The sequence below is a fragment of the Actinosynnema sp. CS-041913 genome (assembly GCF_050942485.1).
Classification (GTDB): domain Bacteria; phylum Actinomycetota; class Actinomycetes; order Mycobacteriales; family Pseudonocardiaceae; genus Actinosynnema.
Genome location: NZ_CP192037.1, coordinates 8,249,020 through 8,475,440 on the forward strand (window position 1 = coordinate 8,249,020; position 226,421 = coordinate 8,475,440).

Genomic DNA, 226,421 nt, shown 5'->3' on the forward strand with positions numbered 1-226,421 from the left:
CCTGGGCTGGGCGCTGGGCACCGGGTTCATCGGCAAGAACATCATGGACGCGGTCGGCAGCTCGGACGCCGAGGAGCTGACCCGGATCCTCGGCATCGACCCGTCGCAGTGGCAGGTCGCCCTGTTCGGGATGGCGCGCAGCATCAACATCGCGACCATCTTCCCGATGATCTTCGGCGGGCTGGCGATCTCGAACGAGATCAACCGCAAGACCATCACCACGACGTTCCTGACCTCGCCGAACCGGGTCTCCGCGCTGAGCGCGAAGCTGGTCGTCTACGTGCTGTGGGGCGCGCTCTACGGCCTGGCGATCGTGGCGGCGGTGAGCATCGGCATCGCGATCACCTCGGACGCGAGCGCGCTGCCGGACGCGGGCGGCTGGCTGGCGCTGGCGGCGGTCGGCGTGCTGTCGTCGATCCTGATGACGATGTTCGGCGTGGGCGTCGGCGCGCTGATGGTCAGCCCGGTCGGCACCACCGTGGTGCTGGTCCTCTACATGCTGATCCTGGAGAACGGCATCCAGCTCGTGATCGGCACGCAGGGCATCCCGGAGCTGATCGGCTTCCTGCCCAACGGCTCGGTGAACGGCCTGACCGGCTCGGTGGCGTCGTCGCTGTTCCTGTCCACGGCGGGGGTCGTGCCGGAGGACCTGGAGGCGGTGCTGCGGGCGATCGCGGGCGCGCTGGGCGCGTTCGACTGGTGGCTGAGCGGGTTGATCTTCCTGGCGTGGACGGCGGTGTTCTTCCTCGGCGGCTGGGCCGTCACGCAGCGCAAGGACATCACCTGAGCAAGTGAATCTCCGCTGAGAGGGCCGTCTCCCCTGAGAATGGGAGGCGGTCCTCTCAGTCTGTGGCCCCGTCCCTGTCGGCCCCCCGACCTAATGTGGATCGCGTGACGCACACCGAGGGATGGATCCGCAGACTCGCCACAGCGTGCTGGCAGCACCGGTCGCTGGTGGTGTGGTCGGTGCTGGCCGCCGTCGTCGGCGTGGGTCTCCAGGCGGTGTCGCCGCTGCTGATCAAGGTGGCCGTGGACGACGCGATGGCCGGCCGCACGGACCGGTTGGCGCTGCTCGCGGCGATCCTGGTGGGGTTGGAGCTGCTGACCTTCGGCACGGCGTTCGTCCGGCGCTTCCTGGGCGGGCGGCTGGCCGTGGACGTGCAGCACGACCTGCGCCAGGCCGTGTTCGGCGCGGTGCAACGGCTGGACGGGCCCAAGCAGGACGCGCTGCGCACCGGCCAGGTGGTGTCCCGCTCGATCACGGACCTCCAGCTTGTCAACAGCCTGCTGTCGATGACGCCGCTGGCGTTCGGCACGGTGGTGTTCGCGGTGGCGGCGCTGGTGGCGATGTGCTGGCTGTCGCCGCTGCTGACGGTGATCGCGCTGGTGGTGGTGCCCGCCGTGGCGATCGTGGCGGCGCGCAGCCGGCTGACGCTGTTCCCGGCCACCTGGTCGGCGCAGCAGCGCGCGGCGGACGTGGCGCAGCACGTCGAGGAGACGGTCACCGGCGTGCGGGTGGTGAAGGGCTTCGGGCAGGAGGCCCGCGAGGTCGCGCGCCTGGAGTCGCGGGCCAGGGCGCTGTTCGCGGAGCGGATGCGGGCGGCGCGGCTGGCGGCGCGGCCGACCGCGACGCTGACCGCGCTGCCGTTCCTGGGCCAGGTGGCGGTGCTCGCGCTGGGCGGGTGGCTGGCGCTGCGGGGCGACGTGTCGCTGGGCACGTTCCTGGCGTTCGCGACCTACGTGGCGAACCTGGTCGGCCCCACCCGGCTGCTGTCCAGCCTGATGGTGACCGCGCAGCTCGCCCGCGCGGGCGTGGAGCGGGTGTACGAGCTGATCGACTCGCAGCCGGACGTGGTGTCCGGCGCGGCGGACGTGCCGGCCGGGGCGGTGTCGGTGGAGCTGGACGGGGTGACGTTCGGCTACACGCGCAGCGAGCCGGTGCTGACGGACGTGTCGCTGAAGGTCGCGCCCGGCGAGACGGTGGCGGTCGTGGGCACCGCCGGTTCGGGCAAGTCGACGGTGTCGCTGCTGCTGCCCCGGTTCTACGACGTGCACGCGGGCGCGATCCGGGTCGGCGGGGTGGACGTCCGGGAGCTGCGGCTGGAGTCGCTGCGGCAGGCCGTGGGCGTGGTGTTCGAGGAGGCGTTCCTGTTCTCGGACACGATCCGGGCGAACATCGCCTACGGCCTGCCGGACGCGTCGGACGAGCAGGTCGAGGCCGCCGCGCGGGCCGCCGAGGCGCACGCGTTCATCGCGGCCCTGCCCGACGGGTACGACACGGTGGTCGGCGAGCGCGGCCTGACCCTGTCCGGTGGGCAGCGCCAGCGGGTGGCGTTGGCGCGGGCGCTGCTGTCCGACCCGCGGGTGCTCGTGCTGGACGACGCGACCTCGGCCGTGGACCCGGCGACGGAGGCGGCGATCCACCACACGCTGGCCGAGGTGACGGCGGCGCGGACGACGATCCTGATCGCCCACCGGCGCTCGTCGCTGACCTTGGCCGACCGGATCGCGGTGCTGGACGCGGGCGTGGTGGTCGACGTGGGCACGCACGCCGAGCTGGCCGAGCGCTGCGCGCTGTACCGGGAGCTGCTGGCCGGCCCCGGTGACGCGATCGAGCAGGTCGACCCGCGGGCGGACGCGCCGCTGGAGCCGGGCCCGGACGGCGTGACGCCGGAGCTGTGGCCGGTGTCCGAGGAGGACGAGGTGGCGGTCCGCGCGGCGAACCGGGCGGTGAGCCCGGCGCGGGTCGCCAGGGGCGCCGGGCGGGGCGGCGGCACGTCGGCGCTGCTCGGCGGCACCCCGCCCACACCGGAGCTGATGGAACGCGTGCACGCCCTGCCGCCCGCGCTGGAGGAGCCCGCGCTGCACGGCGAGGACCCGCGCGCGCCCGATCCGGGGTTCCGGCTGCGCACGCTGCTGCGCCCGGTGCGGTGGGTGATGCTCGGCGTGGGCGGGCTGCTGCTGATCGACTCGGCGCTCGCGGTCGTGCTGCCGAACCTGGTGCGGCTGGGCGTCGACCAGGGCGTGGTCGGCGGCGACGCGAGCAGGCTGTGGCTCGCGTCCGCGATCGGGCTGGTCCTGGTCGGGCTGGGCTGGGTGTCGGCGGCGGCGGGCGCGGTCGTGACGTCGCGGGTGGGCGAGCGCCTGCTGTACCTGCTGCGCGTGCGCAGCTACGCGCACCTGCAACGGCTCGGCCTGGACTACTACGAGCGCGAGATGGCCGGCCGGATCATGACCCGGATGACGACGGACGTGGACGCGTTGTCGAGCTTCCTCCAGACCGGGCTGACGACGTTCGTGATCAGCGTGCTGACCGTGGTCGGCATCGCGGCGGCGCTGGTCGCGACCGACCCGTCGCTGGCCCTGGTGGCGCTGGCGGTGCTGCCCGTCCTGCTGGTGGCGACGGTGGTCTTCCAGCGGCTGTCGTCGAAGGCGTACGCCGAGGCGCGGGAACGGGTCAGCGCGGTCAACGCCGACCTCCAGGAGAACGTGTCGGGCCTGCGCGTCTCCCAGGCGTACACGCGGGAGGCGCGGTCGGCGCAGGCGTTCGCCGAGCGCAGCGACGCCTACCGCCGGTCCCGGATCAGGGCGCAGCGGTACATCGCGACGTACTTCCCGTTCCTGGCGCTGCTGTCCGGGGTGGCGCAGGCGGCGATCCTGGTGGTCGGCGCGTACCGGGTGGCCGAGGGCACGCTGTCGCCCGGCGTGCTGCTGGCGTTCGTGCTCTACCTGGGGCTGTTCTTCGCGCCGCTGTACCAGCTTTCCGGCGTGTTCGACGGCTACCAGCAGGCGCGGGTGGGCCTGTCCCGCATCGGCGACCTGCTGCGCACGCCGACCAGCGTGCCGGCCGCCGCCGACCCGGTCCCGGTGGCGCGGCTGCGCGGCGAGGTGGAGCTGCGGCACGTGACGTTCCGCTACCCCGGCGCGTCCCGGCCGGCGCTGGAGGACGTGTCGCTGCACGTGGCGCCCGGCGAGACGGTGGCCCTGGTCGGTGCGACCGGCGCGGGCAAGTCGACCCTGGTGAAGCTGGTGGCGAGGTTCTACGACGCCACCGAGGGCGCGGTGCTGGTGGACGGTGTGGACGTGAAGTCCTACGACCTGTCGGCGTTCCGCCGGCGGCTGGGGGTGGTGCCGCAGGAGGCGCACCTGTTCGGCGGCGACATCGCGGAGAACGTGGCCTACGGCAAGGACTCCGCCACCGACGGCGAGATCGAGCAGGCCGTGCGCGCGGTCGGCGCGCTGCCCGTGGTCGCCGCGCTGCCCGCCGCGTTCCACCAGCAGGTGGGCGAACGCGGCCAGGCGCTGTCCGCCGGCCAACGCCAGTTGGTGGCGCTGGCCAGGGCCGAACTGGTGCAACCGGACCTGCTCCTGCTGGACGAGGCGACCGCGGCCCTCGACCCGGCCACCGAGTCGGCGGTGCTCGCGGCGAGCGACCACCTGGCGGTGGCGAGAACGACCTTCGTGGTAGCCCACCGCCTGGCAACCGCGGCGCGGGCAGACCGGATCGTCGTGCTGGACGACGGCCGCATCGTGGAACAGGGCACCCACACCGCCCTACTACAGGCAGACGGCCCCTACGCCCGCTTGTGGTCCCACAGCATCGGCGACCCCCAGCCCGCCGGCCGACCGAGCCACTGAGGAGGCGCCCACGGACCACGTCCCTCCACCACCGCCGGCCGCTCACACCACACCGGTAGTCCCAACCCCAACGCCGCTTGGTCAAGGCGGAGGCATGTCCGGCGGCGTGCGGGCAGCAGGTGGCCGAGCATTGCCTTGGAAGGAGATAGTCGCCTGCTCGACTGCTGGGTTCTCGGTGTGGACAGCCACCCGGTAGTAGTCGTCCGACGTGGGGTGGTCGGCGCCGACGGGGAGGTTCCAGTACTCGGTGCACGCCGGATCGAGCGTCGTCGCCGACGTGGTCCCGGCCGGTGGCGCGACCGAGACCGGTTCCCCCTGCTGCGGAGCAGTCGTGATCAGGGCAGATGGGGTCGTGGCTGTCGTGGTCGTGGCTGTCGTGGTCGTCGTGCCGTGGTGACCGCTGAACCACGCCTGGAGGCGGACCAGTTCGGATGCCGAAGAACGCCAGGATCGACACGACCCCCGCGAGCACGGCGACCAACTTCTCACCGGAACCGCCCGAAAAGCCTCGGCGGCACGACGACGAGCCCGACACGCCGGTGACGGCGGTCGGGCAGGCCGGTCTTCGGCTTGGTCGCCGGTTACTTCTCGGCCAGCAGCTCGTCCAACTGCTCGTAGCCCTCGACGATGCCGACCTCCATGCCGCTGGACAGGGCCATGTCACGCCCCTCCTTGGTCTCGAAGACGCTCAGGCCGCGCAGCCGGGTCCGGCCGCCACCGAGGTCCTCGAAGGTCATCGTCTCCAGGCAGACACCGTCCGGGATGCCCACGAACGTGAACGTCTGCACGATCCGCTCGTCCGGCCGGATCTCGTGGAACGAGCCGTAGAACCCGTACTCGCCGTTGTCGTCCCGGTGGACGTACCGGTAGCCGCCGCCGGTTTGGGCGTCCCACCGCGTGATGTCCATGGTGAGCCCGCGCGGGCCCAGCCACCGCTTCACCAGCTCGGGCTCGACGTGCGCCCGGAACACGGCGGCCGGCGGCGCGTCGAACTCGCGGACGATCTCGATCGTCGGCAGCTCCGGGTCGGCCGAGATGGTGACCTCGGGGTGGGTCGTGGTGCTGGTCATGATGCTTCTCCTTCGCGTACGTCCCGGGCGCCCCGGTCCTCGGTCTCCGTCATCTCGGCGAGCACTGCGTCCAGCCGCTGGTAGCGCTGCTCCGCTTCCCGCCGGTACCGCTCGATCCACTTGGTCATCAGGTCGAACACCTCCGCTTCCAGGTGCACCGGCCTCCGCTGGGCCTGCCGACTCCGACTGACCAACCCGGCGTCCTCCAGCACCCTGAGGTGCTTGGACACCGCCTGCACGGTCACGGCATAGGGCTCGGCCAGCTCGTTGACCGTCGCATCGGCCACCGCCAACCGCGCCACCATGTCCCGCCGCGTGGGGTCCGCCAACGCCGCGAACACCCGCGAAAGCCGGTCCTCCACTGCGATCTCCTTACTCAACCTCTCGGTTGAACAAACACTAGAACCCAACCGCGCGGTTTGTCAACCAAATCGTTGAACACGCAGCTCAGAAGGCCTGTAGCCGCGCGGACGGCTCCATCACCCGACAACGACCCGGCACCCGCCGGAAAGCGGTAACGTGGGGTCGGGCCGGCTGCCGGAGCGCCGTGCCGCCCGAGACGCCGTGCTCGGCGGCGCGCGACCGCCTGTCACCACGACCGGGGTCACACCTCAAGGACAGGTCAAGCACCGTTAACACGATCGATGTCCGGATCGATCCTGTGAGGGAGCACTCCGTGGCCGCCCCCTCCTGTGTATGAACTGCACCAGACGGGGGACTAGCCTGACCATGAGTGAGTCATTACCAAGAGCGAGATGGATAGAGGCGAGCGCCAGCCGTGTCCAGCAGCAGTCCTGCTTCTTCACAGTTCGGCCCCAATGAGTGGCTGGTCGAGGAGATGTACGAGCAGTTCCTCGCCGACCCGTCGTCCGTAGACCCGGCCTGGCACGACTTCTTCGCCGACTACAAGTCGACGCAGCGGTCCGGGAACGGCACGAGCGTGGCCGCAGCGGAGAACAGCGGCACCACGTCGACCGCCGCGCCGACCGCCCCCACCGCCACCGCGACCAAGCAGCCGCCGGCAGCCAAGCAGCCGCCGGCCCCCAAGCCCGCGGCGACGCTTCCGGCGACCACGAGCAAGCCGGCGCCCGCGCAGGCCGCCAAGGCCGCCCCGGTGCAGCCGGCCGCCGGTGAGGAGCAGAAGCAGCTCCGCGGCGCCGCCGCCGCCATCGCGAAGAACATGGAGCTGTCGCTCACCGTTCCGACCGCGACGAGCGTGCGCGCCGTGCCGGCGAAGCTGCTGGCCGACAACCGCATCGTGATCAACAACCACCTCAAGCGCACCCGCGGTGGCAAGGTCTCGTTCACCCACCTCATCGGCTACGCCGTGGTCCGGGCGCTGCACGCGTACCCGAACATGAACCGGCACTTCGCCGAGGTCAACGGCAAGCCGCACGTGGTCACGCCGGAGCACGTCAACTTCGGCCTGGCGATCGACCTGCCCGGCAAGGACGGCTCCCGCACGCTGGTGGTGGCCTCCATCAAGGGCTGCGAGAACATGACGTTCACGCAGTTCTGGCAGGCCTACGAGGACCTGATCCGCAAGGCCCGCGCCGGCTCGCTGACCGCCGACGACTTCTCCGGCACCACGATCTCGCTGACCAACCCGGGCACGATCGGCACCAACCACTCGGTGCCGCGGCTCCAGGCCGGCCAGGGCGCGATCATCGGCGTCGGCGCGATGGAGTACCCCGCGCACTTCCAGGGCACCAGCGAGCAGGCGCTGGTCGAGATGGGCGTCAGCAAGATCATCACGCTGACCTCCACCTACGACCACCGCATCATCCAGGGCGCGGAGTCCGGCGAGTTCCTCAAGCGCATCCACCACCTGCTGCTCGGCGAGGACGGCTTCTACGACGACGTCTTCACGTCGCTGCGGCTGCCGTACGAGCCGATCCGCTGGGTCGCGGACATCCCCGAGGGCGCGGTCGACAAGACCGCCCGGGTGATCGAGCTGATCGACGCCTTCCGCACCCGCGGCCACCTGATGGCGGACACCGACCCGCTGAACTACCGCCAGCGCAGCCACCGGGACCTGGACGTCCTGTCGCACGGCCTGACGCTGTGGGACCTGGACCGGGAGTTCCCGGTCGGCGGGTTCGCGGGCCAGGAGCGGATGAAGCTGCGGGACATCCTCGGGGTGCTGCGCAACTCGTACTGCCGGACGGTCGGCGTCGAGTACATGCACATCCTGGACCCGGAGGAGCGCCTCTGGATCCAGGAGCGGGTCGAGGTGCCGCACGAGAAGCCGCCGGCCATGGTGCAGAAGTACATCCTGTCCAAGCTGAACGCGGCCGAGGCGTTCGAGACGTTCCTCCAGACCAAGTACGTCGGCCAGAAGCGGTTCTCGCTGGAAGGCGGCGAGACGGTCATCCCGCTGCTGGACGCGGTGCTGGACAAGGCCGCCGAGCACGAGCTGGACGAGGTCGTCATCGGCATGCCGCACCGCGGCCGGCTGAACGTGCTGGCGAACATCGTCGGCAAGCCGATCTCGCAGATCTTCCGCGAGTTCGAGGGCAACCTCGACCCCGGCCAGGCGCACGGCTCGGGTGACGTGAAGTACCACCTGGGCGCCGAGGGCAAGTACTTCCGGATGTTCGGCGACGGCGAGACCAAGGTGTCGCTGACCGCGAACCCGTCGCACCTGGAGGCCGTGGACCCGGTGCTGGAGGGCATCGTCCGGGCCAAGCAGGACACGCTGGACAAGGGCGGCGAGGGCTTCACGGTCCTCCCGGTCGCCCTGCACGGCGACGCGGCGTTCGCGGGGCAGGGCGTGGTGGCCGAGACGCTGAACCTGGCCCTGGTGCGCGGCTACCGCACCGGCGGCACGGTGCACGTCGTGGTGAACAACCAGGTCGGCTTCACCACCGCGCCGGAGAACTCGCGGTCGTCCAAGTACTCGACCGACGTCGCGAAGATGATCGGCGCGCCGGTCTTCCACGTGAACGGCGACGACCCGGAGGCCTGCTACTGGGTCGCGAAGCTGGCGGTGGACTACCGGCAGGCGTTCAACAAGGACGTCGTGATCGACATGGTCTGCTACCGCCGCCGCGGCCACAACGAGGGCGACGACCCGTCGATGACGCAGCCCGCGATGTACGACGTGATCGACACCAAGCGCTCGGTGCGCAAGACCTACACCGAGTCGCTGATCGGCCGCGGCGACATCTCGGTGGAGGAGGCCGAGAAGGCCCTCCAGGACTTCTCGTCGCAGCTCGAACACGTCTTCAACGAGGTGCGCGAGCTGGAGAAGCACCCGATCAAGATGTCGCCGTCGATCGAGCAGGAGCAGCAGGTCCCGGCCAAGCTGCCCACCGGCATCGACCGCTCGGTGATCGAGCGGATCGCCGACGCGCACGTCAACCTGCCCGAGGGCTTCACCCCGCACCCGCGCGTGAAGCCGGTGCTGGAGCGGCGCGCGAAGATGGCCCGCGAGGGCGGCATCGACTGGGCGTTCGCCGAGCTGCTGGCGTTCGGGTCGCTGGTGCTGGAGGGCCGCACGGTCCGCCTGGCGGGCCAGGACTCGCGGCGCGGCACGTTCGTGCAGCGGCACGCGACGCTGGTGGACCGCAAGAAGTCCGCCGAGTACACGCCGCTGCAGAACCTGTCCGAGGACCAGGGCAAGTTCATGGTCTACGACTCGGTGCTGTCCGAGTTCGCGGCGCTGGGCTTCGAGTACGGCTACTCGGTGGCCAACCCGGACGCGCTGGTGCTGTGGGAGGCGCAGTTCGGCGACTTCGTCAACGGCGCGCAGCCGATCATCGACGAGTTCATCTCGTCCGGTGAGGCGAAGTGGGGCCAGGTGTCCGACGTCGTGCTGCTGCTGCCGCACGGCCACGAGGGACAGGGCCCGGACCACACGTCGGGCCGCATCGAGCGCTTCCTCCAGTTGTGCGCGGAGGGCTCGATGACCATCGCGGTCCCGTCGACCCCGGCGAACTACTTCCACCTGCTGCGCCGCCACGCGCTGGACGGCGTGAACCGCCCGCTGGTGGTGTTCACCCCGAAGTCGATGCTGCGCCTGAAGACGGCGACGTCGCCGGTCGAGCCGTTCGTCGAGGAGCGCTTCCACTCGGTGATCGACGACCCGACCCACCCCGACCCGCAGACCGTCACGCGGGTGCTCCTGTGCAGCGGCAAGGTGTACTACGAACTCGCCGCCGAGCAGGAGAAGCGGGGCGTCGCGGACACGGCCGTCGTGCGGGTCGAGCAGCTCTACCCCGTCCCGGCCCGGAAGCTGACGGAGGCGCTGGAGCGCTACCCGAACGCGACCGAGGTCCGCTGGGTGCAGGAGGAGCCGGCGAACCAGGGCGCGTGGCCGTTCCTGGGCCTGGCCCTGCCGGAGCTGCTGCCGTCCCGGTTCGCGATCAAGCGCGTCTCGCGCCGCCCGATGGCCGCGCCGTCGGCCGGCTCGTCCAAGGTGCACGAGCTGGAGCAGCGCGAGCTGATCGCGAAGGCGTTCGAGTAGCCGATGTACTTCACCGACCGCGGTATCGAGGAGTTGGAGGCCCGCCGGGGCGAGGAGGACGTGAGCCTCGCCTGGCTGGCCGGCAAGCTCCGGGCGTTCGTCGACGCGAACCCGGAGTTCGAGACGGCCGTCGAGCGCCTGGCCACCTACCTGGCGCGGGACGACCAGGACGACTTCGAGGACTGACCGCTTCGCGAGCCGACTGCACTTGAACACCGGAGAGGGGCACCCGCGGGTGCCCCTCTTTTCTTGTGCGGAGTCAGGCGAGGTGGAAAGCGCCGCCCTCGATCGCCCGCAACGCGGCGGACGCCGTCGCGTCGGGGTCCTGCCCGGTGGAGTCCAGCGCGTGGCGCTCGAACGGCCCCAGGTCGGCGAACTGGCGGTGCAGTGAGCGCACCGGGTGCGGGTCGGTGAGCGCTTCGCCGCCGCGTTCCACCGCCCGCCGCACGGTCGTGGCCTCGTCCGGCCGCAGCACGAGGTAGTGCAGGTCGAGACCGGTGCGCGTGGCCGCCGCGCGGAACGGCTCCAGGAACCACGGGCCGACGATGCCGTCGCAGACCACCTGGTAGCCGCCCGCCGCGTAGCCGAACGCGGCCTGGGCCACGACGTCCACGACGACCTCGTTCTGCCGGTGCGCCTCGGGGCGGTAGGGCGCGAGCCAGCCTTGCCGGATGTACCGCCAGAAGTCGTCCGAGTGCAGGTGCACGCTCGGCGAGAGCGCGTCGGCGAGCAGCTTCGCGACGGTGCTCTTCCCCGCGCCGGGCGGCCCGGTGAGCACGATGACCTTGCCTGGGTTCACGGACACCGATCCTAGGAAAGGAAGAACCCGAGCCGGCGAACCCTCCTCAGCACGGCCCGCCACCGTTAAGATCCGCACGAGCCCTGCCACGGCGGGGTCCAGGTCTGGGGAGGCCGGCAATGGGGGGCGCTTTACCGGCGGACGCCGCGCGCGTCGGCGCACGTGACGCATGCGCACGCGACTCACGTGACGCAGGTGACTCACGTAACGCCGAAACGCTGCCGCACCACGTCCTGCTGCTGCTCGCCGCCCTCTCCGCCGCGATCGTCGCCCAAGGCGGCTACTACCTGCCCGGCCGCGTGCTGTCCGCCGTCCTGGCCGGGATCGCCCTCGTCGTCGCGCTCCGCACCCGAGGCCCCCTCCTGCTCCCGGCGGCGGCCGGCGCGCTGGCGCTGTGGGCCGTCGCACGGGCCGCGCTGGACGGCAAGCCGCTCACGGCCCTGCCCACGGTGGTCGCGCTCGGTGTGTTCGCCGCCGCCGTGCTGGTGGCGCAGCGCACCGACGTGCGGCAGCGGGAACTCGCCGCGTCCGCCGCGGTCGGCGTCGGCGTGCTGGTGGCGCTGACCGGCTGGGCCGCCGTGGCGTGGCGGATTCCCGGCTGGTCGGTGGTGGCGGACGGCCTGGCGCGGGCCGCGTCGACCCTGACCTACCCGAACGCGGCCGCCGCGCTGTTCGCCTCGCTCGCCGTGCTGGCGGTCTCCCGGCAGTCGGCGCCGCACGTGGCGGCGGCGTGCGTGCTGCTGGTCGGCCTCGGCGCGACGCTGAGCCGGGCGGGGCTGATCGCGGTGGCCGCCGGGCTGGTGGCGGCCGGCTTCCTGTCCGGGTGGCGGCGGACCGCGCGGCACGCGGGTCCGGCGGTGCTCGGCGCGGTGGTCGCGGTGGCGGCGCTGGCGCCGTCGTTCCCGGTGGCGGGCCCGGCGCGGCCGGTCCTGGCGGTCGCCGGCCTGCTGGCCGGCGTGGCCGTCGCGGTGGGGCTGGCGCGGGCGGGCGACCGGGTCCGGGTGGTCGGGCTGTCCGCCGGGTTCGGGCTGGTCGTGGTCGCGGCGGTGGTCTACGGGAAGCTGGACGGCCTGCTCGGAGGACGGCTGTCGCTGAGTTCACCGGACCGGCGGGGCGCGTTGGGCGCGGCGCTGGACCTGGTGGCCGCGAACCCGCTGGCCGGCGTGGGACCGGGGCAGGGCTGGTTCACCTGGCACCGCGACGGCACGCGCGTCATGCGGTACGTGCACAACGAGTACCTGCAAGTGCTCGTGGAACTGGGCGCGATCGGGCTCGCGCTGCTGGCGGCGCTGCTCGCCGCCGTGGTCCACACCGTTCGGCGGCGCACCGCCGGTCCGTGGGCGGGCGCGGTGGCGGCGCTCGTCGTGCTCGCCGTGCACAGCGGCTTCGACTTCCTCTGGCACCTGCCCGCCACCCTGCTGGCCGCCGGGCTCTACACCGGTTTCGCCTCATCCCGACCGACAGCTCCACCGACAGCCCAATCTCAACCGACACTGAAGGAGAGCACGTGAAGATGCCGACGTTCCGGGCCATGCGCTCGGCGAAGGTGATGGCGGTCGTCGCCGTGGCCGCCGGGGCCATCGTCGCGTCCGCCATTCCGGGCAGCGCCGATGTGAGCACCCAGTCGCCCTCGCTGGGCGGGGTGAGAGTCGAGTCGCCCGCCGTGCTCCAGGCCGGCGGCGCGGCGATCCTCGTCCCCGTCACCGCGGTCTGCGCACCCGGCACCTATGCCTACATCCACGTCCGGGTCACCCAGCGGGTCGGGAACGCCCTCGCCACCGGCGTCGGGGACAGCCGCATCCCGGACTGCACGGGCGGCTTCCAGACCTTCAAGGTTCCGGTGCACGCGTCGGGCAAGCCGTTCCGCAAGGGCGCGGCGTTCGCCTCGGCCAACCTGAACGGCCCGTTCCCCGGACCGGTCGAGGACCACCGCGAGATCCAGATCGCCAACTAGCTCGTCGGGCCTGCCCGTGCCGATGGCGCTTCGCCGTCGGCACGGGCGGGTCGCTCCTGTGCTAGCGGACCTTGGTTCCCTTGCGCCACACCGCGTGGGTCAGTGGCACGCCCGGCCGGTAGGCGAGGTGGGTAGTGCTCGGGGCGTCCAGCACGTGCAGGTCTGCCCGTGCGCCCACGGCCAAGTGGCCGATGTCGTTGCGGTGCAACGCGATCGCGCCTGCCCTGGTCGCCGCGTAGACGGCTTCCTCGACGGTCATGCGCATCTGGAGCACGGCCGTGGTCACGCAGTAGGCCATGGATGTCGTGTACGAGCTGCCCGGATTGCAGTTGCTGGCCAGTGCGACGGTCGCGCCGGCGTCGAGGAGTGCCCGCGCGGGCGGCAGGGACTGGCGGGTCGACAGGTCGCAGGCCGGCAGCAGGGTGGCGACGGTGTCCGAGCCAGCCAGGGCGTCGATGTCCGCCGCCGACAGGTACGTGCAGTGGTCGACGCTGGCCGCTCCCAGTTCCACCGCGAGCCGCACGCCGGGGCCCTCGCCGAGCTGGTTGCCGTGCACGCGGAGGCCCAGGCCCTTGGCGGCAGCGGCTTTCAGCACGGCCCTGGACTGGTCGACGTCGAACGCGCCCTCCTCGCAGAAGACGTCCGCCCACCGCACGTGTGGCGCCACGGCGTCCAGCATCTCGCCGCACACCAACGAGACGTAGGCGTCCGCGTCGACACCCGACGGCACCAGGTGGGCGCCCAGGAACGTGGTCTCGTCGGCGTGCCGGGCCGCGATCCGCGCGGAACGGAGTTCGTCCGCCGTCGTCAGCCCGTAGCCCGTCTTGGTCTCGACGTACGTGGTGCCCTGGGCGACGGCCTCGGCGATGTGCCGCTGGATGGTCACCGCCAGCTCGGCGTCGGAAGCGTCCCGGGTCGCGTTGACGGTGATCGCGATTCCACCTGCGGTGTAAGGCTTTCCCGACATGCGGGCCTCGAACTCGGCGGTGCGGTCGCCCGCGAACACCAGGTGGGTGTGGCTGTCCACCCAGCCCGGCAGCACGGCGCGCCCCGCCGCGTCGAACCGCTCGTCGGCCGCGGGGGCGGCCGACGCGGCGCCCACCCACACCACTCGGTCGCCCTCGACCACCAGCGCGGCGTCGGTGAGCCGGCCCAGTTCGGGGTCGTTGGTGGTCAGCTCGCCGATGTCCGCGATCAGCGTGCTCATGCCGTCACCGCCTTCAGCAGCTTGCCGACGTCGCCCAGAGTCTCGTGGATGCCGTTGCGGGACACCACTCGGCCGCCGACGACCACCGCGGTCACGTCCGACGCGGTCGCCGCCAGCACGAGCTGCTCGGCCTCGCAGCCGGCGGTGCGCGCGGAGTCCAGCCCGACTGCCACCAGGTCGGCCGGTGCGCCGACCTCGATGCGGCCGGCCTCCGGTCGGCCGATGGAGGCGTGGTTGGTCAGCGCGTCCACCAGCTCCGCCGGCGTGAACCGACCGCGTTGGCCGGAGCGCAGGCGTTCGCCGTGCTCCAGTCCGCGGGCCTCCACCAAGGGGTCGATCACGGCGTGCTGGTCGCTGCCCAGGGACAGCGGGCTGCCCGCGTCCTTCAACTCACGTGCCGGACCGATGCCGTCCGCGAGGTCCGCTTCCGTGGTGGGGCAGAAGCAGGCCCCGACCGAGGCGGCGCCCAGCAGCGAGATGTCCTTTGTGGACAGATGGGTGGCGTGCACGGCCGTGGTGCGGGCGGTCAGGGCGCCCGCCTCGTGCAGGAGTTCGGTCGGCGTCAGGCCGTACGCCTCCCGGCACGCCTCGTTCTCGGCCGGTTGCTCCGACAGGTGGACGTGCAGCGGCCGATCGGGGAACGCGCCCGCTACCAGCGACAACGTTTCACGTGGCACAGCGCGGACCGAGTGGATCGCCGCGCCGACCTTCGTGTTCGCGTCCTCGGGCAGCTCAGCGACCCGTTCGGCCCACCGCTCGAAAGTGCCGTCGGAGAAGCGTTGCTGCACACCCGTCACGGGTTGCCCGATGCCGCCCGCCAGATAGCAAGCGTCCAACAGGGTGAGCCTGATCCCGGCGTCGACGGCGGCCTGCCGCAGCGCCTCGCCCATCTCGTTGCCGCCGTTGTGGAGGTAGTGGAACTCCCCCACCGCCGTCACGCCGGAGACCGCCATCTCGGCGTAGACGGCCGTGGCGAGCCGCAGGTAGCTGTCCGGCGTCAGGCTTTCCGCCAGCGCGTACATCCGGTCGCGCCACGTCCAGAACGTGCCGCCGCCGGAGTGCGTGCGACCACGCAGCGCCCGGTGGAAGGCGTGGGAGTGGGCATTCGCGAACCCCGGGAACACCATGCCGTACAGGCGTTCGCAGCCCAGCGGAATGGTGTCCACTGTGGACACCGAGGCGATGGTCCCGCGGTCTACCCGCACCAGGACGCGGGGCGCGATTCCGCCCGGCAGCCATGCCTGTTCACACCAGAAGCTCTTCATCGGGCCAAGTGCTCCAACGTCGTCGCGAGCGCCACCACACCCGCCGCGCAGTCGTCGGCTTCGGCGAACTCATCGGGGGCGTGGCTGATCCCGGTCGGGTTGCGCACGAACAGCATCGCGGTCGGGACGTGCGCCGCCAAGATGCCCGCGTCGTGCCCGGCCCCCGTCGGCAGCGAGGGGACCTGGCCGAAGGCGGTGTTCGCCGCGAGGGCGGCCGAGATGTCCGAGGCCAGTTCGCGGTCGAAGAACACCGTGCTCCCGTACGACTCCTCGGTGACGCGCACCTCGCAGCCCTCCTCGGCCGCCGCCGTCCGAGCCGCCTCGGTGATCGCCGCGACCACTTCACGGGTGCGGCGGTCGTCCTCCGCCCGAGCGTCCAACCACACGTCCACCGACGACGCGATCACGTTGGTGCCGCCCGGGTTCGGGACGATCCGGCCCACCGTCGCACGCGCGCCGTCCGTCGCGGCGCGGCGCGCGGCCGGCACCACCTGGGAGGCGGGCAGCATCGGGTCGCGCCGGTCCTCGATCAGGGTCGCGCCGGCGTGGTTGCCCTCACCGGTGAACGTGTAGCGCCACCGGCCGTGCGCCAGGATCGAGTCGGCCAGGCCGATCGGCACGGTGAGGCCCTTGCCCTGCTCCACGTGGAGTTCCACGAACTGCCCGATGGACGCCAGCGCGGCGTCGTCCCGGCCCATCCGCAACGGGTCGAAACCCGCCCGGTGCGCCGCCTCGCCGAACGTGACGCCGTCCGGGTCGGTCAGCGCGCACGCCTGCTCGGGGGTGATCGCGCCGGTCAGCAGCCGCGAGCCCAGGCAGGCTACGCCGAACCGGCCGCCCTCCTCCTCCACGAAGACCACGATCGCCAGCGGCCGGGACGGCTGGAAGCCCTTGGCGCGCAACAGGTCCACCGCCTGCAACGCCGAGACGACGCCGAGCGGCCCGTCGAACGCGCCGCCACCGGGCACCGAGTCCAGGTGGCTGCCGGTGACCACGGCGTCCGGGCCGGGCGCGCCCCACCATGCCCACAGGTTGCCGTTGCGGTCGGGCCGCACGTCGAGCCCGCGCCGGGTCGCCTCCTCGGTGAACCACGCCCGCAGTTCCAGCTCGACCCGGTCGAACCCGTGCCGGGAGTAGCCGCCGCGCCGGGCGTCCCGCCCGACGTCGGCGATGTCCGCGAGATCAGTCATGGTGCGCCATCGGGATGCGGACGCCCTGGTCGGCGGCCACCCGCTGGGCCTGCTCGTACCCGGCGTCGACGTGCCGGATCACGCCCATGCCGGGGTCGTTGGTCAGCACCCGCTCGATCTTCCGCGCGGCCAGCTCGGTGCCGTCCGCCACGGTGACCTGGCCGGCGTGGATGGACCGGCCGATGCCGACGCCGCCGCCGTGGTGGAGGGACACCCAGGTCGCGCCGGACGCCGTGTTCACCAGGGCGTTGAGCAGCGGCCAGTCGGCGATCGCGTCGGAGCCGTCCGCCATCGACTCGGTCTCCCGGTACGGGGAGGCGACCGAGCCGCAGTCGAGGTGGTCGCGGCCGATGACGATCGGCGCGGACAGCTCGCCGCTCGCGACCATCTCGTTGAACTTCAGGCCGGCGAGGTGCCGCTCGCCGTAGCCCAGCCAGCAGATGCGGGCCGGCAGCCCCTGGAACTCGACGCGTTCGCCGGCCATCCTGATCCAGCGGGCGAGCTGCTCGTTCTCCGGGAACAGCTCCAGGATCGCCCGGTCGGTCCTGGCGATGTCGGCCGGGTCGCCGGACAGCGCCGCCCACCGGAACGGGCCCTTGCCCTCGCAGAACAGCGGGCGGATGTAGGCGGGGACGAAGCCGGGGAAGTCGAACGCCCGGTCGCAGCCGCCGAGCTTGGCCTCACCGCGGAGCGAGTTGCCGTAGTCGAACACCTCCGCGCCCCGGTCCAGGAAGCCGACCATCGCGTCCACGTGGTCCGCCATCGACTCGCGGGAGCGGTCGGTGAACTCGTCCGGCTTCTTCGCCGCGTAGTCCGGCCAATCCTCCAGGTCGATGCCCTTGGGCAGGTAGGCCAGCGGGTCGTGGGCGGAGGTCTGGTCGGTGACGATGTCCGCCGGCAGCTCGCGGCGCAGCAGCTCCGGCAGCACCTCGGCGGCGTTGCCGATCAGGCCCACGGACAGCGCGCGGCCCTCCTCCTTGGCGCGGAGCACGCGGGCGATCGCGTCGTCGATGTCGTCCGCGATCTCGTCCAGGTAGCGGGTCTCGACCCGACGGCGGGCCCGTGCCGGGTCGACCTCGATGCAGAGCGCCACGCCCTCGTTCATGGTGACGGCCAGCGGCTGCGCGCCGCCCATGCCGCCGAGGCCGGCGGTCACCGTCAGGGTTCCGCGCAGGGTGCCGTTGAAGCGCTTGTTCGCCACCGCGGCGAACGTCTCGTAGGTGCCCTGGAGGATGCCCTGGGTGCCGATGTAGATCCACGAGCCGGCCGTCATCTGGCCGTACATGGTCAGGCCCTCGGCCTCCAGGCGGCGGAACTCCGGCCAGTTCGCCCAGTCCGGGACGAGGTTGGAGTTCGCGATCAGCACGCGCGGGGCCCACTCGTGGGTGCGCAGCACGCCCACCGGGCGGCCGGACTGCACCAGCAGGGTCTCGTCGTCCTTCAGGTCGGCCAGCTCGCGGCTGATGGCGTGGAAGCTCGGCCAGTCCCGGGCGGCCTTGCCGGTGCCGCCGTAGACGACCAGGTCATCGGGGCGTTCGGCGACGTCCGGGTCCAGGTTGTTGTGGAACATCCGCAGGGCGGCCTCGGTCTGCCAGCTACGGGCGGTCAGTTCGGTGCCTCGGGCTGCTCGCACCATCACAGGGCTCCTGTTCGGATGAGGTCTTCGGCGGCGGCGATCTCGGGGGCGAGGTGGCGGTCCGGGCCGGGGCCCTGGACGGTCTCGCGGAGCTTCGCCACGGCCGCGGCGGTCGCCGGGGCGGGTCGGAGGGGGGCGCGCAGGTCCAGCGCGCGGGCGGCGGTGAGGAACTCGACGGCCAGCACGGTCCGCAGGCCGTCCACGGCCTTGCGCAGCTTGCGGGCGGCGGACCAGCCCATCGAGACGTGGTCCTCCTGCATGGCGCTGCTCGGGATCGAGTCGACGGAGGCGGGGACGGCCAGCCGCTTCAGCTCGCTGACGATCGCCGCCTGCGTGTACTGGGCGATCATGTGGCCGGAGTCGACACCGGGGTCGTCGGCCAGGAACGGCGGCAGGCCGTGCGAGCGGTTCACGTCCAGCATCCGGTCGGTGCGGCGCTCGGCGATGCTCGCCACGTCGGCGACCGGGATGGCGAGGAAGTCCAGCACGTAGGCGATCGGCGCGCCGTGGAAGTTGCCGTTGGACTCGACGCGGCCGTCCGCCAGCACCACCGGGTTGTCGATGGCCGCGGCGAGTTCCCGGTCGGCGACGGTCTCGGCGTAGCTGACGGTGTCGCGGGCCGCGCCGTGCACCTGGGGCGAGCAGCGCAGCGAGTACGCGTCCTGCACGCGCGTGCAGTCGGGGCCGCGGTGGCTCTCCATGATCTCGGAGCCCGCGAGCAGCTCGGACATCCGCCGGGCGCTGTGGCCCTGCCCGGGGTGCGGGCGCAGGGCGTGCAGGTCGGCGGCGAAGACGCGGTCGGTGCCCAGCAGGGCCTCCACGCTCATCGCGGCGGTCAGGTCGGCCACGTCCAGCAGGTAGCGCAGGTCGTGCAGCGCCAGCACCAGCATGCCGAGCATGCCGTCGGTGCCGTTGATCAGCGCGAGGCCTTCCTTCTCGGCCAGCCGGACGGGCTTGAGACCGGCCTTCGCGAGCGCCTCGCGGGCAGGCACGAGAGCGCCGTCGACGTCCCGGACGTCCCCCTCGCCGGTCAACGCCAGCGCGGCGGCCGACAGCGGCGCGAGGTCGCCCGAGCACCCGAGCGAGCCGAACTCGTGCACGACCGGCGTGATGCCCGCGTTGAGCATCGCGGCCATCGCCTCGGCGGTCTCCAGCCGAACCCCGGTGTGGCCACTGGCCAGCGTCTTCAGCCGGAGCAGGACGAGCGCCCGGACGACCTCGCGCTCCACCTCCGGCCCCGCGCCGGCGGCGTGCGAGCGGACCAGGGACTGCTGGAGGGCCGCCCGCCGATCCGGCGGGATGTGCCGGACGGCCAACGCGCCGAACCCCGTCGACACGCCGTACGTGGGCTGCTCGGCGGTAGCCAACCGCTCGATGTGCGCACGCGCGGAGACCACCGCCTCACGCGCCGCCTCCGTGATCTCCACCGACACGCCGAAACGGGCGACAGCGTGGACGTCGTCACGAGTCAGGGGTTCCGACCCAAGCTGCACGGGTTGCTGCATGCGCCCATCACAACCCGCCCACCGCCTACGCACGACCCGAGACCTACCAACACCGTCTGGTATCCCAGACACCGGGCGCTCTGGGGGCGACTGCGTTCACCGCCCGATCCAGCCCAAATCGGGGTATTGCTCGAACTTCACCAGCCCGGCCGCCTCGACCAACTCCTCCACCGAAGCCACCTGCGACAACTTGCCCCCGCCCACGGACAAGTACCGACCAGCCGCCAACATGATGGTCAGCACACCGCCGCGCTCCTCCCAATACGCGGCCTCACGCCCCAACGCCGTCACCGCCCGAGGCGCGCCCCCGGCGCGGTCGACGCTGTGCAGCCTGATCAAGTACTGGGCATCGCCAGACGGCACTTCCACCATCGCGGTCCAGTCATCCGGCGAAACCGCGTCGATCGAGAAATCGGTCGACCCCTTGAACGACACCGGCACCACGACCAGAGTCAGATCCGGCCGCACGGACTCGGCCACCCGGCGGAGCGTCTCACGGCTATCGGCACCGTCGCCCAGCCACACGGACAGCATCCGGTCCGGCTTCACCTGCCAGTGCAAGCCGTTGTGCGAGTAGTAACCAGGGGCCCCGTTCACGGTGGTGCGGGTGGTCGACGCGTCCAGAGCGTCGAGATCACTCTTGGTGACGGAGAAGCGCAACGAAGCGGCACCATCCGAGCCGCGCTGCCAATTACGCGTCCAACTCCCGCCGATGTAGCTGCGCCACCGCTCGGTGAACCCGTCCGGCAGCCAGGTGGGCTGGTACTCCAGGCCCACCCACGTCCGGGCGTTGGCACCGGGTGGCGTGATCCGGTCGACACGGCCGACGGAAACGTCGGCGGAAGGCCGGGGCAGCGCCGTGGCGGCGATCGCGACCACAGCGGCCGTGACGGCGGTCGCCACCACCAGGAACAACGGCTTGCGTCGCGGCCGGTGCAGCGCGGCCAGCACCGGACCAGGCGGCGGAGCCAGGTCGGCCTGCCGGCGCAGCGCGTCACGGATCAGGTCCTCGGTGTTCACAGTGCCTCCTTCACCCGGCGGTCCGCGCGCAGCGTGGCCAGCGCGCGGGAGATGTGCGTGCGGACAGTGCCCTGGGAGCACCCCAGGGTCGTGGCGATCGAGGCGTAGTCGTAGTCCTCGTAGTAGCGCAGGACGACGGCCGCCTTCTGCTTGCGCGGCAGCCGGGCAATGCGGCGGAGCATCGCGTCGCGCTCGTCGTAGCGGCCCGTCGGGTCGTCGGCGGGCAGGTCCAACCCCTCGATGGGCCTGCTCGGCCGGAACCTCCGCCGCCACGACAGGTACTCGTTGGTGACCATGCGCTTCAGGTACGCGCCGGGCGCGTCGAGACCCCCGATCCGGCCCCACCGCTGCTGGGCGCGCAGCAGGCACTCCTGGACCACGTCCTGCGCCAGGTGCGGGTCTCCGGTCAGCACCGTGGCGTAGCGCAGCAACGGGGTGACCTGGTCGGCCGCGAAGTCCTCGAAGCTGGTCGTCATACCCCTCCAATGCGCGGAGCGCCGGGTTTGTTGACAATGACTTCGTGGGCACCAGCAGCGACGTGCCGGCGTTGCGCCGGGGGCTGGCCGTGCTGCGCCTGCTGGCCAGCCGTCCCGGCCCCCTGTCGGCGGCGTCCGTGGCCCGCGAACTCGACCTGCCCCGGTCGACCACCTACCACCTGCTGGCGGAACTGGCGGAGGCCGGCTTCGCGACCCACTTCCCCGAGGAGCGGCGTTACGGGCTCGGGGTGGCCGCGTTCGAACTGGGCTCGGCCTACCTGCGCCACGACCCGTTGGAACGCCTGGCGAGGCCCCTGCTACGACGCCTGGTGGACTCCGTCGGACGGGCCGCGCACCTGGGCGTGCTGCACGGCGCCGAGGCGCTCTACCTGGTGCGGGAGCAGCCCCGGCAGCCGTCGACCATCGTGTCCGACGTGGGTGTGCGGCTGCCCGCGCACCTGACCGCCTCCGGCCGCGCGATGCTCGCCCGCCTGCCGGACGCGCAGGTCAGGGCGCTGTTCCCGAGCGTGGCGGGCTTCGTCGACCGCACCGGGCGCGGACCGCGGAACCTGCCCGCCCTGCGCCGGCTGCTGGCGGTCGAACGGCGTCGCGGCTGGGCCGTGGAGGACGGCTACGTGACCGCCGGCTTCGCCTCGGTGGCCGCGCCGGTCTACGACCACGGCGAGCGGCCCATCGCCGCCATCACGGTCACGTTCCGGCACGTGTGCGACGAGGAGTGCGGCGAGACGTGGCCGGAACTGGCCGCGGAGACGCGGAAGGCCGCCGACGCGCTGACCGAGCGCATCGGCGGCCACCGGCACTAGCTCAGAGCTGGACGGCCTTCAGGAAGTCCGCCGCCACGTTCGCGATGGTCTCCTTGTCGACGTCCACCCGCTTCACCAGCTCGGCCAGGTTCTCCGTGGTCAACGCCTTGGAGACCTTGTTCAGCGCGTCCTTGCCCTTGGCGTCGACCGCGTCCGACCGCAGCAGCGGCACGATGTTCTGCGCCGGGTACATGCTCTTCGGGTCGTCCAGCTCCACGAAGTCGTTCACCTTGATGTCGGCCGAGGTCGTGTACAGGTTCGCGACCTGCGCGGTGCCGTTCTTCAGCGCGTCCACGGTCACCGGCCCGCCGGCGTCGGTGGTCTTGATCTCCTTGAACGTGACCCCGTACAGCTCCTTGACCTTGGCCTCCCAGCGCTGCTGCCACTCGCCCGCCGCGCCGAGCACGTACTTCCCGTCACCGAGGTCCGCGATCGACTTCACGCCCGAGGCGGCGGTCTCCTTGGTGACCACCAGCACGTCCTTGTCCTCGGCCGCCGCCTTCTCCAGCACCTCCAGCCCGGCGGGCGTCTTGGCCTTCAACGCCGTGTAGACGTCCTCCACCGAGGTCTTGGTGTTGGTCTTGTCGAAGTAGTTGAGCAGGTTGCCGGTGTACTCCGGCACCACGCCGAGCGACTTGTCCTGCAACGCCTTGACGACCAGCTCGCGCGCGCCGATGCCCGACTTGACGGACACCTTCGCCCCGGTCGCCTTCAGCGCGCCCGCGTAGATCTCGGCGAGGATCTTGTTCTCGGTGAAGTCGGCCGAACCGACCACGACCTCACCCGAGGCGGCCTGCTGACCGCTCCCGCCCAGGTCCTCCTTGGACCCGCAGGCGGAAACGACCAGGGCAGCCGCCGCCACGATGACGGCCAACGTGCGCTTCATGCCGTACTTCCTCCCACTTCGACCACTCCGGCCTTCTCACCGGCCCCGCCCGCCTCGGCACGCCTCACCCGCCGGGGCTTCGCGGACAGCCGCAAACCCTTGGGTACCACCAGTCTCCCCGCGATCGCGAGGAGCAGGTCCAGCAGCACCGCCAGCAGCGCGATGACCACCGCGCCGCCGACGAACTGCCCGTAGTCCAGCACCCGCAGCCCGTCCAGCAGCGGACGCCCCAGTGTCTCGATACCCACGTACGCCGCGACCGATGCCGTCGCCACCACCTGCAGGGTCGCGTTCCGCAGGCCGCCCATCAGCAACGGCAGCGCGTTCGGCAGCTCCACCTGCCACAACCGCTGCGCGCCGGTCATCCCCATGCCGCGGGCGGCGTCGACCACGCCGCGGTCGACGTCCTGGATGCCCGCGTACGTCCCGGCCAGGATCGGCGGCACCGCCAGCACGACCAGCGCGATCAGCACGCTGGTCACCTGGGCGCCGCTCATCACCAGGTACAGGAACGTCACCAGCCCCAGCGTGGGCAGGGCGCGCAGCGCGTTGCTCCCGCCCACCAGGAAGACCGCGCCGCGCCCGGTGTGCCCGACGTACAGGCCCAGCGGGACGGCGATGGCGCTCGCCCCGAGCACCGCGCCCAGGCAGTACATCAGGTGGATGCCCACCCGGACCGGGATCGACTTGCCGCCGCTCCAGTTCACCGGGTCGACCAGCCAGGCCCACGCGTCCGCGAAGATCATGACCGACCCGCCTTGGCCCACGGCGTGAGCGCGTCGCGCACCGCCACCAGCACGAGGTCCACCACCAGCGCGAGCACCAGCGTCAGCGCGATGCCGATGATGATCGGCGCGAGGTACCGCTGCCGGAACCCGTCCGTGAACAGCACGCCGAGACCGCCGGTGCCGATCAGCGCGCCCACGCTGACCAGGCTGATGTTGCTGACCGACCCGACCCGCACCCCGGCCGCGAGCACCGGCACGGCGAGCGGCAGCTCGACGGTCAGGAACTTCCGCCACGGCCGGAAGCCCATCGCGGTGGCGGCGGCCCGCACGTGGTCGGGCACCGCGGCCAGCGCGTCGGCGACCGGCCGCACCAGCAGCGTCGTCGTGTAGAGGGTGAGCGCGATGATCACGTTGACCGAGTCGAGCACCTGCGTGCCGATGACCGCCGGGATGATCGCGAACAGCGCCAGCGACGGGATCGTGTAGAGCACGTTCGACGCGTTCACCAGCACGCGGTTCACCCACCGGACGCGGTGGCACGCCAGGCCCAGCACGATCGCCAGCGCCACCGACACCACCAGCGGCACCAGCGACAGGTAGATGTGGTCGAGCAGCATCGACAGCACCGCCGAGCGGGTGCCGGCGTCGCTCAGGTACTTGACTACGTCACCCACGGCGGCTCTCGATCACGTCGAGCACCTGGTGCGCCTTGACCACCCCGGCGAACCGGCCTTCGGCGTCCACCACGACACCCAGCCCGGAAGGCGAGGACAGCGCGGCGTCCAACGCGCCCCGGATCGCGCCGCCCACCTCGTAGAGCGACCCGCCCGGCACCACGGAACCGTCCGGCGCGGCCCAACCCTGGGGGCGCTGGTCGGCATCCACCATCAACTGCCACTCACCGGAGGCGGAAGCCGCTTCGACGGTCTCCACCGCGCCGATCTCCACCCCGGTGGAGTCCACAAAGGACAGGCTGCGGTAGCCGCGGTCCTTGCCCACGAACCCGGCCACGAAGTCGTCGGCCGGCCGCGCCAGCAGCTCGGCGGGCGGCGCGTACTGGGCGAGGATGCCGCCCTCGCGGAACACCGCCACCTTCTCGCCGATGCGGACCGCCTCGTCGATGTCGTGCGTGACGAAGACGATCGTCTTGTCCAGCTCGGCCTGCAACCGCAGCAGCTCGTCCTGGAGCCCTTCGCGGACCACCGGGTCCACCGCGCTGAACGGCTCGTCCATCAGCAGCACCGGCGGGTCGGCGGCCAACGCGCGCGCCACGCCGACGCGCTGCTGCTGGCCACCGGAAAGCTGCACCGGGTAACGCCTGCCCAGCTCGGCGGGCAGCCCGACCAGCTCCAGCAGCTCGGCCGCGCGCGACCGGGCCTTCGCCCTGGACCAGCCGGACAGCAGCGGCACGGTGGCCACGTTGTCCAGCACGGTGCGGTGCGGGAACAGGCCCGCCTGCTGGATGACGTACCCGATGCCGAGCCGCAGCTTCGGCGGGTCGACGGACAGCACGTCCCGGCCGTCCACCAGGACCGTGCCCTCGGTCGGGTCGATCATCCGGTTCACCATGCGCAGGGACGTCGTCTTGCCGCACCCGGACGGGCCGACGAAGACCGTGATCGTGCCCGCCTCGACCACGAGGTCCAGGCCGTTCACCGCGATCGTCCCGTCGTCGAACCGCTTGGTCACGCCGCGGAACTCGATCACCCGTGGTCCCTCCCCGTCGGTGGCAGCAGGCGTCGAACGACACTAGCCCGTTCGCCCGACCGTGGCACGGCGTTCCAGGATTCGGTCGGTAGGCTGCTTCGGTTGTGGCCACCGAACCAGTCCGAGCGCTGTTGGCATCCCACGGCGTGCACGCGCGCAAGCTCCGGCGCGTGCTGACCCTGCTGAGTGACGACTGGCACACGCTGCCCGAACTGGTCCGGCTGCCCGCCGTGCCCCGGCGCACCGTGCAGGAGCTGCTGAAGGCGCTGGACGAGGACGTGGAGACCAACGGCGACCGGTACCGGATCGCGCCGGCGCGGGTGGCGGAGTACGCGGGGTGCACGGCCGGCGACCTGATGGACCCGGTGGACCCGGTGGACGCCCTGGTGTCGCGGAACACAGCGCACCTCCGGTCGGTGCTCGCCGACATCGCTTCGGTGCCGCCGCCGCTGGCCGCGCTGGACCACGTGCAGGCGACCGCCGAGACGGCGTTGAAGCGGGCGCTGTGGATGGACTCGCAGTACGACCTGGACGGGCGCGTCCTGCTGTGCCTGGGCGACCACGACCTGACGTCGCTCGCCGTGTGCGCGGTGAACCCGTCCGTGTCGGTGGTCGTGGTCGATGTGGACGATCGACTCCTGGCCTATGTCGAGGAACGCTCGGGTGGCCGGGTGAAGACGTTCCACGCGGACTTCCGCTTCGGCCTGCCGCCCACCCTGCTGGAGTCGGCGGACCTCGTGTTCACCGACCCGCCCTACTCGCCGGAGGGCATGGGGCTGTTCGCGGGCCGCGCGGTGGAGTGCCTCGCCGACCTCGGGCAGGGGCGGGTGCTGCTGGCGTACGGGTTCAGCGACCGCACGCCCGCGCTGGGCCTGAAGGTGCAGCAGGAGTTGCAGCGGCTGGGCCTGGTGTTCGAGGCGATCCTGCCCGCGTTCCACCGGTTCGACGGCGCGCAGGCCATCGGCAGCGCCGCCGACCTGTACGTGTGCCGCCCCACCACGCGGCGGTCCGTCACGCCCGGCCGGACCGCGATCTACACGCACGGGCCGCAGTCCGTGGAGGCGACCGGTCCGGGCTCGAAGGCGTTGGAGGCGCTGGTGGACCTCGCCCCGCGCCCGGAGTCCTCGCCGCCGCCGAAACCCCGTGCGCCGGGCTGGGCGGACCCGATCGGGAAGGGCGCGGCGTCGCTCGCCGTGGACCTGTCCGGCGACCCGGGCCCGTGGCTGCTGCGCACCCTGCTGGCGTGCTCGCCGGGCCGGATGGCGGCCCTGGTGTCCAACAACCACCCGAACGTGTCGTCCGCCGCCGGGCAGGCCGAGTTGACGTCCCTCGTGGACACCCGGTTCGCGCTGCGGTTCCTGCGGTCCACTCCGGACGGCAAGCACTGCGTGGTGGTGGCGGACCAGGTCCTGGCGGGCACGCTCGACCCCGGCGGCCTGGCCGTGCGGGAAGTGCTGATGCGGGCGCACGGGAAGCTCGGCAACGTGTGGCGGGAAGCGCTCACCACCGTGCTGCGGATCACCAAGCGCGAGGCGCGCGACCGCATCGGCGAGCACGACGACCTGGAGCACCGGCTGATCGACCTGCCCCGGCACCGGATCGCCGCACTCCTGCCGCTGATCAGGGCATCGGCCAGTTGACCGAAACGCGCTCGCCGGGGGGCGGGCGGAGGTAGCTTTCGATCGACTCGGAGGGGGCAGCATGAACAACCCGAATCCCGGCTGGCAGCAACAACCTCAACCCGGTCCGCCGTTCGCGGGCCACCAACCGCCGCCGGGCCAGGCGTACGGCCAACCGCCGGGGCAGCCATACGCGCAGCCGGGCCAGCCGTACGCGGGACAGCCGGGCCAATCCCAGCCGGGTCAGCCGTACCCCGGTCAGCCCTACCCCGGTCAGCCGTACGGCGTTCCGCGCCGGCAGGGCCCCGGGCTCGCCATCCTCGCCGGCCTCGCGTTCCTGCCCGCCGTGCTCTACACCTACATCTCGGCGATCATGTCGTGGGACGGCTCGCCCGACTCCCTGCACGTCATGGCCTCGGTGCTCGGCCTGGCGTTCTCCGAGGACATCACCGGCAACGTCGACTTCGCGATCACCGTGTCGATGATCGTGGCGTCCCTGGTGCTGCTGCTGGCGATCGCGCAGGCCGTCCGGGCGCCGGTGGTGCGCTGGGTGCTGGCCACGCTCGGCGGGCTCGTCGTCGCGTACTACGTCTACGCCGTCATCTGGATGCTGTCCCGCGGGGGGAGCAGCTTCGTGGCGCTGCTCCTCGTCGCCCTGTTCCTGTGGCTCATCCCGACTTTCATCGCGGTCCTGCCGCCGGTGGGCCGCGCCACCCGCCGGGCACCGGCGACGCCTCTACCGCAGGCGCCTCAACCGCCGATGCCCGGCCAGTGGGGCTGATCCGCCACCGCGACCGCGCGGCGGGCCGTCTCACTCGTCCAAGTACCCGGTCTGGCGCTTGAACGCCTTCTGCTGCTCCTCGGGCACCCCGCTGTGCTCCAACTCGTCCTGCTTGGACGCTTCGCGGGCGATGTCGGCGCCGAACTTGGTCTGGAAGCCGCCGTCGGCGACGCTCGGCACCGAGTGCGGAGACACCGTGCCGTCCGCGCGCGTGATCGGCTTGAACGGCGTGTAGGCGTCCGAGACGCCCTGGCCGCGGTGCGCGGGCTTGACGGTCACGTTCTCCGTCGCCTTCGCCCACGTGTTGCCGGCGTCCTTGTAGGCGGAGCCGAACTGCTGCGCGCCCTCCTTGGCCTTCGCGCCGGCGTCCGCCAGGGAGGGCCGGGAGTTGCCCCAGTCCTCCAGGCGTTTCCCGGCGTTGTCCAAGCCCTGGAACTTCGGCGCGCCGCCCGGCGCGTCGGCCGCCCGGGTCACCCCGCCGCCACCGGCGCCGCCCTTGCCGAACCGCGCCAGGCCCTTGAGCATGTCGCCGACCTTCGCGAACAGCCCCTTGAGCTTGCCCATGATCTTCATGACCAGCCGCATGAGCTTGGCGATCTGCTTGGTGATCTTGCCGAGCACCACCGCGCCGCGCCCGACCGCCCACGCCGCGAATGCCGCCAGCGAGCTGCCGAAGCTCACCACGGACGACGCCAGCGCGATCGCCGCGTTGCGGATCACCTCCCACACGAACATGGCGATCAGGTCGCGGATCATGCCGCGCACGGCCGCCGTGATCGTGCCCGCCGTGGAGATCTGCTCGGCCACCGCGACGCACGTGCGGCTCATCGCCAGCGTCTCGCCGACCAGTTGGCCCTGGCTGCTCCGGAACCCGTCGGCCGCGCGCTGCTCCCAGCCGCCGACCTGGTTCTCCACCGCGTCGTGGTGCTCCTGCGCGATGCGGTCCAGGTCCATCGCGGCCTGGTTCCACTTCCCGACCGCGTCCTTGATCTTGTCGCCGTTGCCCGCCAGCCAGTCGAGCGGCTCGCGCAGGAAGCTGACGTGCTCGATCAGCCAGCCGATGCCGGCCGTCGCCAGCGAGCCCAGCGGGTCGATCGCCATGCCCAGCGCGTCCAGGCCGAGCGCCGCCACGTTCATGCCGAACTCGCCGAAGTCGCCGTCCTTGAGCCGGCTCGCCGAGTCGATGACCTGCGCGGCCGACTCGGCGATGCCGCCACCCGCGAAGTTGTCCGGGTTGCCGATCTTCCCGTCGGACGAGAAACCGGTCATCACACCGTCGGACATCAGGCGCCCCCGCTGAAGCTCTGCCGGTTCCGGTCTTCCACGTGCTCGTAGTCGGCGGCCGTGAGGATCGTGTCGCCCGCCGCCTCGCCGTGGGCCTTGGCCAGCGCCTGGATGCCCTCCACGGTCTGCGCGGCGAACTCCTGCGCGCCGTCGGCGAAGAACTGGAGCAGCACGCCGAACGTGTCACCGCCCAGGTCCACGCCGGCCACGTTGCCCGCCACCGCCTCGATCTCGCCCTGGCGCCCCTCCTGGTTGCCCGCGAACGTGCGGAGCTGGGACGCCTCGACCTTGAACCCGGTCACCGCAGCACCGTCCCGAAGCCGTCCTCGTCATCCGCCTCCGCGACCGGGCGCGGCGCCCGCGGCGGCGCGGGCCGGGGCGGCGGCGCGCCCCACGAATCCTGTTGCAGCACACTGCCTTCCTCGACGGGCGGCCGTGCCGGGACCTCCTCCTCCAGCTTCGGGATGAAGCTGGTCATGAACTCCATCGCCGACGTGCCGCCGAACTGCGGCTCGACGATGGCCGCGACCTGCTGGGCCGCCTGCGCCTGCGCCCGCTGCACCGTCGCCATCACGACCTGTCCCAACTGGACGTGCGAGAAGTCCACCGCCCGCGGCGAGAAGTCGATGTGCTGCAACGACCCGTTGGGCGCGACGGTCACCGTCACGGCGCCGTCGGGCGACCGCAGGGTCGCCGCCGTCTGCTGGATCTGCTGCTGCATCTCCTCCGACCGGCGCGCGAGGTCCTCCGCCCTCGCCTCCAGGTCGGCGATCATCCGTTCCGGTTCCACCCGATTCCCTCCCGATACGAGTTGCCGGTCGGGAGTATCGCGGATCAGCCGGCCCGGGGGATGTGCAATGGACCAAGTGCCAGCACGGCGCGGAATTCCTTCGGCGGCACCGGGCGGGAGAACAGCCAGCCCTGGTAGGCGTCGACGCCCACCCCGCGCAGCACGTGGAACTGCGTCGCGGTCTCGACGCCCTCGGCCACGCACTTGCGGCCCATGGCCCGCGCCATGTCCACGACGGCCCGCGCCACCGCGAAGTCCGACGAGTCGTTGCCCACCCCGGACACGAACCGGCGGTCCACCTTGATGATCTGCGCGGGCAGGTCCTTCAGCCGCGCCAGCGACGAGTAGCCGGTGCCGAAGTCGTCCACCGCGAACCGGATGCCGCGCGCCACCAGCTCGTCCATCGACTGCCGCACCCGCGAGGGCAGGTCGACCAGCGCCGTCTCGACCAGCTCCAGCACCACGCGGTCCCACGGGATGCCGGCCTCGGCGATGGCGTTCGCCACGATGTCCACGAACTCCGGGTCGCCCGGCACCAGGCCGGCCAGGTTCACCGCCACCGACACCGGCTGGTCGTTCGGCGCGGGCCAGGTCGAGGCCTCCTTCAACGCCGTGCGCAGCACCCAGCGGTCCAGCTCGCGCAGCAGGTCGCCCTGCTCGGCGACGGGCAGGAAGATGTCCGGCGGGAGCAGGCCGCGGTCCGGGTGCGGCCAGCGGACCAGCGCCTCGGCGGTCTGCACGGCGCCGTCCACCCCGACCACGGGCTGGAAGTGCAGCGCGAGGCCGTCGTGCGCCAACGCGTCCCGCAGTTGCCCTTCGAGGTGCACCTGCCGGTCGGCCGAGGCGATCAACGCCGCGCTGGCCAGCGACACCCGGCCCGCGCCGGACCGCTTGGCCTCGAACATCGCCGCGTCGGCGAACCGCAGCAGGTCGTTGCCGGTCGCCCGCGACCCGTTCGGCACGGCCGCGCCGATCGACGCCGACACCCGCACCAACTGGCCGTGCACCGGGACCGCCGTGCGCAGCAGCCCGGCGACCTTGGTGGCCAGCGCTTCCACGCCGCCGACCTGGTCGATGTCGTCGCAGATGATCACGTACTCGTCACCGGACAGGCGGGCGGCCGTGCAGCCGTCCGGCAGGCCGCCCTCCAGCCGCCGGGCCAGTGCCACCAGCAGCTCGTCGCCCGCGTCGTGCCCGAGCGAGTCGTTGACCCGCTTGAAGTTGTCGATGTCGCAGAACAGCACGGCGACCCGCGACCGGTCCTCGGACTCCAGCAGGCCGGCCAGCATCTCCTTGACCAGCGCCCGGTTCGGCAGCCCGGTCAGCTCGTCGTGGGTGGCCTGGTGGCGCAGCGCCTCCGACGCGCGGCGGCGCTCGGTGATGTCCTGGAACACGGTCAGCCAGAAGCGGCGGCCGTCGTCCTGCACCGACAGCGCGATGTGCAGCTCGCAGTAGACCCGCTCGCCGTCCGGGCGCACCAGGATCCGCTGCGGGATCTTGTGCACGCGGTCCGCGCCCGTCTGGGTCATCCGGCTCACCGAGTTGAGCCGGTCCTCCTTGTCGTCGGGGTGGGTGAGCTGGTCGGCGGTCATGCCGCGGAGCTGCTCCAGGTCGATGCCGAGCAGGTCGCACAGCGCGTCGTTGGCGTCCACCAGGCGCTCGGCCTCGTCGAACAGGCCGATGCCGACCGGCGTCAGCGACACCAGGTCGGCGAACCGCTGGCTGGACCACTTCATCCGGGTCTCGGCGGCGCGCTGCTCGGTGATGTCCTGCGCGGTGCCCATCGCGAGCGGCCGGCCGTCCGAGCCCTTCACCACCACGCCGTGGCTGCGGAACACGCGGAGCTTGCCGTCCCGGCGCAGGATGCGGTGCTCGCACTGGACCGGGACCTCGTCGGCGGCGAGCCGCTGCCACAGCTCGTCCACCCACGCCCGGTCGTCGGGGTGCACCAGGTCCAGGTAGGTCTGGTAGCGGGTGTGCTCGTCGCGCGGCACGCCGAACAGGTCGGCCAGCATGTCCGACCACACCACGTCGCCGGTCTGGAAGTCCCACTCCCACACGCCGAGCTGCGCCGCCCGCTGCGCGTCCGCGAGCCGCCGCCGGTCGTCACGGAGCTGCCGTTCCAGCGCCCGCGCCTCGGTGACGTCCTGGATGGTGCCCTGGAAGCGGTGCAGCCGGCCGCCCTCGAACTCGGGGCGCACCCGGCAGACGTAGACGCGCCCGCCGAACTCGCTGCGCACCTCCGCCTCGAACGTCTCCTCTTCCTTGGCGTGCACCAGCCGCCGGCGCAGCGCCTCCAGCGCGGCGCGGTCCTCCGGGTGCACGCCGCACAGCAGGTCGCCGTCCGGCGCGATGTCGAGGTCGGCGTACATCTCCAGCAGCACCTCGCTGCGGTGCACGGCCTTGGTCGGCACCTCGTAGCTCCAGCTACCGATGCGCGCGATGCGCTGCGCCTCCAGCAGTCGGGCGCGCTCGGTTTCCAGGGCGCGGTCGGCGCGCCACTGGGCGGTGATGTCGCGGATGTAGCCGGTGATGAACTGGGTCCGGCCGTCGGCTCTCAGCTTCGCCTCGGCCACGCCCCTGATCCAGCGCAGCTCGCCGGTGGGCAGGATGACCCGGTAGACGATGTCGATCGGGTTGCCGTCGAGTTCCCGGTTGGCCCAGTAGCTGGCCACCATCTCGTAGTCGTCGGGGTGGACCAGGTCGAGCACGGCCTGCGCGCCGGGCACCACCTCGCCCGGCCGCACGCCCATCATCTCGTAGTGCGACTCCGACCAGACCGTGACGCCGGTCGTCGGGTCGTACTCCCACGAGCCGATCTGGGCGACCCGCTGCACGGTGCGCAGCCTGCGCTGTTCGTCGCGCAGGTCGTCCGCCGCCTTGGCGAGGTCGGACACGTCCACCAGGAGCACCGCGTGCAGCCCGGTGCCGGGCACCTGGTTGCGGACCACTCGGACGGGCAGCAGGCCGCCGTCCGCCTGCCGGAGCCGGAAGTCGGCGGCGTCGGCGTGGCCGCCCACGAGCAGGTCGCCTAAAGCACGGCCGACCAGGTCATCGGAGGAATGCGCTTTCGCGAGCGCCGTGACGGCGGCGTTGGCGCGCATGACGACGCCCTTGGGATCGCACAGCAGCGTGGGCGCCTCGGGCAGCGGGATGCCGTCGAGCGCGAGTGGTGTCCCCGCAGGGAGCGCAGGGTCGAGCACCACCGGCGCACGTCCAACCCGCTTGGGCACGGTCCCACCTTCCCGTGTCTACGGCAGGGATGAACCGGCCCGACCGCACCCGAATACGGCGTCCCTCTCCACGGGCAATATTCACCCGAGGAGAGGGACCGTAGCGCTTCGGAGCGTCAGCGCCCACCCCTCTTCGGGCTAACGAAACACGACGTTGGTGGTTTCGTTGTACCGATGAGCCGAATGGGCGCATGCGGCCGGAGGTCTCCCAACTCCGACTGGGGGTCAGGCTACTCCGTCCCGCCGAGCTGCCAAGGCCACGGCCGCGGCGACTTCGGGTCCGACCCGGGGGTCGAGGGCGCTGGGCACGATCCGGTCCGCCGCGAGGTCGTCCGAGGCGACGGCGGCGATCGCGTCGGCGGCGGCCAGCTTCATGTTCTCGGTGATCCGCTTCGCGCCCGCGTCCAGCGCGCCGCGGAAGATGCCGGGGAACGCGAGCACGTTGTTGATCTGGTTCGGGAAGTCGCTGCGCCCGGTCGCGACGATCGCCGCGTGCCGGCCGGCCACCTCCGGGTGCACCTCGGGGTCCGGGTTGGACAGCGCGAACACGATCGAGTCGCCCGCCATGCTCGCGACCAGCTCCTCCGCCACCGTCGAGGAGGACACGCCGACGAACACGTCCGCGCCCTTGAGGGCGTCCGCGATGCCGCCCCGCAGGCCGCTCGCGTTCGTCACCTCGGCGAGTTCCGCCTTGACCGGGTTCAGCCCGTCCCGTCCGGCGTGGACGATGCCGCGCGAGTCGACCACGGTGACCTCGCCGACACCGGCCGCGATCAGGATCTTCGCGCACGCCACCCCGGCCGCGCCCGCGCCGGAGATGACCACCCGCTGGTTCGCGATGTCCTTGCCCAGCACGGTGTTCGCGCCGCGCAGCGCGGCCAGCAGCACGACGGCGGTGCCGTGCTGGTCGTCGTGCATGACGGGCACGTCCAGCGCCTCGATGAGCCGCTGCTCCAACTCGAAGCAGCGCGGCGCGGCGACGTCCTCCAGGTTGACCGCGCCGAACGACGGGCGCAGCCGGACCAGCGTCTCCACGATCTCGTCGACGTCCGTGGTGTCCAGCACCAGCGGGATCGAGTCCAGCCCGCCGAAGGTCTTGAACAGCGCGGCCTTGCCCTCCATGACCGGCAGCGACGCGCTCGCGCCGATGTCGCCCAGGCCGAGCACGGCGGTCCCGTCGCTGACGACGGCCACCAGCCGGTGCGCCCAGGTGTACTTGGCGGCCAGCGAGGGGTCGTCGGCGATGGCCCGGCTGACCCGCGCCACACCCGGCGTGTAGGCGATGGACAGCGCCCGCGGGTCGGCCAGCGAGGCGGTGGCGCCCACCGCCAGCTTGCCGCCCTCGTGGGCGCGGAAGATCTCGTCGTCGGTCAACTGGGTCGTCAAGGGCTGGTCGTTCAATGCGGTCACGGAAGTCCCTCCTGCGGTGCGCGATTCCTGCGGCGCACCGGGACCGGCGTTGTCACGCGGATCTACGGGGCCTGTCAGCGGGCCCTGCCGCACGGTCTGCGCGGCGGCCCTCGGGGCGGTGTGCGGGCAAGCATGACAGTGTCGGCGGTGGCTGTCTGCGGCGGGGATCACACACTTTTCCGCAGGTCAGGGCCTATATTCGCAGAACGTACGTCCGGTTTTCTGCACCGACCGGTCGGTTTCCGCAGGCAGGATCGGTCAAGAGGGAACGGGTTCTAGGGTGTGCGCCATGCAGGCACGCGAGCTGAAAATCCCCGGCACTTTCGAGTTCAGCCCTTCGGTGTTCCCGGACGACCGGGGGCTGTTCGTCTCGCCGTTCCAGGAACACGCGTTCGTCGCGGCGGTGGGGCACGGCCTACGGGTCGCCCAGACCAACCACAGCGAGTCGAGACGCGGCGTGATCCGCGGCGTGCACTACGCGGACGTGCCGCCGGGCCAGTCGAAGTACGTGCACTGCCCGCGCGGCAAGCTGCTGGACGTGCTGGTGGACATCCGGGTGGGTTCGCCGACGTTCGGCGTGTGGGACGTGGTGGAGCTGTCGTCGTCCGCGTTCAACTCGATCTACGCCCCCGAGGGCGTCGGACACGCGGTGATGGCGTTGGAGGACGGGTCGGTCACGTCGTACCTGTGCTCCGAGGGCTACAACCCCAAGGCGGAACGCGCGCTGAACCCGCTGTCCATGGACCTGCCGTGGCCGACCGACGTGGCACCGCTGCTGTCCCCGAAGGACGCCGCCGCGCCGAGCCTGGAGGAAGCGGTGGCGGCCGGCCTCCTGCCGGACTACGACGAGTGCCAGGCCTGGTACACCAAACTGCGTTCCTGAACGCTCCTCACGATTCACTCCTCCGACCGCACCACTCGACGAAGTCGCCAGGGGCGCGGCCAGAGCCGGAACCGGATCACCCCGACCACCTCGGCCGCGCCCAACGTGCGCGAGTCGGTGGAAGCGAACGGGTTGTCCCCCTCGACGTGCCAGCCGCCGCCGGACAGGCGGACCGCCCGCTTGACCGAGAGCAGGCCGGGCCGCGCACTCCACCGGACCAGCACAAGATCCCCCGGCCGAGCCTCCCGGGACCTCTCGACGGTCACGAGGTCACCCGTCCGGAGGGTCGGGTACATGGACGGCCCGACCACCCGAACCAGCGGCAACGGCGCCCGCTCGGAGCGTGCCAACGATCACCTCCACCTGCCCGCGCCAAGCCCCCGGAGTAGGGTTCGGCACGTCGGAGCATCCACTGTCAGGGAGGAACGATGCGACTTCTGTCGCGCATTCTCCGCCGCCCGCTTCTGGAGGCCACCGCGCACTGCGACCTCCCGTGCGGTGTCTACGATCCGGCCCAGGCCCGGATCGAGGCGGAGTCGATCAAAGCGGTCCAGGAGAAGTACCAGGCCAACGAGGACCCCGAGTTCCGCCAGCGTGCCGTCCTGATCAAGGAGCAGCGCAGCGAACTCGTCAAGCACCACCTGTGGGTGCTGTGGACCGACTACTTCAAGCCCCCGCACTTCGAGAAGTACCCGGAGCTGCACGACCTGTTCAACCGCGCCACGAAGGCCGCGGGCGCGGCCGGCACGAAGGGTTCCATGGACCCGGCGAAGGGCCAGGAGCTGCTCGACCTGATCGCCCAGATCGACAAGATCTTCTGGGAGACGAAGGCCGCGGCCTGACCAGCCGCGTCGACACGGCGCTGACCAGCGGAGACCCTTCCGGCCGGTCAGCGCCGTTCTTCGTCCGCGACCGCTGTTGAGCGCCCGCTCACGGCCCCGCGGCGGCCCAGGTCAGTCCACAGTGGACATCGACGGCCCGGTGCCGGCAGGGGCCGGGGTGGCGGGGCGCCGACGGCGTCGGGCAGCGTGCCGGATCGGCGGCGCGAGTGCTGGCGCGTCGGCGGCCGAATGAGCACACTGTTCCTATGCGCGTCCGACGTCCGCACCCGGCCACGGTGGTGGCGTTGTTCGCGGTTGCCGGCGCATCCCAGATCGTCGCCGGGTTCGACGGCCGTCCGACTCCGCTGCAACTCGCCATGACCATCCTGCACACGCTGGTCGCCGGGGGCGCCGCCGGCTGGATGGCGCTGCCGCCGCCCGCAAAAAAAATGGGCCGACCCGCCATTGTTGGCCGATCGATGGCCTGTCCGTGAGCTTGACCTGGGAGGTCGGGCCGGTGGCCGGATGACGGAGTCGGTGAGCGGGTGACCTCATCGGGTGGGACCGGCAAGGACGCGGCGGAGGAGTTCGGCGCGCTGCTCCGACGGGCGCGGAAGCGGAAGGCCCTGACGCAGGAGCAGGTGGCCGAGCGCTGCGACCTGGGTGTGCGCACCATCCGGCGACTGGAGGCCGGCGACTTCTCCAAGACCCGGCCGGCGACGGCGCAGGCGCTGGCCGACGCGCTCGGGTTGGCGCCGGACGAGCGCGACACATTCCTGTCCACGGTCGCCGTAGGGGACGTGCGCGCCAGGGTGGCGGACGATTTCGGTGTGCTCCTCCGCGAGACACGGGACCGAAAAGCACTGACGCAGGAGGCGTTGGCCGAACGCGCCGCGGTCGGCGTGCGCACCGTCCAACGGTTGGAGGCCGGCACTGCCTCGGGCCTCACGGTGGCGACGTTGCGGGATCTGGCCGACGCGCTCGGGCTGGTGTTGGGATCGAACGAACGCGACAGCTTCCTGCGCGCGGCCGTCGACGGCAACAGGACGCTCCACCGCGGGTCCGCCCCTGGTCCTCGGTGAATCCGCCGGGCGCCTGGTCGACTCACCGAGGAAGAGCAAGCGCGAGCAACTCGTCTATCGCCTCCTCCGGCCCACCCCACGTGAGGTGCCCGATCACGGCCATCGGCGCGTTCACCCGGCTCCATTCGAACAGCCGATCGGGGTCCAGGCCGGCGGCCGACGCCACCTCGGCGCACCGCACGGCGATCCCCTCCTTGCCCGCCGCGTCCACCACGTAGTCGAAGGCGTCGAAGCAGGGATCGCCGACGCACGTCTTGGGGTCGATCGCGACCAGACCACGCTCCCCGCCATCGAGCACATTGCCGGGATGCAGATCGCCGTGCAGCAGAACGGTGGTCGTCTGCGTGTCCAGCAGCCGCGAGCAGCGCGCGATCGTGCGGTCCCAGGTGGCGCGGGAGAGGCGGGCCGCGATCTTGGGCTCGTCCAGACGCCGTCCGATCCGCGCGAAGGCCTCCTCCATCCGGCCGCGCAGGGTGCGTTCCAGGGACGCGGGCGGCTTGACGCTGTGCAGTGCCGTCATCAGCCCGGCCCACTGCTCCGGCGACGCCGTGGCCTCCGTGCCCGGCACCACCGCCTCCAGCACGACGGCGTCCGCGTCGTGCGCCAGGACTTCCGGCACGCGGCCGGATGGGGCGAGGCTGCGCAGCATGTCCACCTGCGAGGCGAGGAACGGCACGTCCGGTGTGAGCTTGAGCACGGCGGGCCTGCCGTCCGCCGTGGTGCAGCGGATCGCGAGCGACGAAGCTCCGCCGTCGTACGGTTCGCCCAGGGTGAGGTCCCATCGGTCGGCGAGCCGTGCGGCGAGTGCCGGGAGGTCGGCGCACCACGCCGCCACGTCGGGACCGAACCTCATCGCGAGGCGGTCGGTGAGCTGGGCGATCGGCCATGAGTGCACGAGGTCCAGGCTCCCACTCCGCCGATCAGTGGTGCAATTCCATTTCAACTGGAATACCCATCGAAACCGGACTGTGAAGTCGACCGTTCTTCAATCTGAACTACAAAATGTTATTCTGACCCGTCAAGTCTTCGATAATCGCATTTTTGCGGAGAGGCCGGCGATGCGCGAAGCGCGTGAACTCCTTGACGTCCCCACGCAAGGGCGCGAGTCGACCCGCAAGCGGCTGGTCATCGAGGTCATGGTGAAATCCGACCGGCAGTCGCAGCTATCCCGCCGCACCGGGCTGTCCCAGGCGCTCGTCTCGACCACCGTCCAGGACCTCGCCAAGGACGGCATCGTCGAGATCGACGCGCCGGGCGGTGGGCGCAGCAGGGGGAAAGTCCGGTTGAGCCGGATGCGCGGCGTGGCGGTGGGTGTCGACCTCGGCTTCAACCACATCTCGGTGGCCGCCCGGCCCGTCGACCAGCCGCACGACCGCATCGCCGTGCGCCGGCAGAGTCCGGGCGCGAACATCGGGTTCCGCCGCCTGCTGCCGGACGTGCTGCGGCTGATCGGGGAAGCCGTCGAGGAGACCGGGCAGGGCATGGCGGACGTCGTGTCGGCGGGCCTGTCCGTGCCGCGCATGGTCGACCCCCGCACCGGGAAGTTCACCACTCCCGTGCTGCCGCCGTGGGAGCCCGAGGACCAGCCCGCCGCCGAACTCGCCGCCGAACTCGGTGTTCCGGTGGTCATGGACAACGACGCCAACCTCGGCGCGCTGGCCGAGCAGACGTACACGTCGGAGGAGGCCGTCGAGCACGTCGTGTACGTGAAGGCCTCCACCGGCGTGGGGATCGGCATCGTCGTGGGGTCGAACCTGGTGCGCGGGCGGCGCGGCATGGCGGGCGAGATCGGGCACCTGACCGTCGACCCGAACGGCGAGATGTGCCTGTGCGGCGGGCGGGGCTGCCTGGACACGCTGGTCGGCGCGGAATCGCTGCTGGCCAAGGTCAAGCAGTCGCAGCGGGGCGGTGCCAGGGACGTGCCGACCACGCTGTCGGCCCTGGTGCTCAAGGCGCGCGACGGGGACGCGGTCTGCACGCGGGTGCTGAACGACGCCGGCCGCGTGCTGGGCTTCGCGCTCGCCCAGCTCTGCAACCTGATCAACCCGCACCGCATCGTCATCGGCGGCGAACTCGCCGAAGCCAGGTCCATGGTGCTGGACACCTGCCGGCAGGAGCTGGCGCGGTTCGCCCTGTCCGGCGCGATCGCCCCGGCGGCCGATTTCGAACTGCGCGCCAGCACCCTCAGCCCGTACGCGGAGGCCCAGGGGGCGCTGATCCTCGGCCTGCGGTGCCGGTCGTCAAGGTGAACTGCCGGGCGGCCCTGCCCGCCGCGCTTCGTTCAATCCGATGAACCGCGTCCATCGAATAGCGAAAGAATCGCCTATCACCCCATCGAACGAGACCGCCTCCTCGACCGGATGACAGACCTCACGTATTCACCGTGACTGCCTCCGGTCGCTGGGAAGCGGGCATTTCGATGGGATACGCTTTCGTTCCCATCTTCGGATCGAAGGCACCACCATGGACTTCCTGCGACGGGCTCGCGCGCGGTCGGGCGACCGAAATGAGCCGACGAACCCCACGCCACCGGCCGACCAGCCGGCGGCGCACTACGAACCGCCGGTCGTGATCGACTTCGGTGATGTCCGCCGGGTGACGCTGGGCAGTTCGTCCAGCGGCAATGCGGACGCGAATTCGCAGTACTACTGGTAGTCGGGCGGCCCGGATGTCGACACCGCGGCCGACCGTGCCGGGAAATCCCGGTGTGCTCGGCGTCCACCCGCCGAACCGGGCGGCCTTTCCGCTCGCCACCACTTCCCCCACCTCGACAGCCCTCTCCACGGCGACCGAGGTGTGGCCCGACCGGTCGTCCCCGGTCTCGTGGGGCACGTGGCGACCGGGTGAGTTCCGGACGGCGGAATGCCCGGAGGGCAGGCTGCTCGTGGTGGGCAACTGCCTGGCCGACGACGCCCGGATGCGGGCCGACCTGTCCGCCGCCCTGCGCGGGAACCGGCCGGAGCTGGTGACCGGCTGGCCCGGCAGCTACCTGGCCGTCGTCCTGACCGGGCATGAGCTGGTCGCGTTCGTGGACCTGGCCGGGCAGCACCCGCTGTACTTCCACCCCGGCGGGCCGACCGTGTACGGCACGAGCCCCGGGCGCACGGCCGCCGCCGCCGGCCTCGGGTCGCACCTCGACCCGCACGTCGCCCTGGCGGACATCTTCTGCGCGGCCGTGCCCGGTCTCACCCGGAACCGCGCGCCGATCGCGGGGCTGCGCAAGGTCGAGGCGGGCGAGGCGCTGCACGTGTCGGCGGCGGGCTCGGTCACGATCCGGGCCTACGAGCCCGACCGCCGTGACGAGCGGATGTCGTTCGCCGACTGCGCCCTCCGGCTCCGGGACGCCCTCGACGTCGCCGTCACCACGCGGATGGCGGAGAGCGGCCCGGTCAGCGCGGACTTCAGCGGCGGCCTGGACTCGACCTCGATCGCCTTCCTCGCCGCGGGCCACCGGGAGGAGCCCCTGCCGGTCTTCGCCTACCACCACCCCGACGCGCCCGCCGACGACCTCGACCACGCCCTGCGCAACGCCGGTTCCGGCCGGAACCTCCGGCTGGAGGTGGTGCGCGGCACCGCGGACACCCTGGCGTACCAGCACCTCTCGACCGCCGTGCCGGACGGGCTGCCCGACTTCGCGGTGACCGTGCGCGAACGCAACCGCTTGCGGCTGCGGCGGATCGCGGCGGCGGGCGGCCGGGTGCACCTCGGCGGCGAAGGCGCGGACGCCCTCCTCGTCGCGCCGCCCGCATACCTCGGCGACCTCGCCGGCACGGGCGCGATCGGCCGGCTGCTCGCCGACTCCCGCGCGTGGGCCCGGCTTCGCCACGACTCGCCGACCAGGGTGGTGCACCGCGCGCTGCGGCTGTCCCGGACGCCCATGCGGCACGCGTTGCGCGAGTTCGCCCGGCAGCTCCGGCGCGGCGACGCCCGGCAGCCGGGCTGGGTGGACGCGATCTCCTGGTGGCCGGCGCCGGGCCTCGAATCCCGCTGGCTCACCGCCGCGGCACGGCGTTCGCTGGCCGATTTCCTGGACGAGCACGCCGCGTCCGCCGAGGGAACGGCCCGGACCGGGGCGGCCGACCGCACCGCCCGGCACGACCTGCACCGCTCGGGCACGGTGCAGCGGCAACTGGGCGAGTTGGCCCGCCCGTACGGCGTCTGGCCGCAAGCGCCGTTCCTGGACAACGACGTCATCCGGGCGTGCACCGCCCTGCCCGCCTACCGCCGCGCCGCCGGGACGGCGTTCAAGCCGTTGCTGCGCGCCGCGGTGCACGGGCGGGTGCCGTCGGCCGCGATCGCCCGCCAGACCAAGGGCAACTACCTCAGCGAGGAGTACCGCGGCGTGCGGCTGGCGGCGGCGGGCCTCCGCGCGCTGCTGCGCGACTCCAGGCTTGCCGACCTGCGGTTGATCGAGCCGCGGGCGGTCGTCGACTCGGTGGACCGGGCCATCGCGGGCGCGGGCACGCCGTTCCCGGCGCTGAACCGGCTCATCGCGTACGACCTGTGGCTCGGGTCGCTCGCATGATCGGCGCGGTGCACGTGCCCGGACACCTCCACGCGGCGAGCACGGCGAGTGGCGCGACCTTCCTGCTGAACGCCAGATCGGGCCGGTGGCACGTGCTGAACCCGGTGGCGACGGCGCTGTGGCGGGAGCTCGGACGGGTCGGCGACGTGGAGCGCGTCCTCGACGCGGCGGCGAACCGGTACCCGCGCCCCACGTCCGAGTTCTTCCGACTGGACGCCCGGCGGGCCGTCGAGGACATGGCGGCCCGCGGTCTGGTGGCGGCCGGCCGGGGCGCGGCCCAGGACCGTTCTCCCGGGCGGGAACACCCGTCCGGCTTGCTGACCACTGAACACGTGCGTGCCACGCCGGGCATCCGGGCACACGCCGGCCTGCTGATCGCGCTGGTGCTCCTGCGCCTGCCGTTCCACTTGACGCTGCGGGCGGTGGCCGCGCTGACCAGCCGGTGGTGCTCCCGGACGGCGACGGTGGACGAGGTCGTGTCGGCCGTCGCGGAGGTCGACGCGGTCGCCGACCGACACCTCGGACGTGCCGCCTGCCTGGAACGGTCGTTGGCCACCGTGATCGCCGCGGCCCTCGCGCGGCGGCGACTCCGGTGGGTCTTCGGAGCCGCCGAAGACCCGTGCCGTTTCCACGCGTGGATCGAATGCGACGGAATCATGGTCGGCCGAACCCCGGAATGGGCCGCGACCGGATTCGTCAAAGTGCTCGCACTGTGAAGAACGGGAGGCGCCCGAGGGCACCTCCCGCCGACTACCGCACCCACATCCCAACCGGCAACTGACCTCCCGCGACCAGCACCACCAGCACGATGACCACCACCGTCACCACACCGCGCACGGCCCGGACGAACTCGGGCCAGGTAGCGCAGGCGGTGAACTCCACTCGCAACTCCATGGGTTTCTCCTTAACCTCTGAGCACCACTGTGCAGGGATCGGAAAGGAGATGCAAACGCCTTGTCGATCACTCCGGAGCCTCGTCGGGTCGGTTTTCCGGAATTGCGACGCCGATATCCCATCACATTCCGCTTGCCGCTTTTTCAGGTTGAACGGAACGCGCGCCGGGGACCGGGTCGGGACACCAGACCGAACGCTTCGGCGGCCCCGGGAGCCGCACCGGGGGTTCAGCGGCCGGTGGTCGCCTCCGACAGCCGGGGCGCACACCGCCGGGCGGCTTCAGATCGCACGACCGCCGGCAGCGGGGCCGGGAAACGCCGTGACGGGCGTCGAAGGTCACCGATCTGAAGGCGTCCGCTGTGCGAACGCCTCGGATCTCATCAGTTCGGGTGACCACGCCGGCGGGAATCCGCCTAGGCCACACCGCGTTCCTCCGACAAAAGTTCACTCGAACGGCCCAAGAGCCCGCCGGCCTCCCTCATGCGTTGGTGTCCGGGGCCGCCAGGTATCGGTACGTCACTGCGGTCAGTCGTTCTCGGGTGATCCGCCAGGGGTGCACGACGCGCAGGATGCCACCCGACGCGGTCGGCGGATCGGTGTCGCGATCCAGGGCGATCCCGCTGACCACGACCAGCATGGTGTTGGGGTACTCGCGCTCGTGCAGTTCGACCTCGTTCCCGGTCAGGATGATCTCGCTGCGGTCGGTCCACGTGCTGGTGGTGCCCTTGACCTCCACGAACAAGTGCTCGTCGCCGCGCTTCGCGTCCAGGTCGTAGGGCTTCGTAGCGCCGACGTCCTCCACCCGGTAGCCCAGGCCACGCAGGTGCTCGGTCGCGAGCAGAACGGCCCGGTGCTCCACCGCCAGGCGCTCCGGAACGCTCAACCGCAGCCCCTGCCCGCCGCCACGCCGGCCGGCCACGCGCTCACCCGCCACGATCGCGTCCGCGACCTCGGGCGACAACTCGCCGGGCAGGTCGAGCGCGGTGTCGACGCGCTGGTAGAGAGTGCTCAGCACGGACAGCATGTACGCGAGGTCGCGCTCCAGGACCGACTCGTCGGGGATGGCGCCCACCGGGTATTTGAACGCCGCGACCGTGCCGGCCTCGTAGGCCGGGCCGAGCTTCGCCTTGCGTGCTCCCAGCGCGATGTGGTCGACCCGGTCCAGGCGGACCACCAACTCGTCGGCCAGGGCTCGGCGGGCCCAGTCGACCCGGAGCCGGAGGTCGGCTTTGGGTCGAGGGCGATACTCGCTGTTCACCCATTGGGTCGCGCCCTGCATCAACGACAGGTAGACGTTCGTACCGGGGGCGTCGAAGAGGTAGACGAGGTACCAGCCGGTCGTCGCCGATGGAGAGCGGCCGGCCGAGTAGACGCGAACCCAGGGCACTTCGCTCTTGCGCCCGGTGTGGTCGCGGGCCTTGACCTGGATGTCGTCGATGGGGATGGGCAGCCTTGGGTTGATCCGGTCCGCGCGATCGCGAACCCAGTCGGCGATGCCGCCCTCCACCAACTCGCCGCGCCGGACCATCGCCGGGGTGTGGGTCGAGTCGAACTCGGCTTGCAGTCGTAAGACGCTCTCCAGCAAGTCACGCACCCGCCGAAGGTAGCCGGGTGTGATTCTTCGCAACAGCGGCTCGGCTCGGGCGACACTAGGATCGGAGCGTGACCTCCCACGTTTACCTGCTCCGCCACGGCCAGACCGAGTGGTCCGAGAGTGGGCGGCATACGGGGCGTTCCGACATTCCCCTGACGGCCGAAGGGGTTCAGCAGGCTCGTCGGGCCGGGGCTGTGCTGGCTCGGCTCCGGGGCACGGACCGGCCCGCCGCGCTGGTGTTGAGCAGTCCTCGGGAACGGGCCTGGCGGACGGCCGAGTTGGCCGGGTTGGAGGCCGAGCGGACCGAGGACCTGGCCGAGTGGGGCTACGGCGACTACGAGGGCCTCACCACGCCGCAGATCCGGGAGACCGTGCCCGGCTGGACGGTCTGGACGCACCCCAGCCCCAACGGCGAGACGCAGGACGAGGTGCGCGAGCGGGCCGAGGCCGTGGTGCGGCGGGCCCGGCGGGCGCTGACCGGCGGGGACGTCGTGCTGGTCGGGCACGGGCACTTCAGCCGCGTGCTGATCGCCACCTGGCTGAACCTGCCGCCCAAGGAAGGCGTCCACTTCGGACTCGATCCCGCCGGGCTCTCGGTGCTCGGTGAGGAGCGGGGCGATCCGCAGGTGCGCCGGCTGAACATCCCCGCCTGGGAGGTCGACGTTGACTGACCCGCGCATCCGCCGGGTCCGCGCGGACGACGTGCCGGCCATCGTCGGGCTGGTGGAGGAGCTGGCCGAGTACGAGCGCGCTCGGGACGAGTGCCGGCTGACCGTCGAGCAGTTGCACGACGCGTTGTTCCGGCCCGCGCCCGCGCTGTTCGGGCACGTGGCCGAAGTGGACGGCCGGGTGGTCGGGATGGCCTTGTGGTTCCTCAACTTCTCCACCTGGCGCGGCACCCACGGCATCTACCTCGAAGACCTCTACGTCCAACCGGGCCGACGCGGCAGCGGGCTCGGCAGGGCTCTCCTCCAAGCCCTCGCACAGGAGTGCGTCGAGCGCGGCTACGCGCGGCTGGAGTGGTCGGTGTTGGACTGGAACGTGCCCGCCATCGGCTTCTACCGGTCGTTGGGCGCGATCCCGATGGACGAGTGGACCGTCTTCCGGCTCACCGACGACGCGCTGGGCTTGCTCGCCAAAGTGGACGGTTGATCTCGAAAGGCTCACGAATCGGCCAAGGTCCCACGGACATGAGCGGGCTGTTGACAGTGTCACGCGCCGTGACCGGCTTCGCGGCCCCGATGCGGGCGACGAGCGCCCCGCCCCCGAGGTCGGTCGGAAGGAAAGTCTCGTGAACTCGACCGACGCGTCGATCGGTGTCGTCCCGATCATCATCAGCCTGGCGATCGCGGTGCTGATGATCGCCGCCATGTGGAAGGTCTTCGCCAAGGCGGGCCAGCCGGGCTGGGCGGCGATCATCCCGTTCTACAACATCTACGTGCTGCTGAAGGTGGCCGGCCGGCCCGGCTGGTGGCTGATCCTGTTCATCATCCCGATCGTCAACATCATCATGTCGATCATCGTCTCGCTGGACGTGGCGAAGTCGTTCGGCAAGAGCGGCGCGTTCGGCTTCTTCGGCCTGTGGCTGTTCGGGATCATCGGCTACCCGGTCCTGGGCTTCGGCGACGCCCGCTACCAGGGCCCGGCGGCGGCCTGACCCTCGCGCCGGACCTCCCGTTTCCCCGAGCGGGAGGTCTGGCGCACCAGGCCGACCCACCACACGAACGTCAGCGCGATCACCGTCGGGTTCTTCACGAACAGCAGCACCGCCAGGTAGGTCGGCCGGGCTTCCGCCGGGAACAGCCCGCCCACCACGGTCTCCAGCGCCACGTCGAACAGCAGGAACGCCACCGACAGCAGCACTCCCTGCCACACCAGGCTCCGCCAGTGCGCTGACGCGAACGCGGTGAACCGCTCCCACGACAGCCGCTCGCCGCGCAGCGCGAGCCACGCGATCACCGCCACCAGGGCCACCCGCGCCGCCGTCACCACCACTTCGGACGCGAGCGCGAGCCCATCGGGCATCCCCCAGTTCACCGCGACGAGCCGTTGCGCGGACGGGATCAGCGACAACCCGACGATCACCGGCAGGTGGCGCAGGTAGAACCGCCACGCCCACTTCGGCACTGCCAACGCCAGCCGCAACTCGGACACCGGACTCTCCCCTCGTGAACCTTTTAGTTCAGTGTACTGAAATATCTGCCGCGTTAAAGTGCCGGGTATGAGCGACCTGGGACGTGAGCTGAGCACCGCCGTGGTCGCGTTCCACGAGGCGGTGGGCGCGCACCTGGGCGTGACGGCCGTCGACCAGCGCGCACTGGCCCTCATCGGCCGCCACGGACCGCTCAGCGCCGGGGACCTCGCCAAGCGCATCGGCCTGACCCCCGGCGCGGTGACCGGTGTCGTGGACCGGCTGGAACGCGCGGGCCTCGCGCGCCGCGACCCCGACCCCGACGACCGCCGGCGCGTGGTGATCACGGCGGTCGGCGACGGGTTCGGGCAGGTGTTCGCCGGGCTGGGCGCGGCGATGGGCGAGGTGAGCGCGCGCTACACGGCCGAGGAGCAGGAGGTCATCGCGGACTGGGTGACCCGCACCGTCGAGGTGCTCAGGGAGCAGACGCGTCGGCTGACCTCAGGTCCGCGATGACGACCCGGCCGATCGCACCAGGACTCGCGGACGGTGTGTTCAGGGCTTCACGCCCACCGCGCCGTAGCTGACCGTCTCCGCGCCGCTCGACACCTCGCCCTCGCCGCGCCACCGCGCCGCCAGCACCAGACCGGGTTCCAGCAGGTCGAAGCCCGCCAGCAGGGGCTCGATCTCGGCCCGCGACCGGGCCACGATCGGCGTCATCGTCGCGGCGGCCACGCCCACCAGCTTCTCCGCCATCTCCGGCTGCACGTCGCCGGTCAGGTGGCTGACCACCAGGTGGCTGCCGGGCGCCAGGGCGTCGCGGTACCGCCCGACCAGTTCGGCGGGCCGGTCCTCGTCGGGCAGGTAGGACAGGATCGCCACCATCAGCAGCCCCACCGGCTCGGACAGGTCGAGCAGCGCCCGCGCCTCGGGCGAGCACAGCACGGCGGCCGGGTCGCGGATGTCCGCCTCCGCCATGGCGACCCTGGGGTTGTCGCGCAGCATCGTGCGGCCGTGGGCGGCGGTCGCGGGCTCGTTGTCCACGTACACCACGCGGCACGCCGGGTCGGCCTGGTGGGCGACCTCGTGCACGTTGCCCGCGGTGGGGATGCCGGAGCCGAGGTCGAGGAACTGGCGGATGCCGTTCGCGACGCACGCGCGGACCGCCCGGCGCAGGAACGCGCGGGTGTGCTGGACGATCTCGGCGGTGGGGATGACCCTCATCGACTGCTCGGCGAACTCGCGGTCGACCGCGAAGTTGTGCGCACCGCCGAGGTAGTAGTCGAACAACCGGGCCACGTTCGGGCGGTCGGCGTCACCGCTCGCCGGTACCCACTTCGGGGGGATCTGCACCGCACACCTCACCCTGACCGCTGTCGGAGCGGCGCGAAACGCCAGCCGAACCGTATCCGGCTACTCCGTTCGTGTCCATCCGCCAAACGTGAACACGCAGGGTGATTATGACTGGTGGAGCCCTGGAAATCCACACCGACTGGTGCCCCGGCCGAGGGGGCGATGCAGGGAGAGGTCGAACCCCCTCGGCCGGGAGGACAGCGCGGTCAGGCGCCCGCGCAGGAGCGGATCCGGTCGCGGTAGCGCGTGACGGCGGTGCAGCTCGACCGGCTGGACCGGTCGCTGGTCGACGCGACGCCGACCTGGTGGGGCTTGCCGTCCGCCGGGCTGGTGGCGAACACCGGGCCGCCCGAGTCGCCGCCGGCACCCACAGCGTCACTCGTCGGAGTGACCCGCAACACCCTCCGTAAGTAGGCGCACGGCCCGCCGATAGTCGGCGTCCGAATGGCCTTACTCGTCGGTTTCGTCCACTCCGAGCGCCCACCGGCGCACCGGGTTCGTGAACAGCAACGCGATCACGACCACCACGTACAGGCCGAGCAGCGCGCCGTACAACTGCTGCCCGGAGGGCCCGTACGCGTACCAGGCGACGCCCAGCAGGAGGAGTTGCACGACGATCGAGGGCGTCCGCGCCCAGTGCTTGCCGAGCACCAGGCCGACGCCGGCGGCGAGCACTCCCGCGCTCAGCACCAGGAAGTACGAGGCCTCGCCGAGCACGGCGCGGACCGCGTCGGAGGCGAACGCGCGGACCACCAGCACCACCGCGAAAACCAGCCCGGCGAGGCCCTGGAGGGCGGTCAGCGCGCCGGCCGCCCGGACCGCGCGCGGGACCTGCTTTTCCTGTGTCACGCTGGGCCTTTCCTCACGGTGCGTACTCGTCACGCATCGTAGGCCACCCGGTTGGCGTGTCCCGTTCCACCGTCCCACGAGCGAAGATCAAGGGAGTTCCTTGGCAAGCCGGCGGTCGGGCCGGGGTGCACTTGTCGCGGGAACCACCGCAGCGGTACGCGGGAAAGGAGATTTGGACCACTTTAGTGCGCTCTGAACCCTCCTACCGGGTGACGTGCAACCTGTGGCAGGTCACGCGCTGTCCTACCCTTCAGTAGTGCGCGCACTTCTGGTGGTCAACCCGCAGGCGACGGCGACCACGCCTGCCGGCCGGGACGTGCTCGCGCACGCGCTGGCCAGCGATGTGAAGCTCGACATCGTCGAGACGACCTACCGCGGGCACGCGGCGGACGCCGCCGCGCAGGCCGTGCTGGACGCGTACGACCTGGTCGTGGCGCACGGCGGCGACGGCACCGTGAACGAGGTCGTCAACGGGGTGCTGCGGGGCGGCGCGGGTCCGGGCGTGCCAATGCTGGGTGTCGTGCCCGGCGGGTCGGCGAACGTCTTCGCGGGCGCGCTGGGCCTGCCGCGCGATCCGGTGGAAGCCACCTACCGCCTGTTGCAGGCCATCGAGAACGGCACCAGCCGCAAGGTCGGGCTCGGGCGGGTCGCGTCCGCCGGCGCCGGTTCGTCGCACGACCGGTGGTTCACCTTCAACGCGGGCGTCGGCTGGGACGCCGACGTGGTCGCGGGCGTGGAGCAGCAGCGCGCCAAGGGCCGGGAGGCCTCCCCCGCGCTGTACGTGCGGACCGCGTTCGCCAGCTACGTGACCCAGCGGCGGCACCCGTCGCGGCTGACCGTGCGGATCCCCGACGAGGAGCCGATCGAGGACGTGCGGCTGGCGTTCGTGTCGAACACCGATCCGTGGACCTACTTGAAGGACAAGGCGATCCGGCTCAACCCGAGCACGTCGTTCGACGGCGGTCTGGGCGTGTTCGCGCTGCGCGCGCTGGGACTGCCGACCGTGACCCGCTATGTGACGCATCTTCTGGCCACGGATGGGAACCCCAGGGGCGGGAACCTGCTGAGGCGCGACGACGTCGAGTTCATCCGGGTGACGAGCCCGGAGCCGGTCAACCTCCAGGTGGACGGCGACCTGCTCGGCCCGTGCACCGAAGTGGAGTTCACCTCGGTGCCGCATGCGCTCACGGTCGCGGTGTGACCAGGGTGTGACCGGCGCGCTACCCAACCGCGATGTCGTGGCTTACCAGGACACCGCAGAGTGAATGCCCGGCGTAACTCAGTCGATCTTTCGGGTGAGTTCACTCACCGGGTCAGTGCTAACCCCTTGACATCCCGGCCGTTCGTGAAAGCATTCACAAGCACCCCAAAAACCGACCGCTGACGAGTGGCGTGCCTTGTGCGCGCCTAGCTGAGGAGTAGTTCCAATGGACTGGCGCCACCGCGCGATCTGCCGCGACGAGGACCCCGAGCTGTTCTTCCCGGTGGGGAACAGCGGTCCCGCGCTCCTCCAGATCGCCGAGGCGAAGACCGTCTGCCGCCGCTGTCCCGTCGTCTCCGACTGCCTCGCGTGGGCGTTGGAGAGCGGCCAGGACGCCGGTGTGTGGGGCGGGATGAGCGAAGACGAGCGTCGCGCTCTCAAGCGTCGCAACGCCCGGACCAGGGCTCGCAGCAACGCCTGAAGCGCAGCCGCGCACCACGCACACGAAAGGCCCGACACCGTGCCAGGTGTCGGGCCTTTCGGTTGTGTTGCACACCCTCCCGCATGACCACGTGACTCCGCTGAGGTAGGTCGTCACGTGTGCACGGGGGTTAGTTTAACGCCGCGCTCTGAGCGGTACGCGCAGGACCGCCTCTGTACCGCCTTGGGGCCTCCGCCGCAAGCTCAGACTGCCCCTGAGTTCGGACTCCACCAGCGTGCGGACGATCTGGAGACCCAGCCGGTCGGTGCGCTCCAGCGAGAAGCCGGGCGGCAGTCCGCGCCCGTCGTCCGAGATCACCACGTCCAGCCACTTCGCCGAGCGCTCCGCGTGCACGACCACCTCGCCGTGCTGGCCGGCCGCGTAGGCGTGCTCGAACGCGTTCTGCACCAGTTCGGTGAGGACCATGACCAGCGGGGTCGCGAGTTCGGCCTGGACGATGCCGAACGGGCCTTCCCGCCGCACGACCACCTGCGACTCGGTCGCGGCCACGTCGGACATCATCGGGATGACCTTGTCCACCACGTCGTCCAGGTCGACGCGCTCGTCCACCGACATCGACAGCGTCTCGTGGACCAGGGCGATGGACGTGACCCGGCGGACGGATTCGGCCAGGGCTTCGCGGGCCTCCTCGGAACTGGTCCGCCGGCTCTGCAGGCGCAGCAGCGCGGCCACCGTCTGGAGGTTGTTCTTCACCCGGTGGTGGATCTCCCGGATGGTCGCGTCCTTGGACATGAGCGCGCGGTCCCGCCGCCGCACCTCGGTCACGTCGCGGCAGAGGACCAGGGCGCCGGCCGCGCTGCCCCGCGGGCGCAGCGGGAGGGCGCGGAAGAGCACGGCCGCGCCCCGCCGCGACTCGGCCTCGATGCGCATGCTCGGCCGGCCGTCCAGGGCGGACCGGATGCGCTGCGCCACCTCGGTGGCGTCGAACGGGTCGCCGATGAGGGACCTGGTGAGCGGCGCGAGGTGCACGCCGACCAGGTCGGACGCGTGGCCCATGCGGTGGTAGGCGCTCAGCGCGTTGGGGCTCGCGAAGACCACCGCGCCCGAGGAGTCCAGGCGGATCAGGCCGTCGCCCACGCGGGGGCTGGTGTGCACGTCCGGGGACGGCTCGGTGGTGGGGAACGTGCCGTCGGAGATCATCTGGCACAGGTCGGCCGCGCTGCCCAGGTAGGAGATCTCCAGCGGGCTCGGCACGCGCGGCACGGCCAGGTTGGTGTTGCGGCTGAGCACCGCGATGACCTCGTCGTGGCGCTTGACCGGGATGGCCTCCCGGCGCACCGGCACGCCCAGGTGCCAGCGGGGGTCTTCCTCACGGCAGATGCGGGCCTCGGCCATGGCGCGGCGAAGCTGCGGGTGCTCCTCGACGTCGACCGTGCTGCCGACCACGTCCTCGGGGTGCGCGGTCGGTGCGGTCGTGGGCCGGGCCTGGGCGACGCACAGGAAGGTCGCGTCGTCCAGCGGCACCCACATCAGGAAGTCGGCGAAGCTGAGGTCGGACAGCAACTGCCACTCGGCTACCACGAGCTGCAGGTGGTCGACGGCCGCGCCGGAGAGCTTGGTGTGCTCCGCCAGCAGGTCGGTGAGCGTGGACAGCTACTCCACCACCGCGATCAGGTCGCCCTCTTGCACCACGTCGCCCTCTCGGACGGTGATGCGGCTGATCTTGCCGGAGCCCTCCGGGAGGACGGGGATCTCCATCTTCATGCTCTCCAAGACCACGACGGTGGTCTCGTGGGTGACCTCGTCGCCCTCTTTCACGGCGATCTGCGCCACGTTGGCGACGATCTCCGCCCGGATCTCCTCGGCCATCTTTCTCCTTCGCTCGCCGCCATCCAACCACGATTCAGACCCCGCGCCACGTGCAGGTGTCGGCGTGACACACTGGTGTGAAGCAATCTGAGCACTAGGAGAACCCCATGTCGAAGCGTGCCCGCAAGCGCCGCGACCGCAAGAAGGGCGGCGCGAACCACGGGAAGCGCCCCAACGCCTGATCCACGCAGGTGCGACGAGGGCCGCCCCGGGGACTCCGGGGCGGCCCTCGTCGTCGTCGGGGGTGGCGGCGGTCAGTCGGCCGTGCGGACCTCGACCTCGGCCTCCACTTCGACCACGACCTCGGCCTCGTCGGTCACCTCGTGGATGCGGGCGCGCAGCCGCCGCTTGAGATCCTCGGGCGCGTGCTCACCGCCGCACTTCTTGGCCAGCAGCGCCTTCAGGTGTTCCTCCAGGCCGTACTGCTCCAGGCACGGGTGGCACTCGTCCAGGTGCGTCTGGAGCAGTTCCTTGCGGCGCTCGTCGCACTCGTGGTCGAGGTAGAGCCAGACCTCGGACAGGACTTCCGAGCAGTCGGTCTCGTGGGGTTCGCCGCAGCTCATCGGCCCGCCACCTCCGATTTGCCGTTCCGGAGGAAGCCGCGCTCGCGGGCCACGTCGGCGAGCTGGTCGCGGAGTTGCCTGCGGCCCCGGTGCAACCGGGACATCACGGTGCCGATGGGGGTGCCCATGATGTCTGCGATCTCCTTGTACGCGAAACCTTCGACGTCGGCCAGGTACACCGCGATCCGGAACTCCTCCGGGAGGCGCTGGAGGGCTTCTTTGACGTCCGAGTCGGGCAGCCGGTCCATCGCGTCCATCTCGGCCGAGCGCAGGCCGGTCGACGTGTGGCTCTCCGCCTGGGCGAGCTGCCAGTCGGTGATCTCGTCGGTCGGCTGCTGCAACGGCTGGCGCTGCTTCTTGCGGTACCCGTTGATGTAGGTGTTCGTCAGGATGCGGTACAGCCAGGCTTTGAGGTTCGTGCCCGCCGAGAAGGACGCGAAGGCCGCGTACGCCTTGAGGTAGGTCTCCTGGACCAGGTCCTCGGCGTCGGCCGGGTTGCGGGTCATCCGCAGGGCAGCCGAGTAGAGCTGGTCGAGCATCGGCATCGCGTCGCGTTCGAAGCGCGCGGCGCGTTCGGCCGTTGTCTCGTCCGTCGGCATGTCCTGCGTTCGCGTGGCTGGCACCGCGCTCCCTTCCCACCGGCCGGCAAGCACGGTGGACGAAGCTGTCTGGGACGCGTTCGAGGATACGCGCCGGTCGCCTGGACGGCAGTTGGCCGAACCCCGCGGAGGCCGGGTCACGCTCGGCCTGCTGACCTGCTGTTCCACTACCTCGGTTGCCACGACCACCAGTAACGCAAACACCTCCACCGGCATTCCCGCCCGCCGCGGGCGCTACTGTGCGCGCTCATGGCTGGACGTGGGACGCCTGCCACGGCGTTGCTGGACAAGCAGAAAGTGGCGCACGAACTGCACTCCTACGAGCACGACCCGCGGCACGAGTCGTACGGGCTGGAGGCCGCGGAGGCGCTGGGCATTTCACCCGGTCGGGTGTTCAAGACGCTGGTGGCCGAAGTGGACGGCAAGCTGGCGGTCGGTGTGGTCCCGGTCACCGGGCAGCTCGACCTGAAGGCGCTGGCGGCGGCCGTCGGCGGCAAGAAGGCCAGGATGGCGGACATCACGGCCGCCGAGCGGGCCACCGGGTACGTGGCCGGCGGGATCTCGCCGCTGGGCCAGAAGAAACGACTGCCGCTGGTGCTGGACGTCTCGGCCGAGGCCTTCGACACGATTTTCTGCTCGGCCGGTCGGCGCGGGCTCGAAGTCGAGATCGCGCCGGCGGAATTGGTGAAGCTCACCGGGGCTGTCGTGGCCGCGATTTCCGCTTAGCCCGTTCCTCCGCGGCGGCTAGGGTCTCGTTCATGGCATGTCGTATCAGTGAGCTGGTGCTCGGATGCCGCGACCCTGAGGCGCTGGCGCGGTTCTGGTGCGAGGTATTGGACTTCGTCGTGCTCGATCGCGAGGACGACGGCTCGGTGGAGATCGGGCCGCGCGAGGGGTTCGGCGGTCCGCAGCCGACCATCATCCTCAGCCGCCGGGACGAGCCGGAGAAGGGGAAATCCCGGCTGCACATCGACGTCAACGCCACCGACCGCGATCAGGACGCCGAACTCGAACGCCTGCTGGCGCTCGGCGCCCGCCCGGCCGACATCGGCCAGACGGGGCAGGAGCAGTGGCACGTCCTGGCCGACCCGGAAGGCAACGAGTTCTGCCTGCTCAAGGCCCGCCTCGCCCCGCTCTGACGCTCATCGGCCACACCTGGCGGGGTCTGCTCCCGACCTCGCGGTGAGACCCGGCCCTAGTCGAGCGGGCGGAGGATGCGGTCCAGCCATTCGCCCACCGCGCGCTGGAGGGCCTCCAGGTCGGCTTTCAGGTTGTGGTCGCCCTTGAGCAGGACGACCTCGCGGCGGTGGGCCGGTTCCGGGCGGCCGAAGGGGTCGTTCTCCCCCTGCACGACGAGGGTGGAGACGTCCACGGCGTCCAGTTCCGGGAGGCGGGTGTTCTCCGGCTTGCCGGGCGGGTGCACCGGGAAGGCCAGGCACAGCACGGCCACCGCCTGACCTTCGGCGGAGGTCCGGCAGGCCACCCGGGCGCCGGACGACCGGCCGCCGAACAGCAGGGGCATCTCGTCGAACCAGCGGGCGCCCAGGTCGTCGGCCACCGCCAGCCAGGCCGCGTCGAGCTGGTTCGCGGGGGCCGGGGCGCGTCTCCCGGCCACCCGGTAGGGCTGTTCCACCAAGGCCACGTGCACGCCCGCGTCGACCGCCGCCCGGGTCGCCGCCACCAGGTCGGGCGCGGAGATGCCGCCACCCGCCCCGTGGCCGAGCAGCAGGGCCGCCCGGCCTTCCGGTGCGCAGTGCAGTTCCGCCCGTGCCGGGCCGTGCGGGGTGTCGACGGTCGTGGTCGTCATGACAGTTCGAACAGGGTGGGTTCGGGCTTCTGGTCCGCGTCCAGCGCCACCGCGTCCATCAGGGACGGGTCGTTGTTCTTGATGCTGTTGACCTTCATCGACACCGGCCGCAGTTCGAACGAGTTCACCAGGTCGAGGTCCGGCGTCAGGAGTTCGCGCGGGTCGGCGCTGTCCGGGTCGAGCCAGGACGCCCAGCGGTCGGGCGGGAGCACCAGCGGCATGCGGTGGTGGACCTGGGTCATCTCGCCGATGGCGTCGGTGGTGAGCACGGCGCAGGTGATGACCGGCTTGCGCTCGTCGCCCTCCTGCTGCCACCACACCGACCAGATGCCGGCCATGGCCAGGCTGGAGCCGTCGCCGGGGTTGATGAAGTACGGCTGCTTGCGGCCCTCGCCCGGCTGCCACTCGTACCAGCCGTCGGCCGGGATCAGGCAGCGGCGCTTGGCGGCCGAGTCCCGGTACGCGGGCTTCTCCAGCACGCTCTCCGAGCGGGCGTTGATCATCTTCGCCGCGCCGGACAGGTCCTTCGCCCAGTGCGGGACCAGCCCCCAGCGCATCACGCGCACGCTGCGTTCCGTCACGTTCGGGTCCGGGTTGCCCTCCCCGTCCCGGGGATGGCGCTCCACGACCGCGAGCACCGACTTGGTCGGCGCCACGTTGTAGTCCGGGCCGGGCGCGTCGCCTTCGGTGCCGTCCACCGCGTCGAACTCGGCCGCGAGCAACGCCGGGTTCTTGGTGGAGGCATACCTGCCGCACACAACCGATCACCTCCGATTGGTCATCGTCGCACGTCGGAACGACCGGTGCGAGCCACCGACCACCCGATGCGGAATCATCGGGGACATGACTTCGCAGTGGTCCGCTCCCACCGCCCACGGCCCCGTGCACGCGACGGTACCCGTGCCGGGCTCCAAGTCGATCACCAACCGGGCCCTGGTGCTGGCCGCGCTGGCGGACGGGCCGTCCACCCTGCACGCCCCGTTGCGCAGCCGGGACACCGAGCTGATGGCCGCTGCGCTGGTGGCGCTGGGTGTGGAGATCGCCGCCGGGCCGGACGGGTCCTGGCTGGTCACCCCGCACGCCCTGCGCGGGCCGGCGGCGGTGGACTGCGGGCTGGCGGGCACCGTGATGCGGTTCCTGCCGCCGGCGGCGGCGCTGGCCGTGGGCGAGGTGGTGTTCGACGGCGACGAGCACGCCCGGGTGCGGCCGATGGGCACGATCCTCACCGCGTTGCGGGCGCTGGGCGCGGACGTCGACGGCGACGCCTTGCCGTTCACGCTGAACGGCAAGGGCGGGCTGCCGGGCGGGGACGTCACCATCGACGCGTCGGCGTCGTCCCAGTTCGTCTCCGGGCTGCTGCTGTCCGGCGCGCGGTACGAGGGCGGCGTGACCGTGATCCACGACGGGCAGCCGGTGCCGTCGCTGCCGCACATCGAGATGACCGTGTCGATGTTGCGGGACGCCGGTGTCGTCGTGGACGACTCGTTGCCGAACGTGTGGCGGGTCGAGCCCGGCGCGGTCGACGGCCGGGAGTGGCGGATCGAGCCGGACCTGTCCAACGCCACGCCGTTCCTCGCGGCGGCGGCGGTGACCGGCGGCGAGGTGACGATTCCGGGGTGGCCCACGACCACCACCCAGCCGGGCGGCGCGGTGCGGGAGATCTTCGAGCAGCTCGGCTGCGCGGTGGCGCTGGACGGGCGCGGGCTCACCGTGCGCGGGCCGGAGCGGTTGTCCGGGCTGGACATCGACCTGCGGGACGAGAGCGAGCTGACCCCGACCATCGCCGCGCTGGCCACGCTGGCGGACGGGCCGACCCGGATCCGCGGCGTCGCGCACATCCGCGGGCACGAGACGGACCGGATCGCCGCGCTGGCCGTCGAGATCAACCGGCTGGGCGGTGACGCGGCGGAGACCGAGGACGGGCTTGCCATCACGCCCCGGCCGTTGCGCGCCGGCGAGTGGCGGGCCTACGCGGACCACCGGATGGCGACCGCCGGCGCGATCATCGGGCTGGCCGTGCCGGGCGTCTCGGTGGACGACATCAAGTCCACGACCAAGACGATCCCGGACTTCCCCGGCATGTGGGCGACGATGCTCGGAGCGCGCTGACCGTGGGGCGCGACTGGCGGCGGCTGGACGAGTCCGACGTGCGCGTGCGGCCGGGCAAGGGCACCCGCCCGCGCAGCAAGCGCCGCCCCGAGCACGCCGACGCGGTGGCCGCGATGGTCGTCGCCGTGGACCGGGGGCGGTGGACGTGCGCGGTGGAGAACGACCCGAACCGGCTGGTCACCGCCATGCGGGCGCGGGAGCTGGGCCGCACGCCGGTGGTCGTGGGCGACCAGATCGGGTTGGTCGGCGACACGTCCGGGCAGCCGGACACGCTGGCGCGCATCGTGAAGGTGGGCGACCGGCGCTCGGTGCTGCGGCGCACCGCCGACGACACCGACCCGTTCGAGCGGGTGGTGGTGGCCAACGCCGCGCAGTTGGTGATCGTGTCGGCGCTGGCCGACCCCCAGCCGCGCCGGGGTTTCATCGACCGGTGCCTGGTGGCGGCGTACGCGGGCGGCCTGGAACCGTTGCTGTGCTTGACGAAGTCCGACCTGGCCCCGCCCGACGACCTGCTCGCCGCGTACGCCGAGCTGGACCTGCCGGTGGTGGTGACCCGGTCCGACGTGGACCCGGGCGAGCTGCGGGACCGGCTGGTGAACCGGCTTTCCGCGCTGATCGGGCATTCCGGGGTGGGGAAGTCGACCCTGGTCAACAAGTTGGTGCCGGATGCCAACCGGGCCGTGGGTGTGGTCAGCGGGGTCGGCAAGGGCCGGCACACGTCCACCCAGGTGGTGGCGCTGCCGCTGCCCGAAGGCGGGTGGGCGGTCGACACGCCGGGTATCCGGTCGTTCGGTTTGGCGCACATCACCCCGGACGACATCGTCGCCGCGTTCCCGGACATGAAGGCGATGGCCGAGGAGTGCCCTTCCGGTTGTGGGCACCTGGGTGCTCCGGAGGACCCGGACTGCATGTTGGACGAGCTGGTGACGACCGGTGTGGCTTCGCCCGGACGGCTGGCCTCGTTGCGCCGGCTGCTCGAATCCCGTGGGAAGTACGACGAGTACGACTAGGTTCCGGCTGCACGCGGCCGGCCCTGGCTGCTCAGGGCCGGCCGCGTACGGCGGATCGCTACGCCGACCGTTGCTTTCCGGCGTGGGCGGGTGTCCCGGCCTCCGCCAGTCCGGCGAGGGCCTTCGGCAACGGGTCGTGGTGCAGGACGCCCAGGCGTTGGGTGGCCCGGGTGAGCGCGACGTACAGCTCAGCCGCGCCGCGTGGGCCGTCGGCGAGGATCCGGCCTGGTTCCACGACCAGGACGGCGTCGAATTCCAGGCCCTTCGTCTCCGACGCCGGCACCGTGCCCGGCACACCCGGTGGTCCGATCACGATGCTGGTGCCTTCCCGGCCGGCTTCCTCGCGGACGAAGTCCTCGATGGCGGCGGGCAGCTCGTCCTCGGTGACCTGCCTCGACCACGGTCGGACGCCGCACGCGCGGACCGACTCCGGAGGCCGGACGCCGGGTGCGAACTCGGCGAGCACCGCGGCGGCGACATCCATGATCTCGGCCGGGGTGCGGTAGTTCACCGTCAGCGCCCGGTAGACCCAGCGGCCGGGCACGTACGGCTCCAGCATGGTGCCCCACGAGGTCGCGCCGGCCGCCGACCGGCGTTGGGCGAGGTCGCCGACCACCGTGAAGGACCGGCCAGGACAGCGCCGCATCAGCACCCGCCAGTCCATCTCGGACAGTTCCTGGGCCTCGTCCACCACGACGTGCCGGTAGGTCCAGTCCCGGTCCGCGGCGGCGCGTTCGACCAGTTCGCGGGTGTCGCGCTCGGCGAAGCGGTCCGCCAGGTCCTCGGCGTAGAGCAGGTCCTGGGCGAACAGGTGGTCCTCGTCGTCCATCGAATCCTGACGGCCGACCAGGGTGTTCAGCACGCCGGCCGCGTACTCGGCCTCGGCCTTCCGTTCCCGTTCGGCGGCCTGGTCGACCGACTTGTCGCGGCCCAGCAGGTCGACCAGCTCGTCGAGCAGCGGCATGTCCGACACGGTCCAGGCGTCGCCGTCGGCGCGGAACAACGCCTGGTCGGCGCCGGCCGCCCGCAGGCGTTCGGGGGACGCGTACAGCGATGCCAGCAGGGTTTCCGGCGTCAGCACCGGCCAGAGTTCATCGAGCGCGGCGGTGAACTTGTCGTCGCCCGCCAACTCCTTGAGCAGGTCCGCCCGCATCTGCTCCCACGCGTCGCGGTCCGACCTGGTCAGCCAGCCCTTGCCGATCCGGGCGATGGCCCGTTCGGTGAGCACGTACGTGATGATCTCGGTGAACACCGCACGGGCCTCGTTGTGCGGCAGCCCGCTCGTGCGAGCCTCCTCCCTGGCCCACTCGGCGGTCTCGGCGTCGATCCGGACCATGACGCCGTTCAACTCGATCGGCAACGGGTCCTCCGGCAGCCGCTGCCGACCGGCCACCGCCGCCGCGAGCACGTCGAGGATCTTCAGCGACCCCTTGAGCCGCGCGGCCTCCGGGGCGTCCTCGGCGGTGACGTGCAGGCCGGGCACGAAGTCGCCGGTGGTCATGAACACGATGTCGGACTCACCCAACGACGGCAGCACACGGCCGATGTGGTGCAGGAACGCCGGGTTGGGCCCGACCACGAGCACCCCGTGCCGCTCCATCCGCTCCCGCTGGGTGTAGAGCAGGTACGCGACGCGGTGCAACGCCACCACGGTCTTCCCGGTGCCCGGCCCACCCTCGATCACCAGCACACCGGGGTGGTCGAGCCGGATGATCTCGTCCTGCTCGGCCTGGATCGTCGCGACGATGTCCCGCATCCCCTCACCGCGCGGCGCGTTGACCGCAGCGAGCAGAGCCGCATCCCCCCGTTCGGCATCACCGGGACGACCAAGCACCTCGTCGGTGAAATCGACCACTTGACGCCCACGCGTGTGGAACTGCCGACGCCGGCGCATGTTCTCCGGACTCGCGGCGGTCGCGACGTAGAACGCACGCGCCGCCGGCGCCCGCCAGTCGAGCAGCACCGGCTCGTACTCGTTCGACGAGTCGAAGAGCCCGATCCGACCGATGTACGAAGACTCGCCGGAAAGGCTGTCCAGCCGACCGAAACACAACCCGTTGTCCGCCACGTCCAGCCGCTTCACCTCCTTGGCCTGCGCACGCACCTCGACATCCCGCTCCATGTGCGTCCCACCAGTGCCGCGCAACGCCGCGCGGTACTCCCCCCGCACGCGCGCACGCTCCGCATCGAGCCGCGTGTAGAGCCCGGCCACGTAGCCACGCTCGGACCGCAATTCGTCTTCGTACTCCGAAGTTGACACAAGCCCCTCACAACGACTAACCTGACATTAGGTTCGGCGGACTCTCCACTGACTTTCGGAGCGCACGCCGACTTTCTATTGTCTACGCAATGTCAAGCCCCGGCCTCCATGAGCAAAATCCAGGGCGACCTCCAGCGCGTTCTGCGTTTCTACGGCCGTCACAAAGCGCGCACTCGGACCTGCACCACAGCCGTCACCCCATGTGCGGGTAGGTGTGGTCAGTAGCCGGGACGAAGGTCTCCTTGAGAGAACGCGGACTGATCCACCGCTGCAAGTTGAAGATCGAACCGGCCTTGTCGTTGGTACCCGACCCCCGACTCCCCCCGAACGGCTGCTGACCCACCACAGCACCCGTGGGCTTGTCGTTGACGTAGAAGTTCCCTGCGGCATAACGAAGCGCACGACCGGCCTGCGAGATCGCCGCCCGATCAGAGGCGAACACCGCGCCGGTCAAGGCATACGGGGTGGAGGTGTCGACCACATCCAGGATGTCGGCGAAGTCCGAGTCCTCATAGACGTGCACGGACAGGATCGGACCGAAGTACTCGGTGGTGAAGACCTCGTGTTGCGGGTCGGTGCCGACCAGGACCGTGGGCTGCACGAAGTAACCGACCGAGTCGTCGCACGTGCCACCGGCGAGCACCGTGATGGTGTCCTCCCGGTGCGCCGCGTCAAGCGCGGCCTTGTGCTTGGCGAACGCACGGGCGTCGATGACAGCGCCGCCGAAGTGGCTGAAATCCGTGACATCGCCGTACGACAGGGATTTCGTCACGTCCGCGAGGTCGTCGCGCATCTTCGCCCACACCGACCGGGCGATGTAGGCGCGCGACGCGGCCGAGCACTTCTGGCCCTGGTACTCGAAAGCGCCTCGGACCAGCGCGGTGACGAGGGCCTGCGGGTCGGCGGACGGGTGGGCGACGACGAAGTCCTTGCCGCCGGTCTCGCCGACGATCCGCGGATACGAGCGGTAGCTGTCCAGGTGGTCGGACATGGTGCGCCACAACGCCTTGAACGTCTTCGTGGAGCCGGTGAAGTGCAGCCCGGCGAAGTGCGGGTCGGCCAGCGCCACCTCGCTGACCGCCCGTCCGTCGCCGGTGACGAGGTTCAGCACGCCGGGCGGCAGGCCCGCCTCCTCCAGCAGCCGCAGGGTGTGGTGCGCGGCGAGCTGCTGGGTCGGTGACGGCTTCCACACCACCGTGTTGCCCATCAGGGCGGGTGCGAGCGGCAGGTTGCCCGCGATGGCCGTGAAGTTGAACGGCGTGATGGCGACGACGAAACCGTCCAGCGCGCGGTGGTCGAAGCGGTTCCACACGCCCGCGCCGGACGCCGGCTGCTCGGCCAGCAGGCGGCGCGCGAAGTGGACGTTGAAGCGCAGGAAGTCGATCAGCTCGCAGGCCGAGTCGATCTCGGCCTGCTGGACCGATTTGGACTGGCCCAGGATGGTGGCCGCGTTCAGGGTGTCCCGCCACGGGCCGGCCAGCAGGTCGGCGGCCTTGAGCAGGACGGCGGCGCGCTCGTCGAACGGCAGCTCCTGCCAGCCGGGCGCGGCGCGCCGGGCGGCCTGTACGGCGTCGGCCACGTCCTCGGCCGTGGCCTGGGCCGTGACGCCGAGGACGTGCCGGTGGTCGTGCGGCTGGACGACGTCGATCCGGTCGCCGCCCGCCATCCGCGGCCGGCCGTCGATCGTCATGGTCAGCTCGTGCTCGACGCCTTCGAGTTCGGCGATCCGGCGTCGCAGGGAGTCCCGTTCGGGACTGCCCGGCGCGTACCCGCGGACGGTTTCGTTGACCGGTTCGGGTACCGAGGTGACGGCGTCCATGCCGCCATGGTGGCACGCGGTAGTACGGTGCGCAGCCGTGGCGAAAGTGACCGGCATCGGCGGGGTGTTCCTGCGCGCCCGCAACCCCGTGCGGCTGGCCGGGTGGTACCGCGAGCACCTCGGCGTGCCGATGAGCGAGCACGGCGCGGTGACGTTCCACTGGGAGGCGGCGGAGACGACGACGTTCGCGCTGTTCGCGCAGGACACCGACTACTTCGGCGAGCCGGGCCAGCGGGCGATGCTGAACCTGCGCGTGGACGACCTGCCCACGCTGCTGCGGGAGCTGCGGGAGCGGGGCGTCGAGGTGCTGCCGCAGACCGAGGACTCGGAGTTCGGCCGGTTCGGCTGGGTGGTCGACCCGGAGGGCAACCGAGTGGAGTTGTGGGAGCCGGCCCCAGGCATGTAACTACATCAACTCCAAAAGGAACGGCAGCTCCTGGGCCGCGTACCAGGCCAGTTCATGATCCTCGGCCTCGCCCAACGCGAACTCGGCATCGGGATCGCCCAGATCGGCAGCGTCGATCACTTCGAACGCCTCCCGAACGGCGTCCTCCGCCTCGGACGTGTCCAGGTGGATGGCCGCGACCAGCTCCATCGGCACCGAACCGGCGATCTTGACCACCGAGAAGTCCAGGTCCGGACGGAGTTTCACGTCCTCCACGTCCACCGAGACGACGGCCCGGCGCGGCACGCCCTTCTCCTCGGCCGCCAGCAGCCGCAGGGACGCGCGGGCCGCGTCGAGCATCGCCGAGTACTCCAGCTCCTCCGTGTCGCCGGTCGCGTAGGACTCGCGCAGCGCGGGCGTCAGCGCGAACCCGGTGCCGCCCACCGGCGTGAACTCGCCCTGCTCCACGAGGTCGCGCAGCATCGCGACGGTCGCCGGGAGGTACACCCTCATTGAGACACCGTTCCCATCAGTTCCTCCACCGACTCCTCGACCATCGCCGCGAGGACGTCCACATCGGACATCGCGTCCCGGTCGGCGTTCAGGCCGAAGTACACACCACCGTCGTACGAGGTGACGCCGATCGACAAAGCCTGGTTCTTCGCCAGGGGCACGACCGGGAACATCTCGATCATCTTCGCCCCCGCCGCGTACAGCGGCACCTGGGGGCCGGGCACGTTCGTCACCACCACGTTGAACAGCCGCCGGGAGAACGAACTGGCCGCCCGCGCGCCCAGGGCGTGCAGGGTCGGCGGCGCGAAGCCGGAGAACTTGACCAGGGTCCGCGCCCCCACCTGCTGGCCGGACTCCTGGTGGGCGCGCATCGCGTGGCTGACGTGGTGCAGCCGCACGACCGGGTTCGGCTCGCCGACCGGCAGGTCCACCAGGTACGCCGACACCTGGCTGCCGTTCGCGTCGTCGTCCCGGACGGACATCGGGGCCATCGCGCGCATGGTCGTCTGCGCGGTGACGATCTCGCCGCGCGACAGCAGCCAGTTGCGCATCGCGCCCGACACGACCGCCAGCACGCCGTCGTTGACGGTGCCGCCGTGCGCGCGGCGGATGGCGCGGAACTCGTCCAGGCGGGTCCGCGCCACCGCGAACCGGCGCTGCGGCGAGATGCGGACGTTCAGCGGGCTGCCCGGCGCGGGCGTGGCGGCGGTGCGGACCGCCGACGCGAGCCCGCCGAGCGCGCCCGCGACCTTGCGCACCGTGGCGACCGTGTCCATGGCGGCGGACCGCACGTTCTCCACCAGCTCACCGGGCCGCTGGACGGCCTCGGCCACCGCGTCCGCGACCAGTTGCAGGCCGCTGGGCTCGGGCTGGGGCATCCACAGCGACTCCACCGGCTGCCGGGACACCGCCGACACGTCCAGCATGACCTGGCCGATCTCCGGCGCGCCGATGCCGTCCACCACTGCCTGGTGGGTCTTGGTGATCACCGCCGACCGGTTCCGCGCGAGGCCTTCGACCAGGTAGGTCTCCCACAGCGGCCGGGTGTGGTCGAGCGGGCGGGACATCAGCCGGGCCACCAGGTCGTGCAGTTGCTGGTCGGTGCCCGGCTTGGGCAGCGCGGACCGGCGCACGTGGTAGGTCACGTCGAAGTCGGGGTCGTCCACCCACACCGGGCGGGCCAGCCGGCCGGGCACGTGGACGACCTTCTGCCGGTAGCGCGGCACCAGCGACAGCCGCTGCTCGATCAGGCCGACCAGCCCGTCGTAGTCGAAGCCCGCCTTCGGCCGGCGGAACACCGCCACCCCGCCGACGTGCATCGGCGTCGTGGCGTCCTCCAGGTACAGGAACGAGGCGTCCAGCGCGGACAGGCGGTCGGGCATGCGGTCCAGGCTAGTCGCTGCAGCTCTCCACGAGCCTGCGCACAGCGCTGACCTCGATCGGATCGCGGGTGTGCCGGGCCAGCCGGATCTCGGCGGCGGCGGGCATCGCCCCGCGCACCTCCCGGTCCACGCCGGCCAGGAACCCGCGCACCAGCCGCGACCGGGCGAGCCGCATGAACGGCCGCAGCGGGGCCACCGCGATCACCAGCCAGCTCAGCGCGACGTCGACCTTGCGGTCGCCCTTCCGCGCGCTGGCCCAGTCGACCACCACCGGTCCTTCCGGACCGAGGACGACGTTGCCGGGGTGCAGGTCCAGGTGCAGCAGGCGACCCTCGCCGGGCAGGAAGTCGGGCGCCTGGACCTCGTCCAGCCTGCGGTGCAGGTCGGCGAGTTCACGTCCGAGAGCACCCGCACGCCACGGCTTGGCGTCGAGTTCCTGCGACATGCGCGGGCCGGGGACGTACTCCATGACGAGATCGGTCGCACCGACGTCGTGCACCCTGGGCACCGGTATGCCGCGCGCGCTGAGATAGCGCATCAGGCGGGCCTCGGGCTCCAGGTCGCGCCCGGTGCGGCTGCGCTTGATCAGCAGGCCGTCCGGGCGCAGGTAGACGTCCGCCTCCCGGCCACTGGCCAACAGACGGTGCGCCTCGTCGCGCGTGGTCATGTGACGATCATCATGATTGACAGCCCGAGCACAAGACCCAAATGGATGGAGCAGACTGTTCCGCGTGGAGATCTCGCCCAAGGACCGCTTTGTCACCGTCTATGGCCGCAAGCCTGTGTTGGAAGCGCTTGACGACCCTCGGCTGGAAGTCGACAAGGTGCTGCTCGCCGAGGGTGCGCGGGGGCCGGCCGCGAAAGAGATCCTTGACGCGGCTGGTCGTCGGGGCGTGCAGGTGCAGCGGGCGACGGCACAGCGGGTGAAGGTGTTGGCCGGCAACGGGCGGCATGACCAGGGCGTGCTCGCCGATGTGGTGGCCCCTCGGATGTTGCCGTTGGCGCACGCGCTGGAGCAACGGCCGCGCGGCGTCCTCGTGCTGGACGGCATCACGACGCCCGCGAACGTCGGCATGATCCTGCGCACCGCGACCGCCGCCGGGATGGACGGGATCGTCGTGCCGCGCCGGGGTGTCGCCTCGATCGACCCGCTGGTGGTGAAGGCGTCGGCCGGGGTGGCGTTCCGGGCTCCGGTGCTGAAGTGCGCCACCGCCGGTGAGGCGGCGGCCGAGCTGAGCGCCGCCGGGTACCCGATCTTCGCCCTGGACGCGGGCGCGCGGGACTCGATCTACACCGCCGACCTGCCCGAGCGGGCCGCGTACGTGCTGGGCAGCGAGACCGCCGGCATCTCCGACGACGTCCGGCCGCACGTCACCGGGTGGCTGTCGATCCCGATGGCGGCCGGTGTCGAGTCGCTGAACGTGGCCAGCGCGGCGGCCGTGCTGTGCTTCGAGGTGGTCCGGCGGCGCGCGTGACCGCTCACCCCCGGAGCGGGACCTCCAGCAGGACTTCGAGCTCCTCCAGGGTCGACCGCACGGACCGGTGGTGCACGCCCACCATGCCGGCCGCCGCGGCGCCCCGGACGTTGACCGCGAGGTCGTCCACGAACACGCAGGTCTCCGGCGCGAGCCCGAGCCGTTCGGCGGCCAGCAGGTAGATCCGCCGGTCGGGCTTGGCGAACCCGACCTCGCCGGAGGTCACCACCACGTCGAAGAGGTCCTGCCACTCGGGGGGCGGGTACCACAGGCCGTCGGCGTTGGACAGGATCGCCGTGCGGAGCCCGCGGCGGCGGACCTCCCCCGCGACGGCGGCCAGCGGCGGCAGGACGGCGGCGAGGTCGTCGCCGAAATCGGTCAGCACGCCGCCGAAGTCCAACACCAGCCCGCGCACACCTACCTCCAGCAGGTGATCCGGGTACGCCACCGGGCGGCGTCCGCTCCGTTCAGCATGTCATCCCCGACCCGGACCCTGCGCGCCCGCAAGCCGGCGGCGGACCGCCGGACCACCACCCTGCACCACCTGCTGACCGCCGTGGTGGAAGCGGTGGACGGCCGACGGCCGCTGCACCAGCTAACCGGCATCCTCACGCCGCCCGCGGCGGCCGAGGTGGGGAAGGCGAGGTCACCGGGCCAGGGCGGGCGGCTGGACGGCGTCCGGCTGTGCCGGGTCTCGCCCGAGGTCACCGAACTGGCCGGCGTCGTGGTCACCCACCAGGGCAGGGTCCGCGCCCTGGCCGCCCGCCTCGAATGGACCGGCGACCGCTGGCGCTGCACCGAGTTCCACCTGCTGCCGTAGCGGGTTCCGGGGCCCGAAGACGGCCGGCAGCCGTAATGGCTCCCGCAGGCCCGAAGACGGCTCCCGCACCTGCTCCCACAGGCCCGAAGGCGGCGGAGCTGCCGGGCCCCGAAACGGCGGATGCCGCCGGTCCACGCGAGGACCGGCGGCATCCATTCGTCGCGAAACCTACTGGCGAGGACCCTTGCGGTTCGCCTTCTCCTGGGCGCGGGCCGCCGCGCGGCGTTCCTTGCGGCTCGCGGCCTGACCGCCGGAGCCGCCACCGCGCTGGGGCGTGTTGTCGCTGGTCTCCGCGTCGCCGCTCTCCGACGGGCCGCTGTAGGTCAGGCCCTGCTGGCCGCCGCGCTGGTCCAGGCCCTTGCCGCGCAGCGCGGGCGGGATGGCGTTGCCGCTGGACAACTGGGCCAGCGCCGGACCGGCCGGCGCCTCGGGCGCCGCGGCCTCCTGCTGGGCGGCGGCTGCCGCGGCGGCACGGGCACGCGCGCGGCTGCCGGTCAGCGGACCCGCGCCGGCCGCGAGCGACACCTGCACCGGGGGCTCCTGCGCGGGCTCCGGCTCGGCGGCCTCGACCTGGAGGTTGAACAGGAAGCCGACCGTCTCCTCGCGGAGGGCGTCGAGCATGGCGTTGAACATGTCGAAGCCTTCCCGCTGGTACTCGATCAGCGGGTCGCGCTGCGCCATGGCGCGCAGGCCGATGCCTTCCTTCAGGTAGTCCATCTCGTACAGGTGCTCGCGCCACTTGCGGTCCAGCACGGACAGCAGGACGCGGCGCTCCAGCTCGCGCATCGCGCCCGGACCGACGCGGCTGTCGATGTCGGCCTCGCGCGCCTCGTACGCGGCCAGCGCGTCGGCCTGGAGCTTGGCCTTCAACGACTCCTTGGTGATGTCCTCGTCGTCGGACTCCATCAGCGCCTTGTGGTCCAGCGTGACCGGGTAAAGCGTCTTCAGCGCCGTCCACAACTGGTCCAGGTCCCAGTCCTCGGCGTAGCCGTCGGCGGTGGCGCCGTCCACGTAGTCGCCGACCACGCCGGTGATCATGTGCTCGACCTGGTCGCGCAGGTCCTCGCCGTCGAGCACGCGGTGGCGCTCGGCGTAGATCACCTTGCGCTGCTCGTTCATGACCTCGTCGTACTTGAGGACGTTCTTGCGGATCTCGAAGTTCTGCTGCTCGACCTGGGTCTGCGCGGACCGGATCGCGCGGGTGACCATCTTGTGCTCGATCGGCACCTCGTCCGGCACCTTCAGGCGGGTCATCACGGTCTCGACCATGGCCGCGTTGAAGCGGCGCATCAGCTCGTCCTTCAGCGACAGGTAGAACCGCGACTCGCCGGGGTCGCCCTGGCGGCCGGACCGGCCGCGGAGCTGGTTGTCGATGCGCCGCGACTCGTGCCGCTCGGTGCCCAGCACGTACAGGCCGCCCGCCTCGCGGACCTCCTCCGCCTCGGCCTTGACCTCGTTGCCGATGTCCTCGATCAGCTTCGACCAGGCGGCCTCGTACTCCTCCGGCGTCTCCACCGGGTCGAGTCCCCGCTCGCGCAGCTCGTGGTCGGCGATGATGTCCGGGTTGCCGCCCAGCACGATGTCCGTGCCCCGGCCGGCCATGTTCGTCGCGACCGTGACGGCGCCCTTGCGGCCCGCCTTCGCGATGATCAGCGCCTCCCGGTCGTGGTGCTTGGCGTTCAGCACCTCGTGCGGGATGCCCTTCTGCACCAGGAGCTTCGACAGGTACTCGGACCGCTCGACGCTGGTCGTGCCGACCAGCACCGGCTGGCCCTTCTCGTGCCGCTCGGCGATGTCGTCGGCGACCGCGTCGAACTTCGCCTCCTCGGTCTTGTAGACGAGGTCGGCCTGGTCGTCGCGCTGCATCGGCCGGTTCGTCGGGATCGGCACGACGCCCAGCTTGTAGGTCTGGTGGAACTCGGCCGCCTCGGTCTCGGCGGTGCCGGTCATGCCGCCGAGCTTCTGGTACAGCCGGAAGTAGTTCTGGAGGGTGATCGTGGCGAGCGTCTGGTTCTCCGCCTTGATCTCCACGCCCTCCTTGGCCTCGATGGCCTGGTGCATGCCCTCGTTGTAGCGGCGGCCCGCCAGCACGCGGCCGGTGAACTCGTCCACGATCAGGACCTCGCCGTTGCGGACGATGTAGTCCTTGTCCTTGGTGAACAGCTCCTTGGCCTTGATCGAGTTCTGGAGGTACCCGACCAGCGGCGTGTTGGTCGAGTCGTACAGGTTCTCGATGCCGAGCTGGTCCTCGATGTACTGCACGCCCGCCTCGGACACGCCGATCGTGCGCTTGCGCTCGTCCACCTCGTAGTGGACGTCCTTCTTCATCCGGGTGGACAGCCGCGCGAACTCCACGTACCAGCGGGACGACTGGTCGGCCGGGCCGGAGATGATCAGCGGCGTCCGGGCCTCGTCGATGAGGATCGAGTCGACCTCGTCGACGATCGCGAAGAAGTGGCCGCGCTGGACCGTCTCGTCCAGGCTCCACGCCATGTTGTCGCGCAGGTAGTCGAAGCCGAACTCGTTGTTCGTGCCGTAGGTGATGTCGGCGTGGTAGGCGACGCGCCGCTGCTCGGGCGTCATCTCGGAGAGGATCACGCCGACCGTGAGGCCGAGGAAGCGGTGGATGCGGCCCATCCACTCCGCGTCGCGCTTGGCCAGGTAGTCGTTGGTGGTGACGACGTGCACGCCCTCACCCGCGAGCGCGTTGAGGTAGGCGGGCAGCACCGACGTCAGGGTCTTGCCCTCACCGGTCCGCATCTCGGCGATCTGCCCGAGGTGCAGCGCCGCGCCGCCCATGAGCTGCACGTCGAAGTGCCGCTGGCCGAGCGTGCGCTTGGCGCCCTCGCGGACCACGGCGAACGCCTCGGGCAGCAGGTCGTCCAGGGTCTCGCCCTCGGCGTAGCGCTTGCGGAACTCCTCGGATTTCGCCCGCAGCTCGGCGTCGGAGAGGTCGACGACGTCGTCTTCGAGGTTGTTGATGTGCGCTGCGATGTTGCGCAGGCGCTTGAGCATCTTGCCTTCGCCGGCGCGGAGCAGTCGGGACAGCACCATCTCGGGTCGACCTCATTACCTCATCGCGACGCGCCTCTGGCGAGGCGCCTTCCACCGGCTCGCCACGGCCATGACGAGCCCACACCAACCGCCATCGTAGGCAAGTCGTGAAGGTGTGTGCACAGACACAGGTAGGAAGGGGTGCGAAACGTCGCGTGACGGTTGACCGAGGGCGTGGCGCGGGCCCTGTTCCACGCCTGCGGCGCAGGGCTCCAGGTTGGAGGGGTGGGCCGGCGCTCGCGCCGCCGGCGGTGCTCGACGCCCAGGTCACGCCCAGGTGCGGTCGGTGGGTCGCCCGAGGACGCGGTCGCCCTGTTCGCGGCCACCTCGGCGGCCAAGCTTCCGCTCGAAGGTGTGACATCCGGGCCGACACGACCGGCCTTGCGGCTCATGGCTCGGCTCATGGATGGCCCTGCGGGGCGTGGGTCGCTCCGCAGGGCGTGAGTGGCTCTGGCGGGCCGGACAGGCCGGACGGGCCGGGCGTGGCAGGCATCCCAGGGCGTGACAGGGGTGCCGGGGCGCTGCGGTCGGTCGGGCTGCCGGGCGGAGGCTGAGGGCGGCTGTGTGGGTTGGTGGGGTGCGGAGGGGGTGTTGGCGGGTGTCACGGCCCCCCGGCGCGCAGAGGGACGCCGGAGGGCCGTGCAGAGGTAGTTGGGGCCGGCTTCCCTCAGGCCAGCCTGATCACGCCGTAGTCGAATCCCTTTCGGCGGTAGACGACGCTGGGACGTCCGCAGTCCGCGTCGGAGAACAGGTAGAAGTCGTGGCCGACCAGCTCCATCTCGTAGAGGGCCTGGTCCACGGTCATCGGCTTGGCCGTGTGCTCTTTCTCGCGCACGATCTGGCCGGGCAGGTTGTCCTCGATGCCCTCGTCCCAGCGTTGCTGCGCGGGCACTTCCGCCATGCCCTCGTAGGCCGGTGCGGGCTCGGCGGCGGCTTCGAGCACGGCGGTGTGCCCGAGCCACATGCCCTGCACCTGTCCGCCGTGGGCTGGTCCGTCGTGGTCGGTGGCGACAGCGGGCAGTGGGGCGCCCAGGCCGCTGGTCGCCTCGGCGACCGAGGTCGGGCCACGTCGCCCGTGGTGCACGCGCCTGCGGTCATGCGAGCGGCGCAGCCGGTTTTCCAGTTTGTTCACCGCTGAATCCAGGGCGGCGTAGAAGTCGCCCGCACACGCTTCGGAGCGGATTACCGGGCCTCGTCCTTTGCCCGTGATCTCGACCCGCTGGCAGTTCTTCGACTGCCTGCGGTTCGGCTCGTGGAAGAGCTCCACGTCGAAGCGGATGACCTTGCGGTCGTATCGCTCAAGCCTGGCCAACTTCTCGGCGACGTGCACCCGGTAGTGGTCGGGCACCTCGACGTTGCGGCCCTTGATGACGATGTCCATACACGACCTCCCTCGCGTTTGCTGCGAGCTTTGGCATTGGATCGCTGCGGCACCGGTCCCGCGATCGCCTTCGCGAGTTGTCGCTGAGGGTTGTCCTCAGCGCTCCACCGGCGCCAGGGTCATGGGCTGTTCGCCTCCTCCCCGCGTGCCGGGAACGCTGATAGCGGTGCACGTTAGCCCGGTATTCGCCGCTGCGACAGCCCCCGAGGCGGGGGAACTCCATGATTTTCCGATCGTGACGCACAGCGACGAAAACCCGACACCGGCCGTGCTCCAGGCGGGCGCACTGATCCGACGCATCGGCGACTGCTCACCCGTTCGGCTCAGCCACGCACCGACCTTCGTCGGCGCGGTGACTGCGGCGAACGGCCTCCGCACGCGGGTCATATCCGGCCAACGGCCGAACGCCCCGCTGGGTTCCCGGTCGGAATCACCCGTGTGGGTGGGATCGGCGGGCCGTCGTCAGCGTCAGGACGGCGGTTACCCGGTATCCGCCCGCCTTCAACACCGAAGCGCACACCGAAGCCGTCGCACCCGTCGTGACCACGTCATCCAGCACGACCACGGCCGCTCCCGGCGGCGGCAGACCACCCCGCACGAGCCGCACGCGGCCCGCCAGGTTGGCCCGGCGGGCGACCGCGTCCAGGCCCACGGAATCAGCCACCCCGGACGAGAACGCCAGCACGGGCGCCACCGAAAGGCCCGACGCCCGCGCGAGTCTCAACAAGTGGGAGCCGCCGCGTTGTCGAACCGCCGCGCGGCGGGAGGGCGCGGGCACCAGCCACCATTTCCCGGGCCCACCCGGATACCGGCCGGGAAGTGCCGGCACGGCCGCCGCCACGAGGCGGCCGAACACCGGCGCGAGATCACGCCGCCCGCGCTCTTTGAACGCGAGGACGAGCTCACGGCCCGCGCCGGCGTAATCGGCGAGCGCGAACACCAGCGGCCCTTTGCCGGGCAGCGGGACAAGCCTCGGCGGGCCGAACGCCGCGAGGCAGCGCGCGCAGCACCGCGCGCCCTCGGTTCGACAGCCCGCGCAACTGGGTGGAAACAGCAGGTTGATCAGCATGTGATCGAGCTTGCCGGCGGGGTCGGACAATTTTCGGGCGGGCGGAACCCGAACTGAGAGGGCTCCTCGGCAGACTCTCAGGTTTCAGCCCGGGTAGAAAGCCTGCGCGCCCGAATCCACCTTCACGGTGCTCGCCCGCCACACGTCGCCGACGTCCGCCGCGCTCCACAGCCCGCTCTGGTCCACGGCCACCACGTTGCGCCCCGGCGCGGCGGTCACCGCCCGCACCGGCACGGTCAGGTTGGACGTGTTGTACCGCTCGATCTTGAGCCCGTCGATGTTCACCTTGGCGATCGGCCACGCCGCCAGCGACGTGCTCGCCACCAGCACGTCCTGCGCCAGCCAGTCCACCGCCAGCGTCGCCGTGCCGAGCACGGACGGCTGGAGGTTGCGCGGAGGCCGCAGCGACACCGACGAGTCCGTCCCGCGCGCCACGGCGGCCACCATCAGCCGCCCGCCGGCCACCGCCGCGACCCGCGTGCCGTCCCGCGACAGCCGCAGCTCCGTGATCGCGCCGAACACCGACAGCTCGGAGGCGTTCACGGCGTTCGCCGTCCACCCGGCGTCGGTCTTGATCACGCGCACCACGTTGGCCCCGTCGACCACGGTCCACACCTCGGCGCTCGGCTCCCCCGGCCGCCCGCTGAGCAGCCACGTCGGCCTGGTCAGCGTCGACGCGGGCAGGTCGACGGCGGCAAGCTGCTCCTCCAGCTCGCCCACCCGCAGCCGCACCGTCTTGGCGTCCACCCGGCTGACCACGGCCAGCTCCGTGCCGTCCAGCGACTGCGCGGCGCTCTGCACCTGGTACTCGCCACTGCCCGCCGGTCCCTTCAAGGCCTCGCCGCCGACCAGCCGCCGCACCTGGCCGCCGCTGACCACCAGGCCGCTCTGGTCGGCGTCCGGCGTGACCAGGGCTTCGCCGGACTGCACGTCGGCGGGCCGCCACTCGATCTGGTCGGTCGAGATGGGCGCGCCCTCCACCAGGATCCGGATGCGGCTGCTGGTGACGGCCGCCAGCGACTTCACCACCTGCGCGACGATCAGCTTGCGCACCTGCGCGGTGAGGTCGCCGACCTTGGCGAGGTCCACTTCGAGCGCGCCGTCGTCGGCCTCGTGGGTGTCCTTGCGCTGCGCGGCGCCGTTCGGGATGGCGGTCGCCAGCGCGCCCCGCAGACCCACGGCGGGGCCCTTGAGCAGCAGCTCCGTGACGCGCCGCGGGATCGACGTGGACGGCGGGACCAGCACGTAGCGCGGGTCCGGGACCAGGACGCCGAAGTCCGGGTCGTAGAAGTACAGGGTGACGCGGCGGTAGTTCGTCTGGAACCCGACCAGCGGCACGTAGATGCCGCCCGGCGGGTCCGAGATGCGCCACTCGCCGTCCCCGTTGGTCTCGACGCCCACCGGCGCGGTGAGGTCGCCCACGCGTGGCACGAACGAGTTGTCGACTTCCAGCGAGCCGACGTTCTTGCCCTGGAGCAGGACGGTGCGCTGCTTCGCGTCGGCGGGCAGGTCGCCGGTCGGGACGGTGTTGAAGGTCGTGTCGATGACGGTCGGAGCGACCTTGGTGTCCCAGTTCTTCTTCGCGTTCTCGGTCAGGTAGGCCTTGGCGGCGGCGTAGTCGCCCTCGGGGTTGGCGGAGGCGTTGACGAACTCGCGCACCAGGCTCAGCGGGTCGATGCCCTTCACCGGTTCGGGCGCGACGGCCTCGGAGGCGCTGCCGGCCGAGGGGTTGACCGGGATCGGCGAGGTGTGGGTGGGTATCGCGGCGCAGCCCGTCAGGGCCAGCACGCTCGCCAATGCCGCTACCAGCCGCTTCACCGGACCTCCTCGCGTTCGCCGGTCACCGGTTCGGCGGGCTGCCAGGTGATCTCCTCCTGGGTCAGCTCCACCTCGTCGGAGGCGGGCTCGTCCTCCTCCGCCTGCTCGGGCACCACGGCAGGCAGGTCGGGCGGCTCCAGCGGCAGCGGGCTGGAGGTCGGCTCGTGGCCGTGCCGGCAGGGCAGGGTCAGGCGGAACACCGCCCCGTAGCCGCGTTCGCCCCACGCCTCCAGCCAGCCGCCGTGCAGCCGGGCGTCCTCCAGGCTGATCGACAGGCCCAGGCCGGTGCCGCCGGTGCGGCGGTTGCGGGACGGGTCGGCCCGCCAGAAGCGGTTGAACACCAGGTCCGCCTCGCCGGGGCGCAGCCCGACGCCCCGGTCCCGCACGGTCACCGCCACCGCGTCCTCGTCGCCGCGCAGGGTCAGCTCCACCGGCAGGCCCTCGCCGTGGTCGATGGCGTTGGCCAGCAGGTTCCGCAGGATCCGCTCCACCCGCCGGGAGTCCAGCTCGGCGGTCACCTCGTGGTCCGGCAGGTCCATCACGATCGTCGTGCCGCTGCTGTTCGCGATGGCCCGCACCGAGTCGTGCGCCCGCCGCGCCAGCACCCGGATGTCCACCAGCTCGGCGGCCAGCTCCTCGACGCCCGCGTCCAGCCGGCTGATCTCCAGCAGGTCGCCCAGCAGCGACTCGAACCGGTCCAGCTCGTCCACCAGCAGCTCGGTCGACCGGGCGAGGCCGCTCGGGAACTGCTCGCGGGACGCGTGCAGCACGTCGGCCGCCATCCGCACGGTCGTCAGCGGGGTGCGCAGCTCGTGCGACACGTCCGAGGTGAACCGCCGCTGGAGCTGGCCGAACTCCTCCAACTGGTGGATCTGCCGCTGGATGCTCGCGGCCATCTCGTTGTACGACTCGGCGAGCCGCGCCACGTCGTCCTCGCCGACCACGGGCATCCGCTCGTCGAGGCTGCCGTCCGCGAACCGCTCGGCGATCTCGGCGGCCTGCCGCACCGGCCGCACGACCTGCCTGGTCACCAGGTTCGCGATCACCGCCAGCAGCAGGAGCAGCACCAGGCCGCCGACGACCAGCGTCGACTGCACGACCTCGGCGGTGGCCTGCTCGCCGGTCAGCGGGAACAGCAGGTACAGGTGCATGGCGCGGGCCGAGCTGTTCACCGGCTTGCCGACCACCAGCAGGGTGGTGCGGCCGGTGCTCCGCTCGACGGTGGTGATCTGGTAGCCCGCGCTGCCCCGTTCGAGCATCTTGAACAGGCCGTCCGGCACGTCCTGCCAGGGGCCGACGGCGATGGGCAGCCCGTCCGAGCCGACGCCGACCGGGTCGCGCAGCACCGGCTCGAACGCGCCCGCGCCGGACGACGTCGCGTCCAGCCCGGACCCCGCCGCGTTGATCTTGTTGAGCGCGGCGGTGAACCGCGACTTCACGCTGTCCGGGCCGGGGTTCAGGCCGGACAGGTCCGGCTGCACGGCCGCCACGCTCGCCTCGGCCTGCCGGATGGCGGCGTCGGTCTTGGTCTCCAGGAGCTGACCGGTGATCTGCACCTGGAGCACCATGCCCAGCACGAACACCACGGCCGAGGACAGCGCGAGCGTGCTGACCACGACCCGCAACTGGAGCGAACGACGCCACAGCTCACCGAACGCGACACCGTGGCGCCGAGCGCTCTCGATCCCGCGACGCAGCTCGCGGACCGCGGAATCAAGGAGGCTCATCGCGCACCGATCACGGAGGGCCCGCCTTGTACCCGACGCCGCGGACGGTCAGCACCACCTCCGGGTGCTCCGGGTCGCGCTCCACCTTGGACCTCAGCCGCTGCACGTGGACGTTCACCAGCCGGGTGTCCGCCGCGTGCCGGTAGCCCCACACCTGCTCCAGCAGGACCTCGCGGGTGAACACCTGGCGCGGCTTGCGGGCCAGCGCCACCAGCAGGTCGAACTCCAGCGGGGTGAGCTGGATCGGCTTGCCCTCGCGCAGCACCTCGTGGCCGGGCACGTCGATGGTCAGGTCGCCGATCTGGAGCACCTCGGCGGGCTCCGCCTCCGTGCGGCGCAGGCGGGCGCGGATGCGCGCGACCAGCTCCTTCGGCTTGAACGGCTTGACCACGTAGTCGTCCGCGCCGGACTCCAGGCCCAGCACCACGTCCACGGTGTCGCTCTTCGCGGTGAGCATGACGATCGGGACGCCCGACTCGGAGCGGATCGCCTTGCACACGTCGATGCCGTTCATGCCGGGCAGCATGAGGTCGAGCAGCACCAGATCCGGTTTCAACTCGCGCAGGGCGGGCAGCGCGCGGGCGCCATCGGCCACCACCGCGGTATCGAAACCCTCGCCCCGCAGCACGATGGTCAGCATCTCCGCCAGAGCGGGGTCGTCGTCCACCACGAGCACGCGTGCCTTCATACCCAACATCGTCCCACTAATGCTCGGGCCCCCACGCACCGCCCAGTGCTCATCGCCGCTGGTCGCCGCACGGGTCCGCTCGGTCATCGGTCTCGGTCGCCGTTCCACGTGCCCCACCTCGCCTCGCCGCACGGGGTTCATCAGCGACTCATCGGCCTGGCGGTCACGTTTCGTTACTTCGTGAGACTAACGGGTGAAATATCGATCGAGTAGACCATCCATCCGCAGGTCGGCCGTGCCGTCGAGGACTTCCCACGGCGACAGCCAGTGCGCGGCGGCCAGTTCGTCGTACACGGTCGCGCACCGGCTCTGGAGGTCGTCGTCGGACTCGTAGACGTCCCGTTCACGCTGCTCGGAGGACTCCCGGTGGGCGGCACGGCCGGCCGCGACGGCACTCGGCACGCGCAGCAGCAACTGGAGCTGCGGGATCGGCAAGCCGAAGCGGTCGACCTCCAGGGCACGCACCCACTCGACGAACTCGCCGTCCGCGTGCTGCCGGAGCCGGGCCGCGCCGTAGGCCGCGTTGGAGGCGATGTACCGGTCGAGCAGGACGACGTCGTAGTCGTGCAGGTCCCGCCGGATCTGCTCCGCCGCGCCCCGGCGGTCGAGCGCGTAGAGGACGGACATGCCGTGCACGGAGTCCGTCAGGTCGCCGAGCCGGCCGTGCAGGGCGTCCCGGACGAGATCGGCGTGCACGTCCTCGTCGTACCGGGGGAACGCGCCGGCGGCGACCTTGCGGCCACCGGCCGTGAGCGCGTCCGTCAGGGCCTTGGCGAGGGTGCGCTTCCCGGCGCCGTCCAGACCCTCGATCACGACGAGTTTTCCCACGCCACCACCCTAAGGGGCGGGCTTTCACCTCGATCGGCGGCATCATGTCGCCCAGTCGGGTGACCAGAGATCTTTCTCTCACCAGATCGAGTGACTACGGTGAAGCCAATTCAGGTCCGTGCGAAAGGGTGGTGCCGCGGTGACCGCGGAATCCGGACCGGTTGACCAGCCGGTGGGCCACCCACCAGGGTTGCCCACCGCCCTGGTCGAGACCCTGCGTTACGGGCCGTTCCACCGTGCGCTGCACGACGCCATCGCGCACCGGGGCCTGTCGCTGGCCCGGCTGCGGGCGCACCTGGAGCAGCAGGGCGTGCAGGTCGGGCAGTCGACGCTGAGCTACTGGCAGCGGGGCCTGCGCCACCCCGAGGTGCCGCGCGCCATCGCGACCGTGCGGGCGTTGGAGACGGTGCTGCGGCTGCCGGCGGACTCGTTGGTGACCTTGGTGGGCAACCGGCCACAGCCGCGCCTGCCCCGGCCCGCGTTCGCCGAGCTGGCCAACGCGTGGGTCCAGACCGCGCCGCTGCTGGCCGAGTTCGAGGCCGTGCCGGAGAGCGCGCGGGCCAACGCGGACCTGGAGGTGCTGGCCGTGCACGACACGGTGTTGGTCGGCGCGCAGCGGGAACAGCGTTCGATCACCACGCGGCTGGTGGTGCGCGCGCTGCGGGCCGGACCGGACCGATACCTGGCCGTGCACCAGGGCGACCAGGGTTCCGTGATCGACAACGCCCTCGTAAGACCCGCGGAGGGGTGCCGGCAGGGACGGTTGCGCCGGCAGAGCGCTTCCCGCGGGCTGGCGTTCGAACTGCTGTTCGACCGGCGGCTCGCGGAGGGCGAGGAACACGTCTTCAGCTTCACGGTGCTCGACGACACCGGCGGGCCGACCCCGGGCCACCACCGGACGTTCCGCGAACCGTGCCGGGGCTACCTGCTGCAACTGGCCTTCAACCGCCGCGCCCTGCCCGCCCGGTGCACCAAGCAGTTCCGCGCCGACGCCACCGCCATGCCGGTGGACGTGGAGGAGCTGGTCTGCGGGTTGGGCGGGGTGGTGAGCGCGTACTTCACCGACGTCGGACCGGGCATAGCCGGCATCGGCGTCGAGTGGAATTGAGCTACTTCAGACCACGTCCAGGCGGGGCGCTGCGGACGCCGACTGCGCGGCGTGGGCGACGGCTTGGGCATCTTCCAGGCGAGCGACCCGGACGGCCATCGCCGGCACCGCCTTCTTGGTCCGCTTCGTCGTGTAGACGGTGAAGAGCTTGGACGTGCGGTCGTAGAAGACGCCCTTCGCCTGGTTCCAGTCGACCTGCATGAACTGCTTGCGGACCACTCCCACGAAGAGGAAGAGCAGGCGCCGGTCGGTGCAGGCGAGGACGCCGAAGCCTTCGCCTTGGGCGGCGGTCAGCGCCAGGACCCGTTCCTCCGGGGTCAGGTGGCCTGCCAGCAGGTTTACTTCTTTCATCGAGCCCATGAGCGCACCGCGCGCCCGGTCCAGCGCCGCAGCCACGTCGGGGCGCAGGGCGGGGGGCGGTGGCGCTGCCGGCTGCGGCCGGGGCTGGGCCGGTACCGGTGCGGCGACCTGGCGCACGGCCGTGTGGAACGTCCAGCGGTGGCCGTCCCAATAGCGGACCAGGGCGTCGTCGAGCGGGTCGGGCAGCCAGGCGGCGGGCCTCGTGGGTGACGTCATGGGCTCACTCGCTCCCGTCGTCCGACAGGTCGCCGTCGTCACCGGCGTCGGTGTGCGTGGCGACCGCCTCCGGCGCGTGCGCTCCCCGCCGTGCCGGATCCGAAGCCCGCCACTCGACCGCCTCGGCGGTCTCGGTGAACTGGAGCACGTGGTCGTTGCCGATCCCGACCAGCAGTTCTCGCACCTCGGCGGGGGTGGCGTAGAAGAACTCCCGGCGCGCGTTGACCAGGTTCACCCGCTTGTGCGCCAGCCGTTGGTGCAACGCGGTTTCCAGTGCCACGGCGTCCTCGGAGAAGAACAAGGCGTGCGTGTCGAACCGGAACGGCACGGAGGCGTCGCCGAGTTCCCGGACGCGGTCCATCGGTTCGAGCCTGCGGGTCATCCCGATCTTGACCATGCCGGGGCCGAACGCGCCGACGTTGGAGATCACGTAGACGTACCCCGCGCGCACGTTGGCGGCCCGCTCTTCGACGCCCGCGATCGCGCCGTCCACGTTGGCGAGCTGTTCTCGGGCACGCCCGAGCGCTTCGAGGTCGCCGTTCGCCTCCAGTTTCGCGACGACCGCGGCGTAGTGGGCCCGCTCTTTCGCCAGCCGGGCGCGTTCGCGCTCGATCTCCTTCATGACTTTGGCCTCTTCACGCAGCCGCGCGCGTTCCGCCTGGGCCTGCTCCCGTTCCGCCTCGGCTTTCACCAGGTGGTCGGCGGTCAGCTCGATCTCGTGCAGGCGCAGCCGGTGGTAGTCGGGCGAGATGGCGATACCCATCGACGCGCCGAGCTTGCCGATCGTCTCCCGCGTTTTCGTGAGCTTGTTCTGCACCGAATCACGCGTGTGCGGCTTCACCGCGCGCACCGCGTTGTCCGCTTCGGCGTTGTACGCGCGCAGCATCAGATTGGCCATGTCCTTGCCGAGCTTCTGGCCTTCTTTGACCGAGCCGTTCACGGCCCAGTTGACCTGGCTGGTCACCGCATCGCTCTTGGCGGCCGTCTTGATGCGCTGCTTCAGCGTGGCCAACGCGTCTTTGTACGCGAGCACGTCGTCCAGCGGGTGCGCGTACTCGTAGATGCCGACCTCTTGCAGCAAGGCCAGCTCACGCGTCTCGACCAGCTTCGACTGCAACCCCGCGAGTTCGGCCTTGAGCTGGTGGCGCGACGCGCCGAGCGACTCGTTCACGGCTTTGGCCCGGTCCACGGCGGTCCGCAGCTCGCGCAGCTCCGCCTCCAACGCGGGAGTGCCCGCGCCGCGCAACTGCCCCACCCAGCCGCGCAGTTCGGCGATCGTCGCCTGCGCCGCACCCAATTGCTGCTGGAGCGCGGCGGCTTCCGCATTCTCCCTGTTCCCGAACAACGCCACGCCCTGCCCCCTCATTGGCACGCCCTGCGCCCGCATACGTGCATCGCGTCGAACGGATTCGGCGTTACCGTTCGGGGTGGTTGATTGCGAGGGTCCGGAAACGCGAACAGGCCAGGGCATCAGCGCCCCGGCCTGTTCGGCTGACTACTTTTTCAGTACCGGTAGTGTTCGGGCTTGTACGGCCCTTCGACGTCCACGTCGATGTACTCGGCCTGGTCCTTCGACAGCTTGGTGAGCTTGCCGCCCAACGCCTCCAGGTGGATGCGCGCGACCTTCTCGTCCAGCTTCTTCGGCAGGCGGTACACCTCCTTGTCGTACTCCTGGTACTTGGTGAACAGCTCGACCTGCGCGATCACCTGGTTGGAGAACGAGTTCGACATCACGAAGCTCGGGTGGCCGGTCGCGTTGCCCAGGTTCAGCAGCCGCCCCTCGGACAGCACCAGGATCGACTTGCCGTCCGGGAACACCCACTCGTCGACCTGCGGCTTGATGTTGATCCGCCGGATGCCCGGGTACCGCTGCAGCCCGGCCATGTCGATCTCGTTGTCGAAGTGGCCGATGTTGCCCAGGATCGCCTGGTGCTTCATGGCCGCCATGTGCTCGATGCGCACGACGTCCTTGTTGCCGGTCGTCGTGATCACGATGTCGGCCCGGTCGATCACTTCCTCCAGCACCTGGACCTCGTAGCCGTCCATGGCCGCCTGCAACGCGCAGATCGGGTCGATCTCCGTCACGATGATCCGCGCGCCCTGGCCGCGCAGCGACTCCGCCGCGCCCTTGCCGACGTCGCCGTAGCCGCAGATCACCGCGACCTTGCCGCCCATCAGCACGTCCGTGCCGCGGTTGATGCCGTCGATCAGCGAGTGGCGGATGCCGTAGCGGTTGTCGAACTTCGACTTCGTCACCGCGTCGTTGACGTTGATCGCCGGGAACAGCAGCTCGCCCGCCGCCGCCAACTGGTACAGGCGCATGACGCCGGTCGTGGTCTCCTCGGTCACGCCGCGGATGCCCTCGGCGATCTTGGTCCACTTGCCCGCGTCCTTGGCCAGCGACGCGCGCAGGGTCTGCAGGACGATCTGCCACTCCTCCGGGTCGTTCTCGTCCGCGGACGGGACGACACCGGCCTTCTCGTACTCAGCGCCCTTGTGCACCAGCAGCGTCGCGTCGCCGCCGTCGTCCAGGATCATGTTCGGGCCGCCGCCGTCCGGCCACGTCAGCATCGACTCGGCGGTCCACCAGTACTCCTCCAGCGTCTCGCCCTTCCAGGCGAACACCGGGACGCCCTTCGGCTCCTCTTCGGTGCCGTGCGGGCCCACGACGACCGCCGCGGCGGCGTGGTCCTGGGTGGAGAAGATGTTGCACGAGGCCCAGCGGACCTCCGCGCCGAGGGACACCAGCGTCTCGATGAGCACGGCGGTCTGCACGGTCATGTGCAGCGAGCCGGAGATCCGCGCCCCTTTCAGCGGGTACACCTCGGCGTACTCGCGCCGCAGCGCCATCAGGCCGGGCATCTCGTGCTCGGCCAGGCGGATCTCCTTGCGGCCGAACTCAGCCAGGGAGAGGTCTGCGACGGCGAAATCAACGCCGTTGCGGGTCTGGAGCCTCTCGGCGGTCATCGCGGGTTCCTCCAAATTCGGGGTCGGGCCGACCCTACCGTCCGCCACGCCGGGAGCCCTGGTCGGCTGCGGCTGGGGCACACATGCACCACTATGGCCTGGCTGACGTCAGGCCCGCTGGAGGATTCGTGCTGATTCCCGGCCCGGACACCCGGGTGGTCGAGCTGCGGGTGCACGGTGTCCAGGGCACCACACCGCAGTCCCTGGTCGACGCCGTGGCGGCGGTGGACGTGGCCGGGGACGGGCTGGGCCGGCTCGTGCGGCCCGCGGACCGGCTGCGGAGGCCCGCGCCGGGGCCGGTGCTGCAGGCGGCGGGGCGTCCGGTGTCGCGCGTGGTCGAGGGCTACGTGTGGGGCCGCATGACCTCGGGCGGCTGGGCGAAGGCGACGTGGGCGCTGCTGTTCCCGTTCTCGCTGGCGAACGTGGCGCACTGGATGCTGCCGCCGGTGCCGTCCGGCTCGCTGCCCGCGCACCTGCTGGGTATCGGGCTGCGCTCGCTGCTGCGGCTGGCGGCGCTGCTGCTGACCGTGCTGCTGGTGGCGCAGCTCGCGGTGATCAGCCTGGACCTGGTGGCGGCGCAGTGCCTCGCGCCGGGGTCGACGTGCCTGTGGGGCCCGACGTGGGTGTCGGAGGCCCCGTGGGCCCGGTCGGTGGTCGGGATGGCGCCGATCGCCTTGCTGCTGCTGGTGTTGCACCGGGTGTCGGCGGTCGACTGGCGGATCGAGCGGAAGGACGTGCCGGCGGCATCGGGCGGGGCGTCGGGGCTGCCGGGCGCGCATGTGGCGACGGATCCGGACACGCCCGCGTTGCGGGTGCTGCATTTGGTCGCGGGGCTGGGCACGGCGGTGGTGATGGCGCTGGGCGGTCCGACGGGGCCGTTGCGCGCGCCCGGCGGGCACGGCGTGGCGCTGCACGTGGCCTGGGCGCTCGGCTTCGCGCTGGTGGGGCTCGCCGCGCTGGCGACGATGCTGCTCGACGACCCGACCGGCGGCGCGCCGCACCGGGGCGGGCGGTGGCTGCGGGCGGCCCTGGCGCGTCGGCCGAGGCACGTGCTGCTGACGGTCGCTTGGCTGTTGTTCTTCGTTTCGGCGGCGTTGCTGACCCGGCTGCCGGTGCGGTTGCCGGGCGCGGACCTGGCCGTGCAGCTCGTGGCGGCGCTGCTGGCGTTGGTGTGCGCGCTCATCGGGCTGCTGCTCGCGCCGGCCGCGTTGCTGGCGCGGCGGACGTGGCGGGAGCTGCCGCGCGACCTGCGGCCGTGGGCGGGCGGCTGGATGGCCGCTCCCGTGGTGGCGGTCGCGGCGCTGCTGGGCGGCGGGTTCGGGGCCGGGGTGGCGTTGACGTTGCGCCGCGTGCTGGGCCACGGCGAGCTGCCGCGCGGGTACGACTACATCGCGTTGCTGTGGGGCGTGGCCGGGGTGCTGGCGTTGGCGGCCGGTGTCCTGATGGCGGCGACCACGGGCGCGGTGCGGTGGAGTTCCCTGCGGCGGGACAAGGAGTGGGCGCGCGAGGCGGCGCTGCTGCACGCCGGGCGGGCGCGGGACCTGAAGCGGGCGGCACGGGCCTGGTGGTGGGCGCGCTGGGAGCAGCGGCACAGCCACCACGTGGTGCTGGTGGTGGCCTGCGTGCTGGTGGTCGGCGCGGTGCCGGCGGCGGGGCTGCGGCTGCGCGAGGTCGAGCTGCCGGGGTGGGCGCGGCCGTTCGCGGGTGTCGGCGTGGTGGTGCTGGCGGTGTTGGCGCTGTCGCTGCTGCGGGCGGTCTACCTGGCGGCCCGACGGCCGGACACCGCCCGGCAGCTTGGCATCCTGGCGGACCTGGCGGCGTTCTGGCCGCGCGAGGCGCACCCGGTGGTGCCGCCCTGCTACGCGTTGAAGGTCGTGCCCGAGCTGGTGTCGCGGGTGCGGGAGCACCTGGCCGATCCCGGCACGCGGGTGGTGATCGCCGGGCACTCCCAGGGCAGCCTGCTGGCGGCCGTGGCGGCGGCGCGGCTGTTGGAGGAACTGCCCGCGGCGGAGGCCTCGCGGCTGGGTCTGGTGACGGCGGGCTCGCAGTTGCAGTGGGCCTACCCGCGCGCGTTCCCGGCGGTGGTGCCGCACAGCTCGCTCGCGGTGCTGGCCGGTGGTCTGGAGGGCCGGTGGCGGGCGCTGTGCCGGGGCACGGACCCGTTGGGCGGCGCGGTGACGACGTGGCACCGGCAGGTGTTCGACGGGATGCTGCTGGGCACCGGCTTCCTGCCCGACGGGACGAGCGGCGCGCTGCCGCCCGCGTTGCGCGGGCCTACCGGAGCGCTGGTGCTGGGCGGCGACCACTGGCTGCCGGACCCGCAGCGCGGTCCGTTCCCGGGCCGGCGCTGGGCGGCGGGCGTGAACCGGCACGCGGACTACACCTCGGACCCGGAGTGGGACCGGGCGGTGGCGATCGCGGCGGGGCTGGAGGAGGTGGCGTGGTCACCGGGCGGCGGCCCGGTGCTGCCGATGGCGCGCCATGTCCCGGTGACGCTGCCGGAACCGTCCGTCCCGATCACGCCGAAGGACACCACGCCCGACGTCAGCCCGGGTGCGTGAGGGGCGCGGGGCGACCCGCGGCGGGCGGACCTCGACATCAGCCCAGGTGCGTGAGGAGCCGGTCGGCGGCCTCGACGCGGCCGGCCCCGGCGAGCAGGCCGGCCGGGGCCAGCACGTAGTCGCGGTCGACCAGGATGGCGGACCGCTTCAGCACCGGGCGGAGGACGGGGTCGGTGCGCAGCGCGCGTTCCACGGCGGCGATGTCCGGCGCGTGGCGGAACACGCCGCCGGACAGCACGAGTCGGCCGGCGCCCTGTGGTCCCAACTGGCCGTCGACCAGGCGCAGGTGCCTGCGCACCGCCAGGATCGCCGCCAGGCCGGCGAGCCGGAGGTCCACCGAAGGGTCGTCGGCGAGCCACGTCACGTCGCCGGCCCGCCGAGCGGCTTCCGATCGCAACGACTCGGCTTCCGCCTTGTCCACCAGCTTCTCGGTGACCGCCTCCGCCACGACACCGGGCGCGGACCACCGCATCCCGAGGTCGCCTTCGACGGTCCGCCGATCCGGCGGCAGCGCCACCGTGCGCTCGACACCCGAGTCTACAGTGGACACGGCTGAGTAGACATCCGTTGTGGCGCCGCCGACATCGACGACCAGCACCGCGCCCTCACCGTCCTTTGTGGCCAGCAGCGACACACCGCTCAGGACGGCGTCCGGCGTCACCGCCTTGACCAATCGACGGAAACCGGGTCCGCGCGACAGACCCTTGCCGCCGATCACGTGCTCCAGGAACACCTCGCGGATCGCCGTGCGGGCCGGGCCGGGTGCGAGTTCGCCGACGTCCGGCAGCACGTTGCCGGTGGGCACGACGGTGCGGCCGGCGAGCAGGCCCAGGGCCTCGGCGCGGGCCGCCGCGTTGCCCGCCAGCACGATGGGGCACGCGATCCGGTTGCGCCCCAACCGGTTCGCGTTGTGCAGCAGCACCGAAGCGTCGCCGCCGTCCGTGCCGCCGACCAGCAGCACCAGATCCGGCCGCGCGGCCCGCAACGCCCGGACGCCCGCCCCGTCCAGCGGGCCGGCCGACACGTGCACGACCTTCGCGCCCGCCGACAGCGCCACCCGGTGCCCGGCCTCGGCGCTCACCAGCCGCTCCTGCCCCACCACCGCGAGCCGCAGACCGCCGCCCGCCGACGAGCACGCCAGCACCTCGTCCGCCGCGCCGAGGGCGTGGGACACGGCGGCGATGCCGTCCATCACCTCCGGGGTCGACGTGGGCTGTTGCGCGGTGCCCAGCAGCTCGCCGTCGACGGACACCAGGGCGCCCTTCGTCCACGTCGAGCCGACGTCCAGGCAGAGCACCGTCATGCCCGGCAAACTACCCGAACGGGTGCGCCGAACCCGCCTCACGATCAAGCCCGCCGGTGCTGCAATGGTGCGCCGGACGCGCTGTTCGCACCGGTTGCCGGAAAACGGCCGGCTCAGCGGTCGCGGACCCGGCCTCTAGGCTGAACAGCCGTACCACCCGCGACGAGGAGGAGAAGCACCGTGCCGGGGAACGGGCTTTGGCGCACGAAATCGATCGAGCAGTCGATCGCCGACACCGACGAGCCGGACACCAGGCTCCGCAAGGACCTGACCGCGTGGGACCTCACGGTCTTCGGCGTCGCGGTGGTGGTCGGCGCGGGCATCTTCACGCTCACCGCGTCCACCGCCGGCAACCTCGCCGGACCGTCGGTCTCGCTGGCGTTCGTGCTGGCCGCGATCGCGTGCGCGCTGGCGGCCTTGTGCTACGCCGAGTTCGCGTCCACGGTGCCGGTCGCCGGCAGCGCGTACACGTTCTCGTACGCCACGTTCGGCGAGTTCATGGCGTGGATCATCGGCTGGGACCTGGTCCTGGAGTTCGCGGTCGGCGCGGCGGCCGTGGCGAAGGGCTGGTCGCTGTACCTGCAGACCGTGCTCGGGCAGCTCGGGCTGTCGTTGAAGACCACGGTGCCGGTGGGCGGCGTGGACGTCGACTGGGGCTCGCTGCTGCTGGTGTTCGCCCTCACCGTGCTGCTGGTGCTGGGCACCAAGCTGTCGTCACGGGTGAGCCTGGTCATCACGGCGGTGAAGGTCGCCGTGGTGCTGCTGGTGGTCGTGCTCGGCATCGGCTACATCAAGGCGGCGAACTACACCCCGTACATCCCGCCCGCGCAGACCGGCGGCTCGACCGCCACGGGGCTTGAGCAGTCGCTGTTCTCGCTGGTCACCGGCTTCTCCGGGAGCACGTACGGCGTGCTGGGCCTGCTGGCGGCGGCGTCGCTGGTGTTCTTCGCGTTCATCGGCTTCGACGTGGTCGCGACCACCGCCGAGGAGACCCGCAACCCGCAGAAGGCCGTGCCGCGCGGCATCCTGGGCTCGCTGGCGATCGTCACGGTGCTGTACGTCTCGGTGTCGCTGGTGATCACCGGCATGCTGCCGTACGACCGCCTCAAGACCCAGCCAGACGGCAGCCGCGCGACGCTGGCGACGGCGTTCTCGGAGAACGGCGTGGACTGGGCGGCGACGGTGATCTCGGTCGGCGCGCTGGCCGGCCTGACCACGGTCGTGATGGTGCTGATGCTCGGCCAGTCGCGGGTGCTGTTCGCGATGTCCCGGGACGGCCTGCTGCCGCGCGGCCTGGCGCGGACCGGCAAGCACGGGACGCCGTTCCGGATCACCATCGCCATCGGCGTCCTGGTCGCCATCGCGGCGGGCTTCTTCCCGGCGGGCAAGCTGGAGGAGATGGTCAACGTCGGCACGCTGTTCGCCTTCGTGCTGGTGTCGGCGGGCGTGCTGGTGCTCCGCAAGACCCGTCCGGACCTGCCCCGCGGCTTCCGCGTGCCACTGGTGCCGCTGGTGCCGGTCCTGGCGATCATCGCGTGCGTCTGGCTGATGCTGAACCTGACGGCGCTGACCTGGGTCCGCTTCCTGGCGTGGATGGCCCTGGGCGTCGTCGTGTACTTCGTCTACAGCCGCCGGAACTCGGTGCTGGGCAAGGAACACGGGGCCACCGCCGTCCCCGTGGTGAAGCGCGACGAAGTGCCGTGAGGCCGGGCCGGCAAGGGGTGACGCGCACCGCGCGCAACACCCCTTGCCGGCACCGCCGGACTACGACTCGGCCGGCGACCGCGGACTACGACGTGACCAGTGACCGCGCGTACTACGACTTGGCCAGCGACCGGTCCAGGTCGGGCTCCAGGTAGATCAGCCGCGCGGACGGGACCTTGTTCCGCACCCGCTGCTCCGCGTCGTCGATCGCCTGCGCCACGTCGGCCACCGAGAGACCGGGGTTCAGCGCGATCTTCGCCGCCACCAGCAGCTCGTCCGGCCCGATGTACTGCGTCCGGATGTGGATGACCCGCTGCACCTTGCCCGCCGCCAGCTCGCCCATGATCACGTCGAGTTCGGCGGGCGCCGCGCCCTCGCCGATGAGCAGCGACTTCATCTCCACGATCAGGATGATCGCGATCGCGCCGAGCAGCACGCCGATGCAGATGGTGCCGACGGCGTCCCACACCGGGTCGCCGGTCACGGTCGACAGCCCGACCCCGAGCAGCGCCAGCACCAGGCCGAACAGCGCGCCGGCGTCCTCCAGCAGCACGACCGGCAGCTCGGGCACCTTCGACTGGCGGATGAACTGCCACCACGTCGCGTTGCCCTTGATGAGCCGGGACTCGGTGATCGCCGTCTTGAAGCTGTACGTCTCCAGGCCGATCGCGACCACCAGGATGATCACCGCGACGATCGGCTGCGACAGCTCCTCGTGCGACTCCAGCTTGTGGATGCCCTCGTACAGCGCGAACACCGAGCCGAGGCTGAACAGCAGCAGCGCCACCACGAACGAGTAGAAGTACCGGTCGCGGCCGAAGCCGAACGGGTGGTTCGCCGTGGCCTTGCGCTTCGCGGTCTTCTGGCCCAGCAGCAGCAGCCCCTGGTTGGACGTGTCCGCCACCGAGTGCACCGCCTCGGCCAGCATCGACGACGAGCCGGTGACCAGGAAGCCGACGAACTTCGCCACCGCGATCCCGGCATTGGCCACCAGCGCGGCGATGATCGCCTTGGTACCGCCTCCTGCTGACACGTCTGCTCCCTCACCCAAGTCCGATTTGTCGGAGTGACCCTAGCCCGCGGGTGACCCTAGTGGGCGACCTTAATCGCCGCCCGCGGTTGCCCGGAAAAGGCGCGTCGGCTCGTCCGCCGTGACGAGCACCGCAGGGTCGGACGCCGGCAGCCACACGGACCGGCCGCGCTCCACCACCAGCGACGCGCCCGACGGGTCGGCCAGCCGCGCGCGGCCTTCCGTGACCAGCAGGATCTGCGGCCCGTCGTGGTCGACGAGGGTCTCTCCGCCGGCCGACAGCTCCAGCCTGGACAGCTCGAACTCGGGGCTCGGCGTGCGGTAGGTCCACAGGCCGGGCGCGGTCTCGGAGCCGCTCTGCACCGGCATGTCGCCGCACGTGAAGTCCAGCACCCGCATCAGCTCGGGCACGTCGACGTGCTTGGGGGTGAGCCCGCAGCGCAGCACGTTGTCCGAGTTGGCCAGGATCTCCACGCCGGTACCGTGCAGGTAGGCGTGCAGGTTGCCGGCGGGCAGGTGGATCGCCTCGCCGGGCTTGAGCACCAGCCGGTTGAGCAGCAGCGCGGCCAGCACGCCCGCGTCACCGGGGTACGCCTCGCCCAGCTCCAGGATGGTGCGGCACTCCAGGTCGAACTCGCCGCGCTCCTTCACGTGCAGCACGCACGCGTCGAGCACCTGCGGCAGCAGGGCGTCCAACGCCGTCTGCGGCAGCGTGATCAGCGTCGTGAACAGGGCGCGCAGCCCGTTCGCGTCCGGCTGCTCGGCCAGCAGCTCGGTGTACGGGGTGAAGTCGGGCGCCTCCAGCGACCGCAGCAGCGCCACGGTCCGCTCCGGCGCGCGGAACCCGGCCAGCGCGTGGAACTCGGTCAGCGCGCAGATCAGCTCCGGCTTCGCCGACGGGTCCTTGTAGTTGCGCACCGACGAGTCCATCGGCACGCCGGCCGCCTCCTCGGCGGCGAAGCCCAGCGCCGCCTGCGACGCCGACGGGTGCGCCTGGAGGCTCAGCGGCTCGTCCGCCGCCAGCACCTTGAGCAGGAACGGCAGTCTGCTGCCCCAGCGCTCGGCGCACCGCGCGCCGAGCTGGCCGGCCGGGTCCTCCGCCAGCAGCTCCAGCAGCGAGCGCGGGCCGTCGGGCCGGATCACGCGGGACGGGTCGCCGGGGTGGGCGCCCATCCACAGCTCGGCCTCCGGGTGCGGCGCGGGCACCTCCCTCCCGAGCAGTTCGGCGATGGCCGTACGCGATCCCCACGCGTACGCCCGCACCGCGTTGTGCAGCAGTTCCACAGCGATTTCCCCTCACACAGCCGGCGCGTACAGACCCGGGCCGCCCAGCGTTCCCGCCGCCAGGCCCAGGTACAGCGCGGCCAACTCGAACCGCAGCGCGAGCAGCGCGGCGCACACCGCGTCGCCGCCGGTCACTTCCTCGGCCGGTTCGAGCACGTCGGCTCCCGGCAAGGTCTCCATGGCGGCCCGCCGCGCGAACTCGGCCTGCCGCCCCTGTCGCACGGCCAGCAGCAGCACGCGCACCAGGCCGTCCTGCTCGTCCTCCGGGTCGGCGAAGATGTCCGCGCCGGACGTGCTCCGCACGGCCCGCCGGTGCAGCACGGACCTGGACAGGGCCTGCGGGTAGCACGCGACGTCGCTGACCACGCCCGCGTAGCAGGCCAGCACGCCCGCGCCGTGCGCGGCGACGGCCGTGGCCGGGTCGTCCAGGCCCCACAGCAGCGGGGAGCGGTCGGCCACCCGCAGCGCGAGCGACTTCGCCGGGTTGACGAACGACTCGTGCATCGGGTGGTCGCGCTCCGCCTCCCGGTCCAGCTCGTCGGCGACCTGCTGGACGTCCACGTCCAGCAGGCGCAACGCGTTCAGCGCCACCACCCACGCGGCGAACCCGCGGGCGAACCCGAAGCCCTGCGGCACCGGCACGCGCGGCGGGACGAGCAGCGCGTGCTGCGCGGCGGACGCGGCCACCGGCCCGTCCGGCTCGGCGGTCAGCAGCACCCGGGCGCCCCGCCGGGCGGCCCGGTCCACGGCCTCCGCCAGCACCACGTCACCGGCGTCCTCGGTGTGCGCGAGCACCACGTCCAGCGCGCCCACCCAGGACGGCACGTCGTCGGTCACCACCACCGGCACCGGGCACTGCGGCCCGAGCAGGGCGGTCACCAGCTTCGCCACGGCCGGCGCGACACCGGGCCGGGTCACCAGGACCAGGGCCCGCGGCCGGTCCTGGAAGACCCGCTTGACGTCCAGGTCGGCCGCCGCCTCGGCGGTGGCCCTGACCTGCGCGCCGGCCCGTGCCGCCGCCCGCAGCAGACCGCGGGTGTCGGCGTCGTCGAGGCGGGACCGGTCGTCCAGCAGGCTGTCGTCGAGCACGGGCGCTCACCCCGCCGTCGGTGCGACAGCCTCGTCCAGCAGGAGCACCGGGATGCCCTCCCGGACCGGGAACGAGCGACCGCACGCCGTGCAGGTCAAGAAGTCGGCCTGCGGGTCCTCGGCCGTGCCGGGCCGCAGCGGCGCGTGCTCCGGGCACGGGCAGGCCAGGATCTCCAGTAGCTGTGCGTCGAGTTGGACGACCACGGTGTTCATCCCCTCACGATCGCCAGGACCTCGTCGCGCAACGCCGCGACCGAGGCCGCGTCGGCGGCTTCGACGTTCAGCCGCAGCAGCGGCTCGGTGTTGGAGGCGCGCAGGTTGAACCACGAGCCGTCGGGCAGGCCGACGGTGAGGCCGTCCAGCTCGTCCAGCTCGACGCCGTCCCGCGCGCCGTACTCGGCCTTGATCGCGGCCAGGCGGTCGGCCTGGTCGGCCACCGTCGAGTTGATCTCGCCGGACGCGGCGTAGCGCGCGTAGTCGGCGGTCAGCGCGGACAGCGGGCCGTCCTGCTCGCCCAGCGCGGCCAGCACGTGCAGCGCGGCCAGCATGCCGGTGTCGGCCCGCCAGAAGTCGCGGAAGTAGTAGTGCGCGGAGTGCTCGCCGCCGAAGATGGCGCCGGTCCGGGCCATCTCCTCCTTGATGAACGAGTGCCCGACCCGCGTCCGGACCGGCTTGCCGCCGTGCTCGCGGACGATCTCCGGCACGGAGTGCGAGGTGATCAGGTTGTGGATGATCGTGCCGCCGGGGTCCTTGGCCAGCTCGCGCACGGCGACCAGGGCCGTGATCGCGCTGGGCGACACCGGCTCGCCGCGCTCGTCCACCACGAAGCACCGGTCCGCGTCGCCGTCGAAGGCGACCCCGGCGTCCGCGCCCTCCTCCCGCACCCGCTGCTGGAGGTCGACGATGTTCTTCGGGTCCAGCGGGTTCGCCTCGTGGTTCGGGAAGCTGCCGTCCAGCTCGAAGTACATCGGCACGACGTCGATCGGCAGCCCGGCGAACACCTCGGGGACCGTGTGGCCGCCCATGCCGTTGCCGGCGTCCACCACGACCTTCAGCGGCCGGGAAGCCGACAGGTCGACCAGTTCCCGCAGGTAGGCGGCGTACTCGGCGAGCATGTCGTGCTCGGAGACCGAGCCCCGCGGCACGTCGGAGGCGTCCGCGACACCGGCCTCCACGTCCGCGCGGATCCGGTCCAGACCGGTGTCCTGCCCGACCGGCGCGGCGCCCGCGCGGCACAGCTTGATGCCGTTGTACTTGGCCGGGTTGTGGCTGGCGGTGAACATCGCGCCCGGCAGGTCGAGCTTGCCGGAGGCGAAGTAGAGCATGTCGGTGCTGGCCAAGCCGATGGTGACGACGTCGACTCCCTGCCGGGTGACGCCGTCGGCGAACGCGGCGGCCAGGCCGGGCGAGGACTCGCGCATGTCGTGGCCGATGACGACGGCGGGTCCGCCGACCAGCCGCGCGAACGCCGCGCCGAACTCGCGGACGACCTCCGCGTCAAGCTGTTCCCCGACGACACCGCGGATGTCGTAAGCCTTGACGATGCCGGACAGATCGCGCACAGCCACACTCCCGGTTTGGCTCTTGACGTGGGCGTCGAAAGCCTACCGGCGCGCGTGTGCGGGTCGTGTTCGGTAGGTTCAGTCGTCGTTGGGATCGGGCAGCACCCGCAGGTGACCACGTCGGATGGTGCCCGCGGGCACCTCGGGAGGGTCCACCGGCCGGTCGGCCCGCCCCGCTTCCCGCACCGCCTCGGCGAGCGCGGTCAGGTCGTCCACGGTCGGCTCGGGCGCCCGGAACTCGCCCTGGTGGCGGACGACCTCCCACCCGCGGGGGGCCGTGAGCCGCAGGGCGTGCTCCTCGCAGAGGTCGTAGCTGTGCGGCTCGGAGTAGGTGGCCAGCGGCCCGACGACCGCCGTGGAGTCCGCATAGGCGTACGTGAGCGTGGCGACTGCCGGGTTAGCGCACCCGGTTCGCGAGCACCGTCTCACGCTCCGCACGGCGGGGACGATATCGCGTCCCGGCTGAGGTGTGTTGGATTACCTCCGGCGCGGCGGTCGGACTTCGGCAAGTTCGCAGGTCGCCGACAGCCTGACGGCCCTCGCCAACTACCCTCTACCCCGTGGTGATGGCCAGAGGTTCGCGACGTCAAGGTGCTCCGCGGCGGCGCAGTCGCGACCGCCACGGCCGAGGCCTCCGCGGCCCGCTGTACCCGGCGACGCTGCCGGCGGCCAGGAGCCGGGCCGAGCGCTTCGACGCGCTGGTCCTGGAGGCCCTGGAGCCCATCGAGGCCAGGTGGCGGACCGAACTGACGCAGCTCGACGTGGCCGTGGACGACGTGCCGGACGTGCAGACGACCTCCGACGACGGGGACGTGGTCGAGGACGGCAACGTCCCGCTGGCCCGCCTGCTGCCGGCCGGGCAGGACCGCAGGGCCCGGATCGTGCTCTACCGGCGTCCGCTGGAGGCACGGGCGAAGGACGGCGCAGACCTGGCCGACCTGGTGCACGACGTGCTGGTGGAGCAGGTGGCCAACTACCTCGGCCTGGACCCGGACGTGATCGACGGCGAGTGATCCCCGCGGCGCCAACGGGTGGCGGCCGAACCGGTGACCGGCTCGGAGCCGGCGACCGCGGCACGAGCACGCGCTCCGCCCGGCTGACCGGCTGACCGGCGTCACCGCCGCCGCGACGGAATGGCCGTCAGCACGGTGAACAACGCCGCCGCGGCCTGCACCAGCAGCAACAGCTCACGCAACGTGCCGGACGCCTCCACCCGCACCTCGGAGGCCGTCGCCGGCACCGGCACGCCCACCAGGTGCCCCCACGCCCGCACGACGGCCACCGGCCGGCCGTCGACCGAAGCGCTCCACCCCGGCTCCTCCTCGGCCGCGATCACCAGCAGCCGCCCCTCGGGGCCTTCCGACACCCGGACCCCCACCTCGGGCGGCGCGGACTCGACCGGCGCGATCCCCGGCGCGCCCAGCGCATCGGGCGGCGTCCCCCCGGTCCGGGCCCGCCGCGCCAGCTCCGGCGACAACAGCACCGCGTTCCCGGCCGCCAACTGCACCCGGAGCACCGGCCGACCGTCCGACATCGGCGGGGCCACCGCGACCAGGTCGCCCACCAGGTCCTGCAACCGCTGCCCGGCGGCCCGGTCCGGCAGCACCACGAACGCCACCCCGGACGCGGCGACCTGCGCCAGCGCCGTCCGGACCACCTCCCCCGAGCCGGACGTCAGCTCCCGGTGCCACCGCTCCAACCGCGCGGCACTGGCCGGCCCCGGCACAAGATCGTCGTCGCCGAACGCGGGCAGCCGCCCGGACACCTGCCGGGTGGGCGTGCCGAGCACCAGCACCGACCGCCCGGTCCGGGGCAGCTCCTGCTCGACGGTCGTCGGCAATTGCGCGGAAGACGCCGTCAACGGCCCGGACCGCAACCCCACGAACCCGAGACAGGCCATCCCGGCCACACCGACCACGCCCACCAGCCCGACCACCCGGGCCCAGGGCACCGGCACGGCGTCCCGCCGGCACGCGGCCAGCACCACCCACAGCAGCCCCCACGAGGCGACCACCAACGGCGCGCCGGTCCACCCCGACGAAGCCGGTCCCCCGGTCAACGGCCGCACCGACACCGTCCGCAGCACGATCACCGCGAACCCGGCCAGCACCACCAACGCCACCCCGGGCAGCATCGCCCGCGCCGGCCTGAGCACCAGGACACCCACCGCGAACACCACGACCAGCACACCCACGAACGCGACGGACCCCGGTCCACCGGGCCGCAACGTGAGCAAATCCGCCCACCCGACCGGCGCGCTGTCCAGGTGCGCGCCGATCCCGTGCAGCACGACGGACGGGTGCTGCAACACCACCGCGGGCCAGGGCAGCAGCAACGCCATGGGCAGCAGCACGACGGTGAACAACCCGGCCACCCGCCGCCGCCCGTCGCCGGCCCGCCCGGGAACGACCACGAACCCGACCAACGCCCCCAGCACCACCAACGCGTGCGTCAGCGGCGAGAACGCCCCCATCGCCGCGACGGCCAACGCCGTCCCGGACGCCACCGGCAGCCACGCCGCCCCGGCCCCGCCCCGCAGCACCGAGAACACGCCGGCGAACACCAACGGCGCCAGGATGTGCACGACCACCACGTCCAGCCGCCCCTGGGAGACCGCCGAGGTGGCGGCCGGCAGCAACCCGTAGGCAGCCGCGACCACCGCGCGGACCGGCCGCCGCACCGGCACCCGGCGGGTGGCGACGTAGGCGGACAGCCCGGCCAGCGCCGAATCCCCGATGAACAGCACGGCGACCACCGCGGGCGGCCCGCCGAGCAGCACCCCCAACGTCCCCAGCACCGCCAACGCCGCCGGCGCGGGAGCGGTGGTCCCGCCGGCGACCGGGTGCCAGGCGGCCAGGTAGGCGGACCACGTCGACGCCAGGTCGGACACGGGCAGCAGCCGCCCGCCGGACAGGTCCAGCCCGATCCGCCCGGCGTTCGCCAGGACCCCGAACATCGCCAGCCCGACCACCAGGACCAGCGGCGGCCCCAGCACCAGCGACCACAGCATCCGGGCCCGGTCGACCTCCACGAACACGACCGAGGGCGCGCCCCGCGGCACCGGTGACGGCCGGGGCCGGGGCGACGGCCGCAACGACCCGGGCAGCGCCGCGTCCACCGGCACCGTCGTCGCGGGCAGCCGCAGCCCGCCGGTCACCCGGACCGGCCGCCGCCGGGACAGCATCCCCGCGGGCAGCGCCGAGGGGCCGACCGCCCGACGCTCCACTTCGGACGGCGGCGACCACACGGCCGGCCGGACGTCGTCCTCGGGCAACCGCCCCAACGCGGCATCGGCCTCGACCCGCCGCCGGATCAGGTACGCCGAGGCGCCCCGGATCGCGTTGCGCAACCGCGTGACCCGGCTCGTGAACAGCCCGCGCACCACGCCCTTCACCGGCCGCGCGGCACGGGCGGCCCGCAGCCGGGCGCGTCCGCCCACCAGGTACCCGACGGCGCCCAACTCGCCGTGTGCGTCGGAGAACCGCCGCAGGAGCAGGAATCCCAACGCCCGCAGGAGCCCCAGCACCACGAGCCGGGGCAGCCCGAGCGCGAACGACACCGTGCCGCAGTTCACCAGGAACGTCCGCAGCCCGTGCGCCCGGTCGACGCCGTGCAACGCCGGACCCGGCCGGGCCGCGACGGCGTCCAGCCGCCGCATCCCGCGCCCGGCGGCCCGCACGTGCCTCATCCGGGCGACCGGCACCGACAGCACCAGGTGCCCGGCGAGATTCACCCGCCACCCGAAGTCGATGTCGTCCCGCAGCAGCGGCAGTCGCCGGTCGTAGCCGCCCAGCGACTCCCACACCGCGCGCCGGATCAGCGACCCGGCCGACGACACCGCCAGCGCCTCGGTGCTCTGCTCGAACGACCCGGCCAGCGCCACCCCGCCGATCCCGGTCTGCCGGTGCCCAGAGGCGTCCGTCGACACCCCGGCCTCGACCACCAGCCGCGGGTCGGCCCAGTCCAGACTCAGCGGACCCAGCACGGCGGCCGACGGCGACACGTCCGCCGCCGTCAGCAGCACCGACAGGCAGTCCGGCTCGGGCGCGCAGTCGTCGTGCAGCAGCCACAGCCAGGCGCCGGGATCGCCCCAGCGCTCGACCGCGTGCGACACCGCCGCGTGCACCGCTTCGCCGAACCCCGTGCCGCGCGGCAGCGTCAGCACGCCGTCGATCACCCGATCGGGACCTTCGGCCGCTTCCGCCAAGAGTCGGGCGGTGCCGTCCAGCGACCCCGTGTCGACCGCGACCACGTGCCGCGGCCGGGGCCGCTGCCTGCGCAGCGCGGACAGCGCCGTGCCCAGCCACTGCTCACCGTCGTGGCACACCAGCACTGCCAGCACGGGCGCGGTGCGCAGCCGTGGAGTGGCGCCGCTCGTCAACTGCCGCTCCTCGTTCGTCCGACCGGTCCGTGGAACGCCCACGGTAAGCCGGCGCGATCACGGAGCGGATCACACGGCGCGCTTCTTGAGCTTCCTCCGCTCGCGTTCGGACAGCCCGCCCCAGATGCCGAAGCGCTCGTCGTGCTGCAACGCGTACTCCAGGCACTCGGAGCGCACCTCGCAGCCGAGGCAGATCCGCTTGGCCTCCCTGGTGGAGCCGCCCTTCTCGGGGAAGAACGCCTCCGGGTCGGTCTGCGCGCACAGGGCGCGCTCCTGCCAGTCCTGCTCGTCGGTCGCGTCGAAAAGATCGGTCAACACGACCGGCTCCTGCGCCGGCGCGTCACCGTCCACGTCACGACCCCCGTCGAATTCCCGCATACCGTCCGCCTCCTCGCCTTCCGCTCTCCCCGGTTGGCGGACACCACTCGCCGTCCCCACAACGACGAATGACACCGATGTGATTACACCTGTGTCACAACACGCGGTCAAGCCGAGTCCACAGGACGGGGGATATTCGCGCGGATGGCCGCAAAACCCTTGACTAGCAGCACAGACGGTGATTCAGGCGGCACGCCGAGCGACCACGGCCGCGCGGATGGCCGATGGCCACCCCTATCTGCCACCGGATCGGGGAGGCCACACTGGAAGGGTGAAGCGATCAGCGGTGCGACCGAGTCCACTGTTCCTCAGCCTGCTCGCGGTGACGGTGGCAGGCGCCGTGCTGACCCTGTTCGACGACTCCGACGCGGCGTTGATCGGGGGAACCGTCCTGTTCGTGCTCGGCGGCTGGGCGGTTTCGCTGTGCCTGCACGAGTTCGGGCACGCGATCGTCGCCTACCGGGGCGGCGACTACGCGGTGAAGGCGAAGGGCTACCTGACGCTGGACATCCGCCACTACACCGACCCGATCATGTCCATCGTGCTGCCGCTGGTGCTGCTGGCGTTCGGCGGCATCCCGCTGCCCGGCGGCGCGGTGTGGATCAACCACCACGCCCTGCGCAACAAGCGGGTCGAGTCGATGGTGTCGCTGGCCGGCCCGGTGAGCAACCTGCTGCTGGGCGCGCTGCTCAGCCTGTCCGTGCTGCTCTTCCAGCCGCCCGCCGGCCTCGCCGCCGCCCTGTCCTACCTGGCCCTGCTGCAGATCTTCGCGTTCGTGCTGAACATCCTGCCGATCCCCGGCCTGGACGGCTGGGGCGTGATCGAGCCGTACATGTCGTACCAGGCGCAGCAGTTCGGCGCGAAGGCCCGGCCGTGGGCCCCGCTGGTGCTGTTCGCGGTGCTGATCGGGTTCCCGAGCATCGCGCGGGTGTTCTTCGACCTCGCGGACGCGGCGTTCGTGGTGGTCGGCGGCGAGCCGCTGTGGGCGCAGGTGGGGCAGGCCACGTTCATGTTCTGGCGCTGAAAAAACACCGTGGCGGCACCGTGGAAGGATGGCGTCCGTGAAGGTCGTCGTACTGGTGGGCGGGGTCGGCGGGGCGCGTTTCCTCGTCGGCCTCAAGTCGTTGTTGGGTGCGCCCGAGCACGAGATCACGGCGGTGGTGAACACCGGTGACGACGTGTGGATGCACGGGTTGCGGATCTGCCCCGACCTGGACACCTGCATGTACACCCTGGGTGGTGGCATCGACGTCGAGCGCGGCTGGGGGCGGTCGGGCGAGACGTGGGCGGTCAAGGAGGAGCTGGCGGCCTACGAGGCCGACCCGACCTGGTTCGGGCTCGGCGACCGGGACATCGCGACGCACCTGGTGCGCACGCGCATGCTCCGCGCGGGCTACCCCCTGTCGGCCGTGACCGAGGCGCTGTGCCACCGCTGGCAGCCCGGCGTGCGGCTGCTGCCGATGTCGGACGACCGGGTGGAGACGCACGTCGTGGTCCCCGACGGGGATGGGACGAAGGCGATCCACTTCCAGGAGTGGTGGGTCAAGCACCGGGCGGCGCTGCCCGCGCGGTCGTTCGCGTCGGTGGGCGTGGACACCGCGACGCCCGCGCCCGGCGTGGTCGACGCGCTGATGGGCGCGGACGCCGTGCTGATCGCGCCGTCGAACCCGGTGGTGAGCGTGAACACCATCCTGGGCGTGCCGGGGGTCCGGGACGCGCTGCGCAAGACCGAGGCCGGGGTGGTCGGCCTGGCGCCGATCGTCGGCGGGAAGCCGCTGCGCGGCATGGCGGACGCGTGCCTCGACGCGATCGGCGTGGAGACGTCCGCCGAGGCCGTGGGCCGGTACTACGGCTCGCGCAAGACCACCGAGAAGGGCGTGCTGGACGGCTGGCTGGTGCACACCGGCGACCGTTCCGACGTGCCCGGCGTGGCGGTGCGCGCGGTGCCGCTGCTGATGTCCGATGTGGACGCTACGGTGGCGATGGCCCGTGCCGCCCTCGAACTCGCCGGAGTCCCGGTTGCCTGACGATCAGACCCACCGCCCGGCCGACCACGCGGCGGCCGGCTCGCTCACCGTGCTGCCCGTGACGGGGCTGCCGGAGTTCCGGCCCGGTGACGACCTGGCGGCGGCGCTGGCGTCCGCCGCGCCGTGGCTCGCGGACGGTGACGTGGTCGTGGTGACCAGCAAGGTGCTGTCCAAAGTGGAGGGCAGGCTGGTCGCCGTGCCCGCCGACCCGGAGGCGCGGGACGCCGTCCGCCGCTCTTACGTGGAGTCCGAGGCGGTCCGCGTGATCGCGCGGCGCGGCCGGACGTTGATCACCGAGAACAAGCTGGGCATCGTGCAGGCCGCGTCCGGGGTGGACGCGTCGAACGTGGCCGGCGACGAGATCGCCCTCCTGCCGGTCGACCCGGACGGTTCGGCGGCTGCTTTGCGGGCTGCTCTGCAGGCTGCTTTGGGAGTCTCGGTGGCCGTTGTGGTGACCGACACCATGGGGCGGGCCTGGCGGGTGGGGCAGACCGATGCCGCCATCGGCGCTTCGGGGTTGGCGGTGTTGCACCGATATGCGGGTTCGGTGGATCTTCAGGGCAACGAACTGGTGGTGACCGAGGTTGCGGTCGCGGACGAGGTCGCCGCTGCCGCCGATCTGGTGAAGGGCAAGCTCGGGGCCGTTCCGGTGGCTGTGGTGCGTGGGTTGGCCGTGGTTGACGACGGGTCTTCCGCTCGTGACCTCGTTCGGCCGGTTTCCGACGACCTGTTCCGGTTGGGGGTGGAGGAGGCGGTGGCCCAGGGGCGTGCCGAGGCGGTGTTGGTGCGTCGGTCGGTGCGGTCGTTCACCTCTGCTCCGGTTTCTGTGGATGCCTTGCGGCGGGCTGTTGGCGCGGCGTTGACCGCTCCTGCGCCGCATCACACTCGGCCGGTGCGGTTTGTGCACCTGCGTTCTTTGCGGGCCGAGTTGTTGGATGCCATGCGGGAGCGGTGGGCTGCTGATCTGCGTGGGGACGGGTTGTCCTCGGCGGCGATCTCGCGGCGGTTGGCCCGTGGGGATTTCCTGCGGTTTGCGCCGGAGATTGTGTTGCCGTTTTTGGTGGTGGATGGGGCGCATTCTTATCCCGATGCTGTGCGGTCGGCTGCCGAGCGCACTATGTTCACCATTGCCGGTGGGGCTGCGGTGCAGGGGTTGCTGGTGGCGTTGGCCGGTGAAGGGCTTGGGTCTTGTTGGGTTTCTTCCACGTTGTTCTGTGCTGACGTGGTTCGTTCGGTGTTGGGGTTGGATTCTTCTTGGGAGCCGTTGGGGGCGGTGGCGGTGGGGCATCCTGCTGAGCCGTTGGTGGTTCGTCCTGCTCGGTTGGACGAGGGGTTTGTTTCGTTGTGAGTTTGCATGGCGATGCTGTTTCAGTGTTGTCGCAGTGGCGGCCTGGTGGGCGTGATCAGGAGGCGTTGCGGCAGGCGTTTTTGGGGTTTTTGGCTGGTCGGGCGGATGCTTGTGCGCGGTCTTGTGCTGCTGGGCATGTCACGGCTTCTGCCCTGGTCTTGGACGCTACTGGGGAGCGGGCGTTGTTGACCTTGCATCCTCGGGTGGGGCGGTGGCTTCAGCTCGGGGGGCATTGCGAAGCCTCCGATACTTCCTTGGTTGGAGCGGCTTTGCGCGAGGCTACCGAGGAGTCCGGGATTCGAGGGCTTCGGATTGAGCCGTTGCCTCTTCATCTGGATGTGCATCCGATTACTTGTTCGTTGGGGGTGCCTACTCGGCACTTTGATGTTCGGTTTTTGGTGCGGGCTCCGGTTGGTGCTCGGGCTGTTCGTAGTGCCGAGTCGGTGGATTTGCAGTGGTGGCCGTTGGATGCCATGCCGGCTAATGTGGATGATTTGCGGCCGATGATCGAGGCTGCGCTTGCTCGGTTGCGGTGACTTCAAGCGTCGCGGATACGCCAGGTCGAAAAGCACGCTCGCCGCTGGGCTGGCCGCCAAGGATGATCACAAGAGCAGGACTCGGGCGTCGTGTCATCCCCGTATGGCCCAATGCCACTAACTTTAGCCACGTTTTCACAGCTCAGATCGATCCAGAGGACGTTCAGCTCGACCGGATCCGGGCCATCCCGGACTCGTTGGGGCGAGAGGCGACCTGGGGATCTGCGCCTGCGCGATGCAACTATGTCCTAAGTGGACAATCTTTCGTAGTGTCATCCGGCCTGTTCGGCGGACGAACCTGGCCCTGACCAGCGGAAAGCTTAAGTTAGTGGCATTGCCGTATGGCCTGGTCAAAGACCACCACCCTTTTCCTGGGGATGCAAGCGAAAAGCGTGCTTGCATCCCCAGGAAAAGCGCGGTTCCCTGCGGGCAGGCCATACGGGGATGACACGCAGCCCAACTGGGGGTGTGCGCGCTGCGCGCGCAACTGCTGAAGAGCGCGGGGCACGCGCCTGGGCGTTGGGTTAGCTGTCGCCGTTCAGGCGTTGGGTCAGGCCTGGTGGGCGTTGGTCTTGGCCGCCCGAGAGGCGTTGAGACAGTGATGGTCTCGACGTTTCCACCTGTTGCACCGTTGGCACTGGGCCTGGTGCGACCCTCAGCTCCGGTACCGGCGGCGGTTCGTAAGCCGGTGGGGCTGGGGGCGCGGGTGCCTGCGGGTGGGGTTGGGGTTGGCCTTGCGGCGGTGGCGGGGGGGCTGCTCCGCCGGACGCTACCTGGGCTGACAGGACCATGGTCGAGTCCGGGTCTGCCATGCGGGGGTCGGCGGCGTTGACCATGCTGCGCGGGATCTGCTGGGTGGCCGACGAGTCCATCGGCGACGTCATGTTGTCCGGCGTCACGACGTGGATGCCACGTGCACGAGCACGGGCTAGCGCCGCGTCGGCCCGAGCGCGGGGGTCCATCCGGATCTCTCCTGCGTTTCCCTTGGGCCGGCGTCGGGCGCCGGCGGCTGCTGGTGGTGACGCTCGCCGACAGGGGCTGGGCCCGTGCCGCCAAGGTGCTCATGCCAGAGTATTCGCAAACTACGGGTGGAAGTAAGCGGAGGAGGAAAAACGGCATGTCGGAGCTGCAAGGCGCCGAGGCGGTGGTTCTGGTCGGGGGCAAGGGGACTCGGCTGCGCCCGCTGACCCTCTCTGCCCCCAAGCCCATGCTGCCCACGGCCGGGGTGCCGTTCCTCACCCACATGCTCTCCCGGATTCGGGAGGTCGGCATCACGCATGTGGTGCTCGGCACCTCGTACAAGGCCGAGGTGTTCCAGGAGCACTTCGGCGACGGGTCGGCGCTCGGGCTCGAACTGGAATACGTGGTCGAGGACGTGCCGCTGGACACGGCGGGCGCCATCCGGAACGTCGCCCACAAGTTGCGGGAACGCGACGTGATGGTGTTCAACGGCGACATCCTGTCCGGTGTGGACCTCCGTGCCGTGCTGGACACCCATCGGACGACTGCCGCCGACGTGACGCTGCACCTGGTGAAGGTCGAGGACCCCCGTCGGTTCGGGTGTGTGCCCACCGACGCCGAGGGGCGGGTGACGGCGTTCCTGGAGAAGACCGAGAACCCGCCGACCGACCAGATCAACGCGGGCTGCTACGTGTTCCGCCGCGCTGTCATCGACGCCATCCCGGCGGGCCGGCCGGTGTCGGTGGAGCGGGAGACGTTCCCCGGTCTGCTGGCTTCCGGTGCGCGGCTCCAAGGGCACGTCGACACGTCGTACTGGCTGGACCTGGGCACGCCCGCCGCGTTCGTGCAGGGGTCCGCCGACCTCGTGCGCGGTGTCGCGCCGTCGGCCGCGTTGCCCGCGCCGGCCGGTGACGCGATCGTGCTGGCCGGGGCGAAGGTGGACGCGGACGCCGTGGTGACGGGTGGCGCGACGATCGGTGCCGGCTGCACCGTCGCGGCGGGCGCCGTGGTGGACGGCTCGGTGTTGTTCGACGGGGCTGTGGTCGGCGAGGGTGCTCGTGTCCTGCGCAGTGTGGTCGGGGCCGACTCGCTGGTCCAGGCCGGTGCGGTGGTGTCGGACGCGGTGATCGGCGACGGCGCGGTGATCGGCGCCCGGTGTGAGTTGATCGGTGGCGCCCGGGTGTGGCCCGGGGTCGTGCTGCCCGAGGCAGGGGTGCGGTTCTCCACCGATGCCTAGGACGTGGCGTCCCCCGTTCCCGCTGGACGTGGCCGGGGTGCTCGGGCCGCTCCGGCGGGGGCCGGGTGACGTCGCGTTCCGCGCGGAGGACGGGATCTGGTTGACCGCGAACACGCCGGTCGGGCCCGGGACGCTGCACGTGACCCGGCCGGACGACGTCGTCGGGCGGGCGTGGGGTGACGGCGGCGACTGGCTGCTGGACCGCCTGCCGGCGATGCTCGGCGCGGAGGACGACGACTCGGCGTTCGAGGCCCACCACCCGTTGATCGCCGAGACCCGTCGTCGGCTGCCCGGTTTCCGGCTGGGCGCGTGCGGGCGGGTGTGGGACATGCTGCTGCCGGCCGTGCTGGAGCAGAAGGTGACCGTGGTCGAAGCCCACCGGTCGTACCGCGAGCTGTGCCGCAAGTTCGGGACGCCCGCGCCGGGCCCCGCGCCGGCCGGGATGCGCGTTCCCCCGACGCCTCGGGCCGTCCTGGGCATCACGGACTGGGAGTGGCACCGCGCGGGCGTCGACGGGGCTCGGCGGCGGGCCCTGATCGCTGCCGCCCGGGTGGCGCACCGGCTGGAGGGGGCCGCCGAATCTCGTGGTGAGGTCGGGCGGGCGTTGCTGTGCAAGGTGCCGGGCATCGGGGTGTGGACGGCCGCCGAGATCGCGCAACGGGCGTGGGGTGATCCGGACGCCGTCAGCTTCGGCGACTTCCACCTCGCCGGCCTGGTCGGCTGGGCGCTGCTGGGCCACCCGCTGGACGACGACGGGATGGCCGAGATCCTGTCCCCGTACCGCCCACAACGCCACCGCGCCGTCCGGTACGTGGAAGCGTCGGGCGCTCGAAAGCCCCGCTTCGGCCCCCGCTTCGCACCCCGCGACTACCGCGCGATGTGAGACGGGTCCTCGTACCGCACGTGGTGATGGGAGGGCTCGTCACCCGCGCCGGGTGACCAGCTTCAGCCGCAGGCCCAGACCGGCCTGCACGGCCAGCCGCAGCGGAGCCCACAGCGGACCCTGGTGGCGGTCCGCCAGGTAGCGGTACGCGCTGCTGTGGTGGGCCGCCAGCATCCGCGTGGACGCGCGGGCCGTCGAGTGGCCGCCGATGTGGACCACTTCGGCTTCCGGCACGTACACGTTGAGCCAGCCGGCGCGCCCGATGCGGTCGCCGAGGTCCACGTCCTCGAAGTACATGAAGTAGCGCGGGTCGAAGCCGTCGACCGAGTCGAACGCCTCGCGGCGCAGCAGCAGGCACGAGCCGGACAGCCAGCCGGCGGTGCGCTCCTGGATCGACGCCTTCTCCTGCCGGTACTCCCGCGTCCACGGGTTCCCCGGCCAGACCTTCGCGAACACCGCGTGCCCGAGCCCGCGCCCCAGCGACGGCAACTGGCGCGCCGACGGGTACACCGCCCCGTTCGGCTCCCGGATCAACGGCCCGAACGCCCCGCCGCGCGGCCACCGCTTGGCGGCCTCCAGCAGCACGTCCAGGCTGCCCGGGGCCCACGACAGGTCGGGGTTCGCGACCACCACCCACCCGTAGTCGTCGGACAGCGAGGCCACCCCGCGGTTCGCCGCCGCGCCGTAGCCGAGGTTGCCCCCGGTCGGCAGGAAGGTCACGTGGTCGGACTCCGAGGCCGCGCGCTCCGGCACGCCGTCGGTGGAGCCGTTGTCCGCCAGCACGACCGACACCGGCCGGGTGGTGGCCCCCGACAACGTCGACAGGAAGCCGTCCAAGGTCTCACCGGGCGAGTAGGTGACGGTCACGACCGCCAGTCCGTCTCCGTAGCGCGTCACGCCGGCCACCCTAGTGGTGGTGGAGGTGGTGCACGACGGCGTGCCCCTTGCCGCGCGCGATGAGCCACCGGTTGACCGGCACGGTCAGCACGAACGCGACGACCAACGAGAACGCCAGCGCGCCCCAGAACAGCCAACTCGCCAGCCCGGCCGCCATCGCGCCCGGCACGACGACCATCACCCCGTTGTCCACGATCTCCATGACCAGGATCGACACGGTGTCGGCGGCAAGTGCGGTCTTCAGCGCCACCCGGAACCCGACGCCCGCGCGCAGCACGCCGCGCAGGGTGAGCGCGTAGCCGAAGAAGAAGGCGAGGGCTACCGCCAGCACGATGGTGCCCCAGTCGGGCAGCCCCAGGGCGGTGCCGATGACCATGCCGAGGACTTCGCCGATGGCGCAGCCGGTGAGGCAGTGCAGGGTCGCCGAGATGGCGGTTTTCCATGATTCGTCCATGCGCGGAACCATACCCCCGTGGGGTATTGAACGCACACAGGGAAAGGGAGAGACATACCCGACAGTGGAGATCAGCGGCGGTGCGCCGCTCGCACGCCGCCCGGTGCCGGACGTATCAGCGGCGGTGCGCCCGCACAGCCCGCTCGTACGCGAGCCGGTGCCGGGCCGCCGAGGTCGACCACGAGAAGTCCTTGGCCCGCACCAGGGCCGCCGTCGCCAGCGCGTCCCGCCGCGCCGGGTCGTCCAGCAGCTCGCCCAGCGCCGCCGCAATGTCACCGGCCCCGACCCCGCAGTACGCGACCGCGTCCCCGCCCACCTCGGGCAGGCTCAGCCGGCGCGTGGTCAGCACCGCCGCGCCGCAGGCCATCGCCTCCAGCACGGGCAGGCCGAACCCCTCGCCCAGCGACGGGTACGCCACCACCTCGGCCCCGCCGAGGAAGCCCGCGAGCTGCGCGAACGGCAGGTACCCGGCCCGGATCACCCGGATCCGGTGCGGCACGGCGTCCAGCGCCCGCTCCACCTGGCTGTCCCACCCCGGCTGCCCGGCCAGCACCAGCGTCGGCGGGTTCGCCCGCCGCCGACAGGCCTGCGCGAACCCGCGGATGAGCGCGGGCACGTTCTTCCGCGGCTCCAGAGCACCCAGGAAGGCGACGTACGGGGCGTCGCCCAGCGACAGCGACCGCCGCACCACCGCCACCTCGTCCGGCGTCGGCGGGTGGAACCGCTCGGTGTCCACGCCGTGCTGCGCGATGTGCAGCGCCCGCCGGTCCGCCCCGGCGACCCGCGCCAGTTCGTCCGCCGTCGCCCGGCTCGGCACGACGCACAGCTCCGCCCGCCGCAGCGAGGCCCGCGTCCACGCCCGGAAGAACCGCGCCTTCACCGACGAGTGCAGCACGGGGTCGGTGAAGAACGTCGCGTCGTGCAACGTCACCACGGACGCCGCCCGGTTCGCCAGCGGCACGGTGTAGTGCGGCGAGTGCACGACCCCCACGCCCAGCCGGGACGCCAGGCGCGGCAGCGAGGTCTGCTCCCAGGTCAGCCGTGCGGTGCGGGTGGCCACGGCATCGGTGGCGGTGATGATCCGCGACCGGGACGCGAGCCGGCCGTACAGCTCGGCGTCGCGGGGCTGGCACACGACGCTCAGCCGCGCCCCGTCCGCGTCCAGCGCCGCCACCAGCGAGTCCACGTACCGACCGACGCCGCCCCGGTCCGTCGGCACGGCCGTGGCGTCGATCAGCACGCTGGGTTCGACGGGTGACACGCGAGGAAGAGTACGGGTGGCGACTCGGCGGTTGCCGGGGAATGGCTCAAACGGGACGGGGCCGTCCGAGGGACAGGTGCGTCGCCCACACCTCACGCGCCGCATTCATCCAGGTGAAGTGCTGTGCACGGGCCAAACCTGAAGCCACCATGCGGTCCGCTACACCTGCTTCCGCCAACACCGAGCGCAGTGCCCGGACCAGCGCCGGCTGGTCGCCGCGTGGGACGACCAGCCCAGCCCCGCCACCCACTTCGACCAGTGCCGGCGCGTCCGAATGGACCACCGGCACGCCCGCCGCCATGGCTTCGACCACGGGCAGCCCGAAGCCCTCGGCGAGGCTGGGCGCGGCCAGCACCGCCGCCCGCCGCAGCACGTGCGCCAACTGCGGGTCGCTCAGCCGGCCGAGCAGCCGGACGTGCGGCGCGCGCAGGTCCACGCCACCCCAGCCCTGCGGCCCGACGACCACCAAGGGGACGTCCACCTCCGCCGTCGCGGCCACCAGCGCCTCGAACCCCTTGCGCGGCTCGATCGTGCCCACCGCCAGCACGTACCGCGGAGGCAGCCCGGGGACCGCCTCCTCCGCCCCGAATTCGGTCACCCCGTTGTGCACGACCCGCACCGGAACCGGTCCGGGCGCGTATCGGCGCAGCTCATCGGCCACGGCAGCGGTGGGAACCACGATCGCCGAAGCCCGTGACACCGCCCGGCTGATCACCTTGCGGTGCCACGTCACGCCACGGGCGGTCAGTGTCTCCGGGTGCGTCCACGGCACGACGTCGTGCACGGTCACCACCACCCGGCCACGCGGCGGCGCGAGGGGCGTCGGCGCGTGCACGGCGTCCCCGCCGGGCCAGTACGGCACGCCGTGCTCCCACGCCGCGATCAGCGCCCGCCGGGGCAGCGGCAGCACCCGGGGCCCCGACACCCCCGGGATGACGGCCGCGCTCACGTCAGCCTGCCTGCTCACGACACCGGTGACCTCCCACCCGTCCGGGGCGGTCGCGGCCAGCGCGGCGGCCAGCTCACGGGTGTACCGGCCGGTCCCGCCGGGCACCGGGGCCAGCAACTGCTCGGTCAGCACAACCAGGTTGGGCACATCGCGTACCGTCTCACGCCGTGTCGATCCCCAGCACGACGGTGGTCGTGGTGACGTGGCGTGGCCGCGACCACATCACCGCGTGCCTGGACGCGCTCGCCGGTCAACGTCCACATCGGACACTCGTGCTGGACAACGCCTCCGACGACGGCACCGCCGACCTCGTCGCGGCCCACCCCAGCGCGCCGGAGACCATCAGGCTCGCCCGGAACCGGGGTTACGCGGGCGCGCTCGCCGCCGTGCTGCCGGAGATCGACACCGAGTACATGGCGTGGCTCAACGACGACGCCGTCCCGGACCGCGGCTGGCTGGCCACCCTCGAAGACGCCCTCAACGCCACCCCGGAAGCCGCCGCCGCCACGTCCTCCCTGCTGCTGGCGGACGGCTCCACCCAGTCCGTGGGCGTGACCCTCACCGCCGACGGCCACGGCGCCGACCTGGTCCTGGCCGGCCGCGAGGTGTTCGGCTTCTGCGGCGGCGCGGCACTCCTCCGCACGGACGTCCTCAGAGCGAACGGCGGCGTCCCCGGCGGGTTCTTCTGCTACTACGAGGACACCGACACGGCCTGGCGGCTGCGCCTGGCAGGGCACGAGGTCATCTCGGTCGGCCCCGCCCGCGTCCACCACCGGCACGGCGCGAGCACCAACCCCGGCTCCCGCCTGTTCCACCGCTGGAACGAACGCAACCGCCTGCTCATGCTGCTCCGCTGCGCGCCCGCCCGGGTGGCGCTGACCGAGCTGGTCAGGTTCGCCGTGCTCACCGCCGTCCTGCCGACCCGGCGCGGGCCGAAACCGGCCAACTTCCAGGTGCCCCTGCGCCTTCGAGTGCTCGCGGAGGTCGTCCTCCGACTGCCGGTAACACTCGTTCAACGGGCCCGGATAGGCCACCATGCCACCGTGTCCCGCACAGCGGTGTGGCGCGACTGGGCGGGCCGGTAGAAGGGCTGGCCGGCGGCGCTGTGCGGCTTCGTCGAACGCGGCGACATGCGCGAGACTGGCGAGCACCTGCCCACCGGGTCGTTCGAAGGCCCGATCTGTCGAGCGGAGTGATGTGGCCGAGTACGTCGAGGTGCGGACCGAGGACGGCGACCTGGTGCCGTTCGAGCTGGACGAGGAGTACGACGGCCCGGTCCGCGCGGGGCGGCGGTGGGACGCCGCCGTCGGGAAGATGGACGAGACGCTCGAAGCGGGCATCGACCGGGCCAGGAAGGTCGCCAGGACGGTGGCCGCGAAGATCGGCAGCATGCCGAGCCCGCGGCCGGACAAGGTGGCCGTCGAGATCGGCCTGAAGGTCGGCTCCAGCGCCGCGCTGGCCATCGCGAAGTCCTCCGCCGAGGCCCACATCAAGATCACCGTCGAGTGGCAGCGGGACAGCCTGCCCGCGCCGCCGGCCGAGGACGAGCCGGACCGGGAAGACTCCGACAACGAGGCATAGGGCACCTTCGTCGAACACCCGGACCTCCATGAGGCAGGCTTAGCACGTGGAGCGAGCGAGCCTGCCTGACGTGTCGGTGGTCGTGGTGAACTACCGCGGGGCCGACGACACCATCACCTGCCTGCGCGCCTTGTTCGCCGACCTGTCCTACCCGGCGGACAAACTCCAGGTCATCTGCGTCGACAACGCCTCGGGCGACGGCGGCGCGGACCGCATCCGGGCGGCCGTGCCGCAGGCCGCGGTGGTCGAAGCGCCGGCCAACCTGGGCTTCGCCGGCGGCTGCAACCTGGGCGCGGAGCGGGCCACCGGGTCGGTGCTCGCGTTCCTCAACAACGACGCCCGCCCCCACCCGGACTGGGTGCGCGCGGCGGTCCGCGTGCTGCGGTCCGAGCCGACCGTGGGCGCGGTCGCGAGCAAGGTGCTGGACTGGGACGGCCGGGCGGTCGACTTCGTGGACGGCGGCCTGACCTGGTTCGGCATGGGCTACAAGCGGCACGCCGGGCAGCCCGACGACGGCTCCCACGACGTGCCGCGCGACGTGCTGTTCGGCACCGGCTCGGCGCTGCTGGTCCGGGCGGAGCTGTTCCGCGAGCTGGGCGGGTTCGACGAGCGCTTCTTCATGTTCTACGAAGACGTGGACCTCGGCTGGCGGCTGAACCTGCGCGGCTGGCGGGTCCGCTACGAGCCGACCTCGCTGACGTACCACAAGCACCACGCCTCGATGTCCACCGTGGACACCAGCCGAGAGCTGTTCCTGTTGGAGCGCAACGCGTTGGCCGCGCTCTACAAGAACGTCTCCGACGAGACCCTGGCGAAGGCGCTGCCCGCCGCGCTGGCCCTGGTGGTCCGCCGGGCGACCGCGCGGGGCGAGATCGACCCGACCCAGTTGGAGATCACCCGCAGGCCCGCCGACCCGGCCGACGACGCCGCGCCCGTGCCGGTGTCGCGCCAGGCGCTGGCCGGGTTCCTGGCGATCGACCAGTTCGTGGAGCTGCTGCCGTCGCTGAACGAGTCGCGCAAGGTCGAGCAGGCCAAGCGCCGGGTGTCGGACGCGGACCTGGTTCCGTTGATGCGCAAGGCTTTGGAGCCCGCCTACCCGCTCGAACGCTATCTCGCCGCGCACGACGTGCTGGTGGACGTGTTCGGCATCGAGGAGCTGTACGGACGGCCCCGGCGCATCCTGATCATGACCGGTGACGCGATTTCCGAGAAGATGGCCGGCCCGGCGATCCGCGCGTGGAACATGGCCGACGTGCTGTCCGACGAGCACGACGTCCGCCTGGTGACCATCAACCCGCTGTGCGCGCCGCCCGACGCCCCGTTCGACGTGCTGGGCGTGCGACCGCGCGACATCGACCCGCACCTGGTGTGGGCGGACGTGATCGTGTTGCAGGGCCACGCCTTGGAGTTCCTGCCGCAGTTGAAGACGCCGGAGTCCACCAAGATCGTCGTCTGCGACATCTACGACCCGATGCATCTGGAACTGCTGGAGCAGGGCCGCGACGACACCGACGAGCAGCGCGCGAAGGACCTGATCGGCGTGACCAAGGTCCTCAACAACCAACTGGAGCGCGGCGACTTCTTCCTGTGCGCGTCGGAGCGCCAGCGCCACTTCTGGCTGGGGCACCTGGCGTCCATGGGCCGCCTCACGCCCGCGCTGTACGACACCGACCCGACCGTCAAGTCGCTGCTCGCGGTGGCCCCGTTCGGGTTGTCCGGCAAACCGCCCCAACGCACCGGACCGGGCCTGCGCGACACGCTGGGCCTGGACGCCGACGACAAGGTCGTGCTCTGGGCGGGCGGCGTCTATAGCTGGTTCGACCCGCTGACCCTCATCCACGCCATGGACCGCCTGCGCGCCAACCACTCCGACGCGCGCCTGGTGTTCCTGGGCATGAAGCACCCCAATCCCGAGGTGCCGGACATGGACATCGCCGGCCGGACCAGGGCGTTGGCCAAGCGGCTGGGGTTGGTCGGGTCGCACGTGTTCTTCAACGAGACGTGGGTGCCCTACCAGGACCGGCAGAACTGGCTGCTGGACGCGGATTGCGGCGTCACCACGCACTACGAGCACGTGGAGACCACTTTCGCGTTCCGCACCAGGGTGTTGGACTACCTCTGGGCGGGCCTGCCGATCGTGACGACGGACGGCGACTCGTTCGCCGACCTGGTGTCCCGTGAAGGCTTGGGTGTCGTGGTGCCCTCCGAAGACCCGGCGGCGCTCGCGGACGCCCTGGAGAAAGTCTTGTACGACAAGGACTTCGCCACAGCCTGCACGGAACGCATAGCCGGCGTCCGCGAACGCTACACCTGGGAGGCGGCCTTGGCCCCGCTGGTCGACTTCTGCCGCAACCCGAGGCCCGCCGCCGACCGCCTGTCGGGCAGCGCGCCGATGGTCCGCAACCGCCCGCTGGGCCGCCGCGAGAAGCTGCAACGGGACGTGCGGCTGGTGCGTGAGTACCTCGACCAGGGAGGCGCCGCCGAAGTGGCGAAGCGCGCCACCGGCCGCGTGCTGAAGAAGCTGCGCGGCCATGGTTAAACCGCTCAAGGTGCTGATCGACGGCACGCCGCTGCTGGGAGACCGGACCGGGATCGGCCGCTACACGTCGGCCCTGGCCGAGGAACTGGCGTCGATGCCGGAAGCGGTCGAGGTCCGCGCGGTGGCGTTCACCCTGCGCGGGTGGCGTGCGCTGCGCACCGTGCTGCCGCACGAGGTGGTGGCCCGCGGCCTGCCGGTCTCGGCCCGGCTGCTGCGCCAGTTCTGGCTACGGGGCCCGTTTCCCCCGGTCGAGTTGCTGGCCGGCCCGACGGACGTCATGCACGCCACCAACTTCGTGCTGCCCCCGACGATCCGGGCGGGCGGCGTGGTGACCATCCACGACCTGGCTTTCCTGGACACGCCACAGGATTTGCCCCCGTCCGACCGGAGGCTGCCGGAACTGGTGCGGAAATCGGCGATGCGGGCGGACATCGTCTGCACACCGACACAAGCCGTGGCGAACGTGGTGGTCGACCGCTTCGAGGTGGACCCCGAGAAGATCATCGTGACCCCGCTGGGCGTGGACCCGGCCTGGTTCGCCGCCCGCGCGCCGTCGGACGGCCTGCGTTCCAGGTTGGGTTTGCCGAGCGAGTACCTGCTCTTCGTAGGCGCTCCCGGACCCCGCAAGGGTTTGGCGACTTTGTTGGAGTCCCACGCGGCCAACCCTTCTTTGCCGCCCTTGGTGTTGGCGGGCCCCAGCCGAACCGGCAAGGACGGCCGTGTGCTGCGCACCGGTTACCTGAACGACGTGGATTTGCGCAGCGTCGTCGCCGGCGCGGCCACGCTGGTGTTGCCGTCGAAGGACGAGGGTTTCGGCCTGCCGGTGCTGGAAGCGCTGGCGTGCAACGTGCCGGTGGTCTGTACGGATGTGCCGGCGCTCCGGGAAGTAGCCGGTGGGCACGCCGTGCACGTGCCGGTCGGCGATGTGGACGCTTTGGGTCAGGCCCTGGTGGATGCCGTAGAGACCCCGCCCACACCAGCGGACCAGGCAGCACGACGGGCGCACGCGGCCGAGTTCACTTGGCGCAAAACAGCGGAACGAACCTTGGACGCCTACCGCTTGGCGGCAGCCGCCCGGCAGTGACAGCTCGACAGCCGGATCGCGCCGACACCCATCGGCACCCAGCGTTCCCCGGTGTCGTCGCACTCTTCACAGTGGTCGGCCGGAGCCAGGACCTTCAACTCCCGGCTGATGTCCTCGACCAGCCGTTGCGCGCCGGCTTCGGTCAGGCCCAGCAGGACTTGGTCCGGAGCCTGCCCGATGGACACGAAGACGGTCTCCATGCCCCGGTCCGCGTACGTCATGAGCGGCGTATCGCTTCGGACGTGAGCCACATGAGCAGCCATTACCCCTCCTCAATTGGGTGGAATTCCTTCTGCTAGGTTGCCGCCAACCTCGATCTGCCGCAACCTTTGAAGGAATAACATTCCAAATTTCACACGTTCGAGGGACAATGACACCGAAACAACGACGCCTCGCCCGCCGACTACGCCAACTGCGGCACAGCGCGGGCGTGAGCATCGAGGACGCAGCAACCCGCCTGGGCTGCAAGCAACCCAAAGTCACCAAGATGGAACTCGGCCAGCTCGGCGTGAAGCCCGACGAGGCCCGGCTGCTGTGCGAGCTGTACGGCGCGGGCGAAGCGACCACCACCAGTATCGTCCTGTTGGCCCGCAACGCGAAGCAGCGCGGCTGGTACCAGAGCTATGACGAGGCGGCCAGCCCGGAGAACATCGAGTTCGCCGAACTGGAAACCGACGCGGTCAGTGTCTCAGCCTTCCAAGTCGACCTGATCCCCGGTCTGCTCCAGACCCCGGAGTATGCCCGCGCGGTGATTCGCGCCGCCCACCCCGACATCAGCGACGAGGTGCTGGCGCAACGGGTCGAACTCCGCACCAAACGCCAGAACCGCGTACTCGACTTCACCCTGGCGGTGTGGGCCATCATCACCGAGGCAGCCCTGATCCGCGCGATGGGTGGTGCTGGGGTGCACGTCGCGCAACTCAAGCATCTGGCGGGACTCGCCACGATGCCCAACGTCCAGTTCCAGATCATCCCGACCCGTGCGGGCGAACACATGGCCATGGGTGTGCCGTTCGACTGCTTCCGGTTCGATGACGGCTACGGCACTGTGGCGATCGACCACCTGACCGGGACGTTGTTTCTGGAGGAAGAACCCGATGTTGAGCGGTATAGGCTGGCCTTCCAGCATCTGTGCGGTGTCGCGCTGAGCCAACAAGACTCGCTGGCGATGCTCCACCGCTATGCCAAGGAGGAACACAGCGAATGGGAACCTCGGAGCTGACCTTCGGAGCCTGGCGCAAGTCGACCCACAGCGGCGGCAACTCGAACTGCGTCGAAGTAGCCTGGCGCAAGGCCACCTACAGCGGCGGCAACTCCAGTTGCGTCGAAGTCGCTCACACCCCGGACACCGTCGGCGTCCGTGACAGCAAGAACCCGGACTCAGGCCTTCTGACAGTCCCCCGCACAACCTGGCTGACCTTCCTGGCAACCCTCAGGTGACCACCCTGTCCGCCGTAGCGAACACCCTGCGCACAGCGGCGGACACCCTCCCCATAACCCTCCTCGGCGAAGCAACAGACGCCACGGAGGAAGCCGCCACCACCCTCGCCCTGGCAACCACCGGCACCACCCAACCGGAACTGATCCAAGCGGTAGCCACCTTCACCGACGCCTACCAACAAGCCCAACAACTCCTGCTCCAGGCAATAGCCCTACGCGACACCCTCCACGCCATCGCCAACCGCCTAGCCGCCCCCACCACCCCATCCCCGCCACCACCACACCCACCCGCCCGAGTCGACCAGATCCGCCGCTCCCTCCCCAGACGCCCGGAGGGCAGCGAGACCCAAGGCAGGTGGCTAGGCCCCGGCACGGACGTCACCGTCCTCCGCAGCGGCAAGGGCGACGAGTGGTACGACAAGGCACTCGCCTTCATCAAAGGCATGGGTGGTCGAGGTCGGGTCTTGATGCTCGCCACGCACGTCGAGGTGAAGCTCGCCGTCAGGATGCGAGAGGAGCGGCGAACGCAGGAGACCGTGATCATCGATCGACAGGTGTGCGGACGACGTGAGACTGATAGCCACCTCGCCAACACCTGCGACAAGCAGCTCAAGCACATCCTTCCGCCCGGCACGACACTGACCGTGGTCGAGCACGACGGAACCCGTGTCGTCTACCGAGGAGAAGAATGAACTTCATCGCCTCATGGGGTGTCCACAACGAGAGCGACCTGCGCGCCGGCAACCGGATGACCGTGACCACATCTGCCGACGTCGAGGCTTTGGTCGAACGGCTGGCCAAGGCGACATCCCAGGCAGCGAAAATCATCCACCAAGCCCGCCCGCCGGTCCGGTCCGCCCTCTCCGGCGAACTCGAACCCGACCACATGCTCTGGGCGGGCATCTGGCAGGGCTACGGCTACTTGATCTTCGGTGACGACGAAGACCTCTGGTTCCCCGTCGGCGATCCGGCCTCGCCGGTCTACCACTCCGACTCGGATGAATACGACGCCGGCAGCGGCCTGCCAATTGAGACGTTCACCGAGGCGTTGAAAGAATTCCTGGCGACCGCGCACCGGCCGACCTGTGTGGAGTGGCGCGCGACGCTATGAGGTCCGCACCGGCCGGTCCGCCGGGCTGCCGTTGAGCACGGTCCAGGAAATCTGGCGGGAGCCGGTCACCGCGCAGACGCGGCGCAGGAAACGTTGGCGCTCGCCGTCGGAGCGCTGCGCGGAGGCGTCAGGGAGTCGCCCGTGGTCGGACATGACGGAAAGGTTCTCGCATCGGTTGAGCGCAAAACCAGTGCGACAAGGCACCTCCACTCCAACGGCCCAACCGACCATCCCGATTGGTCACTCCCCGCGTTCGCTGGGATGATGCCCGCCATGAGTTTCACCGCAGTGTGGCCGATTCGCGACCCGGACGACACCGAGGCCGCCGACGAGTTGACCGTCGAGTCCCCGGACGACGTGGACGCCCTGCTCAGTCGCCTCGCCGAGCCCGGCGCGGGCCCCGCGGTGATCGAGCACCAGGACCGGCCGCTGATGGACGACACCGAAGGGCTCCTCGGCGAGCCCGGCCGGACCAAGATCCCGGACCACGACGTCGCGGCGGCCGTGCACGGCGGCTACGGCTACCTGACGTACGCCGATCCCGACCACGACTACTCGACGCTGAAGGGCGAGCCGGACTCGCCGGAGTACCGCTCCGAGTACGTCGACTACCCGGCGGGCGCGGGGGTGCCGGTCGAGACGCTTGCCCTGGCGCTGAAGGACTTCCTGGCCACCGGCCGCCGACCGGGCTGCGTGGGGTGGCAGGCCGCTTGACCGGGTGGCCGACCGCCCGACCCCGACGAACCACGACCCCGACGAACCAACTGACCGCGGCAGACCGACCGGCCTACGACACCAGGGTCGGCCGGTCGATGCCCCAGCGCGACTCGGAGAACGCGCGCATCCCTTCGACCAGGCGCTCGACATCGTCCGACGGGCGCACCACCAGGCGGAGGAACTGTCCGGACAATCCGAGCTTGTCGGAGCACTCCCGCACGAACACCTGGTGCTTCACCAGCAGGTAGTCACGCAACTCCGGCCCGCCGACCTCACCGATGAGCTTCACCAGCAGGAAGTTCGCCTGCGACGAGAACACCTCCAGGTCCGGCACCCGCGACAGCTCGCTGCCCATCCGGTACCGGTCCAGGGACAGCTTCACCAGGCTCTCCTGGTAGTCGTCGGCGTGCTCGCGGAACATGAAGATCACCGCCTCGGCCACCGAGTTCAGGTTCCACTTCGGCAGCGCGGCGGCCATCCGCCGCGCCAGCCCCGGATTCGCGACCAGGTAGCCGAACCGCACGCCGTGCAGCCCGAAGTTCTTGCCCAGCGACTTCAGCACCACCACGTTCGGCCGGATGGCCGCTTCCGCGGCCACCGAAGGATTCCGCTCCACCTCGACGAAATCGATGAACGACTCGTCGACGACGACCAAGTCCAAATCGGACAGTTCGTCCAAGAACCGCACGACCTCCCGGCGCGGCAGGTAGCCGCCGTCCGGGTTGTTCGGGTTGCACAGCACGGCGACCCGCGAGCCGCGCGACCGGATGAACTTCACGTACGCGCCGAGGTCCAACTGGAAGCCCTCGTTCTCCGGCAGCGGGAACATGTCCACCCGCTTGCCCGACTCCATCGCCTGGTCCGTCCACCGCCCGAACGTCGGCACCGGCACCGCGATGGACTCCGCCACCCACAGCCGGTCCATCCACGTGATCAGCTCGGTCGACCCGTTGGACATCGCCATCGTGGCCGGGTTCATCCCCAGCACCGACGCGAGCTGCGCGGCGATCGCGCCGGCGTCGCTGGGGTAGAACTTCAGCACCGATTCCAGGTCGCGCGCCAGGTCCGCGAACATCTCCGGGGTCGGGAAGTAGGGGTTGCACGGGATGCAGAAGTCGACCAGACCACGCGCGCCCTCCCCGAGCCGGCGGGACAGCTCGAAGTACGACGGGCTGTGCGCGGTCTGCCGGAACACATCACTGTCCATGCTGTGCCGCACGCGACCACCACTCCCCGGCTCGTCGGTCCTTCACCGGGGTCTACGTGCGCTCACCACGACCGGTTCAGGGCACCGCTTTCGCCGCGAACGCCGCCCGCAACGCCTCCTGCCACGGCCGCAACGGGGTCAGGCCCGCCGCCGCCCACGCCTTGCCGGACAGCACCGAGTACGCCGGGCGCGGCGCCGGGCGGGGGAAGTCCTCGGTGGCACAGGGCCGCACGCGCTCCGGGTCGGCGCCCAGCTCGGCGAAGACCGCCCGCGCGAAGCCGCACCACGTGGTCTCGCCGCCGCCGGTCGCGTGCAGCACCCGCGACCGCACGCCGCCGCCCGCCACCAGCCCCGCCAGCTCGACCAACCCGGTCGCCAGGTCCAGCGACCAGGTGGGTGAGCCGCGCTGATCGTCCACAACGGACAGCACGTCGCGCTCGCCTTCGAGCCGCGCGATGGTCTTCACGAAGTTCGGACCGCCCGCGCCGTACACCCACGCCGTGCGGACCACCCAGGACCGTTCCCACGTCTGGAGAACACGCTGCTCCCCGGCCAGTTTCGTGCGCCCGTAAGCGGAACGCGGCCCGGTCTCGTCCTCCGGTTCGTACGGGCGGTCGCCGTCGCCCGGGAAGACGTAGTCCGTGGACACGTGGATCAACGGCACGTTGTGCTCGCCGCACGCCGACGCCAGCAAACCCGGCCCCACCGCGTTGACCGCGAAAGCGCGGTCCTCGTCGGTTTCCGCCGCGTCCACCGCCGTGTACGCGGCGGCGTTCACCACGACCGGCTTCATCTTGCAGTCCCGCGCCGAGGAGGCGAACGACGCCACCGCGTCGACCACCGCGTCGGCGTCGGTCAGGTCGAGTTCCGACGACGACGGCGCGTGCACCAGGCCGCCCGCCGGGGCCACCGCCGCCACATCGCGCCCGAGCTGGCCTCGGCCGCCCGGCACCAGGAGTGCGATCACGTCAGCCGGCCAGTGCCGCGCGCTGCTTCAGCGGCTCCCACCACGACCGGTTGTCCCGGTACCAGGCCACGGTCGCCGCCAGGCCCGACGCGAAGTCGACCCGCGGGGCGTAGCCGAGTTCGGTGGCGATCTTGGTGATGTCCACCGAGTACCGGCGGTCGTGGCCCTTGCGGTCGGTCACCGGCTCGACGAACGACCAGTCCCGCCCGGTCGCCTCCAACAGCCGACCGGTCAGCTCGCGGTTGGTCAGCTCGGTGCCGCCGCCGATGTTGTAGACCTCGCCGCCCCGGCCGCCCTCCAGCACGAGCTGGATGCCCTGACAGTGATCGTCCACGTGCAGCCAGTCACGGACGTTGAGGCCGTCGCCGTACAGCGGGACCTTCTTGCCGTCCATGAGGTTGGTCACAAAGAGCGGGATGACCTTCTCCGGGAACTGATACGGCCCGTAGTTGTTCGAGCACCGCGTGATGCACACCGGCAGCCCGTGCGTGCGGTGGAACGCCCGCGCCAGCAGGTCCGAGGAGGCCTTCGACGCGGAGTACGGCGAATTCGGCTCCAGCACGTGGTCCTCGGTCCAGGAGCCTTCCTCGATCGTCCCGTACACCTCGTCGGTGGACACGTGGACGAACTTCGCGACGTTCGCCTCCAGGGCCGCTTGGAGCAGCGTCTGGGTGCCCAACACGTTCGTGAGCACGAAATCCGCGGACCCGGAGATCGAACGGTCCACATGGGACTCGGCCGCGAAGTGCACGACCACGTCCGTTCGGCCCATCAGCCCGGTCACCAGCTCGCGGTCGCAGATGTCGCCGCGCACGAACGTCAGCCTCGGGTCGTCCGCGACCGGCGCGAGGTTGGCCTCGTTGCCCGCGTAGGTGAGCTTGTCCAGCACCACCACCTCCGCGTCGGCATAGGCCGGGTACGCGCCGCCCACCACTTCCCGCACGTAGTGCGAGCCGATGAAGCCGGCCCCACCCGTCACCAGTACGCGCATGGTCAATGCCCTTCCACAGCGGTCGTCCATCGCAGTCTGTCACGGTGTTAACCCGTGCAACCCACTCCGCCGTTACAGCGTCTCCCGTATTAAGGGGAATGGCAGGTCTGACGGCCGCGTCGCCACTAACCTGGAAACAGCAGCCGTGCACACGGGGGAGGCAGCACCAGTGGACAGCAGTGCGCCCAAATCGGCCGCAGGTCCGGCCGCTTTGCGTGTCCTCGTGCTCACAGGACGTTCACTATTGGCCCTCGTGTCGGCCGCGGTGCTCCTGGTCACGTGGTACGGCTGGAGCTATCTCCGCGACATCGACGAGGGCATCGTCACCACCGACGTCATCCCCTCCTCCGTGGCCGAACAGGGCGCGGCCCGCAAGCCGCTGGACGGCGCGATCGACATCCTCCTGGTGGGCGTGGACAGCCGCACCGACGCGCAGGGCAACCCCCTCTCCGACGAGGTGCTCGCCCTGCTCAACGGCGGTGTGGCGGACGGCACGCTGAACACCGACACCATGATTCTGGTCCACATCCCGCAGGACGGCACGCGGGCGGTCGCCATCTCCTTCCCGCGCGACGCGTACGTGGAGATCGCCGACGGCTTCGGCAAGCACAAGCTCAACTCGGCGATGGTCCGGCAGAAGAACGAGACGTCGCAGCGGCTGCGCAACGAGGGTGTGGCGGACGAAGCGCGGATCGAGCGCGAGGCCACCCAGGCCGGCCGCCGCACGCTCATCAAGACCATCGAGGGCCTGACCGGCGGCGCGGTCACCGTGGACCGGTACGCCGAGGTGAACCTGGCGTCGTTCTACGAGGTGACGAAGGCCATCGGCGGCGTCGACGTGTGCCTGAACAAGGCGACCAGCGACTCCGACTCGGGCGCGGACTTCCGGGCCGGGCAGCAGACCATCGCGGGCGCGGAGGCGCTGTCGTTCGTGCGGCAGCGCGGCGGCCTGCCCGGCGGCGACCTGGACCGGATCGTGCGCCAGCAGGTGTTCATCGGCGCGCTCGCCCGCAAGGTGCTGTCCACCGGCACGCTGACCGACTTCGACAAGCTGGAGCAGCTCGTCACGGCGGTGAAGAAGTCGGTGGTGCTCAGCGAGCGCTGGAACATCACCGAGTTCGCCGAGCAGATGCAGGGCCTGGTGTCGGGCAACATCCAGTTCCGCACCATCCCGGTGGGCCCGCCCACGGACACCTGGTACGACGGCAACGTGCTGCCGGTCGACCCGGCTGCGGTGCGCCAGTTCATCAAGGGCCTCGCCACCGACCCGGCGCCGACGTCGACCGTGCCGTCCACCACGCCGAGCGGCCCGCCGGCGTCCGCCATCACGGTGCAGGTGATCAACTCCTCCGGGGTCGTCGGCCAGGCCGCCAACCTGCTGGAGGTGTTGGCGAACAAGGGTTTCAGCCGAGGCCAGGCGACACCCGGCAACTACCTGGAGAGCACGGTCGTGCAGCACGCCCCCGGCGAGCGGTCCAGTGCCGACCGGGTGATCTCCGCGCTCGGCGGTAACGCGACGGCCGCCGAGGACGACTCCGTGCCCAGGGGACAGGTGCGGGTCTACGTGGGCGCCGACTTCTCGCCGCCCGACGAGTCCGACCCGGCGTCGGCCGGCGGGGTGGCGACGAACGGCGTCCAGACCACCACCGCCACCCCGCCGATCACCGCCGACGGTGTGGTCTGCGTCAACTGAAACACCCCGCCTCCCCTCGTCACCGGACTCCGACCGGCGGAAGGTGGTTAGCCTGATCGGACAACGTCGCGCAGACTAGGAGGGCCGCCCGTGAAGGCCGCGGTGATCACCGGACGGACGCTGGTCGCGTTGCTGTCCGCGGCCGTGCTCGTGCTGGCGTGGTACGGCTGGGCGACGGTCAAGCGCGTGCAGGACAGCGTGAACACGACGGACGTGCTGGCCGAGCTGTCCGACATCCCCAACGCGCCTCCCGCCGAGGACGGCGCGCTGGACATCCTGCTGGTGGGCAGCGACAGCCGCACCGACGCCCAGGGCAGGCAGCTCCCGGACCGGGTGCTGCGCGAACTGCGGACCGAGGCGACCGACACGGTCAACACGGACACCATGATCGTCCTGCGGGTGCCCCGCAACGGCGGCCAGGCGCACGCGGTGTCCATCCCGCGCGACGTGTCCGTGCCGATCCCGGACCACGGCGAGCAGAAGATCAACTCCGCGTACGGGGTGACCAAGTTCTTCACCATGGAACGGCTCGCCGCCGAGGGCGTGCGGGACCTGGAGGAGCGGTCCAAGCTCGGCGACCAGGCCGGGCGGAGGGCGCTGGTGCAGGTCGTGCAGGACCTGACCGGGGTCCGGGTCGACCACTACGCCGAGGTCAACCTGTACGGGTTCTACCTGTTGACGCAGGTCATCGGCGGCGTCGAGGTGTGCCTGAACCATGCCACCAGCGACCCCGACTCGGGGGCGAACTTCCGGGCGGGCGTGCAGACCGTCTCCGGCGGCGACGCGCTGGCGTTCGTGCGGCAGCGCAAGAACCTGCCCGGCGGCGACCTGGGCCGGATCACCCGGCAGCAGGTGTTCCTGAAGGCCGCGATGTCGCAGTTGCTGTCGGCGGGGACGTTCACCGACCAGGGCAAGCTGACCGGTCTGCTCGACGCCATGTCCAAGTCCGTGGTGGTGGACGAGAAGTTCGACCTGGGGACGCTGGCCGGGCAGGCGCAGGGCCTCGCGGGCGGGAACGTGGAGTTCACCACCATCCCGGTGACCGGGGTCGGCACGGTCAACGCGCGCGGCCAGAGCGTCGTGACCGTGGACCGGGAGCAGGTGAAGGCGTTCGTGGCTCAGGTGTTGGGAGAGAAGACGCCCGCGCCCCCGCCGGCCGCGACGATCGCGACGACCGCGCAGAAGTTCGGCGGCGGCGGCGTTGTGTCGCTCGACGGGCCGCGCCGGGAACTGCGCCAAGGGCCGCCCTGCGTCGACTGACCCCGGCCGACCCCGACTGACCCCGCCTCGAACGGGCCGCCGGCGGATGGCAGGGTGGACGCCATGACCGTCACGGAAACCCTGCTGACGCCGCTGTTCGCCGCGGGCCCCGGCCGGCCGCTGATCACGCACTACGACGACGCGGCCGACACGCGGGTCGAGCTGTCCCGTGCGACGATCGGCAACTGGGCGGCGAAGACGGCGAACTGGCTGCGCGACGAGCTGGACGTGGAACCCGGCGACCCGGTGGCGGTGCTGCTGCCCGCGCACTGGCAGACCGCCGGCGTGCTGCTCGGCGCGTGGTGGTGCGGCGCGGCCGTGACCGACGACCCGGCCGGGGCGAAGGTGGCCTTCGTGCCGCCCGGCGCGGTGGCGTCCGGTGCCGGTGTGACGGCGACGGTTTCCTTGCACCCCATGGGTTTGGGCTGCGGGGCGGAGGTCGACTACGTGGACGAGGTGCGGGTGTTCGGCGACGAGTTCATGCCGTGGTCGCCCGTTCCGGGCACGACACCCGCACTCGGGAAGTCCACTGTGGACGAAGTGGTCGCGGAGGCCCGGCAGCGGGCGGCGACGTTGGGCATCACGGCGGACGCGCGGGTGCTGTCCACTGTGGAGTGGACGCAGCCGGACGGTCTGCTGACCGGTTTCCTGGCCGTGCTGGCGGGCGGCGCGTCGCTGGTGCAGTGCAGCAACGCCGACCCGGACCGCCTCCCGGCGCGGCGCGCCACCGAGCACACGTCACTCGACCTCGTCGGCTAGCCCGGCCGAGCCTGGTTCGCCGAAACCGTCTGTCCGACAACGATCTGGACCACGACGAACCAGGCCGGCCTCAGCACTACACTTCGGCGGTCCGCTTGCGCCGGACGAGCCGGTCGACGGTGAGCGAGCCGCCGTTGAAGCCCAGCGCGAGAGCCGCCACGCCGAGCGCGAGCACGAGTTCGTAGCCGCCCTGGCCGAGCAGCCCGTTGGGCAGGTGCACGATGATCAGCGCGCCGAGCATGTCCAGCGCCAGCAGGACACCGACCACCGGCAGCCCCGCGCCCGCGATCAGCAGCGCGCCGCCGGCGAGTTCGACCAGGGTCGCGAACCAGGCGGAGACGGTGGGGAGCGGCACACCCATGCCCTGGAAGGCCTGGGCGGTGCCGTCGAGCCCCCACTCGGTGACCTTCTGCCAGCCGTGCGCGAAGAACACCACGCCGACGCCGATCCGTCCGATGAGTGCCGCGACGTCCCGAACCATGCCTGAGATCCCTTCGTTCGATGGCAGTGCGCGACCGACGTTATATGAAGATTCAACCAAATCCGGCATTTGGAGCAAGGTTGACAGCATCCCGACAGGGGCGTAGAAAACCAGACAGTTAGATAACCAACCGGTTGGGTACACATGGCAGACGACCCGCTGAGCATCACCTTCGCGGCCTTGGCCGACCCGACCCGCCGAGCCATCCTGGCCCGCCTGGCGGAAGGGGCGGCCACGGTGAAGGAACTGTCCGCGCCGTTCGCGATGAGCGGCCCGGCCGTGTCCAAGCACCTGCGGGTGCTCGAACGGGCGGGCCTCATCGTGCGCGGTCGCGACGCGCAGTGGCGTCCCTGCACACTCGACGCGACGCCGTTGCGCGAGGTCACCGAGTGGGCCGACGGCTTCCGCCGGTTCTGGGACGAGAGCTACCGCCGGCTGGACGCCTACCTGGAACGGATGAAGGAGCAGCAAGATGACCACTGACACCGCTTCGCAGTGGAGCACGCCGTCCGCCGTGGAGGTAGCGGTCACCAGGACGTTCGACGCGCCTCAACGGCTGGTGTTCGACGCGTTCACCAAACCGGAGCACATCGTCCACTGGATGCTGGGCCCGGAAGGCTGGACCATGCCGGTCTGCGAGGTGGACCTGCGCCCCGGCGGCCGGTGGCACATGGTCTGGCGGCGGGAGGACGGCACGGAGATGAGCATGACCGGCACCTACCTGGAGGTGACGCCGCACTCGCGGACCAGGCAGACCGAGTCGTGGGGCGGCGACTGGGCGGAGACCGTGAACACGACGCAGTTCATCGCCTCGGGCTCGCGGACGACCGTCGTGCAGACCATGAAGTTCCCGTCCGAGGCCGAGCGCGACCGGGCCACGGAGACCGGCATGAAGAACGGGGCGGACATCAGCTACGACCGGCTGGCGGGCTACCTGGCCACGTTGGGCGCGTAGCGGAGCGCCCGGAGGCGACGGTCTTCGTCTCCAAGCCGTTCCGGACAACCTCGGCCGCCGGGCCGGTGTCCCTCGATGAAACCGTCGAGGGACACCGACTGCGACAGCACTACGCAACCGGAAGGGAACGCACCACTAGCGGTTGAGCAGCGCCCGAGACATCACAACGCGCTGGATCTGGTTGGTGCCCTCGTAGATCTGGGTGATCTTCGCGTCACGCATCATGCGCTCGACAGGGAAGTCCCGCGTATACCCGGCCCCACCAAAGAGCTGCACGGCGTCCGTGGTCACCTCCATAGCCACATCGGAAGCGAAGCACTTGGCAGCAGCCGTGATGAAGCCGATGTTCGCCTCCCCACGCTCAGCCTTGGCCGCAGCCACATACACCATGTGACGAGCCGCCTCGATCTTCATCGCCATGTCGGCCAGCATGAACTGCACGCCCTGGAAGGAAGAGATCGACGTGCCGAACTGCTTGCGATCCTTGACGTAGGCCACGGCGGCTTCCAAGGCGCCCTGCGCGATACCCACCGCCTGCGCCCCGATGGTCGGACGGGTGTGGTCGAGGGTGCGCAGGGCCGTCTTCAGGCCCGTGCCCGGTTCGCCGATGATGCGGTCCGCCGGGATCGTGCAGTTCTCGAAGTGGATCTCGCGCGTCGGCGAGCCCTTGATGCCCAGTTTCCGCTCCTTCGAGCCCACCACGAAACCGGGGTCGTTCTTGTGCACCACGAACGCCGAGATGCCCTGGGACTTCTTCGGCGCGTCGGGGTCCGTCACCGCCATCACCGTGTACCAGGTGGACTCGCCGGCGTTGGTGATCCAGCACTTCGTACCGTTGAGCACCCAATGATCGCCGTCCAGACGAGCGCGCGTGCGCATCGACGCCGTGTCCGAGCCCGCCTCGCGCTCCGACAGCGCGTAGGACGCCATCGCCTCACCGGACGCGATCGACGGCAGTACCTGCTGCTTCAGCGACTCCGACGCGGACAGCAGGATCGGCATGGTGCCCAGCTTGTTCACGGCCGGGATCAGGGACGACGACGCGCAGGCGCGGGCCACCTCCTCGATCACGATGCACGTGGCCACCGAGTCGGCGCCCTGGCCGTCGTACTCCTCGGGCACGTGCACGGCGGCGAAGCCGGACTTCACCAGCGCGTTCAGCGCCTCGACCGGGAAGCGCTCCTGCTCGTCGACGTCGGCCGCGTGCGGCGCGATCTCCTTGTCGGCCAGCGACCGGACAGCCTCGCGCAGCGCCTCGTGCTCCTCCGCGAGCTGGTAGGTGCCGAAACTCGGGTCCACGTTAAGTTACCTCCCGGTAGGGCCTGCTACCGAGATGTTAGCGCGCGTTCACCGCAGGCACCCGTGTGCCGTCGACAACAGGGCACGAACCGGCTAGAGCGCCGCCCGCAGCGCCTCGTCCTTCTCCAGCACCAGCCGCTCCAAGGACGCCTGGAACGACGCCATCCGGTCCTGCAACACCGGGTCGGAAGCGGCCAGCACGCGGACCGCCAGCAGGCCCGCGTTGCGCGCGCCGCCGACGGACACCGTCGCCACCGGCACGCCCGCCGGCATCTGCACGATCGACAGCAGCGAGTCCATCCCGTCCAGGTACTTCAGCGGCACCGGCACGCCGATCACCGGCAGCACGGTCGCCGACGCCACCATGCCCGGCAGGTGCGCCGCGCCGCCCGCGCCCGCGATGATCACCCGCAGCCCGCGCCCGGCGGCCGACGTCGCGTAGTCGAGCATCCGCTGCGGTGTCCGGTGCGCGGACACCACGCTGACCTCGTACGGCACGTCGAACTCCGCCAGCGCCTCGGTGGCCGCCTTCATCACCGGCCAGTCCGAGTCGCTGCCCATGATCACGCCGACTGACGTCACTGCTGTCCTCCGTGGATGTCGTACCCGTCGAGCCACACGCCGTCGGACAGCCAGCGCGCCGCGAGCCTCGCCCGCTCCCGCACCTCGTCCATCCGCTCCCCGAGCAGCGTCACGTGGCCGATCTTGCGTCCCGGCCGCTCCGCCTTGCCGTACAGGTGCACGTGCGCGTCGGGGAACCGGGCGAACAGGTGGTGCAGCCGCTCGTCCGGCCCCATCTCGGGCACGTCCGCCGCGCCGAGCACGTTCGCCATCACGACGGCGGGCGCGGCCAGGTCGGTCGCGCCGAGCGGGTAGTCCAGCACGGCCCTCAGGTGCTGTTCGAACTGGGACGTCCGCGCGCCCTCGATGGTCCAGTGGCCGGAGTTGTGCGGGCGCATCGCCAGCTCGTTGACCACCAGCCCGGACGCGGTCTCGAACAGCTCGACCGCCAGCAGGCCCACGACGCCCAGCTCGGCGGCGATCCGCAACGCCAGCTCCTGCGCCTCCTCGCCGGTCGTCTCGGGAGCGGGCGCGAGCACTTCGACGCAGATGCCGTTCCGCTGCACGGTCTGCACCACCGGCCACGCCGCGCCCTGGCCGAACGGCGACCGCGCCACCAGAGCGGCCAGCTCGCGGCGCATCGGCACGCACTGCTCGACCATCAGCGGCGTCCCGGCGGCCAGCAGCTCGGGCACCACGCGCTGCGCGCTCTGCGGCGTGTTCAGCATCCACACGCCCCGCCCGTCGTACCCGCCGCGCACGGCCTTCAGCACGCACGGCCACCCGTGCTCCGCGCCGAACCGCAGCACGTCCGCCGTCTCCAGCACCGCGCTGAACGGCGGCACCGGCAGCCCCAGCTCGGCCAGCTTGACCCGCATGACCAGCTTGTCCTGCGCGTGCTCCAGGGCTTCGGGGCCGGGGTGCACCTTCACGCCGTCGGCGACCAGGGCGCGCAGGTGCTCCTGCGGCACGTGCTCGTGGTCGAACGTCAGCACGTCGCAGGCCTTGGCGAAGGTCCGCAGCGCGTCCAGATCGGTGTGCTTGCCCAGCTCGACGTCCCGCGCGACGAGGGCGGCGGGGTCGGAGTCCGACTCGGCGAGCACCCGCAGCGACTGGCCCAGCGGGATGGCCGCCTGGTGCGTCATCCGGGCGAGTTGGCCGCCGCCGATCATGCCGACGACCGGGAGACGAGTTCGGGAGTCCACGGGTGACAGATCCTACCTGCAAAAACAGGGAGGCTTCGCACGCCCCCGAAGCGCGCGAAGCCTCCCTCCGCCGGGTCGATCAAGGTGTCCGGAAGGACTAGAACCGGTGCGAGCGGCGCACCCACAGGTGGGTCAGCGTGAGCAGCCCCGCCGCCAGCAGCCCGAACACCGCGAACTCGAATAGCTGGAACGGCACCAGGCGCTCGACGGGCTGGTAGTCGGTGAACGTGTTGACGACCCCGTGCCCCCTCAGACAGTCGACGAACCCGTCCGCGGTGTCGTACGACCTCGTGCCGCACACCCGCGGAAACTCGATCTCGTTGCCCGCCGCGTCCATGTAACCGCTCGCGACGTACATGGTCAGGTCGTCGGGCACACGCGGGCCGCCGAAGCCTCTCGGCGAGTCGTACGGCTGGATCCGCCGCAGCGGTGTCTGGAAGTACGGCCGCCACACCACGCCGACCGCCATCCGCACCGCGATGAACAGGCCGAGCGTCAACCCCATCGAGAGCACGGTCCGCCGGGTGATCGCACTGACCGCCAGCCCGAGCGCGAACCCGAACGCGGCATACCCGATCTGCAGGAGCGGCGCGGACTCGAAGACCGCGCTCTCGAACGGCCGGTACGGGAAGTAGTCCTCGCGCGCCGAGTTCATCGCGTTCTGCCCGGTCCGCACCGCTGAGCCCAGGGCTGCCGCCAAGCCGACCGCGGGCACGCCGAGCAGCACCATCTTGCCGACCAGCCACCGGGTGGGCGTGATGTCCTGCGTCCACACCACGACGCTGGTCTTCTGCTCGTACTCGCGGGACAGCAGCGGAGCGGCCCAGAACACCGCGATCAACCCGCCGAACGCGATGGAGGCGATCGAGGCTAGCTGGGACGCCCCGTTGAACCCGCCCAGGAACAGGAAGTCGTGCTGGTACGTGCCGGTGGCGTCGGTGACCCACGCGATCACCAGGCAGGCCAGCGTCACGCCGCCGACGGCCAGCGCCACGCCGCCGAGCTGCCAGCGGTGCTGGCGCCAGGTCAGCCACAGCAGGTCGCCCCAGCCGACCTTGGCCCGCTGCGCCACGGGAGTGGAAGTGACGGTCATGCGAGCCCCTTCCGGGTTGCCGCGAGCTGCGCGAGCACGTAGTCCTCCAACGTCACGGGCCGCTCGGTCCACTGCCCGGCGACCACCGGCCGGGGCTGCCCCTCGGGCAGCTTGACCAGGAACGTCGACTGGCTGCCCCGGTGCCGCGCCTCCACCACCTCGCCCAGCGCGGGCGGCACCTCGGAGCGCGGACCGGCGTAGGACACGTGCCGCGCGAGCAGCTCGTCCAGGTCGCCGCCGGCCAGCAGCCGGCCGTGCGCGAGCAGCAGCAGGTAGTCCGCGACGCCACCGAGTTCGGCCACCACGTGCGTGGACAGCAGCACGGTCATGCCGGTCTCGTCGACCTCGCTGAGCAGCTCGGCGGTCACCTCGCGGCGGGCCAGCGGGTCCAGGTTGGCCAGCGGCTCGTCCAGCATCAGCACGGTCGGGCGCGAGCCGATGGCCAGCGCGAACGCCACCTGCGCCTGCTGGCCGCCGGACAGCTTGCCGCACGCCTTGTCCAGCGGGATCTCGAACCGCTCCAGCCAGCGCACCGCACGCGGCTGGTCCCACACCACGTTCAGCCGGCGGCCCAGCCGCAGCATGTCGGCGGCGCTGAAGTGCCGGTACACCGGCTTCTCCTGGGACACGAACGCGACCCGGCCCGCCGTGCCCACCGACCCCTCGTCGGCGTTCAGCAGGCCCGCGAGCACGCTCATCAGCGTCGTCTTGCCCGCGCCGTTCGCGCCGACCAGCGCGGCGATCCGCCCGGCGGGCAGGTCGAACGTGCACTCGCGCAGCGCCCACTTGCTGCGGTAATTCTTGCCCAAGCCCTGTGCGCGCACCGCTGCCGCGGCGGTGTCCACCGGCTCTGCCACGCTAGTGGCCATCAGACCGCCACCCCTTTCCCCTCGTTCTTCGGATCTCCGGCGATCACAGACCGCACCAGCGCCTCGATGTCCTCTTCGTCCAGCCCGGCCTCCCGCGCTTCCCGCACCCACAAGGCGAGCCGCTCTCTCAGCGCGTCCATCACCTCCGGGTCGGTCGAGCCGAGCCCGGCCTTCACGAACGTGCCGGAGCCCTGACGCGCCTCCACGAGCCCGGACAGTTCCAGCTCCCGATAGGCCTTGAGCACGGTGTTCGCGTTGACGCCACTGTTCGCGACCACGTCGCGCACAGTCGGCAGCCGGTCCCCCGGCCCCAGCCAGCCCAGCCGCAGGGCCTCCCGGACCTGCCGCACGAGCTGGAGATACGCGGGGAGGCCGCTGGACCGGTCGATGCGGAACTCCACCCGACGCCTCCAAAGTGTTCTACTCAACTAAGACACTAGAAGACCGTACCGAAGCACTCCGCGTCAAGTCCGGGAGGGCCGGGCACAGGCGAGGCCCGCGACGCGAGGGGCACGTCGCGGGCCTCGGGGACAGGGGTCGAACGGGCGCTGGACAGGGGTGACGTCAGCGCCCGAGGCTGGTGATCAGCTCGATGGCCTCCTCATATGTGGCCGGCAGCGGTTCGAGCCAAACCTTCACCGGGCCGGCCGGCGCCACGTGCGGGTCGACGGCGAGCCGGTCGGCGGTCAGCAGGCGCAGGTTCAGCACCGCCCGGTGCAGGCGGACGTCCTTCTTCACCAGCACGGCGGCCACCGACGGGCCGACCGACGCGACCGTCTGGCCCGAGTCGAAGACCTCGCGCAACGCGTCCGCCAGCAGCGTCATCGCGACCACGCGGGACCACCCGGACGTCCGGGTCAGGTCCAGCGACACCAGCACCAGCAGGTGGTCCTGCCGGCCGGACGTCCGCGCCTCCGCGTACACCTCGCGCAACCTCGTCCGCAGGTACGCGCCGGTCGCCAGGCCGGTCAGCGGGTTGTCGGCGGCGCAGCTCGCCGCCTGGTCGGTCAGCACGTCGCCCCAGCCCAGCGCGGTCGCCCGCATCATCCGGGCCGGGATGGCGTCCACGTTCGGCGACACGATCCCGGTCGAGCCCGGCGGCTCCGCCAGCACCGCGTGCAGCGCCGCCAGGTCCAGCAGGGTCTCCGCCAGGCCCGCGCCCGCCTCGGCCCGCGCGCCGCCCAGCCGGTACAGCGCCGCGGCGGGGTCGGCGGTGTCCAGCACCGCCGCGCACACCTCGTCCACCTCCGCCAGCGGCCAGTCGCCCGGATACGACCAGCCGGCCGCCATGGTCGCGGTGCGCCACCGCGATCTCAGCGCACGCACCACGTCCGCGCCGGCCCGCCGTGCCGCAGCCCTGCTGCCGGCGCCTGCTTCCCGCACACCCACCCGGATGCCTCCTCGACCTGGGGACTTCGGTTACGAGACGTCGCAGGGGCTCGTCCATGACGGCACCGCGCGGACCCGGTTGGGGGGTTACTGGTGACGGTCCGCCACCCGGTAGGCCACACTTGGCGCGCGAGGAGGGGGGACACGTGGCGACCGTTCCGGCTGAAGTCCACGGGCCGAGCGACGCGGAGCTGATCGACTCCGTGCGCGGCGGGGCGATCGACGACTACGGCCGGCTCTACGAACGCCACGTCGGCGCGGCCTACAACCTGGCCCGCCAGCTCGCCCGCTCCTCCGCCGAGGCCGACGACCTGGTCTCCGACGCGTTCGCCAAGGTGCTCGACACGCTGCGCGCGGGGCGCGGGCCGGACTCGGCGTTCCGCGCCTACCTGCTCACCGCGCTGCGGCACACCGCGTACGACAAGACCCGGCGGGACAAGAAGGTCGACCTCGCCGACGACATCACCGCCGTGGCGGGCCCCGAGGCGACGTCGGTGCCGTTCCGGGACACCGCCGTGGCCGGGCTGGAGCGGTCGCTGGCCGCGCAGGCGTTCGCCCGGCTGCCCGAGCGCTGGCAGACCGTGCTCTGGCACACCGAGATCGAGGGCCAGTCGCCCGCCGACGTCGCGCCGCTGCTCGGGCTGACCGCGAACGGCGTGTCCGCGCTGGCGTACCGGGCGCGCGAGGGCCTGCGCCAGGCGTACCTCCAGGTGCACCTGGCCGAGACGACCCCCGAACGCTGCCGCGCCACCGTCGACCGGCTGGGCGCGTGGACCCGGGGCGGGCTGTCCAAGCGGGAGACGACCCAGGTCGAGGCGCACCTGGACGAGTGCGTGGACTGTCGTGGGCTGGCCGCCGAGCTGGCCGACGTGAACGGCGCGCTGCGCGCGTTCATCGCGCCGCTGGTGCTGGGCGTGAGCGCTTCCGGCTACCTGGCGGCGACGGCGACCACCGCGAAGGCCGCGACCGCGGTGGCGGTGGGAGCCGGCGCGGGCGGTGCCGCGAGCGCGACGGGTTCCGCACCCCGGCAGGTGTTCGGCGCGGCGGCCTCGGCGGCGGCGCTGGCGATCGCCGTGATCATCGGTCTGGCGTCCGGCGGCGAGGGCCAGGCGCCCGTCGCGCAGACCGTGGCGCCGCCACCCGCGACGACAGCGCCCCAGTCCCCGCCGCCGCTGCCGACCCCGCCGACGCAGGACCCGCCGACCACGACGGAGCCCCCGGCGACCACCACGCCCGCGCCGACGACCCAACCGACCACGTCGACGTCGACCACCCCGCCGTCGACCACTCCCACGTCGACCACCGAGCCCGCGCCACAGCCCGAGCCGGAACCGCCCACGCCGCCGAGGCTCGTGCCCACGGTGCCCAGCGGCTTCACGCTGACACCCGGCTCGCCGCCGGTCGCGCTGCCGATCACGGTGCGCAACACCGGCGAGACGACCTCGACGCCCGCCAGCGCGGTGCTGACCCTGCCGCCGGGCGTGCGGGCGGTGGGTCCGGGCACGTCGCTGACCGGCGCACGGCTCGTGCAGCTCGACGGAGCCGACGACCAGACCGTGGGCTGCCCGGCGGGCGCGGGCGAGATCACGTGCGGCACCACGCAGGGCATCGCGCCCGGCGGTTCGGCCACGTTCGTGTTCCGGCTGCGTGCCGAGCAGGAGGCGGTCGACGACGCGATCACCGGCACGGTCAGCGCGGGAACGGCGGTCTCCGTGGGCGTCCGGGTGGACCTGACCATCCGGCCCGGCGAAGACGACCTGGACCTCCGGGCGCACAAGTGGCACCACGGGTTCTGGGATCCGCGCATCGACATCAAGGCCACCAACACCGGGGGCCGGGCCGGGACGCTGAACCTCGTGGTCGAGTCCGACCACGGCATCACGCTCGTCGCGCCGCGGCCGGACTGCGAACGGACCCGGCACCGGGTCGTGTGCACGCACGAGCTGGAGCGCGGCGACTCGTTCCGGCTGTCGGTGTGGGCGTTCGGCCTGCCGTTCCGGGGCGGCAACGTGACCGTCACCGCGACCCTCGGCACGGCGTCCAAGACCGTCGAGGTGCCAGTGGGGCGGCATCCGGGCGACGGGCACCTGCCCGAGCCGCCGGTCGAACGCCCCGAGCCGCCGGTGACCACCACCACACCCGTGCCGACCACCACACCGCCGTCGACGCCGCCGGCGGAGCCCACCAGGCCGACCGAGCCCACCGAGCCGGCGGAGGAGCCGACCGAGGAGCCGTCGGACGAGCCGTCGGCCCCGCCCGTGACGACCACGCCGCCGCCGGCCACCGAGCCGCCGCCGACCACCACACCGCCGCCCGCGCGGAGCGAGCCGCCGTGCCGCCCGGCCCCGCCGTGGTGGCCCCCGGCGCTGCGAGACCTCCTGCCACCGGATGTGTGCCGGACCCCTTGATGATCGGGTTCGCGCGCCGTGGGTAGGCTGCCCCGGTGCTGCCAGTCGTGCGCAGGATCTTCAGCCGTCTTCCGGAGCCCGTGCGCTTCTTGATCAACAAGCATCGCGAGCTGATCAGGTTCGCGGTCGTGGGCGGCACGACGTTCGTCATCGACAACGGCGTCTGGTACGCCCTGAAGCTGACCGTCCTGCAGGACAAGGTGGTCACGGCCAAGGCGATCGCCGTGCTGGTGGCCGTGATCGCGTCCTACGTGCTCAGTCGCGAGTGGTCGTTCCACACCAGGGGCGGCCGGGAGCGGCACCACGAGGCCGCGCTGTTCTTCCTGGTCAGCGGAACCGGCATCGGCGTCAACCTGGCGCCGCTGTACGTGTCGCGGCACATGATCGACCTGCACAGCGAGCTGGCCGACTTCATCAGCGGCTCGGTGATCGGCATGCTGGCCGCGACCGCGTTCAAGTTCTGGGCCATGCGCAAGTTCGTCTTCCCCCAGGCGGACGCCCGCCCCTCGGTCCGCCCGCTGCGGGTCGTGCCCGAGGACGAGCGCGACGTGGCCTGAGCCACCCCGAAGCGGCCTGAACAGCACTTTTACCCGTTCTCCGTACACTCGTCCGGTGTCCGTAGTCGAGAACGTCGTCCGCCGCCTGCCCGAACCGCTGCGCTCGCTGGCCCTCCGCCACCGCGAGCTGCTCAAGTTCGCCATGGTCGGCGGCACCTGCTTCGTGATCGACACGGCCATCTTCTTCAGCCTCAAGATGACCGTGCTCACCGAGAAGCCGGTGACCGCGAAGATCATCGCGACCCTGGTCGCCACGATCGTCTCCTACGTGCTCAACCGCGAGTGGTCGTTCCGGACCAGGGGCGGCCGGGAGCGGCACCACGAGGCCGCGCTGTTCTTCCTGGTCAACGGTGTCGCGATCGGCCTCAACTCGCTGCCGCTGTGGGCGTCGCGCTACCTGCTGCACCTCCAGGAGCCGCACGTGAGCCGGCTGGTGGAGGAGATCGCGGACTTCACCAGCGCCCAACTCGTCGGCACCCTCGTCGCCATGGCGTTCCGCTGGTACGGCTACAAGAAGTGGGTGTTCCCGGAGGCCGACTTCCGCCCCCGCGTGAAGCGCTCCTTCGACTCGCCCGACGACGAACAGCCCCTGGGCCGCTAGCCCCGGAGCAGGTCCAGCGCCACGTCGTGCAGGTGGCCGTTGGTGGACAGCACGTTCCCGCCGTCGAACCGGTCCACCCCGGACAGGTCGCTGAACCGCCCACCCGCCTCGCGCACCAGCACCTGGAACGGCGCGACGTCCCACGGGTTCACGACCGCCTCCGCCGCCACGTCGATCGCGCCCTCCGCGACCAGGCAGTGCTGCCAGAAGTCGCCGAACGCCCGGTTCTCCCAGCACGCGTCCGCGAGCCGCAGGTAGGCCTCCCGCGAGTGGTGCTCGACCCACGAGCCGAGGTGCGTGGTCGACAGGTAGGCGTCGGACAGGTCCCGCACACCCGACACGGTGATCTGCCGCTCCCCCATGGCGTCCAGGGTGAACGCGCCCTCACCGGCGGCGGCCCACCAGCGGCGGCCCAGCGCCGGCGCGCTCACCACGCCCACCCGCGGCACGCCGTCCACCACGAGCGCGATCAGCGTCGCCCACACCGGCACGCCGCGCAGGAAGTTCTTGGTGCCGTCGATCGGGTCCACGACCCAGGTCCGGCCCTCGCCGACGACGCCGCCGCGTTCCTCGCCCGCGACCTGGTCCCCGGTCGGCGCGAGCACGGCGCGGATCGCGTCCTCCACGGCCACGTCGGCGTCGGTCACGGGGGTGCGGTCGGGCTTGCGCTCGACCACCAGGTCCCGCGCGCGGAACCGCGCGGTGGTGATCGCGTCGGCGGCGTCGGCCAGGCGGAGGGCCAGCGTGAGATCGGTGGACACGCGGGGATCGTGCCACGCCTACGCTGGGTGCCGTGAGCGTGGTCTTGCTGGCCGAGGACGACCCGGCCATCGCCGAGCCCCTGTCCCGCGCGTTGCAGCGGGAGGGGTACCAGGTGCAGGTGGTCGGCGACGGTCCCGACGCGCTGGAGGCGACCGCGCACGGCGGCATCGACCTGCTGGTGCTCGACCTCGGCCTGCCCGGCATGGACGGCCTGGAGGTGTGCCGCCGGCTGCGGGCGGGCGGCCGGGGCATCCCGGTGCTGATGCTGACCGCGCGGTCGGACGAGGTGGACTTCGTGGTCGGGCTCGACGCGGGCGCGGACGACTACGTGGCCAAGCCGTTCCGGCTGGCCGAGCTGATGGCCCGCATCCGGGCCCTGCTGCGCCGCCGCGCGCCCGGCACGCTGGAGGTCAACGGCGTGCGGATGGACCTCGCCGCGCGGCGCGTCACCGTGGACGGGCAGGAGGTGCAGCTCGCGAACAAGGAGTTCGAGCTGCTGCGGGTGCTCATCCAGCGGGCCGGGCAGGTCGTGCACCGGGACGAGATCCTGTCGGAGGTGTGGAACGACCCGGAGCTCAAGAGCAGCAAGACCCTCGACATGCACATGTCGTGGCTGCGCCGGAAGCTCGGCGACGTGCGGTCGATGGAACGCCGCATCGCCACCGTGCGCGGCGTGGGCTTCCGCTTCAACACCGCCGACTGATGAGGAGCCGCATCCTGCGGGCGATCCTGCTGGCCGTCGCGGTCACCGGGTTCGCCCTCGGCATCCCCCTCGGCTACACCGCGCTGCGGCTGGTGGACGACGGGGCGCGCGGCGACCTCGCGGCGCGCGCGCAGGGGATCGCGGCGTCCATCGACGACCAGATCGCGTCCGGCCGGCCGATCAGCCTGGAACAGGTGGAGGTCGGCGTGCCCGACGGCGGGCACCTGATCGTCACGTCCGCCGGCGGCCGTCAGGAGCTGGGCACGTCGCCCGGCGAGGACCCGCTGAGCGTCGAGGTGCCGATCGCGCAGCAGGGCACCGTGCGGCTGGAGGTGTCGTCCGGGCCGATGCACACCTCGCAGTACCAGGTCGCGGCGCTGGTCGTGCTGCTCGTGGTGCTGTCCGTGGGCACGGGGACCGTGGTGGCGACCGTGACGGCGCGCAAGCTGGCCAGGCCGCTGCGGCACGTGGCGGTGCGGGCGGCGCGGCTCGGCGCGGGCGACTTCCGGCGCGACGACCGGCGGCACGGCGTGCCCGAGCTGGACCTGGTGGCCGAGGCGCTGGACCGGTCGGCGGGCGCGTTGGCGCTGCTCGTGCAGCGGGAACGGGAGCTGGTCGGCGACGTGTCGCACCAGCTCCGCAGCCGGCTGACCGCGTTGCAGTTGCGGTTGGAGGCGTTGGCGGAGCACCCCGATCCGGAGACGGCGGCCGAGGCGCGGGCGGCGCTGGAGCAGGCGGAACGGCTCGCCGGCGTGTTGAACGAACTGCTCGCGGCGGCCCGTGCGGCGCGGGCGGTGGGCGCGGAGCCACTGGACCTGGGCGCGGAGCTGTCCGCGATCGCCGAGGAGTGGCGGGAGCCGTTGCGCGGCGTCGGACGGGCGCTGCGGGTGCGGGTGCCGGAGGGGCTGCTGGCCCGTGCCACGCCCGCGCGGCTGCGGGAGGCCATCGGCGTGCTGCTGGACAACGCGTTGCGGCACGGCGAGGGCCAGGTCGTGGTGTCGGCGCGCAGTGACGAGGGGACCGTCGTCGTGGAGGTCGCCGACGGGGGCGCGGGCGTGCCCGACGAGCTGGCCGGCCACATCTTCGAACGCGGCGTGTCCGGCGGCGGGTCGACCGGCGTGGGGCTGGCGCTGGCGCGGGCACTGGTCGACGCGGACGGCGGGCGGCTGGAGCTGTCCACCGCCCGGCCCGCGACGTTCGCCGTCTACCTCCCGGTGCCCAAGGCCGACGACGTGGTCGGCGTGACCTGGCGCACCGACCTCACGCCTCGGTAGGCATCCCGGTCTTCGCCGCGTCGGGTCGGGCGGTTTCGGTCCGCTCCGCATCGGGTTGGGCGCTCCCCGTCTTCGCCGCGTCGGGTCGGGAGGCACTGGTCTTCGCCGCGTCGGGTCGGGCGGTGCTGGTCTTCGCCGCGTCGGATTGGGCCGTCCCGGTCCGCTCCGCGTCGGGTTGGGGCAGCAGGCCGACCGCGCCGCGCACGACCTGCGCCCACACCAGCCGCCCGAACAGGTAGTGGCAGGCCACGTCCTCACTGGTGAACCGGGCCCAGTCGTACCGGTTGCCCTGCTCGCGCCAGAACACCTCGAAACCCTCGTCGTCGGCCACCAGGCACCAGGCGTTGTCCGCCTCGGCCCCGACCGACACCACCTCGGCGGGCACCCCGACGGCCAGCAGCCAGCCCTGGATCGACTCGGCGTTCAACGGACCTCCTCCAGGTACCCCAACGCGACCAGCTCGGCGACCGGGTAGGTGGTCCGGTACCGGACCCCGCCACCGGCCTGGCCGAACCACTCGGCGGACAACGTGAACCAGACCGGCAGCTCACGGACGACGCGGTAGCGGTAGTAGCCCGAGGCCAGCGCCGCCGGCGGCAGCGACCTCGCGGTGAACGGCGTGCCGGCCTCCGACAGGACCCGCCCTTCGGGACCGCCGAACCGGTCCACCTCGACCCCGACCGCGAGCACGCCGGGCTGACCGGCCTCGTACCCGCCTTCGGGGAACAGCTCGGCCGGCGGCCAGGCGTACTCGGGCGGCTCGGGCCGGACGAGGAACCGCCGATCCCAGTCCCGTTCGTGCATCCCGGCCTGCGGGTCGTGGCCCTCGGTCAGCGCCGGGTCCGGCTCGCTCGGCGGGCCGTGCCGGTACCTGGGCCGTTGCTGCGCGGAGGCGTCGACCAGGTGCCCGTCCGGATGCCCTTGCGGCTCGAACCTGAGGCCGGGCGCGAAGTCCTGTTCCTCGGGTGGCGCGGGGAGTTGCCGTGCGGGCTCCGACTGGGCCGGGGGCAGGGTTCCGCCGGGGAACATGTGCAGGAAGAAGAGGACCGTGGCGTCGTCCGCCTGGGCCTCTTTCCCGGCTCGCTGGGGGGCGACCAGTTCGGTGGGCAAGATCGCGTGGCCGGTCCCGATGGTCCCGGACATCGAACCGAACGCGCCGCCTCCTGGGCCGTTGGTGGCGCTGAACCGCTGACCGGGCACCGGACCCTCGTTCGGTCCGGTCGTTGGGACGCCTTGACCAGGCTGGGAAACCTGGCCCTGCCCGACCGCCGGGAAGCCTTGGCCCGGCACGGCACCCGGTGGGAAGCCCTGCCCCGGTCCGCCGCGCACCACCGTGTCGCGACCGCCTGCGGCGAGCGGCAGGATCGCGAAGCCCAGCGCCGCCTCATCGCGCGCTTTGGCCGACGCCTCCTGGCGTGCGCCGTCCTTGGCGGACGCCGCGTCCTTGGGCTGGGCGCCGTCCTTGGTCTGGCTGTGCTGGTTTGCTTGCCCTGCTTGGCTTCCCTGACCGGACTGGCTCCCCTGGCCGCCAGGCAGTTGACCGGGCTCCTTGGCCAACGGCTGCCCCGCCTGCGAACCGCGCTGGTCCGCCCGCTGCCCCGCCTGGGACTGCTGCCCTGCCTGTCCCTGTTGTCCCGCCTGTCCCTGCTGTCCGGCCTGCGACTGTTGACCCGCCTGGGACTGCTGTCCGGCCTGGGACTGAGCGGCCTGCCCCTGCACCGCCGCGACCTGCGCCTGAGCCGCCGAAGCACCAGCCCCGACCGCACCACCAGAGCCACCGACCGGCCCGGACGACACACCACCGCCGGGTCCACCGAACCCAGGAGCCTGCGGGGCGTTCGCACCCGGCGCGGGAGCGGCAGGTTGCTGTGCGGCAGGCGCATGCGCGTCCACCGGCAACACCGGCCGGTCCAGGACTGCCGCAGCCGAGGACGTCACCGTGTCCGCAGCCCGGCCGACCGTGTCCACGATCGGCCCGACGTTGACCGGCCCATCGCCCACCACCGGCGCGACGACCTGGTTGATCAGGCCAGGCGCACCGTCCCGACCGGGCCCGTTGCCGGAGCCACCACCGTGACCACCACCGTGACCACCGCCGTGCCCGTCGCCACCAGCCCCGTTGCCACCACCGTGGTCCGAGCCGCCGCCGTGGTCGCGTCCAGGTGTGACGTCGTCCACGACACCCTGCGCCACGTCCGTCACACCACCCACAGTCCGGTCCACCGTCTCGACCGCGCCCTGCACAACGTCCCCGGCGGTGTCGAGCACCGGATCGACGACCGCGCCAACGGTCTCCGTGACACCACCGAGCAGATCACCCACCAAGCCACCCCGACCGGGGACTTGCCCCCCGCCGTTCCCGTGGCCGCGATCCTGGGCCGAGCCATCCCCCGGCCCCTGCACATCCGGACCGGGCACACCCGGCACCTGCACACCCGGCACTTGCACACCCGGGACCTGCACACCCGGACCGTGGACACCCGGGTTGGCGTTCACCGGGTACTGGCCCACACCGATCTGCACGCCGGTGTCCAGGCGGATCGCGTTGGCCAGGGTGTTGGACAGGTGCCCGACGTTGGCGGCCGTCCCGCGCACCACCGTGTCCAGACCGAGCAGCGCGGTCGGGTGACCGGCCGCCGCGGCCTGCTTGGCGGCGTCGTTGTTCTTTGCGAGGTTGACCAGCTCCCGCACCATCTCGACCTTCGCCGCGCCCACCTGCTGGGCGGCGTGGTCGAGCCGGTCCGCGGCGGCGGTGCAGCCGCGGACCACCTCGTTCAGGCGGCCGTCCGGGGCGGTGAAGGTGTTCCAGTGGCGGCGGGCCGCGTCGCCCGCCTCGCCGGACATCGCGGCCAGCGCCTTGCCCGCCGAGCCGTCGGACTCGCCGGCGAGGCTGCTGAGCTTCGTGCCCGCGTCCCGCCAGGCGGTGGCCGACGAGCGCAGCGCGTCCTCGTCGGCACGCGGCCAGGCGACGCCGGCTTTGGCGGCGACCTCGGCGAGTTCGGCCGGCAGCTCGATCCCCATGTCGATGGCCCCTTGTGTCAGACCGCGCCGAGCGCGGTGCTGTTGCCGTCGTCGACCTCTCGGTAGGTGCGCGCGGTCTCGGCGAACCGCTCGCCGACGCCGCCGAACGCGGTCCCGAGGTCCCCGAGCCCGGTGAGCGCGGCGGAGGACGGCTGCACGTGGGACGACGCGAAGCTCTGCCCGATCGCGTCGTCGCCCCAGCAGGCGCCGAACGAGTCGAGCACCCCGCCCAGCTCGCCGAAGATCTTCCCGGCCCGCTCGGCGAACGTGCCGAAGTCGGCCGCGCCAGCGCCGAGCTTGGCGAGGTCGGTCTCGAACCCGGTCATCTCGATCCCCTCGGCGTCTCGACGTTGAGCCAGTCACGCTGTTCGAAGTCCTCGTCGTCCTCGACGACCCGTGGCCGCTTCGGTGGCGGCGGCGCGATCTCCTCGGGCCGCAGGTCCGCCGTGCCGCGCACCAGCGCCTCCGGGTCGGTGCCGGCGGGCAGCACGGGACTCAGCGTCCGGTACGTCCGCTCACCGGCTTCGGCGACCGCTTCCCGGGTCGTGCGCAGGATCAACTGGGCCAACTGCGCCGGGCGCAACCGGTACGCGGCGTCGGTCAGCTCCAGACCGGTCAACGTGCCCTGCGCACCGACCGTCGCGGTGACGGCCCCGTCGGGACTGGTCGCCGACGCGCTGATCCCGGCCAGGTCACGCTGCACGGACGCGAGCTGGTCACGGCTGCGCCGGTAGTCGGCCAGCAGCTCGTCAACCTGGGCGCGGTGATCGGTCGTCACGGCCACCTCCGGTCTACACCGTCCGGTCTACACCGTCGCCGGGCATGGTCGTCGGTCGCGCGTTGGACGTTACGACCCCGACCCCGGTTCCCCGCCGGTTCGAGCGATTTCCCGCAACGAACGGCCCATCCGACGATTCACCCGCGCAGCGCCCGCACCACCCGCGACGGGCTGGGACGCCCCAACCGCTCGGCCATCCACGCGCTCGTGTCGCACAACTTGTCCAGGTCGACCCCGTGCTCGATGCCCAGACCGTCGAGCATCCACACCAGGTCCTCGGTCGCCAGGTTCCCGGTCGCGGACTCGGCGTAGGGGCAACCGCCCAACCCGCCGGCCGACGAGTCGACCGTCCGCACACCGGCCTGCAAAGCCGCATACGTGTTGGCCAACGCCTGCCCGTACGTGTCGTGGAAGTGCACGGCCAACTGGTCCACGCGGTCGAAGCCGTTGATCAGCGCGGTCACCTGGCCGGGTGTCGCGACGCCGATCGTGTCGCCCAGAGACAGTTGGTCGCACCCCATGTCCAGCAGCTCCTTGCCGACGCCGATGACCTGTTCGCGCGCCACCGGCCCCTCCCACGGGTCGCCGAAGCACATCGACACGTAGCCGCGCACCCGCAGCCCCTCGGCGCGCGCCCGCGTCACCACCGGCTCGAACATGGCGAACTGCTCGTCCAGCGACGAGTTCAGGTTCTTCCGCGCGAACGTCTCGGTGGCACTCGCGAAGATCGCGATGTGCTCGACACCGGCCCGCAGCGCCCGGTCCAGGCCGCGTTCGTTCGGCACCAGCACCGGGTACGCGACGCCGGGCCGCCTGGTCAGACCGGCCAGCAGCTCCTCCGCGTCGGCGAGCTGCGGCACCCACTTGGGGTGCACGAAGCTGGTCGCCTCCAGCACCGTGCCGCCCGCGTCGGCGAGCCGGTCGAGGAACTCCAGCTTCACGCCGACGGGGACGATCGAGTCCTCGTTCTGGAGGCCGTCGCGGGGACCGACCTCCCAGAGGGTGACGCTCTCCGGGAGCCCTTCGCCGACGACCCGGTCCGGCAGTCCGACCTCACGCGCGCCCATCGATGACCCTGTTCTCCGGCTGGAAATCGTCGTCCGGGTTGTCGTTGATCTCCCGGTACAGCAGGGAGTGCACCTTCTCCACGCCCGGGATGTCGTCGAACTCCAGCGGCTCGTCCGACGCCGACTCGATGATCAGGGTGCCGCAGCCGAGGACCCGGTCCAGCAGGCTGTGCTCGAAGCGCACGCTGTTGATGCGGGTGAGCGGGATGTCCAGGCCGGTGCGCTTGAGCACGCCCTCCCGGTACATCACGCGGTCGCTCGTGACGATGAAGTGGGTGGTGCGCCAGCGGACCACCGGGGTCAGCGTCAGCCACGCCACGAGGACCGACGCCACCACGGCGATGGCGATCCAGGCGACGGACGCCCAGGACGCGTCGGACACCAGCGCGGCGAGATAGGCGCCGCCGCCGGCCGCGAGGAGGAACACCAGCACCGGCAGGAGCAGCATCTTCCAGTGCGGGTGCTTGTGGATCACGACGTGCTCACTCGGGCTGAGCAGGTCGTCCGGATAGGCCACGACGGTCCTTTCGCCAGGCGAGATGCCGGCTCTCACCGTACCCGTAGGTGCACCACGTCCCCGGCGGAAACCGCGTGGTCCACGCCTGCCTCATCGCGCACGACGAGCGTGCCGTCGACCGCCACGGAAAGTGCGGTGCCAGACAGTTGACTACCAGACAGTTCGACGCGCACCGATCGGCCGAGCGTGCCGCAGTGCCGGCGGTACTCGTCCAGCAGACCGGACCGCTCCGGATCGCCGTGCGCCTCCCGCCAGACCCGTTCCAGCCCGGCCAACTCGCCGAGCAGCGTCACGGCCACTTCCGTGCGGTCCACCGGGCCGTCCGCGTGCTCTTCGAGGCTGGTCGGCCGCAACCCACCCGCACCCGGCTCGACACCCGGCGGCAGCCGCGCGACGTTGAGCCCGATGCCGACGATGACAGCGTGGGCCGGCGTGATTTCCGCCAACACACCGGCTGCCTTCAGATCATCGACCAACAGATCATTGGGCCACTTCAACCGTGCCTGCACCCCCACCGAGGCGGCCGTGCGCACCAACGCGACCCCGGCGAGCAACGTCAGCCACGGCAGACGATTGGCAGGCACACCATCCGGCCGGAACAGCACACTGAGGTAAAGCCCCCCACCAGGCGAAACCCAGCCACGCCCCCGCCGCCCCTGACCGGCGGTCTGCGACTCGGCGATGAGCACCGCCCGGTCCACCACCTCGCGACGCAGGTCGGCGTTGGTGGACCCGGTAGCGGCGACCACGTCGAGCTTGGCGAACGAACCGACCAGCCGACCACGAAGCACATCGACATCCAGAGGCGCACTCACCCCGAAATCGTATGAGCGACCCGCCCCACGCGCTTCGTCGGAGCGGTGTGGAGGTGAGGCGGGCCGCCGAAGATCAGCCTGCAACCTCCACCGCACTGGAGGTCAACCCCAAATCACCCACCAACCCCCAGCAATCTCCACGCCAACAATTTCGCGCCAGCAATCTCCGCGCCCGGCCATTCGCCACCCACCTCCGCCCCGCCCTTCGCCGCCCACCCTGTCCCCAGCCGCCCCGCGAGGTCGCCCCGAGGATGGAAGGGCAAATCCACCACAACTAAGCTGCCTGGTCATGAGCAGTGCGACCGCCCCCATCGGCGAGGAGCCGGACGTCCACACCACGGCCGGCAAGCTGGCCGACCTGTACCGCCGCAACGACGAGGCCGTGCACGCCGGGTCCGCCCGGATGGTGGAGAAGCAGCACGCCAAGGGCAAGAAGACCGCCCGGGAGCGGATCGACCTGCTGCTCGACCCCGGCTCGTTCGTGGAGCTGGACGAGCTGGCGCGGCACCGTTCGACGAACTTCGGGCAGGACCGCAACCGCCCCTACGGCGACGGCGTGGTGACCGGCTACGGCACCGTCGACGGCCGTCCGGTGTGCGTGTTCAGCCAGGACGTCACGGTCTTCGGCGGCTCGCTCGGCGAGGTGTACGGGGAGAAGATCGTCAAGGTCATGGACCTGGCGATCAAGACCGGCCGCCCGATCGTCGGCATCAACGAGGGCGGCGGCGCGCGCATCCAGGAAGGCGTCGTCTCGCTCGGCCTGTACGGCGAGATCTTCCGCCGCAACGTGGCCGCGTCCGGCGTCGTGCCGCAGATCTCGCTGATCATGGGCGCGAACGCGGGCGGTCACGTCTACTCGCCCGCGCTGACCGACTTCGTGGTGATGGTCGACCAGACGTCCCACATGTTCATCACCGGCCCGGACGTGATCAAGACCGTCACCGGCGAGGACGTGGGCTTCGAGGACCTGGGCGGCGGGCGCACGCACAACACCAAGTCCGGCAACGCGCACTACCTCGGGGACAACGAGGAGGACGCCATCTCCTACGTCAAGGAGCTGCTGTCCTACCTGCCCGCGAACAACATGTCCGAGCCGCCCGTGTTCGACGCGCCGGACGACGTGGTGCACGGCTCGATCGAGGACTCGGTCACCGCCGAGGACCGCGAGCTGGACACCCTGATCCCGGACTCGGCGAACCAGCCCTACGACATGCACGAGGTCATCACCCGCGTGCTGGACGAAGGCGAGTTCCTGGAGGTCCAGCCGCTGTTCGCGCCGAACATCCTGATCGGCTTCGGCCGCGTGGACGGCCACTCGGTCGGCATCGTGGCGAACCAGCCGACCCAGTTCGCGGGCTGCCTGGACATCGACGCGTCGGAGAAGGCCGCGCGCTTCGTGCGGACGTGTGACGCGTTCAACATCCCGGTCCTGACGTTCGTCGACGTCCCGGGCTTCCTGCCGGGCACAGACCAGGAGTGGAACGGCATCATCCGGCGCGGCGCGAAGCTGATCTACGCCTACGCGGAGGCCACCGTGCCGCTGGTCACGGTGATCACCCGCAAGGCGTACGGCGGCGCGTACGACGTGATGGGCTCGAAGCACCTGGGCGCGGACATCAACCTGGCGTGGCCGACGGCGCAGATCGCGGTCATGGGCGCGCAGGGCGCGGCCAACATCGTGCACCGCAAGACGCTGGCGAACGCCGTCAACGAGGGCAAGGACGTCGACGCGCTGCGCGCGCAGTTGCAGCAGGAGTACGAAGACGCACTGTGCAACCCTTACGTGGCGGCGGAACGCGGCTATGTTGACTCTGTGATCCCACCGTCCTACACGCGGTCGTACGTCGCGCGGGCGCTGTCCATGCTCCGCGACAAGCGCGAGGTGCTGCCGCCCAAGAAGCACGGGAACATCCCACTATGACCACGCGCCCTTACCTGCGAGTCGTCCGAGGCACCCCGGACGACGTGGAACTGGCCGCCCTGACCGCCGTGGTGGCAGGCCTGGCCGCGGCCACCGCTCCCACCGAGGACAGCTCCCGGCGTTCGGCCTGGTCGGACCGCTCCCGACTGGTCCGCAACGCCCTGCCGCACGGACCGGGCGCCTGGCGCTCGTCCGCGCTGCCCCAGTAAGCCCGCGCGCTGCCCCAGTAAGCCCGGTTGTCCACAGGGAGCACCGGCTGCCTGTGGACAACTCGGCGATCACGCGTGCCCGGAAGCGTCCAGTGCAGGATCGCGCCATCGAGGTCGTGCAGACGTCCGAACAGCGAGTCGGTTCCCATCGCGGGACGAGGTCAGCACTCGACCCGTCGGCTGTTCACCTGCACGCCGTCGCCCAGCACCATGACCTCGCGGCAACGGACACCGTCCGGCAGGTGGAACCGCAAGCGCATCCACACGCTGCCGCCCGGCACGTGCAGGCGGGTGTCGAGGACTTCCACGCCGTCCGCCGCGACCGCCGACGGCACGCGGGACGGGTCGCCCTCGGAGCGGGCCGCGGCCGTCACCGCGTCCATCACCCGGTGTTCGGCCCGGTCCGAACCGTTCGCGAATGGCCAGAAGGGGACTCCGTAGCCGACCGGGTCCGTGGACACCACTTGCGCCGCCACCCCCACCAACAGGATGACGGGCACGAACCACCACCACCGACGCCGACCACGAGCCCGGTCGGTCCGGCGGACCACCAGAGCCCAGCGCTGCACACCGTCGAGAGTGCCCAAGCAACCGCGCAAGCGCATCGGTAGTTCTACGCAGCGACCTCCACCGCCACCCGATCAGCCAAACCTTTCAGCTCAACGGGTGACTCGGGCTGCCGGATGACCAGGCGTTCCAGGTTCGGCAACTCACTCAGTTCGGCCAACTCCGCCGGATGCGGAACCCCGTAGCACTCCACCACCCGCAAGCCCGGCCACCGTTCGACACCCAGCAGCGACCGACCGGGCGGCCGATTGTCCACCGCGAGCAGGCGCAACGGCAGGTCCGCCGGAATCACCGCCAACCCGCGCTCCAACGCCGGATGCCGCACCCGCAACGCGCGCAGCCCCGCCCCGGCCAAGCTCGCCAGGTCGGCGTGCGTGAAGTGCAACGACAACTCCTCCACCCGACCGCGCGCGATCGGCGACAGGTCTCGCACCAGCGGACACTGCGTCAACTGCAAAGTGCGCAGCGAACGGTTGCCGGACAACGGTTCCAACGACCGCAGCACGTCGTTCTGCATCAGCTCCAACCACCGCAACCCCGGCATGGCCGCGATGGGGTCCAACGGAGTCACCCCGCCCAGGCACCGCAGATGTCTCAGGTGCCGCAGGTAGTGCACGTGCCGAATGCGATGCCACCCGCGCAGATCCACCCGCAGGTCCCCGAAATCCACCTCCGCCAACACAGTCCGGGCGTAGTCCTCGGGATTCGGGGAGTTCCGCCACGCCCGCAGCAACTCGTCCAGCACCACCGACTCGTCCAACTCGGCGAACGGGTGGATCTTCTCCAACGCACCCTCGCCACCGATCATGGCGATCGCCCGCACCACACAGGCGGCCTCGATGTCGCTCAGCCCATCAGGCGTGTCCGGCAGCAGATCACGCACGAACGCACCGGCCGACGCCAACGTCTCGGCGTCCGTCATCGTCGTAGGAGGAATCAACCGCGACACGGCCCGGCGAACCTCGTCCCGCACATCCGGCCGCTTGTCCACCCGACCGACCACGTCCGCGTGCTCGATGCTGGCCGCCGCCAACAGGTGCAGCAGATCCGCCACCCGCGAGTCGTGCCGGGCGGCCTCGTTCCCGTCGAGCAACCCGGCCAGCACCTCGGCCCGTTCCGCGGGCCGCGCATGAGCCACCGCCATCACCACGACGTCGTGCCAGTCGTCCCGGTGGGCGTGGTCGACCAACGGCCCCAAGTCCCCGGAGTCCACGACTTCCTTGGCCGCCAGATAGTCCCGGAACGTCCGATGCACGAACTGCACGTCACCGTGCACAGACTCGCGCAACAGCCCGGTGCGCTCCAAGAACCGTTGCAGCACATCGGAAGGCTCGGCGTCGTGCGGCCGAAGCCCACGCATCGCCCCACCGATCCACTGCCGCGCCTTGTCCTTGGTCACCAACTGCTGGCTGTGCCGCACCAACGAGTACGCGAACCGTTGCAGCACGACAAGCTGCTCTTCCTTCGAGAACCGGAACCGGTCCTCGTCCACCGCGACGCCACGCTGCTCGTCCCACCGCACCAACAACAGGTCGAGCGCGGCGTCATAGAGGCTCTTGCGGTCGCGGGGAAGGTGCATCCCGCCGTCCTGGTGAAGGGCGCACAGCAACCCGCACAACAACGGACTCGACGCGAGCTTGCGCAAATCAGCCCGCACGGCCAGCGTCTCGGCCAGACTGCGCTCACAAGTGTTCAGCCACTCGGCGATGTCCGGCTGCTCACCTCGCGCGGCATCGTGCCAGGCCGCGAGGAAGTCACGAACCCCCTTGGCGGACAGGGGAAGCAAGTCGAAGGTGGTGAACTCGGCCTCACTGAGCCAATCCTCGTCCACCGCGGACGGCCGCGTGGAAACCACGTACCGGGCCTCGGGATAGGCGGCGACAAGCTCCTCCAACCACTGCTTGGCCTCCGCCCGCCGCTCGGACCCGAGTTCGTCGATCCCGTCCACCAACAACAACGCCCGCCCTTCACGAAACCGGGCGACCACCCAACGTTCAGGCTTCTCCTCGGCCAACACCGGCGCGGTGGACAGCACCAACTTCTCCGGCGAAGGCAACGGCCCTTCGGCGAACTGCCGCAGGGGAACGAAAAACGGCACCTCCCCAACCGGCGACTGCCGCGCGGCCTGAAGCGCCGACCACCGCAGGAAAGTCGTCTTCCCGGACCCGGCCGAACCACGCAACAGAACCCGACGAGTCTCGTCGAACGCGGTAGCCGCGCTAACCCCGGCACCGGTCAACGGCGCCTCTTCCGCCCCGGTACGCCGAGCGACAGCAAGACTGATGTAAGACCGATCGAACGAATGCCGCCCCGGCGCCCGCCCCCGAGCAACCCCGAACAACTCGAAAGAGTTGGTAGTACGCGTGACGTAGTCGGCATACCGAAGCTCGAAGTCGGCAGCCTCCCGCTCCTCCCGCCCCCGCAACTCGGCGACGTCGTCACTGATGCCGACCTGGAGGTCCCGCATGATCCGATCCACAGACCGGGCAAGCTCGGCGAGCCCGGCACAACACCCGTCGAGCAAGAGGTCGTACGCGGCCCGCCCGGCGACGGTCAGCTCGTAGTCGGCAGCAGGCACCCGCCGAGCCAGGCGCTCGGCACTGACAAGATCAGCAGGAGCCTTGGCCAACTCCGCCCACCGAACAGCGGCCAGCGACTCCCGCACAGCTTCGACAGCCCGCCGCCACTCCTGATCAGACAGACCGGGCAACTCGGTACGCCGCAACCCGACAAGCTCATCGGCAACCCGCCGCACCAACCGATCAGGCTTGGCCAACGCCCGAATGCGCCGCCGATCATCCGCCCGATGGGCGATCCCACCAACACCGTGCTGGAGCAACCCGTCAAACGCAGTCCCGAAGACCGCGATCAGAGCACCGGATACCGGATCGATCACCATCGCGACTCCCCCACGGATCGGTGACGCCACCAGCCTATGCGGACTTCGCAGTGGCGCGCGGTGCGCACACCTGTCGGTGGGCCGCGTGTCGCCCGAGTCCTGCCCTTGTGATCATCCTTGGCGGCCGGCCCAGCGGCGAGCGCACTCTTCGACCCAACCCGGCGAGACCGCTCAAACCCTCTCCGACAAGCACCCGGCAAGAACCCTCAACCCCCGCGATTACAGCGCAGACCAGGAGCAGATCCGGTGAAGCTAAGGTGCCGCTGTGCGATTCGTGCTTGCCTCAGCCTCCCCAGCCCGCCGAACCGTCCTGCGCAACGCCGGCCTGGAACCAGTGATCCGAGTATCAGGCGTCGACGAAGACGCGGTAGCCGCAGCCCTCCCCGACCCCACCCCAGCCGAACTCGTCACCGCCCTGGCAAAGGCCAAAGCCGAAGCCATAGCGGCCGACGAGCAGGACGCCGTGGTGGTCGGCTGCGACTCCATGCTGCTCACCGCCGACGGCCAGGTCCAGGGCAAGCCGGGCACCGTCGACAAGGCCCGGGAACGCTGGCGCCGGATGGCCGGCACCACCGCCACCCTCCTCACGGGCCACGCGGTGCTGAAGGTCGTCGACGGCCGGATCGCCGCCCGCGCGGCGGACCACGAAGCCACCGTGGTCCGGTTCGGCACGCCCACCGAAGCCGAGTTGGAGGCGTACCTGGCCACCGAGGAACCCCTCCAGGTGGCCGGCGCCTTCACGCTCGACGGCCGAGGCGGCTGGTTCGTGGACGGGATCGACGGCGACCCGTCCAGTGTCATCGGGATCAGCCTGCCGCTCACCCGGAGGTTGCTCCGTCAAGTCGACATCGCGGTGTCCGACATCTGGTAGCCGTTGTCACATTTTCGCTGATCCGGGAAGCTCCCCCTGGAACCTGGCGTTGGGGGAGCCGATGAACGAATTGCTGACGCGCCGCCGTCACATCGACTTCGGGCGCAGGACGAACACGGGCTGTCGCGGCTGGCGCCGTCCCGTCATCCCTGCGCACCCGCACACCCGGAGCCGAAATGTCGTTCGTCCGCACCTACACCAAGCCGAAGGTCTTCGGCATCACCGTGCTGGCCGCCCTCGTGCTGGGCGCCCTCGCGGGCTTCCTGGCCAAATCCGCCCAGCTAAGCTGGCTGACCACCACCCTGGACAAGATCGGTGACGTCTTCACCAGCCTGCTCCAGTTCACGGTCATCCCGCTCGTCTTCACGGCGATCGTCGTCGGCATCACCAGCCTGCGCCGGCTCGGCAGCTCCCGCGCCGCCCGGCTCGGCGGCAAGACCCTGCTCTGGTTCGCCGTCACGTCGCTGATCGCGGTGCTCATCGGGCTCGCGATCGCGCTGGTCTTCAAGCCCGGCGCCGGCGTCCAGGTCACCCCGACGGAGGCCGCGCTCAAGCGCCTCGCCAGCCGCGAAGGCGGCTCGTGGAGCACCCTGCTCGACACGCTCGTGCCGACCAACCTGTTCACCGCCTTCACCGAGGGCCAGGTGCTCCAGGTCGTCTTCATCGCGATCCTGGTCGGCTTCGCCGCCTACGCGCTCGGTGAGAAGGCCACGCCGTTCGTCGCCTTCACCCGCTCGACGTTCGACTTGATCCAGAAGATCGTCGGCTGGATCATCCTGCTCGCGCCGATCGGTGTGTTCGGCCTCATCGGCACGGCGTTCGCGACCTACGGCAACTCGTTCGTCCGCCCGCTGTTCAGCCTGATCGCCACCGTCTACGGCGGCACGCTGCTCGTGCTGTTCGTGGTCTACCCGATCCTGCTGCGGTTCGTCGGCAAGGTCAGCCCGGTCACGTTCTTCAGCAAGGCGTGGACGGCCATCCAGTTCGCCTTCGTGTCCCGCTCGTCCGGCGCGACGCTGCCGCTGAGCCGCCAGACCGCCGCGAACCTGGGCGTCGACAACGACTACGCGTCCTTCGCCGTCCCGCTGGGCACCACCACGAAGATGGACGGTTGCGCGGCCGTGTACCCGGCGATCGCCACCGTGTTCATCGCGAACCTGTTCGGCATCCAGCTCGGCGTGTGGCAGTACGTGGCGATCGTCGCGGTGGCCGTGTTCGGCGCGTTCGCGACGGCCGGCACCACCGGCTGGTTCACCATGCTGACCTTGACCCTCGGCGCGGTGAACCTGCCGCCGGAGGTCATCGCGACCGGCGTCGCCGTGGTGTACGCGATCGACCCGATCCTGGACATGGTCCGCACCGCCACCAACGTGGCCGGGCAGATCGCCGTCCCCGTGCTGGTCGCCCGCTCCGAGGGCCTGCTGGACGACGAGGTGCTGAACGCGCCCAGCACGCCGCCGCTGCTCGACGGCCCGCGCGAGGCCGTGCCCGCCTGACCGACCCACTCCAGGCCGCCGAGTCTCACCCGAGGCTCGGCGGCCTGATCATCTCCGGGCCAACGACCAGCATCAACTGTCTGCAAACAGTCAATCCGCACAGCAACATGATCGTAGGTTCACAGACAGATCGTCTGTCTACAGATGGTCCGCGTCGAGACTCAAGGACCGCACGAACGAAGCTGCGCGGAGCCGGGAGACACATCCGGCCAGCCGGGCAGCAGGCCGGGCTCGGCGACCACGGACGTGCACCCCAGCTCCGTCTTGGCCCCCACCAGCGAGAACACCTGCGCGAACCGCCGCGAGCACTCCACCCCAGGCGCGCACGCCCGCTGCACGGCCACCACATCGGCCGCGTCGTCGCCGTTCACGTCATGCAGCCCCAGGTAAGCCCCACTGGCCACGTAAGGCAACTGCGCCCGCGACCACGTCCCGGACCGGCGCACCAGCACCTCGCCCCACACCTCGGCCCCCACCACCCCGCGCACCAGGCACACCGCCACCTCGGCGTCCGCGCACTCCAGCGACCGCTCGGTGATGACGGCGCCCGACTCGGCGATGGTCAGCTCGAAGATGTTCCGCCCGGACTCCCCGTTCGTCCGGATCCGGCCCGAGCCCTGCCCCACCAGCAGCTCCACCGTGTCGTTCCCCACCTCCCGCTCCACCACCGGCTGGCACGCGACCGACCCGCAGCGCAGCTCGTCCGACGACAGCCCGACATCCGGCGAGACCGGCGCGGGAGGGCGGAGTGACCAGGCGAAGACCATGCCCGCGGTAGTGATGACGACAGCCGCGCACGCGATGAGCAGCGCGGCTGTGGGCGGACGTGTCACGATTGCCGATTGTTCCACCCGAGTGAGCCGTCTCTCCGTCACGAGGTACTGACGGGTCACTAAACTCCCCGACCATTGCCACTCCGTACCAGCGTTGCCAGGAGGTAGGACGTCGTGTCGCTGCGCAAGGTCCTCGTCGCCAACCGCGGTGAGATCGCCGTCCGGGTCATCCGCGCCTGCCGGGACGCCGGTCTGGCGAGCGTCGCCGTCTACGCGGACCCGGACCGCGACGCACCGTTCGTCCGGCTCGCCGACGAGGCGTTCGCCCTGGGCGGCAACACGCCCGGCGACAGCTACCTCTCGTCCGACAAGCTCCTCGACGTCGCCAAGCGCGCGGGCGCGGACTCGGTGCACCCCGGCTACGGGTTCCTGTCCGAGAACGCCGAGTTCGCGCAGGCCGTGATCGACGCGGGCCTGACCTGGATCGGACCGACCCCGCAGGCCATCCGCGACCTGGGCGACAAGGTGACCGCGCGGCACATCGCGATGCGCGCGGGCGCGCCGCTGGTGCCCGGCACCAAGGACCCGGTGGACGGCCCGGACGAGGTCGTCGCGTTCGCCCGGGAGCACGGCCTCCCGGTCGCGATCAAGGCGGCCTTCGGCGGCGGCGGGCGCGGCCTGAAGGTGGCCCGCACGCTGGAGGAGATCCCCGAGCTGTTCGACAGCGCGGTGCGCGAGGCGGTCACCGCGTTCGGGCGCGGCGAGTGCTTCGTCGAGCGGTACCTGGACAAGCCGCGGCACGTCGAGGCCCAGGTGCTGGCCGACCAGCACGGCAACGTGATCGTCGTCGGCACCCGCGACTGCTCGCTCCAGCGCCGGCACCAGAAGCTGGTGGAGGAGGCGCCCGCGCCGTTCCTCACCGACGAGCAGCGCGCGGCCATCCACACCTCGGCGCGGGCGATCTGCCGCGAGGCCGGCTACCACGGCGCGGGCACCGTCGAGTACCTGGTCGCGCTGGACGGCACCATCTCGTTCCTGGAGGTCAACACCCGGCTCCAGGTCGAGCACCCGGTCAGCGAGGAGACCGCCGGCATCGACCTGGTGCGCGAGCAGTTCCGCATCGCGGCCGGCGAGCCGCTGCGGTTCACCGAAGACCCGACCCCGCGCGGTCACTCGATCGAGTTCCGCATCAACGGCGAGGACGCGGGCCGCAACTTCCTGCCCGCGCCGGGCGCGGTGACGACGTTCGTCGCGCCGTCCGGGCCCGGCGTCCGGGTGGACGCGGGCGTCGAGAGCGGCACCGTCATCGGCGGGCAGTTCGACTCGCTGCTGGCCAAGCTGATCGTCACCGGCGAGGACCGCACGCAGGCCCTGGAACGGGCGCGCCGCGCGCTGGACGAGATGGTCGTGGAGGGCATGGCGACCGTGCTGCCGTTCCACCGGCTGATCGTGCGCGACCCGGCCTACGTCGGCACGGACGAGGGCTTCACCGTGCACACGCGGTGGATCGAGACCGAGTTCGACAACACCATCGCCCCGTTCACCGACGGCGCGGAGGTCGAGGAGGACGAGCCGCGCCAGACCCTGGTGGTGGAGGTCGGCGGACGGCGGCTGGAGGTGTCGCTGCCCGGCGACCTGGCCGTGGGCGCGGCGTCGCCCAAGGCCGGCGCGAAGGCCAAGCCGCGCAAGCGCGCCGGCGGCAAGGGCGGCGCGGGGGTGTCCGGCGACGCGGTGGCGGCTCCGATGCAGGGCACCATCGTGAAGGTCGCGGTGGAGGACGGGCAGCAGGTCGAGGCGGGCGAGCTGATCGTCGTGCTGGAGGCCATGAAGATGGAGAACCCGGTGACCGCGCACAAGGCGGGCATCGTGACGGGTCTCGCCGCCGAGCCCGGCGCGACGGTCACCCAGGGCACCGTCCTGTGCGAGCTGAAGGAATAAGCTCACTCACGTGGGCGAACGGGACATCCGGATCGGTGACGCGGAGCGCGAGCAGGCGCTCCGACTGCTCGGCGAGCACCTCGGCGAGGGCCGGCTGGACGTCGACGAGTACGGCGACCGCTCGGCCCGCGTGACCGCCGCGCGGACCCGCGGCGACCTGCTGGCGCTGTTCGGCGACCTGCCCGCGCCGCACCCGCGGTTCACGCAGGTCTCGCCGCTGCCGTCGGCGGAACCGGCGGTGCGGCGCGGCTCCGGGCTCGACCCGAGGTTCGCCGCCGCACTCGTGCCGGCGGTCGGGATCCTGTGCGTGGTGCTGTTCTTCGTGGTCCGGTCGCCGTTCATCTTCCTGCTGGTGCCGGCGGTGGCCCTGCTGGTAGGCCGGATGGGCAACCGACGTTGAGTTTGTTGTTGCTCGACCTGGACGGCGTGCTGCGCAGGTTCGGCCCGGACAGCGGGATCGAGGACGAGTTCGGCCTCCCGCGCGGGACGCTGGCCTCGGTCGCCTTCGGCCTCGCGGGCCCGGCCCTGGTCGGCGAGGTCTCCGACGAGGAGTGGCGGACCGCCGTCCGCGACCGGCTCGCGGACGACTTCGGCCCGAGCGCGGCACGCGACGCGGTGGCCGCGTGGACTCGGGTCGGCGAGGTTATCCCCGAGGCGTTGACGCTGGTCAGGACCGTCCGGCAACGGCACCGGGTGGCGTTGTTCAGCAACGCGACCACCCGCCTGCCGGAGGACCTGCGCACCCTCGGCCTCGACCGGGAGGTGGACGACGTCGTGTCGTCGGCGTTGATCGGGGCGGCCAAGCCGACGCCCGAGGCGTTCCGGCGGGCGCTGGCGCAGCTACGGGTGTCCGCCGACGAGACCGTGTTCTGCGACGACAACGCCGAGAACGCGGCCGGGGCGAAGGCGGTCGGCATCGACGGGGTGCACGTGCCCGACGCCGCCGCGCTGCGCGAGGCCCTGGCGGACCGCGGACTGCTCGATGGCTGACTTCCTGCTCCTCGTCATGCACGACCGGGACGAGGCCGAACGGCTGGCCCGCGAACTCGGTGCCGACGGCTGGAAACCCTGCGCCGTGCACAAAGACCTGCTCGCGGGCGAGGACGACGTCGAGGACGCGGACTGGGTGGTCGAGCTGGCCACCGCCCCGGACGGCACGCCCGCCCACACCCACCGGGACCGGCTGGAAGCGCTCGCGGACCGGCACGACGGCTTCGTGACGGACTAGCGCCGCCGGCACGGAGCCCGTCGAACCGGGTGTGGCGGCGTCCACGCCGGCCGGCCACCGACTAGTCTCGCCCGCCATGGAACCGGTCGAAATCAACGCGGGCGAGTTCTACCTGCGACAACTGCGGGCGGACGACCGGGTGGACGACCGGGTCGCGCTGGTCGGCGGCGGCCGGTTCGAGGACGCCGACGAGGCCGGCGCGCACATCGCCGAACGGCAACGGCAGTGGGACGCCGACGAGGCGTGCTCGTGGGCCGTCTGTGAACAGTTGTCGAACACCGCGGTCGGCGAGATCGCGATCTCGACGGCCGGGGAGCTGTTCTGCTGGATCACGCCCGACCGGCGCGGAAAAGGCATCGCGACACAGGCGGCACAAGCCGTGACCGGCTTCGGGTTCGGTTTTCTGGATCTCGCCCGGATCGATGTCAACCCCTGCGACAAAGCCGGTGAACGGGTCGCGCAGAAATGCGGATTCAACGCCGGGGGTTCGCCTGGCGTGTGGACACGGCTACGGTAGGTGGCCATGAGGGCTGCTCGGGTGATCGTCGCGCTGACCGCGTCGGCGCTCGTCGCGTGCACGCCCCTGCCCGAGAACAAGGCCGACGGCCGGGTAGATGAACCACTCTCCGTCACCACGACCACGACCGTGGTACTACCGCCGCGGCCCAAGGACATCCCATTGGACCAAGTGGACCCGTGCGCGGTGCTCGACGCGGAGCAGCGGGCACAGCTCAGCTTGGACAACCCGCCCAGCGCGTATGTGGAAGCGAGCTTCGGCAACGCGAAGGCCTGCACCATCCGGAGCAACATCAGCGGCAACGTGGTCCGGCTCGCGCTGGTCACCGTCGAAGGCATCGGCGTGTGGCTGTCGGAGAACGCCCAGGTCGACGCCAGGCCCACGACGGTGGCGGGTTTTCCGGGCCTGACCGTGCGCACACCCGGTCTCGACGACGTCTGCACTGTGGAGGTGGACGTGGCGGAAGGACAGTTCCTCGACGTGATGTTCCGCGACGGCGGTAACAAGACCAAGGTGAAACAGGACATTCTCTGCCAGGCGGCACAACGCACGGCAGAAGCGGCGGTCGCCGGTTTGCTGCAACGCGGCTGACCCACGCGGGGGAAGTGCGCTCCACCCACTCCCCGCTGTCGGACCGTGTGGTTAAAGTGACCTTGCTGACGCCGAAGACCCCGGCCGGGCCGGCAGGGGCAGAGGGAAGACCGGAGGGCCGTCCATGCCGTCGGAAGACCGCGGTCACGGTGCGGACACCGGTGGCACACCGCCGCCCGTGTCGCACACCTTGAACGTGGAACCCACCGCGATACCCGGCCTCCGCAGCGCGTTCGCAGGCGCGTTGACGAAGCTGGACCAGCAGATCGAGCTGGCCATCACCGAGGTCAGGGTCCGGCCCTGGGCGGGCGACCCGGTCAGCGCGGACGCCGCGGAGCGGTTCAACGAGCGGTCGGTCGAGTCGGGAGACTCGGCGCTGACCGCGTTACGCGACTACCAGCAGCAGCTCAAGGGCGCCATGGACGCGCTCACGCTGGTCGAGCAGCAGTACCGGTCCATCGAGGACGACAACACCGGGTTGATGGAGCAGCAAGGCGGCTGCTGAGCCGCCGCAGGCAAGGGGAATCTTCATGCCCGATGGTCACCGCTGGAGCGGGTACAGCCACGAAGAACTCTACGACAAGATCAACTCCGGGCCGGGGCCGAAGGCCTCGCACGCCTCGATGGAGCGCTGGGAGGGAGTCTCGGCCGCGTTGAGCGAGATCAACTCCGAGCTGCACGCGGGTGTGCTGCGGTCCGGCGCGTCCTGGGAGGGCTCGGCCGCCGACCAGGCCCGGATGGGCATGAACCCGCTGGCCGCGTGGGCGGACGACGCCCGTGGCGGCGCGGAGGTCATGCGCCTGTCGGCGGAGTTGCAGGCCGACTACATCGCGAAGGCCCGCGCCGACATGCCGCCGCCGGTGAAGGTCACCGCCGAGGACCCCGGCGCGCTGCTGACCGGCCTGACGCACCTCGTGGGCGGCCAGACCGACTACGAGAAGCAGGAGAAGGCGCACAACGCGGCCGAACAGCGGGCCCGCGAGGTGATGACCACCTACGCGTCGTCCACCACGTCGAACGTCAACACCCTGGGCCAGTTCCACCAGCCGCCCCAGCTCGTCATCAACGCCGCGGACGTGGTGCGCAACGAGGCGGGCGGCGTCGGCGGCGGTTACGGCTTCCACGGCGGCGGTCCGCGCGGCGGGCACGGCTACGGCCGCGGTCGCGGTGGGCGCGGTGGCCGGGTCAGCCGCGGCTGGAACCAGCAGCAGCAGCCGAGGCCCGCGTTCCAGCCCGGCGGCGCGTCCACGGCCGTGTCGGGCGTGGCCGGGCCGACCCAGCCGGTCTCCACCACCAGGACGGCGAACGGCGTGCCCGTCGGCAGCGGCCCGGCGCACCCGACGTTCGGCGCGGGCGGCGTGATCGGCGGCGTCGGCACGGGCGGGCAGGACCGCCGGAAGACGTCCGACACGACGACCGCCGAGCAGCACCAGGGGAACCCGGCCGACCAGGCCCTCGGTCGCGCCGCCGGCACGACGTCGGTCAGCTCGGCGGAGTTCGGCGCGCTCGCGGCGGCCAACGCGCAGCACGCGGCGGCGGCCGGTCCCGGCGGCGCGCCGGGCGGCGTGCTCGGCGCGGGCCAGTCGGGCGGCGACAACGTGCACAAGCGGTCGGTCGCGGCGCCCGCGCCGCAGCAGGCGTTCGACCCGTTCGGCGGGCTGGGCGGCGCGCGTGCGGAGGAGGAAGAGGACGCGGAGCACGACGGCGCGGACTACCTCCGGGAGACCGACGACATCTACGGCATCGGCGGGACCATCTCGCCACCGGTGATCGGGGAGAGCACAACCCGCTGATGACGACGTTCGGTTTGGACTTGGGCGCCAACGACCTGCGTGCGCCGGTGACGATCTCCGCGCTGGAGTTCGACGTGCTCTGGGAGCACCTGCGGCTGGAGACGATGCCACTGGTGCTCAAGGTCCCGTCCCCCGGCAAGACCCACGAGGAACGCGCTGAGCTGGAGCGCCGGGCCTGGGCCGGCCTCGGCGAACGGGGCCTGGGCAGACCGGTGTCCCTGGACCCGATGCTGGAAGACCTCCTGCACCTGCTGAACCGGCCGCAGCAGGAGGTCGACGGCCGACTGTGGCTGGGCCGCAGCGTGCGGGTGCTGGCGGCGGCGAAGGGCCAGTCGGCGGTGCTGGCGGTGCTGGACGGCGAGCAGCTCACGCTGCGCCCGGCGTCCGGCGAGGGCCTGCCCCGCGAAGCCCTGAGCGTCCTGCCCGCCGCGCCGCCCGGACCGGGCCACTCGGTGACGCTGCCGAGCGCCGACCTGGACGCCGCCGCGGCGGCGGCCGGGACGCCGGACAACCTGGAGGCGGCGCTGCGGTCCCGCGGCGTGCGGCAGGAGGACGCCCGGACGCTCGCGGAGATGTTCAAGGACGCCGGCCACCGCGGTCAGTTCGGCGCGGCGACCAGGGACAAGTGGGGCAAGCGGGTCCGGCCGGACCACGTGGTGGCGTTCTTCGACAACCCCCACGGGCGGTACGTGCAGCTCCGCCGGGCCACGCCGGGGCAGCAGCCGTGGAGCACCGTGTCGCCGACCGACCCGCGCCGGCTGGTGCAGCACCTGACGGACCTGCTGCCCCCGACCGGGTGATCCCGGTACGCCGGGGCGGAGGCCGGCCTCTGTTCCGGCGTGATCGCGTTGCCCCCTGGGCTCTTCGGTGTGCACGTCCGGTCCTCGCTCGAAGCCGTCGTCGGGCGGGGCGGGGTGCGTTCGGCGCTGGCGTCCGGCGAACTGGTGCGGTTCGGCCAACGGGTGCTCGTCGCCCGTGACCGGATGCTCGACTTCCCCACCCGGTGCGCGGCTGCGCTGCTGTGGGCCGGCTCGGAGGCCGTGCTGGCGCGTGAGACGGCGCTGCGGCTCTTCGGGTGCACGGCGGCAGGGGTGGGGAGCGTGCACCTCCTGGTGCCTTACAGCGTCACGCTCAACCCTCGTCCGGGGGTGTCCGTCCACCACGGTCGGGTGGGTGACGTCCGGTCGGTCGACGGGCTGCGGTGCCAGGCTCTCGACGCCGCCCTGTGCGACGTGCTGTGCCGCGGTGACCGGCACGTGGCGCTGGCCTGTGCCGACGAAGCGCTGGGGCGGATGCCCATGGCGACGCGGGCGGAGCTGAAAGCCGAGCTGTCCGGGCAGATCAACCGGCGGTCCGACACGCGCGGCGTGCGGCGTGGCCGGGAACTGCTCGGGCTGGCGACGGGCGTGCCGCCGTCACCCCAGCGCAGCCGCCTGTTGCTGACGCTCGTCGACGCCGGCCTGCCCGTGCCCGCACAGGGGTACGAAGTGCGCTCCGGCGTGGACGATGAGGAACCCGTCCACTACGCGTGGCCTGCGGCCCGGTTGGCTCTCCACTACGGCTCCGCCCGGTGTCTTCCGGGTTGGACGGTCCTCCGGGCCGACGACGCGGACCTCCGCAACCCGACCCGGCTGATCACGCGGTTGAAGCGCGCGCTCCGGTCAGGGGCCGATGCCCCGGCACGGGCGGGTGCGTAGGTCGGCCACGTAGTCGTCCGGCGCGCCCGCCGCCTCGGCCGCGTCCGCCACCACGCCGATGTAGCGGGCCGACGGCAGGCCGCCCTCGTAGGCGTCCAGCACGTACAGCCAGGCCGTGACCGAACCCTCCAGGGTCTGGACGCGCAGCCGGATCTTCTTGTAGAGACCCAGGGCGCCCTCCCACCGGTCGAGGCGGGACTCGTCGCGCGGGCTCACGTCGTACAGGACGGCGAAGACCTGGGAGTCCGGGTCTTCCACGATCGTGGCGAGCGCGCCTTCCCACCCCAGGTCCTCGCCACCGAACGTCAGTCGCCATCCGGCGAGCCATCCGGTCCCCGCCATCGGGGAGTACGGGGCTCGCTCCATCATCTGGTTCGGATCCATGTTGGACCCGTACGCGGCATAGAGCGGCACGCCGACAGCCTAGCGACCTCACGATCACCCGGAGGAACCAGAAGACCGGACGACACGCCAGGTAACCCGACCGCGTACGGTTGACCGGCCGGAGTAGAACGCGAGGAGGACGTGTCGTGACCCGCATCGTCATCATGGGCGGTGGTCCCGCAGGTTACGAGGCGGCACTGGTCGCGGCCCAGCACGGCGCCGACGTGACCATCGTCGAGCGCGAGGGGGTGGGCGGGGCGTGCGTGCTCTACGACTGCGTGCCGTCGAAGACCTTCATCGCCTCGGCGGGTGGGCGCAGCGCCTTCCGCAACGCGGGTGAGCTGGGCATTCGCACCGACGACACGGAAGCCGCCGTGGAACTGCCGGTCGTGCACGGACGGGTGAAGGGCCTCGCGCTGGCGCAGTCCGCCGACGTCCGCGCCCGCCTCCAGCGGGAGGGCGTGCGGATCATCAACGGCGTCGGGAGGTTCTGCGACGACGCGCACGGCCTGGCGCAGCACCGGGTGGTCGCGGTGGCCGGCGACGGCGGGGAGGAGGTCCTGCCCGCCGACGTGGTGCTCATCGCCACCGGCGCGACCCCGCGCGTGTTGCCCGGCGCGGAACCGGACGGCAAGCGCGTCCTGACCTGGCGGCAGATCTACGACCTGCCCGAGCTGCCCGAGCACCTGGCCGTCATCGGCTCCGGCGTGACCGGCGTCGAGTTCGCCTCCGCCTACACCGAGCTGGGCGTGAAGGTGACCATGGTGTCGAGCCGGGACCGCGTGCTGCCGCACGAGGACGCCGACGCGGCGGCCGTGCTGGAGGACGTGTTCGCCGAACGCGGCACCGCCGTGGTGAAGCACGCCCGCGCGGACCGCGTGGAGAACGTCGGCGACGGCGTCCTCATCCACCTGGAAGACGGTCGCACGATCGAGGCGAGTCACGCCCTGATGACCGTCGGCTCGGTCCCGAACACCGCCGACCTCGGCCTGGACAAGATCGGCATCGAACTGGGCCGCGGCGGGTACATCCCGGTCGACCGGGTGTCCCGCACGAACGTCTCCGGCGTGTACGCGGCGGGCGACTGCACCGGCGTGCTGCTGCTCGCGAGCGTCGCCGCCATGCAGGGCCGGATCGCCATGTGGCACGCGCTGGGCGAGGGCGTGAGCCCGATCAAGCTCAAGACGGTGGCCGCGAACGTCTTCACCAACCCGGAGATCGCGTCGGTCGGCATCAGCCAGCAGGCGATCGACTCCGGCGAGGTCCCGGCCCGCACCATCACGCTGCCGCTGGCGACCAACCCGCGCGCCAAGATGGAAGGCCTGCGGCGGGGCTTCGTGAAGCTGTTCTGCCGCCCGGCGACCGGCGTGGTCATCGGCGGCGTGGTGGTGGCGCCGAACGCGAGCGAGCTGATCCTGCCCATCGCGCTCGCGGTGCAGAACCAGCTCACCGTGGAGGACCTGGCGACGACGTTCTCGGTGTACCCGTCGCTGACCGGCTCGATCACCGAGGCCGGCCGCCAGCTCATGCGGCACGACGACCTCGACTAGATGATTGATTCCAAGGGGTGGGCACCTGGAGACGTGGGGCGAGGGTGTCGATGTACGGGTTGTGACGACCGACATTGACACCCTCGCGACCGCACTCTACGTCAGGACCGACGACCTGCTGAAGGCCGCGCCGCACCTCGCGCCGTGGCGTCCGAAGGTCGGCCTGCAACCCACACTCACCGACGCGGAGCTGGTGACCCTGGCGGTGATGCAGGCCCTGCTCGGGTTCACCTCCGAGGCCCGCTGGTTACGCCACGCCCGCGCCCATCTGGGCCACCTGTTCCGCTACCTGCCCCGCCAACCCGGCTACAACAAGCGGCTGCGCAACGCCGCCGACCTGGTCAAGACCATGATCCGGACTCTGGCCGTCGACACCACGCTGTGGACCGACGACGTGTGGCCGGTCGACTCCACCCCGGTCGAGTGCGGCCGCTCCCGCGAGACCGCGCAACGCTCCGACCTGGCCGGATGGGCGCAGTACGGCTACTGCGCCTCGCACTCCCGCTTCTTCTGGGGCCTGCGGCTGCACCTGGTGTGCACTCTCGGCGGCCTGCCGGTCGCCTTCGCGTTGACCGGCGCCAAGGCCGACGAACGCACCACCCTGCTCGACATCCTCGACATCGAACCCGCGTTGACGGCCGGGCGTCCCGGCCAGGTCCTGATCGCCGACCGGCACTACTACGGCCGCGACTTCGAACACGACCTGGCCGACACCGGCGTCAAGCTGCTGCGCCCGGCCCGCAAGGGCGAGGCCGAACGACCCGGCGCCGCCCTGTTCAAGCCACTGCGCCAGACCATCGAGTCGATCAACCAGACCTTCAAGGCCCAACTCGACCTCGAACGACACGGCGGACGCACACCCGCCGGAGTCGCCGTCCGCGTCCTGCAACGCATCCTCGCCCTGACCGCCGCCATCTGGCACAACGACCACACCGGCCAACCGATCAAGCGCTCCCTGACCGCCTACGACCACTAACCCTTGGAATCAATCATCTAGCCCGATCAGGTAGACCTCAGGGGACGATCACCGCCCGTCACCACGCGGGCGGACGCTCTCCCCATGGCCCGAACCAGCGCGTTCGTCCTCGTCACAGCACTGGCACTGACCGGCTGCGGATCTCCGGAACCCCCGGTGACGCCGCCGTCCACCACCCGGACGGGTATGCCGCAGGCAACCACACCGGCGCACCCTCCGTCCTCCCGGTATGAACCCACCGAAGTGAGCATCCCGAAGATCGGGGCACGGTCGTCCCTCGTCCCGCTGGGCCTCAACCCCGACGAGACGATCGAGGTGCCGCCGGTCGACCAGCCGATGCAGGCGGGCTGGTACACCCACGCGAGGGCGCCCGGCGAGCCGGGGCCCGCGATCATCCTCGGCCACGTCGACGGCTACTCGCGGCCCGGCATCTTCCACCGGCTGCGCCAACTCGCACCCGGCGACGAGGTCCTCGTGGCCAGGGCGGACGGCTCCACCGTCCGGTTCGCCGTCGAGAAGGTCGACCAGGTCGCCAAGGACAGCTTCCCCACCCAGGCCGTCTACGGGGACACACCCGGGCCCGTGCTGCGCCTGATCACGTGCGGGGGCGTGTTCGACAAGTCCGAGCGCAGCTATCAGGACAACATCATCGTCTACGCAAAGTTGATCGAGGAGACATCGTGAGCCGAAGACCGATCGCCTTGGCGCTCATGGCCGCCGCGTGCTTGACGGCCGCCACCGCCACCGCGACAGCCACCACCGAATCACGACTCACCTTCCAGCCCGCCGAAGCCGCCTGGGGCGGTCGCATCACCGCGCAGGCAGGCCCCTGCGGCGAGTACGGCCAGGTCACCTCGCCCGGCTTGAGCCAACCGATCACCCTGGACGGCTACCGGAACGACCTGACCGGCGAAGGCCCGGTGGTGCGACAGGCCGGGACCTACACCGCGACACTCGTCTGCGACGGCAAGACCCTGTCGGCGCAATTCACGATCCTGCACCCCACACCCCGCTGGTACCTGGAGCCGACCGAAGTGCGGCCCGGCGGCGAGTTGACCGTCAGCACGGACCGCATGTCCGGCTGCATCGGCGGACCGGACGGCCCGGTGACGTCACCCGGCTTCGCCGCGCCGATCGAGTTCACGCAAGGCGGCAACTTCGGCCGGATCGCGGGCATGGGCCGCGCCGGGGAGACTCCCGGCGTCTACGTCGCGACGCTGCGCTGCCGGAACACGCCCATCCTGGGAGAGATCGGGTTCCGCGTCCTCGGCGACCCGCCGGCGCCCGCACCCGAACCGCAGCCGGTGCGGCCACAGCCGATCAAGCAGCCCAAGGGCGCCCCGGAGACCGGTGGCGGCGGCACGGCGTGAACCACTCGGGGCGCCGCCCACCCGGGCGACGCCCCACCGCGGCCCGGGTCACGCCGCCCGGCGGAAGCCGCGCCTCACTCGACCCAGTCGAAGGTCCGCGTCACCGCCTTCTTCCAGAAGTGGTACTGCTGTTCCCTGGTCTCGTCGTCCATCGCCGGCTCCCACTGCTTGTCCTGGGCCCAGTTCTGCCGGATGTCGTCCTCCGACGCCCAGAACCCCACGGCCAGCCCCGCCGCGTAGGCCGCGCCCAGCGCCGTGGTCTCGTTGACCACCGGCCGGATCACCGGCACGCCGAGGATGTCGGCCTGGAACTGCATGAGCAGCTCGTTGACCACCATCCCGCCGTCCACCTTCAACGACGTCAAGGCCACCCCGGAGTCGGCGTTCATCGCGTCGATCACCTCGCGGGTCTGGAACGCGGTGGCCTCCAGCACCGCCCGACAGAGGTGCCCCTTGTTGACGAACCGGGTCAGCCCGACGATCGCGCCCCGCGCGTCCGAACGCCAGTAGGGCGCGAACAGACCCGAGAACGCGGGCACGAAGTACGCCCCGCCGTTGTCTTCCACGGACCGCGCGTGGTGCTCGATCTCGGCCGCCGTGCCGATCATGCCGAGGTTGTCGCGGAGCCACTGCACCAGCGACCCGGTGACCGCGATCGAGCCTTCCAACGCGTAGACCGGAGGCGCGGCACCGATCTGGTAGCAGACTGTTGTGAGCAAACCGTTCTCGCTCATCACCTTCTCGGTGCCGGTGTTGAGCAGCACGAAGTTGCCGGTGCCGTAGGTGTTCTTGGCCTCGCCGGGCGACAGGCACGCCTGCCCGAACGTCGCCGCCTGCTGGTCGCCGAGGATGCCGGCGATCGGCACGCCCGCCAGCGCGCCGCGTTCCCGCGCGTGCCCGTACACCTCGGACGACGACTTGATCTCCGGCAGCATGGACAGCGGGATGCCCAGGTCGGCGGCGATGCTCTCGTCCCAGCTCAACGTGTCCAGGTCCATCAGCAGGGTGCGGGACGCGTTGGTCGGGTCGGTGACGTGCACGCCGCCGTCGACGCCGCCGGTCATGTTCCACAGCACCCAGGTGTCCATGTTGCCGAACACCAGGTCACCGGCCTCGGCACGGGCCCGCGCGCCGTCGACGTGGTCAAGGATCCAGCGGATCTTGGGCCCGGAGAAGTAGGTCGCGAGCGGCAGCCCGGTCTTGTCCCGGTACCGCTCCTGCCCGCCGCCCAGGGCGGCCAGCTCCTGGCAGATCTTGTCCGTGCGGGTGTCCTGCCAGACGATTGCGTTGTAGACGGGTTTGCCCGTCGTGCGATCCCACACGACAGCCGTCTCGCGCTGGTTGGTGATGCCGATGGCGGCGATGTCGGCCGTGGTCAGGTCGGCCTTGGCCAACGCGCCGGCGGTGACCTGACGGGTGTTGGTCCACACCTCGTCGGGGTCGTGCTCGACCCAGCCGGCCTTCGGGAAGATCTGCTGGTGCTCCTTCTGGTCGACCGAGACCACGCGTCCGGAGTGGTCGAACACCATGCACCGGGTCGACGTCGTGCCCTGGTCGATCGCGGCGACGTACTTCGTCATACTGCGTCCTTCCTTGCCTCAGACGGGCGGTCCGGACCGGGCCTCGGACCGGGAGTGCCCTCAGACCGGGAGTGCGAGGTACAGCAGCGCGGCGAGCAGGCCGCCGGTCAGCGGACCGGCCACCGGGATCCACGAGTAGCCCCACTCGGCGCTGCCCTTGCCGCGGATCGGCAGGACGGCGTAGGCGATGCGCGGCCCGAGGTCGCGGGCGGGGTTGATGGCGTACCCGGTGGGTCCGCCGAGCGAGTTGCCGATGGCGATGACGACGAACGCCACCGCCGCGTAGCCCAGCGCGGAGTTGCCGAACTGCGGGACGCCGTCCTCGGCGACCTTCGCACCGGGACTCAGCAGGATCCAGAGGACCAGGACGAACGTGCCGATGATCTCGCTGACGAGGTTCCAGCCGACGTTCGGGACGGTCGGCCCGGTGCAGAAGATCCCCCGCGTGTTCCGCGGCTCGTCATGCGTGTCGAACTGCAGCTTGTAGGTAAGCCACGCGAGCACCGCCCCGAGGAACGCGCCGACCAACTGCCCGGCGAAGTAGACCGGCACCTTCCCCCAGTCGACCTGGTCGGCGACCGCGAGCCCCAGCGTGACGGCGGGGTTGAGGTGCGCACCGCTCGGAGCGGCCACGCTGGCGCCCGCGAAGACCGCGAAGCCCCAGCCGAAGGTGATCAGCAGCCATCCGCCGCTGTTGCCGAGCGAGTTCTTCAGGGAAACGTTGGCGACGACACCCGTGCCCAACAGGATCAGGATCGCGGTGCCGAGGGTCTCCCACACGAAGATCGAGCCACTGCCCATCCGCCGACCTCCTTGCCTTTGTGCAGGGGGCGACGCACTGTCCGGGGTCCGGCGGCGCTGCCCACCCAACAATGTGCTGTGACGCTAGTTGCGGTGCTGATCAGTTGTCCACGGTGGCGTACCGCCGGGTAACGTGGTCCAGTCAGTCCTGGTCGGACCACACGTCAGTATCAGGGAGGCGTTCACCCGTGGCCACGCGCAAGCCGCCGACAGACCCCGCCGCCCCTGCCCGCCTGGGTCCGGACGAACGCGAGCAAGCCTGGGAACGCCTGGGCGGGGAGACCTTCGACCTGGTGATCATCGGGGGCGGGGTGGTAGGCGTCGGAGCCGCCCTCGACGCGGCGACCCGAGGCCTGCGGGTAGCCCTCGTGGAAGCCCGCGACCTGGCATCGGGCACCTCCAGCCGCTCGTCGAAACTGTTCCACGGCGGCCTGAGGTACCTGGAACAACTGGAGTTCGGCCTGGTCCGCGAGGCACTGCGGGAACGCGAACTGATGCTCACCCGACTGGCACCCCACCTGGTGAAACCGGTGAGCTTCCTCTACCCGCTGTCACACCGGGTGTGGGAACGCCCGTACACGGCGGCAGGCCTGTTCCTGTACGACACGATGGGCGGCGCACGGTCGGTGCCGGGCCAGAAGCACCTGTCCAGGGCAGGCGCGCTCCGCATGGTGCCGGCCCTGAAACGAGACGCCCTGATCGGCGGCATCAGGTACTACGACGCCCAGGCGGACGACGCCCGCCACACGATGATGGTCGGCCGGACCGCCGCCCACTACGGCGCGGTGGTGCGGCCGTCCACGCAGGTGATCAGCTTCCTGCACGAGGCGGACCGAGTCTCGGGCGTCCGCGTGAGGGACGTCGAGGACGGCCGGGAAACCAACGTCCACGCCCACGCGGTGATCAACGCGACCGGCGTCTGGACCGACGAGTTGCAGCGCTTGTCAGGCAGCCGAGGCCGCTTCCGCGTCCGAGCGAGCAAGGGCGTGCACATCGTCGTGCCGAGGGACCGGATCGTCTCGGAGTCGGGCCTGATCCTGCGAACGGAGAAGTCGGTCCTCTTCGTCATCCCGTGGCGCAATCACTGGATCGTGGGAACAACCGACACGGACTGGAACCTGGACCTGGCCCACCCGGCAGCGACGAAGAACGACATCGACTACATCCTCAACCACGTCAACACGGTCCTGGCGACACCGCTGACCCACGAGGACATCGAAGGCGTCTACGCAGGCCTGCGCCCACTACTGGCGGGCGAAAGCGAGTCGACGTCCAAACTGTCCAGAGAACACGCAGTCGCCCGAGTAGCCCCGGGCCTGGTAGCGATCGCCGGCGGGAAGTACACGACCTACCGGGTGATGGGCGCGGACGCGGTAGACGCGGCGTCGGTGGACATCCCCGGCCGAATCCAACAGTCCATAACGGACAAGGTCCCCCTGGTAGGAGCCGACGGCTACCACGCCTTGGTCAACCAGGCAGACCAACTGGCAACCCGCTACGGCCTACACCCGTACCGAGTACGCCACCTACTGGACCGCTACGGCTCACTGGTGCACGAGGTCCTCGGCTCAGCAGACCCGGACCTGCTCAAACCCGTGCCGAGCGCACCTGACTACCTCCAGGTGGAAGTGGTGTACGCCGCCTCCCACGAGGGTGCGCTACACCTGGAAGACGTGCTGACGCGACGAACCAGGATCTCGATCGAGTACCCCCACCGAGGCGTCGACTGCGCACTACCCGTGGCGGAACTGATGGCGAAGGTCCACAACTGGGACGAGGCAAGAATCATCCGAGAGGTAGAGGTCTACACGGCCCGAGTAGAAGCCGAACGAGCCTCCCAAACCGAACCGAACGACCAAGCAGCAGACGCAGTACGTTCAGCAGCCCCAGAAGCCCGCCCACAGATCACCGAACCAGCCGGCTAACACACACCAAGCCCACCACCCCAAGCCGCGCGCAGCGCACACCCCGAGCTGGGCTGCGTGTCATCCCCGTATGGCCTGCCCGCAGGGCAACCGCGCTTGTCAGGGATGCGCAAGCACGCTTTTCGCTTGCGCATCCCTGACAAGGGTGGTGGTCTTTGACCAGGTCATACGGGGATGACACGACGCCCGAGTCCCGCCTTTGTGATCATCCTTGGCGGCCTGCCAGTCCGGCGAGGACGCTTTTAGCAGTCGACCCGAAGCAGACGAGTCACCCCTCCACTCCAAGAGACCCGCACGGCAACAATCAACAGCCTCAACAGCCGATGAGCAGGCTCCGCAGGCGTCCCCTAGAACTGAACGCCCCCGACACACACCCAACCACGGGGGTACGACAATTCCCGCTCACCAACCTGAGACCGCGCTACGCCAGCCCCGCACTACAACCTCCGAGCGCACCGCAGCCCCAGACCGCGCACCCCGGACACCCCGAAACCACACCACAAAGCCAAAACCCCCAGCCCCCTCAAACCACGCAGCCCTTAAGCCAACGAAGCCAACGCCGCGTGCACCATCACCCGAATCCCCACCAGCAAAGCACGTTCATCCAGGTCAAACCCAGGCTGGTGAAGATCACGCTGCTTCTCCACCCCATCCCAAACCCCCAACCGGGCGAACGACCCCGGCACGTGCTCCAAGTACCACCCGAAGTCCTCCCCACCAGAGGACTGCTCGGTCCCGGCCAACGCGTCGTCCCCCAACGCCGCTTCGATCCCGGCCCGCAACAACATCGTGCTCTCCCGATCGTTCACCACGGGCGGCACGCCACGCCGGTGGTGCAGATCGAAGCCAACCCCAGTGGGAGCCAGCAGAGCCCCGGTCAACTCCTTGATCAGCGGCTCCAGCTCGGCCCAGATGTCCCGATCCCCAGTACGCAACGTCCCCCGCAGAACCCCGTCCTGGGGCACCGCGTTGGCGGCTTCCCCAGCGTGCACCGCACCCCAGACCAGCACGGTCCCGGACCTGGGATCGACCCGCCGGGACAGCAGTGTCGGCAACCCGGTGATCACCGTCCCCAGCGCGTGCACCAGGTCGGCCGTCAGGTGCGGTCTGGAGGTGTGGCCGCCGGGCGAGGTCAGCCGCAGCTCCAGCAGATCGCTGGCCGACGTGATGGCCCCGATCCGGGTGCCGATCCGCCCCACCGGCAAGCGGGGGTCGCAGTGGAGCCCGAAGATCCGCTCCACCCCGTCCAGCCCGCCGGCCGCGAGCACGTCCAGCGCCCCACCGGGCATCACCTCCTCAGCCGGCTGGAACACCAGCCGCACCCGGCCGGGCAGTTCGGTGGCCGAGGCCAGCGCCAAGGCCGCCCCCAACAGGACGGTCGTGTGCGCGTCGTGCCCGCAGGCGTGCGCCGCACCATCCACAGTGGACGAATAGGGCGCGCCGGTGTTCTCGCTCAGCGGCAGGGCGTCGATGTCGGCGCGCAACGCCACGCAGCGTGGTCCGCTGCCGACGTCGCACACCAGGCCTGTCCCGCCGGGCAGCACGCGGGGCTTCAAGCCGGCCGAGCGCAGCACGTCCGAGATCAGCTCGGTGGTCGCGAACTCCTTCCTGGACAGTTCGGGATGGGCGTGGATGTGCCGGCGCCAGGCGACCACCTCTGAGGCGTTGGCGGTCAGCCAGTCGTCCAGCCAGGAGGGGCCTCGCCCCTCGCCGGGATCATCCACAGGGGCAATGCTGACCCCGCGTTCGGTCAACAGCACCTCGGAATCCTCCTCTCCCGGCAACTCCGGGCGCGAGTCGAGAACCGTCATGCCACACCGCGCACGAGCCGGTTCCGCTGCGCGTCGTCAGTGGCGGCGGCGATGGTTGTCCAGGCAAGGGCGAGCGCCCCGTCGAGCACAGCTCGGTCGGCGGAGGCCGACGCACAGGCGGTCGCGAACTCGATTTGGTGGTTCACCGCGTCTCCGCAGTCGATGGCGATGGTCGGGTGGATGGCGGGCAGCGCACGGGTGATGTTCCCCATGTCGGTGCTGCCGATGCGCCGGCCCCGCTCTTCGGCGGGGCTCAGCGGCGTGCGCCCCAACTCGGTGACGGCACGCCGGTAGGCGTCGGCCAGCCACTGGTCGGGGGTGAGCTCGGCGTAGACGGGCGAGACCTTGACGACCTCGTGCGTGCAGCCGGTGGCCAGGGCGCCGGCGGAGAAGCAGCGGTTGATCCGCTCCTCCAGCCGGCTCAGGGACTCCAGGTTCTCGGCGCGCAGGTCGAAAATCGCCGACGTGCGGGCGGGCACCACGTTGGGCACGGTGCCGCCGCGCGTGACGATGCCGCTGACCATCTGGCCGGGCTCCAGGTGCTGCCGCGCCAGGCCGATGGCGACCTGGGCGACGGTGATGGCGTCCGCCGCGTTCACACCCAGGTGCGGCGCGGCGGCGGCGTGCGACGGTTTGCCGGTGTAGTGCACCTCGACATCGGTGATCGCGAGCGAACGGGCCGCGATCGCCTCGTACGGAGCGGGGTGCACCATCATCGACAGGGACACGTCGTCGAACACGCCGCGTTCGAGCATCAGCACCTTGCCGCCGCCGACCTCCTCGGCGGGCGTGCCGATGACCCGGACCGTGAGGCCCAGCTCGTCGGCCACGTCGCGCAGGGCGAGCGCCGCCCCGACCGACGCGGCGGCGATGACGTTGTGCCCGCAGGCATGCCCCACTTCGGGCAACGCGTCGTACTCGGCGCACAGGCCCAGCACGAGGTCCCCGGAGCCGTAAGAAGCGGTGAACGCCGTCTCCAGATCGGCGACGGCGCGCTCCACCTCGAAGCCCTCGGCGGCGAGCAGATCGGCCACCTTGGCCGCGCTGCGGTGCTCCGCGAATGCCGTCTCAGGCTCCGCGTGGATGCTGTGCGAGAGGCCTACCAGCGCATTCGAATACCGCTCGACGGCCGAGCGCGTCCTCATCCTGAAGTCGGTACCCATTTGCGTCCATCCTGCATCAAGCCCTGGCAGCCCTGTCGCCGCTCGCGTTGATCAACCGCCGGCCGGTCGCACGGCTGCGCCAAGCGGTGCGCGAGTTTCGGTCAGACCGATCAAGTCTGCGCAGGAGCCCCTACAGGGGGACCATATAACGATGAGTGAATCTCAGGTACTGAGATTCAGGTCGCCCCCACGACCCCTCAGCCGGCTTTCTTGGCCTTTCGCCACTTGTCCCAGCGTTTCTTGTTACGCCAGTAAACGAGGGCGAACAGCACCACCGCGATACCACCGATCCACAACTTTTTCCTGGTCTCGGCGCCAACGCTCGGATCGGTCTGCTGTGGTGCCTGGATGTCCGGTCCTGGAGAAACCGATTCAGTCGGCTGGGCGGCGGCGACCTGGTCGACGTGCGCGGGCGGAGTGGCGTTCGCCACTCCGGTCACGACAAACGCACCGGCCAACACGAAGAGGCACGCCGCGAGCACAGATCGCCACATGGTCACGGTCACCAAGACTAGTCACCACGCTGCCCGGATACCACTGTCAGCGGTCACTCAAACCGGTATCACCCTCACGGCCGGTGAACGCGGCCAGGATCCGCTCCGCGGCCAGCGTCGCGGTGAGTTCGCCGTCCCGCACCTGCCGCTCCAACTCCGGCACCAGCGCCCGCACCGATCCGTTCGACCGCAGACTGTTGAGCAACTGATCGTTGACCATCGCCCAGGTCCAGTCGACCTGTTGACGACGACGGCGTTCGGCGAGTTCGCCGGCATCCCGCAGAACCGTCTGATGCTTGACGATCTGCTCCCAGACAGTTTCCAGACCGACTCCGGTCAGCCCGCTACAGGTGAGCACCGGCGGGCGCCACACCGCGTTCGGCGGGCGCAGCATCCGCAGTGCACCCGCAAGCTCGCGGGCCGCCTTCCGGGCGTCCGGCTCGTGCGGGCCGTCGGCTTTGTTCACCGCGATCACGTCCGCGAGTTCCAGAACGCCCTTTTTGATGCCCTGGAGTTGATCGCCGGTGCGCGCGAGTGTCAGAAAAAGTGAACAATCCGTCATATTCGCCACCGCGATCTCGGATTGCCCCACACCGACCGTCTCGACCAGCACCACGTCGTAGCCGGCCGCCTCCACGAGGACGATCGACTCCCGCGTCGCCTTGGCGACCCCGCCGAGCGTCCCGGACGTCGGCGAGGGCCGGATGAACGCGGCCGGGTCCACGGCGAGCCGGGCCATCCGGGTCTTGTCGCCGAGGATCGAGCCGCCGGTGCGGGTCGACGACGGGTCCACCGCCAGCACCGCCACCCGGTGGCCCCGCTCGGTCAGCATCGAGCCGAACGCGTCGATGAACGTCGACTTGCCGACCCCCGGCACCCCGGTGACGCCGATCCGGTGGGCCCCGCCCGAGTGCGGCAGCAGCTCCACCAGCAGCTCCTGCGCCCGCGCGCGGTGATCGGCGCGGGTCGACTCGACCAGCGTGATGGAGCGCGCCAGCGTGCTCCGGTTCCCGGCGAGCACGCCCTTCGCGTACTCGCCCACGTCGACGGCCCTAGCCATGCCCGAGATCGCCACGCCCGAGATCGCCACGCTCCGGGCCGCCACGCCCGTGATCGCCCTGCCCCGAGTCGCCACGCCCCGAGTCGCCACGCCCGGAGCCGCCACGCTCCGAGTCGCCACGCCCGGGGCCGCCACGCTCCGAGTCGCCACGCCCGAGGTCGCCACGCCCGAGGTCGGCGTGCCCCAGTTGCCCGGCGAGCTTGCGCAGCAGATCGCCCGCCGCGTCCGCGATGACCGTGCCGGGCGGGAAGATCGCCGCCGCCCCGGCCTCCCGCAGCGCGTCGAAGTCCTGCGACGGGATGACACCGCCGACCACGATCATGATGTCCTCGCGCCCCAGCTCGGCCAGCGCCGCCCGCAGCGCCGGCACCAGCGTCAGGTGCCCGGCCGCCAGCGAGGACACGCCGACGATGTGCACGTCGGCCTCCACGGCCTGCCGCGCGACCTCGTCCGGCGTCTGGAACAGCGGGCCGACATCCACGTCGAAACCGAGGTCGGCGAACGCGGTGGCGATCACCTTCTGCCCCCGGTCGTGCCCGTCCTGCCCCATCTTGGCGACCAGGATGCGCGGCCGACGCCCCTCTTCCTCGGCGAACGTCTCCACGACCTCCCGGGTGGCGTCGACGTTGGACACGGCACCGACCTCCTCGCGGTACACGCCCGTGATGGTGCGGATCTGCGCGGAGTGCCGGCCCCAGACCTTGCCCAGCGCCTCGGAGATCTCGCCCACCGTGGCCTTCGCGCGCGCGGCGTCGATGGCCAGCTCCAGCAGGTTCCCGTCCGCGTCGGCCGCCCGCGTCAAAGCGTTCAACGCACTGTCCACAGCGGACTGGTCGCGTTCTTCGCGCAACCGGGCCAGTTTCGCGAGCTGCTGCGCGCGCACCCCGGCGTTGTCCACCTTGAGCACGTCGATCTGCTCGTCGAACTCCACCGGGTACTTGTTCACGCCGATCACCGGCTGGCGGCCGGAGTCGATGCGGGCCTGGGTGCGCGCGGCGGCCTCTTCGATGCGCAGCTTGGGAATGCCCGCGTCGATCGCCTGCGCCATCCCGCCCGCCGCCTCGACCTCCGCGATGTGTGCCCAAGCCCGGTGCGCCAAGTCGTGGGTCAGGCGCTCCACGAACGCGCTCCCACCCCACGGGTCGATCACCCGCGTGGTGCCCGACTCCTGCTGCAACAGGAGCTGGGTGTTGCGGGCGATCCGCGCGGAGAAGTCGGTCGGCAGCGCCAGCGCCTCGTCCAACGCGTTGGTGTGCAAGGACTGCGTGTGCCCCTGGGTCGCGGCCATCGCCTCCACGCAGGTGCGGGCCACGTTGTTGAACACGTCCTGCGCGGTGAGCGACCAGCCCGACGTCTGGCAGTGCGTCCGCAGCGACAGCGACTTCGGCGACTTCGGCTCGAAACCCTTGACCAGCTTCGCCCACAGCAGCCGCGCGGCGCGCATCTTGGCGACTTCCATGAAGAAGTTCATGCCGATGGCCCAGAAGAACGACAGGCGCGGCGCGAACGCGTCGACGTCCAGACCCGCGCCCCGGCCCGCCCGCAGGTACTCGACGCCGTCCGCGAGCGTGTAGGCCAGCTCCAGGTCGGCCGTCGCGCCCGCTTCCTGCATGTGGTAGCCGGAGATCGAGATGGAGTTGAACTTCGGCATCCGCCGCGAGGTGAACGAGAAGATGTCCGAGATGATCCGCATCGACGGGCGCGGCGGGTAGATGTAGGTGTTGCGGACCATGAACTCCTTGAGGATGTCGTTCTGGATCGTCCCCGCGAGGCGTTCCGGCGCGACACCCTGTTCTTCCGCCGCCACGACGTAGAGCGCGAGCACGGGCAGCACCGCGCCGTTCATCGTCATGGACACCGACATCTCGTCCAGCGGGATGCCGTCGAACAACTGGCGCATGTCGTAGATCGAGTCGATCGCCACGCCCGCCATGCCGACGTCGCCCGCCACCCGCGGGTGGTCGGAGTCGTAGCCCCGGTGCGTCGCCAGGTCGAACGCCACCGACAGGCCCTTCTGCCCGGCCGCGAGGTTGCGGCGGTAGAAGGCGTTCGACTCCTCTGCGGTGGAGAAACCCGCGTACTGCCGGATGGTCCACGGCTGGTTGACGTACATCGTCGGGTACGGGCCGCGCAGGAACGGCGCGATTCCCGGGTACGTGCCGAGGAAGTCCAGGCCCTCGGTGTCCGCCGCCGAGTAGACCGGTTTGACGCCGATCCCTTCCGGCGTCTCCCACATCAGCGCGTCCACGCCCTTGCCGGTGGTCTCGTGCAGCGCTTCCTGCCACTGCGCGGCCGTCGCGCCGGTCGGCTCACCGAGGTCGATCTCGGCGAAGTTCGGGATCATCGCTGCACTCCGAGGAAGTCGAAGGTGTCTTCGAGGATGGTCAGCGCCGCGCACCCGAGGAACACGTGCCCGTCGATCCGAGCCTCGGACTCCTTGCCCGCCAACAGAACGCGCTCCGCGCCCGCCGCCCGCAGCGCCTGCTCGACGGGCGTGGCCGACTCGGCGTAGCCGCTCTCGCTGCCGCACAGGCACGCGATCCGCGCGCCACTTTCCCGAAACCGCTGGACGACCTCGTCCACGGTCGTGGTCGCGCCGGCATGGGGCGTCTCGATCCCGCCCGCCTGGAACAGGTTCGCGGCGAACGTCGCCCGCGCGGTGTGCGCCGCGACCGGGCCGAGCGTGGCCAGGAAGACCTTGGGCCGCTCCGGGGCGGCGTCCGCCGCGTCCCGCAACGCCTCGAACGCCTGGGCGTGACGGATGCGCGGCAACCCGCCGGACGGCTCCTCCGGCGCGGGTTCCCGGACCACCGCGGGCTCGTTGAGGTTCGGGAACTCGCTCACCCCGGTGATGGCGTCCGTCCGGTCCGCCAGGTTCGCCCGGCGCTTCTCCCACGTGGCCGCGATCCGGTCGGCCACCAGGTCGAACGCCCGCGGCAGCCCGCCCGCCGCCTCGATCTCCCGGAACCACGCCCAAGCCGCGTGCGCCAGGTCGTCGGTGAGCCGCTCCACGTACCAGGAGCCGCCCGCCGGGTCGATCACCCCCGCCAGCTTCGACTCCTCCAGCAGCAACGCCTGGGTGTTCCGGGCGATGCGGCGGGAGAAGTCGTCCGGCAGGCCGATCGCGTGGTCGAACGGCAGCACGGTCACCGCGTCCGCACCGCCGAGCCCCGCGCCGAAGCACGCCAACGTGGTGCGCAGCATGTTCACCCACGGGTCGCGGCGCGTCATCATCGCGGGCGACGTGACGGCGTGCTGCGCCTGGGGGCTCGGCGCGTGCGCGACTTCGGTCACCCGCGCCCACAACCGCCGCGCGGCCCGGAACTTCGCGATGGTCAGGAACTGGTCGGCGGTCGCCGCGTACCGGAACTCCAGCAGCCGCACGGCTTCCTGCGCCGACAGCCCCTGTTCGGTGAGCGCGCGCAGGTAGGCGACACCGGCCGCGAGCGACGCGCCGAGTTCCTGCGCGTCGGACCCGCCGGCCTCGTGGAACGGCAGCCCGTCCACCACGACCACGCGCAATCCGGGGAATTCCCGGGCTTTCGCCACCAAGTCCCGCAGTGCCGCGAGGTCGGCGTCCGCCCCGGTGCGCGCCCGCACCCCGAACGGGTCCGCGCCCACGTTGCCCCGGACCTCACTGGCGAGCACCGGCCGCTGGTCCCAGACCCGCAGCATCTCCAGCCCGACGGCCCGGAAGTCCGCGCCCGCGTCGACCACGACCGGCGCGAGGTCCAGGTAGACGTCGGCGAGCACGTCGTCGAGCCGGTCCGCCGGGATGTTCTTCAGCCACAGCGAGGTGACGCCGTTCTCCAGGTCGGCCATGACGGTGCCGCGGTCGGCCACGACGTGCTGCTGGCGGACGTCCCAGCCGTCGACGGCGCCCTGCGGCCGGCTGCCCCTGGTGAACGGCGGCAGGCCGGGGAAGCCGCTCGGCGGGGCGGTGTCGGCGGCGGTGTAGAGGGGTTGGACGCGGATGCCGTCGTAGGTGGTGGTCACCAGCGACTCGAAGTCCGCGCCGGACTTGCGGAGCACGCCCTGGACCAGTTCCAACCACTGCGCCCGGTCGGGCGCGGGGAATTCGGCGGCCAGCGCCAGTTCGCCAGTCGGCTCCATCATGCTCCGCAGTGTTACCCACTAGTAGTACGACGGCTATGTGAGTTTCACCGCCGTGACCGATGCAGTCAGTGTTCCACGCTGGTGGACAATGGCGCGGGTGGAGACCGAGCGCCTGATCGCGGGCCGCTACCGCCTGCGCCACGTCCTGGGCCGGGGGTCCATGGGCACGGTGTGGGCCGCGCACGACGAAGTGCTGCGCCGCGACGTGGCCGTGAAGGAGGTCCTCGTCCCGCCTGGGATGCCCGCGACCGAAGCCGACGTGCTTCGGGAACGCACCCTGCGGGAGGCCCGTTCGGTGGCACAGTTGACCCACCCGAACGTGGTCACCCTGTACGACGTGGCGCAGGTGGACGGCGACCCGTACGTGGTGATGGAGCTGGTGCCGTCCGAGTCGCTGGCCGACCTCGTGCGCCAACGGGGCCCGCTGGACGCCGCGCAGGGCGCGGTGGTCGCCGACGCCGTCGCCGCCGCGCTGGAGGCCGCCCACCGGGCCGGCATCACGCACCGGGACGTGAAGCCGGGAAACGTTCTGGTCGCAGACGATGGACGGGTCAAGCTCACCGACTTCGGGATCGCGCGGAACGTCGCCGAGGCCACCCTCACCGGCCGGGGCATCGCCCTGGGCACGCCCGCGTTCATCGCGCCCGAGGTGGCGGCGGGCGGCGCGGTGTCGCAGGCGGCCGACCAGTGGTCGCTCGGCGCGACCCTGTTCGCGGCGATGACCGGCCGGCAGCCGTACGAGGGCACGAACGTCATGCAGACCGTCAACCAGGTCATCAACGGCGACCCGCCGCCGGCCGCCGTGTGCGGGGCACTGGCGCCGGTGGTGGCGGGCCTGATGTCGAAGGACCCGGCCGACCGGATGTCGCTGGCCGACGTCCGCCGCACGGTCCACCCCCTGCTGCCCGAGCCGGGCGCCGAGGTGTTCCCGGCCGACGCCGAAACCAGACCGGTCGTCCGGATCGTCCGCCCGCCGATGGTCGAACCGCCGATGGTCAAGCCGCCGATACCGCCGGACACGCCGCTGGCCGCCGACCCCGGCCCGCTGCCGTTCGCGACCGACGCCCGCACCCAGGAGATCCCGCGCGCCACCACGCTGACGGCGCTGGTCACGGCCGCCGCGCTGGTCCTGTTCGCGATCGGCGGCGGTGCCGGCTTCGTGCTGACCCGGACGCTGGCCGGGGCGTCCCTGCTGCCCCCGCCGTCGGTCGGCGCACCGCCGTTGCCCGCGTTCACCGACGAGGCGCCGCTCCGCGTCACCAGCGCCGCGGCGGCGACCGCGAACGGGGAGCAGGGGGCGGAGTTCACCATCGAGGTGGGCGCGGACTGGACGAGCTTCCTGGAGCAGCGGGCCAACAAGGGCCTGGTGCCCAGCACCGTGGTGCACCTGGTCGAGCCGACCGGCGCGTACGAGGTGACCGTGCAGCGGTTCGCCGACTACTACCCGAAGCGCACGGCGGACGAGTACATCTCGCTGGTCCGGTCCCGGTGGGCCGAGGACCAGTACTTCGGCGAGGCGACCGACGTCACCGACCCCTTGGACCCGCCCGGGCCGGAGAACCCGGTGCAGTACAGCTACCGGACCGTGGAGAAGGCGACGGTCCTGGGCCGCGCCTCCGACAACGCCGGCCCGGACCTCCGGCGCTCGCGGTACTCCCGGGTGCTGCCGCGCGGCGCGGACCTGTGGGTGGTGGAGGTCGTGTTCCCGACCGAGCAGGAGGAGATGGGGCGGAACAGGCTGTTCAACACCATCGCCCCCACCTTCACGGTGATCGGCTAGTCGCCCACCGTGATCGGCCGGCCGCAGAAGATCGACCAGCCCCCGGCCGGCCGCCGCCGTGCGGGCACCGGGCGGGCTCGGATATTAGGCTCGCGCCGTGACCGCCATCAGGGAAGACAGCGCGCTCGAAGCGCAGGCCGCCGCCGTGCTCGCCGAGCGGACGGGAGTGGAACGGCACGACATCGCCGTCGTGCTCGGGTCGGGCTGGCGACCGGCCGCCGACGTCATCGGCGAGCCCGCCACCGAGGTGCCCATGGGCGACCTGCCCGGGTTCGCGCCGCCCACCGCGGTCGGGCACGGCGGGACGATCCGGTCGGTGCCCGTGGGCGGGCGGAACGTCCTCGTCCTGCTCGGCCGCACGCACGGGTACGAGGGCAAGGGCGTGCCGACGGTCGTGCACGGGGTCCGGACGGCCGCCGCCGCCGGGGTGCGGACGGTGGTGCTCACCAACGCGGCCGGCGGGCTGCGGCAGGGCATGTTCGTCGGCCAGCCGGTGCTGATCAACGACCACCTGAACCTGACCGCCTCGTCGCCGCTGGTCGGCGCGCGGTTCGTGGACCTGACCGACCTGTACTCGCCCCGGCTGCGCGACCTCGCGCGGGAGATCGACCCGTCGCTGGAGGAGGGCGTCTACGCCGGGCTGCCCGGCCCGCACTTCGAGACGCCCGCCGAGATCCGGATGCTCCGGACGATCGGCGCGGACCTGGTCGGCATGTCGACCGTGCTGGAGGCGATCGCCGCCCGTGCCGAGGGGGTCGAGGTGTTCGGGCTGTCGCTGGTGACGAACCTCGCGGCGGGCATCACCGGTGAGCCGCTGAACCACGAAGAGGTGCTGGAGGCCGGCGCCGCCGCGGCCGGCCGGATGGGCACGCTGCTGCGGGAACTGGTGACCCGCGCATGACGTTGACCCCGGCGCTGCGGGACGCCACGTTCCGGTGGATCGCCGACGACCCGTCGCCCGCGGCGCGCGCCGAGCTGCAGGGCGTGCTGGCGCGGGCGATGGGCGGGGACGCGACCGCGCTGGACGACCTGGCCGACCGGATGGCGGGCCCGCTGACGTTCGGCACGGCCGGGCTGCGCGGCCCGGTGCGGGCCGGTTCGAACGGGATGAACCGGGCGGTGGTCGTGCGCACCACCGCCGGTCTCGCGGCGTGGCTCAAGGCCAACGGCGAGACCGGCACGGTGTTCGTCGGGCGGGACGCCCGGCACGGGTCGGAGGAGTTCTGCACGGCCGCCGCGTCGGTGCTGGCGGGCGCGGGCTTCACGGTGCGGGTGCTGCCGGGGCCGTTGCCGACGCCCGTGCTGGCTTTCCTGGTGCGCACGCACAACGCAGCCGCCGGCGTGCAGATCACCGCGTCCCACAACCCGCCCGCCGACAACGGCTACAAGCTGTACCTACGCGGCGGCGGGCAGATCGTGCCGCCCGCCGACCGGGAGATCGAGGCGGCGATCGCCCGGGTGCCCGCGGCGGTGTCCGTCCCGCTGTCCGACGACTGGCTGCCGGTCAGCGACGCCGAGGTGGACGAGTACCTGGAGCGCGTCGCGTCGCTGCCCCGCGGGACGTCGCGCGACCTGCGGGTGGCGTTGACCCCGATGCACGGGGTCGGCGGGCAGACAGCGGTGGAAGCGTTGCGGCGCGCGGGTTTCACCGACGTGCGGGTGGTGCGGGAGCAGGCCGTGCCGGACCCCGGGTTCCCGACCGTGTCGTTCCCGAACCCGGAGGAGCCGGGCGCGGCCGACCGGTTGCTGGCGTTGGCCGCCGCCGAGGACGCCGACCTCGCGATCGCGCTGGACCCGGACGCCGACCGGTGCGCGCTGGGCGTGCGGGAGCGGGACGGGTCGTGGCGGATGCTGCGCGGCGACGAGACCGGTGTGCTGCTGGGATCGCTGGTCTTGTCCACTGTGGACAGCCCAGATCCGTTGGTGGCCACCACGATCGTGTCGTCTTCGCTGCTGAAGTCGATCGCCGCAGGCTACGGCGCGCGGTACGCCGAGACGTTGACCGGCTTCAAGTGGCTGGTGCGCGCGGGCGAAGGCCTGGTGTTCGCGTACGAGGAGGCGCTGGGCAACTGCGTCGACCCGCAGTACGTGAACGACAAGGACGGCATCTCGGCCGCCGTCCTGGCGTGCGACCTGGCGGCGGGCCTGAAGGCGTCCGGGCGGACGCTGCTCGACGCCCTGGACCAGCTCGCGGTGGACCACGGCCTGCACCTGACGGACCAGGTGTCGTTGCGGTTCACCGACTTGAGCCGGATCGGCGCGCTGATGACGTGGCTGCGCCGCAACCCGCCGGAGGGCTTCGCGTTCGAGGACCTGCTGCCGGAGGCCGACGTCGTGCGCCTGACCGCCGACGGCGTGCGGGTCGTGGTGCGGCCTTCGGGGACCGAGCCGAAGCTGAAGGCGTACCTGGAGGTCGTCGAACCGGTCGACGACCTCGCCGCTGCCCGCGCGCGTGGTACGGAACGCCTGGCCGCCCTGCGGACTCAGGTCGCCGAACTGCTCACGAGATAGCGGTGGTCGCCGACCCGCTTACGAGATAGCGATCAGCAGGCACAATACCGCGACCGCCAGGGCTCCGCCCGCCACCAGCCAAGGCCGCCTGGTCGGCGGGCTCACCCGGTTGCCGGTCGCAGCCGCCACCGCGATCCGCCCGGCGATGTAGCTCACCGTCGACAGCGCGACCCCCGTGGCGAGGATCATCGTGTTGACGTCCCAAGGACTGTGGTCCACCCCCGGCCACACCCCGATGAACACCAGCGGCAGCCCGATCAACCCCAGCCCGACCCCGACGCCGCCACCCCAGGTGATCCGTCGGTTCCGTGTCATCGTCGCGATGCTGCGAGTGTCCATGTCTCCCTCCCGAGTCACCTACAAAGACGCGCGGACGCCGTTTCGGTTCCGTCGAGCCTACCGAGCGGTCGCACGTGAGTGGGCCTCACGCCAGAGCGCCCGGCTCCGCTCGACCACCTCACGAGCAGCCCCTTTCCGGCCCTCCGCGGCGAGGTAGCCCGCCGTGGCCAGTCGACCCGCCGCATGGTCGACGCAGGACCACAGCGTCCAGCCCGACATGCCGACGAGCAGCACCTCGGGCGTCTCAGGGCAGCGCTTGCCGTCCGTCATGTCGGACTTGCCCTCGCAGGCGCCACCGGGCTCCTCCAACGGCAGGTTGTCGAGGTGGGTGTCACTGTGTCGGACGGCTTCCACCAGGTCGTGGTACTGCTTGCGGGCCGCTTGCTTCGAAACGCCCAATGCCGTTCCGAGCTGGGTGTAGTTGACGCCCACCTTGGCGGCTTCGACAACGCTCTGCTCGATCGCCTCCTGCATGGCCGCCGCACAGGCCTGCAGTTCGCTGATCCTGGCCAGAAAAAGGCGCTGGACCAGCGAGTCCTGTTCGTCAATGCCCTTCATCAGGGCCATGAACTCCGACTTCGGCTCATCGTCGACCGCCAGGCCGAGTCGGCCGCGGGCCGCGAACCACGTCAGTTGGTGGAGACTGCTCTTCCACGATTCGAGGTCCGGCCGAGCGGTTCCGACCTTGTCAACGCTACCCATGGTGGACAACCTTAGTTGTCCATGACGGCGCGGACAACCCCGGTTGTCCATAGCGGTTGCCGGCGAGCGGCAACGCAGGCAGGCTCCCGACGTGTCCAAGCTGCTGGTGGTCCACCACACGCCCTCGCCGACCCTGCAGGCCATGTTCGAGGCAGTGGTGTCCGGAGCGACTGCGCCGGAGATCGAGGGCGTCGAGGTCGTCCGACGGCCGGCCCTGACCGCGAGTGCCGTTGACGTGCTCGAAGCAGACGGCTACGTGCTCGGCACGCCGGCCAACCTCGGCTACATGAGCGGCGCGCTGAAGGTGTTCTTCGATTCTGTGTACTACCCGTGCCTCGACACGACCAAGGGACGCCCGTTCGGGCTATACGTGCATGGCAACAACGACACCACCGGCGCCGTGCGGAGCGTCGAGAGCATCGTCAAGGGCATGGGGTGGACCAAATCCGCCAAACACGTGCTCGTCGCAGGTGAGCCCGGCAAACGCGACCTCCAAGCGTGCTGGGAACTCGGAGCCACCATCGCGGCCGGGTTGATGGAGTGAGCGGTCGCCGGACACGCTTTCCGACGTGTTGAAGGCACTAGGGTGGCCGCTACTCCGATGTGACGCGTAACACTGCGCTCACTGTCCGCGATTGGTCAGCCGTAACAGCGCAACCGCATCAGACGGAGGCATCGAATGACCAACCCCGCCGGGCCGCCGCCGATGTGCGGGTCGTGTGGCGCGTACTTACAGCCTCCCAACACCTCCTGCACGGTGTGCGGCAGCAACCAGTGGCCCCAGCAGCAGCCGGTCTTCATCCCGCACGCCCCACCTGCACCCGGGCAGCCGCAGATGCCCTACGGCGCGCCGGTGCCGTACGGCGCACCGATGCCGATCCGGGGTGTGGTGACCGCGAAGTCGTCGGGGATCGCGGTGTTGCTGTCGTTCCTGTGGTTGGGGGCCGGGAACCTCTACGCCGGGCAGACCGTGTTGGGCATCATCCTGATCATCGCGAACTTCCCGCTGGTCATCATCGCGATGACCGTCTTCGGCCTGATCATCGCGTTCCCGATCTGGCTGGTGCTGGCGATCGTGGGGATGGTCATGGCCGCGCAAGGGGCGAAGGATTTCAACCAGCGCAACGGCATCATCGTGCGATGAGGTGGAATGGCACCCATGAGGGTGCTGTTCGTGGACCTCGGTGAGGTCGGGCACCTCACCGTGGCGGAAGGCTCCGGCGCCTGGGAACAGGGCCGGAGCCTTCCCGACTCGTTGTGACGCAGATTGTCTGTCGGTCGACAGTGCGTTGAGCGACAGAAGATCGGCTAGCGACCGAGCAGGCGCATCGCCTCGGGCGAGTAGCGGGTGCCCGCCACGGCGTCCGTCGGCACGGCGTTGGCGATGCGGGTTAGCTGCTCGTCGGTCAGCTTGAGGTCCGCGGCGGCGGCGTTCTCCTCCACGTACTTCACCCGCTTGGTGCCGGGGATCGGCACCGCGCCCTGGTGGTGCACCCAGGCCAGGGCAATCTGGCCCGGCGTCACGTCGTGCTCCGTCGCGACCGACCGCAGCGACTCCACGATCGCCAGGTTGCGGTCGAGGTTGTCGCCCTCGAACCTCGGCATGTGCGGGGTCAGGCGCACGTCGCCGGCCGCGAAGTCGTCCCGCGACGTGTAGCGGCCGGTCAGGAAGCCCCGGCCGAGCGGCGAGTACGCGACGACGCCGACGCCGAGTTCGCGGCAGGTCGGGACGACCGACTCCTCGACGTCCCGCGACCACAGCGACCACTCGCTCTGCACGGCCGCGACCGGGTGCACGGCGTGCGCCCGGCGGATCGTCTCCGCGCTCGCCTCGGACAGCCCGACGTGCCGGACCTTGCCCTCCCGCACCAGCCCCGCCAGCGCGCCGACGGTGTCCTCGATCGGCACCGTCGGATCCACCCGGTGTTGGTAGTACAGGTCGATGTGGTCGACGCCCAGCCGGCGCAGCGACGCCTCGCACGCCTGCTTCACGTACGCCGGATCACCACGCAGACCCCAGTCGGCCCGCGGCTGGTCCGGGTCGCGCACCACGGCGAACTTCGTCGCGAGCACCACCTCGTCACGGCGGCCCGCGATGGCCCGTCCGACCAGCTCCTCGTTGGTGAACGGCCCGTACATGTCGGCCGTGTCCAGCAGCCGCACGCCCAGGTCCAGCGCGCGGTGGATGGTGGCGACCGACTCGGTCTCGTCGCCGGGGCCGTAGAACTCGCTCATCCCCATGCAGCCCAAGCCCTGCGCGCTCACGTCGAGCGCGCCCAAACGGCGGATCTCCACAGCTTTCCCCCTACTTATTCGACAAGCGCAGCATCTCGGGCGGGTACCGGTCGCCGGCGGCTGTCGGCGCGGCGTCCTCGATCGCCCAGAGATCGTCGGCGGACAACGTCAGGCTCGCGGCGGCGACGTTCTCCTCCAGGTACTTCACCCGCTTGGTGCCGGGGATCGGCACGACGTGCGCCCCCCGGTGGTGCACCCAGGCGAGGGCCAACTGGCCGGCGGTGACGCCCCGTTCGGCGGCGAGCGCCTTCAGGGCCTCCACGATCGCGAGGTTGCGCGCGAAGTTGTCATCGGCGAACCGGGGCATGTTCCGGCGGGTGTCGTCCTCGTCCAGGTCGGCGGGCGAGGTCACCTGGCCGGTGAGGAACCCGCGGCCCAGCGGGGAGAACGGCACGATGCCGATGCCCAGCTCCTCGCAGGTCGGCGCGATGGTGTCCTCGATGTCCCGCGACCACAGCGACCACTCGCTCTGGAGGGCGGCGATCGGGTGCACTGCGTGCGCCTTGCGGATCGTCTCCGCGCTGGCCTCCGACAGGCCCAGGTGACGCACCTTGCCCTCCCGCACGAGGTCCGCCATGGCCCCGACGGTCTCCTCGATCGGCACCGTCAGGTCGACCCGGTGCAGGTAGTACAGGTCGATGTGGTCGACACCCAACCGGCGCAGCGACGCCTCGCAGGCCCGCTGCACGTAGGCGGCGTCACCGCGCGGACGGCGCTCCGGGTCGGCGAGGGCGAACTTCGTGGCCAGCACGACCTGGTCACGGCGGCCGGCGATGGCCCGGCCCACCAGCTCCTCGTTCCCGCCCGCGCCGTAGACGTCGGCCGTGTCCAGCAGCGTGACGCCGAGTTCCAGGGCCCGGTGCACGGTGGCAATCGACCCGGCGTCGTCGACCTTGCCATAGGACTGGCTCATCCCCATGCAGCCCAGGCCCTGGGGGCCGACTTCGAGTGTGGTGCCCAGCAGTGTCACGCGGTGATCCCTTCGACGAACGTCTGCTCGATCTGCTCGTAGTGCGCGATCTTGTACTCCAGCACGTCCAGGGACGACTGGAGCTCGGCGATCCGTTCCCGCACCGACGCCCGGTGCTCGAACAACAGCTTCTTGCGCCTGCCCGCCGTGGCCGGGCCGCGGTGCCTGAGCTGCGCATATTCGCGCATCATGCGGATCGGCATGCCGGTGGTGCGCAGCCGGGTGAGGAAGGCGAGCCAGCTCAGGTCGTCATCGCTGTAGCTGCGCCGCCCCCCGGAGTCGCGAGCGGGAGGGTCGACCAGCCCGATCCGTTCGTAGTAACGCAGCGTGTCGATGGACAACCCACTGCGCTCAGCCGCCTGGGCGATCGAGTAAGTCACCCCACGACGGTAGGAGCTGGAGTGCACTCCAGGTCAACCTGATTCGGCCTACTACCTTGGGTTGCCGTGCGGTCGTGGAACCCGATCAGGCGTGCCGGACATAGAGCGGTGTGAGGAACGACATGGACGTGGCGGCCGAGTCCGACGCGGTCCTGTGGGCGCGCGTCTCGGCGGCGGACGACGTGCACGCGTTCGCCGACCTCCACGCCCGGCACGTCGACCGCGTCTACCGGCACTGCTTCGCCCGGATCGGGGTGCGCGTCGACGCCGAGGAGGCCGCCGGCCAGGTGTTCTACGAGGCTTGGCGGCAGCGGCGGAAGGTGCTGGTCAGCGAGGACGGGATGCTGCCGTGGCTGTTCACGGTGGCGGGCAACGTGGCGGCCAACCACCTGCGGGGCGCGCGGCGGCGGGGTGCGCTGCTGCGGCGGATCGCCGGGACGCGGGACGTGGACGGCCTCGGCGACGTCGAGGGTCGGCTCGACTCGCAGCGGCACACGGCGGCTCTGCGGCGCGCCATCGCCCGGCTGAACGGGGCCGGTCAGGCGGTGATCGGGCTGTGCGTGATCGAGGGCTACAGCTACGACGAGGCCGCCCGGCACCTCGGGGTTCCGGTCGGGACGGTGCGGTCCCGGCTGAGCCGGGCGAAGGCGCGGCTGCGGGCGGAGCTGGCCGCACAGGGGCTCGACTTCGAACCGGGGGACGTGTGATGCGGGAACTGTTCAACGGCGCGGGGTCCGTCGACGTCGAGCGGTCGTGGCAGGCGGTCGAGCGGGCCATCCGGAACGGGAACGTGCCGGCGCGTGAGCGGGCGCGGGGCGGTAGGCGGTGGCTGGTGGCCGGCGGGGTCGCGGTGGCGGCGGTCGTCGGCGGCACGGCGGCGGTGGTGGCGTTCCTACCGGTCAACGACCGGAACATGGCCGAGTGCCGCAGTTACACGAGTGACGGCGAGTCGATCGAAGGTGGGCACGTCGGCGTGGCCGGCGGGTCGGTCGAGGACGCGTTGGAGTGGTGCGCGCGGATGTGGCAGGACGGCCTGCTGCGCAAGGACGTGGCACGGGTCGTGGCGCCGGAGGCGGGATCGGACGGGCATCCGGGCCGACCGTTCCCCGTGCCGCCGCTCGTGGTGTGCGTCGAGCCTGGCGAGGAGTTCGCGGTCGTTGTCGTCGGGGGCGACGACCGGGCTTGCCGGGACGCCGGGGTCGTGCCCGCGGCGCCCGCGGCCAGGTAGACGGCCGCTGACCGTCACGGGGCCCCGTGACGGTCAGCGGTTGCTCTTCGGCAGTTCGGTCAGTGGCTGCTGTGGTAGACGATCGAGGTGATCTCCTCCGCCAGGGCTCCGTAGTTGGAGGTGTTCCACCAGGTGTTGTTCGCACCGCCGTAGTTGAGGTGCTCGTACATGGTGTGCTGGCAGTTCGAGTAGCTGCGCCCGGAGGCGAAGTCGTCGTTCCAGCTATCGCCGACGTAGCCGACGCCGTAGGTGATGCCCGTAGAACAGCCGGTGCCGTTCTCGCCGTAGTACGTGTGCGAGCCGCCGCCGTAGTCCGTGTAGTCGTAGTGGATACCGAGCAATGGATTAGCGGCGATCCGCGCGGAATTGGTCACCGCGTCGGATTCACCGACGATCCGGAGCAGTTCCTCCGGGCCCTTGACGCCCGCCAGCCGGGCCCGCGGAATGCGTCCGGCCGAGGCGAACTCGACCGCCTCCGCGATCGTCGCGAAGCAGTCCACCTGCGGGTTCTCGTTCTCGGCCTGGCCAGGCCGGTAGTCGGCCGCCCGTGGCTGGAGGCCGATCGCGCAGTGCCGGATCTCCTTGCCGGCGTCCTGCGCCGGTTGGGCGCTCGCGATACTGGCGGTCAGCGCTTGACCGGCCAACACGAACGCTCCCAGGGCAGCACAAAGCCGCACCTTCTTGCTCATTGAAGCCCCCCTTGCGGATCCGGACCGGACCGGATCTATCACGAACCTACATTGGGGGCGCGGGCTCGCACACTGCTCCAATCCGAGCAATCTTCAGCTCACTCGGCCTGCCGGCGCTACCTCCTTCCTACGATGTGCCGCACGCCCGACACCGGGCACGCCAAATACGCTTGACAAATAACACGTCCGGACCACCGGATCGCGCGTCGAGAACACGGGACCTGCGCCACGGAGCCGCGCCCAGCCTGAGGGCGGCCGAAACCCACGGTGCCCAAAGCGGACCCGGCCGGAATCCGACGGGTCGGCACGCCCTGGCACAGGCGCCGGCGCGAGCGGGTCAGTCGTCCTTCGGCGTGCCCCAGGCCTCCAGGTGGGCGGCCATCCCGGCCACGTCGATCTGTTCCCGGCCGAGGGCTCGGACCAGGTCCAAGGCCTCGTCTTCCTCCGCGTCGACCCACCAGCCGTTGATATCGCACAGCGTCACCGCCGCGACCCAGCCCAGCCTCCAGTTGCCCTCGGCCAGGGGCCGAGTGCGCACGATGGAGTCGAGCAGCGCCGATGCTTTCAACCAGAGCGTGTCGTATGCCTCGACGCCGAGCACTGTGGCCCGTGGCCGGTGTGCTGCGGAATCGAGGAGGCCTAAGTCGCGCACGACCAGGTCTCCACCGGTGACGGCGGTCGCCAGCACGAGCAAGTCGCCGGCGTCGAGGTAATTGACCACTGCTTGACGCGCTCCCTGTCCTGAGCGGAGGGGACTTCGGCGCGGCCAGGCCGCATCCGGGATGCCACCGGCACCACCACCCACCACCTCAGGTCTGTATCGCCTGACCGCCCAGCCGGCGGCGAGGATGTTGTCGACCTCGCGGGGCACCTTGGTGGTGCACTCCACGCGCGGCCCGATCTTCAACGGCGCACCATACCGGGGCGCCGACGGTCGGCGTGGGCGTTCACACCGGTGAATGAGTGAGTCGCGGGCATTACGTCGATTGAGCTGCATGAACCCAGACTATCGAACACGAGTTCGAAGGTCAGGACTCTTCACTCGAACGTGTGGAGTAGTCACATCCGCCGGACGTACGAGCCGCGTGCGATCAGGCGGAACCCAGCCGGTCGAGCAGCCCGCGGTACTTCGGCAGCACCCGTCCGAGGACCTCGGAGAGCTGCTCCTCCTTCTGCAACCTCGCCCACCGCTCGGCCAGCGCCAGTCGGACGACCTCCTGCTTCGACCGGCCTTCAGCCGCGGCGAGCTCGTCGAGCCGCCGGTTCTCCTCATCGCTCAGACGCAGGGTCATCGCCATGCCAACGACGGTACCAACTTGATACCACGGTGGCTAGACCAAGTTTTGTAACGCTGTTGCGTTAAGATATGCCGGTGCCACGACCGAAAACCCACGACGACGCCCTCCGGGTTCGCCTGCTCGACCGCGCGGGCGAGTTGCTGTCCACCGAGGGGCCCGGCGCATTGAGCTTGCGCAGGCTGGCGGCGGATGTCAACACCTCGACTACGGCCGTGTACTCGCTGTTCGGCGGCAAGCCCGCCCTGCTCGACGCGCTCTACGAGGAGGCGTTCCGGCGCTTCGGCGACCGGCTCGCGGCACTGCCCAAGACCGACGACCCGGTCGAGGACATCGTCCAGATCGGCCTGACCTACCGGGCCAGCGCGCTCGCCGACCCGCAGTTCTACCTGGTGATGTTCAGCAAGGTCATCCCGAACTTCGAGCCGTCCGAGGTGACCAACGCCGCCGCAGCCGACACGTTCGTGCCGCTGGTCGAGGACGTGGCGCGCGCCATCGAGTCCGGCCTGTTCGTCGACGCTCCGCGCGAGCAGATCGCGCTGGCCATGTGGGGCATGGTGCACGGCCTGGTCAGCCTGGAGCTGAACGGCAACCTGCCGCCCGGCGTGGCGATCGCCCCCACCTACGAACGGGCCATCCGCGCGCACGCCGAAGGCTGGCGCCGCCGCTAGCGAACTCCGCGGTGGGTCGGCATTTGTCGCGGTGCAGACTGGGCCGGCGGCGCGGTGCGGACCGGCGGCGCAGTGCGGGCCGTTCACACGATAGGGGTGGAGCCCGGGGAGGCGGCCGCCGCGAAACCTCCCCGGACCCCGGTGGACTGTCCTTATCGGGACAGCCCGTCTTTGAGGGCGCGGATGAGTTCGCCGTCGGCGGTGTCGCCGTCCAGCGACCAGATCATCGCTCCGCCCAGCCGGCGTTCGGCCACGTACCGACCCTTGCGCTTCAGCTCCGTCGGGTCGTCCCACGTCCAGAACGTCGTGCCGTCGAACAGCCACGCGTGGCCCGCCTTGGGGTCACGGTGCACGGTGAACTTGCCTAGCTGCGCCTTGAGGATCCGGTAGTCCTCGTAGCCGGCCTCGTAGGTCGCGGGCGCGGGCCCGGTCGCGGGCTGGAACAGGCCGTTGTCCTCGTTGCGCACACCGGTCCAGCCCCGGCTGTAGAACGGCACGCCGAGGACGACCTTGTTCCGGGGCGCGCCGTTGCGCAGGTAGTGGTCGACCGTGACCTGCGAGCTGAACTTCGGCGACGTCGGATCCGCAGCGGGTGTGCGGACCGAAGACTGTTGGTTGGTCAACGGTTCCCACGCACCGTGGTAGTCGTACCCCTGGACCGTGCCGAAGGTCAGCAGGCCGAACACCTTCGAGACCTCGAAGCCGCGGTCGATGAACGCCGGGTTCGCGGGCAGGAACGCGGTCAGGTCGTACGACCGGCCGGTCTGCCAGGTCAGCCGGCCGAGCTGCTTGCGGTACTCGCGCAGCAGGGCGGTGAAGTTCTCGCGGTCCTCGGGCCGGATCACGTTGCCCGGCGCGCCTTCACTGGCCGGCCACTCCCAGTCAAGGTCGATGCCGTCGAACAGGCCCGCCGCCGCGCCGGGCGCCGCGCCGGCCAGGTTGCCCTTGAGCCACAGGTCGACGCACGACTTCACGTGCGCGGCGCGGGACTCGGGGGTGAGCGCCGCGGTGGAGAAGTGCTTGGAGCCGGTCCAGCCGCCGAGCGAGATGTTGACCCGCAGCTTCGGGTGCTTCGCCTTGAGCTGCTTGAGCTGGTTGAAGTTGCCCAGCAGCGGCTGCCCCGGTTCGTCGGCCTTGCCGTTGACGCTCTGCTCCGCGCTGAACGGCCGCTGGTAGTCGGCCCACGGGTCGGAGCTGACGCACTTGCCGGCCTCGTCGAGGAAGCCGAACGCGTAGTTCAGGTGCGTGAGCCTGGGTGCCGTCCCGTTCGTGACGAGGTCCTTGACCAGGAAGTTCCGGTCGTAGCCGCTCCAGTTGGTGTAATAGCCAACGGTGCGCGGCCGGTGCGAGTCGCCGTGCGCCTGCGCCTGCGGCGCGAGCGACACGGTGAGCGCCGAAACCAGGAGGGCGGGAAGCACCCATCTCCTGCTCGTCATGCTTCTCCTCGCGAATCGGGCGACTGGGGAACTGTGGTCCAGACCACGGTAGGGCTGAGGTCTAGACCACCTCTACGGCCGAACGGCCGAATCAGGTCATACCGGGGAGTTCGACTTCGGCTCACCGTTCACAGATATCGCAAAAGTTTGCATGTGCGGACCGGTGGTCCGGCGCGCTAGCGTGCCGGTGTTCAAGTTTGAGTACCTGCCTATTAGGGGGAATGGTGACGATCCTGGTGACCGGCGCGACCGGCAACGTCGGGCGGCACGTCGTGGACCAACTGGTGACGGCCGGCGTGCCGATGCGGGCGTTGACCCGCAACCCGGACAAAGCGGGCCTGCCGGGAAGCGTCGAGACTGTGAAAGGCGACCTGACGAAGCCGGCCGAACTGCCCCTCGACGGGGTGACGGCGGCGTTCCTCCTGCCCGTCATCGAGTCCGACCGGGCGGCCGACCTCGCAGCCGAGTTCCTGGCTCGGGCGCGGGATCTGCGACGGGTGGTGTTCCTGTCCACCGACGCGGTGGCGGTCCAGCGGCCGGGCAGCCTGGAGCCGCACCAGTCGGTGGAGAAGGTCATCGAGGACTCGGGCGTCGAGTGGACGCACGTGCGGCCCGGCGAGTTCATGGCCAACAAGATGATTTGGGCCGAGACCATCAGGAAGGAGAACGTTGTGCGGGCCCCCTATCCGGACGCGGTGGGGACGCCGATCCACGAGGCCGACATCGCGGAGGTCGCGGTGCGGGCGCTGCTGGAGGACGGGCACGCGGGTCGGGCGTACCGGCTGAGCGGGCCCGAGGCGCTGACGACGCGGCAGCAGGTGGCGGCGTTCAGCGAGGGCCTCGGGCGGGAGATCGCGTTCGAGGCGCTGACCTACGGCCAGGCGCGGGCCACGCTCATCCGGGACGTCGGGCTGCCGCCGGACATCGCCGAGTACATCGTGGGCTACTACGCCCAGTTCAACGAGGAGCCGGCGGATTTGCTGCCCACGTTCGAGGAGGTCATCGGCAGGAAGGGGCGGACGATGGCCCAGTGGGCCGCCGACCACGCCGCTGAGCTGTCCGTGCTGAGGTAGCGCGCCCGGCGCGGACCGGCCACGCTCGACGGGCCGGTCCGCGCCGCTCGACGGGCCCGGCTGAGCCGGGCAGAACCATGGTCGGTCGCGCCGGTTCGGGCTGGTTCGAGGTCAGACCGCGCCGTACTGGCGGTCGCCGGCGTCGCCGAGGCCCGGGACGATGAAGCCCGAGTCGTTCAGGCGCTCGTCGATGCTCGCCGTCACCAGGCGCACCGGCAGGCCCGAGTCCTCCAGGTGCTTGATGCCCTCGGGCGCGGCCAGTGCGCAGACCGCTGTTACGTCTGTTGCTCCACGGTCTGTCAGCAGACGGATCGTGTAGGCCATCGACCCACCGGTTGCCAGCATCGGGTCCAGCACGAGCACCGGCCGGCCTTCCAAGGACTCGGGCAGTGACTCCATGTACGGCGTCGGCTGAAGGGTCTCCTCGTCCCGGGCCAAGCCGACGAAACCCATCTGGGCGTCCGGGATCAGCCGGTGCGCCTGGTCGGCCATGCCCAGGCCGGCGCGCAGCACGGGCACCAGCAGCGGTGGTCGGGCCAGGCGGTAGCCGGTCGTGCGGGCGACTGGCGTGTGCACCCGTTCCTCGGCGACCGGCGCGTTGCGAGTGGCCTCGTACACGAGCATCACGGTCAGCTCGTGGAGCGCCGCGCGGAAGGCCGCGTTGTCGGTGCGTGCGTCACGCATGGTGGTGAGCCTCGCCCTGGCGAGTGGGTGATCGACAACGAGGACGTCCATGGTGGAACAGTATGTGGTACGTGTAGGCGATGCCCGACGGCTCGTTGCCGACTTCCGTGGTGCGTTTCGTGGACGGCTCGGGACACGCCGTCGGCGCCGGCGTAGTCGTGAGCCGCACGCACGTTCTCACCTGCGCCCATGTGGTGAACCTCGCCTTGGGCCGGGACCTCCGGACCGCCACCCGGCCGACCGGTCCGGTCCCGGTGCGGTTCGCCGCGCTGCCCGACGTCACGGCGGAGGCGACCGTCCGGTCCTGGATGCCTCCCCCGCCGCGTGAAGGTGTGGCGGGCGACGACGTCTGCGTGCTGTCGCTGCACGTGCCCGCGACCGTCATCCCGGCGAAGCTGATCAGCACGCCGCCGCGCTCCGGGCACCCGGTCGACGTGTTCGGCTTCCCCGCCAACCGCCCGGACGGGGCGTGGGTGCGCGCGGTGGTGCGCGGTCAGGTGTCGGGGCGGCTGCTGCAGTTGGACAGCGAGTCGGCGTTGCGCGTCCAGCCCGGCTACAGCGGCGGTCCGGTGTGGGATCCGGAGACCGGCCGCGTGGTCGGCATTATCGCGACCGCCGCCGCTCAGGACAGCTACGCCATCCCCGCGGAGCGGCTGCGGAGCATGTGGCCGGAGCGGGCGGCTCGGCGTGGCGACCGGATCACCGTGCTGCACGTGGCCGCCACGCGGTTCGGCTCGGACGACCGGTGGTTCGGCCCGTTGCACGAGTCGCTGGCGGACGCGCGGCCGGATCTCGTGGTGTTCAGCGGCGACCTGACCGGGAGCGGGAAGCCGAGCGAGTTCGAGCGCGGCTTCCGGTTCCTCGCGCACTTGGCCGAGGCGGTGGAGCTGCCGCGTGAGCGGGTGGTGGTGGTTCCGGGCTCGCGGGACGTGAACCGGTTGGCGTGTCAGGCTTATTTCGCCCAGGAGGAGGCGTTGGAACGGCCGCCGGTGCTGCCGTACTGGCCGAAGTGGGGTCCGTTCGCGGCGGCGTTCGACGAGTTCTACGACGGCCGGGTGACCTTCACGCCGGACGAGCCGTGGACGCTGTTCGAGGTGCCGGACCTGTCGGTGGTGGTGGCCGGGCTGAATTCGACGTTCGAGGACAGCCACGTCGGCACGAAGGTCGAGCTGGGCGAACGCCAGACAAGCAGGTTCGTCGCGCTGCTGCGGGACTACCGGCGGCGCGGCTGGCTGCGGCTGGGTGTGGTGCACCGGTGGCCGGACAGTCGGGAACTGGCCGACCGCGATCGGCTGAGCCTGTGCCTGACCGGTGACGGCGACGCTCGGCGGCTGCCCGGCGGGGTGCCGCTGGTGCCGGTAGCGGACGGGTCCTACCAGTTAATTTCCTTGCGCCCAATGCATTTCGTCCGGGAGGTCCGGCGGTACGAGGACGGCTGGGTGGACGCGGGGGCGGAGGAGACGCCCACCGAGTGGGACTCCGTGCAGGCGGCGTTCACGCTGGTCGACTCGCCGGTGGTGACGGGTCGGGCGACCTCGTTGCGCGGCACGTTCTTCGAGCGGGTGCACGAGGCCACGATGGTGTCGCATCCGACGGCCACCGTGACGCCCCGCGCCGACGAGTCGTACCTGCGGGTGTCGAAACCCCGCGAGGGCGGCGGTTTCGAGCAGTGGCCGGTGGGTGTGGCGGGCGGTCCGGTGCTGGCCGAGGACGTCGACAAGTTCATCGTGAACGTGCACAGTTCTTTTGCCGCAGCGGATCCCTCGGTGCCGTCCGAGCTTGTCTACAGTGGACCGCCCGCCGCGCCGGATGTGGTGCTGGCCGCGCAACGCCGTGGCGTGCGGCTGCGGAGTTTCATCGAGTACCAGGGCCTGCTCGACCTGCGCCCGCTGGCCCAGCGCCAGGCCCAGCGGCTCGCCACCAACCAGGTGTATCCGGCCGAACTGTATGTGCCGCAACGGTTCGCGCTCGTCGGAGCGTCCGAGGTCAAGGACGACGTGCTGAGCCAGGTGATCGACTGGCTCGGCCAGGAGGCGGCCCGGTTCGTGATGGTGCTGGGCGACTTCGGGCGCGGGAAGTCGTTCCTGCTGCGGCAGTTGACCCGCAAGCTGCCCGAGCACCTGCCCGGCCTGCTGCCGGTGCTGGTGGAGCTGCGCAGCCTGGAGAAGGCTCCGACGCTGGACGAGCTGCTGGCGCAGCACCTGGTCCGGGAGGGCGTCGAAGCGGTCGACGTGGCCAAGCTGCGGTACATGATCAGCAGTGGCCGCCTGGCGTTGCTGTTCGACGGGTTCGACGAGCTGGAACTGCGGGTCGGGTACGACAACGCGGCGGACTACCTCGGCACCCTCCTGCACGCCGTGACGGATCGGGCGAAGGTCGTGCTGACCAGCCGGACCCAGCACTTCCGCTCCACCAACCAGGTGCTGACCGCGTTGGGGCACCAGGTTTCCGCGCTGACCGCCAGCCGGGGCGTGGTGCTGGAGGACTTCACCGACGAGCAGATCCTGGACTTCCTCGCCCGGCACCACCACGGCGACGCCGAGCGCGCGGAACGGCGGTTCGCCCTGCTGGGCGAGATCAGCGATCTGCTCGGCTTGTCGCGGAACCCGCGCATGCTGTCGTTCATCGCGGACCTGGACGAGGACCGGTTGCTGGAGATCCGCCGGGAACACGGCCGGATCAGCGCCGCCGAGCTGTACCGGGAGCTGGTGGACTTCTGGCTGGTGCACGAGACCGAACGGCAGCAGCACCGGTACGGGACGCCGTCGTTCGACGACACCGAACGGCTCGCGGCGTGCACGGCGCTGGCGCTGCGGCTGTGGGAGACGACTTCGCCGACCATCCGGACGACCGACCTGGCCGAAGCGGTGGTCACGAGGCTCAACCGGCTGGCCGAGCGCGGTTACTCGATCGACCAGGCCGCGCACGCGGTCGGCTCGGGAACCCTGCTGGTGCGGACCGAGGACGGCGGGTTCGCGTTCGTCCACCAGTCGGTGATGGAGTGGCTGGTCGCCAGGGTGGCCGCAGACGATCTGCTGGCAGATCGTCTGGACACCGCCATCACCAATCGGAAGATGTCCAAACTGATGGTGGACTTCTTCTGCGACCTCGCGGGTCACGAGGCCGTCCTGCGGTGGGCGCGGACCGTGCTGGCGGATGTCGACGCCGACGACGTGGCGAAGCAGAACGCCACCGCCGTCGTGCAGCGGCTTGAGGCGCCGCGCGTTCGGCTTGAGCTGGCCGGAATCGATCTGCGCGCCAACGATCTGACGACACTCGATCTGCGTGGCGCTAATCTGCGTGGCGCCGATCTGAGTGGCCAACATCTAATGCGCAAAGATCTCACCGGCGCGGATCTGACCAACGCCAAGCTGACCGGTGTGCGGATGTTCGGCGGCGACCTCACCGACGCGGTGCTCACCGGCAGCACCTGGCACCGCGCGGCCTTGCTCGGCGTCACCGGCGCCGACCACCCGGAACTGGCGGAGGCGGCGGTCAGCGGGCGTGACCCGGCCACCGCGATGGTCGCGCCGCTCGGGGAGGACGTGAGCGCGGTCGCCTTCTCCCCCGACGGCGAGCTGATCGCGCTGGCCCGCGCGCACGGCGTGGAGTTGCTGGAGCGGAAGACCCACAAGCCCGTCCGGTGCTGGCGCAGGCATGCCCACCCCGTCGAGGAGATCGCGTACTCGCCCAACGGGAAGCTGCTGGCGACCGTCGAGTCGGACGGCCACGCGTTCATCTGGGACGCGACGACCGGAGACCTGCGCGCGGAAATCGCCGGCAGGGTCCAGGGGCGGGTCGCGTTCCTGGCGGACCGGGTCCACCTGGTCGGTCTGGGTGTCGACGGCGACCTGCGGTACTGGATGGTGCGCAACGGAGCCCACCGCGACGCGGTGGCGGGACCGTTCCAGAGGTTGGCGGTCGCGCCGAGCGGGGTGTGGATGGCGACCTCCGCACTCGGCGGAGTGGTCCAGGTGTGGGCGCTCGACGGCCACGAGACGCACCGGATGACCGTGGAGTCGGAAGCCCACTGGATCACGCTGTTCGACTCCGGCACCGTCGTGGTCGGCACCACGGACGGCATAGTGGAAGTCGTCGACACCGCGTCCGGCATGCCCGCCGTGCGGTGGCCGACCGAACAGGGATCGATCGACGACCTGGCGTTCTCGCCGGACGGCACGCTGCTGGCCACCACCGGCAGTGGCTCCGAAGTCAAGGTCTGGGACGCGACGACAGGCGCGGAGGTCACCATGCTCACGACCCGCCTGGGCGCGTCCGCGACGACGTTCTCGCCGGACGGCAAGCGGATCGCCGTCGTGGTGGAGGACGGGTCGGCGTTCCTGCACGACGTCGCCACCGGGAGCCGCGTGGGCGTGCTCTCCACCGAGTGGCGCGGCGTCGGCTCGGTGTCGTTCACGTCGGACGGCTCGTCCCTGGTCACCGCTTGCGAAGACCTGATCCGGGTCTGGGACGTCCGGACCGGGACCGCGACAGTGCGGGCCCGCATCACCGGACGGGATGTCCGGCAGGTGAAGGTCTCGCCCGACGGCACCCGGGCGGTCACCACGACTTCCTCGGGTGACGCGACGATCTGGCCGTTGGACGGGAACCACGAGGGCATCCGGCTGGACGGCCACCGGGTCCAGGCGGTGGCCTTCTCCCCCGACAGCAGGCGGATCGCCACCTGGTCCGAACACCACTCGCTGCGGACCTGGAACAGCCACGACGGCAGCTTGCTCGACTATGTCCCGGGGGACGGGATGAAGTTGGCCTACGCGCTGGCGTACTCGCCTGACGGCAAGCGGATCGTGTCGGGACACATGGACGGCACCGCACGGATCTGGACCGGCCGGCACGTCGAAGTGCTGACGGGGCACGAGATGGAGGTCGGGACCGTGGCGTGCTCCCCGGACGGCCGCCGCGTCGCCACCGGTTCGGCCGACGGCACCGTGAAGCTCTGGACCGTCCGGGGCCGCCTGCTGACCACGATCGCCGTCCGCCGCAGTGCCTGGTCGCTGGCGTTCTCACCGGACGGCACGCGCGTCGCCGCCGCGTCCTCCGACGGTTTCGCCAGGGTCTGGAGCGTCCAGGGCGACCTGCTCCTCACGCTCACCGGGCACACCACGCTGGTGCGGGACGTGGCGTTCTCCCCGGACGGCAGGCACATCGCCACCTCCGCCGAGGACGGCACCGCCCGGCTGTGGGACGCGTCGACCGGCGAGGAGTTGGTGACGCTCGTGCACAGTGACGACGGCGAGTTCGTGCTGTTGCCGGGCGGGGCTTACAAGGTCGACGGCAAGGTCGGCGACTCCGTGTGGTGGGCGATCAAACTGTGCCGGTTCGAGGCGTCGGGATTGGACTTCATGCCGGACGTTGTCCGGTTGCCGGTCGACGCGCCCATTTTATGAGTTCGGGTCAGCGAACGCCCTGAGCGGTGAGGCGGTCCAGTTCGCGGTGGGATTCGGCCACTTCCATCAGGGTGCGGAAGTGTTCCGCCAGGGCGTCCAGGTTGGGGTTGGGCAGCGGTTGTGCGGGATTGTCGTTGTCGGGTGGGAGGATGGCCACGGTCAGGTGCCAGTCGGCGTAGACACCGGTGATCTTCCAGGTCTGTTCCATGCGGAATACGGTGCTCGCTTGCGTTCCGGTCGCGCAATGCGCACCTTCGGGTGACACGCCTTTCTTGCCCCGGTGGCAAGGGGGAACGCTCTCGGTCATGACACGCAAGGGGGCTTCCGTCCGGCAGCGGCGGGTTTCCGCGGAATTGCGGGCGTTGCGGTTGGCCAGGGGGCTGAGCTGCGCCGAGGTGGCCAGTGCGGTGGGGTGTTCGGAGAGCAAGATCAGCCGCATGGAGACGGCCAACCGCGGCCTGTACGCCGATGAGGTGGCCGCGATACTGGGATTTCTGCAAGCACCGCCCAGACTGCGGCAAGAACTGGTCGCCCTGGTGCGGACCGGAGAGGACCGGAACTGGCATGCCATTCACGGCAAGTTGCCGGGCCATTGGAAGGATCTCATCGGCTTCGAGGCCGAGGCGGTCGGCATCCACAACTTCGAACCGCTGGTGATCCCAGGGCTCGCGCAGACGGCGGAGTACGCCGCGACCGTGATGCGGGGGGTCAACGACATGCTGAGCACCGGCGAAATCGATGCGCTGGTGGCGACCCGGATGGGCAGACAAGTCGTTCTCGGGCGTGCGATGGTGCATCTCCTCATCGACGAACCGGTGCTGCGGCGCGACTTCGGGAGCCCCGGCATGATGCGGACCCAGCTCCAACACCTGTCGGCGATGGCGGAGCGGCCGAACATCGTCATCCAGGTGGTGCCGTTCGAGTCACCGGCGCATCCGGGGTTGAGCGGGCCGTTCGTGCGGCTCGACTTCGCGGACCAGCCGAGCCTGGTCTACGTCGAGAGCAGGAACAGCAGCACTTTCTTGGAGGAGGACGGGTTCCTCGAGAACGCTACGCTTGCCTGGCAGAGGCTGTGTGCCTTGGCGCTTCCGGCCGACGAGTCGACGGCGCTGATCGCCAAGCTCATCAGCAAGGCGACGTGATGCGAGGAGTGCACCTCATGACCTGGCGCAAGAGCAGCCACAGCACCGACCAGGCCAACTGCGTGGAGATCCGCCACGACGACAAGTCCGTCGCCGTCCGCGACTCCAAAAACGCCGACGGACCGGTCCTGGTGTTCCCTCAGGTCGACTGGCGCGTGTTCGTGCGCTGACGGGACACCGCGCCTGCCTGCGGACGGCTGCCCAGTGCAGGCGGTGACCGGCCCCGTGCCTTCCCGGAGAAACCACCTGGAAGGCGCTTGGGGAGGTCTTGAGAGGCTGCGTACTTTTGGGCTTGCCACAGACGACATGAGGCGAGGAGTGCGGCTGATGACTTGGCGCAAGAGCAGCTACAGCACCAGCCAGGCCAACTGCGTGGAGATCCGCCACGACGACAAGTCCGTCGCCGTCCGCGACTCCAAAAACCCCGACGGACCGGTCCTGGTGTTCCCTCAGGTCGACTGGCGCGTGTTCGTGCGCTGACGGGACACCACACGCTGGAGGAGCGCACCTGATGACATGGCGTAAGAGCAGCTACAGCAGCAGCCAGGCCAACTGCGTGGAAGTCCGCCACCACGACAAGTCCGTTGCCGTCCGGGACTCGAAGAACCCGGACGGGCCGGTGTTGACCTTTCCCGAGGTGCACTGGCGCGGGTTCGTGCGCTGAGTATGCGGCGAGCCCTGCTGGTCGCGACCGATAGGTACGTCGACCCGACGTTCAGCGCGTTGCGGTCGCCGCGCCGGGACGTTGCCGAGCTGGACCGGGTGCTGCGTGATCCGGCGATCGGCGGGTTCACCACCGAGGTGCTCATCAACCAGTCCTCCGGGCACCTGCGGGAACGGGTCGAGGTTGCGTTCGGTGGTGCCGGGCATGACGACTTCCTCTTGCTCTACCTCTCCGGGCACGGCGTTAAGGACCGGTTCGGCAGGCTCCAGTTCGTCGCCACCGACACGCGCAACGAGAGAGTCGCGTCCAGTGCGGTGGCGGCGCAGTTCGTCCACGACCTGATCGACCAGAGTCGCGCGTCCCAGGTCGTCGTGTGGCTGGACTGCTGTTACGGCGGCGCGTTCCCCAGCGGGATGCTTCCTCGTGCGGCGGGGTCGGTCGACGTGGTCGAGCAGTTGGAAGGGCGCGGGTGTGTGGTCATGACCGCGTCCACCCACATCCAGTACGCCTACGAGCCCGGTGGGGGTGTCGCGAACGGCCGCCCTGAGCCGTCCGTGTTCACCAAGGCGATCGTGGAAGGACTACAGACGGGCGTTGCCGATCTGGACGGCGACGGGGAGATCACCACCGGCGAGCTGTACTCGTACGTCTACGACCGGGTGCGGGCTGAGAATCCTGAGCAGACGCCTACCAGCAGTGGCACGGTCAGTGGTGACCTCGTTGTCGCGCACGCCGGTTCGCGGTTGCCGTTCGGGGGGCCCGACGAACTCCGCCGGCTGCTTCGCAGTCGTGACCCCGCCCTTCGGGAGGCGGGCGTCCGGATCCTCGCGGAGCGGGCCGGCGGGGGTGATGTGGAGGCCGCAGAGGCTTTGCGGTTGGTGGAGCCTGGTTCCGATGTGGTGGTCAAGCCTTCGAGAACACCACCCTCGGTGAAGACGCCGGGCGAGGTGGTGCTGGGCGGGTTTGTGCGGTGCGCGGAACTGCCTGACGGGGCGAGCACCGTGGCCTTCAGCCCGGACTCGGGGATGTTCGCGTCCGGCGAGTGGGTCTGGGACACGAGGACGTGGCAGCGGCTGCACCACGTCGAGGACGGCGCTGCTCCGGTGTTCAGCCCCGACGGACGCCTCCTCGCGGTCGGTCGGCTGGCGACTGTCATGTTGCTCTCCACGTCCACTTGGGCGGAGGTCGCCCGGCTCGACTGCCCACCGGAGGGCTTGGACGAGCTGGGCTTCACCCACGACGGCCGCAGCGTGCTGTGGCGGGGCGGAGGGCTCTGGCGGGTGTGGACCGTCCTGAACGGCTCGTGGCGTCACCGCGGTTACGGCTACAACCAGGTGTGCATCAGCGCCGGCAGCCCTCAGCTCGCGAAGCTGAGAACGGAGGGCGTCGAACTACTGGACACCTCGGACCCAGGGGTGTGGCGCACGCTGCACACGTTCCGCGTGTCCGGGGCACGGGCGATGGCGCTGAGCCCGGACGGCAGGCTGCTCGCGATCTCGGAACCGGAGAAGACGACCGTGTGGCGGACCACCGACCGGGCGGCGCTGCGCACGCTGCCAGTGGGCGTCGACGCTTTCGACGCGCCAGTGTTCGGGCCGGACAACCGGACGCTGGTCGTGCCCACCAGATCCGGCCTGAAGCTGTACGACGCGGTGAAGGGCACGGTCACGCAGACGTTGCCGACGCAGTTGGACCGTGTCGCGTTCAGCCCGGACGGTCGGCTGGTGGCGGCCGGTCATCGGCACGGCTATTTCGGGCGAGCCTGGGTCTGGGCGCGCGATCCGGGCGACCTCGACGGGCTGTCCGCGGGGAAACCGCCGCTGTCGAGCGTCGACCAGGACCACGAGGTGTGGGTGTCGCTGCGGCCTTCGGTGGCCGGCGTGGTGGCCGCGGTCGTGGGGTTCGTGGCGACGTTGGTGGTGGTCGGGTGGTCGTGGCTCATGGCCCTGCTCGCCCTGGTGGTCGCTGTGGGGTTGTTCGTTGTCACCCGTTCGGTCGTCAAACGGGCGTGGCCCTCCTAAACTCACCCGGGTGAGCGACGAGCTGGTGCCGGACCCCAGTCAGATGCGTGCCTCGGATGCCGACCGGGAGAAGGTGGCCCGGGTGTTGCAGGCCGCCCACGGCGAGGGTCGGCTGGATCTGCACGAGCTGGACGAGCGGTTGCGGGACGTCTACGCGGCCAAGACTTACGGGGAACTCGTGCCGTTGACGGCCGACCTGGGGATGCCTTCGGCCAACCTGCCGTCGCCGGTGCAGCAGAACCTGCCCTCGTCCCGGATCGGCGGGACGCCCGGACCTACCACGTCCATCGCGTTCTGGTCCGGGGTCGACCGGCGCGGGGACTGGGTCGTGCCGGCCAGTCACAGCGTCGTCGCGATCATGGGCGGGGTCGAGCTGGACCTGTCCAGGGCACGCTTCGCGCAGGCCGAGGCCACGATCAACGTGTTCGCGTTCTGGGGTGGTGTGGTGATCTACGTGCCCGAGGACGTCACCGTGCGGGTCGACGGGGCCGGGGTCATGGGCGCGTTCGAGGACAGCACGCACAAGACGCCGACCGTGCCCGGTGGGCCGGTGGTGCGGATCACGGGTGTCGCCATCATGGCGGGCGTCGAGGTGCGGCGGCCCAAGCGGAAGAAGATCCGGGGCGACAAGCGGGCCGAGATCGAGGACTGAGCCCGTCGGACCGGCTGGGGACCAGGTCGCCGAAACGGCCGCCACTTTTCCCGAACTCGCGCGCTGACCTGGGCAAATGCGTTGACTTAGGACGGGCGTGCCAGTCCGCCTAGACTCGGTCGCATGGCTGCCACATCGACTGCGCTGCCGCTGCCGCTGCCGCCGGCGCTCGCGGACGCGGTGCGTGACGACGCGTCGCTGCGTCGGTTCCTGCACGGACTGCCCGGTGTCGACCAGGTCGGGGTGGAGCAGCGCGCGGTCGGTCTGGGCACGCGCAGCATCAAGAAGGCCGCGAAGCTGTGGGCCATCGACACGGCGATCTCGATGGTGGACCTGACCACGTTGGAAGGCGCGGACACGCCCGGCAAGGTCCGGTCGCTCGCGGCCAAGGCGCGCAGACCCGACCCGGAACGGCCGGAGGTGCCGAAGGTCGCGGCGGTCTGCGTCTACCCGGACATGGTGGCCACCGCGGCCGGTGAGTTGCGGGGCTCCGGGGTCGCCATCGCGTCCGTCGCGACCGCGTTCCCGTCCGGCCGGTCGTCGTTGAAGGTGAAGCTGGAGGACACGGCGTTCGCGGTGGACGCCGGCGCGACCGAGATCGACATGGTGATCGACCGGGGCGCGTTCCTGTCCGGGCGGTACGGGCAGGTGTTCGACGAGATCGCGCAGGTCAAGCGCGCCTGCGGGGACGCGCACCTCAAGGTGATCCTGGAGACCGGCGAACTCGCCACCTACGACAACGTGCGGCGCGCGTCGTGGCTGGCGCTGCTCGCGGGTGGCGATTTCATCAAGACGTCCACCGGCAAGGTGACGCCCGCCGCGACGCTGCCGGTGACGCACGTGATGCTCCAAGCGGTGCGTGACTGGCACACCCAGACCGGTGAACTCCGCGGGGTGAAGCCGGCCGGCGGCATCCGGAGCACCAAGGACGCGATCAAGTACCTGGTGGCGGTGCACGAGGTGGCCGGGCCGGCGTGGCTCACCTCCGACCTGTTCCGGTTCGGCGCGTCGACGCTGCTCAACGACCTGCTGATGCAACGGCGCACCCAGTTGGAAGGCCACTACAGCGGCCCCGATTACGTGACGGTGGACTGACATGTGGGAATACGCGCCCGCGCCTGAATCGCGGGACATCGCGAACCTCAAGCCGACTTACCGGATGTTCGTGGACGGCCAGTTCGTCGAGGGCGGCGGCGAGCCGCTGAAGACGGTCAACCCCGGCACGGAGGAAGTGCTGGCGGAGGTCTCCACGGCCGCGCCCGCCGACGTGGACAAGGCCGTGAAGGCCGCCCGCCGGGCCTACGACCGGGTGTGGGGCCGGATGCCCGGCGCGGAGCGCGCGAAGTACATCTTCCGCATCGCGCGGCTGGTCCAGGAACGCGCGCGGGAGCTGGCCGTCCTCGAATCGCTCGACAACGGCAAGCCGATCAAGGAAGCGCGCGACGTGGACGTGCCGACCGCGGCGGCGCACTTCTTCTACCACGCGGGGTGGGCGGACAAGCTCGGCTACGCGGGCTACGGGCCGGACCCGAGGCCGCTCGGCGTCGCGGGTCAGGTCATCCCGTGGAACTTCCCGCTGCTGATGGCGGCGTGGAAGATCGCGCCCGCGCTGGCGTGCGGCAACACGGTGGTGTTGAAGCCCGCCGAGACGACGCCGCTGTCCGCGCTGGTCCTGGCCGAGATCATCCAGCAGGCCGACCTGCCGCCGGGGGTGGTGAACATCCTGCCGGGCGCGGGGGACGTCGGCGCGGCCGTGGTGTCGCACCCGGACGTGAACAAGGTGGCGTTCACCGGGTCCACGGACGTCGGCAAGATCATCCAGCGGCAGCTCGCCGGCACCGGCAAGAAGCTGACGCTGGAGCTGGGCGGCAAGGCGGCGAACATCGTGTTCGACGACGCGCCGCTGGACCAGGCCGTCGAGGGCATCGTGAACGGGATCTTCTTCAACCAGGGGCACGTGTGCTGCGCCGGGTCGCGGTTGCTGGTGCAGGAATCCGTCGCCGAGGAGCTGTTGGAGAAGCTGCGGGTGCGGGTGTCCACGCTGCGGGTCGGCGACCCGCTGGACAAGAACACCGACATCGGCGCGATCAACTCGCGTGAGCAGCTCGCGAAGATCCAGGAGCTGACGGCGTCCGGCGAGGCCGAGGGCGCCGAGCGGTGGACGTCGTCGTGCCCGTTGCCGGACAAGGGTTTCTACTTCGCGCCGACGGTGTTCTCCAACGTGTCGCAGGCGATGCGGATCGCGCGGGAGGAGATCTTCGGGCCGGTGCTGTCGGTGCTGACGTTCCGCACGCCGGACGAGGCCGTGGCGAAGGCGAACAACACGCCGTACGGGCTGTCCGCCGGCATCTGGACCGAGAAGGGCTCGCGGATCCTGTGGGCGGCGCAGAAGATGCGCGCCGGCGTGGTGTGGGCCAACACGTTCAACCGCTTCGACCCCACCGCGCCGTTCGGCGGGTACCAGGAGTCGGGCTTCGGCCGCGAGGGCGGTCGCACGGGTCTGGAGGCGTACCTCGATGTCTGAGCGGATTTCCCTCGGCCGGGCCGAGAACCGGATCGCGGTGGCCAAGACGTACAAGCTCTACATCGGCGGGGCGTTCCCCCGTTCCGAGTCGGGGCGGTCGTACCCGGTGACCGACGCGAAGGGAGCGTTCCTGGCGAACGCCGCCCAGGGGTCGCGCAAGGACGCGCGGGACGCCGTCGCGGCGGCGCGGAAGGCGTTCGGCGGGTGGTCCGGTGCGACGGCGTACAACCGGGGGCAGGTGCTCTACCGGGTGGCCGAGGTGCTGGAGGGCCGGCGGGAGCAGTTCACCGCCGAGGTCGGCGCGGCCGAAGGGGTCGCGGTGAAGAAGGCGCAGTCGCTGGTGGACGCGGCGATCGACCGGTGGGTCTGGTACGCGGGGTGGACGGACAAGGTCGCGACCGTGCTGGGCGCGTCGAACCCCGTCGCCGGGCCGTACTTCTCGTTCTCGGTGCCGGAGCCGACCGGGGTGGTGGCGGTGCTCGCGCCGCAGCAGTCGTCGTTGCTGGGGTTGATCAGCGTGCTGGCGCCGGTGATCGCCACCGGCAACACCGCCGTGGTGGTGTCGTCGCAGGACCGGCCGCTGCCCGCGGTCACGCTGTCGGAGGTGCTGGCGACGTCCGACGTGCCTGGTGGGGTGGTCAACGTGTTGACCGGGAGGACTGCCGAGATCGCGCCTTGGCTGGCTTCGCACGCCGACGTGAACGCGCTGGACTTGACCGGTGCGCCGGCGGCCATGCGGGCGGATCTGGAGCGGTCGGCGGCGGGGACGGTGAAGCGGGTGCTGCGGGCGCGGGCTTCGGAGGACTTCACGCGGGAGCCGGATCTGGCTCGGTTGCGGGCGTTCCTGGAGTCGAAGACGGTCTGGCACCCGGTCGGGGTGTGAGGGGTCACGGGATTTCGGGCACGTCCGGCAAGGGGCCGGGGCTTCAAGGCACGTCCGGCAAGGGGTCGGGGGCTTCAGGCCAGGTCCGGCACGGGGTCGGGGCTCAGGGCACGTCCGGCACGGGGTCGGAGCTTCAGGCGAGGTCCGGTGCGAGGTCGGGTGAGCCGAGGCACTTCGCGGCCTGGGTTGCGCCCGCCTCCAGTGCGGTGGGGGTGTCCGCCCCGCCGAGGTGCGCCACCAGGAAGCCGGCGAAGAACGCGTCGCCCGCGCCGTTGGTGTCCACGATCCGTTCGACCGGCGCGGCCGGGACGTGGTGCAGGCCGTCCGCCACCGCGGCCACCGCACCTTGTGCGCCGCGCGTCGCCACGGCGGTGCGGGTTCCGTCGGCGACCCGTTGGCGGAGGAACGCGAGCAGGTCCGAGTGGCACATGCCGTCGTCGTTGAGGAACAGGTAGTCGGCGGCTCGGACGAAGTCCCGGTGGTAGTCGGCCGTGCCGTCGTAGTCGTGCACGTCGCACCACACCGGGACACCGGCCCGCTCGGCGGCGGCCAGCAGCGGTCGGGCGTGGTCGGCCAGGTCGATCACGGCGGCGTCGGCCTCGGCGAGGGCGGCCAGTGCGCGGTCGTCGTGCCGGGGGTGCGCGAGTTCGGGCAGTTCGAGGTAGATCGACACCCGGCCGCCCTCCGGGGACATCAGGTTCAGGTGTTGTTCGCTCGCGCCCGGCGCCACCTCGGCGATCAGCTCGACCCCGGCGGCGGTGAGGACTTCCGCGATCGCGTGCCCTGCCTCGTCGTCGCCGACGACGGTGCGCAGGGTGACGTCCGCGCCGAGGTGGGCGAGGTTGAGCGCCTTGCCCGCGGACGTGCCGCCCACCGCGGTCCGGTGGCCTCGGGCGAACACGGTGTGCGGCTTCGGCTCGGGCAGCCGGTCCAGCAGCACCAGGTGGTTCCACGACACCGGTCCCGCGACGAACACCTTGGGCATGGCTGCCATTGTGGCCCGGTCCGGGGGAATCGGCCGGTGCGCACCGCGTCAGTGCCGGTGCGCAGGGTCTCAGTGGCGGCTGATCTTGAGCAGGCAGTAGTCGGGGCTGTGGCCGACCTCGAACTCGACCCCGTCCCGCCCGGCCTCGGCGCCGAGTTCGAGCTGCCCTCGTGCGCCCAGGCTGCTCGTGTTCAACTCCCGCTTGGAGGTCACGCGCAACGGCAGGTATCCCGACTGGGCCGCGTTATCCCTGTTGATCTCGTCGAGCCGGCTCTCCAGGGTCGCCGCCTGCCTGCTGTACGGCTCGTTGTCGGTCAGCACCCACGCGTGGCTGTTCTTCCCCAGCACCGTGTTCAGGCAGGCGGCCAGGTCCGTCGCGAGCGGTGCGGCGTACAGCCACGGTCCCGGGTTGGGCACGAAGACGTCGATGTCGGGCACGTGCTCGCCGAACGCGGTGATGGATTGCCGCTGGAGCAGCACGGCGCCCTCGTTCACCATCTCGTCCTCAAGCACCTTGAGCAGTTCCTCGGTCTGCATCTCCGGGTCGTAGGCGAAGACGGGGCTCCGCTTGTCGGCCATCTCGGCGAGGAAGTTGCCCTCGCGCTCGTGGGGTCCGCTGACCGCTCCGATCACCGTGCTCCGGCCCCGCACCTGGTCGAGCAGCTCCGTGAGCTGGAAGAAGTCGCTCGATGCGACCTTCGCGGCCACGCCGGCTTCCTGGCCGGGTGACAGGTTCCGGAACTCGGGCATGGCTTTGAGCTGGTCGAGCGTCACGCGTTCGGTGGTGTCGGTCTCCCGGTTGTAGTGGACGACGGCGCGCTGGACGGGGTGCCGCTCGGCGATCAGCCCGGAGACGGCGGCGTTGCCGACCGTGCGCTGCAACGCCAGCAGCTCCGCCGGCGACAGCGCCCCGTTCGCCGGGCGGGCACCCCGGGCAGGCACGACCGCGCGCTGCTGGGAAACGTCACGCCGTTCCGGCGTGTCGTGGACGTGCATGGCGATCTCCGTCCGGAGCAGTGCATCGACCCCACATGCCTATTCCAGGCCGGAGAGCCGGAACAGGGCGGCGAGGGCAGACCTCGGGCAAGGTGGCCGCCCCTGCCGGCGGCTAGGCCGGGCTGACCACCGGGTCGAGCAGGGCCCGGAGCAGGTCGGACGGCCCGATGAGGCTCATCCGGCACGCTTCCGCGTACTTCTCGATGTCGACCAGCGCGAAGTCCACCTGCCACCCCGCGTGCAGCGCCAACTGCCGGAAGAACGCCCGCTGCGCGCGGCCGTTGCCCTCGCGGAACGGGTGCAGGGCGTTCGTCTCGGCGAAGTAGTAGGTGAACCGGTCGCAGAACGTGTCGCGATCCAGGCCGATCAGGTGCCGCTCCTCGCGCAGCCGCCCGAACAGGTACTCGGCATAGGTGTCGATGTGCCGCCAGTGCGCGAACGACGAGGTCCGCGCGATGTCCACCACGCGCACCTCACCCGCCCACGGGTACAGATCGCCGAAGATGTGCCGGTGGAACGCCCGCAAGTGGGCCAGGTCGTACAGACCGGGTAACGGGGTGATCTCCAACTGGCCGATCCGCAGCGCGCTGAGCCGGGCTTCGGCCGTGTCGCACGCGTGCTTGTCGGTCAGGCCCAGGTGGTTGCGGAGAACTCCGGTCGCCGGGTCCGTATAGGGGTCTTCGAAGGTCACGACCGCCGCAGAGCCTCGATCTCCCGCGCGATCGCCTCGTCCATGGTCAACTCGCCCGCCGCGACGGCCCTCATGGTCGCCCGGGTGTCGTCCGGGACCTCCAGGCCCTCCAGCCGGACGCTCGCCACCGCGTCCGCGAACGCGTCCTCCGGGCAGCTCGTCAGCCGGCGGAAGTAGCGGGCCATCACCTTGTTCGACAGGGGCGCGCTGCTGGGCTCGGACTCCGGCAGGGCGCCGCGCGCCGCGCGCCAGGGCTCCTCGGCGTGCGCCATGTCACTCAGCTCGTGCCGGCTGAACCCGCCGTACCGCTCGACCACGTCGCCCACCACCGAGCGCTCCCGCTCGGTCAACCCGCGCGGGTCGCCCTCGTCCCACGAGCCGACCTCGGACTGGCCACGGTGCCGGTGGTACACCTCCGGCACCACGGGACCTCGCCGCCAGGCCTCGATGCGCGCGTCGAACATCGGCTCGCCGTACTTCGCCAAGTGCCACGCCTGGGCGTAGTAGAGCAGCTTCTGCAACTTCATCGGCGATTCGGGCCCGGTGGCGTCGAGCACCGCCGCGGCCACGTCGTGCACGTCCGCCATACCTGCTCCATCGCCGCTGAACAGGGAAAACCGTCAACACCATGATACCGGAACGAACGTGCGAAGTCCGGTCAATCGGTCCGCCAGCCCAGCTTGCCGTCCGCGGTGACGAGCGGCTCGCAGTGGCCGAGCCGGCTGCGGTGCTCCAGCGCCGTCGCGATCTGGTCCAGCATCTCGTCCAGGCTGGTCCACTCGGGTTTGAGCATCTCGCCGCGCTCCCGGTCCCACTCCACCACGCAACCCGACAGAACGCCCGACCGGAGGTCCACCGCCAGCGCGTCGCCGCAGCCGTCGAACGCGATCGGCAGCCACCTCGGGTGGAAGCCGGACGTGGGCGTGCCCGCCTCGGAGTCCAGGTCCGCCGGCCAGAACCGCTCCTTGAGCCGCCACGAGCGCAGGGCGTTCGTCGGCCCCAGCGGCGTGTAGAAGGGCGGCAGGACTTCGGCGAACGCCAGGTCGGCGGTGCCGCCGCAGACGGCCCACCACGCACGCAGGTCCTCGGGCGGTTCCAGGCCGCTCGCGTCGGCCAGCGCCTCGACCGCCGCGACGTCCTCACTCGGGACGAAGGCCGAACCGGTCGAGGGGGCGTGGTCTTCCAGCCACGCCACGATCCGCTCCCAATGGCGCTGAACACCCACCCACACATGATCACCTGAGGACGCCTCCGAGGGGTACCGCTCATCAGGGGAGGATCTGCCCCAAACGCCGCACGGCCGGCCGTCCGATGGGGCAGTATCGCGAACGTCGGAGCAGAGGGGGATGTAGTGGAACGGGGTTTCGGCGTCGACCTCGCCGCGCTGTCCGCGTACAGCGGCACGGCGTCCGGGCTGGCCGGCGAAGTGGGCGCGGTCGGCACGTCGACGTTGGCCGGCACCACGACGCTCGCGGCGGGCAGTTTCGGCAAGATCGGTGACGAGGTCGGCCTGGGCGCGGCGTTCCAGCAGGCGGCACAGGCCCAAGTGGACGGAGCCACGGCCGCGTCCGACGGGCTGTCGGCGTTCGCCACCGCCGTGTCGAAGGCGGGCGCCGCGTACACCGAGCAGGAGGCGCAGCACGGCGCCGACTTCGCCAAGTCGTACCGGGTCTAGGGATGGACGTCGCGGGATTCCTGGCCGCCCTGGTGCGGCCGATGAAGGACGACCTGGCCAAGCTGGAGGGCGACACGGGCGGCGCGTCACGCGCGGCGGACGCCTTCGGTCGGGCCTCCTCGGCGCTGACCGAGATCGACGGACGGCACACCGGCGCGGCCAACGCGGCGCTCGGCACCTGGTACGGCGAGCGCGCGAACGCGTTCCAGCAGCGGGTGGCGGCGTTCTCCGGCGGGGTGGGGACGCTGGCCCGCAACGCGACCGCGACCCAGACCGCCGCGACGACCGCCGTGAACGCGGTGACCGGCGGCCGGGCCGCGATCCAGGGCCTGATCGACGACTTCACCGGGTGGGCGCAGCCCCGGCTGGCCGCCGCCGTCGCGGCGTCGCTGTTCGGCGGGCTCGGCGCGGTGCTCGCGGTCGCCGCCGACGTGACCGCGAAGGCCCGCGAGTACGAGGGCAGGTCGAAGCAGGAGCTGGACAAGGTCCGGTCCGAGCTGACCGCCGTCGTGGCGACGCTGAACGGCTTGGCGAAACCCGACTTCACGGGGCTCGGCGACCCGCTGGGCGAGGATTCCGGTGGCACCACGTCGACTTCGAGCGCCGGTGACGACGGCAAGCGCGATCCTTCGTCGCCCGGCGGACCCGGTGGCGGGGGTGGCGGCTCGGGTGGCGGCGGTGCGGGTTCCGGCGGCGGCTCCGGTGGTGGCGGCGGTGGTGGCGGCGGCGGTGGTGGCGCGGTCGGGCCTCGGCTGCCGGTGGCCATTCCACCGCAGCCCGGCACCGGGGTGGGCGTGAACCTGCCGGACGGCAGCTCCGCCGAAGCTCCGAACGAGACCGCCGCGCGGGCCGTGCGCAACGCGTTGTCCGCTCTGGGCACGCCGTACGTGTGGGGCGGCGCGAACCCGCCGCAGGGCACGGACTGCTCGGGCCTCACGCAGTGGGCGTACAAGGGAGCCGGGTTCGACATCCCGAGGCCCGCGTCGTCCCAGGCGATGGGCGCGTCCGTGCCGCCGAACCAGCTCCTGCCCGGCGACCTCGTGGTGTGGGACGGGCACGTGGCGATGGTGATCGGCAACGGGCAGATGGTGGAGGCGGGCGACCCGGTGCAGGTGAACCCGATCCGCACGGACAACATCGGCATGGGTTTCATGGGCTTCTACCGACCGACGGGCTGAGAACGTGGACGAGACGACACGCGCGGCCCACCGGGTCGCGGACGTGGAAGCACAGGTTTCCGAGCACATCGCGCGCACCGGGCCGGTGTTCGGGCGGGCGTCCTCTTCGGACGGAGCGGTCACCGTGGTGTGCGCGCCGGGCGCGCCGCCGCGGGAGATCCGCATCTCGGCGGGCGCGTTGGCCATGGGCGCTCCGGCGTTGGGCGACGAGATCGTGCGCGTCGCCGCGCGGGCCGCCGCCGACGCCGCCGCGCGGATGCACCGGTCGCTGGCGCGGCTGATGGACCCGGCGACCGCGCGGGCGTTGGACGAGATCGGCTTCCCGGCGGCCGGTGTCGAAGAGGACTTCGACTCTTCCTACCCGAGGGGGCCGCGATGAGCGTGCAGGAGGAACGGATCGCCGCCGCCGACCGGCTGACCGACGTGCTGGCACGGGTCACCGGGACGGCTTCGCACGAGTCCGGGCTGGTGACCGTGACGGCGTCGGCGGTGGGGGCGCTGAAGGCCGTGCGGCTGGAGCCGGCGGCGCTCGGGCAGGGTCCGGACGCGGTGGGCCGGATGGTCGCCGAGACCGCCCGGCTGGCCACCGACGCGGCCGTGCAGACGAGCTACAACGAGTTGGCGAAGACGCTCGGCGACAGCATGGCGATGGCGATCGAGGACTTCGCCGGCCCGCCGCCGCTGCACCGCCAGGAACCGGCCGCGCCGCAACCGCCGCAGGGCCCGCCGGCGTTCGGGGCCCGGCGGACGCCCGGAGCCGCGCCGGCCTACGGACAACCGCAGGCTCCCGGAGCCGTGCCGGAGTACGGGCAGCGGCAGGGGCACGGGGCCGTTCGGACGCCCGGAGCCCGGCCGGCGCCAGGGGCCGGACAACCGCAGGAATACGGACAGCCGCAGGTTCCCGGAGCATCCGCGCCGAACCGGCCGGAGACGACTCGTCCGTGGTCAGCGCAGCCGCCGAAGCCCGCGCAACGCCCTCGTCCGCCGGTCGAAGACGACGAAGACGACTTCTTCGCGGACCCTTTCCGTGGTCAACGGCAGTAGCCGGAGATCCACCCCGTAGTCTTTCCCCCGCATCGCAAAGGGGCATGGCGTGACCGGGAGGTCGGATGGCACAGGACATCGTCCCGATCGAGCTGGGGCTCACCCAGGGTGATGTCGTCACCCTGTGGGCCCCGCGCTGGCGGGAAGAGGGCGAGGAGTGGGAGGCATTCCTCGGCCACGAGGAGGACCTGTACGCCTTTCCGGACGCCGCGCACCTGGCGGCGTTCGTGCGCGAGGCCGAAGAGCACGACCTGACCGACCACCCCGCGTGGCACGTCGTGCCGGGGCTGTCCGTCGGTGAGCTGTCGCCGGACGACAACCACCAGTTCGACCTGGTGGGCGTGCCGGAGCTGGTCGCCGAGGAACCGGACACCTGGGTCATCGGCGAACTCGCCGACGTGGTCGCGATCGTGCGCTCGCTGGCCGACGTGTGCGACCTGGAGAAGGTGCACGAGGTGCTGGACTCGGCGGAGGGCTTCTCCCTGCTGCCGCAGGGCACCCTGCCGTTCACCGGGCGCGAGGGCGCGGCGCTGTGGACCGAGATCGCCGAGGTCGTCTCCGAGAAGTGGGACGAGGTGCTCGACGCGATCGACGAGGTCGTCACCGCGCCGGAGGTGGACGAGGCCGCGCTCAAGGTCGCCCAGGAGGAGCTGGCGGCGTTCGAGGAGGCCAACGCCGCCGCCGCCGCGCTGGACGCCGAGGCGGAGGACGCCGAGGACGGGGCCGAGCCGGTCGGGTTCTGGTCCGAGGTGGGCATCGACCCGATCAAGATCATCACGGGGGCCGGCGAGTACTACACGCTGCGCTGCTACCTGGACGACCAGCCGCTGTTCCTCGGCCGCAAGGGCCGGATCGACGTGTTCGGCTCGCCGCGCGCGCTGGCCCGGTTCATCGTGGAGGCCGACGACAACGACCTCGCCGAGGTGGCCACGTGGGGCGAGCTGGTGGTCAAGGCGACCGGCGGCGACCTGGAGGTCGAGGTCGACCCGGACAACGTCTACGTGCTGACGGGTCTGGACGAGGACATCGCCGACGGGCCGGACGGGGTCGACCCGACGCAGCTCGACCTGGCGGTGGAGCTGCTGGAGGACGCCGGCGAGTGGGCGGGCGACGACGCCGTGAAGGTGGCCCTCAACCAGTCCGAGTCGTTGGGCTGGCTGGTGTCCTACGTCCTGAAGCCGGACCCGACGCGGCTCGCGCCCAGCGCGCCTTACGAGGCCGAGGTGACGGCGTGGCGGGCGCTGGTGGCGGCGTTCGAGGACCGGCTCAAGGTCCACTAAAGGAACGTTGACGCCGATCGGGCCGGACACGCGAGGTGTCCGGCCCGATCGCGTCGAGGTCCGCCGCTACTTCTGGAGGGCGGCGTAGCCGGGCTCGATCACGTCCTGGATCAGGGCGCGGCGCTCGTCCAGCGGCAGGAACGCGGCCTTGGCGGCGTTGACCGTGAAGCGGCGCAGGTCGTCCCAGCCGAAGCCGAACCGCTCCACGACGGTCGCGAACTCGCCGGACATCGTGCAGTCGCTCATCAGCCGGTTGTCGGTGTTGACGGTGACCCGGAAGCCCAGGTCGTGCAGTCGCTTGATCGGGTGCTCGTCGAGCGACGCCACCGCGCCGGTCTGCACGTTGGACGTCGGGCACATCTCCAGCGCGATCCGCCGGTCCCGCACGTACGCGGCGAGGTGGCCGACGGTGTCATCCTTGATGTCCTCCGCGAGGCGCACCCCGTGCCCCAGCCGCTCGGCGCCGCAGAACTGCACGGCCTGCCAGATCGACTCGGGGCCGTCGGCCTCGCCCGCGTGGATCGTGAAGTGCGCGTTCTGCCGGCGCAGGTACTCGAACGCGGACAGCTCGCGGGTGGCCGGGAAGCCCAGCTCGGGGCCGGCGATGTCGAAGCCGACGACGCCCGCGTCCCGGTAGCGGACCACCAGGTCGGCGATGCGCTGCCAGCCGTCGTTCTGGCGCATGGCGCACAGCAGCGCGCCGACCTTGATCCGGTTGCCGGAGGCGGCCTCGCCCTGGCGGAAGCCCTCCTGCACGGCCTCCACGGCCTGCTCCAGGCTCAAGCCCTTGTCCGTGAACAATTCGGGGGCGTAGCGGATCTCGGCGTACACCACGCCGTCCGCCGCGAGGTCCTGCGCGGCCTCGGAGGCGACGCGGACCAGCGCCGCCTCGTCCTGCATGACGCCGCACGTGTGCGCGAAGCCCTCCAGGTAGCGCACCAGCGAGCCGGAGTTGGCGTTGTCGCGGAACCAGTCGCCCAGCACGCCGGGATCGGTGGTGGGCAGGCCCTGGTGGCCCGAGGCGTCGGCGAGTTCGATCACCGTCTGGGGGCGGAGGCCACCGTCGAGGTGGTCGTGCAGGAGCACCTTCGGCGCGCTGCGGATGGCCTCCGGGGAAAGCGGGGTAGGCATGCGGCTCACCGTACCGGCGATGCGGCGGACCGGGTCCGGATGGCGATGATCTTGCACGCTAGGATCACCGCGAAGGCGTCCGCTGTGACGACAACCACCCGGTTGGGCGACCCCATCGTCGTTGTGCAGTCGTGATGCAGAACTTTCCGCTACCGATCACCTGGTCCGCGTCACTCGCACGGGCGATGGTCACGAGGAGCACTCAAGGGTGCGCCGGCGGTTACCTTCGAGTAGGGTCGGTCGACGTAACCCGAATGGAGTAAGACCGGGCGCAGAGCGGGCGCTGTGCCCTAGGGGGTGGTATTGGCCAGGCCCCCGACGCGGTTAGGCTCCCGGAGGTCTCCCCTCCCCTGGACGAAGGCATTCAAGCCGTGAACGAGAACAGCAACTCCACGATGTCCTTCGATCGGATGCGCAACATGCTGACGCGCGCCGCGGAGATCCGTGAGAGCGAACAGCAGCAGATCTTCGATGCACTGGACGAGATCCACGCCCGGATGTCCCCGCTGGAGTCGCTGGGTTCCGTTCGCAAGCGCCTGTCCGAGCTGCCGGACCGGACCGAGGTCAGCGTGCTGGCCGAGCGGCTGGACGAGACGCTCGCGCGGCTGGAGGCGCAGGACAACGCGGTGCAGGGCATCGGCCGGGCGGTCGACGGCCTGGTCGACAAGCTCGCCAAGCCGTTCGCGCAGCTCGACGGCAGGCTGGACGGCGTGGCCGGCCGCTTCGAGGGCGTCGCCGGGCGGATGGACGGCCTGGAGGACAAGCTCTCCCACATCCACAAGCGGCTGGACGACCTGGAACTGCACCTGGACAAGCAGGACGGCAAGGTCGACGCCGTGCCGGGCGCGGTGACCGGTCCGCTGCGGGAGCGCATCGAGACGCTGGAAGCCGCGCTGCGCGGTCGCCTGGACGAGGTGGACGAGGGCGTGCACGAGCACCTCGACGGCACCCGCGAGGCGTTGCAGCGCTCGGTGTCCGACACGTCGTCCTCGCTGCACGGCAAGCTGGACGAGACCCGCGACAACCTCAACAGCACGCGCGACTCGCTGTTCTCGTCGCTCAACGACACCCGGGAGAAGCTGGCCGGCTCGCTGAACGAGACCCGTGACCAGCTCACCGGCTCGCTCAACGAGACCCGCGAGGCGCTGTCCGGCTCGCTCGACAACACCCGGGAGACCCTCGCGGCGTCGCTGGCCGACACCCGCAGCACCGTGCACGGCAAGCTGGACGAGGCCCGCGAGGCGCTGCACGCGGCCCTGGACGAGACCCGCGACCAGGTCGACGCGACGGACCGCCTCGAAGCGCTGGCCCAGCGCCTGGAGCAGGTCACGTCCCGCCTGGACACCATGACCACCCGCCTGGACTCGGTGGAGGACGACTTCGCGGCCCGCCTCGGCGACCTGACCGGCGTCGTGGAGCAGGGCATCGCCAAGGTCGAGGGCACCGTGTCGGCCCGGCCGGACGCCGACTCGCTGGCGACCATGGTCCGCAAGAGCAACCAGGAGTCCGAACTCCGCATCGGCGGCCAGCTCGACGAGGCCATGGCGACGTTCGCGGAACTCATCCTCGGCGGCGGCTCGCCCACGCCTCCCCCGCCGCCCACCGCCCTGCCCCGCCCGCAGCGGCGCACCCGGAAGAACGGCCCGAAGCCGTCCGACAACCGGAACGTGGACGACGACGACCTGACCGCCGAAGGCGCCTGACGCCCGAAGCTCCGCAGAAAGCCCGGCTCCCCTCACGGAGAGCCGGGCTTTCGCCGTACAGGACGGCAGTGGCTCAGAACGGCAGGGAGCGCGGGTAGGGTCCGGGTCGGTAGCCGGAGAACGTCGGTCGGACCAGGGCGTCCGCGCCGGTCAGCGGGTTGGTCACGAGCTGCTTGTCCGGCCCGAAGGCGGACGCGGCGGTGTTCAGCGTGGCCGGGTCGGTGGCGGGCCAGACCCCGTCGTCCAACCGGTCGAACAACGTGGTGAACGCCGTGATCTCCTCGGAGGCGGTGAACCGGCAGTGCCCCGCCCGGTCGACCGGGAACTGGCGCAGGTCGGACTTGCGGTGCACGCGGTCGCCGTACGCGGTCTGGTTGGAGATCGGCAGCAGGCCGTCGGCGACGTTGTGCACCGCCACCACCGGCCAGGGGTTGCGGCCGATCGGCAGGCTGGTCCTGGCCAGGTACGCCACCGCGGACGGGTCGGCGGCGATGCGTGGCGCACCGGCCAGCCGGGCGAGGTCGGCGCCGAGGTCCAGGCCGGCCGCCGCGTAGGCCTGCCGCACCAACGACTTCTCACTGGACCGGTCGAGCACCCGCCGGTAGTCGATGCCGGTGTTCCAGCTCGGGTTGCCGCCCGCCCACCGCTCCAGGTCGGCACGACCGACGTCCACGGCCCACGTGCGCAGGTACTGGGTCCACACCCGCATCCAGTCGAGCTGCTCGGCCAGTCCGGCGGGCCGGGGCGCGGTCGGGTCGAACCAGCCGGGGATGTCGCCCAGCGCACTCGCCAACGCGATCCGCGCCCGCCCGGCCGGGTCGTTCCCGGCGGCGGCGATCGCCGCGGCGGCCCTGGTCCCGTTGGCCTTCGGGTCGGCGATCTTCACCAACTCGAAGTCCGCGCCCAGCAACGTCTTCACCGCGAACATCACGTCGAGCCCGGAGTTCCAGTACGACGCCCCGCCGCCCACCGCGCCGCACAGCGTGAGCACTCCGTCGAACCGCCGGGGGTTCCGCTCGGCCAGCACGGTCGCCGTCGCGCCACCCACCGACTCGCCGGCCGAGATGGTGCGGCGAGGCGGGCCCACCGTGCGCCGGAACCAGTCCAGCAGCGCGACCTGGTCCCGCAACCCGTCTTCCACCGACCACCCGACGGGCGTGCGGAACTGCGAGCCGGCCAGCGCGAACCCCTGTGCCAGCAGGTAGTCCTCGGTCGCCGGCTGGTCGGTCAGCGCGATTCTCGACGGCGGCGCGCCGTACGCGCCGTGACTCCACAGCACCAGCGTGCCGTTCCAGTCGGCCGGCACCATCACCCGGTACGCCGCACCACCGATCTCGCCCTCGTACCGCCGGACGGAAGCCGAAGCCGGCACCGCCAGACCCAACAGCGCGCACAACACCAGCAGCAGAACCCCGAGTCGCTTCATGGCAGGGTTTCTACTCCCCGGCGCGCACGGATTCAGCCGTTCACCCGATGCCGCACAACGCGGTCAGCCCCGGATGGTGTCGATGACCAACGGCCTCGGCGGCGGAGCGGTGTCACCGATGGCGTAAGCGCCTTCGAGTGCCGCCAACGCACCGGCCAAGGCGTCCGGTGTGTCGGTGTGCAGCTCCAGCAACGGCTGGCCCTTGACGACCTCGGCCCCGGGCTTCGCCTGGCACAGCACACCGGCCCCGGCCTGCACCGGGTCCTCCTTGCGGGCACGGCCCGCGCCCAGCCGCCAGGCAGCCACACCCACCGCGTAGGCGTCCAACCTGGTGAGCACGCCGGACTCCGGAGCCTCCACCACGTGCTTGTGCGCACCGGCCGGCAACGCGGCGTCAGGGTCTCCGCCCTGCGCCCGGATCATCCGCGCCCACGTCTCGAAAGCCTCGCCACTGGCCAGCACCGCCGCCGGATCGGCCGAGATCCCGGCCTGGGACAGCATTTCCGCCGCCAGCGCCACGGTCAGCTCCACGACGTCCGCCGGACCGCCGCCGCGCAGCACCTCCACCGCTTCGGCGACCTCCACGGCGTTGCCGACCGCACGTCCCAGCGGCACCGACATGTCCGTCAACAGCGCCGAGACCTTCAGGCCGTGGTCCACGCCGATCGACACGAGGGCCTGGGCCAGCGCCCGCGCCTGCTCCTCGGTCTTCATGAACGCCCCGGACCCGACCTTCACGTCCAGCACCAGCGCCTCGGCGCCTTCGGCGATCTTCTTCGACATGATCGAGCCGGCGATCAGCGGGATGGACTCGACCGTTCCGGTGACGTCCCGCAGCGCGTAGAGCTTCCGGTCCGCCGGGGCCAGGCCCTCCGTCGCCGCGCAGATCACCGCGCCGACGTCGCGCAACTGAGCGGTCACCTCGTCCACGGAGAGCTGCGCCCGCCAGCCGGGGATGGCCTCCAGCTTGTCCAGCGTCCCGCCGGTGTGCCCCAGGCCGCGTCCGGATAGCTGCGGCACCGCCGCGCCGCACGCGGCCACCAGGGGAGCCAGCGGCAACGTGATCTTGTCGCCCACGCCGCCCGTCGAGTGCTTGTCGACGGTGGGCCGGCCGACGTCCAGGGACAGCGTCGCGCCGGAGCGGACCATGGCGCGGGTCCAGCGGGCCGTCTCCGCCGTGTTCATGCCGTTCAGGAAGATCGCCATGGCCAGCGCCGACATCTGCTCGTCGGCGACGACGCCCTTGGTGTAGGCGTCGACCACCCAGTCGATCTGGGCGTCGGACAGCTCGTGGCCGTCCCGCTTCGCCCTGATCACGTCGACCGCGGTGTGGGTCATGGCAGGTCCTCCGGTCCGAACGCGTCGGGCAGCACCCGGCTCATGGGCAGCACGCCGGACGGCGTGTCGACCAGGCAGTCGGGGCCGCCCAGCTCGTAGAGCACCTGCCGGCACCGCCCGCACGGCATGAGCAGTTCGCCGTCACCACCGCGGCAGGCGACGGCGACGAACTTCCCGCCGCCGGTCAGGCGGAGCTGCCCGGCCATGGTGCACTCGGCGCAGAGGCCCACGCCGTACGAGGCGTTCTCCACGTTGCAGCCGACGACGATCCGGCCGTCGTCGCACACGGCCGCCGAGCCGACTCGCAGGCCCGAGTACGGGCAGTACGCCGACTGCGCGGCGGCCACCGCCCGCGCCCGCAGGTCGTCCCAGTCGACGGCGTCGCGGTCAACCACGGCGGTACACCACCCCGTCGGCGGCGGGCATGCGCAATCGCTGCGACGCGACGGCGAGCACGATCAGCGTCACCAGGTGCGGGGCGTAGGTCGTCAGCTCAGACGGCACCTCGTCCACGCTGTAGTACACCGCGTAGAGCGCCGCCGCCGCGACGATCCCGCCGGCCGCCGCGAACCAGCGGCGGCGGACGAGCTGCCAGATCACGATCACGGCCAGCAGCAGCACCGCGCCGTAGATCAGCGCCAGGAACGTCTTGCCGCCGCTGCGCAGTTGCAGGCCGTCCGCGTAGCCGAACAGCGCCGCGCCGCCCAGCAGGCCGCCGGGACGCCAGTTGCCGAAGATCATCGCCGCCAGGCCGATGAAGCCGCGGCCGTTGGTCTGGCCCTCCAGGTAGCCCGGCTGGCCGGGGTTGAGCACGAGGGCCGCGCCGCCGATGCCGGCCAGCGCGCCGGACGCGATCACCGCGAGGTACTTGTGCCGGTAGACGTTGACACCGAGGGATTCCGCCGCGACCGGGTTCTCGCCGCACGACCGCAGCCGCAGGCCGAACCGCGTCCGCCACAGCACCAGGTAGCTGCCGACGACCAGCGCGATCGCCAGCATCGTCAGCGGCGACACACCGGTGATCAGGCCCCGCAGGATGCCGGCCACGTCGGAGATCCCCACCCGCTGCTGCGCTTCGAGGTCGGCCAGCCACTCGGACAGGCCCGGCGCGGAGTAGGTGTCGAACTTCGGCACGGCGGGCGACTCGCGCGGGTTGTGCGAGAGCGGGAAGAAGATCAGCGTCGACAGGTACTTGGTGAGGCCCGCGCCGAGCAGGTTGATCGCCACACCGGACACGATGTGGTTGACGCCGAAGGTGACCGTGGCGATCGCGTGCAGCAGGCCGCCCAGCGCGCCGAACACGGCGGCGGCCAGCAGCGCGGCCCACGGGCCCCACTGGTAGCCGCCCCACGCGGCGCCCCACGTGCCCATGATCATCATGCCTTCGAGGCCGATGTTCACCACGCCCGCGCGTTCCGCCCACAGCCCGCCGAGGCCGGCGAGGAGGATCGGGAGCGCCAGGCGCACGGCGGTCTGGGTCGTGCCGGTGGACGTGAGCTGCGGCAGGCCGGTCAGGTAGGACGTGGTCGACAGCAGCACGATCGCGCCGACCACGCCGAGCACGCCGACGGCCCAGCCGGGAACGCGGCGGGACTTGCGCGGCGGAGGGACGGTGGCCGGGGCTTCCGAAGGATTCATCAAAGAGGTGCTCATGCCGCCACCGTCCCCAGTTCCTTGCCGACCCGGCGCTGTTCGGCGGCCAGCTCCAGCCGGCGGACCACCTCGTACGCGACGACGACCGACAGCACGATCGCGCCCTGCATGATCGTCACGATCTCCCTCGCCACCCCGATGTTGTCCAGCGCCAGGCCCGACTGGTCGAGGAACGCCCACAGCAGCGCGCCGAACGCGATGCCGCCGGGGTGGTTGCGGCCGAGCAGGGCGATCGCGATCCCGGAGAAGCCGATGCCCGCCGGGAAGTTCAGGTTGTAGGTGTGGTCGCGGCCGAGGATCTCCGGCATCGACACCAGGCCCGCGATGCCGCCGGACAGCAGCATCGCGATCAGCACCATCTTCTTCGCGCTGACGCCGCCGGCCGCCGCGGCGGTCGCGGACTCGCCGGACGCCTTCAGCTCGAAGCCGAACCGGGTGCGGTTCATCATCACCCAGTACCCGATGCCCAGGAGCGCGGCCAGGAACACCAGGCCGAAGACCGTGCCGGACGAGCCGAACGAGATCCCCGGCACCCAGCCGCTCTCCGGGATCTCCGGCGTGCGGATGTTGTTGCCCCGCAACTCGCCGAACACGTCGTCCCGGATCAGGTACGCGGCCAGGCCGAGCGCCAGGCCGTTCATCATGATCGTGGAGATGACCTCGTTCACGCCCCGGGTGACCTTGAGGACCGCCGGGATCGCCGCCCACAGCGCGCCGGCCACCGCCGCCACCAGGATGACCACCAGCGAGTGCAGGCCCGGCGGCAGCGCGATCGAGCCGCCGACCACCGCCGCGACCACCGCCGCCACCCGGTACTGGCCCTCGACACCGATGTTGAACAGGTTCATCTGGAACCCGATGGCCACGGCCAGCGCCGCGATGTAGTACGTGCCGGTGCTGTTGACGATGTTCACCGCGGTCGTGCCCTCGCCGACCTGGGACACCATCGCGCCGAACGCCTCGAACGGGTTCGCGCCGGACACCACCAGCGCGATGCCGCACAGCAGTGCGGAGAACAGGATCGCCAGTGCGGGCGGCAGCAGCTTGCCGCGCAGGATTCCCATTACTCGCCTTCCAGTTCCGCGACGGCGGCGCTGGTGGCGCCCGCGCCGGTCATCGCGCTGCCGAGGTCCTCCGGGGTGACCGAGGCCGGGTCCGCGTCGGCGACGAGGCGTCCGCGCAGCATGACCTTGATCGTGTCCGACAAGCCGATCAGCTCGTCCAGGTCGGCGGAGATCAGCAGCACGGCCAGGCCGCGCGCCCGCGCCCGCTTGATCTCCTCCCAGATCAGCGCCTGCGCGCCGACGTCCACGCCGCGCGTCGGGTGGGAGGCGATGAGCAGCACCGGGTCGCCGGACAGCTCCCGCCCCACCACGAGCTTCTGCTGGTTGCCGCCGGACAGCGCGGCGGCGGGCACGTCGATGCCGGGCGTGCGGACGTCGAACTCGGCGACGATCCGCCGGGTGTCCTGCTTCGCGCCGGCGAGGTCCAGCCACTGGCCCTTCGAGACCGGCTCGCGGGTCTGGTGGCCGAGGATGCGGTTGGCCCACAGCGGCTGCGTGAGCAGCAGGCCCTGCCGGTGCCGGTCCTCCGGCACGTAGCCGATGCCCGCCTCGCGCCGGGCGAGCGTGCCGAGCCTCGTCAGGTCGCGGTCGCCGAGCAGCACGCGGCCGTGGGACGCCTTGCGCATCCCCATGATCGTCTCGACCAGCTCGGTCTGGCCGTTGCCCTCGACGCCCGCGATGCCGACCACCTCGCCGGACCGCACGACCAGGTCGATGCCGTCCAGCACGGGGCGGGTGCCCTCCGCCGCGACCAGGCCGAGGTTCTCCACGGTCAGCACCACCCGGTCGGTGACCGTGGACTCGCGGCTCTCCGGGCTGGGCAGCTCGCTGCCCACCATCATCTCCGCGAGCTGGCGGGAGCTGACCGTCTTCGGGTCGGCGGTGCCGACCGTGGTGCCGCGCCGGATCACCGTCACCGAGTCGGCGATCGCGCGCACCTCGTCCAGCTTGTGCGAGATGAACAGGAACGTGAAGCCCTGCTCCTGCATCCCGCGCAGGGTGGCGAACAGCTCGTCCACCTCCTGCGGCACCAGCACGGCCGTCGGCTCGTCCAGGATGATCACCTTGGCGCCCCGGTAGAGCACCTTCAGGATCTCCACCCGCTGGCGGTCGGCGACGCCGAGGCGTTCGACCAGCACACCGGGGTCGACGGTGAGGCCGGTGGCCTCCGCCAGGCCCTGGATGACCTTGCGGGCCTTGCCGCCGATGCCGTGCCGCGCCTCCGCGCCGAGCACGACGTTCTCCTGCACGGTCAGGTTGTCGGCCAGCATGAAGTGCTGGTGCACCATGCCGATGCCGGCCCGGATGGCGTCCGCCGGGGTCCGGAACCGGACCTGTTCGCCGGCCACCTCGATGGTGCCCTCGTCGGGCTGCTGCATCCCGTACAGGATCTTCATCAGCGTGGACTTGCCCGCGCCGTTCTCACCGCACAGCGCGTGCACTTCGCCGGCCCGCACGGTCAGGTGCACGTCGCTGTTGGCGACCACACCGGGGAACCGCTTGGTGATGCCCGAGAGGACGACGGCCGGGGTGCCGGCGGCAGGGGTGCTAGTGCTCATTCAGGGCTCCGTCTGATCTCCGGCAGGGCCGGGGTGGAAACCACGCAGTGGGCCTCGCGAGGAAGTGTCTCGCGAGGCCCACTGCGGTGACGGCCGGGATCAGCCGGTCGGCTTGTCCGAGACCTTGATCTTGCCCTCGACGATCTGGGCCTTGTAGCCGTCCAGCACGGCCTTCAGGCTGTCGTCGATCTTGCCGCCGGACGTGGCGTAGCCGACGCCGTCCACCTTGAGGTTGAACACCTTCGGCAGGTTGGCGAGGTCGTTCTTGGCGACCGCCTTGACGAAGTCGTACACCGCCACGTCGACGCGCTTGAGCATGGACGAGACGATCACGTCCTTGGACTCGGCGACGGTGGACTGGTTGTACTGGTCGGAGTCGACGCCGATGGCCTTGACGTTCGCGGCCTTCGCGGCGGAGAAGACGCCCTTGCCGGACGCGCCGGCGGCGTGGTAGAGCACGTCGGAGCCGGACTCGATCTGGCCCTTCGCGGCCTCCTGGCCCTTGGTCGGGTCCTGGAAGCCGGTGAAGTCGCCCGCCGGGGTCAGGTACTGCTTCTCGATCTTGATGTCCGGCGCGGCGGCCTTGGCGCCCTGCTCGAAGCCCGCGTCGAACTTCTGGATCAGCGGGATCTTCACACCGCCGATGAAGCCGACGTGGCAGGACTTGGACTGGTAGGCGGCGATCACGCCGGCCAGGAACGAGCCCTCTTCCTCGGCGAACACGAGCGGGGTGACGTTCGCCGCACCCTCGACCGCGCCGTCCACGATGGCGAACTTGACGTTCGGGAACTCCGGCGCGACGACCTTCAGCGACTCGGCGTACGCGAAGCCGACGCCGATGATCGGGCTGAAGCCCTCGCTCGCGAGCTGGCGGAGCCGGGTCTCCTTGGCGGCCTCCGGCTCGTTCGGGGCGGCGGTCAGCTCCTTGACCTCGGAGACGCCGAAGTCGGCCTTGGCCTTGTCCAGCCCGGCGGCGGCGGAGTCGTTGAACGACGCGTCGCCACGCCCGCCGATGTCGTAGGCGAGACCGACCTTGAGGGCGCTGCCGTCCACCTTGTCGCCGGCCGAGGAGCTGCTGGTGCTGCCGGCGGCGGCGGGCGGCTTGTCCGCCAGCTTGCAGCCACCGGAGGCGCTGTCGGTCGAACCACCGGTTCCGGTCCCACCGTTGTCCTTGGCACAGGCGGCCATCGACAGAACGCTGGTCAGCGCGATCGCGGCCACCGCGATGCCACGCATTCGACGACGCACGGCTCGTCTCCCTCCCTGCTCATCGAGCAGACAAATCCCGACAGCGTTGTCGGGCTTCCGAGTGGCGAACCGTACCCCGTAGTAACGACCACCGCGCGCGTACCGGCCCGCACGTGACCTAATCGTTGGTGCTGTGTTTGATGGTCCTCGCTCCGCTCGGACGGCTCGGCCGCCGAGGAGTCGGCGCGTCACGGGTCGTCCTCGGCCGATCGAAAAGCGTGATCGGCCGAGGACGCGCCGTGACACACCGACGCGGCCTCGCATGGGGAGACAGGGGAGGCCGCAGGGGGCGGAGGCCGCAGGGGGCGGAGGCGCTGGAGGCGGGGGTGGCACGTCACCCGTTCGGGGGTTCGGTACCCCGCCGGCGAGTCGCCCGTTGGTGAGGCGTTGGGACGGCGTTGGCGGGCTTCGGTGGACTCCAGGCTGCACCGGTATCCACCCGAGGAGGCTGCCTTGGACCCCCGGCAATGGCTGGACGACTACGAGTCGCGCCTGGCCGACCTGAAGCAGAAGTCGGCCGACCTGCAGGAGAACTACGCCGCGGCCAACGCCCGGGTCACCAGCAGCGACGGCGCGGTCACCGTCACGGTCGGTCCCAACGGCGGGCTGCTGGACCTCCAGCTCGGCCACCGCGCCTGCGACCTCGGCCCCGCCCGCCTCACCGCGCTGATCATGACCACCGCCCGCACCGCCCAGAAGCAGGCGGCGCAGAGGGTCGTGGAGGCGTTCGAGC

At 71.2% G+C, this 226,421-nt stretch carries 222 protein-coding genes and 2 pseudogenes (2 of these 224 only partly in view); 105 read left to right on the forward strand and 119 right to left on the reverse strand.

Going from position 1 to position 226,421, the window contains the following annotated elements; genetic code table 11:
* Together ACQPZF_RS37060 and ACQPZF_RS37065 are read left to right on the forward strand one after the other, a co-directional pair.
* Positions 1-787, forward strand: partial view of a hypothetical protein gene (locus ACQPZF_RS37060; RefSeq protein WP_433265130.1) — the 3' portion only. It extends 89 nt beyond the left edge of the window; 787 of the gene's 876 nt are visible here — the last part of the coding sequence; the start codon falls outside the window, past its left edge; its stop codon occupies positions 785-787.
* Positions 788-882: 95 nt separating this feature from the next.
* Positions 883-4,638 (forward strand): ABC transporter ATP-binding protein, encoded by a 3,756-nt coding sequence (locus tag ACQPZF_RS37065; protein WP_433265132.1) that lies wholly within the window; start codon positions 883-885, stop codon positions 4,636-4,638.
* A 581-nt stretch (positions 4,639-5,219) separates the two neighbouring features.
* On the opposite strand, the gene ACQPZF_RS37070 is transcribed toward ACQPZF_RS37065, so the two are convergent.
* Positions 5,220-5,708, reverse strand: coding sequence for an SRPBCC family protein (locus tag ACQPZF_RS37070; protein ID WP_433265134.1), 489 nt, complete (start codon positions 5,706-5,708; stop codon positions 5,220-5,222).
* Entirely contained in the window at positions 5,705-6,070 is a 366-nt protein-coding gene (locus ACQPZF_RS37075; protein WP_433265136.1) for an ArsR/SmtB family transcription factor, read from the reverse strand. The genes ACQPZF_RS37070 and ACQPZF_RS37075 overlap by 4 nt, the downstream gene beginning before the upstream one ends.
* 416 nt (positions 6,071-6,486) lie before the next feature.
* Here ACQPZF_RS37075 and ACQPZF_RS37080 point away from each other — a divergent pair, with 416 nt between their 5' ends.
* On the forward strand, positions 6,487-10,176 hold the full coding sequence (locus ACQPZF_RS37080; protein ID WP_433265138.1) for a multifunctional oxoglutarate decarboxylase/oxoglutarate dehydrogenase thiamine pyrophosphate-binding subunit/dihydrolipoyllysine-residue succinyltransferase subunit: 3,690 nt from the start codon (positions 6,487-6,489) through the stop codon (positions 10,174-10,176).
* 3 nt (positions 10,177-10,179) lie between these two features.
* The gene (locus ACQPZF_RS37085) at positions 10,180-10,362 is read left to right on the forward strand and encodes a DUF6104 family protein (protein ID WP_433265140.1); all 183 of its coding nucleotides are present in this window, start codon (positions 10,180-10,182) and stop codon (positions 10,360-10,362) included.
* Between the two features lie 73 nt (positions 10,363-10,435).
* Here the strand turns inward: ACQPZF_RS37085 and ACQPZF_RS37090 are convergent, their stop codons facing one another.
* Positions 10,436-10,975 carry an AAA family ATPase gene (locus tag ACQPZF_RS37090; protein WP_433265142.1) on the reverse strand — a complete coding sequence of 180 codons (540 nt, stop codon included), beginning with the start codon at positions 10,973-10,975 and terminating at the stop codon, positions 10,436-10,438.
* 119 nt (positions 10,976-11,094) lie between these two features.
* On the opposite strand from ACQPZF_RS37090, the gene ACQPZF_RS37095 reads away from it, so the two are divergent.
* Together ACQPZF_RS37095 and ACQPZF_RS37100 are read left to right on the forward strand one after the other, a co-directional pair.
* Positions 11,095-12,486, forward strand: a complete 1,392-nt coding sequence (locus tag ACQPZF_RS37095) for an O-antigen ligase family protein (protein ID WP_433265144.1) — start codon at positions 11,095-11,097, stop codon at positions 12,484-12,486.
* Positions 12,483-12,929, forward strand: coding sequence for a hypothetical protein (locus ACQPZF_RS37100; protein ID WP_433265146.1), 447 nt, complete (start codon positions 12,483-12,485; stop codon positions 12,927-12,929). Before ACQPZF_RS37095 ends, ACQPZF_RS37100 begins: the two co-directional genes overlap by 4 nt.
* Positions 12,930-12,990: 61 nt before the next feature.
* On the opposite strand, the gene hutI is transcribed toward ACQPZF_RS37100, so the two are convergent.
* The 7 genes from hutI to ACQPZF_RS37135 all read right to left on the reverse strand — a co-directional run bounded on the left by hutI (position 12,991) and on the right by ACQPZF_RS37135 (position 21,228).
* Positions 12,991-14,136: an imidazolonepropionase gene (gene hutI, locus ACQPZF_RS37105; RefSeq protein WP_433265148.1), complete on the reverse strand. Its 1,146-nt coding sequence runs from the start codon at positions 14,134-14,136 to the stop codon at positions 12,991-12,993.
* Complete coding sequence (locus ACQPZF_RS37110) at positions 14,133-15,401, reverse strand: formimidoylglutamate deiminase (protein WP_433265150.1); 1,269 nt, start codon at positions 15,399-15,401, stop codon at positions 14,133-14,135. Before ACQPZF_RS37110 ends, hutI begins: the two co-directional genes overlap by 4 nt.
* Positions 15,398-16,591 (reverse strand): allantoate amidohydrolase, encoded by a 1,194-nt coding sequence (locus ACQPZF_RS37115; RefSeq protein ID WP_433265152.1) that lies wholly within the window; start codon positions 16,589-16,591, stop codon positions 15,398-15,400. The genes ACQPZF_RS37110 and ACQPZF_RS37115 overlap by 4 nt, the downstream gene beginning before the upstream one ends.
* Complete coding sequence (hutU, locus tag ACQPZF_RS37120; protein WP_433265154.1) at positions 16,584-18,227, reverse strand: urocanate hydratase; 1,644 nt, start codon at positions 18,225-18,227, stop codon at positions 16,584-16,586. The genes ACQPZF_RS37115 and hutU overlap by 8 nt, the downstream gene beginning before the upstream one ends.
* Positions 18,227-19,732: a histidine ammonia-lyase gene (hutH, locus tag ACQPZF_RS37125; protein WP_433265156.1), complete on the reverse strand. Its 1,506-nt coding sequence runs from the start codon at positions 19,730-19,732 to the stop codon at positions 18,227-18,229. The genes hutU and hutH overlap by 1 nt, the downstream gene beginning before the upstream one ends.
* Positions 19,733-19,828: 96 nt before the next feature.
* Positions 19,829-20,752: a hypothetical protein gene (locus ACQPZF_RS37130; protein WP_433265158.1), complete on the reverse strand. Its 924-nt coding sequence runs from the start codon at positions 20,750-20,752 to the stop codon at positions 19,829-19,831.
* A complete protein-coding gene (locus ACQPZF_RS37135) occupies positions 20,749-21,228 on the reverse strand; it encodes a SigE family RNA polymerase sigma factor (protein WP_433265160.1) in 480 nt (159 codons plus the stop codon). The genes ACQPZF_RS37130 and ACQPZF_RS37135 overlap by 4 nt, the downstream gene beginning before the upstream one ends.
* A 44-nt stretch (positions 21,229-21,272) precedes the next feature.
* On the opposite strand from ACQPZF_RS37135, the gene ACQPZF_RS37140 reads away from it, so the two are divergent.
* Positions 21,273-22,052 carry an IclR family transcriptional regulator gene (locus ACQPZF_RS37140; protein WP_433265162.1) on the forward strand — a complete coding sequence of 260 codons (780 nt, stop codon included), beginning with the start codon at positions 21,273-21,275 and terminating at the stop codon, positions 22,050-22,052.
* 1 nt (position 22,053) lies between these two features.
* Here ACQPZF_RS37140 and ACQPZF_RS37145 read toward each other — a convergent pair whose 3' ends face one another.
* From ACQPZF_RS37145 to ACQPZF_RS37160, 4 genes are read right to left on the reverse strand one after another with little or no spacing between them, the layout of a single operon-like run.
* Positions 22,054-22,938: an ABC transporter substrate-binding protein gene (locus tag ACQPZF_RS37145; protein ID WP_433265164.1), complete on the reverse strand. Its 885-nt coding sequence runs from the start codon at positions 22,936-22,938 to the stop codon at positions 22,054-22,056.
* The gene (locus ACQPZF_RS37150; protein ID WP_433265166.1) at positions 22,935-23,684 is read right to left on the reverse strand and encodes an ABC transporter permease; all 750 of its coding nucleotides are present in this window, start codon (positions 23,682-23,684) and stop codon (positions 22,935-22,937) included. Before ACQPZF_RS37150 ends, ACQPZF_RS37145 begins: the two co-directional genes overlap by 4 nt.
* Positions 23,681-24,340 carry an ABC transporter permease gene (locus tag ACQPZF_RS37155; RefSeq protein WP_433265168.1) on the reverse strand — a complete coding sequence of 220 codons (660 nt, stop codon included), beginning with the start codon at positions 24,338-24,340 and terminating at the stop codon, positions 23,681-23,683. Before ACQPZF_RS37155 ends, ACQPZF_RS37150 begins: the two co-directional genes overlap by 4 nt.
* Positions 24,333-25,373, reverse strand: a complete 1,041-nt coding sequence (locus ACQPZF_RS37160; protein ID WP_433265170.1) for an ABC transporter ATP-binding protein — start codon at positions 25,371-25,373, stop codon at positions 24,333-24,335. The genes ACQPZF_RS37155 and ACQPZF_RS37160 overlap by 8 nt, the downstream gene beginning before the upstream one ends.
* 104 nt (positions 25,374-25,477) lie before the next feature.
* On the opposite strand from ACQPZF_RS37160, the gene ACQPZF_RS37165 reads away from it, so the two are divergent.
* Complete coding sequence (locus tag ACQPZF_RS37165; RefSeq protein ID WP_433265172.1) at positions 25,478-27,013, forward strand: bis-aminopropyl spermidine synthase family protein; 1,536 nt, start codon at positions 25,478-25,480, stop codon at positions 27,011-27,013.
* Between the two features lie 61 nt (positions 27,014-27,074).
* Complete coding sequence (locus ACQPZF_RS37170; RefSeq protein WP_433265174.1) at positions 27,075-27,773, forward strand: hypothetical protein; 699 nt, start codon at positions 27,075-27,077, stop codon at positions 27,771-27,773.
* A 30-nt stretch (positions 27,774-27,803) separates the two neighbouring features.
* On the opposite strand, the gene ACQPZF_RS37175 is transcribed toward ACQPZF_RS37170, so the two are convergent.
* The 5 genes from ACQPZF_RS37175 to ACQPZF_RS37195 form a co-directional block, all read right to left on the reverse strand.
* Positions 27,804-29,057, reverse strand: coding sequence for a hypothetical protein (locus tag ACQPZF_RS37175; protein WP_433265176.1), 1,254 nt, complete (start codon positions 29,055-29,057; stop codon positions 27,804-27,806).
* Positions 29,057-29,359: a hypothetical protein gene (locus ACQPZF_RS37180; protein ID WP_433265177.1), complete on the reverse strand. Its 303-nt coding sequence runs from the start codon at positions 29,357-29,359 to the stop codon at positions 29,057-29,059. The genes ACQPZF_RS37175 and ACQPZF_RS37180 overlap by 1 nt, the downstream gene beginning before the upstream one ends.
* Entirely contained in the window at positions 29,356-29,847 is a 492-nt protein-coding gene (locus tag ACQPZF_RS37185; RefSeq protein ID WP_433265179.1) for a YbaB/EbfC family nucleoid-associated protein, read from the reverse strand. Before ACQPZF_RS37185 ends, ACQPZF_RS37180 begins: the two co-directional genes overlap by 4 nt.
* Before the next feature lie 44 nt (positions 29,848-29,891).
* Entirely contained in the window at positions 29,892-33,080 is a 3,189-nt protein-coding gene (locus tag ACQPZF_RS37190) for a sensor domain-containing protein (protein WP_433265181.1), read from the reverse strand.
* A 225-nt stretch (positions 33,081-33,305) separates the two neighbouring features.
* Positions 33,306-34,490, reverse strand: a complete 1,185-nt coding sequence (locus ACQPZF_RS37195; RefSeq protein WP_433265183.1) for an NAD(P)-dependent malic enzyme — start codon at positions 34,488-34,490, stop codon at positions 33,306-33,308.
* A 289-nt stretch (positions 34,491-34,779) separates the two neighbouring features.
* Here ACQPZF_RS37195 and ACQPZF_RS37200 point away from each other — a divergent pair, with 289 nt between their 5' ends.
* Positions 34,780-35,373 (forward strand): dTDP-4-dehydrorhamnose 3,5-epimerase family protein, encoded by a 594-nt coding sequence (locus ACQPZF_RS37200; protein ID WP_433265185.1) that lies wholly within the window; start codon positions 34,780-34,782, stop codon positions 35,371-35,373.
* A gap of 14 nt (positions 35,374-35,387) precedes the next feature.
* On the opposite strand, the gene ACQPZF_RS37205 is transcribed toward ACQPZF_RS37200, so the two are convergent.
* A complete protein-coding gene (locus ACQPZF_RS37205; RefSeq protein ID WP_433265187.1) occupies positions 35,388-35,723 on the reverse strand; it encodes a S24/S26 family peptidase in 336 nt (111 codons plus the stop codon).
* 78 nt (positions 35,724-35,801) lie between these two features.
* On the opposite strand from ACQPZF_RS37205, the gene sodN reads away from it, so the two are divergent.
* The 3 genes from sodN (at position 35,802) to ACQPZF_RS37220 (ending at position 37,276) form a co-directional block, all read left to right on the forward strand.
* Positions 35,802-36,215 (forward strand): superoxide dismutase, Ni, encoded by a 414-nt coding sequence (gene sodN, locus ACQPZF_RS37210; protein WP_433265189.1) that lies wholly within the window; start codon positions 35,802-35,804, stop codon positions 36,213-36,215.
* A 245-nt stretch (positions 36,216-36,460) separates the two neighbouring features.
* Positions 36,461-36,688, forward strand: coding sequence for a hypothetical protein (locus ACQPZF_RS37215; RefSeq protein ID WP_433265191.1), 228 nt, complete (start codon positions 36,461-36,463; stop codon positions 36,686-36,688).
* A 51-nt stretch (positions 36,689-36,739) separates the two neighbouring features.
* Positions 36,740-37,276, forward strand: coding sequence for a helix-turn-helix domain-containing protein (locus tag ACQPZF_RS37220; RefSeq protein ID WP_433265193.1), 537 nt, complete (start codon positions 36,740-36,742; stop codon positions 37,274-37,276).
* Positions 37,277-37,298: 22 nt separating this feature from the next.
* On the opposite strand, the gene ACQPZF_RS37225 is transcribed toward ACQPZF_RS37220, so the two are convergent.
* The gene (locus tag ACQPZF_RS37225; protein WP_433265194.1) at positions 37,299-38,171 is read right to left on the reverse strand and encodes an aminoglycoside phosphotransferase family protein; all 873 of its coding nucleotides are present in this window, start codon (positions 38,169-38,171) and stop codon (positions 37,299-37,301) included.
* A 163-nt stretch (positions 38,172-38,334) separates the two neighbouring features.
* Between ACQPZF_RS37225 and ACQPZF_RS37230 the strand changes: the two genes are divergently transcribed.
* From ACQPZF_RS37230 to ACQPZF_RS37245, 4 genes are all read left to right on the forward strand, one after another.
* Positions 38,335-39,525 (forward strand): ROK family protein, encoded by a 1,191-nt coding sequence (locus ACQPZF_RS37230; protein WP_433265196.1) that lies wholly within the window; start codon positions 38,335-38,337, stop codon positions 39,523-39,525.
* A gap of 214 nt (positions 39,526-39,739) precedes the next feature.
* A complete protein-coding gene (locus ACQPZF_RS37235) occupies positions 39,740-39,931 on the forward strand; it encodes a lasso RiPP family leader peptide-containing protein (RefSeq protein ID WP_433265198.1) in 192 nt (63 codons plus the stop codon).
* Positions 39,932-39,944: 13 nt separating this feature from the next.
* Entirely contained in the window at positions 39,945-41,801 is a 1,857-nt protein-coding gene (locus tag ACQPZF_RS37240; protein WP_433265200.1) for an asparagine synthase-related protein, read from the forward strand.
* Complete coding sequence (locus ACQPZF_RS37245; protein WP_433265202.1) at positions 41,798-42,517, forward strand: lasso peptide biosynthesis B2 protein; 720 nt, start codon at positions 41,798-41,800, stop codon at positions 42,515-42,517. Before ACQPZF_RS37240 ends, ACQPZF_RS37245 begins: the two co-directional genes overlap by 4 nt.
* 34 nt (positions 42,518-42,551) lie before the next feature.
* Here ACQPZF_RS37245 and ACQPZF_RS37250 read toward each other — a convergent pair whose 3' ends face one another.
* Positions 42,552-42,695 carry a hypothetical protein gene (locus ACQPZF_RS37250; protein WP_433265204.1) on the reverse strand — a complete coding sequence of 48 codons (144 nt, stop codon included), beginning with the start codon at positions 42,693-42,695 and terminating at the stop codon, positions 42,552-42,554.
* A gap of 478 nt (positions 42,696-43,173) precedes the next feature.
* The gene (locus tag ACQPZF_RS37255; protein ID WP_433265206.1) at positions 43,174-44,289 is read right to left on the reverse strand and encodes an MrcB family domain-containing protein; all 1,116 of its coding nucleotides are present in this window, start codon (positions 44,287-44,289) and stop codon (positions 43,174-43,176) included.
* A gap of 68 nt (positions 44,290-44,357) precedes the next feature.
* Between ACQPZF_RS37255 and ACQPZF_RS37260 the strand changes: the two genes are divergently transcribed.
* From ACQPZF_RS37260 to ACQPZF_RS37270, 3 genes are all read left to right on the forward strand, one after another.
* Positions 44,358-44,960, forward strand: a complete 603-nt coding sequence (locus ACQPZF_RS37260) for a histidine phosphatase family protein (protein WP_433265208.1) — start codon at positions 44,358-44,360, stop codon at positions 44,958-44,960.
* The gene (locus ACQPZF_RS37265) at positions 44,953-45,441 is read left to right on the forward strand and encodes an N-acetyltransferase family protein (protein WP_433265210.1); all 489 of its coding nucleotides are present in this window, start codon (positions 44,953-44,955) and stop codon (positions 45,439-45,441) included. The genes ACQPZF_RS37260 and ACQPZF_RS37265 overlap by 8 nt, the downstream gene beginning before the upstream one ends.
* 139 nt (positions 45,442-45,580) lie before the next feature.
* On the forward strand, positions 45,581-45,946 hold the full coding sequence (locus ACQPZF_RS37270) for a DUF5684 domain-containing protein (RefSeq protein ID WP_433265212.1): 366 nt from the start codon (positions 45,581-45,583) through the stop codon (positions 45,944-45,946).
* Here the strand turns inward: ACQPZF_RS37270 and ACQPZF_RS37275 are convergent.
* Positions 45,922-46,443, reverse strand: coding sequence for a hypothetical protein (locus ACQPZF_RS37275; RefSeq protein ID WP_433265214.1), 522 nt, complete (start codon positions 46,441-46,443; stop codon positions 45,922-45,924). The two genes, ACQPZF_RS37270 and ACQPZF_RS37275, sit on opposite strands and share 25 nt — an antisense overlap.
* A gap of 67 nt (positions 46,444-46,510) precedes the next feature.
* On the opposite strand from ACQPZF_RS37275, the gene ACQPZF_RS37280 reads away from it, so the two are divergent.
* Positions 46,511-46,936, forward strand: coding sequence for a MarR family transcriptional regulator (locus ACQPZF_RS37280; RefSeq protein WP_433265216.1), 426 nt, complete (start codon positions 46,511-46,513; stop codon positions 46,934-46,936).
* A 39-nt stretch (positions 46,937-46,975) separates the two neighbouring features.
* Here the strand turns inward: ACQPZF_RS37280 and ACQPZF_RS37285 are convergent, their stop codons facing one another.
* The 3 genes from ACQPZF_RS37285 to ACQPZF_RS37295 all read right to left on the reverse strand — a co-directional run bounded on the left by ACQPZF_RS37285 (position 46,976) and on the right by ACQPZF_RS37295 (position 48,622).
* Positions 46,976-47,773 carry an SAM-dependent methyltransferase gene (locus ACQPZF_RS37285; protein ID WP_433265218.1) on the reverse strand — a complete coding sequence of 266 codons (798 nt, stop codon included), beginning with the start codon at positions 47,771-47,773 and terminating at the stop codon, positions 46,976-46,978.
* A gap of 206 nt (positions 47,774-47,979) precedes the next feature.
* Positions 47,980-48,144, reverse strand: coding sequence for a hypothetical protein (locus ACQPZF_RS37290; protein WP_433265220.1), 165 nt, complete (start codon positions 48,142-48,144; stop codon positions 47,980-47,982).
* A 79-nt stretch (positions 48,145-48,223) separates the two neighbouring features.
* The gene (locus ACQPZF_RS37295; protein WP_433265222.1) at positions 48,224-48,622 is read right to left on the reverse strand and encodes a hypothetical protein; all 399 of its coding nucleotides are present in this window, start codon (positions 48,620-48,622) and stop codon (positions 48,224-48,226) included.
* Between the two features lie 256 nt (positions 48,623-48,878).
* Here ACQPZF_RS37295 and ACQPZF_RS37300 point away from each other — a divergent pair, with 256 nt between their 5' ends.
* Both ACQPZF_RS37300 and ACQPZF_RS37305 read left to right on the forward strand, forming a co-directional pair.
* The gene (locus ACQPZF_RS37300; RefSeq protein ID WP_433265224.1) at positions 48,879-49,823 is read left to right on the forward strand and encodes a diacylglycerol/lipid kinase family protein; all 945 of its coding nucleotides are present in this window, start codon (positions 48,879-48,881) and stop codon (positions 49,821-49,823) included.
* Positions 49,824-50,049: 226 nt separating this feature from the next.
* Positions 50,050-50,304: a WhiB family transcriptional regulator gene (locus ACQPZF_RS37305; protein ID WP_015104912.1), complete on the forward strand. Its 255-nt coding sequence runs from the start codon at positions 50,050-50,052 to the stop codon at positions 50,302-50,304.
* A gap of 135 nt (positions 50,305-50,439) precedes the next feature.
* Here ACQPZF_RS37305 and ACQPZF_RS37310 read toward each other — a convergent pair whose 3' ends face one another.
* Both ACQPZF_RS37310 and ACQPZF_RS37315 read right to left on the reverse strand, forming a co-directional pair.
* A complete protein-coding gene (locus tag ACQPZF_RS37310; protein WP_433274883.1) occupies positions 50,440-51,918 on the reverse strand; it encodes a histidine kinase N-terminal domain-containing protein in 1,479 nt (492 codons plus the stop codon).
* Positions 51,919-52,134 (reverse strand): biotin/lipoyl-binding carrier protein, encoded by a 216-nt coding sequence (locus ACQPZF_RS37315; protein WP_433265226.1) that lies wholly within the window; start codon positions 52,132-52,134, stop codon positions 51,919-51,921.
* Between the two features lie 107 nt (positions 52,135-52,241).
* Between ACQPZF_RS37315 and ACQPZF_RS37320 the strand changes: the two genes are divergently transcribed.
* Complete coding sequence (locus tag ACQPZF_RS37320) at positions 52,242-52,316, forward strand: 50S ribosomal protein bL37 (RefSeq protein ID WP_096498094.1); 75 nt, start codon at positions 52,242-52,244, stop codon at positions 52,314-52,316.
* A gap of 72 nt (positions 52,317-52,388) precedes the next feature.
* Here ACQPZF_RS37320 and rsrA read toward each other — a convergent pair whose 3' ends face one another.
* Positions 52,389-52,697, reverse strand: a complete 309-nt coding sequence (gene rsrA / locus ACQPZF_RS37325; RefSeq protein ID WP_433265228.1) for a mycothiol system anti-sigma-R factor — start codon at positions 52,695-52,697, stop codon at positions 52,389-52,391.
* Positions 52,694-53,296 (reverse strand): sigma-70 family RNA polymerase sigma factor, encoded by a 603-nt coding sequence (locus ACQPZF_RS37330; RefSeq protein ID WP_433274886.1) that lies wholly within the window; start codon positions 53,294-53,296, stop codon positions 52,694-52,696. Before ACQPZF_RS37330 ends, rsrA begins: the two co-directional genes overlap by 4 nt.
* A gap of 249 nt (positions 53,297-53,545) precedes the next feature.
* Between ACQPZF_RS37330 and ybaK the strand changes: the two genes are divergently transcribed.
* The gene (ybaK, locus tag ACQPZF_RS37335; RefSeq protein ID WP_433265230.1) at positions 53,546-54,022 is read left to right on the forward strand and encodes a Cys-tRNA(Pro) deacylase; all 477 of its coding nucleotides are present in this window, start codon (positions 53,546-53,548) and stop codon (positions 54,020-54,022) included.
* A gap of 32 nt (positions 54,023-54,054) precedes the next feature.
* Positions 54,055-54,435 carry a VOC family protein gene (locus ACQPZF_RS37340; protein WP_433265232.1) on the forward strand — a complete coding sequence of 127 codons (381 nt, stop codon included), beginning with the start codon at positions 54,055-54,057 and terminating at the stop codon, positions 54,433-54,435.
* 56 nt (positions 54,436-54,491) lie between these two features.
* Here ACQPZF_RS37340 and ACQPZF_RS37345 read toward each other — a convergent pair whose 3' ends face one another.
* Positions 54,492-55,103, reverse strand: a complete 612-nt coding sequence (locus ACQPZF_RS37345) for an alpha/beta hydrolase family protein (RefSeq protein WP_433265234.1) — start codon at positions 55,101-55,103, stop codon at positions 54,492-54,494.
* The gene (locus tag ACQPZF_RS37350; protein ID WP_433265236.1) at positions 55,100-55,861 is read right to left on the reverse strand and encodes an SOS response-associated peptidase; all 762 of its coding nucleotides are present in this window, start codon (positions 55,859-55,861) and stop codon (positions 55,100-55,102) included. Before ACQPZF_RS37350 ends, ACQPZF_RS37345 begins: the two co-directional genes overlap by 4 nt.
* An 85-nt stretch (positions 55,862-55,946) precedes the next feature.
* Here ACQPZF_RS37350 and aroA point away from each other — a divergent pair, with 85 nt between their 5' ends.
* Together aroA and rsgA are read left to right on the forward strand one after the other, a co-directional pair.
* On the forward strand, positions 55,947-57,212 hold the full coding sequence (gene aroA, locus ACQPZF_RS37355; protein WP_433265238.1) for a 3-phosphoshikimate 1-carboxyvinyltransferase: 1,266 nt from the start codon (positions 55,947-55,949) through the stop codon (positions 57,210-57,212).
* A 2-nt stretch (positions 57,213-57,214) separates the two neighbouring features.
* Positions 57,215-58,222 carry a ribosome small subunit-dependent GTPase A gene (rsgA, locus tag ACQPZF_RS37360; RefSeq protein WP_433265240.1) on the forward strand — a complete coding sequence of 336 codons (1,008 nt, stop codon included), beginning with the start codon at positions 57,215-57,217 and terminating at the stop codon, positions 58,220-58,222.
* Positions 58,223-58,280: 58 nt separating this feature from the next.
* On the opposite strand, the gene helR is transcribed toward rsgA, so the two are convergent.
* Positions 58,281-60,482, reverse strand: coding sequence for an RNA polymerase recycling motor ATPase HelR (helR, locus tag ACQPZF_RS37365; RefSeq protein ID WP_433265242.1), 2,202 nt, complete (start codon positions 60,480-60,482; stop codon positions 58,281-58,283).
* Positions 60,483-60,675: 193 nt separating this feature from the next.
* Entirely contained in the window at positions 60,676-62,301 is a 1,626-nt protein-coding gene (pruA, locus tag ACQPZF_RS37370; protein WP_433265244.1) for an L-glutamate gamma-semialdehyde dehydrogenase, read from the reverse strand.
* A gap of 37 nt (positions 62,302-62,338) precedes the next feature.
* Here pruA and ACQPZF_RS37375 point away from each other — a divergent pair, with 37 nt between their 5' ends.
* Positions 62,339-62,707 carry a VOC family protein gene (locus ACQPZF_RS37375; RefSeq protein ID WP_433265245.1) on the forward strand — a complete coding sequence of 123 codons (369 nt, stop codon included), beginning with the start codon at positions 62,339-62,341 and terminating at the stop codon, positions 62,705-62,707.
* Here the strand turns inward: ACQPZF_RS37375 and ACQPZF_RS37380 are convergent, their stop codons facing one another.
* From ACQPZF_RS37380 to ACQPZF_RS37390, 3 genes are read right to left on the reverse strand one after another with little or no spacing between them, the layout of a single operon-like run.
* On the reverse strand, positions 62,708-63,199 hold the full coding sequence (locus tag ACQPZF_RS37380; RefSeq protein ID WP_433265247.1) for a DUF6912 family protein: 492 nt from the start codon (positions 63,197-63,199) through the stop codon (positions 62,708-62,710). It abuts the gene before it with no gap.
* On the reverse strand, positions 63,196-64,581 hold the full coding sequence (locus ACQPZF_RS37385; protein WP_433265249.1) for a WS/DGAT/MGAT family O-acyltransferase: 1,386 nt from the start codon (positions 64,579-64,581) through the stop codon (positions 63,196-63,198). Before ACQPZF_RS37385 ends, ACQPZF_RS37380 begins: the two co-directional genes overlap by 4 nt.
* A 10-nt stretch (positions 64,582-64,591) precedes the next feature.
* The gene (locus tag ACQPZF_RS37390) at positions 64,592-65,248 is read right to left on the reverse strand and encodes a phosphotransferase (RefSeq protein ID WP_433265251.1); all 657 of its coding nucleotides are present in this window, start codon (positions 65,246-65,248) and stop codon (positions 64,592-64,594) included.
* Between the two features lie 64 nt (positions 65,249-65,312).
* Here ACQPZF_RS37390 and ACQPZF_RS37395 point away from each other — a divergent pair, with 64 nt between their 5' ends.
* Positions 65,313-66,056: a TrmH family RNA methyltransferase gene (locus tag ACQPZF_RS37395; RefSeq protein WP_433265253.1), complete on the forward strand. Its 744-nt coding sequence runs from the start codon at positions 65,313-65,315 to the stop codon at positions 66,054-66,056.
* A gap of 4 nt (positions 66,057-66,060) precedes the next feature.
* Here the strand turns inward: ACQPZF_RS37395 and ACQPZF_RS37400 are convergent, their stop codons facing one another.
* Complete coding sequence (locus ACQPZF_RS37400; protein WP_433265255.1) at positions 66,061-66,504, reverse strand: HAD-IA family hydrolase; 444 nt, start codon at positions 66,502-66,504, stop codon at positions 66,061-66,063.
* A gap of 24 nt (positions 66,505-66,528) precedes the next feature.
* Here ACQPZF_RS37400 and ACQPZF_RS37405 point away from each other — a divergent pair, with 24 nt between their 5' ends.
* On the forward strand, positions 66,529-66,876 hold the full coding sequence (locus tag ACQPZF_RS37405; protein WP_433265256.1) for an Rv3235 family protein: 348 nt from the start codon (positions 66,529-66,531) through the stop codon (positions 66,874-66,876).
* A gap of 168 nt (positions 66,877-67,044) precedes the next feature.
* Here the strand turns inward: ACQPZF_RS37405 and secA are convergent, their stop codons facing one another.
* From secA to ACQPZF_RS37440, 7 genes are all read right to left on the reverse strand, one after another.
* On the reverse strand, positions 67,045-69,930 hold the full coding sequence (secA, locus tag ACQPZF_RS37410) for a preprotein translocase subunit SecA (RefSeq protein ID WP_433265258.1): 2,886 nt from the start codon (positions 69,928-69,930) through the stop codon (positions 67,045-67,047).
* A 667-nt stretch (positions 69,931-70,597) separates the two neighbouring features.
* Entirely contained in the window at positions 70,598-71,311 is a 714-nt protein-coding gene (gene hpf / locus ACQPZF_RS37415) for a ribosome hibernation-promoting factor, HPF/YfiA family (protein ID WP_433265260.1), read from the reverse strand.
* A gap of 430 nt (positions 71,312-71,741) precedes the next feature.
* Positions 71,742-72,380: a ComF family protein gene (locus ACQPZF_RS37420; RefSeq protein WP_433265262.1), complete on the reverse strand. Its 639-nt coding sequence runs from the start codon at positions 72,378-72,380 to the stop codon at positions 71,742-71,744.
* A gap of 84 nt (positions 72,381-72,464) precedes the next feature.
* Complete coding sequence (locus ACQPZF_RS37425) at positions 72,465-74,198, reverse strand: LpqB family beta-propeller domain-containing protein (protein WP_433265264.1); 1,734 nt, start codon at positions 74,196-74,198, stop codon at positions 72,465-72,467.
* A complete protein-coding gene (gene mtrB, locus ACQPZF_RS37430; RefSeq protein WP_433265266.1) occupies positions 74,195-75,925 on the reverse strand; it encodes an MtrAB system histidine kinase MtrB in 1,731 nt (576 codons plus the stop codon). Before mtrB ends, ACQPZF_RS37425 begins: the two co-directional genes overlap by 4 nt.
* A 10-nt stretch (positions 75,926-75,935) precedes the next feature.
* Positions 75,936-76,613, reverse strand: a complete 678-nt coding sequence (gene mtrA / locus ACQPZF_RS37435) for an MtrAB system response regulator MtrA (protein ID WP_015104936.1) — start codon at positions 76,611-76,613, stop codon at positions 75,936-75,938.
* A gap of 186 nt (positions 76,614-76,799) precedes the next feature.
* Positions 76,800-77,441 carry a dTMP kinase gene (locus ACQPZF_RS37440; protein WP_433265269.1) on the reverse strand — a complete coding sequence of 214 codons (642 nt, stop codon included), beginning with the start codon at positions 77,439-77,441 and terminating at the stop codon, positions 76,800-76,802.
* Between the two features lie 139 nt (positions 77,442-77,580).
* On the opposite strand from ACQPZF_RS37440, the gene ACQPZF_RS37445 reads away from it, so the two are divergent.
* Positions 77,581-78,549 (forward strand): hypothetical protein, encoded by a 969-nt coding sequence (locus ACQPZF_RS37445; RefSeq protein WP_433265271.1) that lies wholly within the window; start codon positions 77,581-77,583, stop codon positions 78,547-78,549.
* 6 nt (positions 78,550-78,555) lie between these two features.
* Here the strand turns inward: ACQPZF_RS37445 and ACQPZF_RS37450 are convergent, their stop codons facing one another.
* The 3 genes from ACQPZF_RS37450 to ahcY all read right to left on the reverse strand — a co-directional run bounded on the left by ACQPZF_RS37450 (position 78,556) and on the right by ahcY (position 82,092).
* Positions 78,556-79,125: a DUF2510 domain-containing protein gene (locus ACQPZF_RS37450; RefSeq protein ID WP_433265272.1), complete on the reverse strand. Its 570-nt coding sequence runs from the start codon at positions 79,123-79,125 to the stop codon at positions 78,556-78,558.
* 4 nt (positions 79,126-79,129) lie between these two features.
* Entirely contained in the window at positions 79,130-80,476 is a 1,347-nt protein-coding gene (locus ACQPZF_RS37455; protein WP_433265274.1) for a DUF4041 domain-containing protein, read from the reverse strand.
* Positions 80,477-80,628: 152 nt separating this feature from the next.
* Positions 80,629-82,092 (reverse strand): adenosylhomocysteinase, encoded by a 1,464-nt coding sequence (ahcY, locus tag ACQPZF_RS37460; RefSeq protein WP_433265276.1) that lies wholly within the window; start codon positions 82,090-82,092, stop codon positions 80,629-80,631.
* A gap of 83 nt (positions 82,093-82,175) precedes the next feature.
* On the opposite strand from ahcY, the gene ACQPZF_RS37465 reads away from it, so the two are divergent.
* Positions 82,176-84,653, forward strand: a complete 2,478-nt coding sequence (locus ACQPZF_RS37465; RefSeq protein ID WP_433265278.1) for a hypothetical protein — start codon at positions 82,176-82,178, stop codon at positions 84,651-84,653.
* Between the two features lie 37 nt (positions 84,654-84,690).
* On the opposite strand, the gene ACQPZF_RS37470 is transcribed toward ACQPZF_RS37465, so the two are convergent.
* Positions 84,691-85,956 carry a glutamate mutase L gene (locus tag ACQPZF_RS37470; protein WP_433265280.1) on the reverse strand — a complete coding sequence of 422 codons (1,266 nt, stop codon included), beginning with the start codon at positions 85,954-85,956 and terminating at the stop codon, positions 84,691-84,693.
* Between the two features lie 180 nt (positions 85,957-86,136).
* Here ACQPZF_RS37470 and ACQPZF_RS37475 point away from each other — a divergent pair, with 180 nt between their 5' ends.
* Positions 86,137-87,660 (forward strand): amino acid permease, encoded by a 1,524-nt coding sequence (locus tag ACQPZF_RS37475; protein WP_433265281.1) that lies wholly within the window; start codon positions 86,137-86,139, stop codon positions 87,658-87,660.
* Positions 87,661-87,772: 112 nt separating this feature from the next.
* Here ACQPZF_RS37475 and ACQPZF_RS37480 read toward each other — a convergent pair whose 3' ends face one another.
* The 6 genes from ACQPZF_RS37480 to ACQPZF_RS37505 form a co-directional block, all read right to left on the reverse strand.
* Entirely contained in the window at positions 87,773-88,693 is a 921-nt protein-coding gene (locus tag ACQPZF_RS37480) for a cation diffusion facilitator family transporter (protein ID WP_433265283.1), read from the reverse strand.
* Between the two features lie 69 nt (positions 88,694-88,762).
* A complete protein-coding gene (gene manA, locus ACQPZF_RS37485) occupies positions 88,763-89,974 on the reverse strand; it encodes a mannose-6-phosphate isomerase, class I (RefSeq protein ID WP_433265285.1) in 1,212 nt (403 codons plus the stop codon).
* A gap of 12 nt (positions 89,975-89,986) precedes the next feature.
* Positions 89,987-91,063: a hypothetical protein gene (locus ACQPZF_RS37490; RefSeq protein WP_433265287.1), complete on the reverse strand. Its 1,077-nt coding sequence runs from the start codon at positions 91,061-91,063 to the stop codon at positions 89,987-89,989.
* Between the two features lie 6 nt (positions 91,064-91,069).
* Complete coding sequence (locus ACQPZF_RS37495) at positions 91,070-91,267, reverse strand: Trm112 family protein (protein ID WP_433274888.1); 198 nt, start codon at positions 91,265-91,267, stop codon at positions 91,070-91,072.
* A 5-nt stretch (positions 91,268-91,272) separates the two neighbouring features.
* Positions 91,273-92,625, reverse strand: coding sequence for a phosphomannomutase/phosphoglucomutase (locus tag ACQPZF_RS37500; protein WP_433265289.1), 1,353 nt, complete (start codon positions 92,623-92,625; stop codon positions 91,273-91,275).
* Between the two features lie 78 nt (positions 92,626-92,703).
* Complete coding sequence (locus ACQPZF_RS37505; protein ID WP_433265291.1) at positions 92,704-93,063, reverse strand: DUF3499 domain-containing protein; 360 nt, start codon at positions 93,061-93,063, stop codon at positions 92,704-92,706.
* A gap of 128 nt (positions 93,064-93,191) precedes the next feature.
* On the opposite strand from ACQPZF_RS37505, the gene ACQPZF_RS37510 reads away from it, so the two are divergent.
* Positions 93,192-93,638, forward strand: coding sequence for a metallopeptidase family protein (locus tag ACQPZF_RS37510; RefSeq protein WP_433265293.1), 447 nt, complete (start codon positions 93,192-93,194; stop codon positions 93,636-93,638).
* A gap of 101 nt (positions 93,639-93,739) precedes the next feature.
* Here ACQPZF_RS37510 and ACQPZF_RS37515 read toward each other — a convergent pair whose 3' ends face one another.
* Positions 93,740-97,006 carry a glycosyltransferase gene (locus ACQPZF_RS37515; RefSeq protein WP_433265295.1) on the reverse strand — a complete coding sequence of 1,089 codons (3,267 nt, stop codon included), beginning with the start codon at positions 97,004-97,006 and terminating at the stop codon, positions 93,740-93,742.
* A gap of 69 nt (positions 97,007-97,075) precedes the next feature.
* Positions 97,076-97,384, reverse strand: coding sequence for a WhiB family transcriptional regulator (locus ACQPZF_RS37520; RefSeq protein ID WP_121009202.1), 309 nt, complete (start codon positions 97,382-97,384; stop codon positions 97,076-97,078).
* 271 nt (positions 97,385-97,655) lie between these two features.
* Here ACQPZF_RS37520 and ACQPZF_RS37525 point away from each other — a divergent pair, with 271 nt between their 5' ends.
* The 6 genes from ACQPZF_RS37525 to ACQPZF_RS37550 all read left to right on the forward strand — a co-directional run bounded on the left by ACQPZF_RS37525 (position 97,656) and on the right by ACQPZF_RS37550 (position 104,375).
* Positions 97,656-98,408, forward strand: coding sequence for a site-2 protease family protein (locus ACQPZF_RS37525; RefSeq protein ID WP_433265297.1), 753 nt, complete (start codon positions 97,656-97,658; stop codon positions 98,406-98,408).
* A 37-nt stretch (positions 98,409-98,445) separates the two neighbouring features.
* A complete protein-coding gene (cofD, locus tag ACQPZF_RS37530) occupies positions 98,446-99,411 on the forward strand; it encodes a 2-phospho-L-lactate transferase (RefSeq protein WP_433265299.1) in 966 nt (321 codons plus the stop codon).
* A complete protein-coding gene (locus tag ACQPZF_RS37535; RefSeq protein WP_433265301.1) occupies positions 99,347-100,759 on the forward strand; it encodes a coenzyme F420-0:L-glutamate ligase in 1,413 nt (470 codons plus the stop codon). The genes cofD and ACQPZF_RS37535 overlap by 65 nt, the downstream gene beginning before the upstream one ends.
* Positions 100,756-101,295: an NUDIX hydrolase gene (locus ACQPZF_RS37540; RefSeq protein WP_433265303.1), complete on the forward strand. Its 540-nt coding sequence runs from the start codon at positions 100,756-100,758 to the stop codon at positions 101,293-101,295. Before ACQPZF_RS37535 ends, ACQPZF_RS37540 begins: the two co-directional genes overlap by 4 nt.
* 1,117 nt (positions 101,296-102,412) lie before the next feature.
* A complete protein-coding gene (locus ACQPZF_RS37545) occupies positions 102,413-103,492 on the forward strand; it encodes a sugar phosphate nucleotidyltransferase (protein ID WP_433265305.1) in 1,080 nt (359 codons plus the stop codon).
* Positions 103,485-104,375 carry a DNA-3-methyladenine glycosylase family protein gene (locus tag ACQPZF_RS37550; RefSeq protein WP_433265306.1) on the forward strand — a complete coding sequence of 297 codons (891 nt, stop codon included), beginning with the start codon at positions 103,485-103,487 and terminating at the stop codon, positions 104,373-104,375. Before ACQPZF_RS37545 ends, ACQPZF_RS37550 begins: the two co-directional genes overlap by 8 nt.
* A 39-nt stretch (positions 104,376-104,414) precedes the next feature.
* Here ACQPZF_RS37550 and ACQPZF_RS37555 read toward each other — a convergent pair whose 3' ends face one another.
* From ACQPZF_RS37555 to ACQPZF_RS37570, 4 genes are all read right to left on the reverse strand, one after another.
* Positions 104,415-105,272: a glycosyltransferase family 2 protein gene (locus ACQPZF_RS37555; RefSeq protein ID WP_433265308.1), complete on the reverse strand. Its 858-nt coding sequence runs from the start codon at positions 105,270-105,272 to the stop codon at positions 104,415-104,417.
* Between the two features lie 10 nt (positions 105,273-105,282).
* A complete protein-coding gene (locus ACQPZF_RS37560) occupies positions 105,283-105,726 on the reverse strand; it encodes a DUF4396 domain-containing protein (RefSeq protein WP_433265310.1) in 444 nt (147 codons plus the stop codon).
* 115 nt (positions 105,727-105,841) lie between these two features.
* Positions 105,842-106,966, reverse strand: a complete 1,125-nt coding sequence (locus tag ACQPZF_RS37565; RefSeq protein WP_433274889.1) for a glycosyltransferase family 4 protein — start codon at positions 106,964-106,966, stop codon at positions 105,842-105,844.
* 67 nt (positions 106,967-107,033) lie between these two features.
* Positions 107,034-108,083: a glycosyltransferase family 4 protein gene (locus ACQPZF_RS37570; protein WP_433265312.1), complete on the reverse strand. Its 1,050-nt coding sequence runs from the start codon at positions 108,081-108,083 to the stop codon at positions 107,034-107,036.
* Positions 108,084-108,109: 26 nt separating this feature from the next.
* On the opposite strand from ACQPZF_RS37570, the gene ACQPZF_RS37575 reads away from it, so the two are divergent.
* From ACQPZF_RS37575 to ACQPZF_RS37590, 4 genes are all read left to right on the forward strand, one after another.
* Positions 108,110-109,021 (forward strand): glycosyltransferase family 2 protein, encoded by a 912-nt coding sequence (locus ACQPZF_RS37575; protein WP_433274891.1) that lies wholly within the window; start codon positions 108,110-108,112, stop codon positions 109,019-109,021.
* 112 nt (positions 109,022-109,133) lie between these two features.
* Positions 109,134-109,517, forward strand: a complete 384-nt coding sequence (locus tag ACQPZF_RS37580) for a CU044_2847 family protein (protein ID WP_433265314.1) — start codon at positions 109,134-109,136, stop codon at positions 109,515-109,517.
* Positions 109,518-109,563: 46 nt separating this feature from the next.
* Entirely contained in the window at positions 109,564-112,056 is a 2,493-nt protein-coding gene (locus ACQPZF_RS37585) for a glycosyltransferase (RefSeq protein WP_433265316.1), read from the forward strand.
* Positions 112,049-113,140: a glycosyltransferase family 4 protein gene (locus tag ACQPZF_RS37590; protein ID WP_433265318.1), complete on the forward strand. Its 1,092-nt coding sequence runs from the start codon at positions 112,049-112,051 to the stop codon at positions 113,138-113,140. Before ACQPZF_RS37585 ends, ACQPZF_RS37590 begins: the two co-directional genes overlap by 8 nt.
* Here the strand turns inward: ACQPZF_RS37590 and ACQPZF_RS37595 are convergent.
* Positions 113,110-113,361, reverse strand: coding sequence for a hypothetical protein (locus tag ACQPZF_RS37595; protein WP_433265320.1), 252 nt, complete (start codon positions 113,359-113,361; stop codon positions 113,110-113,112). The genes ACQPZF_RS37590 and ACQPZF_RS37595 overlap by 31 nt on opposite strands.
* Before the next feature lie 149 nt (positions 113,362-113,510).
* Here ACQPZF_RS37595 and ACQPZF_RS37600 point away from each other — a divergent pair, with 149 nt between their 5' ends.
* The 4 genes from ACQPZF_RS37600 to ACQPZF_RS37615 are packed head-to-tail and all read left to right on the forward strand — an operon-like array spanning position 113,511 to position 115,691.
* Positions 113,511-114,362, forward strand: a complete 852-nt coding sequence (locus ACQPZF_RS37600) for a helix-turn-helix domain-containing protein (protein ID WP_433265322.1) — start codon at positions 113,511-113,513, stop codon at positions 114,360-114,362.
* Positions 114,344-114,580, forward strand: a complete 237-nt coding sequence (locus tag ACQPZF_RS37605; protein ID WP_433265323.1) for a DUF397 domain-containing protein — start codon at positions 114,344-114,346, stop codon at positions 114,578-114,580. Before ACQPZF_RS37600 ends, ACQPZF_RS37605 begins: the two co-directional genes overlap by 19 nt.
* Positions 114,577-115,272: a DddA-like double-stranded DNA deaminase toxin gene (locus tag ACQPZF_RS37610; protein ID WP_433265325.1), complete on the forward strand. Its 696-nt coding sequence runs from the start codon at positions 114,577-114,579 to the stop codon at positions 115,270-115,272. The genes ACQPZF_RS37605 and ACQPZF_RS37610 overlap by 4 nt, the downstream gene beginning before the upstream one ends.
* Positions 115,269-115,691, forward strand: coding sequence for an Imm1 family immunity protein (locus tag ACQPZF_RS37615; RefSeq protein WP_433265327.1), 423 nt, complete (start codon positions 115,269-115,271; stop codon positions 115,689-115,691). Before ACQPZF_RS37610 ends, ACQPZF_RS37615 begins: the two co-directional genes overlap by 4 nt.
* On the opposite strand, the gene ACQPZF_RS37620 is transcribed toward ACQPZF_RS37615, so the two are convergent.
* Positions 115,686-115,844: a hypothetical protein gene (locus ACQPZF_RS37620; protein WP_433265329.1), complete on the reverse strand. Its 159-nt coding sequence runs from the start codon at positions 115,842-115,844 to the stop codon at positions 115,686-115,688. The genes ACQPZF_RS37615 and ACQPZF_RS37620 overlap by 6 nt on opposite strands.
* Before the next feature lie 120 nt (positions 115,845-115,964).
* Between ACQPZF_RS37620 and ACQPZF_RS37625 the strand changes: the two genes are divergently transcribed.
* The gene (locus tag ACQPZF_RS37625; RefSeq protein ID WP_433265331.1) at positions 115,965-116,405 is read left to right on the forward strand and encodes an Imm1 family immunity protein; all 441 of its coding nucleotides are present in this window, start codon (positions 115,965-115,967) and stop codon (positions 116,403-116,405) included.
* Positions 116,406-116,478: 73 nt separating this feature from the next.
* Here the strand turns inward: ACQPZF_RS37625 and ACQPZF_RS37630 are convergent, their stop codons facing one another.
* From ACQPZF_RS37630 to rfbB, 3 genes are all read right to left on the reverse strand, one after another.
* Entirely contained in the window at positions 116,479-117,627 is a 1,149-nt protein-coding gene (locus ACQPZF_RS37630; protein WP_433265333.1) for a pyridoxal phosphate-dependent aminotransferase, read from the reverse strand.
* A gap of 64 nt (positions 117,628-117,691) precedes the next feature.
* On the reverse strand, positions 117,692-118,582 hold the full coding sequence (gene rfbD / locus ACQPZF_RS37635) for a dTDP-4-dehydrorhamnose reductase (RefSeq protein WP_433265335.1): 891 nt from the start codon (positions 118,580-118,582) through the stop codon (positions 117,692-117,694).
* 1 nt (position 118,583) lies between these two features.
* Complete coding sequence (gene rfbB / locus ACQPZF_RS37640) at positions 118,584-119,573, reverse strand: dTDP-glucose 4,6-dehydratase (RefSeq protein WP_433265336.1); 990 nt, start codon at positions 119,571-119,573, stop codon at positions 118,584-118,586.
* Positions 119,574-119,826: 253 nt separating this feature from the next.
* On the opposite strand from rfbB, the gene ACQPZF_RS37645 reads away from it, so the two are divergent.
* From ACQPZF_RS37645 to ACQPZF_RS37655, 3 genes are all read left to right on the forward strand, one after another.
* Positions 119,827-121,266, forward strand: a complete 1,440-nt coding sequence (locus ACQPZF_RS37645; protein ID WP_433265338.1) for an LCP family protein — start codon at positions 119,827-119,829, stop codon at positions 121,264-121,266.
* Between the two features lie 90 nt (positions 121,267-121,356).
* Positions 121,357-122,526 (forward strand): LCP family protein, encoded by a 1,170-nt coding sequence (locus tag ACQPZF_RS37650; RefSeq protein ID WP_433265340.1) that lies wholly within the window; start codon positions 121,357-121,359, stop codon positions 122,524-122,526.
* A gap of 63 nt (positions 122,527-122,589) precedes the next feature.
* Positions 122,590-123,285: a TIGR03089 family protein gene (locus tag ACQPZF_RS37655; protein ID WP_433265342.1), complete on the forward strand. Its 696-nt coding sequence runs from the start codon at positions 122,590-122,592 to the stop codon at positions 123,283-123,285.
* Positions 123,286-123,361: 76 nt separating this feature from the next.
* On the opposite strand, the gene ACQPZF_RS37660 is transcribed toward ACQPZF_RS37655, so the two are convergent.
* Entirely contained in the window at positions 123,362-123,766 is a 405-nt protein-coding gene (locus ACQPZF_RS37660) for a DoxX family protein (RefSeq protein WP_433265344.1), read from the reverse strand.
* A gap of 144 nt (positions 123,767-123,910) precedes the next feature.
* Between ACQPZF_RS37660 and ACQPZF_RS37665 the strand changes: the two genes are divergently transcribed.
* Positions 123,911-124,249: an ArsR/SmtB family transcription factor gene (locus ACQPZF_RS37665; protein WP_433265346.1), complete on the forward strand. Its 339-nt coding sequence runs from the start codon at positions 123,911-123,913 to the stop codon at positions 124,247-124,249.
* Positions 124,239-124,721 (forward strand): SRPBCC family protein, encoded by a 483-nt coding sequence (locus ACQPZF_RS37670; RefSeq protein ID WP_433265348.1) that lies wholly within the window; start codon positions 124,239-124,241, stop codon positions 124,719-124,721. The genes ACQPZF_RS37665 and ACQPZF_RS37670 overlap by 11 nt, the downstream gene beginning before the upstream one ends.
* 135 nt (positions 124,722-124,856) lie before the next feature.
* Here ACQPZF_RS37670 and ACQPZF_RS37675 read toward each other — a convergent pair whose 3' ends face one another.
* The 7 genes from ACQPZF_RS37675 to ACQPZF_RS37705 form a co-directional block, all read right to left on the reverse strand.
* Positions 124,857-126,020 carry an acyl-CoA dehydrogenase gene (locus ACQPZF_RS37675; RefSeq protein ID WP_433265350.1) on the reverse strand — a complete coding sequence of 388 codons (1,164 nt, stop codon included), beginning with the start codon at positions 126,018-126,020 and terminating at the stop codon, positions 124,857-124,859.
* 93 nt (positions 126,021-126,113) lie between these two features.
* Entirely contained in the window at positions 126,114-126,581 is a 468-nt protein-coding gene (gene purE / locus ACQPZF_RS37680; RefSeq protein WP_433274893.1) for a 5-(carboxyamino)imidazole ribonucleotide mutase, read from the reverse strand.
* 17 nt (positions 126,582-126,598) lie between these two features.
* A complete protein-coding gene (locus ACQPZF_RS37685; RefSeq protein ID WP_433265352.1) occupies positions 126,599-127,786 on the reverse strand; it encodes a 5-(carboxyamino)imidazole ribonucleotide synthase in 1,188 nt (395 codons plus the stop codon).
* A 97-nt stretch (positions 127,787-127,883) separates the two neighbouring features.
* On the reverse strand, positions 127,884-128,879 hold the full coding sequence (locus tag ACQPZF_RS37690; RefSeq protein WP_433265354.1) for an ABC transporter permease: 996 nt from the start codon (positions 128,877-128,879) through the stop codon (positions 127,884-127,886).
* A complete protein-coding gene (locus ACQPZF_RS37695) occupies positions 128,876-129,748 on the reverse strand; it encodes an ATP-binding cassette domain-containing protein (RefSeq protein ID WP_433265356.1) in 873 nt (290 codons plus the stop codon). Before ACQPZF_RS37695 ends, ACQPZF_RS37690 begins: the two co-directional genes overlap by 4 nt.
* Positions 129,748-130,149 carry a GntR family transcriptional regulator gene (locus ACQPZF_RS37700; protein ID WP_433265358.1) on the reverse strand — a complete coding sequence of 134 codons (402 nt, stop codon included), beginning with the start codon at positions 130,147-130,149 and terminating at the stop codon, positions 129,748-129,750. The genes ACQPZF_RS37695 and ACQPZF_RS37700 overlap by 1 nt, the downstream gene beginning before the upstream one ends.
* Before the next feature lie 163 nt (positions 130,150-130,312).
* Positions 130,313-131,137 carry a GGDEF domain-containing protein gene (locus tag ACQPZF_RS37705; RefSeq protein WP_433265360.1) on the reverse strand — a complete coding sequence of 275 codons (825 nt, stop codon included), beginning with the start codon at positions 131,135-131,137 and terminating at the stop codon, positions 130,313-130,315.
* Positions 131,138-131,283: 146 nt separating this feature from the next.
* Here ACQPZF_RS37705 and ACQPZF_RS37710 point away from each other — a divergent pair, with 146 nt between their 5' ends.
* From ACQPZF_RS37710 to ACQPZF_RS37720, 3 genes are read left to right on the forward strand one after another with little or no spacing between them, the layout of a single operon-like run.
* Positions 131,284-133,545, forward strand: a complete 2,262-nt coding sequence (locus ACQPZF_RS37710; protein ID WP_433265362.1) for a sigma-70 family RNA polymerase sigma factor — start codon at positions 131,284-131,286, stop codon at positions 133,543-133,545.
* 38 nt (positions 133,546-133,583) lie between these two features.
* Complete coding sequence (locus ACQPZF_RS37715; protein WP_433274894.1) at positions 133,584-134,102, forward strand: GtrA family protein; 519 nt, start codon at positions 133,584-133,586, stop codon at positions 134,100-134,102.
* 55 nt (positions 134,103-134,157) lie between these two features.
* Positions 134,158-134,703 carry a GtrA family protein gene (locus ACQPZF_RS37720; RefSeq protein ID WP_433265364.1) on the forward strand — a complete coding sequence of 182 codons (546 nt, stop codon included), beginning with the start codon at positions 134,158-134,160 and terminating at the stop codon, positions 134,701-134,703.
* On the opposite strand, the gene ACQPZF_RS37725 is transcribed toward ACQPZF_RS37720, so the two are convergent.
* On the reverse strand, positions 134,700-135,464 hold the full coding sequence (locus ACQPZF_RS37725; RefSeq protein WP_433265365.1) for an inositol monophosphatase family protein: 765 nt from the start codon (positions 135,462-135,464) through the stop codon (positions 134,700-134,702). The two genes, ACQPZF_RS37720 and ACQPZF_RS37725, sit on opposite strands and share 4 nt — an antisense overlap.
* Positions 135,465-135,496: 32 nt before the next feature.
* Between ACQPZF_RS37725 and ACQPZF_RS37730 the strand changes: the two genes are divergently transcribed.
* The gene (locus ACQPZF_RS37730) at positions 135,497-136,168 is read left to right on the forward strand and encodes a response regulator transcription factor (RefSeq protein WP_433265367.1); all 672 of its coding nucleotides are present in this window, start codon (positions 135,497-135,499) and stop codon (positions 136,166-136,168) included.
* Positions 136,168-137,442, forward strand: coding sequence for an ATP-binding protein (locus ACQPZF_RS37735; RefSeq protein WP_433265368.1), 1,275 nt, complete (start codon positions 136,168-136,170; stop codon positions 137,440-137,442). The genes ACQPZF_RS37730 and ACQPZF_RS37735 overlap by 1 nt, the downstream gene beginning before the upstream one ends.
* A 178-nt stretch (positions 137,443-137,620) precedes the next feature.
* Here ACQPZF_RS37735 and ACQPZF_RS37740 read toward each other — a convergent pair.
* The 7 genes and pseudogenes from ACQPZF_RS37740 to ACQPZF_RS37770 form a co-directional block, all read right to left on the reverse strand.
* Positions 137,621-137,869, reverse strand: a pseudogene (locus tag ACQPZF_RS37740) (hypothetical protein); the annotation flags it as partial.
* On the reverse strand, positions 137,866-140,463 hold the full coding sequence (locus ACQPZF_RS37745; RefSeq protein WP_433265370.1) for a TNT domain-containing protein: 2,598 nt from the start codon (positions 140,461-140,463) through the stop codon (positions 137,866-137,868). The pseudogene ACQPZF_RS37740 and the gene ACQPZF_RS37745, both read right to left, overlap by 4 nt.
* 17 nt (positions 140,464-140,480) lie before the next feature.
* Positions 140,481-140,789: a WXG100 family type VII secretion target gene (locus ACQPZF_RS37750; RefSeq protein WP_433265372.1), complete on the reverse strand. Its 309-nt coding sequence runs from the start codon at positions 140,787-140,789 to the stop codon at positions 140,481-140,483.
* Entirely contained in the window at positions 140,786-141,241 is a 456-nt protein-coding gene (locus ACQPZF_RS37755; protein ID WP_433265374.1) for a YbaB/EbfC family nucleoid-associated protein, read from the reverse strand. The genes ACQPZF_RS37750 and ACQPZF_RS37755 overlap by 4 nt, the downstream gene beginning before the upstream one ends.
* Positions 141,242-141,378: 137 nt before the next feature.
* A complete protein-coding gene (locus ACQPZF_RS37760; RefSeq protein WP_433265376.1) occupies positions 141,379-142,308 on the reverse strand; it encodes a hydroxymethylglutaryl-CoA lyase in 930 nt (309 codons plus the stop codon).
* Positions 142,295-142,825: a PH domain-containing protein gene (locus ACQPZF_RS37765; protein ID WP_433265378.1), complete on the reverse strand. Its 531-nt coding sequence runs from the start codon at positions 142,823-142,825 to the stop codon at positions 142,295-142,297. The genes ACQPZF_RS37760 and ACQPZF_RS37765 overlap by 14 nt, the downstream gene beginning before the upstream one ends.
* A 32-nt stretch (positions 142,826-142,857) precedes the next feature.
* Positions 142,858-143,640, reverse strand: a complete 783-nt coding sequence (locus tag ACQPZF_RS37770; RefSeq protein WP_433265380.1) for a biotin--[acetyl-CoA-carboxylase] ligase — start codon at positions 143,638-143,640, stop codon at positions 142,858-142,860.
* 289 nt (positions 143,641-143,929) lie between these two features.
* On the opposite strand from ACQPZF_RS37770, the gene ACQPZF_RS37775 reads away from it, so the two are divergent.
* Together ACQPZF_RS37775 and ACQPZF_RS37780 are read left to right on the forward strand one after the other, a co-directional pair.
* Positions 143,930-145,561, forward strand: coding sequence for an acyl-CoA carboxylase subunit beta (locus tag ACQPZF_RS37775; RefSeq protein ID WP_433265381.1), 1,632 nt, complete (start codon positions 143,930-143,932; stop codon positions 145,559-145,561).
* The gene (locus ACQPZF_RS37780) at positions 145,558-145,770 is read left to right on the forward strand and encodes an acyl-CoA carboxylase subunit epsilon (protein WP_433265383.1); all 213 of its coding nucleotides are present in this window, start codon (positions 145,558-145,560) and stop codon (positions 145,768-145,770) included. Before ACQPZF_RS37775 ends, ACQPZF_RS37780 begins: the two co-directional genes overlap by 4 nt.
* Before the next feature lie 161 nt (positions 145,771-145,931).
* Here the strand turns inward: ACQPZF_RS37780 and ACQPZF_RS37785 are convergent, their stop codons facing one another.
* Positions 145,932-146,339 (reverse strand): hypothetical protein, encoded by a 408-nt coding sequence (locus tag ACQPZF_RS37785; protein ID WP_433265385.1) that lies wholly within the window; start codon positions 146,337-146,339, stop codon positions 145,932-145,934.
* Positions 146,340-146,383: 44 nt separating this feature from the next.
* Positions 146,384-149,236 (reverse strand): NACHT domain-containing protein, encoded by a 2,853-nt coding sequence (locus tag ACQPZF_RS37790; protein ID WP_433265387.1) that lies wholly within the window; start codon positions 149,234-149,236, stop codon positions 146,384-146,386.
* A gap of 265 nt (positions 149,237-149,501) precedes the next feature.
* Here ACQPZF_RS37790 and ACQPZF_RS37795 point away from each other — a divergent pair, with 265 nt between their 5' ends.
* Both ACQPZF_RS37795 and ACQPZF_RS37800 read left to right on the forward strand, forming a co-directional pair.
* On the forward strand, positions 149,502-150,107 hold the full coding sequence (locus ACQPZF_RS37795; RefSeq protein WP_433265389.1) for a Maf family protein: 606 nt from the start codon (positions 149,502-149,504) through the stop codon (positions 150,105-150,107).
* 176 nt (positions 150,108-150,283) lie between these two features.
* On the forward strand, positions 150,284-151,603 hold the full coding sequence (locus ACQPZF_RS37800) for a dicarboxylate/amino acid:cation symporter (RefSeq protein ID WP_433265391.1): 1,320 nt from the start codon (positions 150,284-150,286) through the stop codon (positions 151,601-151,603).
* A 161-nt stretch (positions 151,604-151,764) separates the two neighbouring features.
* Here ACQPZF_RS37800 and ACQPZF_RS37805 read toward each other — a convergent pair whose 3' ends face one another.
* On the reverse strand, positions 151,765-152,436 hold the full coding sequence (locus ACQPZF_RS37805; protein ID WP_433265392.1) for a hypothetical protein: 672 nt from the start codon (positions 152,434-152,436) through the stop codon (positions 151,765-151,767).
* A 114-nt stretch (positions 152,437-152,550) separates the two neighbouring features.
* Between ACQPZF_RS37805 and ACQPZF_RS37810 the strand changes: the two genes are divergently transcribed.
* The 10 genes from ACQPZF_RS37810 to ACQPZF_RS37855 all read left to right on the forward strand — a co-directional run bounded on the left by ACQPZF_RS37810 (position 152,551) and on the right by ACQPZF_RS37855 (position 160,140).
* Complete coding sequence (locus tag ACQPZF_RS37810; RefSeq protein WP_433265394.1) at positions 152,551-154,314, forward strand: acetyl/propionyl/methylcrotonyl-CoA carboxylase subunit alpha; 1,764 nt, start codon at positions 152,551-152,553, stop codon at positions 154,312-154,314.
* A gap of 10 nt (positions 154,315-154,324) precedes the next feature.
* Positions 154,325-154,714, forward strand: a complete 390-nt coding sequence (locus ACQPZF_RS37815; protein ID WP_433265396.1) for a DUF1707 SHOCT-like domain-containing protein — start codon at positions 154,325-154,327, stop codon at positions 154,712-154,714.
* Positions 154,711-155,304 carry an HAD family hydrolase gene (locus ACQPZF_RS37820; RefSeq protein WP_433265398.1) on the forward strand — a complete coding sequence of 198 codons (594 nt, stop codon included), beginning with the start codon at positions 154,711-154,713 and terminating at the stop codon, positions 155,302-155,304. The genes ACQPZF_RS37815 and ACQPZF_RS37820 overlap by 4 nt, the downstream gene beginning before the upstream one ends.
* Positions 155,297-155,542, forward strand: coding sequence for a hypothetical protein (locus tag ACQPZF_RS37825; RefSeq protein WP_433265400.1), 246 nt, complete (start codon positions 155,297-155,299; stop codon positions 155,540-155,542). Before ACQPZF_RS37820 ends, ACQPZF_RS37825 begins: the two co-directional genes overlap by 8 nt.
* A gap of 76 nt (positions 155,543-155,618) precedes the next feature.
* Positions 155,619-156,059: a GNAT family N-acetyltransferase gene (locus ACQPZF_RS37830; RefSeq protein WP_433265402.1), complete on the forward strand. Its 441-nt coding sequence runs from the start codon at positions 155,619-155,621 to the stop codon at positions 156,057-156,059.
* Positions 156,060-156,080: 21 nt separating this feature from the next.
* On the forward strand, positions 156,081-156,650 hold the full coding sequence (locus tag ACQPZF_RS37835; protein WP_433265404.1) for a DUF3558 domain-containing protein: 570 nt from the start codon (positions 156,081-156,083) through the stop codon (positions 156,648-156,650).
* A gap of 178 nt (positions 156,651-156,828) precedes the next feature.
* Positions 156,829-157,155, forward strand: coding sequence for a transcriptional regulator (locus ACQPZF_RS37840; protein WP_433265406.1), 327 nt, complete (start codon positions 156,829-156,831; stop codon positions 157,153-157,155).
* Between the two features lie 25 nt (positions 157,156-157,180).
* Positions 157,181-158,443, forward strand: coding sequence for a PPE domain-containing protein (locus ACQPZF_RS37845; RefSeq protein WP_433265408.1), 1,263 nt, complete (start codon positions 157,181-157,183; stop codon positions 158,441-158,443).
* Positions 158,443-159,243: an ESX secretion-associated protein EspG gene (locus tag ACQPZF_RS37850; RefSeq protein WP_433265410.1), complete on the forward strand. Its 801-nt coding sequence runs from the start codon at positions 158,443-158,445 to the stop codon at positions 159,241-159,243. Before ACQPZF_RS37845 ends, ACQPZF_RS37850 begins: the two co-directional genes overlap by 1 nt.
* Before the next feature lie 69 nt (positions 159,244-159,312).
* Positions 159,313-160,140 carry a hypothetical protein gene (locus ACQPZF_RS37855; RefSeq protein ID WP_433265411.1) on the forward strand — a complete coding sequence of 276 codons (828 nt, stop codon included), beginning with the start codon at positions 159,313-159,315 and terminating at the stop codon, positions 160,138-160,140.
* On the opposite strand, the gene ACQPZF_RS37860 is transcribed toward ACQPZF_RS37855, so the two are convergent.
* On the reverse strand, positions 160,105-160,554 hold the full coding sequence (locus ACQPZF_RS37860; RefSeq protein ID WP_433265413.1) for a gamma-glutamylcyclotransferase family protein: 450 nt from the start codon (positions 160,552-160,554) through the stop codon (positions 160,105-160,107). The genes ACQPZF_RS37855 and ACQPZF_RS37860 overlap by 36 nt on opposite strands.
* A 116-nt stretch (positions 160,555-160,670) precedes the next feature.
* Between ACQPZF_RS37860 and ACQPZF_RS37865 the strand changes: the two genes are divergently transcribed.
* The 4 genes from ACQPZF_RS37865 to ACQPZF_RS37880 all read left to right on the forward strand — a co-directional run bounded on the left by ACQPZF_RS37865 (position 160,671) and on the right by ACQPZF_RS37880 (position 164,420).
* Positions 160,671-162,074, forward strand: coding sequence for an NAD(P)H-quinone dehydrogenase (locus ACQPZF_RS37865; protein ID WP_433265415.1), 1,404 nt, complete (start codon positions 160,671-160,673; stop codon positions 162,072-162,074).
* Between the two features lie 61 nt (positions 162,075-162,135).
* Positions 162,136-163,050, forward strand: coding sequence for an IS982 family transposase (locus tag ACQPZF_RS37870; RefSeq protein WP_433265417.1), 915 nt, complete (start codon positions 162,136-162,138; stop codon positions 163,048-163,050).
* A gap of 84 nt (positions 163,051-163,134) precedes the next feature.
* Positions 163,135-163,734 (forward strand): class F sortase, encoded by a 600-nt coding sequence (locus tag ACQPZF_RS37875; protein ID WP_433265419.1) that lies wholly within the window; start codon positions 163,135-163,137, stop codon positions 163,732-163,734.
* On the forward strand, positions 163,731-164,420 hold the full coding sequence (locus ACQPZF_RS37880) for a hypothetical protein (RefSeq protein ID WP_433265421.1): 690 nt from the start codon (positions 163,731-163,733) through the stop codon (positions 164,418-164,420). Before ACQPZF_RS37875 ends, ACQPZF_RS37880 begins: the two co-directional genes overlap by 4 nt.
* A gap of 74 nt (positions 164,421-164,494) precedes the next feature.
* On the opposite strand, the gene glpK is transcribed toward ACQPZF_RS37880, so the two are convergent.
* Together glpK and ACQPZF_RS37890 are read right to left on the reverse strand one after the other, a co-directional pair.
* Positions 164,495-166,000 carry a glycerol kinase GlpK gene (glpK, locus tag ACQPZF_RS37885; RefSeq protein WP_433265422.1) on the reverse strand — a complete coding sequence of 502 codons (1,506 nt, stop codon included), beginning with the start codon at positions 165,998-166,000 and terminating at the stop codon, positions 164,495-164,497.
* 60 nt (positions 166,001-166,060) lie between these two features.
* Complete coding sequence (locus ACQPZF_RS37890; protein ID WP_433265424.1) at positions 166,061-166,801, reverse strand: MIP/aquaporin family protein; 741 nt, start codon at positions 166,799-166,801, stop codon at positions 166,061-166,063.
* Between the two features lie 188 nt (positions 166,802-166,989).
* Between ACQPZF_RS37890 and ACQPZF_RS37895 the strand changes: the two genes are divergently transcribed.
* A complete protein-coding gene (locus ACQPZF_RS37895) occupies positions 166,990-168,726 on the forward strand; it encodes a glycerol-3-phosphate dehydrogenase/oxidase (RefSeq protein ID WP_433265426.1) in 1,737 nt (578 codons plus the stop codon).
* Between the two features lie 539 nt (positions 168,727-169,265).
* Here the strand turns inward: ACQPZF_RS37895 and ACQPZF_RS37900 are convergent.
* From ACQPZF_RS37900 to ACQPZF_RS37925, 6 genes and pseudogenes are all read right to left on the reverse strand, one after another.
* Complete coding sequence (locus ACQPZF_RS37900) at positions 169,266-170,537, reverse strand: amidohydrolase (RefSeq protein ID WP_433265428.1); 1,272 nt, start codon at positions 170,535-170,537, stop codon at positions 169,266-169,268.
* Entirely contained in the window at positions 170,534-171,700 is a 1,167-nt protein-coding gene (locus ACQPZF_RS37905; protein WP_433265429.1) for a M20 family metallopeptidase, read from the reverse strand. The genes ACQPZF_RS37900 and ACQPZF_RS37905 overlap by 4 nt, the downstream gene beginning before the upstream one ends.
* Positions 171,701-171,897: 197 nt before the next feature.
* Positions 171,898-172,206 (reverse strand): hypothetical protein, encoded by a 309-nt coding sequence (locus ACQPZF_RS37910; RefSeq protein ID WP_433265431.1) that lies wholly within the window; start codon positions 172,204-172,206, stop codon positions 171,898-171,900.
* Between the two features lie 34 nt (positions 172,207-172,240).
* Positions 172,241-173,254, reverse strand: coding sequence for a methylmalonyl Co-A mutase-associated GTPase MeaB (meaB, locus tag ACQPZF_RS37915; RefSeq protein WP_433274896.1), 1,014 nt, complete (start codon positions 173,252-173,254; stop codon positions 172,241-172,243).
* A gap of 187 nt (positions 173,255-173,441) precedes the next feature.
* Positions 173,442-175,598: pseudogene (gene scpA / locus ACQPZF_RS37920) on the reverse strand (methylmalonyl-CoA mutase); the annotation flags it as partial.
* Positions 175,595-177,367, reverse strand: coding sequence for a methylmalonyl-CoA mutase family protein (locus ACQPZF_RS37925; RefSeq protein WP_433274898.1), 1,773 nt, complete (start codon positions 177,365-177,367; stop codon positions 175,595-175,597). The gene ACQPZF_RS37925 and the pseudogene scpA, both read right to left, overlap by 4 nt.
* Positions 177,368-177,458: 91 nt before the next feature.
* On the opposite strand from ACQPZF_RS37925, the gene ACQPZF_RS37930 reads away from it, so the two are divergent.
* The 3 genes from ACQPZF_RS37930 to ACQPZF_RS37940 all read left to right on the forward strand — a co-directional run bounded on the left by ACQPZF_RS37930 (position 177,459) and on the right by ACQPZF_RS37940 (position 181,661).
* Positions 177,459-179,150, forward strand: coding sequence for a serine/threonine-protein kinase (locus tag ACQPZF_RS37930; protein ID WP_433265433.1), 1,692 nt, complete (start codon positions 177,459-177,461; stop codon positions 179,148-179,150).
* Positions 179,151-179,247: 97 nt separating this feature from the next.
* Complete coding sequence (locus ACQPZF_RS37935) at positions 179,248-180,051, forward strand: purine-nucleoside phosphorylase (protein WP_433265435.1); 804 nt, start codon at positions 179,248-179,250, stop codon at positions 180,049-180,051.
* A complete protein-coding gene (locus ACQPZF_RS37940; protein WP_433265437.1) occupies positions 180,048-181,661 on the forward strand; it encodes a phospho-sugar mutase in 1,614 nt (537 codons plus the stop codon). Before ACQPZF_RS37935 ends, ACQPZF_RS37940 begins: the two co-directional genes overlap by 4 nt.
* Before the next feature lie 18 nt (positions 181,662-181,679).
* Here the strand turns inward: ACQPZF_RS37940 and ACQPZF_RS37945 are convergent, their stop codons facing one another.
* Positions 181,680-181,976, reverse strand: a complete 297-nt coding sequence (locus ACQPZF_RS37945) for a hypothetical protein (protein ID WP_433265439.1) — start codon at positions 181,974-181,976, stop codon at positions 181,680-181,682.
* A gap of 81 nt (positions 181,977-182,057) precedes the next feature.
* The gene (locus tag ACQPZF_RS37950) at positions 182,058-182,702 is read right to left on the reverse strand and encodes a hypothetical protein (RefSeq protein WP_433265441.1); all 645 of its coding nucleotides are present in this window, start codon (positions 182,700-182,702) and stop codon (positions 182,058-182,060) included.
* 91 nt (positions 182,703-182,793) lie between these two features.
* On the opposite strand from ACQPZF_RS37950, the gene ACQPZF_RS37955 reads away from it, so the two are divergent.
* Both ACQPZF_RS37955 and ACQPZF_RS37960 read left to right on the forward strand, forming a co-directional pair.
* Positions 182,794-183,246, forward strand: coding sequence for a flavodoxin family protein (locus tag ACQPZF_RS37955; protein ID WP_433265442.1), 453 nt, complete (start codon positions 182,794-182,796; stop codon positions 183,244-183,246).
* A 135-nt stretch (positions 183,247-183,381) separates the two neighbouring features.
* On the forward strand, positions 183,382-183,846 hold the full coding sequence (locus tag ACQPZF_RS37960; RefSeq protein WP_433265444.1) for a hypothetical protein: 465 nt from the start codon (positions 183,382-183,384) through the stop codon (positions 183,844-183,846).
* Positions 183,847-184,010: 164 nt separating this feature from the next.
* Here ACQPZF_RS37960 and ACQPZF_RS37965 read toward each other — a convergent pair whose 3' ends face one another.
* The 3 genes from ACQPZF_RS37965 to ACQPZF_RS37975 form a co-directional block, all read right to left on the reverse strand.
* A complete protein-coding gene (locus ACQPZF_RS37965; protein WP_433274900.1) occupies positions 184,011-184,943 on the reverse strand; it encodes an aldo/keto reductase in 933 nt (310 codons plus the stop codon).
* 64 nt (positions 184,944-185,007) lie between these two features.
* The gene (locus ACQPZF_RS37970) at positions 185,008-185,916 is read right to left on the reverse strand and encodes an aldo/keto reductase (protein ID WP_433274902.1); all 909 of its coding nucleotides are present in this window, start codon (positions 185,914-185,916) and stop codon (positions 185,008-185,010) included.
* Positions 185,917-185,963: 47 nt separating this feature from the next.
* Complete coding sequence (locus tag ACQPZF_RS37975; protein ID WP_433265446.1) at positions 185,964-186,347, reverse strand: MerR family transcriptional regulator; 384 nt, start codon at positions 186,345-186,347, stop codon at positions 185,964-185,966.
* Positions 186,348-186,457: 110 nt separating this feature from the next.
* On the opposite strand from ACQPZF_RS37975, the gene ACQPZF_RS37980 reads away from it, so the two are divergent.
* Both ACQPZF_RS37980 and ACQPZF_RS37985 read left to right on the forward strand, forming a co-directional pair.
* A complete protein-coding gene (locus ACQPZF_RS37980; protein WP_433265447.1) occupies positions 186,458-187,054 on the forward strand; it encodes an RNA polymerase sigma factor in 597 nt (198 codons plus the stop codon).
* Positions 187,054-187,575, forward strand: a complete 522-nt coding sequence (locus tag ACQPZF_RS37985) for a hypothetical protein (protein ID WP_433265449.1) — start codon at positions 187,054-187,056, stop codon at positions 187,573-187,575. The genes ACQPZF_RS37980 and ACQPZF_RS37985 overlap by 1 nt, the downstream gene beginning before the upstream one ends.
* 59 nt (positions 187,576-187,634) lie before the next feature.
* Here the strand turns inward: ACQPZF_RS37985 and ACQPZF_RS37990 are convergent, their stop codons facing one another.
* From ACQPZF_RS37990 to ACQPZF_RS38000, 3 genes are all read right to left on the reverse strand, one after another.
* Positions 187,635-188,264 carry a hypothetical protein gene (locus ACQPZF_RS37990; RefSeq protein ID WP_433265451.1) on the reverse strand — a complete coding sequence of 210 codons (630 nt, stop codon included), beginning with the start codon at positions 188,262-188,264 and terminating at the stop codon, positions 187,635-187,637.
* Positions 188,265-188,601: 337 nt separating this feature from the next.
* A complete protein-coding gene (locus ACQPZF_RS37995) occupies positions 188,602-189,171 on the reverse strand; it encodes a type II toxin-antitoxin system death-on-curing family toxin (protein WP_433265453.1) in 570 nt (189 codons plus the stop codon).
* A 184-nt stretch (positions 189,172-189,355) separates the two neighbouring features.
* Entirely contained in the window at positions 189,356-189,562 is a 207-nt protein-coding gene (locus ACQPZF_RS38000; RefSeq protein ID WP_015105038.1) for a type II toxin-antitoxin system VapB family antitoxin, read from the reverse strand.
* A 74-nt stretch (positions 189,563-189,636) separates the two neighbouring features.
* Between ACQPZF_RS38000 and ACQPZF_RS38005 the strand changes: the two genes are divergently transcribed.
* Entirely contained in the window at positions 189,637-190,230 is a 594-nt protein-coding gene (locus ACQPZF_RS38005; protein WP_433265456.1) for a TetR/AcrR family transcriptional regulator, read from the forward strand.
* 152 nt (positions 190,231-190,382) lie between these two features.
* On the opposite strand, the gene ACQPZF_RS38010 is transcribed toward ACQPZF_RS38005, so the two are convergent.
* Positions 190,383-191,666, reverse strand: a complete 1,284-nt coding sequence (locus ACQPZF_RS38010; RefSeq protein ID WP_433265458.1) for a glycoside hydrolase family 18 protein — start codon at positions 191,664-191,666, stop codon at positions 190,383-190,385.
* 224 nt (positions 191,667-191,890) lie between these two features.
* On the opposite strand from ACQPZF_RS38010, the gene ACQPZF_RS38015 reads away from it, so the two are divergent.
* Positions 191,891-192,739, forward strand: coding sequence for an NAD(P)H-binding protein (locus ACQPZF_RS38015; RefSeq protein ID WP_433265461.1), 849 nt, complete (start codon positions 191,891-191,893; stop codon positions 192,737-192,739).
* A 111-nt stretch (positions 192,740-192,850) separates the two neighbouring features.
* Here the strand turns inward: ACQPZF_RS38015 and upp are convergent, their stop codons facing one another.
* On the reverse strand, positions 192,851-193,474 hold the full coding sequence (gene upp, locus ACQPZF_RS38020; protein ID WP_433265463.1) for a uracil phosphoribosyltransferase: 624 nt from the start codon (positions 193,472-193,474) through the stop codon (positions 192,851-192,853).
* 68 nt (positions 193,475-193,542) lie between these two features.
* On the opposite strand from upp, the gene ACQPZF_RS38025 reads away from it, so the two are divergent.
* Positions 193,543-198,831, forward strand: a complete 5,289-nt coding sequence (locus tag ACQPZF_RS38025) for a trypsin-like peptidase domain-containing protein (protein ID WP_433265465.1) — start codon at positions 193,543-193,545, stop codon at positions 198,829-198,831.
* Between the two features lie 7 nt (positions 198,832-198,838).
* On the opposite strand, the gene ACQPZF_RS38030 is transcribed toward ACQPZF_RS38025, so the two are convergent.
* Positions 198,839-199,270 (reverse strand): hypothetical protein, encoded by a 432-nt coding sequence (locus tag ACQPZF_RS38030; RefSeq protein ID WP_433274996.1) that lies wholly within the window; start codon positions 199,268-199,270, stop codon positions 198,839-198,841.
* On the opposite strand from ACQPZF_RS38030, the gene ACQPZF_RS38035 reads away from it, so the two are divergent.
* The 9 genes from ACQPZF_RS38035 to ACQPZF_RS38075 all read left to right on the forward strand — a co-directional run bounded on the left by ACQPZF_RS38035 (position 199,194) and on the right by ACQPZF_RS38075 (position 206,717).
* Complete coding sequence (locus ACQPZF_RS38035) at positions 199,194-199,973, forward strand: helix-turn-helix domain-containing protein (RefSeq protein ID WP_433274904.1); 780 nt, start codon at positions 199,194-199,196, stop codon at positions 199,971-199,973. The two genes, ACQPZF_RS38030 and ACQPZF_RS38035, sit on opposite strands and share 77 nt — an antisense overlap.
* A 17-nt stretch (positions 199,974-199,990) precedes the next feature.
* Entirely contained in the window at positions 199,991-200,143 is a 153-nt protein-coding gene (locus ACQPZF_RS38040) for a DUF397 domain-containing protein (protein WP_433265467.1), read from the forward strand.
* A 157-nt stretch (positions 200,144-200,300) separates the two neighbouring features.
* Entirely contained in the window at positions 200,301-200,453 is a 153-nt protein-coding gene (locus ACQPZF_RS38045; RefSeq protein ID WP_433265469.1) for a DUF397 domain-containing protein, read from the forward strand.
* 31 nt (positions 200,454-200,484) lie between these two features.
* Positions 200,485-200,637: a DUF397 domain-containing protein gene (locus ACQPZF_RS38050; RefSeq protein WP_433265471.1), complete on the forward strand. Its 153-nt coding sequence runs from the start codon at positions 200,485-200,487 to the stop codon at positions 200,635-200,637.
* Between the two features lie 2 nt (positions 200,638-200,639).
* On the forward strand, positions 200,640-202,658 hold the full coding sequence (locus tag ACQPZF_RS38055) for a caspase, EACC1-associated type (protein ID WP_433265473.1): 2,019 nt from the start codon (positions 200,640-200,642) through the stop codon (positions 202,656-202,658).
* A gap of 10 nt (positions 202,659-202,668) precedes the next feature.
* Positions 202,669-203,310 (forward strand): DUF1707 SHOCT-like domain-containing protein, encoded by a 642-nt coding sequence (locus ACQPZF_RS38060; RefSeq protein ID WP_433265475.1) that lies wholly within the window; start codon positions 202,669-202,671, stop codon positions 203,308-203,310.
* 123 nt (positions 203,311-203,433) lie between these two features.
* Positions 203,434-204,405, forward strand: coding sequence for a deoxyribose-phosphate aldolase (gene deoC / locus ACQPZF_RS38065; RefSeq protein ID WP_433265477.1), 972 nt, complete (start codon positions 203,434-203,436; stop codon positions 204,403-204,405).
* Position 204,406: 1 nt separating this feature from the next.
* Positions 204,407-205,834, forward strand: a complete 1,428-nt coding sequence (locus ACQPZF_RS38070; RefSeq protein ID WP_433265479.1) for an aldehyde dehydrogenase family protein — start codon at positions 204,407-204,409, stop codon at positions 205,832-205,834.
* Positions 205,827-206,717: an aldehyde dehydrogenase family protein gene (locus tag ACQPZF_RS38075; RefSeq protein WP_433265481.1), complete on the forward strand. Its 891-nt coding sequence runs from the start codon at positions 205,827-205,829 to the stop codon at positions 206,715-206,717. The genes ACQPZF_RS38070 and ACQPZF_RS38075 overlap by 8 nt, the downstream gene beginning before the upstream one ends.
* 133 nt (positions 206,718-206,850) lie before the next feature.
* Here the strand turns inward: ACQPZF_RS38075 and ACQPZF_RS38080 are convergent, their stop codons facing one another.
* The 5 genes from ACQPZF_RS38080 to ACQPZF_RS38100 form a co-directional block, all read right to left on the reverse strand.
* The gene (locus ACQPZF_RS38080) at positions 206,851-207,702 is read right to left on the reverse strand and encodes a carbohydrate kinase family protein (protein ID WP_433265483.1); all 852 of its coding nucleotides are present in this window, start codon (positions 207,700-207,702) and stop codon (positions 206,851-206,853) included.
* Positions 207,703-207,771: 69 nt separating this feature from the next.
* Complete coding sequence (locus ACQPZF_RS38085) at positions 207,772-208,698, reverse strand: hypothetical protein (RefSeq protein WP_433265484.1); 927 nt, start codon at positions 208,696-208,698, stop codon at positions 207,772-207,774.
* A gap of 112 nt (positions 208,699-208,810) precedes the next feature.
* Positions 208,811-209,389 carry a Fic/DOC family protein gene (locus tag ACQPZF_RS38090; protein ID WP_433265486.1) on the reverse strand — a complete coding sequence of 193 codons (579 nt, stop codon included), beginning with the start codon at positions 209,387-209,389 and terminating at the stop codon, positions 208,811-208,813.
* A complete protein-coding gene (locus ACQPZF_RS38095) occupies positions 209,386-209,976 on the reverse strand; it encodes a type II toxin-antitoxin system antitoxin SocA domain-containing protein (RefSeq protein WP_433265488.1) in 591 nt (196 codons plus the stop codon). The genes ACQPZF_RS38090 and ACQPZF_RS38095 overlap by 4 nt, the downstream gene beginning before the upstream one ends.
* Positions 209,977-210,047: 71 nt before the next feature.
* Positions 210,048-210,614, reverse strand: a complete 567-nt coding sequence (locus ACQPZF_RS38100) for an SMI1/KNR4 family protein (RefSeq protein WP_433265490.1) — start codon at positions 210,612-210,614, stop codon at positions 210,048-210,050.
* 126 nt (positions 210,615-210,740) lie between these two features.
* Here ACQPZF_RS38100 and ACQPZF_RS38105 point away from each other — a divergent pair, with 126 nt between their 5' ends.
* The 5 genes from ACQPZF_RS38105 to ACQPZF_RS38125 all read left to right on the forward strand — a co-directional run bounded on the left by ACQPZF_RS38105 (position 210,741) and on the right by ACQPZF_RS38125 (position 214,566).
* Positions 210,741-211,064, forward strand: a complete 324-nt coding sequence (locus ACQPZF_RS38105; RefSeq protein ID WP_433265492.1) for a hypothetical protein — start codon at positions 210,741-210,743, stop codon at positions 211,062-211,064.
* A gap of 2 nt (positions 211,065-211,066) precedes the next feature.
* On the forward strand, positions 211,067-212,242 hold the full coding sequence (locus ACQPZF_RS38110; protein ID WP_433265494.1) for a C40 family peptidase: 1,176 nt from the start codon (positions 211,067-211,069) through the stop codon (positions 212,240-212,242).
* A gap of 4 nt (positions 212,243-212,246) precedes the next feature.
* Positions 212,247-212,621: a hypothetical protein gene (locus tag ACQPZF_RS38115; RefSeq protein WP_433265496.1), complete on the forward strand. Its 375-nt coding sequence runs from the start codon at positions 212,247-212,249 to the stop codon at positions 212,619-212,621.
* Positions 212,618-213,286: a YbaB/EbfC family nucleoid-associated protein gene (locus ACQPZF_RS38120; RefSeq protein ID WP_433265498.1), complete on the forward strand. Its 669-nt coding sequence runs from the start codon at positions 212,618-212,620 to the stop codon at positions 213,284-213,286. The genes ACQPZF_RS38115 and ACQPZF_RS38120 overlap by 4 nt, the downstream gene beginning before the upstream one ends.
* 65 nt (positions 213,287-213,351) lie before the next feature.
* Entirely contained in the window at positions 213,352-214,566 is a 1,215-nt protein-coding gene (locus tag ACQPZF_RS38125; RefSeq protein WP_433265500.1) for a primosomal protein, read from the forward strand.
* Between the two features lie 66 nt (positions 214,567-214,632).
* On the opposite strand, the gene ACQPZF_RS38130 is transcribed toward ACQPZF_RS38125, so the two are convergent.
* Positions 214,633-215,697: an adenosine deaminase gene (locus ACQPZF_RS38130; protein WP_433265502.1), complete on the reverse strand. Its 1,065-nt coding sequence runs from the start codon at positions 215,695-215,697 to the stop codon at positions 214,633-214,635.
* A gap of 371 nt (positions 215,698-216,068) precedes the next feature.
* Between ACQPZF_RS38130 and ACQPZF_RS38135 the strand changes: the two genes are divergently transcribed.
* A complete protein-coding gene (locus ACQPZF_RS38135) occupies positions 216,069-217,400 on the forward strand; it encodes a hypothetical protein (RefSeq protein WP_433265504.1) in 1,332 nt (443 codons plus the stop codon).
* A gap of 73 nt (positions 217,401-217,473) precedes the next feature.
* Here ACQPZF_RS38135 and ACQPZF_RS38140 read toward each other — a convergent pair whose 3' ends face one another.
* The 7 genes from ACQPZF_RS38140 to ACQPZF_RS38170 form a co-directional block, all read right to left on the reverse strand.
* A complete protein-coding gene (locus ACQPZF_RS38140) occupies positions 217,474-218,826 on the reverse strand; it encodes a hypothetical protein (RefSeq protein ID WP_433265506.1) in 1,353 nt (450 codons plus the stop codon).
* Positions 218,827-218,889: 63 nt separating this feature from the next.
* On the reverse strand, positions 218,890-220,164 hold the full coding sequence (locus tag ACQPZF_RS38145; protein ID WP_433265508.1) for a thymidine phosphorylase: 1,275 nt from the start codon (positions 220,162-220,164) through the stop codon (positions 218,890-218,892).
* Positions 220,161-220,559: a cytidine deaminase gene (locus ACQPZF_RS38150; RefSeq protein WP_433265510.1), complete on the reverse strand. Its 399-nt coding sequence runs from the start codon at positions 220,557-220,559 to the stop codon at positions 220,161-220,163. Before ACQPZF_RS38150 ends, ACQPZF_RS38145 begins: the two co-directional genes overlap by 4 nt.
* Positions 220,552-221,817 carry an ABC transporter permease gene (locus ACQPZF_RS38155; protein WP_433265512.1) on the reverse strand — a complete coding sequence of 422 codons (1,266 nt, stop codon included), beginning with the start codon at positions 221,815-221,817 and terminating at the stop codon, positions 220,552-220,554. Before ACQPZF_RS38155 ends, ACQPZF_RS38150 begins: the two co-directional genes overlap by 8 nt.
* Entirely contained in the window at positions 221,814-222,881 is a 1,068-nt protein-coding gene (locus tag ACQPZF_RS38160; RefSeq protein ID WP_433265514.1) for an ABC transporter permease, read from the reverse strand. Before ACQPZF_RS38160 ends, ACQPZF_RS38155 begins: the two co-directional genes overlap by 4 nt.
* A complete protein-coding gene (locus tag ACQPZF_RS38165) occupies positions 222,881-224,440 on the reverse strand; it encodes an ABC transporter ATP-binding protein (protein ID WP_433265516.1) in 1,560 nt (519 codons plus the stop codon). The genes ACQPZF_RS38160 and ACQPZF_RS38165 overlap by 1 nt, the downstream gene beginning before the upstream one ends.
* Positions 224,441-224,539: 99 nt before the next feature.
* The gene (locus ACQPZF_RS38170) at positions 224,540-225,676 is read right to left on the reverse strand and encodes a BMP family lipoprotein (RefSeq protein ID WP_433274906.1); all 1,137 of its coding nucleotides are present in this window, start codon (positions 225,674-225,676) and stop codon (positions 224,540-224,542) included.
* A 465-nt stretch (positions 225,677-226,141) separates the two neighbouring features.
* On the opposite strand from ACQPZF_RS38170, the gene ACQPZF_RS38175 reads away from it, so the two are divergent.
* Positions 226,142-226,421: the 5' portion of a YbaB/EbfC family nucleoid-associated protein gene (locus ACQPZF_RS38175; RefSeq protein ID WP_433265518.1), read on the forward strand. It continues 221 nt past the right edge of the window; 280 of the gene's 501 nt are visible here — the first part of the coding sequence; the start codon lies at positions 226,142-226,144; the stop codon falls past the right edge of the window.

Bases quoted from the DNA above. Each gene is read 5' to 3' on its own strand.
- ACQPZF_RS37070 (WP_433265134.1), bottom strand. From the start codon at position 5,708: ATGACCAGCACCACGACCCACCCCGAGGTCACCATCTCGGCCGACCCG.
- ACQPZF_RS37085 (WP_433265140.1), top strand. From the start codon at position 10,180: ATGTACTTCACCGACCGCGGTATCGAGGAGTTGGAGGCCCGCCGGGGC.
- ACQPZF_RS37095 (WP_433265144.1), top strand. From the start codon at position 11,095: ATGGGGGGCGCTTTACCGGCGGACGCCGCGCGCGTCGGCGCACGTGAC.
- hutI (WP_433265148.1), bottom strand. From the start codon at position 14,136: ATGAGCACGCTGATCGCGGACATCGGCGAGCTGACCACCAACGACCCC.
- ACQPZF_RS37110 (WP_433265150.1), bottom strand. From the start codon at position 15,401: ATGAAGAGCTTCTGGTGTGAACAGGCATGGCTGCCGGGCGGAATCGCG.
- ACQPZF_RS37115 (WP_433265152.1), bottom strand. From the start codon at position 16,591: ATGACTGATCTCGCGGACATCGCCGACGTCGGGCGGGACGCCCGGCGC.
- hutU (WP_433265154.1), bottom strand. From the start codon at position 18,227: ATGGTGCGAGCAGCCCGAGGCACCGAACTGACCGCCCGTAGCTGGCAG.
- hutH (WP_433265156.1), bottom strand. From the start codon at position 19,732: ATGCAGCAACCCGTGCAGCTTGGGTCGGAACCCCTGACTCGTGACGAC.
- ACQPZF_RS37135 (WP_433265160.1), bottom strand. From the start codon at position 21,228: ATGACGACCAGCTTCGAGGACTTCGCGGCCGACCAGGTCACCCCGTTG.
- ACQPZF_RS37145 (WP_433265164.1), bottom strand. From the start codon at position 22,938: ATGAAGCGCACGTTGGCCGTCATCGTGGCGGCGGCTGCCCTGGTCGTT.
- ACQPZF_RS37150 (WP_433265166.1), bottom strand. From the start codon at position 23,684: ATGATCTTCGCGGACGCGTGGGCCTGGCTGGTCGACCCGGTGAACTGG.
- ACQPZF_RS37170 (WP_433265174.1), top strand. From the start codon at position 27,075: ATGAACAACCCGAATCCCGGCTGGCAGCAACAACCTCAACCCGGTCCG.
- ACQPZF_RS37175 (WP_433265176.1), bottom strand. From the start codon at position 29,057: ATGTCCGACGGTGTGATGACCGGTTTCTCGTCCGACGGGAAGATCGGC.
- ACQPZF_RS37200 (WP_433265185.1), top strand. From the start codon at position 34,780: ATGCAGGCACGCGAGCTGAAAATCCCCGGCACTTTCGAGTTCAGCCCT.
- sodN (WP_433265189.1), top strand. From the start codon at position 35,802: ATGCGACTTCTGTCGCGCATTCTCCGCCGCCCGCTTCTGGAGGCCACC.
- ACQPZF_RS37215 (WP_433265191.1), top strand. From the start codon at position 36,461: ATGCGCGTCCGACGTCCGCACCCGGCCACGGTGGTGGCGTTGTTCGCG.
- ACQPZF_RS37230 (WP_433265196.1), top strand. From the start codon at position 38,335: ATGCGCGAAGCGCGTGAACTCCTTGACGTCCCCACGCAAGGGCGCGAG.
- ACQPZF_RS37235 (WP_433265198.1), top strand. From the start codon at position 39,740: ATGGACTTCCTGCGACGGGCTCGCGCGCGGTCGGGCGACCGAAATGAG.
- ACQPZF_RS37240 (WP_433265200.1), top strand. From the start codon at position 39,945: ATGTCGACACCGCGGCCGACCGTGCCGGGAAATCCCGGTGTGCTCGGC.
- ACQPZF_RS37245 (WP_433265202.1), top strand. From the start codon at position 41,798: ATGATCGGCGCGGTGCACGTGCCCGGACACCTCCACGCGGCGAGCACG.
- ACQPZF_RS37250 (WP_433265204.1), bottom strand. From the start codon at position 42,695: ATGGAGTTGCGAGTGGAGTTCACCGCCTGCGCTACCTGGCCCGAGTTC.
- ACQPZF_RS37280 (WP_433265216.1), top strand. From the start codon at position 46,511: ATGAGCGACCTGGGACGTGAGCTGAGCACCGCCGTGGTCGCGTTCCAC.
- ACQPZF_RS37305 (WP_015104912.1), top strand. From the start codon at position 50,050: ATGGACTGGCGCCACCGCGCGATCTGCCGCGACGAGGACCCCGAGCTG.
- ACQPZF_RS37315 (WP_433265226.1), bottom strand. From the start codon at position 52,134: ATGGCCGAGGAGATCCGGGCGGAGATCGTCGCCAACGTGGCGCAGATC.
- rsrA (WP_433265228.1), bottom strand. From the start codon at position 52,697: ATGAGCTGCGGCGAACCCCACGAGACCGACTGCTCGGAAGTCCTGTCC.
- ACQPZF_RS37330 (WP_433274886.1), bottom strand. From the start codon at position 53,296: ATGCCGACGGACGAGACAACGGCCGAACGCGCCGCGCGCTTCGAACGC.
- ybaK (WP_433265230.1), top strand. From the start codon at position 53,546: ATGGCTGGACGTGGGACGCCTGCCACGGCGTTGCTGGACAAGCAGAAA.
- ACQPZF_RS37340 (WP_433265232.1), top strand. From the start codon at position 54,055: ATGGCATGTCGTATCAGTGAGCTGGTGCTCGGATGCCGCGACCCTGAG.
- ACQPZF_RS37345 (WP_433265234.1), bottom strand. From the start codon at position 55,103: ATGACGACCACGACCGTCGACACCCCGCACGGCCCGGCACGGGCGGAA.
- aroA (WP_433265238.1), top strand. From the start codon at position 55,947: ATGACTTCGCAGTGGTCCGCTCCCACCGCCCACGGCCCCGTGCACGCG.
- pruA (WP_433265244.1), bottom strand. From the start codon at position 62,301: ATGGACGCCGTCACCTCGGTACCCGAACCGGTCAACGAAACCGTCCGC.
- ACQPZF_RS37380 (WP_433265247.1), bottom strand. From the start codon at position 63,199: ATGAGGGTGTACCTCCCGGCGACCGTCGCGATGCTGCGCGACCTCGTG.
- ACQPZF_RS37385 (WP_433265249.1), bottom strand. From the start codon at position 64,581: ATGCCCGACCGCCTGTCCGCGCTGGACGCCTCGTTCCTGTACCTGGAG.
- ACQPZF_RS37390 (WP_433265251.1), bottom strand. From the start codon at position 65,248: ATGACCACGCGCGACGAGGCGCACCGTCTGTTGGCCAGTGGCCGGGAG.
- ACQPZF_RS37405 (WP_433265256.1), top strand. From the start codon at position 66,529: ATGTCATCCCCGACCCGGACCCTGCGCGCCCGCAAGCCGGCGGCGGAC.
- secA (WP_433265258.1), bottom strand. From the start codon at position 69,930: ATGGTGCTGTCCCGACTGCTCCGCGCCGGCGAAGGCAAGATGCTCAAG.
- hpf (WP_433265260.1), bottom strand. From the start codon at position 71,311: ATGGACATCGTCATCAAGGGCCGCAACGTCGAGGTGCCCGACCACTAC.
- ACQPZF_RS37420 (WP_433265262.1), bottom strand. From the start codon at position 72,380: ATGCTGATCAACCTGCTGTTTCCACCCAGTTGCGCGGGCTGTCGAACC.
- mtrB (WP_433265266.1), bottom strand. From the start codon at position 75,925: ATGAGCCTCCTTGATTCCGCGGTCCGCGAGCTGCGTCGCGGGATCGAG.
- mtrA (WP_015104936.1), bottom strand. From the start codon at position 76,613: ATGAAGGCACGCGTGCTCGTGGTGGACGACGACCCCGCTCTGGCGGAG.
- ACQPZF_RS37450 (WP_433265272.1), bottom strand. From the start codon at position 79,125: ATGACGTCACCCACGAGGCCCGCCGCCTGGCTGCCCGACCCGCTCGAC.
- ahcY (WP_433265276.1), bottom strand. From the start codon at position 82,092: ATGACCGCCGAGAGGCTCCAGACCCGCAACGGCGTTGATTTCGCCGTC.
- ACQPZF_RS37465 (WP_433265278.1), top strand. From the start codon at position 82,176: ATGCACCACTATGGCCTGGCTGACGTCAGGCCCGCTGGAGGATTCGTG.
- ACQPZF_RS37470 (WP_433265280.1), bottom strand. From the start codon at position 85,956: ATGACGGTGCTCTGCCTGGACGTCGGCTCGACGTGGACGAAGGGCGCC.
- ACQPZF_RS37510 (WP_433265293.1), top strand. From the start codon at position 93,192: ATGGCCAGAGGTTCGCGACGTCAAGGTGCTCCGCGGCGGCGCAGTCGC.
- ACQPZF_RS37520 (WP_121009202.1), bottom strand. From the start codon at position 97,384: ATGCGGGAATTCGACGGGGGTCGTGACGTGGACGGTGACGCGCCGGCG.
- ACQPZF_RS37535 (WP_433265301.1), top strand. From the start codon at position 99,347: ATGTGGACGCTACGGTGGCGATGGCCCGTGCCGCCCTCGAACTCGCCG.
- ACQPZF_RS37545 (WP_433265305.1), top strand. From the start codon at position 102,413: ATGTCGGAGCTGCAAGGCGCCGAGGCGGTGGTTCTGGTCGGGGGCAAG.
- ACQPZF_RS37550 (WP_433265306.1), top strand. From the start codon at position 103,485: ATGCCTAGGACGTGGCGTCCCCCGTTCCCGCTGGACGTGGCCGGGGTG.
- ACQPZF_RS37560 (WP_433265310.1), bottom strand. From the start codon at position 105,726: ATGGACGAATCATGGAAAACCGCCATCTCGGCGACCCTGCACTGCCTC.
- ACQPZF_RS37590 (WP_433265318.1), top strand. From the start codon at position 112,049: ATGGTTAAACCGCTCAAGGTGCTGATCGACGGCACGCCGCTGCTGGGA.
- ACQPZF_RS37595 (WP_433265320.1), bottom strand. From the start codon at position 113,361: ATGACGTACGCGGACCGGGGCATGGAGACCGTCTTCGTGTCCATCGGG.
- ACQPZF_RS37600 (WP_433265322.1), top strand. From the start codon at position 113,511: ATGACACCGAAACAACGACGCCTCGCCCGCCGACTACGCCAACTGCGG.
- ACQPZF_RS37605 (WP_433265323.1), top strand. From the start codon at position 114,344: ATGGGAACCTCGGAGCTGACCTTCGGAGCCTGGCGCAAGTCGACCCAC.
- ACQPZF_RS37615 (WP_433265327.1), top strand. From the start codon at position 115,269: ATGAACTTCATCGCCTCATGGGGTGTCCACAACGAGAGCGACCTGCGC.
- ACQPZF_RS37620 (WP_433265329.1), bottom strand. From the start codon at position 115,844: ATGTCCGACCACGGGCGACTCCCTGACGCCTCCGCGCAGCGCTCCGAC.
- ACQPZF_RS37625 (WP_433265331.1), top strand. From the start codon at position 115,965: ATGAGTTTCACCGCAGTGTGGCCGATTCGCGACCCGGACGACACCGAG.
- rfbB (WP_433265336.1), bottom strand. From the start codon at position 119,573: ATGCGCGTACTGGTGACGGGTGGGGCCGGCTTCATCGGCTCGCACTAC.
- ACQPZF_RS37655 (WP_433265342.1), top strand. From the start codon at position 122,590: ATGACCGTCACGGAAACCCTGCTGACGCCGCTGTTCGCCGCGGGCCCC.
- ACQPZF_RS37660 (WP_433265344.1), bottom strand. From the start codon at position 123,766: ATGGTTCGGGACGTCGCGGCACTCATCGGACGGATCGGCGTCGGCGTG.
- ACQPZF_RS37665 (WP_433265346.1), top strand. From the start codon at position 123,911: ATGGCAGACGACCCGCTGAGCATCACCTTCGCGGCCTTGGCCGACCCG.
- ACQPZF_RS37670 (WP_433265348.1), top strand. From the start codon at position 124,239: ATGACCACTGACACCGCTTCGCAGTGGAGCACGCCGTCCGCCGTGGAG.
- purE (WP_433274893.1), bottom strand. From the start codon at position 126,581: ATGGGCAGCGACTCGGACTGGCCGGTGATGAAGGCGGCCACCGAGGCG.
- ACQPZF_RS37690 (WP_433265354.1), bottom strand. From the start codon at position 128,879: ATGACCGTCACTTCCACTCCCGTGGCGCAGCGGGCCAAGGTCGGCTGG.
- ACQPZF_RS37695 (WP_433265356.1), bottom strand. From the start codon at position 129,748: ATGGCCACTAGCGTGGCAGAGCCGGTGGACACCGCCGCGGCAGCGGTG.
- ACQPZF_RS37735 (WP_433265368.1), top strand. From the start codon at position 136,168: ATGAGGAGCCGCATCCTGCGGGCGATCCTGCTGGCCGTCGCGGTCACC.
- ACQPZF_RS37745 (WP_433265370.1), bottom strand. From the start codon at position 140,463: ATGGGGATCGAGCTGCCGGCCGAACTCGCCGAGGTCGCCGCCAAAGCC.
- ACQPZF_RS37750 (WP_433265372.1), bottom strand. From the start codon at position 140,789: ATGACCGGGTTCGAGACCGACCTCGCCAAGCTCGGCGCTGGCGCGGCC.
- ACQPZF_RS37760 (WP_433265376.1), bottom strand. From the start codon at position 142,308: ATGGGCGCGCGTGAGGTCGGACTGCCGGACCGGGTCGTCGGCGAAGGG.
- ACQPZF_RS37775 (WP_433265381.1), top strand. From the start codon at position 143,930: ATGAGCAGTGCGACCGCCCCCATCGGCGAGGAGCCGGACGTCCACACC.
- ACQPZF_RS37780 (WP_433265383.1), top strand. From the start codon at position 145,558: ATGACCACGCGCCCTTACCTGCGAGTCGTCCGAGGCACCCCGGACGAC.
- ACQPZF_RS37790 (WP_433265387.1), bottom strand. From the start codon at position 149,236: ATGGTGATCGATCCGGTATCCGGTGCTCTGATCGCGGTCTTCGGGACT.
- ACQPZF_RS37800 (WP_433265391.1), top strand. From the start codon at position 150,284: ATGTCGTTCGTCCGCACCTACACCAAGCCGAAGGTCTTCGGCATCACC.
- ACQPZF_RS37825 (WP_433265400.1), top strand. From the start codon at position 155,297: ATGGCTGACTTCCTGCTCCTCGTCATGCACGACCGGGACGAGGCCGAA.
- ACQPZF_RS37830 (WP_433265402.1), top strand. From the start codon at position 155,619: ATGGAACCGGTCGAAATCAACGCGGGCGAGTTCTACCTGCGACAACTG.
- ACQPZF_RS37845 (WP_433265408.1), top strand. From the start codon at position 157,181: ATGCCCGATGGTCACCGCTGGAGCGGGTACAGCCACGAAGAACTCTAC.
- ACQPZF_RS37850 (WP_433265410.1), top strand. From the start codon at position 158,443: ATGACGACGTTCGGTTTGGACTTGGGCGCCAACGACCTGCGTGCGCCG.
- ACQPZF_RS37875 (WP_433265419.1), top strand. From the start codon at position 163,135: ATGGCCCGAACCAGCGCGTTCGTCCTCGTCACAGCACTGGCACTGACC.
- glpK (WP_433265422.1), bottom strand. From the start codon at position 166,000: ATGACGAAGTACGTCGCCGCGATCGACCAGGGCACGACGTCGACCCGG.
- ACQPZF_RS37890 (WP_433265424.1), bottom strand. From the start codon at position 166,801: ATGGGCAGTGGCTCGATCTTCGTGTGGGAGACCCTCGGCACCGCGATC.
- ACQPZF_RS37900 (WP_433265428.1), bottom strand. From the start codon at position 170,537: ATGACGGTTCTCGACTCGCGCCCGGAGTTGCCGGGAGAGGAGGATTCC.
- ACQPZF_RS37905 (WP_433265429.1), bottom strand. From the start codon at position 171,700: ATGGGTACCGACTTCAGGATGAGGACGCGCTCGGCCGTCGAGCGGTAT.
- meaB (WP_433274896.1), bottom strand. From the start codon at position 173,254: ATGGCTAGGGCCGTCGACGTGGGCGAGTACGCGAAGGGCGTGCTCGCC.
- ACQPZF_RS37925 (WP_433274898.1), bottom strand. From the start codon at position 177,367: ATGGAGCCGACTGGCGAACTGGCGCTGGCCGCCGAATTCCCCGCGCCC.
- ACQPZF_RS37930 (WP_433265433.1), top strand. From the start codon at position 177,459: ATGGCGCGGGTGGAGACCGAGCGCCTGATCGCGGGCCGCTACCGCCTG.
- ACQPZF_RS37940 (WP_433265437.1), top strand. From the start codon at position 180,048: ATGACGTTGACCCCGGCGCTGCGGGACGCCACGTTCCGGTGGATCGCC.
- ACQPZF_RS37945 (WP_433265439.1), bottom strand. From the start codon at position 181,976: ATGACACGGAACCGACGGATCACCTGGGGTGGCGGCGTCGGGGTCGGG.
- ACQPZF_RS37950 (WP_433265441.1), bottom strand. From the start codon at position 182,702: ATGGGTAGCGTTGACAAGGTCGGAACCGCTCGGCCGGACCTCGAATCG.
- ACQPZF_RS37960 (WP_433265444.1), top strand. From the start codon at position 183,382: ATGACCAACCCCGCCGGGCCGCCGCCGATGTGCGGGTCGTGTGGCGCG.
- ACQPZF_RS37965 (WP_433274900.1), bottom strand. From the start codon at position 184,943: ATGGGGATGAGCGAGTTCTACGGCCCCGGCGACGAGACCGAGTCGGTC.
- ACQPZF_RS37970 (WP_433274902.1), bottom strand. From the start codon at position 185,916: ATGGGGATGAGCCAGTCCTATGGCAAGGTCGACGACGCCGGGTCGATT.
- ACQPZF_RS37985 (WP_433265449.1), top strand. From the start codon at position 187,054: ATGCGGGAACTGTTCAACGGCGCGGGGTCCGTCGACGTCGAGCGGTCG.
- ACQPZF_RS37990 (WP_433265451.1), bottom strand. From the start codon at position 188,264: ATGAGCAAGAAGGTGCGGCTTTGTGCTGCCCTGGGAGCGTTCGTGTTG.
- ACQPZF_RS38000 (WP_015105038.1), bottom strand. From the start codon at position 189,562: ATGGCGATGACCCTGCGTCTGAGCGATGAGGAGAACCGGCGGCTCGAC.
- ACQPZF_RS38010 (WP_433265458.1), bottom strand. From the start codon at position 191,666: ATGACGAGCAGGAGATGGGTGCTTCCCGCCCTCCTGGTTTCGGCGCTC.
- upp (WP_433265463.1), bottom strand. From the start codon at position 193,474: ATGGACGTCCTCGTTGTCGATCACCCACTCGCCAGGGCGAGGCTCACC.
- ACQPZF_RS38030 (WP_433274996.1), bottom strand. From the start codon at position 199,270: ATGCGGCTGATCTTGCTCTCCGAACACCCCACCGCACTGGCCACCTCG.
- ACQPZF_RS38040 (WP_433265467.1), top strand. From the start codon at position 199,991: ATGACCTGGCGCAAGAGCAGCCACAGCACCGACCAGGCCAACTGCGTG.
- ACQPZF_RS38045 (WP_433265469.1), top strand. From the start codon at position 200,301: ATGACTTGGCGCAAGAGCAGCTACAGCACCAGCCAGGCCAACTGCGTG.
- ACQPZF_RS38050 (WP_433265471.1), top strand. From the start codon at position 200,485: ATGACATGGCGTAAGAGCAGCTACAGCAGCAGCCAGGCCAACTGCGTG.
- ACQPZF_RS38055 (WP_433265473.1), top strand. From the start codon at position 200,640: ATGCGGCGAGCCCTGCTGGTCGCGACCGATAGGTACGTCGACCCGACG.
- deoC (WP_433265477.1), top strand. From the start codon at position 203,434: ATGGCTGCCACATCGACTGCGCTGCCGCTGCCGCTGCCGCCGGCGCTC.
- ACQPZF_RS38070 (WP_433265479.1), top strand. From the start codon at position 204,407: ATGTGGGAATACGCGCCCGCGCCTGAATCGCGGGACATCGCGAACCTC.
- ACQPZF_RS38075 (WP_433265481.1), top strand. From the start codon at position 205,827: ATGTCTGAGCGGATTTCCCTCGGCCGGGCCGAGAACCGGATCGCGGTG.
- ACQPZF_RS38080 (WP_433265483.1), bottom strand. From the start codon at position 207,702: ATGCCCAAGGTGTTCGTCGCGGGACCGGTGTCGTGGAACCACCTGGTG.
- ACQPZF_RS38085 (WP_433265484.1), bottom strand. From the start codon at position 208,698: ATGCACGTCCACGACACGCCGGAACGGCGTGACGTTTCCCAGCAGCGC.
- ACQPZF_RS38095 (WP_433265488.1), bottom strand. From the start codon at position 209,976: ATGGCGGACGTGCACGACGTGGCCGCGGCGGTGCTCGACGCCACCGGG.
- ACQPZF_RS38110 (WP_433265494.1), top strand. From the start codon at position 211,067: ATGGACGTCGCGGGATTCCTGGCCGCCCTGGTGCGGCCGATGAAGGAC.
- ACQPZF_RS38120 (WP_433265498.1), top strand. From the start codon at position 212,618: ATGAGCGTGCAGGAGGAACGGATCGCCGCCGCCGACCGGCTGACCGAC.
- ACQPZF_RS38125 (WP_433265500.1), top strand. From the start codon at position 213,352: ATGGCACAGGACATCGTCCCGATCGAGCTGGGGCTCACCCAGGGTGAT.
- ACQPZF_RS38130 (WP_433265502.1), bottom strand. From the start codon at position 215,697: ATGCCTACCCCGCTTTCCCCGGAGGCCATCCGCAGCGCGCCGAAGGTG.
- ACQPZF_RS38140 (WP_433265506.1), bottom strand. From the start codon at position 218,826: ATGAAGCGACTCGGGGTTCTGCTGCTGGTGTTGTGCGCGCTGTTGGGT.
- ACQPZF_RS38145 (WP_433265508.1), bottom strand. From the start codon at position 220,164: ATGACCCACACCGCGGTCGACGTGATCAGGGCGAAGCGGGACGGCCAC.
- ACQPZF_RS38155 (WP_433265512.1), bottom strand. From the start codon at position 221,817: ATGAGCACCTCTTTGATGAATCCTTCGGAAGCCCCGGCCACCGTCCCT.
- ACQPZF_RS38160 (WP_433265514.1), bottom strand. From the start codon at position 222,881: ATGGGAATCCTGCGCGGCAAGCTGCTGCCGCCCGCACTGGCGATCCTG.
- ACQPZF_RS38165 (WP_433265516.1), bottom strand. From the start codon at position 224,440: ATGAGCACTAGCACCCCTGCCGCCGGCACCCCGGCCGTCGTCCTCTCG.
- ACQPZF_RS38170 (WP_433274906.1), bottom strand. From the start codon at position 225,676: ATGCGTGGCATCGCGGTGGCCGCGATCGCGCTGACCAGCGTTCTGTCG.